The organism is Mucilaginibacter jinjuensis (assembly GCF_028596025.1).
Lineage (GTDB): Bacteria > Bacteroidota > Bacteroidia > Sphingobacteriales > Sphingobacteriaceae > Mucilaginibacter > Mucilaginibacter jinjuensis.
This window is the reverse complement of the sequence record NZ_CP117167.1, coordinates 4,148,834-4,379,519: the sequence shown is the minus strand read 5'-3', so window position 1 is coordinate 4,379,519 and position 230,686 is coordinate 4,148,834. Positions and strand designations below refer to the sequence as shown.

The window sequence follows — 230,686 nt, the reverse complement described above, 5'->3', positions numbered from 1 at the left end:
GATGTGGTTTGTGAAAAACTACCTGAATAATATGGCCGAAGGTAAAGACCCGCGCATTAACCTGGTTGCCGCTAATTTGAAAGGCCTGCCGCCAACTACTATTATTACAGACGAGATTGACCCGCTGCAAAGCGAGGGCATGACACTGGCTGATAAAATGAAAGCAGTGGGTGTAAAAGTGGACACTAAAAACTACGATGGCGTTACGCACGAGTTTTTTGGCATGGGTGCAGTAGTGCCCGAAGCTAAAGATGCAGAAACTTATGCCGTTAATCAGCTCAAAACTGCCTTTGGTAAATAATTATTGGGCTAAATATTAATTTATATGGGGTGATGTGCCAAACAGGTATAGTTATTGTATTTGTTAAGCACATCACTTATTTAAAACCCTTATGAAACGTTTACCCGTATTATTATTTGCACTGGCTATGATGTTAATGAATAGCTGTGCAGTTGTTGGCGGCATTTTTAAAGCCGGCGCGGCAGTTGGCATTATAGCCGTAGTTGTAGTTATCCTTGTTATTATCTGGCTGATCTCTTTATTCAGAGGAAAAAATTAACGAAAATTTATTAATTAATAATAAACAATAGTAGCCTCATCCCGTTACTTAAAAACACATTATTACCATGGAAAACACAAAAGCAACAATTGAAACATTAAATGATTTAGTACAAATCAATAATGACCGTATAGAAGGTTACGAAAAAGCGACTAAAGATATTGGCGAAGGCCAGGAAGATCTGAAAGCGCTTTTCACCAGCATTATTGGCGACAGCCATAATTACAAACTGGCATTGGGTACCGAAATTGAAGTATTGGGTGCTGACATTGAAAATACCACCAGCACCAGTGGCTCGCTACACAGAACCTGGTTGCAGGTTAAGGCTGCATTTACCAGCAACAGCACTAAAAGCGTGTTAGAAGAATGCGAATTTGGTGAGGATGCGATTAAAAAAGCGTATCAAACCGCAATTGAGTCTGAGCATTTACCGGCTTATATTAAAGATATACTGATTGATCAGAAATCTTCTATCGATGCTACACACGATGAAATTAAACAATTGCGCGATCAATACGAAAACGCTTAACTCATTGTAGTTTAGAATGCATATTAAAAGCATATTGGTTTAACCAGTATGCTTTTTTTTTGTTAAAAGTGCTTAATATTGTGCAGAATTTATAACACAAGCAACATAGATGAAAAATTACAAATTAATATTATTGGCAGCAGTTGCGAGCTGTGCTTTCAGCGCTTGCAGTGGCGATCACAGCCCAAACAGTGCACCGGATTCAACAACCGATAATGCGGCTTTCCGTCACCTTAATGTAGATACATCTGCCGTTACTCATCAATTGAGTAACAGCACACAAGTATCTAATGATGGATCTGGCGGTGTGTTGGTAGCTAAAGATACCACTCATGTAAAAGTTCGCACAGTTAATATTGCATCAAGTGCACCTGCTGCACCTGCGCCTGCTGCAAAAGATACTACTGCTGCTAAGAAATAATTTTAATGATATAATAAAAGCCCTGGTCAATTAGGCCGGGGCTTTTGTGTTTATGCGCTATTCGTTCTTAACTGATTTAATAACGAATTATATAAAAACAAGAAAGGCCCCGAAATCATCAGGGCCTTTCTTGTTTTCCTAAGAAATGAAAAATTACATTTTCTTAGTAGAGTCTTTTTTAGTAGAGTCAACTTTAACGCTGTCTTTTTTTACAGAGTCAGTTTTAACAGTTGAATCAACAGCTACAGTTGAATCTTTTTTAGTAGAATCAGTAGTAGTAGTTGAACCAGAACCTTTACAAGCTACCATTGAAGCAGAAAGAAATAACGCTACTGCGCCTAATTTGAATGCATTTTTCATTTGAAAATTTTTAAAAAGTGATTAATAGTTTTTTCTTTAATACCGGGAATTTGAAAAGGTAACCGTACAAAATGAAAATATTTTAAACAATTATCTTTTTTATTGCCGGGGCAATTACATTTTCTTGGTGCTGTCTTTTTTCTCAGTTGTTTTAACAGTAGTTTTCTTTGTAACTGTATCAACTGCAGCGCTATCTTTCTTCGCAGTGTCAACTTTAACAGTTGTATCTACAGAGGTAGTAACTGATGAATCTGCTTTTGCAGTATCGCTGCCATTTGCAGAGCCTTTGCCTTTACAAGCCACTAATGATGCAGATACTGCTGCAATTACAAGGGCATTTTTTACTAAGTTTTTCATATGGTGGTATGTTTAATTTATTGTTAATACTATAAAAAGAAAAAGGTAACCCTTGTGAGGTTACCTTTTTCAAAAGATCTTAAGATCTGTAAGGATTACATTTTTTTAGTAGTATCCTTTGCAGTAGTATCAGCTTTAGCTGAATCAACTTTAGCAGTAGAATCAACAGTAGTTACAGTAGCAGTAGAATCAACTTTAGTTGAATCTGTAGTTGAAGTAGTTTTGCTACCTGAACAAGCTGCGAATGATAATGCTACTACTGCTGCGAAAGCTAATTTTACGATGTTTTTCATAATAATTTAATTTAAAGTTTTAAAAGTTACCATCTGTTAATACCCGAAACATGAAAAGGTAACCCGGAGGGAGAAGAATTTTTTTAATTTGTTGATTAGGGAAGTAATTCGGCAATTTGTCAATTCGATAATTTGTTAATGAAGAAATCAATCACCTGATTATTTAACGATCGCTTATTATTAGCAAATCAACAAATTGCCGAACTTGCTAATTGAAGCAGCATTGACAAATTACCGAATTAACAAATCAGCTAATTGATTGTCAAATTAACAAATTGGCTAATTGCCAAATTAAAATTTATTTTTGGCAATCATGGGTTACCATTCCCGATAAAAGGTATTAATAGTGAGTAAATTCTTAAAAGGTTCAGCACCAACAGATAGTGAGGTAATACTCGGCATCCTTAATAATTCAGAGATCGTTTTAGAGCGGTTATACGTTGCATACTTTCCGATGGTTTTGCAGCTTATCATCAACAATAACGGTTCTGCAGATGATGCAAAGGACATTTACCAGGAAGCTATCATCGTTCTTTACAATAAAATCAAGAGTGGAAATTTTGAATTAAGCAGTAAGCTTAAAACATTTATTTACTCGGTTTGCAGGCGTTTGTGGTTGAAAAGATTAAACCAGATGAGCCGTTTTGATGGCGATATCAGGGATTTTCAGGATTATTTGCCGGTAGAAGACGAGGTTGATAAACAAACCGACCGCGATTTACAGTTTACCAAGATGGAAGGCGCACTGGCTTTACTTGGCGAGCCCTGCAAAACCATTATTGAAGATTTTTACATGCACGACAGATCTATGCAGGAGATCTGTGAGCGTTTTGGGTATACCAATGCAGACAATGCCAAAACGCAGAAATATAAATGTTTGCAAAGGCTGAAGAAGTTGTTTTTTCAGCATAGTTAAAGGAGAGGGATATTATGAACGACAGGCAGTTACACGACGAGATTGAACGTTACCTGAACGGCGAGATGAGCCGCGATGAGCGTTCTGCTTTTGATGTGCTTCGTAAAAACGATGCACATGTTGAACGCAAGGTTAATGAGCACCGCCAGTTTGTGGGTTTACTTAAACAGTACAATGAGCGCCGCGAGCTGGAGCAACGATTGAACGCTATACACCAGGAGATAGATGTACATGCACTGAAGGAAGAATTAACTATTCAACCATCGTGGGTGGTACAATTGTGGCGTAACCATCACTCTAAAATATCTGTGGCGGCATCGATAGCTATTTTTGCTATGCTAGCTACGCTGTTCTTTACAGGATATTTTGCAGGTCATGATTCTAACTACACGCAATTGCGCATGCAGTTAGAAAATTACAAACGCAGCACCGATAAACTCAATAAATCAACCAATGCTTTACTGCACGATATTAAAACAGGCAAGCGTGTAATTGAACCTGCTAAGTTTGGCGGTACAGGTTTCGCGCTATCATCAAATGGTTATGTTGTTACCAACTACCACGTAGTAAATGGTGCCGATTCTGTTTATGTACAAAATGCAACCGGCGATTCGTACCATGCCCGCGTAGTATACAGCGAACCACAATATGATGTAGCTATATTAAGGATTGATGATTCGACCTTTAAATCTCAGGCGCCGCTGCCTTATACACTTAAACGGGTGCAAAGCGATTTAGGCGAAGATGTTTATACCATTGGTTACCCGCGTAATGATGTGGTTTATGGCAAAGGTTACCTATCATCTGCAACCGGTTTCCATGATGATACTACAGCCTATCAGGTTTCTATCCCGGTTAACCCGGGTAATAGCGGTGCTCCATTACTGGATAATAAAGGTAATATCATCGGCATCATTAGCGGTAAACAATCATTGATGGAAGGGGCAGCCTTCGCCGTAAAATCTGAATATCTGCTGAAAGCAATCAAGAACATGCCGACTGATTCGGTGAATAAAAAGATTGCATTTAACAGCAAAAATACCCTGGCCAGTTTAAGCCGTGCCCAGCAGATTAAAAAAGTACAAAGCTATGTGTACCAGATTAAGGTATACAGCCACTAAGCAACCCACTATTATATTATACGAATATGAAAAGCCTCTGTAAAGAGGCTTTTTTGTTATGGGTACGGTTGGCCTGTCACATTGAGGCACTCGAAGTGTCGCGCGCAGAGGCTCGCCCACCATGCTTCGAGTGCCTCAGCATGACAGCATTGGCACATCGAAGAGGATTCTTCGCTATCGCTCTGAATGACAAAAGAAGGAGAGGATAAAATAAGCGCGTCATTGCGAGGAACGAAGCAATCCCCGATAAGCAGAGCGGCTCTGTAAAGTTCGTGATTGCTTCGTTCCTCGCAATGACGTATTGGATGGAAATCTCGATCCTGATTCTTAACTCTCTTGAAATTAACGATCTACTTCCCCTAACACAATATCGATTGAACCCAGAATAGCAATCAGATCGGCAATCATAACGCCTTTGGATAGTTCTGATATTACAGAGAGGTTATTAAAGCTCGGCCCGCGTGCTTTAACACGGAAAGGGATTTCGGTTTTGCCATCGGCCATAAAGTAGAAGCCAACTTCGCCGCGTGCACCTTCGGAGCGCATATAGTAATCTTGTGCTTTTGGCGTAATCTTACGCGGCATTTTAGCGCGGGGATCAAAATCGGTTGTGCGTTTCAGATCTTTTTGCAGGCGTTCAACACATTGCTCAATCATTTTTAACGATTCCGTAATTTCGTCAACACGCACTTTGTAGCGGTCCCAGCAATCGCCAACAGTCCCCATTTCACCTTTACCGATTGGGATTTCGAAATCCAATTCAGGATAAGCCGAGTAATTATCAATCCGGCGTAAATCCCACTTAACGCCAGAGCCACGCAGTACCGGGCCAGAGCATCCGTAGTTAATAGCTACATCTAAAGGCAATATGCCCACGTTAGCGGTACGTTTAATAAAGATCTGGTTATCGGTAAGCAGTTCGTTTAACTCTTTCAGCTTGGGCTTAAAATAGGTTACAAACTCAGCGCAACGTTCTTCGAAACCAACAGGTAGATCGTAAAATAGTCCGCCAATCCAGATATAGTTATACAACAAACGAGAGCCGGAAGCCCACTCCAGCATCCCCATAATATGCTCGCGGTCGCGGAAACACCACAAGAAAGGGGTGAAGGCGCCAATATCGATACCGTAAGTACCTATGGCAATCAGGTGCGAAGCAATCCGGTTCAGCTCGCAAACCAGTACCCGGATGTATTCAATACGTTTCGGAATATCCTGATCAATACCTAGCATACGCTCCACACCCATAACCCAGGCGTGGCTGTTATTCATTGATGCCAGGTAATCCATCCTATCCGTAAACGGAATAGTTTGCTGGTACGTAAGCGCCTCGGCATGTTTCTCAAAACAGCGGTGCAAATACCCAAGGTGCGGGATTGCTTCTTTCACAATCTCGCCATCGGTAATCAGCTCCAACCGCAAAACCCCGTGCGTCGACGGATGCTGCGGACCCATGTTGAGCACCATGTCTTGGGTGGCAGCGGTGGCTATTTTTTGTTGATATAGATCAAATGCTTCGTTGTGAGTCATTTCGAATTTCGAATGTTCAATTTCGAATTTTATTTAATTTATGATTTTCCTTAGCAGTTTTACCAATTGCTGTAAATATAGCGGTCAATTCTTTCGCTTCTTGCTTTACAACTTTAATTGATTCAGGAGACATTAGACCAGATTGTTCAATGAGTTCCAGCCAGTACTGAGATTCGTCAGCCTCTTCTTCAACAATAATAATCTTATTAATAAAATCAGCAGAAGACTTTCCCTTACATGCAGAACGATAATTAGCACCAACAGAAGTGGCACTTCTTAATAATTGATTTGATAACACCCTGCTGGTTTTAGTATCGGGCAATTTCTCTACAAGCTTAATAATGGTTATTGCGAAAGCTTGAGTCCTTTTAATAAGCTCTTCTTTGTTCATCTAATGTTAAAACAATTCGAAATTGAACATTCGAAATTCGAAATCAAAAAAATCAATCTATCTTAATCCCCTTATAATACTCAGCCGCCTGATAATCTTTCCTCATCGGGAAACCATCCCAGTCATCAGGCAATAAAATTCTACGTAAATCAGGGTGGCCTTCAAAGAAGATCCCTAACAGGTCATAAGCCTCACGTTCATGCCAGTCGGCAGTTTTATAAACATCAACTAAACTTGGAAATGTAGGCAGATCTTCCACATCACGACCATGCTCAATACTGATTTTTAAAGTGAGCTGTGTTTGGTAAGGGATAGATGCAAGGTTATAAACCACGCCGAATTTACCGGCTTCAACACCATAATCAACACCTGTTAGGCACGATAGGTAATCGAAATAAGTGGCTTCGTTGTCCCTTAATTCGCGGCAAACTTCCACAATCCGGTTTGGGGCGATGAGTAAAGCTGGTTGTAAAACGCCTGCCTCTTCGCCAACGATAACATCGCTGCCAAATTTGCTAATGAGTAAATCTTTAATTTCAGAAAAAATCATGGCGCAAGGCGAACAATTTTCCAGTTGTTTTTATCGGCTCTTTTAAATACGAGGCGATCGTGTAAACGGCTGCTTCGGCCTTGCCAAAATTCAAACATGCGTGGTTTTAAAATATAACCACCCCAGTGTGCCGGCTTGGGTACGTCTTTATCTTCGTATTCTTTTTCCAGTTTGTTCCACTTTTCTTCCAAAGCTTCGCGGCCATCAATTTCCTGGCTTTGCGGCGAAACCACAGCGCCAATCTGGCTGCCTTTTGGGCGCGAAAGGAAATAAGCTTCAGAATCCTGTTTGCTTATTTTTTCGATAGTACCCTCAATACGTACCTGGCGCTCAAGCGGCCCCCACCAGAAAGTGATGGCACCCAGCGGGTTTTTAGCAATTTCTTTACCTTTGCGGCTCAGGTAGTTGGTATAAAATATAAAGCCTTCGGCGTTGTAGCCTTTCAGCAGTACAATGCGCGACGATGGCCTGCCATCGGTAGTGGCCGTAGCCAGGTTCATGGCATTAGGCTCGTGCATTTCTGATGCGCGTGCCTGGTTAAACCAGCTATCAAACTGGATAAAGGGATCTTGTTTAATATCTGTTTCCGACAGGGATGCCGCGCGGTAATCCTGTCTCAGGTCTTGTATATCTTTTTGGCTCATTTGCTTGCAAATCTACAAATACGGTTTAGTAATATTTTATAAATCCGTTACGTTGTATACAACGTTATTAAAAAAGAACATTAATTTAACGTTTGTGTTATAAATTAAATTTCAACTGTATGCTTAGCACTATCTCTGCCGCGGCTGGCCGTTTGCTAATTTCGGAGCCGTTTATGATGGACCCGAACTTTAAGCGGTCTGTAATATTACTGACCGAATACTCAGAATTCGGTGCAATGGGTTTTGTGCTTAACCATCAAAGCGAATATATGATAGGCGATTTACTGCCGGATATTTCCTACTCCGAATTGCCGGTTTACGTTGGCGGTCCGGTTGCCAACAATACCCTGCACTTTATACACCGTTGCCCCGATAAAATTACCGGGGGTACGGAAATATGGGATGGCATTTACTGGAGCGGCGATTTTGAACAGGTAAAAGAACTGATTAACACCTACCAGTTGAAAGATGATGAGATTAAATTTTTTGCCGGATACTCTGGCTGGACAGCAGGGCAGCTTGATGTAGAACTGGCAGAAGATACCTGGATTGTAGCCAATAAATTTAACTCAGATATCGTGTTTACGCACGATGAGCAAAACCTTTGGAAGGAAGTGGTTATCGGCTTAGGCCAGCGCTATGCCCATATTGCTAATTTTCGGAGAACCCGGCATTGAATTAATTCAATTGTCGGTTGTCTGTTATGGGTTGTCGGACAATGCTACCGCAAGTTTCTAACTTGTGGTTAAACTGTTGTAAGGTTTCACCTTACTTAAACTGGAAGCTTACCATAGATGAGTCACAAGTTACGCTGCGCTAAACTTGCGACAGTGGTGCTGAAAGCTATTAATAGCTAATGCAGATTAGTTATGGTACATTTGACAATGCACACAGACACTCAGATATTTAAGGAAGCCGACGGAACAGTAGACTTATTGTTTTCGCTCGAAGATTACGACTTCGAAAAAACGGTTGATGTTATGGTTAGTTTAAAAGAAGATGGCGAGAATAAAAATTACACCGCGGTATATACCAAAAAACGCGTTGATGGCAAACCAGAGTGGGTGCCGACTTCGATTCGCAAATAAGCCTCACGTCAAACGTCTAACGCTACCGCAAGCTTTAACTTGTGGTCAATCTGATGTAAGGTTTCACCTTACGTAAGCTGGAAGCTTACATCAGATAAGTCACAAGTTACGCTGCGCTAAACTTGCGACAGCGAGATGATTAATCTTCAAAAACGTGGGACGTATAACGTCCCACGTCAAACTTTATGCGTCATACCCAGAAGGATACCCTTCTTCTTTCATTCCTTTAGCCGATTCTTCAACTTTGCTTGCCAAATCAGCTTTGTATTTAATGAGGTTTTGGGTGATGTACTCGTCTCCGGTCGATAAGATCTGTGCAGCCAGTATACCTGCATTTTTTGCAGCGTTTAAAGCTACAGTTGCCACAGGGATACCATTAGGCATTTGCAGGATAGATAATACAGAATCCCAGCCATCGATAGAATTGCTCGATTTTACAGGAACGCCAATTACAGGTAAATGCGTTAACGAAGCCACCATGCCCGGTAAGTGGGCTGCGCCACCGGCTCCGGCTATAATCACTTTCAGGCCACGATCTGCGGCTGATTTAGCATAGCTGAACATACGATCGGGCGTACGGTGGGCCGATACTACGGTAATTTCATAATCAACACCTAACTCTTTTAAAACATCAGCAGCATCCTGCATAATATGAAGGTCGGACTTGCTGCCCATGATGATTCCGATTTTAGCGCTCATTGGTTTTATCTGTTAACTGATCTGTAGATCGATGTAAAGCTTTGTTAATTAAACTACCTCTTTCGGCAGGTTTTGCACTGGCCAAATTTACAATTAAGCCGGTTAATTTCTCGTGGTCTATATTGCGGACAGGGCCGAGATCGATATTGATTTCTTCATACCCCATCGCTTTCGATAGTTCACGTAATTTTTCATTGCCCTCTATCAAATGCTTAAACTCATCTTTTATAATTAAACAAACGAATGCCTGTTTGTACGATGTGTTCCAGTAGGCATGGTCTATAATATCCCAGTTGATGAAATCTTTATAAGCAGATCGATCAAAAATACCGGTTTCATTGATAATGATCTGCGGCTTTCTATCCAAAAGGTTAACTAAGCCGGCAATTATACCTAAGCTGAAAAGTCCAATGAGTACCCAGCCGATTATAATATGCTGATTATAAATAAGCCATAAGCCTCCCAGTATAAATGGCAAACAGATCAACATTAACCTGATCGCTTTCCATTTCGACTTATATAGCTTTATTTCATTCAATATTGATTACCAATAAGTGTCCCGATTCTTGACTCTCTTAAACTAAGATACTACTTTCAATATCTGCTGTACGTAACGCGCACGCTCAATTGCTTTCTCACGGTCGGCATCAACAATGGTAACGTGCCCCATTTTGCGGAATGGTTTAGTTAGCGCCTTGCCATACAAGTGGATATATACCCCCGGGCATTTTAATGCTTTCTCAATGCCCTGGTAAACGGCTGGGCCTTCGTGCCCGGCTTCGCCTAAAAGGTTAATCATAATGGCATTATTGAGGCAATCAGTTTCGCCCAAAGGCTGGTCAAATATCGCGCGTAAATGCTGTTCAAACTGTGATACGATATTGCCTTCGATAGTTTGATGGCCGCTGTTATGCGGGCGCGGAGCCAGTTCATTAACCAGTATGCGGCCATGTTTATCTAAAAACATTTCAACAGCCAGTAAACCTACTATTTTTAGTTTGGCGGCAATATCTTTAGCAATTTCTTCGGCACGTTCATGTATTTCGAATGGCAGGGTAGAGGGAGCGATCAGAAACTCAACAAGGTTGGCTTCGGGGTTAAACTCCATTTCCACCATCGGGAAGGTTTTAATGTCGCCATTCTCGTTGCGGGCAACTATCACGGCAATTTCCTTTTCGAAATCAATCCAGCGCTCAATCAGGCTCGGTTCGGTAAATGCTTTGGCTAACGATTGCTCATCTATCACCTTATAAACACCTTTACCATCATAACCATCGCGTCTTAACTTCTGGATGTATGGGAAAGGGATATGTGTTTTCTTAAGATCTTCTGCCGAAGATATGATCTGAAATTCGGCAGTAGGGATGTCATTTTCTTTGAAGAATTGTTTTTGCAAACCTTTATCCTGTATCAGGCGAATTACGCGTGGCTGTGGATAAACCAGCACACCCTCACGTTCTAATTGCTCCAGCGCGTCAACGTTTACCTTCTCAATTTCGATGGTAAGCAGATCTACCTTTTTGCCGAAATTGTAAACAGTTTCGTAATCGCTCAGTGAGCCAACTACAAATTCGTCGCACAGTTTGCGGCATGGGGCTTCCCGGTCAGGGTCAAGTACTTTAACCGTAACATTGTAGTTTAAAGCTTGTTGTATCAGCATGCGGCCTAACTGCCCGCCGCCTAATATGCCTAATTTCAGATCTCCGTAAAATGCTTTCATTTGATGATGCAAGTTTAAGAAATTTAGCAAACTATATTAGTGAGTTGTTGCAGATTACAAGTTTTAGGTATTTTTATCAGGTGATATCATCGACATAACCATCATGAAAACAAAGGATATTGAAAAACAAGCAGAAAAACTGATGCACACTCCTTTTGCTCAAACATATTTTCACGGTACAAAGGCCGATTTAAAGCTGGGCGACTTTATTGAGATCGGCGTTAAATCAAATTATGGACAAAATAATATAGCAAAGTATATCTACCTCTCGGCTACACTCGATGCTGCCGTTTGGGGTGCCGAACTCGCATTAGGTAATGGCCGTGAAAGAATTTATTTAGTAGAGCCCACTGGCCAGATAGAGGATGACCCTAATTTAACCGACAAGAAGTTCCCGGGTAATCCAACAAAATCATACCGCTCAAAGCATCCCTTTAAAATAGTTGGCGAGATCACCATTTGGCAAGGCCACCCGGCGGAACAGGTTAAAGCCATGAAAGATAGAATGGCTGTACTTAAGGAGCAAGGTATTGAAGCGATTGAGGACTAATTTCCTTTTACCTAGCCGGATAAGCCCTCACCATCCTAAAATACAAAATGCCTTGTACCAGTAAAAATGAAATACCACAGGTAGCATAAAATACTTTATTAGATTCGCTCATTTGGTGTATAAAAGCATAAACTAAAAACACAACCGTGCCACCAAAAAACACCAACAGGCGTAAAAATGGATTAACGTAAATACTTCTGTTAGCCAAAGTCATCGTAGCGAACGACATGAGCGTGAGTATCATCGTTAGCATTAAAGTGCCATTTACAATTGATGGTAGGGCGGCTTTGTAATCGCCACCTTTAAAGGTAACCATGTAGTATGCAGAGCCCAGCATAAAGGCCAGGGCAAAGGAGAAGGCAAATGCCTTGAATAATAGCTGGAAGAGATATTTAGCTGTCATAAGGTGCAAAATTAGCTATAATAGCAAAATGGATAATCGAATGGATGTCATAAAAGCAAACTGCGGCTAACAACGTGATTGCTTAAGGGGTTTTTTACGTGAACCTTATTTCTTTCGAACTTTCAGACTTCCTGACTGAATTACTGTAATAATTAGCCGCCATCAATGCCGTAGGTAGTCCAACGCAAATCACCAGTGTTGCCATGCCTATACCTGCGCCGTAAGGTGTCATTCCGTGTTTGCCTTTGGGGGTATGGCTTAGGGGAGTTACAATAAAACTCATGATAAGCCAGGTGAAAAGCCCGTATAATACACCTATCACATATTTATTTCTGAATAACCTGGTGAATAACGGGAAGCTTACAAACCAGGTAGTTGTAAATACATAACTGATCATGTAATGAAATAAAATACCATAAGCCACCATCTTGCCCGACATTACAAACGCAGCCCTCCCAAAAACACCACTGGCAATAAAACTGAACACCTGTGCAACGGGTACTTTATTATTGAGCAAAAGCGTAGCTGCGGCATCCATTGTGCCGGTTATAAAAACGGTTAAAAGTAATGCGAGGTAGATGTTTTTAATGCGCACGGTGTATGTTAATAATGGCCGCTAAAGTAAGAAAATGTAGTGAGTGATAGCGTAATATCTTCTTTACGGATTAATGTCAATGGTATAAAAGCTGTGTCATTGCGAGGTACGAAGCAATCTCGTCGCCAATACTTATTCGATCTGTATAGTTACGAGATTGCTTCGTACCTCGCAATGACAAAAGAGAATACATTTTTGAATATCCGAAATCAAATTACATGTCAAGTACATGCTCTGTTTCAATCTTCTTCTGCAATTCAAGCACAGCGCCAATCAAAGCTTCGGGGCGGGGCGGGCAGCCTTGCACGTAAACATCTACCGGGATCACCCTGTCAACACCTTTTACTACGTGGTAACCATGTTGCCAGTAGGGGCCGCCACAGTTGGAGCATGACCCCATTGATATAACATATTTAGGTTCGGGCATTTGCTCGTAAAGGCGTTTAATGCGTTCGGCCATTTTAAAGGTAACGGTGCCAGCAATGATAATCACATCGGCCTGGCGGGCAGATGGGCGGGGGAATACACCGAAGCGCTCAAAGTCGTAAGTTGAGGCAAAAGACCCCATCATTTCTATCGCACAGCAGGCAATACCAAAGCTCAATGGCCACAGGGATGATAAACGCGCCCAGTTTAACAGATCGTTTACCTTGGTGATTACTACACCACCGTTTTCGTTCATATCCTGGGTCATTCGCTTGCTTTTTTAAATGCGGGTTTAAACATTGGCCTGTTAGTAGTGGCAGTATTTGTAGTAGCAGTAGCAGTCTCATGCAAAGTAGCTGTTACAGTTGCAGTTCTTTCCCTTTCTGTTTCAACAGAAAAAGATTTTACAGTAAAAGCGCTTTGTGCTGCGTTCAATTTCTCATAAACCGACGTAGGGATATTTACATCGACACTTGGTACAATAGGGCTGGCTTTTATCCAGGCCAGGTCGCCTTTTACCCAAGCGTAAACCAGGCCTAATATCAGGATGCCTGCGAAAACAAACATTTCAATGAGGCTTAATGCAGTCCAGCGCGAATCAACTGCTGCAATTTCTTTGCTGCCGAAAACGGTTGCCCATGGAAAAATGAACATCATCTCTACATCAAACAACAAAAATATCAGCGCAATAACATAGAAACGCGAGTTAAACGGAAGCCATGCGCTGCCGGTTGGCTCTTCGCCACACTCGTACGATGTTAACTTTTCGGGATTCGGATTATGGGGTGCTACCAACTTGTTGGCAAAAAAAGCAGCCCCGGTCATCACAATACCGATAATTAAGAAGATAAGTATCTTTCCAAATTCAGATATTTGCGCAACTTCGCCCATGGTTGCAAAAATAACAAAACAAACCCAGTTTGATGCTATAATAATAGGAGCAGGTGCATGCGGATTGATGTGCGCTGTGCAAGCCGGTTATTTAGGTAAGCGTACGCTTATCATCGAGCATAACGATAAGCCCGGTGCCAAGATACTCATCAGCGGGGGCGGGCGCTGTAACTATACCAATATGTATGCTTCGGCTGCCCAGTTTATTTCGCAGAACGAGCATTTTGCCAAATCGGCCTTTGCGCAGTGGACGGTGGAGGATACTATTACCTTTTTTGAAACCTATGAGATAGATGGGGCTGAGAAAACACTCGGTCAACTTTTTCCTGCCAATGGTAAGGCCAAAGATGTGGTGCAGGTTTTTACTGACCTATGCGATCAGCTCGATCAAACGTTATGGCTGGATACCAAAGTTACCGACATCAGCAAAAATGAGGACGAAAGCTTTACGCTGACTTACGAGCGTTACGGCAAAACCTCAACCATTAATACCGATAAAGTAGTTATAGCTACAGGTGGCCTCCCGATCAGTAAAATGGGGGCTACTGATTTCGGCATCCGTACTGCCCGAAAATTCGGGATGAAGATTGTGGAAACCGCACCGGCCTTAGTGCCATTAACCATTACCGGCAAACAGCAAAACTGGTACGAACAACTATCGGGCAGCAGTATTTTTTGCAGGGTTTGGAATGATGAGATCAGCTTTGAAGAGAATATTTTGTTTACCCATTGGGGATTAAGCGGCCCGGCAATTCTGCAAATTTCATCGTATTGGAAACCGGGTGAGAGCATTTATATCGATCTGTTACCTCATCAATCAATTCTCGATATTATAACTGAAGAGCAACGTACCAATAGCAAACAATTATTGCAAACACTGCTTTCGGGCTTGTTTACCCGGAAATTTGCAGAGGCTTTAGGTTTATATCTGCCTATTACTAAAAATCTGGCAACGCTGAGTAAAGCTGATCTGGAAACTATTAATAACCTTATCCATACTTTCAAAGTAACTCCGGCAGGGAGCAAAGGCTATGATAAAGCCGAGGTGATGCGAGGCGGGGTTGATACCAATGAGCTCTCATCTAAAACTCTGGAAGCTAAAAAAGTACCCGGTTTGTTTTTTGGAGGGGAATGTGTTGATGTAACCGGTTGGCTGGGAGGATACAACTTTCAATGGGCCTGGGCAGCAGGTTTCGTTATAGCTCAAAACTTATAGTTTTAAAATAATTATGTCATTTAATTAGTTTGAGATTGCAACTATAAAAGGGAATATTATCTTTGTCACAATCTCGTTACACGTGACTAAGAAATTCCCCTTTTTAACCAACTATAGATTGGTGTGCCTGCTTTGGATCGCAGTAGCTGTGTTCTGTTGGCAATACAAATATTTTCACCACCGCGAAAATAACTATCTCATATTTAAGTATGTGTACCACCATACTGTGGCAGAAAAAAATCTTTATGCCTTATATCTGCAGGAATATTACGACTCCAATCATTACGGCCCTGTATTCAGCGTAATCGTAGCACCCATGGCTTTAATGCCCGATGCCTGGGGCTTTTTCTTTTGGTCTGTGCTTAATGCGGTGGTGCTCATTTGGGCTATACACCTGCTTCCGCTCACAGAAAAGAAGAAGATGCTCTTACTCTTGCTTTGTGCCATTGAGTTTGCTAATGCCGAGCATTATATCCAGTTTAATCCTATTGTTACGGCCTTTATATTTTTCAGTTTTACGCTGGTGGAGCGAAAGAAGGAGGAGTGGGCAACCCTGTTTATCGTTTTGGGTACGCTTATTAAGCTTTACCCCGTTGTAGGCTTTGTGTTCTTTTTGTTTGCCGAAAATAAATGGAAGTTCATTTGGTCGACCTTGATGTGGTTCGCTGTATTTTTTGCCTTGCCAATGGCGATATCCAGTCCGCATTTTATTATACAATCTTATGCCGATTGGTTCCACACCTTACAGGAAAAGAACGGACAGAATGTTGACCTGAAATCATCGCAGGATATTTGCCTGATGGGTACCATCCGTCACATAACCGGCAACCCTAATATCCCGAATACACCATTCCTGTTAGCTGGGGCAGCCATTTTTGGTGCGGCATTGCTTAGGTTTAAACAATACTCCTCACAAAAATTCAGGATGCAGATCTTAGCATCTGCATTAATTATGGTGGTGATATTTAGTACCGGATCTGAGCATCCAACTTACATTATAGCCGTACCCGGCGCATTTTTATGGATGTTGATGCAGGAGAAACCTTTTACCCGCACTAATATTATTTTGCTGGTGCTGTTATTGGTGGTAACCGGTTTAGGGCCAACAGATGCGATCCCTGCATTTATCAGAAGGCCTTATATCAATAAGTATGTAATGAAAGCCTGGCCTTGTATTATCGCATGGGGTATAATCTCTTACGAGTTATTGTTTAAGAACTTTGCAAAAGAAGAAAAATCATCCGATAGGGAACATACTTTACAACCAACCGGCGAATTGGAAATGGAGGCTGCGTAATTATTTGCGCGCAGCCTGGAGCTGTTTAAAGTAGGCAATCAGTTTATCCATATTGCCCATATTATATAGATGGCTTTTAATCCGGTCTACCGCGTCGGGTTCATCGCCCATAATTTCGGCCATTACATCTTCGAAGTTAAGGGGACTTAACGCTACAAGCTCTGCCGGGTTAGCTCCGTAGTAATACGTAATTACCTTTTTAGAACCACCGCCGCCGAATGAAAGGCCGACACCGCCGCCCACATAGCTACCGCCAGTACCTAATCCTAAACCAAGCCCTGGTGATACATGTACCGGGCTGCCTCCGCTCACGTTGCCTCGGTATACGTATAGCTTCAGTTCTTCGTCAAGCACTACACGTACAAAATCAAACTCGTTAGGCCAAACTTCGCCCATAGATGGGTGGGCAACTACAAAGCTATCCTGCCCGGCTACAAAATATTTAAGGTCGCTTGCGCTGAGCTTAATTTCATTGGCATCTTTATTCTCCTTAAAAACAATAAAAGCTTGTCCCTTTATTGGCGATTTGCCCGATGGGTAAGCCTGTATAAGGCCTTTCATCTGGTTGTCTTTAACATCGGTAAAATAACCGGGTTGCCATTTTTGGGCGAAAGATGATAAGCTGATTGTAGCGAGAGATGCTGTTAATATAATACGGCGCATAAATGTAAAAATTGTTTAACGCAGCAATTGCGTTTTAAATATAAGTAACATGGAAAATACAGATTTGATGACAAAACAAACCGTGTAGATTTAGATATTTGAAAAGCGAAAATAATAGAATAAACTAAAACTATGATAACTGTTGATCTGCGCAGCGATACTGTAACCAAACCGACTCCCGGCATGCTCGAAGCCATGTGGAGTGCCAAAGTAGGCGATGATGTTTTTGGCGAAGACGAAAGTATAAACGAACTGGAAGCCAAAGCTGCTGCCATGTTTGGTATGGAGGCCGGGATATTTTGCCCTTCAGGCACCATGACCAATCAGATTGCCATTAAATGCTTTACCCAACCGTTGGATGAATTGATTGCCGACCAAACTGCCCACGTTTATCGTTACGAGGGTGGGGGGATAGCCTTTAACTCGGGCGTATCAACCCGCTTGCTCAATGGTTACCGCGGCATCCTGACTGCCGAAATGATTGAGCCGGAGATTAACGCAGAAAATATCCATTACCCGCATACCAGTTTAGTGGTGCTAGAAAATACCGTGAACAAAGGCGGTGGCAGCTGCTATACACTGGAGCAAATTGCGTCCATTGCCGAATTATGCAAAGCCAATAATTTAAAATTGCATTTAGATGGTGCCCGCATTTTCAACGCCCTTGCCCATACCGGCGATAAGGCTGTTGATTATGGTAAATACTTTAACGGCATTTCGGTTTGTTTATCAAAAGGATTAGGTGCACCAGTAGGCTCGGTTTTACTGGCCGATAAGGCGACTATTAAATATGCACGCCGTTTACGCAAAGTATTTGGTGGAGGTATGCGCCAGGCGGGTTTCTTAGCTGCTGCTGCTACGTATGCTTTAGATCATCATGTTGAGCGATTGAAAATCGATCATGCCCACGCGCAGATCCTTGCCGAAGAATTAGCCAAATGCGATTGGGTAACTAACGTTTTACCTGCCGAAACCAACATTGTATTATTTGATACCATACAACCGGCAGACGTGATGCTGGCTAAGCTCGAAGAAAAAGGCATAAAAGCCAACAGCACTGATAAACACCGCATCCGCTTTGTAACACATCTGGATGTGCATCCTAACCAGGTGGAGTATACTGTGCAGGTGCTGAAGGGACTTAAGTAGTTTTTGGTAGCAGTGGTAAGTAGCAGTTGCAGTCCCGCTTTTTTTGACTGCTACTGCCACTAAAAAACTGCCACTTACAAACGATCTCCCGTCTGCCTTTCCACCATCCATCCTGGGTATTCTTTGGATAGGGCGCTTACTTCTTCAATCTTTTTCAGGTCGAAGTCTGAAAGTTGAATCTCTGTTGAATTAATATTGTCGAGCAGTTGATCGACACGTTTAGCGCCGATGATAGTACTGGTTACGCCTTTTTGCAAACGTACCCATGCTAATGCTACCTGGGCTGCGGATACATTATATTGGTGACCAATTTCGGTAATTACATCAATAATGTCATAAGCTTTGTCTTTATTCAGCGGAGGGAAATCGAACGTATCCCTGCGTGAGCCATCCGAAGTTTGGTTATTGCGGGTGTACTTGCCAGATAGGAAACCACCTGCTAGCGGGCTCCATGGCATTATGCCCAAGTTTTGGTCGGCAGCAACCGGCAGTATCTCACGCTCAATATCGCGGCTCGCTACCGAGTAATAGTACTGCATACCCACAAATTTGTTCCAGCCTTGCTTATCGGCTATACCCTGGGCTTTCATCACCATCCAGGCGGGCCAGTTACAAACAGCTATGTAGCGTACCTTGCCAGTTAATACAATATCGTTTAGGGCACGCATGGTTTCTTCAACCGGGGTTTTAGGGTCTACACCGTGTACGTACAATATATCGATATGGTCTAATTGCAAACGCTTCAAGCTGGCATCAACCGACTGAAAGATATGGTAGCGTGATAAACCTACATTGTTTACCGATTCGCCCATTTTGCCGCGTACTTTGGTGGCAATTACCAATTCATCGCGGTTAAGGCCCAGGTCGATGATCGATTGGCCTAACAATGTTTCAGATTCACCAAATGAATACACATTGGCTGTATCTATGAAGTTAATGCCGCCATCAACCACAGTTTTCATCAAATCGTTAACGCCATCTTGCTGTACTTTACCGATAGCTTCCCAAATGCCGCCATTGCCGCCGCCAAAAGTCATGGTGCCGAAACAAAGTTCGGATACCAAAAGGCCGGTATGGCCCAGATAATTATATTTCATGTTTTCGTTGGTTTTTGTATTTCAAACTTAAGCATATCCGTGTTAAATATTGTTTACATAAATGGTCAGAGGAGCGTAATTTATGTATCACCCATAACTGAAATAAATGCAGTATGTGCCGTTTGTTACCCTGTTTTGTGTCTTAAGAGGGCTAATACATCAATATAAAAATACTGGCAACATTATTGTTTTGCTATCCATATCATCTACCACACTATGAACCGCCTCGTAAAAAAACTTGAAAAAATTGGCCGCGATCCTAAGATCACCGCCAGAGCTATCGGCTTGCGTTATGTATCCGACAGCACACCCGGATATACCCGCAAAAAATCGGGTAAAGGTTTCAGTTTTTATGATTCGGAGGGTAAACTGGTAAAAGATAAAGAACTGGTGCAGCGTTTCACCAAAATGGTGATCCCGCCTGCTTATACCAATGTATGGATCTCGCCGTTCGAAAACAGTCATCTACAGTTTACAGGTGTTGATGCCGCGGGGCGCAAGCAATACCGTTACCATGCCGGTTGGAACCAGATCCGTAACCAGTCTAAGTATCATCGCTTACAAGCCTTTGCTGCACATTTACCAGCCATTCGTGAGCATGTGGATAAAGATTTGACACGCCGTAACCTCGATCATGATAAAGTGGTAGCGCTGATTGTAAGGTTGATGGAATTAACCAGTATCCGCGTAGGTAATGAATCATATAAAAAGCTTTATGGTTCGTTCGGCTTAACAACATTGCAAGACAGGCATGTGAAAATTGACGGTTCGGATATGAAGTTTGAATTCAAAGGCAAAAAAGGTGTGTTTCACAAAATAGACCTGCACAGTAAAAAGCTAGCCCGCTTGGTTAAGCAATGCCGCGATATACCTGGTAAAGAACTTTTTCAATATTATAATGAGGATGGCAGCCGCTGTTCGGTAGGCTCGGGCGATGTAAATACTTACCTTAAAAATATCACAGGGGAAGACTTTACTGCTAAAGATTTCCGTACCTGGGCGGGTAGTGTGAGCAGCTTATATGCCTTTAAAGAAGCCGGTGAGTTTAATAACCAGTCGGAGTGCCGGAAAAAGATCATCAGTGTACTGGATGAGGTAGCACTAAACCTCGGCAACACCCGTACCGTTTGTAAAAAGTACTACGTGCACCCAACCATTATAAAAAGCTATGAGGCGGGTACACTGTTTAAATACATCGATGATCTGGATGAGAATAAAGACACTAAAGCATCAGAATTAAACAATGCTGAGAAAGCCCTGCTCCACATTTTAGAACACGAAAAGCTGGCCGAAGCCAGCTAATTGTGCAAATTGATTGAAAGAAATTCTTATTGTTTTTTAGCGTCTTTAGAAGTAATTAATACTACTCCTTCTTTCGCTTTATCGCCGTAAAGTTTGGTAGCATCGCCATCTTTTAAAATCATAACATGATCTATTTTATTAGAAGGGTAGGCCTGGAACTCTTCCTTACTAACTTCCTTATTGTCTATCATAATTAATGGATAAACGCCCCGGTTAGGGTTAATGGTCATATTAATTCCATTGCTGATGCCAGCTTCAACCGGTGCTAAAGGGCTATAATTAAAATTACTGTTATAAAATTTTTTGGTATCAGGTCTAAAGCGCATCGAGGTATCTGTGTTAACAACAAAGAAGTCCGACTTCATTTGCGTAAATTTTTCATCACCTTTGCCTTTAATATCAACGGTTATCGGCTTGTCTGCATAAGTAATATTACCATTTCCATTAATTGGAACTGTCGCATCTATAACCTTAATCATAACTGCTTTCTTACGTTGTTCTTGGGTCGCCTGCATTTCCTTTACAAGCGCGATATTTGGGTTGTTTTTAGTAATTACAGCTATAGTAGCTTTACCGTTAGCTTTGGGTTCCAAAACATCAGTACTTAATATGTCATCAGCATTAAGGCTTTTGTATTTATCGGCATTGGCAAGTTTGCCATCAATGTAATAATCAAGGCTATCGATTAAACCTGTTTGCTTAAGTTTAAGTAAAACAGGTACATCCGGTTTTGTTTTGGCTGTATCTATATCCTTTTTTATTTTGGTTAATTCAGCGTTGTTAGTCGATACAGTATTTTTTTTATTCGTGTCGGCTTTGGCATTCGTTGTTACCAAATTAATCATCGTGATTGCTTGCCGGCCAACCTTCTTAACAGCATTCACGCCCTTATCAACTAATGCTGCTTTTGATGTACCAAAGGCCAGTAATAATAGCAGTACTGTAGGTACGATAAAAGTATACCGGGTTATATTGTAAGTTGCAGATTTTTTTGAGTTCATCATCATAATCCGTTTTTTAATGGTTGATATGTTGAAGTGATTAACCATAGCATTAGAAGTGGTATTTACGCAGGTATAAAGCAAGCTATATTGATAACTTTTAGCATCGGTACCCTGCTGTAAAATTTTACGGTCGGTAATAAACTCCAGGTTTTCGCTAATGGCTTTTTTCATCATCCATACACCCGGGTTAAACCAATAAAAAATAAGGCTCAGTTCGGCAAGTAATATATCAAGCGTATGCCATTGCTTTACGTGCACTTGCTCGTGTGCGATAATGGAACTCAGTTCGGCTTTCGAATGCAGTTCAGGGTTAATATAAATATGCTGCCAAAACGAGAAAGGGTTGCTGTTGTGATTCATCAGCCGCACTTGTTGCTGGTTCACCATTCCAGGTTTAGAGCGGCGGTATAAATTATATAAGGAGAAGAACTGGATAATGAGCCTGATGGTCATCAGCCCAACACCAAGCCAAAACAATATAATTACCCATTGCCAATAATCAGTCTGCATAATTGGTTTGCTAATATTTTGGGCACGTGTGCCGAGGTCTATAATAATCACCTGCAAAGGTTTAGCCAGTTGCTGGTGCTTTTGTACAACACCGGTAAAATTAATGGCAGGGTAGAGGCTGCAAAAAACAATAGCCAGTATTAAATAAACACGGTTTAAGGTATAAAAAGTAAGCCGCCTAAGTACAGTGTAATAACCCAGGCAAAATATGAGTAAAGCAATGTTTACTTTAAGCAGGTATATTAATAATGCAGGCATGGCCGGTTATTTTTTTTGATTTTCAATAAGGTTAATGATCTCTTGCAGCTCGTCGGCGCTTATTTTTTTGTCTTTGGCAAAAAAGGTAACCAGCTCTTTGTACGAGTTTTTAAAGTAATCGCTTACAAAGCCACTCATAAAACGTTTTTTGTAATCTTCTTCTTTAATTATCGGTGTATATTTAAAGCTGTTGCCCAGCTTCTGTCCTTCCACAAAACCCTTGCGTTCCAGGTTTTTTACGGTCGATGCCAGGGTGGTATAAGGTGGTTTGGGCTCGTCCATCATATCTAACAAGTCTTTAATAAAACCTCCGCCGTTTTGCCATAAGGCTTGCATGGCTTCTTCTTCCTGTTGTGATAATTTTTCCATTTGTTACGATGTTTTCGTAAATCTACGAACTTTTCGTAATTGTGCAAATAATTCAGAAAAATATTTTGGAAGATGATAAATAGCTCATCTGAAATAATGCTTTTAATGTAGTTTAAACCAAAACAAATATTCGGTGTATTAGTACTTATATAAAGCCGATACGATGTCTCATAAAATTACCTTAATTACCGGAGCAACCTCTGGCATTGGTAAAGAAACTGCCATAGCCCTTGCCAAAAAAGATCATACACTATATCTATTGGTGCGCGATGGTACCAGAGGGGAGCAGCTTAAACAGGATATTGTAGGGCAAACAGGTAATCAGGACATCCACGTTGTTTTATGCAACCTGGCCGATATGCAGAGCGTACGCAAAGCAGCAACCCAGATTAACGAACGGCTAACCACTATAAATGTATTGATTAATAACGCTGGTGGTATTTTCGATGAATTTCAACATACAGCAGATGGTCTTGAACAAACTTTCGCTACTAACCACCTTGGGCATTTTTTATTGACATTGAGCCTGATGCCTTTATTGCTGAATGGCAAGGGCAGGGTTATTAATGTAAGCTCTGAAGCCCACAAACCTGCAAAAACCGAATGGATTAATGATATGCAATTTGAGCATAAAGAATATAGTGCGTTTAAAGCTTATGCTTTGGCTAAACTGCTCAATATTTATTTTACTAAATCGCTGGTAGATCATTTTGGGGCGCAGGGTATTACTGCTTATGCTTTGCACCCGGGGCTGGTGAATACTGGTTTTGGTGGAAGCTTGTCGGGTTTAGGGAGTTTGTTGATGATGCTTGCCCGGCCGTTTATGATTACTGCAGAAGAAGGGGCGCAAACAAGCATTTACCTGGCTACAGAACCTGGGATAGAAAGCTTAAGCGGACAATACTTTAAAAAGAAAAAGCCGGCCAAAATTTCTTCGGCCGCAAAATATGTACCTGCCCGTGAGCGCCTGTGGCAACTAAGTGAAGATTTGGTACGTAACGTTTAAAACAATATTGTAATGAAAATATTATATTGTCATATTAATGTAATGTGACAATCATTCACTAATTTAGATGTTTCAACTGATAAACATTTTATGATCCTGATTAACAAGAAACTTTTAGTAACCTTAGGGTTATCGACTGTGGTAGTATTATCTGCTATGACAGCTATGCAGCCCGGCCCACAACCGGAGATGAAAGCAAAAAATTTAAAAGTACTGCCCAAGAATATCTCTCACGAGCAGTTAGATCATATTATGGGCGAGTGGTCGCATTCGCTGGGTGTACGTTGCGGTTTTTGCCATGCACCAAACCCGGAAACCAAAAAGATGGATTTTGCCAGCGATGCCAAACCAGAAAAGGAAATGGCCCGCGAAATGTTTAAAATGACAGCAACCATCAACAAAAAATATTTTAAAGCAGGTAAAGATTCAACAGGTATGATTATGTATACCGGTGTTAACTGCTATACCTGCCACCAGGGTAAAGAGCATCCAGAAGTTGTTGACGCACCGGCACCTAAACGTATGGGCCCGCCAGCTGGCGCTCCTCCGCAGGGTACGCCGCCACAAGGAACCCCTCCGGCTGGTACTCCGCCAAATAACGGACGATAAAATGTTAAACCATGGCATTATTAATAAGACAGGCTACCGAAGCCGATCTTGCCGACATCCTCGATGTTTTTAATGACGCCTTAATAAATACAACAGCCGTATATCAGGATGTGCCCCACACGCCTGATATGCGGCTTCAATGGTATAATGACCGGGTTGAAGCCGGTTATCCCGTAATCATAGCTGAGTTTGATAACGAGTTTGCCGGTTTTGCCAGTTACGGGCCTTTCAGAACAGGTTCAGGTTATCGTTATACCGCCGAGCATTCTGTTTACATCATATTCAAACATCGCGGCAAGGGCATAGGCAAAGCATTGGTTCTTGAACTAATTAATATTGCCCGCCAAAACGGCTTACACACACTCATTGCCGGTATCGATTCTTCGATCGAGGCCAGTATTAAACTGCATCTTTCTTTAGGGTTTACCGAAGTAGCTCACTTTAAGCAGGTGGGGTATAAGTTTGGCGAGTGGCTGGATTTAAAGTTGTTTCAGTTGATGCTATAACACGTATAAAAAGAGCGCTGTCATGCTGAGGCACTCGAAGCATAAGCGTCGGCCCTCTGCACCATACTTCGACGGAGCTCAGTACGACATTCGATAAAGAAAGTCTTGGTTCTTGATTCTTGTCTCTTGATTCTCTTCCACGCCTCTTGTTTCTTAACTCTCTTCTCTTAACTTTGAAACCATCATGCAAAAAATTCTGGTAGCTAACCGTGGCGAAATTGCCATCAGGGTAATGCGTTCTGCACGCGAAATGGGGATTAAAACTGTGGCTGTTTATTCGGCGACTGATCGTACTGCTTTGCACGTGCGTTATGCGGATGAAGCCGTTTTTATCGGCGAAGCCCCGGCAAACCAATCGTACCTGGTTGGCGAAAAAATTATTGAAGCATGTAAGCAAACAGGTGCTACGGCTATTCACCCCGGTTATGGTTTCCTTTCAGAGAACCCTGTATTTGCGGCAATGGTACGCGAGGCAGGTTTGACTTTGATCGGTCCATCGCCAGAGGCTATGGAAATTATGGGTAACAAGCTTTCGGCTAAAGCGGCTGCCATGAAATATAATATCCCGATGGTGCCAGGTACCGAAGAAGCCATTACCGATGTGTCTGAAGCCAAACTGCGTGCCATTGAAGTTGGTTTCCCAATCCTGATTAAGGCTGCCGCAGGTGGTGGCGGTAAGGGTATGCGCATTGTAGAACAAGCCGATGATTTTGAAGAACAAATGCAACTGGCCGTATCAGAAGCTACTTCGGCTTTTGGCGATGGGTCGGTATTTATAGAACGTTATGTGTCGTCGCCAAGGCATATCGAGATCCAGGTTTTAGGCGATACACATGGTAATATTGTACACCTCTTCGAGCGCGATTGCTCGGTACAGCGCCGCCACCAAAAAGTAGTTGAAGAAGCGCCTTCATTTATATTAACTGAAGCTATCCGCGCTGAAATGGGCCGTTGTGCGGTTGATGTGGCACGGTCTGTTAATTATACAGGGGCAGGTACCGTAGAGTTTATTCTGGATGATGATCTGAACTTTTATTTCCTCGAGATGAATACCCGCTTACAGGTGGAACACCCGGTTAGCGAACTCATTACCGGCCTCGACCTGGTAAAAGAACAAATTAAAATTGCCCGCGGCGAAGCCCTCTGCTTTAAGCAGGAAGACCTGAAGATTATCGGCCACGCCATGGAACTGCGTGTTTATGCCGAAGACCCAGCCAATAATTTTTTACCCGATATAGGCACCCTGCAAACCTACCGTACGCCAAAGGGCCCCGGTGTGCGTGTAGATGATGGTTTTGAGCAAGGCATGGAAATACCGATCTATTACGACCCGATGATTGCCAAACTCATTACTTACGGTGCTAATCGCGAAGAAGCCATAGAACGCATGATCCGTGCCATTGATGAGTATGAGATTACCGGGATAAAGACTACGCTTGGTTTCGGTAAATTTGTAATGCAGCATGAGGCTTTTACTTCTGGCCAATTTGATACGCACTTCGTTAAAAAATACTTTACGCCCGAAGTTTTAGATGTACATAAAGATGATGAGGCTTTTATTGCTTCTTTAGTAATGGAGAAGCTTTTAAGCAATAAATCATCAGCACCAAATACCGTTGCCAATAACGGGGAGCAGAGTGATTGGGTTAAGAATAGGAGAGGATAGGTTTTCTACGAACCCGTCATTGTACGAAGCAATCTCAGACCAATCAGCACAGACTTTCATAACGCAGAAATCCGTTTTTCATTAGGAATGGTAGAGAAGTATATGAATCGTCAGTGGATGTAACTTTTCTTTGACCGCCAAAGAAAAGTCACCAAAAGAAAGCTCGCAGCCGGGCCCTGTTACTACAATGTATAGTGGTTAAGCAGTGCCTGTGGTTGCCGCAACATTGCCAATGCTGCCCGAGGAGAGGTTATGTTAAGGTAGTGGTTGATTCGGCTATACCAACAAGCTGGTTATAAACTTAGCGAGCGGTGGCCCGGACGCAAAAGCGGGGCCGAGGGTCGGAATTGTGCGGTGGAGCTTTTTTGCGTCTTGATGTTATTCACACATTAATTGTTTTTTAAAGGTGTTCATGAAATCGCTACGCTAAGTATTGGTTACTTTTGGATCAAGCCAAAAGTAACAGCCCAACCCGCGGCGATTGAGCGGGGCTGACATTGATTTAAGTACACCCATTCATAATAACTTCTACGTGGATTAAAGGTAGTTCAATACCTATTCCATTCTTACAGTCTCCATATCCTTACTCTCAAACGTCAAATTAACCGACCGACCGCCGTTAGGCCGGGTACGATGCTTTACATTTTTAGGTATGGTGAATAATTGACCGGGGAACAGCTCTATCGTTTTATCATCCAGATCAATAAATATTGATCCTTCCATAACCAGAAAGCTTTCATCAGAGTTAGGGTGCAGGTGCCAGTAAAACGATTCCGTCATAATGCCAACTCTCACTACGTGATCATTAACAAAAGCAAGCGGGAAATTTGAATAAGTAGTAATGTCTTTTGTTTGCTGCAGAATATCTATAACAGTAAGTACTGGGGTTTCCATTGGAGTTGAATTTTATTGATAAAATTAAGGTTTTCGTAACTGTACTAACTCTTCCAATAATGCAATTTGTGCAACATTAATCTTTTCTTTAGCAGTTTCTACATCAAACCACCCGCCTTTATCAACCTCTGGTATATCAATAAACTTGCCCGATTTATAAGGCCATTCAATAGGGAAGATGTTACTTACAATGTTATCTGCATCAACATCGCCTTCAACAGCCCAGCAGTGTATTACTTTGCCGCTTTTTAGTTTAATGGTGCTTAGCTGAATAAATTCGCCGTCAATGGTTTGCCCGGTTTCTTCATGAAACTCGCGTTTGGCGGCTGAGAGCGGGTCTTCATCATCCAGGTATTCTCCTTTTGGTACCGACCATGCACCGCCGTCTTTCTTAGCCCAAAACGGCCCGCCAGGATGAACAAGGAAAACCAGTAGCTCGTTGTTGATGTATTTATAAACTAATATTCCGGCACTTTGCTTGGGCATAATTTTTTTGTTTACTTATAAAACTTTGTCATATCGAGCGATAGCGAGATATCTTCTTAACATGCTTGCTTACTTGATTTATCGTAGAAGATTTCTCCTGTCGTCGAAATGACAAATTAGTGATTGATCTGTGCTAACGAAATTGATAAACTAACCTGATTATATTTAGTTTTGCAGCAAATAAAATCTACCCAGGAGGGCATCTATTATGTTTACCGGAATCATTGAAAATTTAGGCAAAATAACTGATCTGCGACACGATCAGGGTAACCTGCATATTACTGTACAATCAACCATTTCTACAGAATTGAAGATCGACCAATCGGTTGCGCACAATGGAGTATGTTTAACTGTTGTTGCTTTGGCCGATGGTTTGCACACCGTTACAGCCATTGAAGAAACCCTGAATAAAACTAACCTGGGCAGCCTTAAAACCGGTGATGTGGTAAACCTGGAACGCTGTATGCAAATGAATGCCCGCCTGGATGGTCACATTGTGCAAGGCCACGTAGACCAGACTGCCACCTGTACCTTGGTTGAAGATATGGACGGCAGCTGGATGTACACTTTTGATTATGACCCTGCTGTTGGTAATGTTACTGTAGAGAAAGGCTCTATCTGCGTAAATGGGATCAGCCTAACCGTGGTTAATTCCACTGCGCATGGTTTCTCGGTGGCTATCATTCCTTACACCCACGAGCACACCAATTTACATAGCGTTAAGGCCGGAGATACGGTAAACCTCGAGTTTGATATTATCGGTAAATACGTAGCCCGCTTAATGCAGCGCTAACGTTTTAAATCTACAATACGCCGGGTAGTAAAATCGATGTATGATTGCTGTTTCTCAACTGGGGGTTTAACCGAAAGATATTTCTTGTAATATTTTACAGCATTCATAGTATCTTTCAAATTGCTGTCGTATATCGAAGCCATCGCATAATATACGATTGGTTTTTCGCCGAAAATTAAGCCCCGCTGGTAAGCTGCCAGTGCTTTCTTAGGCAAATGTAACCTGTCGTATGAGTCTGCAATCTCGCTGTAATAAGTATCTGTATTAGGGGAGATAGCCTGCTCAATAGCCCGTTGTAAATAGAATATGGCTTTAGTATCCTGCTTTAATGCCTTGTAGCTCATCCCCAGGTAGTAATAAGACGATTCATTTTGTGCTTGTGTAGTATCCAGCATGTGGAAGGTTTTAATGCAATCGCTATAATTTTTAAGGTTAAATTCTGAAATGCCCTTGTAACTGATGGTTTGTGATGAACGGTCGTCATTAGCAAGCAGTTTACTGCATATATTAATAGTTTGAACGAATTTTTTGAGCGTGTAGCTTACTTGCGCCTTGCCTTTCAATAATAAAAGATTAGCGGTGTCTGCCTGTAAGGCCTGATCTATAACTTTTTCGGCGGTAGCTTCCTGTTTAAACTGGATGAGTAGGGTTGATAGGTCGACGGCAATATTGGCATCTTGTGGGTTCAAATGATTAGCCTTTTGTAAGTAGCCAAGTTCGGCCACCACATCACTTTGTGATATCAGCGCCAGTTGCTTGTATACATTAAAATTAGTGCTATCTATCTTTAAAATGCGTTTATAAAATGAAGCTGCTTTTGTGTTATTGCCCCTACGCATATTAATACCTGCCATGCTAAACAATGTAGACTGGCTGGTAGAGTCCACATCATATAAACGCTGGTAATAACCCTCGGCATCGGGCAACCGGCCAGCCATGTTTGATGTATAAGCCAGTTGCGAGATGATCTTGGGGTTTTGGACAGGTTCAGGATATATTTTCTTCAGGTAATCAGCTGCCTCTGCAAAGCGCTGGGTTTGGTAATATTCAACCAGTAATGAATCGGTTTTAGGGTCTTTTTGCTGCGCGAAGGTAATAGTTGTAAACAGGCAGCAAATAATGATAAGATTTAGGATTTTCATATTTCGATGATTTAAAACTAAGTTATTAGTTATAAATCATCGGTGCAAGAGAAATACAAAATATTTTTGCCCCGTAGAGACACAATACTTTGTGTCTCTGATATTGGACATGAAAATAGGAGAGGATTTGTAAAGCTAAAGGCACAAAATATTGTGTCTCTACGGAAAATATCTACAAATAAAAAAAGCCACAAAGTATTGTGGCTCTACGGTTAATATTTTATTGCAAATTACTCTATCGCCTTGCCCTTCATGGCGTGGCTTATGGCTACATCCATTACACGCTCGGCAAACGGGCGGGTATAATCGTTCAATTCATCCAGTTTTTGGTGAATAGCATCTTTATCGCCGCCGCTTAGGGCTTCCTGTAAGGCTTTAATATGTTCAACTGTTTGGGTGATCTCTGCGATAGAAAGATACTCTCTATTTTTCTCGATAAAACGATTGGCGGTGTACACCATTTGTTCGCCTTCTGTACGCGCTTCAATCAGCATACGTTGGGCTACATCGTCTTTGGCGTGGGTAATGCTGTCAATCAACATTTGCTCAACCTGATCGTCGGTAATACCGTAGGTTGGTTTAACTTCAACTTCCTGCTTAGTGCCAGATCGTAATTCGATGGCCTGTACTTTCAGGATACCATCGGCATTCAGCAAAAAGTTAATATCTACTTTAGGGAAACCGGCAGGCATAGCAGGGATACCTTTCAAATCAAATTCGGCCAGTTTGCGGTTCTCTTTTACTAAATCACGCTCGCCCTGGTAAACGGTGATCTTCATGTTCACTTGTCCATCAACCGAAGTGGTATATTGTCTGCCTGCTTTGGTAGGCACTTTAGAATTACGCGGCACTATCACATCCATTAAACCACCCATCGTTTCAATACCAAGAGATAGTGGCGTAACATCAAGCAATAAAATATCGCTGCGGTTACCTGCTAAAATATCGGCTTGTAAAGCAGCGCCAAGGGCAACTACTTCATCAGGGTTTACATCATCGTGTACCGGTCTGCCGAAAAACTCTGCTACCTTTTGTTTAACCAATGCTGTGCGGGTTGAGCCGCCAACCATAATCACTTCATCAATATCGGTAACTGTTAAACTGGCATCTTTCAAGGCATTGCGGCAGGCATCAATAGTTTCAGTTACTTTGGCCGAAATTAATTCTTCGAATTTAGCACGATCAATAGTACACCAGATATCGCCGATCTTTTCATTAAAAATACTTTGGTGTGCGAATGATTTTTTAGCTTCTTCAGCCTTTAAGCGAATCTGTTGAACCAGTTCGCTGTTATTATCAAGCGTGGATTTGTCAATTTTATTTTCAGCAATCCAGTAATCGGCAATGGCACGGTCAAAATCGTCACCACCTAAAAATGTGTTACCATTGGTTGATAGCACTTCGAAAATACCGTTCTGAATTTGCAGGATAGATACATCGAAAGTACCACCGCCTAAATCATAAACGGCAACAGTTTTAGTTTCTTCGGGGTTTAAGCCGATGCCATAAGCTAAACTTGCCGCAGTAGGTTCGTTCACAATACGTAACACGTCCAATCCAGCCAGTTTACCTGCATCGCGTGTTGCCTGGCGTTGCGAATCATTAAAATAAGCAGGTACGGTAATTACTGCACGGGTTACAGGGGTTTTTAATGCATGTTCGGCACGCTCCTTCAGCTCTTTTAATATCAGTGATGAAAGCTCAATCGGCGTATAAAATTTATCGCCAACTTTAATTTTCACCAGGCTTTCGGTGTCGTCGTCAATAACTTTGTACGAGAAAAAATCCTGGTAATTTTCAATGTCTTTGTATGAACGACCTAAAAGGCGTTTCACTGAAAAAATGGTATTTGTAGGGTCGGTAGTTAAGTATTCTTTAGCCTCGTTTCCAACGGTAATATCGCCCGTTTGCCCAAAGTGAATTACCGAAGGCACCAACACACCCTTACCGGCATCATTAATTACCAAGGGTTGCTTATCAGGATTAATAAAAGCCACCAGCGAATTGGTAGTACCCAAATCAATACCTACAATAATATCTTCTTTTTGCAATGAACCTGTTGCCAGGTTTATAGAAACTTTAGCCATGTTATTATACTTCTTATACGAATGGCAAATGTAGCGAGATTTGTTGTATGCACTGTCATGTTAGTGTATATTGCCTTGATCAGAATTTACAGGATTTTAGAATGGACAGAATTTAATTCAAAACATTCCGTTAATTCTTAAATTCTGTAAATTCTGATTCAGACAATTTACTTACATTCACAATAATGTTTAAGCTGCTTTCCCCTAAAAGAGTTCTGTTTTGTTGTGTACTGTCTGTTTGCACTTTAGGCGCAAAAGCCCAGGAGTTTGGCGGTAACCCACCATCTATTAACTGGCGACAGGTTAATACGCCGGCTGCTCGTGTTATTTTCCCAAATGGGTTAGATTCTGTAGGCTTGCGTGTGGCCAGTATCATATCGCAAATGAATGGCGCAGTAAAACCAACCATAGGCACCAAGCAAAAGCAGGTGAACATATTAATGCAAAACCAAACCATTATTTCTAATGGCTTTGTGATGCTGGCTCCCTTTAAAAGTGAATTTTATTTGACCCCCGATCAAAATAGTTTTGAGCTAGGCAGCTTAACCTGGTCTGATCAGTTGGCTATTCACGAGTTTCGGCATGTACAGCAATATAATAACTTCAATGTAGGTTTATCGAAAGTACTGCACGTTATTTTTGGCGAAAGCGGTCAGCTATTAGGGAACGAGATTGCTGTACCCGATTGGTTTTTTGAGGGCGATGCCGTTTTTAACGAAACCCATGTGAGCGAGCAGGGCAGGGGCAGGTTGCCTTACTTCTTTAACGGTTTCCACGGTTTGTGGGATGCTAATAAGGATTACAGCTGGATGAAGCTGCGCAACGGATCGTACCGCGATTATGTGCCAGACTGGTACCCTTTGGGCTATATGATGAACGCTTATGGCCGCGAAAAGTATGGGCCGATGTTTTGGCGCAATGTAACGCACGATGCTGCCGCTTACCATAACTTGTTTTATCCGTTTGAGCATAGTGTGAAAAGATACTCTGGACTGAGCTACCCGCAGTTCAGAAATGATGCTTTGGGGTATTTCAAGAAACAAATTGCTACCCCAGCCGAGAAAGTAGTTGGCCCGAAATATAAAAAGAACCAGCATTTTATTGCCGATAACGAGTATCCGGCCGTAGTGAACGACAGCACGGTGATCTATGTAAAAAGTTCGTACAAAAAGATCCCGGCCTTTGTGATCCGTACCGGGAATAAAGAAAAACAGATCAGGGCGAAGGATCTGTCACTTGACAGGCATTTCAGTTATCATGATGGCAAGATAGTTTACGCCTCCTATCGCCCCGATCTGCGTTGGGGATACCGCAACTATAACGAACTAAAAGTAATTGATGTAATCACTGGGGAGCAAAAGAAACTGACTTCGAGATCTAAATATTTCTCTCCATCATTTAGCGATGATGGCAAAACAATCGTAGCCGTCCAGGTTGATCCATCGGGTAAAAGCAAACTGCATATCCTGGATGCAGAGAATGGTAGGTTGATTGCCGAGGTTCCGGCTAAAAATGGCGTATTCTATACCTATCCTAAATTCTATGGATCGGATAAGATCATTTCAGGTATCCGCAACCCGCAGGGAAAAATGACGGTTGCCACTATTGATATTAAAACCGGTAGTATTGATAATTTACTGGCTTATGATATTGCACCTGTAGGCTTTATTGCCGTACAAAAAGATACAGTTTACTTTACAGCAACAACGGGGATGAATGATCGCCTGTATGCCGTATCCATCCCCGACAAAAAACTGTATCAACTACAAAGTGATACGCTGAAGTATGGCATTGGCAATTACGAGCCATCTGTAGCAGGTAATAAACTAGCTTGGGTAAGTTTTAGCGCCTATGGTTATCAATTACATCAGGCCGATAAACAAAGCCTGCAATGGCAGCCTGTTGATGAAACGTATACAAAGCGTGTGCTTTCTGATTATAACATTACGGCACTGAAAAAAGATTCGGCTGCTGATTTATTAGCAAAGGTAGAAACGCAGCCCTTCAAAGTAAGTAAGTATAATAAACTGCATAACTTTTTTAATTTTCACAGTTTGCTGCCCGATTTTGAAGATCCTAACTACACACTTTCATTATCAGGTGAGAATGTGTTGAATACTTTCCAATCGGCCTTATCAGGTACCTATAACCGTAACGAAGGGTACAAGCAATTTGGATACGATGCTGTGTATGGTGGCTGGTTCCCTTATGTTTCGGCAGGTGCCGATTATACCTTCGACCGTAAAGGTTACTACCGCGGCGAAAGCATTTACTGGAACGAAGCGCAGATCCACGCCGGTGCATCTGTACCTTTTAACTTTAGTTCGGGGCAGCATAGTACATATTTAAGTATCGGTAGCTCGGCTTATTACAATACGGTTAATTTCCAGTCCGCCTATCGCGACAGGTTTGCCGATCAATCATTTGTATACCTCAATAACAGTATTACCTTTAGCAATAGTATGCAGCAGGCTGTGCAGCAAATTTATCCGCACCTGGCGCAGGCTGTAACCCTGAATTTTAAGAAAGGGGTTATTAATGCCGATAACTATCAGTTTCTAGCAACGGGTAATTTTTACTTCCCTGGTTTAGCTAATAGTCACAACTTCGTGGTAGCTCTGGCGCATCAGCAACGCAGCCAGAATACGGTGATCGATTTCTCTAATGATTTTCCATTCTCCCGTGGCTATACCGTTTATAACCTGTACAAAATGGACAAGGTTGGCGTGAACTATCATTTCCCGATTGCGTATCCCGATGCAGGTATTGCCAACTTTATTTACTTTTTAAGGATCCGGGGCAACCTGTTTTTCGATTATACCAAGGGACAGGATTTTTACACCGATGGTTCGCCGTATAAAGGCAATTTCAGATCTACAGGTATGGAGGTGTTTTTTGATACGCAATGGTTTAACCAGGCACCAATTACATTTGGTTTAAGGTATACGCACTTGCTGGATGAAGATTTGGGCAGCCACGGGCCTAACAGAATTGAGTTGGTGGTGCCGTTGACAATATTTTAGGATGTTTTTTAAAAACATATTTTGTCATTTCGACGATAGGAGAAATCTTCTGCTTTGTAAAGCGGCAATGCAAGGTGAAGAAGATTCTTCGCTATCGCTCTGAATGACAAAGGCTGATACTTACAAAGCATAAAAGATTTCTCCTATCGTCGAAATGACAAAGCCTAAAGAGATTAATCATTGCCCATTTGCTTTCGCCAATATCTCTTTTACCCGCTCAATATCGGTACTTTCAAAAGTATACAAATCATGATAGCGGTTGCCCATCATAATGTGTTCATTATGGTAATCCATGCGGCTTTGATTACGTACTTTGGCCGAGGTATGGATCTCATTAATACCGGTAAAACGAACCAGGTCGCCCACATTGTTCTCGTTAATGCCGCTGCCCGCCATAATACTGATGCGGCCTGCTGCTTTTTCAACCAAATGGGCAATTGTGCCTGCACCTTCCATGGCTGTAGTTTTACCGCCAGATGTAAGGATGCGTTCGCACCCAATATCGATGATATCTTCCAGTGCCTGGTAATAGTCAGAACAAATATCAAAGGCGCGGTGAAAGGTAACCCCCAGGCCATGTTTGCGGGCAAGGTCGGCTAATATGCCGCTCCGGTCTTTATCTATGCTGCCGTCTTTCTTCAGCATACCAATTACCACACCGTCGCAACCTGCGTTAATGCAGTTGTTAATGTCGGCCAGCATAATTTCAAACTCGTAATCGGTATACAGAAAATCGCCTCCACGAGGGCGGATGAGCGTATAAACTTTAATTTCTAAAAGCCTTCGGGTTAAAATTATTTGTCCGTATGATGGGGTAGTACCGGCTTCGTTCAGGTTTTCACAAAGTTCTATTCTAACGGCTCCGCCTTGCTGGGCGGCTATTGCAGACGTGACAGAGTTAGCGCATACTTCGAGCGTTACGGGTTGATACATAAGAGGATGGAGCTAAATAGTTGTACTAATATACACAGCTTATTTGTAAAAACTCTCGCCCTTAATCAGTGTGTCTTGTTTTTCGGTATTACAAACCGCGTAAGAGAATCCTTCCTGAATGGCGAATGCGCCATATTCACCTTTTTTGTTGAGGGCCAGAAAGCCAACCTGGATCTGTTTAGCAGTCTCCGGTTTTTTTTTGATGATCCGTTTTACGGCTTCCTCACAAGCTTGCTGCGGAGAATGGCCCTGACGCATCAGTTCAACCACCAAAAAGCTCCCTACGTTACGAATTACCTCTTCGCCCACACCTGTTGATGTGGCGCCACCAACTTCGTTATCCACATATAAACCTGCGCCAATGATGGGGCTGTCGCCTACGCGGCCATGCAGTTTCCAGGCCATGCCGCTGGTGGTACATGCCCCAGAGATATTGCCTTTGCTATCCAACGCCAGCATACCAATGGTATCGTGGTTATATTTATTCCCGAGCTTATAATCTTTGTTTTCGCTGTTAATTACCGGTGCATATTTGGCGGTTTTCAACCACTCTTTCCAGGCCTTTTCAGATTCAGGGGTTAATAATGTTTCTTTTTTGAACCCGTGTTCAATAGCAAATTGCGTAGCACCATCACCGGCCAGCATTACGTGTGGGGTTTTTTCCATCACCATACGTGCTACAGAGATAGGGTGGGCTATGTTTTCCATCGCCGCTACCGATCCGCAATTGCCCTGCTCATCCATAATACAGGCATCAAGGGTAACATGTCCATCGCGGTCGGGGTACCCGGCTCGGCCAACACTGTGGTTTTTCATATCGGCTTCGGGGATGCGGGCACCGGCTTCAACGGCATCTAAGGCACGGCCGCCTTTTTTCAATACACCCCATGCCGCCTGGTTGGCAGCGACGCCAAAGTCCCAGGTAGAAATTACTACCGGTAAGGTCGACTTTAAAGGTTCTGTACTTTGAGCTAAAACTTTATCAGTGAGGGTAGTAAGATAGGCGCTTGCAGCAGTAAGCGTTATAAACTTGCGGCGGTTTAACATATAGCACTAAGTTATAATTATTGGTTATAACTTAAAACTGTATCACAAGAAAGATACGTTTAGCCGAAAATTATTGCCTGAAACTTAAACGCGAACCAGAGCCAACTTCAACCAGTTGCCCGTTGTGATAAGCCAGCTTGCCAGACACAATAGTGTGTGCAATTTTTGATTTAAAAGTAGTGCCTTCAAAGGGGCTCCAGTTACATTTATATAAAATGTTGTCTTTAGTAACCGTCCACGGGTTATTCAGGTTTACCAATGCTATATCTGCCCAGTAACCTTCGCGGATAAATCCACGTTTTTCAATTCTGAATAGGGTAGCCACGTTATGGGCCATCTTTTCGGCAATTTGCTCTAAGGTAATTTTACCCTGGTGATAAAGCTCCAGCATGGCAGGCAATGCATGTTGTACCAGCGGGCCGCCAGATGGTGCCTGCATATAAGGTTGCGCCTTTTCTTCGGCAGTATGAGGGGCGTGATCTGTAGCAATTACATCAATGCGGCCATCTAAAACAGCTTTCAAAATACCTTCGCGGTCTGTAGCAGTTTTAACAGCTGGGTTCCATTTAATGAGATTGCCTTTGGTTTCGTAATCAGCATCGCTAAACCAGAGGTGATGGATACAAGCTTCTGCAGTAATCCGTTTTTCGCTCAGTGGGATGGCATTGCTGAACAAGTGCGTTTCTTTCTCGGTAGAAATATGCAGGATGTGCAAACGCGTATTATGCTTCTTAGCCAATGCCACGGCCATTGATGATGACAAGTAACAAGCTTCTTCACTACGAATTTTAGGATGAAATTTTATGGTCAGGTTTTGCTCACCTACCAGTTGCTTGTAATGCTCCAGGTTAGCTTTAATGGTAGCTTCATCTTCGCAATGCGTAGCAATCAGCATGGGCGATTCGGCAAACAGATGCTCCAATGTTTTAGGGTTATCAACCAACATATTACCTGTTGATGAACCCATGAAAACTTTAATGCCACATACCTGGCTGGCATCGGTTTTTAAAACTTCATCAAGATTGTCATTAGATGCCCCCATAAAAAATGAGTAGTTAGCTAATGATTTTTGTGCGCCAATTTGGTATTTCTGCTCCAGTAATTCCTGCGTTAAAGTATTCGGCACTGTATTCGGCATCTCCATAAAAGAAGTAATACCACCAGCCACAGCCGCGCGCGATTCGGTATAAATTTCGCCTTTATGGGTTAAGCCCGGTTCGCGAAAATGCACCTGGTCATCAATACATCCCGGGAATAAATGCAAGCCTTCCGCATTGATTTCCTGGTCGGCTTTTACATCAATTGTTCCGTCAATACGTTCAATCAGGCCGTCTTTAATTAAAAGGTCGGCTGTAAATTGTTTGTTCTCGTTAACTATTGTGGCTGCTTTAATAAGGATTGATGACATAGGGACAAAGATAGTTGTATGAGAGTCAAGAGACAAGAAACAGGAGACAAGATTTTGCAAGGTTGATGTATTGCTTTTTATAACATGGCGCGATTTATCTTGGTTCTTGTATCTTGATTCTTGTCTCTATCGAAAGAACCTTATCTTTGCCGCATGGCTGTAGTTTTTGAAGATTTTGATTTTAACCGGCAGATATTGAATGCAATTGCCGATGCCGGTTACACCGAGGCTACGCCTATTCAGGAAAAAGCGATCCCGCCGTTGTTAAACGGTCAGGATGTTTTGGGTATTGCGCAAACCGGTACGGGTAAAACCGCGGCCTATGTGCTGCCCATTATCATGAAGCTTAAATATGCACAGGGTGAGCACGCAAGGGCATTAATTATTGCACCAACGCGCGAACTGGCTATGCAGATAGAAGAGAATGTAAAGGCTTATGCCAAGTACACCGACCTGCGTACGGTTATTTTATACGGAGGCCTTGGCCCCAAACCGCAAATTGAAGCGCTAAAAAAAGGTGTAGATATTATCGTAGCCACACCCGGCCGTTTTATGGATCTGTATTTGGCAGGGCATATTATTACTGCTGGATTCAAGTTTTTGGTACTCGATGAAGCCGATAAGATGATGGATATGGGCTTTATGCCACAGATCAATCGGATACTGGAGGTAGTGCCACGTAAACGCCAGAACCTGTTGTTTTCGGCTACTATGTCTGATAAGATCCAATCACTAGCAGGTAATTTCCTTGAGTTTCCTACTGTTATTGAAGTTACGCCGCAGGCAACTCCGGCAACTACGGTTGAGCAAAGCATCTATATGGTGCCGGGTGTTAAGACAAAGATTAACCTGTTGAGATACCTGTTAGACCATACCGAAAATATTCAGAAAATGATCATTTTCTGTAAAACCCGGGTTTCGGCAGAGGATGTGTATAAGTTTTTGGTGCGCAAGTTCAGCGAGAAAGAAGTAAAGGTTTTGCACGCTAATAAAGGGCAAAATACCCGCATTAACTCCATCAACGCGTTTAAGAATGACGAGGTGAAAATACTGGTGGCTACCGATGTGGCTGCGCGTGGTATCGACGTAAGTAATGTAAGCCACGTAATTAACTTCGATGTACCTGTGGTTATCGAAGATTATGTGCACCGCATTGGCCGTACTGGTCGTGCATATAATTTGGGTGAGGCTATCACTTTTTGCACGCCTTCCGAAGATTATTACATGAAAAAGGTGCAGCGCCTTATTAAACAAACCATTTTGGTTAATGAGTTACCTGCAGATGTTTTTGTGGAGCAGCCAGGTTATGACGAGCGCCAGGCGCAGGCGAAAGAGATAGATATGCAGAAACGCAAGGAGAACCCTGATTTTAAAGGGGCTTTCCACGAAAAGAAGCTATCTAACACCAAAGAAGGGGCAGATGCTAAGAAAGCTTACATCAAAAAGCTGAAAGATGCATCTAAAAAGAAATACTACAAGCCAAAAAGAAAATAAGTAAATGAAACTGAGACTTACGCCGTTAAATTTCTGTACGGCATTTTTTATCCTGCTGGCAGGTTATGTTTTTATATATGGCGGCGGCAGTGTTACGGGTGGGGTTTATGCTCACTTTACTAATACCATTGCGCTTATATTTTTGCTGTTTGCCTTTGTTGTGTCATTTCTGGATATAATTTTCCGCAATTTCTTTTCCGAGACCAAAAAATTGTGGATTGTGGAGCTTAGCTTTATAACTTTGACCACAATATTATTTTTAATACTTAAGAAGTAAAATACTTTAATGAAGACTGCTGAAATTAAACTGACTATCGAATTAGACGATCATAACGTTCCGGAAAACATTACCTGGGAATCAACAGATGCCGAAAACAAAGAGGCGCTACCCGTAAAATCAATGATGTTGGCGCTGTGGGACAATAACTATAAAAACACGCTACGCATTGACCTGTGGACTAAAGATATGCCGGTTGATGAGATGAAACGCTTTTTCTACGAAACCCTGCAAACCATGGGCGATAGTTTTTTACGTGCAACGGGCGAAACCAACATTGTGGAAGACCTGCGCGACTATTGTGCCCACTTTGCCGAAAAAATGGAAATCATTAAATAATTAAGATGTTACCCCGCTCTTTTTTATCATTCGCTGGTTTTGTAGCCATTATTGCCGGTACATTTTGCCCATTGTTACGCCCGCTCCACTTATTTAACTGGAACATTTACGATTTAAATAAACCCTATGGCATCATCGTACTGGTGATAGCCATTGCCGGTTTAATTGCGCTGATAGCCAAAGCAAACGGCATTGTTAAAGCCACCGCATGGACATCCTTTGTACTGATGGTATTGCTGTTAATAGCCGCCATTATGAAGGTAAACACCGCCTTTAGCTTTATACCGTTTAAAGGAATCTCGGCTAGCTTAAGTCGCTTAATTAAATTTAAATGGGGTTGGTGGGTATTGTTTTTAGGTGCTATTGCTGCTATTGTTGGCAGTAAAGGCCGCGATAAAAATGTTCAGTACCAAAAGTTGTAACACACTCTTTTACTTCATGTAGTAATTATTTAGTTAGCAACACTTTGCTATATTAGTACTTTATTACATCCTTACTTAATCAATGATTAAACTATCCTTCCGCCAGCAGGTATTCATCGGCTTCGGTCTGTCTATTTTTTTGGTTCTGTTTGTTGGTTTGTTTTCATACAAAAGCATTAAGCAATTGCAGGAAAACCAAACCGAAATGGAATACAGCCAAAAGCTGATTAACAGTTCAGACCATATCCTCCAATTGTTAATTGATGCCGAAACGGGTATGCGTGGTTTTGTGGCAACAGGTAAGCCTGTTTTTCTGGATCCCTATAATTCGGCTTTGCCACAGCTTAATGATGATCTAAGTAAAATAAAAGATCTCGAACAAACCGACCAGGCGCAAACTGCCGATATTAACGCACTTGCTATTTTGGTATACAAGCAATTAGATCTGCTTAAATCAAACGTAGATAACCGCGACAAAATTGGCCTGGATGAAATGGTTAAGCGTGGAATGCTGCTTAACGGGAAGCAAATTATGGATGATATCCGTAATACGATCAACCGGATCAATGCCCGAGAACAACATTCGCTAAATGAGCGAAAGGCATCAACAGAAGATGCTGTTCAATTAACCATTGTTACTATTGTTGGTGGTTCAACAGTGTTCTTCTTTATCATCCTGGGTATGTTGTATTACATCCTGGGTACGTTTAAGAAACAAAAGCTGATTGAGGACGAGATCAAAAGCTCCAACAATGAACTTGAAAAAGTTTTAGGCGAAAACAGGGCTAAAAACTGGCAGCTAACCGGTTCAGGTATCCTGAACGAAAAAATGCAAGGTCAGCAAAGCGAAGTTGAACTGACCCAAAATGTTTTGGCCGAAGTTTGTAATTACACTAAAGCAATAACAGGTACATTATATCTGTATGATGATAAACAGGAACTGTTAAAGCTGAATGCCTGGTACGCTTTCCATGATCTGAGCGCTATTAAGAAAACCATCAAATTATCAGAAAGCTGGTTAGGTCAGGTTGCTAAGGATGAAAAAGCGGCTACTATTAAAGGCAGTCTAAATCAGAAATTGGAGCTGGAAACGTCGATCATCAGTCAGGAATTAGCTGAGATATTTATCGTGCCATTATTCTTCGATAAACGATTGATCGGTGTAATGGAAATTGCTTACCAGGATACCATTCACGAAGCCGTTAAAGATTATATATTATCCGTAGCTAATGATATTGGCGTGGCTATTAATACTGCCCGTGCCCGCACCATTATGCAGGATCTGTTCGAAGAAACCCAGCAACAGGCCGAAGAACTGGAAGCACAGCAGGAAGAAATGCGTGTTACCAACGAAGAGCTGCTGAGCAAAACCGAAATGCTGCAGGCATCAGAAGAAGAGCTGCGCGTACAACAGGAAGAGCTCCGTACCATCAATGCTGAACTGGAAGAAAAAGCCAGTTTACTGGAAGAAAAGAACCAGGCGGTTGAAGAGGCACGCAAAGATATCAGCGAGAAAGTACATCAGCTGGAAACCACTGGTCGTTACAAATCTGAGTTTTTGGCTAACATGAGCCACGAGCTTCGTACGCCATTAAATAGTATTTTGGTGCTTGCGCGAATATTGAAAGATAATAAGGCAGAGAACCTGTCGGACGACCAGATTAAATATGCAAGCGTAATATTTAATGCTGGTAACGATTTGCTGACGCTGATTAACGATATCCTCGATCTGGCTAAAATTGAATCGGGCAAAATTGAGATCCAAAACGAGCGTACCTCAGTAGAAGGTATAGTTGGCGATATGCAAATGTTGTTTGCCGAAGTTGCGGGTAATAAAAAGATAAACTTTACAACACTGATAGGCGACGTGCCCGACTTTATTGTTGCCGATAAAGTAAGGGTGGAACAGATACTTAAAAACCTGCTCTCGAACGCGTTTAAATTTACGCCAGAAAATGGCGAGATCAGCATCAAAGCAATGCCGGGTGCAATTGCCGATACTATTGCTTTGAGTATTAAAGATTCGGGTATAGGCATACAGCCGGATAAACAAAAACTGATTTTTGAGGCGTTTCAACAAGAGGACGGGTCAACCAGTCGCAAATATGGAGGTACAGGTTTAGGTTTATCAATCAGCCGCGAACTGGCTGCTTTACTGGGCGGTTCAATAACCTTGTTTAGCGAGCCGGGTAAGGGCAGTGAGTTTACCTTTAACCTGCCTGTAAATGGCGCAGTTACACCGCATGTTGCTATTGAAGAAGAAGTACCTACTGTACAAAACTTCACCGCTACTGCCGAAATGCCAAAACTGGCTAAGGTGCTTTTTGATGATCCTAATCGCCAGCCTTTGGTAGTGATTGTGGAAGACGACCGTAACTTTGCGGAAATACTCCAAAACTATGCTGCAGAATACGGCTACCAGGCAGTATTGGTAAATGAAGGAACTAACGCGGCTGAAATTATTGCCGAAAATAAGCCAGATGCCGTATTGCTTGATATTATGCTGCCTGGCAAAGATGGCTGGGAAATATTAAAAGAGTTAAAGGCTAATCCGGAGACTAAAAATATCCCGGTACACATGATGTCGGCAGGTGAAGCTGCGGCTAAACGTGTGAAAAGCGAAGGTGCTATCAGTTTCATGAAAAAGCCGGTAAATACCGAAGCATTAAACAAACTGTTCAGCGATATTATAGAGCAGAGCAGCACTGGTGTAAAACAGATATTACTGGTTGAGGACCATGAAGCACAAAGCGATGCCCTGCGGGATTTAATGCAAAAACAAGGTATTGCCGTAGCGCAAGCTTATACCGGCGAGCAGGCATTTAAAATGCTGGAGGAAAATGAATACCAATGTGTTGTGCTCGATTTAAACCTGCCCGATATTTCTGGCTTGGATTTACTGGATAAGATTAAGGCTTTAGAGCGTTTTGCTTCGCTGCCTGTAATTATTAACACGGCTATGGAGCTGGATAAAAACTCGGTGAGCCGTTTAATGCAGTATGCCAATGCTATGGTGGTTAAAACCAGCAAATCATCAGACAGGCTGATTGACGAGGTAAACCTGTTTCTACATAAATTAAATACTGCTACACCGCAAGCCGCTGCTCCTGCCGCCAAACCTCGCCAGGTAACTGGTAGCAAAGCGATGCTCAAAGGCCGTAAGGTATTGCTGGTTGATGATGATATGCGTAACATATTTGCATTGAGCAGTGCCTTGCAATCATACGATCTGGAAGTAGAGATAGCAAATGATGGGGAAGAAGCGCTTAAAAAGCTGGAAGAATTACCACAGGTTGATATTGTGCTTATGGACATTATGATGCCGGTGATGGATGGTTACGAAGCGATGCGCCAGATAAGAAAGCAAAACAAATGGGCCAAATTACCCGTAATAGCGCTTACTGCAAAAGCAATGAAAGACGACCGCGACAAATGTATTGCGGCCGGTGCTAACGACTATATCACCAAACCGGTTGATGTTGACAGGCTAATTTCATTGATGCAGCTTTGGATGGAGAGCTAAGAAATGAACACCCCGCTTGCTGATAGTATAAATACGGCCCAGATCAATGAACTTGTTGATTTGGTTAGGAAAATTCATGGATTCGATTTTTCTCAATATTCTAAAGCTTCATTTAAGCGCCGCGTGGTGCGTATAATGCAGCTTAAAAAGCTCGATTATGTCGATTTGAAACAGTCATTGGTTAACGATGAGGATTTCTTTTACGAATTTTTAAAAGAGATCACCGTAAATGTTACCGAGATGTTTCGCGATCCGCTGTTTTATAAGTCATTATATACCGATGTGGTGCCTTATCTGGCATCATACCAGCACATCAAATTATGGAGTGCAGGTTGCTCAACAGGAGAGGAAGTATATTCTTTAGCTATACTTTTACAAGAAGCCGGACTGAAAAACAAATATTTTATTTACGGTACTGATGTTAATGCCGACGTTTTGAATGTAGCCCGTAAAGGGATTTACACATTACGTAAAATAAAAGGTTTTACCGAAAGCTACCAGTTAACAGGTTTACCCGGCTCGCTTACCGATCATTTTACAATGATGTATGATGCAGCTACAGTACGTACGGAGTTAAAGCAAAATACTTTGTTCTCGTTGCATAATTTAATATCAGACCAGGTTTTTAATGAATTTCAACTGATTAGCTGCCGTAACGTTTTTATATATTTTGAGCAGGAATTGCAGGAGCGTATACTCGATTTGTTTTACAGGAGTTTATGCCCTTATGGGTTTTTATGTCTCGGTAGCAAAGAAACTATCCGATCTGATATTTTTAAACGTAAATTTAAGGTGATTAATAAAAGAGAAAATATTTATCAGAAAGTGGGCGTTTAAAATAAATACCGCTGAAGTTTTTTTATTTTTTTAAAATCCGGATTTAATAAAATATCGTATATAGAATCGTATATTAAACAAATATTTAATAATCAAGTAGTTATGTTGATAAAATGGCAAAAGGTAGAGTTCTGCCGGGAGCCAATAATTCTTGCGGTTAACATCAATTGCTTTTTGGCCCCTTTCACTTTTTAAAATGTCTTTAATCAACATACTGATCGTTGACGATCGTGAAGAGAATATTGTTGCACTCGAAGCACTGCTTCAGCGCAACGATATACAGCTATTTACGACCACCTCGCCGAACGAAGCGCTTAAGCTGGCATGGGATAATCAAATATCCATAGCGCTGGTTGACGTGCAGATGCCCGAAATGGATGGCTTTGAGCTGGTTGAGATGCTTAAATCTAACCCGCGTACCCGCGATATCCTGGTGCTCTTTGTAACTGCTATTTCTAAAGAAACCAAGTATGCCGTTAAAGGTCTTGGAGCAGGGGCGATAGATTATTTGTTTAAGCCACTCGATCCGTATATTACATCGGCTAAGGTTGATTCATTCATCCAGTTGGCACGCAGTCAGGCCGAACTTAAAAAGAAAAACGAAGAGTTACAGAACTACGCCATCGTGGTTAAAAACTCTGCTGATATTATATGTACCGTTAATTCGGATACACTTAAAATAAACTCGATAAACCCTGCTGTCGAGAAAATAACCGGGCATGTTCCGGCTTCATTGATCGGCAAAAATATTACTTCTTTGGTTTCTGAGGCAGAGCGCCCATCTTTCAAAGAGCATCTCGTAAATGTAATTGCCGATCGTACTGCGTATGGTGTTTTCGAATGTAAGTTTGAAACAGTTGATAAAGGCCTTAAATGGGTAGAGTGCCGTGTAAGCTATCGCAGCCAAATGCTGTTTATCAACATCAGTGATATTACCAACCAGAAAAATTACCAGTCGGAGCTTATTAAATCAAAAGAAGCGGCAGAATATGGCCGTAAGGTTAAAGAGAACTTTCTGGCTAACATGAGCCACGAGCTGCGTACGCCTGTAAACGGTATTATCGGCTTGTCTGATATGCTGCGTAAAACAGAGATGAACGATCAGCAAATGGGCATGATCAGTTTACTCGAAACAACCTCTCAATCATTGTTGGGTGTTATCAATGATGTGTTGGATATTTCTAAAATAGAGGCCGGTAAATTTAGCATTGTACGTGCAGCTAATGATGTACATGGCATTATTAAATCGGTATATGATCTGTTAAAATACAAAGCTGACGAACGTAATATTGAGTTTATATTGGATATAGAGCCATCTGTACCACATTACATTATGGTTGATTCGTTACGATTAAACCAGATTTTAATGAACCTGCTAAGCAATGCTATTAAATTTACCGAGAGCGGATACGTTAAATTGAAAGTAAGCGTATTGCAAACACATGTAGATAAATCAAAACTGCAATTTAGTATTGAAGATAGCGGTATTGGCATTTCTGAAGATCGTATAGCACGTATTTTTGATTCGTTTGAGCAGGCAGAAGATGATACCGCAGCTAAATATGGTGGTACTGGTTTAGGCCTTGCCATTGTTAAAAAACTGATTGAACTAAAAGGTGGCGAGCTTAATGTAAGCAGTGTGCCGGCCAAAGGCAGTATTTTTAGCTTTACAAATTGGTACACGCTGGCTTCGAGACCAAATGAAGTTAAACCAAGCAAAACCAATGTTAAAGATTTACAGCCCTTTAATAATGTACGTGTTTTGGTAGCAGAAGATAACCTGGTAAACCAGTTTATGCTATCTAAAATATTGAAAGACTGGAAAGTTGAGATTGAAATGGTGGATAACGGGCGCAAGGCAATAGACAAGCTGCTTGAGAACGATTATGACCTGATATTAATGGATACCCACATGCCCGAAATGGATGGCTATCAGGCAACCCGCCATATCCGTAACGAACTGGAAGAGCCTAAGCGTGGTATTCCTATTATCTCATTATCTGCCGCATCATTTGATCATGAGCAGGAGGAGGCTTTGGCTTCAGGAATGAATGAGGTTTTGGCAAAGCCTTTTCAGCCATACCAGTTGCATGAAAAAATCCGTAAGGTTTTAAAAGTTATTGAACTGGAGAATTAAAACTCCAGTTTAGTTTGGCCCTGGCCGCTTACTTTGGCTTCGTGCTCTAATAGCCATTGCTTGCGCCACAAGCCGCCAGCATAACCGGTAAGGCTACCGTCTGATCCGATTACCCGGTGGCAGGGCACGATAATCCAGAGTTTATTTTTGCCATTGGCCGCAGCGATAGCCCTAATGGCCAGCGGATTTTTCATTTCTTTAGACAGTTGCGCATAACTCATGGTTTTACCGTAGCTTATCCGCAATAATTCCTGCCATACTTCCTGCTGAAAAGGTGTGCCTGCTTGTTGTAATGGCAAATCAAAATCGATGCGCTCGCCTGCAAAGTATTCGTCTAATTGCTTAATGGCAAGTTGTAACAACGGATGATCTCCGGTAGGTTCATGAATAGTCTTAGGTTCAATAGTTACCGAGGTTATAAACTCATCATCAGCAGTAATTTGCACTTTTCCTAATGGAGTAAGATAACGAGCGATGTACATGTTGCTAAAGATAGGCTTTTAAGATAACCAAGAGACAAGAATCAGGAAACAAGACGATTCACTGAAATAAATCCAAAATCTAACTTTGTCTCAAATATGAAAATATCTTGATTCTTGGCTCTCGGTTCTTGATTCTCTTTTCTGCATCTTTGCCCCATGCAACTCTTCAGCCAGACTAAACATTTGCTTAAAAAAGAAATCCTGCTCGAGTGGCGGTCTAAGTATGCGTTTAATGGTGTGCTGTTGTATATTGTATCAACCGTTTTTGTGTGTTACATCGCTTTTAATCTTACGGCGGGTTTTACACATAGCCAGGGTTACCCGGTGGTGTGGAATGTGTTGTTCTGGATCATCATGTTGTTTGCTGCGGTTAACGCCATGTCTAAAAGCTTTTTGCAGGAGAGCAAGAGCAGGTTGTTGTATTACTATTCGATAGCCAGCCCGCAGGCTATTATTCTATCAAAAATTATCTACAATATATTGCTGATGAGCTTGCTGAGCGTTTTGGCTTTGTTGGTTTATATGTTGTTTTTTACCAATACCCTGGGCGATGCCTTTTATTATTTCCTGGTCGTATTGCTGGGGAGTATCAGCTTTGCCACGGTGTTCACCATGATTTCGGCCATTGCAGCTAAGGCTGGCAACGGTGGTACGCTGATGGCAATTCTAAGTTTTCCGGTAATTATTCCTGTGATATTGCTGCTTATACGCACCAGTAAAGTGGCTATGGATGGCTTAGAACGGGGCAGTACTTATGGAAACATTGGGATATTGTGCGCCATTAATGTAATTGTGGTAGGAGCTTCGCTGATATTGTTCCCGTACCTTTGGCAGGATTAATTACCTTTTAAATGAACGCCGAAAGCTTTGTTTTTCAACTCATAACTGAATTTCCTGAACTTAAAGAAGATATTCTGGATGAAGAATTGACTTCATTACAAATTATGTCATTCAGGGCATTTACACAGAAAGCAATTGATGTTAATGATTTAGAGTTGGTTAAAAGATGTTTAACGTTTGTTGATGGTGTTTTGGATGCTGTAGATCCTGAAATTAATAATTCGCTATATCTCTCTTATTTGGGTAAGCTAAATTTCAAAAACAACAGCCATGCATTAAATTTACTTCCGGTTAAATTATCAAAAGCTATATCAGAACTTAATAAAGCTTATGCAGAGAGCTCTAAAAATGATCAGGCAAATAACTTTATAAAAAACTTAGATAAGGGGCAATCATAACATCTTTTAATATTTCTATCTTAGGTTCACCAACGCTTCATTTTCAATAGCTATACTTGTCGTAAATTCCGGTTAATACTATGCGTTCAATACTACTGCTGTTTGTGGGTTTGTTTATCATTGTAAACTGCCAGGCCCAAAACGGAACCATTACAGGTAAGGTAACTGTTAAAAGTACCCATGCGCCATTGGCCAAAGCCAGTGTGTTTTTAAGCAATGCTACTTTTGGTACTGTAACGGGCGAAGATGGTACTTTTTCCCTTAACGGTGTACGTCCCGGCCAATACGAGTTGGTGGTAACTACCGTTGGCTACGAAGATTTTATACAAACCATAATGGTAGGCGCCAAGCCGGTAAACGTTGAAGCAGAAATGACGCCCAAAGTTACCGAGTTGCGCGAAGTGGTAATTACCAGCGGCGGCAGCTGGAAAAGAAATTACGAAAACTTTGTTAAAGACTTTTTAGGCACATCTGATGATGCCAAAAAATGCAAAATTCTGAACCCTACAGACCTTAACCTGCTTAACCATAAAACCAAACGCTACCTCGAAGGATACTCTTATGATTTCCTGAATATCGATAATTACGCCTTAGGGTATAAAGTAAAAATCCTGCTGAAATCATTTAAAACTGATTATCTGAACCACGTAATATCATGGACAGGCAAGGTGCTTTACCAGGAATTACCGGGATCGGCAGAACAGAAAAAGAAATGGGCAGCACGCAGGGAAGAACTTTATTACGGTTCGGCTATGCATTTTTACCGCTCGCTGGCCAATAATACCATGGATAAAGATGGCTTCGTGATCAGGATACTACAGCGTAAGGTAAACACCAAACGCCCGAGCGAAGAACTGATACAAGCAAAGATTGATAAATTCAGGATGACTAACCGCGATTCGGCCCAGTATTGGTTCAATATGGCGGAATTGCCGAAGTACGATGAATTTCTAATCCGTCAACCATTAAGTGTTGCCGATGTAATGCATCCAACAAATGAGGCCGGTGTATATGCAATTGCCTTCCCAAAATACCTGTATGTAGTTTATACCAAACGCAGGGAGACTGTTTATTTTAAAGATCTGTTCCGACCGCTGGATATGGAAAACTTCGAAACCAGTATTATAAACCTTTATGGTGATTATGCCTTTTTCGATAGCAATGGTATTGTACTTTCGCCCGGCAGTACGCTGCTGGAAGGGGCATGGTCGTTATCAAAAGTGGCCGAGATGTTACCGGTAGATTATGTGCCTGGTGATACTAAAAACTAAGTTTTATTAAAACTTACACAGCCGCAGGCAAATAACAATATTACAATTGTAAATCTTCTATGCACGCATAGTAAAGCTATGTTATTTGCTTAACTTTGTTGCGTTTTTCCAAGTAAATGAAGTTTATTTATCAAACCTGGTGGAAAGTACTTACCGTACTTATAATCCTATACACACTGTTTGCAGGCCTGCTTTTGGGAGTACCCCGATTGCCTATTATGCACGAAACCATTCGAAACGTATATTTTCACGTACCAATGTGGATGGCTATGTTCACGGTATTTACCATATCGGTGGTTTACAGCATCAAATATTTGATTAGCGGCAAACCCGAGCACGACTTGGTTGCGGTAGAATGCGCTAATACCGGCGTGTTTTTCTTTGTAATAGGTTTGGTTACCGGTATGATGTGGGCTAAATACACCTGGGGCGAGTACTGGAGTAATGACCCTAAGCAAAATAGTGCAGCTATTGCCTTTTTGCTTTATTGTGCTTATTTGGTGCTTCGTAACTCTATCGATGAGGAGCAAAAACGCGCCAAAATTTCGGCAGTGTATAACATTTTCGCTTTCCCGGTAATGGTGGTTTTAATTATGATCCTGCCGCGGATGACGGATTCACTTCACCCTGGTAACGGTGGTAATCCAGCCTTCGGAAAATTGGATTTGGATAACCGCATGCGTGTGGTACTTTACCCTGCTTTTATTGCCTGGTGCTTTATGGGCGTGTGGATAGCTTCAATCCGCTACCGCATCAGCCTTATTGAATACAAAAAAAATGCAATTGATTAATATGAAGAAATTTGCCCTGATATTAGTGCTGCTCATCAGCTTCATCCCTGTATTTGCCCAACCGGGTGCGGATGTTGAAATGGCAGACACCCTGCGTAGCAATGGACGGATATATGTGGTTGTTGCCACAATAGCTATCGTTTTTATAGGATTGGCTATCTATTTGTTCATGATTGACAGGCGTTTGAAAAAACTTGAAAACGATAAGTAGTTTTCATTGTATTTAAACCAATTATATACTCAATATTTTAATTATGGCTACTAATAATAATGCCGCATACGGGGACACCCATTTTTTTGGAGACGTATGTAAAAATTTCGATTACGCCGCACAATTCACCAGTCACGATGCTGGTCTGTTAGATCAGATCAGATCATGCAACAGCGTTTACCGTTTTCGTTTCCCTATCCGTAAGGGTAATGGTTTCGAGGTAATTGACGCTTGGCGCGTAGAACACTCGCATCACCAGTCGCCAACCAAAGGCGGTATCCGCTACAGCGAAATGGTGAACGAGGACGAAGTTATGGCCCTTGCTGCCCTGATGACCTATAAATGTGCCATCGTAAACGTGCCATTTGGTGGTGCTAAAGGTGGTATCAAAATTAACCCTAAAAACTATACTGTACAGGAGCTGGAAAACATCACACGTCGTTATACAGTAGAGCTGATCAAAAAGAATTTTATCGGCCCAAGCATCGACGTACCTGCTCCGGATTACGGATCGGGCGAACGCGAAATGAGCTGGATTGCCGATACTTATGCCACCATGAACCCAGGACAGCTGGATGCTCTGGGTTGCGTTACCGGTAAACCAATTGCATTACACGGTATTGCGGGTAGAAGAGAAGCTACCGGCCGTGGTGTGGCCATTGCCATCCGCGAGTGTGTAAGCGTAGGTGAGGATATGCAAAAAATTGGCCTTACTGCCGGTATTGCCGGTAAAAGGGTAATTGTACAAGGTTTAGGTAATGTAGGTTTCTATTCTGCTAAATTCCTGGCCGAGTTTGGTGCTATCATCGTAGGCCTTTGCGAGTTTGAAGGCGCTATTTATAACGAAGATGGTTTAGATGTTGACGCTGTATTTAATCACCGTAAAGAAACCGGATCTATTTTAGGTTACCCGGGTGCTAAAGAGTTCAGAAACTCTGGCGAAGGTTTGGAGCAACCATGCGATATCCTGGTACCTGCTGCTTTAGAGAACCAGATCACTATCGAAAACGTTGGCCGCCTGCAAACCAAAATTATTGCCGAAGGTGCTAACGGACCAACCAGCCCGGAAGCTGAAGCTGCATTTTACCAAGCCGGTGGTATGATTATCCCGGATATGTATGCTAACGCAGGTGGTGTTACGGTATCATACTTCGAGTGGTTAAAAAACCTTTCGCACGTGGCATTTGGCCGTATGAACCGCCGTTTTGAAGAAAACTCGAACCTTAACCTGGTTAACATGGTTGAAGGTATTACCGGTACTTCATTAACGCCACTGCAACGTACAACTATTATCAAAGGTGCATCAGAGCTTGAGTTAGTAAACTCAGGTCTGGAAGATACCATGATCCGCTCGTACCACGAGATCCGCGAAATATTTAAAGGCGATAGCCGTATCGATACCCTGCGTACCGCAGCATTGGTAGGATCTATCAATAAAATTGCGGTATCATACCAAAATCTTGGTGTTTGGCCGTGATATTTAGAATCAAGAATCAAGATACAAGAATCAAGATAGGAAAGCCGTTCTGCATTGCAGAACGGCTTTTTACGTTTCATAAGCCCACCCCGTCATTGCGAGGAACGAAGCAATCCCCGACCAGCAGAGCGGCCCTGTATAGTTCGCGATTGCTTCGTTCCTCGCAATGACGTGTTGAGTGAGGAGTCTCGATTCCTGATTCCCGACTCTTGCCTCTCTTCTAAAGAACGATTCTAAATAAGATATATGTGTTGTAATAAACATTATTAACTACACGTTTTGTATTTTTGCAGTTCAGTTTTCAGGAAACCATATATATTCATGAAAAAAAGTTCAATCATAGGCATTATTGTTATTGCTGTGGCAATAGCGGTTATTATTAGCACATATTCAAGCTCAAGTACTTATGGGTCGTTTAACGATGCCTCAAAAACTACGAGTTCGTTACAGGTTGTTGGTCACTTAGTGAAAGACAAGCAACTGTATTATGATGCACATAAAGATGCCAATTACTTCTCTTTTTATATGACCGATAACAAAGGTCAGGAGTGTAAAGTTGTGTTTACAGGTACCAAACCGCAGGATTTTGAGCGTTCGGAGCAAATTGTTTTAACCGGCCAAATGCAGGGGAGTGAGTTCCATGCTTCAAAAATTTTGATGAAATGCCCGTCTAAATACACTCAGGATAAGGTAGAGATTACAGAAACCAAAGCCAAAACGGCTAATATTTAATTTGAATGGATACAGCTTTTAAAGGCGAACACCTTTTACCCGGCCACCTGGGCCAGTTCTTTATTATTTTAGCATTTGGTTCTGCGCTTTTATCGGCCATCAGTTACTATTTTGCCACCACCAGCACTAACAAGCTCGATAAATCGTGGTTTTTTTTGGGGCGAATTGGCTTCTTTGTTAATACCATTTCTGTAGTAAGCATCGGTGCCTGCTTATTCTACATCATTTACAATAATCTTTTCGAATACCATTACGCCTGGGCGCACTCATCGCGCAAGCTGCCGGTATATTATATTATTTCCAGTTATTGGGAAGGGCAGGAGGGCAGTTTCTGGCTGTGGGCATTTTGGCAAGCGGTTTTAGGTAACCTCATGATCTGGAAAGCCAAAACATGGGAAAAACCTGTGATGACGGTTATTGCCTTATCGCAAACCTTGTTGGCTTCCATGTTAATCGGTGTCGAACTATTCGGTACACGTATTGGTAGCTCACCATTTATCTTATTACGCCAGGCTATCGAAGGGCCAATCTTTAGTCGCCCGGATTATTTGACTTTTATTAAAGATGGTAACGGCTTAAACCCGCTATTGCAAAATTATTGGATGGTTATCCACCCGCCAACCTTATTCTTAGGGTTTGCATCAATGGTGGTTCCGTTCGCTTATGCTATTGCCGGTTTATGGCAACGCCGTTATAAAGAATGGCTGCCTGCTGCATTGCCTTATGCTTTGTTTGCGGTAATGATTTTGGGTACCGGTATTATCATGGGCTCATTCTGGGCTTATGAATCACTAAACTTTGGTGGTTTCTGGGCATGGGACCCGGTAGAGAATGCTTCTGTTATTCCGTGGCTTACATTAATTGCCGCTGTACATGTAATGGTGGTCTATAAAAATACAGGTCACTCGTATTTTACGGCTACTTTTTTAGTATTGATCAGCTTTGTGCTGGTATTGTATGCGTCGTTCCTGACCCGTAGTGGTATTTTGGGCGAAACCTCTGTACATGCTTTTACCGATTTGGGTATGAAATGGCACCTGGTAATCGATGTATTGATCTTCCTGGCCATTTGCGTTTACCTGATTATTGCCCGCTGGAAAGAGCTTCCTATCACTAAAAAAGATGAAGAAACCTACTCGCGCGAATTCTGGATGTTTGTAGGTGCTATCTTTTTAGGTCTTTCATGTTTCCACTTAACGCTGGTTACCTCTATCCCGGTATGGAACTGGATTTTTGGTACCAAGTTAGCACCGCCGACTGAGCCTGTTAAACACTATAACGTTATACAGGCATCATTTGCTGTAGTAGTTACCTTGCTTACAGGCGTATCTCAGTTCCTGAAATATAAAACTACAGACACCACCCGTTTTTTCATCACCACGTTTGTATACCTGTTATTCTCTGCTTTATTAGGTGGCCTGGTTATTTATGTAACCGGCATCTACAAGCTACATTTCATCTTCTCATTGGTAATGATCGGTGCCATATTCACCGTGTTATCAAATGCAAAGGTGTTATCAGATGTATTTAAAGGCAAGGTAAAACTGGCAGGATCTGCAGTAGCACACATTGGTTTTGGATTGATATTGGTAGGCGCTTTAATTGCAGCAGGTACCAGCAGTGTAGTTTCACAAAACAACAGCGGTATTGGTTATGGTGATGAGTTTGCCAAAACATCAAACCCGAAAGAAAATATAATGCTGTACAAAAACCAACCAATACAAATGGGCGGTTATACAGTAACTTATTTCGGCGATTCGGTATCGGCACCTAACCATTACTTTAAAGTTGATTATAAAAAGATAGATGCATCGGGTAAAGTAACCGAAGAGTTCGTACTAAAACCAAATTCGCAGGCTAATAATAAAATGGGTTTGGTTTCATCACCTGATACTAAACACTATTTGTTTCACGATTTATACACTCACGTTACCATGGCGCCAATTAAAGGCGACTTGGATGGCGAGGATGGCGGCCACAGCGAAACTGATGACGATAAAAACTACGACGCTCCGGTATCACATACTATAGCCGTTGGTGATACTATCCGTTTCCGCGAAGGATTTATGGTTTTAAAGAGCCTGAACAAAGAAACCCACGTAGAAAATATCCCGCTTAAAGGCACGGACGTTGCCGTTGGCGCTGCTTTCGAGATTACCTCGCATGAGAAAACTTACAAAGCCGAGCCAATATTTATGATTAAGGATGGCAACGCTTTCGATTTTGCTAAAAAGGTTGATGATGCCGGACTGAAACTACGTTTCTCAAAAATTATTCCTGAACAAAATAAGGTAGAGGTACAGGTTTTCCAACAACCGGAAAGCAAGAAACCATACATAGTAATGAAGGCGATTAATTTCCCTTACATTAACTTCTTCTGGTCGGGTACTATCATAATGGTAATTGGCTTCCTGATGTCGATCTTCCGCAGAAATAAGGAGTTGAAGATCTCAAACAGTAATGCTGAGCTGAAAGAAAGCAAAGTGAAATTACAGAAAGCATAAAAAGATAGAAAGTGTTATAATAAGAAAGCCTGATCAGTTAAAACTTGATCAGGCTTTCTTATTATAATTTAGAATCATTTACTGTCTCAAAAATGCTAAAATCTTCGCATTGACAGTATCCGCTTTTTCTATCGATGGCAGGTGCCCTGCATCAGGTACAGGAAAAAAATCTGTTTTTAATACACTGCGTATCGAATCACTGTATTTAAATGGTACGGTATGGTCTTCTTTCCCCCAAATTAATAATACAGGTTTGTGCTTTGTATTAAGGCATGCGTTGCTCTCGGGCGCATTGTAATGGTAATTGTATTCTGTTGATGCCAAAGCCCATCTGAAGTTTTTATATTCCATTTGCACCTTGTATTTGTCAACCCAGTCCGGATGGTTTTGCGGGTATTTAAAATCGCTTAGCTGGCCCATGGCGCGGTCGTCGGGGGTAATAGCTTCTTCAAAAATGGTTACAAACTGGGGGACGTTAGGTCGTTTATCTTTATAGGTAGGATCGATCAATATTACTTTATCAACAAGCTCGGGGTGAAGGCAGGTGAAATCAGTTGTTACCCCGCCGCCAAATGAAATACCAGCTATACTAAGAGGAGTACGTAGTTTTAGTGCAGAGATCAGTTCGGTTAACTGATCTATATATACATCTTTCCTATAAGTGATATAAGGCCGGTCTGAAAAGCCACGACCATACATATCATAACGTACAACCCTGAAGCCCTGGCTAACAAGGTATTCGAAAGTGCCATCCCAAATATAATAGGGTACGCTAAAGCCATGAATAAGTATGATTGTTTTACCGGTATCGGGGCCGGCTATCTGGTAGTGGGTAATGCCTTTACTCAATTTAATATATTCGCCACCTGCTTTTTTACGGTCGGCATCGGTAAGTTCTTTCTTTTCTTTGTCTTTAAAAATATATAGTGCGCCTATCAGAATACTGACGCTGACCAGCAGAAACAAAATAGTAACGGCAATTACTTTAAAAATCTTCATGTAATAATAATTATAGGTTGAACCTAATATAGGGTTTTTTAAAAGCTAATTTTGATATTTAATACTCTAACAAAAAAATATGCGAATTACAATGATAGGCTCGGGCAACGTAAGTACGCACTTAGCTGCCGCTTTAAAAAATGCCGGGCATCGTATTATACAGGTATTTAGCCCCAATATTGGGCATGCATCACTTTTAGCCTATCATGTGGGTGCCGAAGCAACAGATGATATCAGCACAATTAACGCCGAAACCGACCTGTTTATTATAGCTGTTAAGGATGATGCTATTGCTGATATTGCAGAGCAACTTGCAGTGCATCAAAAACTTATGGTGCATACATCAGGTGCCACATCTTTAAAAGTACTATCCGAAGTAACACCCAAAGCAGGTGTGTTTTACCCGTTGCAGACATTTAGTAAAGAGAAGGAGCTTGATTTTCGGTCGGTACCGTTATGTATAGAAGGCACAGATGAGGCTATTACCAAACACTTGATTGAACTGGGCCAAACCATCAGCAATAATATTTACCGGGTAGATAGCGCCCAACGGAAGATATTGCATCTTTCGGCTGTGTTTGCCTGCAATTTCCCGAACTATTTATATTACGTAGCACAAAATTTACTGGTCAAACATGAGCTTGATTTTAACCTGCTGAGGCCGTTAATTATGGAAACGGCAGAGAAGGTACAGCAACAGTTTCCGGCGGTTGCACAAACGGGTCCGGCGGTTCGTAACGATGTGCAAACCATGGCCGCGCATGAGCAATTACTGGAAGGTGATGTTTTTTTACAAAACCTTTACCGTTTACTGAGCGAAGGTGTGATGAAAATGGAGAAAAACTGAACATCAGCCTGAGTAATTTTGTTACTTTTGCCCCAATGAATGTTTATAACATCAAAATAAATTTTGAAGAGAAGGATCACGAGTCTGTGATACTGCCAATAGCCGAGGGTGAATCGGTTTTGGATGTTTGTTTAGAGAACGGAATTGAGCTTCAGCACAATTGTGGTGGTGTTTGCGGTTGCAGTACCTGCCATATTTATGTGAATAAGGGGGGAGATCACGTGCAGGAAATTTCTGATAAAGAAGAAGACTTTATTGACCGTGCCATTAACCCGCGTATTACTTCGCGACTGGGTTGCCAGTGTGTAATGATTGATGGCGACATCGAAGTTACCCTGCCAGACCAATCGCAGTTTATGGGCCACTAAACGTATACGTGATACGTTAAACGTTTTACGTATCAAAAAACAACTTAATTGATTAGATATTAACGTTAAACGTACAACGTTAAACGTATAACTTAAAAATATGCAAGATAAATTTGCCCTGCCAATCCATTGGAATGATCATGAAGATATTGCCATGGGGCTTTACGAAAAATTTGGTGACGATTTTGACGAGTCGAAAATATACCGCATCCGTTTTACGGATCTGTTAGAATGGGTATTGTCCCTTCCTGATTTTGCAGGTACCCGTGAGCAAAGTACAGAAGGCCATCTGGAGCAAATTCAAAGCGCCTGGGTTTATGAATGGCGTGATAATCAATAACAGCCTTAAGTTTTAGTATATAATGCTTGATAAACTTAAAGATATAACCACTTTTATATTTGACGTAGATGGCGTGCTTACCGATGGTTCTGTTTATGTAACAGACTCGGGCGAGCAGGGCCGCCAGTTTAATATTAAAGATGGTTATGCCATTCAGCTGGCTGTAAAATGTGGTTATAATGTTTGTGCTATATCAGGCAGCAGATCTAAAATTGCGCTGCATCGTTTAAATAGCCTGGGTGTGCAAGATGTGCATATTGGTGCGCATACTAAAACGCTTAACTTCAGAAGTTATATCGAAGAAAAAGGCGTTAACCCGCAAAATGTATTGTATATGGGCGACGATATTCCTGACCTGGAAGTAATGAAACTGGTTGGCTTACCTGTTTGCCCTGCCGATGCTGCCGAAGAAATAAAGGCTGTAAGCACCTACATATCACCAATTGCAGGTGGCAGAGGATGTGTGCGCGATGTAATTGAAAAAGTGCTTAAAATACAGCAAAAATGGATGGGCGAGCAAGCCTATAGCTGGTAAATTTAGTGGTGAGTAGTGAATGGTGAATTGTGAGTAGTTCTCCAATGATTATTGACCAATGCCCAATGACTAAAACAAAATGAAAAGCATACACCATCTTCCCCAAATCATACTGGCATCAAAATCACCACGGAGGCAGGAGCTGTTGCGTTTGCTGGATGTTGATTTTAAAGTGGTGCTGAAAGAGGTTGATGAATCGTACCCCGAAGATTTAAAGCCCGAAGAGGTAGCCGTTTATATCGCTGAGAAAAAGGCGAAAGCTTATGACGAAAGTATAGGCGATGAAATTGTGCTAACAGCCGATACCATTGTGTGTATCGACGACTTGATTCTGGGCAAACCTGAATCGCCCGAACATGCCGTTGAAATGTTGAAACTGCTTTCAGGCCGTGTACACCGGGTGATAACCGGCGTATGTATTTTATATAAACACCAGTATAATAAGTTCTATGATGTGTCTGAAGTTTTCTTCCGCAAACTTACAGATGCCGAAATCCAGAATTATGTAGATCAATACAAGCCATTAGACAAGGCCGGAGCCTACGGTATCCAGGAATGGATAGGGTTGACGGGGATTGAGAAGATAAATGGATCTTATACTAATGTGGTGGGGCTGCCAACAGAGAAACTCTATCAACAGTTAGTTAAGGTCATTAAGTAGATAAAGGATAAAAGACTTTTGATCAAAGACTCTTAAAAAGATAAAAAAAGAAAGCCAGATTAATTAATCTGGCTTTCTTTTTTTATCTCCGCCCGTCATGCTGAACTTGTTTCAATACCCCACTGGACAAGCATGTTGCAAAAGTAAACCGCATACTTAGCATTGGAGATCCTGAAACAAGTTCAGGATGACGTACTACGTTCTACCCGACAACTGACAACAGATAACCGACAACTGGCTACCGCACTTTCATTACATTATTAGCCCTGTTAACATCAGGTAATGCATGATCCGGGTCTAAAATTACCTGGCTTATTTCTTTAGTAGTAGGGATGGTAAAAGTAGTTGTACGGTTTTGCAGCCAGGTTTCTACCGGCAACTGCATGCGCGATTTGCCGCCGTTTTTGAAGGTTATTTCTACAGTTAAAGGCATCGCCATTTGCTCTTTGTTGGCAATGGTTATGGTAAGGCCTTTTTTAGCGTCTTTGTCGGCATATTTAGCTTCAATCAAAGCTACATCCAGTTTGTAGTTATTGAAGTACCAGCCGCGCCAAAACCAGGCTAAATCCTCGCCTGCGCCATTCTCCATCGAACGGAAAAAGTCTTCGGGCTGCGGGTGTTTATATGCCCATTTCTTGATATAGTTTTTAAATGCATAGTCAAAACGGTCTTTACCCAATATCTGCTCACGCAGTAATATTAAACCGAGGGCCGGTTTAAAGTATACGATAGGGTGACGGTACTTTTCGGGTACGGCATCGGCATTGGTCATAATAACCGGTGCGTCAGGATCAGTAATTGTAGCTACGATCTCATCAGCAGGATAACCACCTTTAGGTGCATACTCATCATCGCGTTTAGGGCCGAATTCACCATGGTTAACCACGTCTGATGCGTAAACATCAATAAAGGTATTAAATCCTTCGTCCATCCATCCAAAACGGCGCTCGTCCGATCCTACGATCATCGGGAACCAGTTATGGCCAATTTCGTGCGCTGTGATCCAGAACAGATCTTTACCACTATCAGTTATGCCATCAAACACAATACCCGGGTATTCCATACCGCCTGCAATTCCGGCCTCGTTAATAGCTACGGGATAGGGGTACACAAACCATTTTTGTGAGAAATATTCGATCGATTTTTTCAGATATTCGGTAGCACGGTCCCATTTATCTGCACCAACGCTTTCAACCGGGTAAACCGACATAGCCAGCGATGTTTTGCCACCCGGCAGGTTAACCTTCGCTGCATCCCATACATAAGCAGATGATGCACCGAAAGCCACATCGCGAGTATTCTGCATCTTAAAGTGCCAGGTTAGGTCACCTTTTGCCGGGCGAGATTTGGGATCTGTAACATCAGCGGCAGAGCGGATCATTACCGTTTTATCACTATTCCGCGCCTCATTTAAGCGGCTGATCTGCGTTGGGGTTAATACTTCTGTTGGGTTAACCAACTCGCCCGATCCGGCTACGATCATGTTGCCCGGTACAGTTACGGTATAATCGAAATCGCCATACTCGCAATAAAACTCACCGCTGCCTAAGAAAGGAAGCGTATCCCAGCCTTGCGAATCATCATAAACACACATGCGAGGATACCACTGGGCAATTTCGTAGATCTTACCATTCTTAGTGTCTGTATAATCTGTACGGTTACCAAATGCGCCGGGGATGGTATATTTATAGGTAATCAGGATATTGATCTTTCCGCCATTAGCGGCCAGGTCTTTGTTTAACCTGATCTGTAAGCGGGTATCAGTAACGGTATAATTTACTTTTTCTGTTTTACCATTTTGGCTCACCTGTACCGATGCTAACTGGTAGCCATCGGTATGTTGTGTAGCTCCAGATGCAGTATAGCGGTTAGATCGCGCATCGGCTTTATAAGTGTTTTGATCGAGCTGAAGCCACAGGTAGCCTAATTCGTCTGGACTGTTATTAGTGTAAGTGATATTTTCGGTAGCACTTAATACTTTGGTTGCGGTATCAATTTTCGCTTTCAGTACATAATCGGCACGGTTTTGCCAGTATTTAGCACCGGGATTACCATTGGCCGAATGAAATTCATTTCCCTTTTGCTGATGAAACAATGGTGCAAAAAGATCGGGGGCGTAGTAATTAGATGTAACAGTATCTGTAGCAGCCGTGCGGTGCTTTTGGGCATTAACAGAAGTAGCCAACAGCATTGCGCCGCAGCATAGGGTCAGTGTAATCTTCATGGGGTAGTGTAAAAGACGCGCCAATATACAAACGTTTTTAACATTATTGTAAAATAGCCCATATATTCTATTGAATATTTTGCTTTTATGCCGAAAATGATGACAATTATTAAGTTATTTCTTGATTTTTTTGAGTTGTATCAAAAACGTACACTCATTGTTCGGTTATGGACGGGATAATTCCTGTATTTTTTATAATATGCTCATTGCTAATATTTTATACGTTTGGTATGATATTGCTATCATTATTTGCGGTTAACCAGACTCATCATGATTAAAAATTATTTTAAGATCGCTTTTCGTAATTTTCGCAAGCATAAGTTATTTACACTAATTAACATTGTTGGCCTTACCATCGGGATAAGTGCAGCGTTGGTGATCTATCTGATTGTACATTTTGATTTTACGTTCGATAAATTTCATCCTGATGGCGATCGGATTTACCGTGTAGTATCTAACTATGGTTATAATGGTGAGAGTGGTTATAATGCAGGCGTAACTACGGCGTTGCCCGCAGCAGTGAAAGGGGAAATATCCGGACTTGCGGAGTCGGCACCTATTAGATTGATGTACGACCCTAATGTGATTATTCAGAATGGGGAGAAGGCTGCGGCTAAATTCAAAAAGCAGTCTGATGTGATTTTGGCCGATGGGCGATTTTTCAATGTTTTTGCTTACAAATGGCTGGAAGGTTCGGCTAAAAGTGCATTAGCTTCACCATTTCAGGTCGTATTGTCGGCAAAACAGGCTAAGCTGTATTTTCCCGGTCTCAATTATAGCCAAATGATAGGGAAGCAAGTGGTTTATGAAGATACCATCAAAACAACAGTGAGTGGCATTGTGGCCAATTTTAAAGAGAATACGGATATTACATTTCATGATTTTATTTCATTTTCTACCATACAGAGAGTTAAGAGCTTGAAAGATGATGTGTCTGAAAACTGGGGTGCTACCAGTTATGCTTCGCAGTTTTATGTAAAACTTAATAATAAGGTTACAGCCCAAAATGTGCAACGCCAAATGAATGATTTGTTTAAACGGCGTAACCCAAAGGTAGAGCAGAGCACAAATAACTTCCACAAGTTTATATTGCAGCCATTAAGCGATTTGCACTTCAATAACGATTTTGCCGGTTATAATACACACATCGCCAACAAAACCACGCTTTATAGTTTGTTGCTTATTGCTTTGTTTTTACTTGTTTTGGGTTGTATCAATTTTATCAATCTAACTACAGCGCAGGCATCGCAAAGGGCAAAAGAGATTGGCATCCGTAAAACAATGGGCAGCAGCCGTAAGCAACTTATTGTTCAGCTTTTAAGCGAAACCTTTATAATCACTTTATTGGCAGTGATACTGGCCATAAGCATAACACCAGGGATATTAAAGCTCTTTGCAGATTTTATACCCAAAGGTGTACAGGCCAATTTATTACAAGTACCAGTTGTCGCATTTTTACTCATATTAACTATTGCAGTAAGCCTGTTATCTGGATTTTACCCCGCTATTGTACTGTCGGCTTTTAAACCTGTTGCTGTATTAAAAAATCAGACTAATACTGCTACCGGTAAAACCCGTAACGCATGGTTGCGCAAATCATTAACGGTAACCCAGTTTGTTATAGCACAGTTTTTTATTATGGCTACCATATTGGTGAGCAAACAGATTTATTATGTAATGCATAAAGATTTGGGCTTTAAAAAAGACGCCATTATTATTGTTGAAACTCCCTATAAAACCATGCTGACAAACAAGAAGCAGATTTTTATAAATAAGCTTGCCGGTATGCCGCAAATAGCAACGCTTAGTGTTGGAGATCAGCCTCCATCGTCTGACAACTGGAACTCGTACGAGGCTATTTATAAAGATGGTAAAAAGGAGATTAAAACGAGTTTACAGATAAAATCAGGTGATGCCAACTATTTAAAAGTATACCATTTGAAACTATTAAGCGGCCGCAATCTAAGATTGGGCGATAGTTCGAAATCAATATTGGTTAATGCTAATTACGCAAAAAGTATTGGGTTTAAAAATCCGGGCGACGCTACCGGTACTTATATCAACTATAATGGATCAAATACAGAAATTATAGGCGTACTGGCAGATTTTTATCAGGAATCATTACGTGGTGCAATTAAACCTCTGGGCGTTATTTATCCGGAAATGTATCATGACCGTTTTATTCATATTGCTTTAAAACCTGAAACTGCCGGCGGTAATGAATGGAAAACAGCGATAGGTAGCCTGCAAAAAGCCTGGAGAGAAACGTATCCGGAAGACGACTTTGAATATCATTTCTTTGACGAGAAAATTGCCAAATTTTATGAAAGCGAACAACATACATCCCAACTGCTAAGCTGGGCTACCGGGCTATCTATCTTTATCAGTTGCCTTGGTTTATTGGGCCTGGCTATGTATACCACAAATCTGCGTACCAAAGAAATTGGTGTGCGCAAAGTATTGGGCGCTACGGTAACACAAATTGTAACCTTGTTATCAACCGAACTGGTTTGGCTTGTAGTACTTGCTTTTGTATTGGTAACCCCGGTTGCATGGCTTGTAATGCACAAATGGATGCAAAACTTTACCTATCGTACTACCATTAGTTGGTGGGTATTTGCATTAAGCGGGGCAGGGATGCTGCTAACGGCCTTAATTACGCTGAGTTTTCAGACCATAAAGGCAGCTATTGCAAACCCTGCGAGGAGTTTGAAAAGCGAATAGGTTGGTCTTTGATCAATTGTTATTAGTCATTAGAGCAAATTGGAGCTTGTCTTGATTCCTGACTCTCGATTCTTGCATCTCTACCCGAGCATTTCAGCCAGTACACCTTCTTTTAAGGAATAGGCAGACATGCATATTTTATTAATATTCAGTTTCTGCATGAGGTAACGGGTAACAATAGATGCCACCACGATCATATCAATACGTACAGGAATAATACATGGATTATTGAGCCTTTGCTCGTGCGAAGAACGGATAAGGCTATCAGTAAGGCTAATCAGGTCTTCAGAATCAAACTGATAGCTTTTGAGTTTTTTGAGGTCGAAATCGTTGCCTTTCGTTCGTTCGGCTATTTCGGCAAAAGTTTCAAATGCACCAGATGAACCTATTAAGTTTTCGATTTTAAACCGCTGAGCAGCGGCGTAAAAATCAAGAAGGATAGTGTCGATGTACTGGTGTAGTTCTTTAATACAATCAACTGGTATGGGGTCAATTTGATGAAATTTATCCATTAAACGTGCCGCACCAATTTCGAAACTTTGTTTCCAGAAGATTTTTGTGTGGTTGGCGATGATAAACTCGATGCTTCCACCACCAATGTCAAGGATTAAACTGGTGGCATCACCCAAAATATCGGATGCTTTAACGCCATAGAAAATATAACTGGCTTCGCTATCGCCATTAATAGTTTCGATCTGGATACCTGTTTCGGCCTTCACCTGATCCATAAAATCCTTACCATTAGCTGCGCTTCGCATGGCCGAGGTGGCAATCGCTTTAACTTCCTTAACACCATAATATTCGATGTACTGTTGAAAGCTTTTCATGGTGTTTAAACCACGCTCAAAAGCTGCTGGTTGAATAAGGCCTTTGTTAATGCCGCCTTCGCCCAGTTTAACCGCAACATGGTCGTGGCGTAACTCTTTCAAGTCGTTGGCCAGGCCTTCAACAATAAGTAGATGAAAAGTATTTGTGCCGAGATCCATTACGGCTACTCGTTTTCGCATAGGTTGATTCACCTTACCCTAAGGCAGGAATTGGCTATTTTGTTTTAAATGTAAAAACTAATTGGCACAATTCCCACCGGTCACAAAAGCAATGTAATATTTATAACCATTAGCTCCCCCTTTAGTCCAAAGGACTCCTGTGGATGGGGCTGGGGGGCGAGACTTACTCTTTATAAAAGAACCACTTGGCAATTTCCTTATAGCTGGTTTTCTTACCATACATCAGGATCCCTACACGATAGATACGTGCTGCTACCCAGGTAGTAAACAAAAATCCGATGATCATCATTGCACCAGATAATGCCAGTTGCCAATCGGGTACGCCAAAAGGTACGCGCACCATCATAGCCACAGGAGCGGTAAAAGGTATTATAGACAACCAGAATGCCAGTGTACTATCCGGGTTATTAATCAAAAATGAGAATGACAGTATATAAGTAAATAGCAGGGGCAGCGTTATAGGGAACATAAACTGCTGCGTCTCCGTCTCACTATCCACCGCCGAACCGACGGCCGCAAAAAGCGCGCTGTAGAGCAGGTATCCCGTTAAGAAGTAAAATATAAAGCAGCCCAGTATGTAGCTAAAATTTACTGTTTTAAGGCTGTTGTAAAAAGCAATAGCCGGGCTTTGCGGTGGGGTAGTTCCAGATGGCACAGTTTGTACTTGTTGTTGTGGATGACCTTTGGCCATCACTTCTTTCTGCGCGGGTGTTATTTTATCCTTCACAAATACATTCCCCGCAATAACGGTGACTGCGGTTGATAACACGATCCACAATGTAAACTGCGTTAAGCCAACAGCGCCTACACCAATAATTTTGCCCAGCATTAACTGAAATGGCTTTACCGACGATACGATAACCTCGATAATACGATTCGTTTTTTCTTCGATAACGCCACGCATTACCTGTGCACCGTAAATAAACAGGGAAATGTAGATGAGTATTGCGCCCGCAATACCTACTCCATAAGCAGCACCAATGCTCGAGTCTTCTTCTCCCTTATCTGTAATTTGTTTTGCGTTGATAGACAGGTTACTTTTAATGCCATGCAGTGCAGCTGTATCAATACCGGCTTTTACCATGTTGCTGCCGTTGGCAATATCGTCCATCTGGTTTTCTATGTCGCTGGCAATGGTAAAATTGGGTTTCTTTTCCGAGTAGATCTGGATGCCATCTGACTTGCTATAATCGGATTTGATCACCAATAGAAAATCATCTTCATGCTTTTTTAAATCGGCTTTTGCTTCTGCCAAGGGCAGCTTGGTTGTAGCGAATCTGATGTTTTTGTGATTGGTGAACTTACCTGCAAAAATGCCGGTCTGGTCCATTACGTTAACGGTACGTTCTTTATTTAGCTCGTCGCTATTGGTGGCTATGAGATATATAATGGCGTACATGGCCAGTATTAAGCCAGGAACCAAAAAGGTCATCACCACAAATGATTTCTTTTTTACGCGGGCCAGGTACTCGCGTGATATAATGAGTAAAACTTTATTCATGGCTTAACCTATTTGACTAACTTTTTCAATAAACACTTCGTTCATACTTGGGATAACTTCTTGCAGGTTCATGATGTGCACCTTGGGAATCAGGTATTGCAGTACATCATTAGAGTTGCTTCCAGGCTTTAACTGCACGCGGATGGTGTGCGTGTCCTCTGTTGCAGATTCGTGTAACAGATCAAACGGTTCGCTGCCTGCTGCCTCTATTTTATTACCACTGTATTCGATTAAATAGGTATTGTTACGATACGAGTTACGGATATCACGAACCTTGCCATCCAGTATTTTATGCGATTTATGAATGAGTGCGATAGAATGGCAAAGCTCCTCGACAGATTCCATACGGTGGGTTGAGAATACGATAGTTGCGCCTTTCTTATTCAACTCCAGGATTTCATCTTTGATGGTCTCCGCATTAACAGGGTCAAATCCACTGAACGGTTCGTCCAGTATCAGCAAATCAGGTTCGTGCAATACGGTGGCCACAAACTGGGCTTTCTGTTGCATACCTTTCGAGAGTTCTTCAACCTTTTTATTCCACCAGCTTTCTATCTGTAATTTTTCGAACCAATATTTAATGCGTTTGCGAGCCTCTTCGCGGCTTAGGCCTTTCAGGCGGGCCAGGTAAACCAGTTGTTCGCCGATCTCCATTTTCTTGTACAAACCACGCTCTTCAGGTAAATAGCCAATACGCTCAATGTGCGATTGGTTAAGCTTTACGCCATCAAAGTATACTTCGCCCGAATCGGGTGCGGTAATCTGGTTTATAATGCGGATAAGCGAAGTTTTACCGGCACCATTAGGCCCAAGCAGACCAAATATTTTGCCTTGTTCAACTTCTAAACTTACATCGCTCAGCGCCGTATGACCGGCATATTGTTTCACAATGTTGCGAATACTAAGCATGGAGATAGTTTTGGTTTATTAGTAATGTTTAATTAGAGAGACAGTAGGTTTTATTGTTACAATGGTAAGAATTATTTTAGGGATATACACATTTTGTCATTGAGCGTAGGGTATATAAAATTTGTCATTGCGAGCGATAGCGTGGTAATCTCGTAGCTATACAGAGCGAATAATCATGTCGGCTATACGTGCGACGAGATTATTAATGAGGTGTTTGTTTCATCGGTATTAATGAGCTCCCTACGGTTGGTTGCCCACGTGGTTCCTCCTCGCAATGACAAAATGTGTTAAAATAAAAATGGCCGAAGTTTTACTTCGGCCATTTTTATTTTAGGATCAGGTCTTGATTCCTGATTCTCGCTTCTTGATTCTATCCTTCAACCTTTACTCAAAATATTCCTTCATCCGTTCGAAAAAGCTTTTTTCGTTTTTGCCCGGATTAGGTTTGAAGTTTGGTGAACCCTGCAATTTTTCTAAAGTTTCGCGTTCTTCGCGGCTTAGGGCTTTAGGGGTCCAGATGTTAATGTGGACTAACTGATCGCCGCGATGGTATGAGTTTACCTCCGGCACACCTTTGCCTTTCAGTCTTAATATTTTACCACCTTGTGTTCCCGGATCAATTTTGATCTTGGCTTTACCATCGATGGTTGGCACTTCAACGCTCGATCCTAGTGCAGCATCAACAAAGTTAATGTGCAGATCGTAGATGATGTTGTTACCATCGCGTTTCAAAGTCTCGTGAGGTATCTCTTCGATCAAAATAATCAGATCGCCCGGTACGCCACCACGAGGGGCTGCATTACCTTTACCGCTCATGCTTAACTGCATGCCTTCGCTTACACCGGCAGGGATGTTAATGCTGATGGTTTCTTCGCCACGCACAACGCCATCACCATGGCATACGTTACATTTTGAAGTAATTACAGAACCTTCGCCATTACAGGTAGGGCAAGTGCTGGTAGTTTGCATCTGGCCAAGAATAGTATTGGTTACCCGGCGAACAGCACCCGAACCACCACAGGTAGAGCAGGTTTGAAATGCCGATTTATCTTTAGCGCCTGTACCTTCGCAGGTTTTACAGATCACTTGTTTGTTTACCTTAATTTTCTTTTCGGCACCGTTGGCAATTTCTTCAAGTGTTAGCTTTACTTTAATGCGCAGGTTGCTGCCACGTGCTACACGACGGCCACCGCCATTGCCCTGACGGCCACCGCCGCCACCGAAGAAACCTTCGAACGGGCTGCCGCCGCCAAAAATATCGCCAAACTGGCTGAATATGTCGTTCATATCCATGCCGCCGCCACCATAACCGCCAGATGCCGAACCTGCATTTGCAGAGTGGCCAAACTGGTCGTAACGCTGGCGTTTTTCGGGGTTGCTTAGTACTTCGTAAGCTTCGGCCGCTTCTTTAAAGCTTTCTTCCGCTTCCTTATCGCCCGGGTTTTTATCCGGGTGGTATTTAATGGCCATTTTGCGGTAAGCCTTTTTTACCTCATCAGCAGGCGCACCTTTGCTAACACCCAGTATATCGTAATAATCTCTTTTTGCCATAATATTTTGAGTTATTAAGTTATTGGGTTATTAAGTTGTTAGTACTAAAACCACAACAATTTGCCTCAATAACCCAATAACTTAATAAACTTAATAACTAAACTTATGCTCCTATCACCACTTTAGCAAAACGGATTACCTTATCATTCAGGTAGTAACCTTTTTCTAATTCGTCAATTACCTTGCCTTTTAGGGCATCGGTTGGTGCGGGGATGGTGGTAATACCTTCGTGGATATCGGCATCAAATTCGGTACCTTTGGTTTCCATTTCTTTAAGGCCTTTAGCACCAAGTATGCTTTTTAATTTGTTTTGTACCAGTGCAACACCTTCTTTAACAGGTATTACATCAGTAGCGGTTTCCATGGCTTTAAGGGCACGTTCAAAATCATCAAGCACAGGTAACATTGCAACAATGGTATCTTTACCGGCAGCCAGTCTTTCTTCAGCGCGTTCTTTAGTAGTACGGCGACGGAAGTTGTCGAACTCGGCATACAGGCGCAGGTACTTATCGTTAGCGCTTACCAGGTCGGCTTTTAATTTTTCTTCTGCTGATAAACCCGGAGTTGCATCCTGGGCGTCTTCAATCACTGGTGCATTGGGGTCAATGTTTAACTCGTCTGCAAGTGGATTTTCGTTTTGTTCGGTGTTTTCTGTAGTCACGTTATTCTTATTTTGAGATGCCTTGGCAGTTTTTTGCTTCCTCAGCATGTTCTTAAAATTCATATTCAATGAGTGCAAATCAAGTATCCTGCCATTGTGCGAACTCCGTCACCTTGTCATATTTTACAAGGGTAGCAGTTTCAAAGTGGCAGAAGTGTGTTGTAGTGGCAGTTTTTGAGTGGCAGTTATTGGATAGAAGGACAAAAGAGAAAGGATGAAAGACTTCTTGTCAAGCCTCCTGTCCATTGTCTTTTGTCCTTCCTCTTTTCGTCCAATTACGCTATTTGCGCATCTTCCAATACCTTGCCATTTTCGCATTTAATGATGCGTGATGGAAAGGCTCGGATAATATGGTAATCGTGCGTGGCAATTAACACGGCCGTGCCCGATTGGCTGATCTGTTTCAGCAGCATTACAATTTCTTCTGAAGTATCCGGATCTAAGTTACCGGTAGGCTCATCGGCCAGGATAATTTCCGGATCGTTTAACAGTGCACGCGCAATAACCACACGTTGCTGCTCGCCGCCCGAAAGTTCGTGAGGCATTTTTCTCACCTTAGAGCGCAGGCCTACTTTCTCCAGCACGTCCATCGTTTTGTCGGCAATCAGCTTTTTGTCGGTCCAACCGGTGGCTTTCATTACAAAATGCAGGTTTTGTTCAACGGTACGATCTGTTAGTAATTGAAAATCCTGGAACACGATTCCCAGTTTACGGCGCAGGAAAGGAACATCTTTAGACGCCAGGTTTTTAAGCTGGTAACCGCAGGCAGTACCTTCGCCCGATGAAATATTTAAATCACCGTAGATGATCTTCAGCAAGCTGCTTTTACCCGAACCTGTTTGGCCAATAAGCCATACAAAATCACCTTTATCAACATGCAGATTTACATTCGACAGTACCAGGTGCTTTTGCTGAAATATGTCGACGTTTTGAAGTTTTATAATGGAGTTTCCAATCATCTTAATTAGAGTTCGAGTTTTAAAATTTGTCCAAAAGGCAGTTCTCTCACCAAATCCATAATGTAGTCGGCTTTATCGCCCAAACCTACCTTATCGAGCGATTTCTCAGGCCTGTCTACACGGAAATAAGCCAGCAGCGTAAACTTTTCGTCGCGCAGCTGTACATAGTCTGGTATTTTGGCAACGCCTTTTACTTTTATAATGTACATTTTTAGCTCTTGTTTGTTGTTGATGGTTCATAGTTAATAGATCATGGTTCATAGTAAGAAACAGAAAGCTTTAACCGTGATTCATCACAAATCAAAGGTATCGTTATTTTAAAGATTTGGCAAGAGGAGCGTTACTATCAACTATGATCTTTTACCCATGAACTATTTAAGATTTGACAAGTGTAGCTCATCATGAACTATGATCTATTGGCCATCAACTATTACAGATTTGACAAGAATTGCATCGTATCAATCCCATCAGCATAATCCCACAATTGCGGGTACTGGCTTTGGCCAAATGGCACTACCTGGCTCTTAATATCCAACTTCATCTGGCTTACCACGCATTGAATGTCTTCGCTACGGTTATTCAAGGTTTCAATGGCCGAATCAAGGGTATCATAATACTGGTAAAACGTTACGGCTAGGGGAGAGGCCAAACGCTCGTCTTCTTTAATCAATAAAAAGCCATTGTCTAAATGCTTATCACGGTTTACCAAATATATGGCCTTGTTGTAATCGTAATTGTTGTGGTATTTATGATGATCGCCTATTGGGTGATATTCTTCAATGGCTTCAAAAAACGGCACAAAATCATAATCGCGCGGTACCAGCATGCTCGATACATTACGGCACCCTAAGCCATAGTAATCAAAAATATCATGACCGAGGCGGGTCAGTTCTTCCGATGTTTCATAACCGCTGATCATGGCAACACTATTTCTGTTCTTGCGGATAATGTTAGGCACTTTACCGAAATAATAATCGAAGTATCGCGATGTATTATTGCTGCCTGTGGCTATAACAGCGTCGAAATCTGTCAGTCGCTCGGTGAAAATGATTTGTTCTGAAAGTTCGGGTGCAATCTCTACCAACATTTGTAAAACATGGCGAATGAGGCGCGAATCCTGAGAAGAAAGCTTGATCAGTGCAATATTACCGGTAGCCAGCACGCAAATAATATCATGGAAGCCTACCATCGGGATATTACCTGCTAATATTAAACCGATACGTTTTGGGCTGTGTGGCAGGTGTTGATATTTATTGAGCCAAAGTTCAATGTCAAGGTCATTTAGCATTGCCCCGGCGGCTTTAACAGCTTGCATTACACTGGTTTGTGTAAACCATGCATTATGGTAGTGTTCGTTGTTTATTACGGCCGAAAGTGTTTCATCGGGCGATAATAAGCGCTGGCCAAGAGTAGTAAATACGTTTATTATGTAATTTTTGTCGATCAAAGTCATATACTATGAGGATTTTTAAACCCCCGAAAAGCTTTTTTGTTATATTTGCAGTTGTATTTCCGAAAATACAAAGGTAACTCAGATAATAAGAATATAATAATTATGGCGATCAAAATCACCGACGAATGTATAAACTGCGGGGCATGTGAACCGGAATGCCCGAATAACGCTATTTATGACGCTGGCGCAGCGTGGCGCTTTTCGGACGGAACAGGTTTACGCGGGGTTATTGATTTTGGCGATGGCAACACGCTAAACGCAGAAGAAACCCAGGCGGCCCTGTCTGACGATATATACTACATTGTTCCTGATAAATGTACCGAGTGCGTGGGTTTCCACGATGAGCCTCAGTGTGCAGCTGTTTGCCCTGTTGATTGTTGTGTTGACGACGAAGATATCCGCGAAAGCGAAGAAGAATTACTGGCTAAAAAAGATTGGCTTCACATGGGTGAATAAGCTATTATCTGTTAGTTTTGAAAAAGGGTTTCGATTTATCGGAACCCTTTTTTGTTAAAGAAAGCTCGTCGTTGCGAGGTACTGCCTGTCCCGAATTTACTTCGGGGAAGCAATCTCAGACATACAGCGTGCTGGCTTAAATAAAGTAAAATCTCCTTTTTATTAAATAACCTACTCTCTTTTCAATATCATTTCATTCGCAACAAAATAAAAAGCCCCCATTGTTATCGCTAACAAATGAGGGCTAATAAACCTAAAATTAATCAACTGTTATCTCATATAATGGGGTATTGAAATTTCGCTACCTTATTATTTTACGAACAATACTTCGTCGAAGTACATGGTTTCATTAACATCGCCGGTCTGGCCTTTCAGGAAGAAACCAAGCTGTTGGGCAGGGGTTCCGGTTTTCCAGAAGTTAAGCGTTGTTGCATTGTCTGCCACAGTTGCCGAAGGCGGATCAAGCGGAATTTTAACGTAAGTCCACACATTGGCCGGTACTTTTACCGGTGTGCTGGTTTGGTTTTGCCCGTAGCCATTTGCCATTTTATCTCCTTGGATATTTAATACGTGATCAACCGTACCACCCTTAACCCAGAAAGTTAAGAATTTGTAAGCAGCATCATAAGGGAAGCTTGGGTACCAGTTGGCCCAGCCTTCAATTTGCCAGCCCCCAGCCGGATAGGTGGCCTTCAAAGATTTAGTACCAGATACAGAAGGCCCGGTTACCACACCAGATGGCCCCGACCATGAATTATCAGCCCATGAATTTTGGAAAGCGTCTTTAGCGAAAACTGCGTAGTTGTTATCAATGTCAACAAACTCCTGTGTGGTAGCTGCCTGCAATGTGTTGCTGCCTGAAGTATAGCTAAACAATAAGGTTGCTCTTGATGCTGTGGTTGCAGGCATTTTAATAACCAGTTGTTTGTCTGATTTAGACACAATAGTTGCTGATACTGTGGTCCCTTTAAGCGCAACTGCCGTTACCGAACTAAGCCCCGAACCTGTTAGCGTAAGCTGTCGGCCTTCAACGAAGTTATAGTCTGATACCGAAACTACAGTTGGTGCCGGTGGCAATACTGTAAATTTATAGGTAACACTGCCGTAAAGCGTAGTTATAACTAATGTATTGGGTTGTGGCTGCACGTAAGGCACAGTAGATGGGATATTAAATATTACCGTATTATCTGAATTAAGCGCACGGTTAAAATAGATAGATACACCATTTAACTGAATAGTAGTGGTGCTACCCAAATTGCTACCCATAACCGCATAATAGTTCCCCAGTTTACCAGTTGTGGTGGTTGAATCAAACGCTACTATTTGGGTTGTTGGGTTTGATGATGTGGTTGTGGTAGCGTTACCTTTCGAATCGTAAGTGGTATAGGTAGCTGTAACCGTATCATTAAGCGTTTTATTTACCGTGCGCACACTGGTAATGGTAGGCGCACCTTTGCCGCCAGTGGTGCCACCAACGCCGCCATTATCGTCCTTTTTACAGGATGCTAAACCCAGTATCAGCAAGCCTGCCAGTACAAGGTGATATTTTATGTTTAAGATCGTTTTCATATCAATTTCTTTATCACTTATTTAAATGTGTATGGAACCGGGGCTTTCAACAGGTAAGGATCGGCCGCAGTTTCGGTTACTGGTATAGGGAAAAGGAAGTTGGCATCAGTAGGTGTATAATAACCATCGCCATAACGTACATAATCGAGGTAATTAGCTGCTGCAGTACCTCCACTTGCGTCGCCCCTGTCTTGCTTACTGATAATACCGATAGCAATAGGATGTGAGGTAACGTTAAAGCCATCAATACGGCATAAATCAAACCAGTAATCCTGTTCTAAAGCAAACTCCAAACGTCTTTCTCTTAGCAGGTCGCTATAGGTGAACGATGTAACCGCAGGTACACCGGCACGCACCCTAACCATGTTAAAGTATTTTAATGCATTAGCATCGCTGGTTGATGCAGTCATTGAAATACCATGACCTACACCCGGATTAGCAGATTGGCCTAAAATAGCTTCAGCCTCAATTAATAAAACATCAGCATAGCGCATAATGTAAGTGTTATTGGCGGTAGCCTGTGCGTTGCCTTTATTGGCATTATCTGCAGGTGTACCTACTACATACTTTTTAGGCTCGGCATGTGTACCTTGTGAGCTTGCGCTTAATGGTAAAGTATAACCACCTTGCGCCTGGTTAATTTCGGCATAGTAGCTTCCCGGTAACATATAAGTAGCATGCCTGCGGGTGCTGTCGCCGCCTTCGGCTTTAAATGCATCCTGTAAATCAAATGTTGGGCCCATAGTACCATAACCATCACCGGTACCTGTAATAGTGCTGCTAAACGCCCATGATGCCTGGATAGAGTTACCATAATCGTAACCGCCGTTATATATCCATTGCATCGCCAGGATAGACTCTTTGTTATTGTTATTTGCAGTTAAGAACAAATCGTTAAACTTTGGTAACAGGGTAAATTCACCGCTGTTAATTACTTTTTCGGCTTCTTTTTGTGCATTGGCATAATCCTGCATGTACAGGTAAACCTTAGCCATCATAGCCGATGCAGAACCACTTGAACCGTGCCCTGTTGTAGCAACACCTGCATAGCAATTAGCCTCTGCAAACTGCAAATCACGGATCATAAACTTATATACATCAGTTACAGGGTTTAACGGGATGGTTTGGAAATTGTCTACAGCATCCAAAGGGTTCTCAATCAACGGAACCGCACCGAAAACACGTACGAGATAGAAGTAAGCTGTGGCACGCATTAAGTGCGCCTCGCCTAAAGCGTTATTTACTGCTGCTCTCGAAACAGATGCAGGCACTGTAGTAGGTAAGTTGTTAATGATACCGTTACATTGTGCAATAACCGTATAAGGAGAATCCCAGGCTGCCAGAATCTCTGAATTGGTGTTTGGAACGGAGAAGTTGCCAAACGCACTTACATCAGACGACCATGAACGGCCGTTACCGCTTGCCATCTCGGTGATAGCCCAGCCCGATTTATTGTTCCAGCCAAACCATGGCGAACCATATAGGCCATTGGTGCTGGCATTTACCTGAGCCTCGGTCTGGTAATAGTTACCAACCGTTGTGGCCGATTCGGGTGGGCGGTTAAAAAACTCTTTCTTACAACCCGTAGCTGTTATAACTACTGCGGCTGCGCTTAATATATATTTTAAATGCTTTTTCATTTCAAAATCTCTTAAATGTTAAAACTGTACATTAACCCCAACTGTCCAAACACGCGGAGCCGGATATCTGCCCAGGTCAAGGTTCATTAAAGTAGGGTTCTGGTTAAATGAACCTACTTCAGGGTCGAGGCCTGGATACTTGGTAATTACAAACAGGTTTTGGCCGCTCACATACACCTTTAAGTTGGTTACGTCAATTTTGGTTGCCCATCTGGCCGGTAGGTTATAGCCTAAGCGTACGTTTTGCAAGCGCAGGAATGAAGCACTCTCCAAAAAGCGGTCAGACATTACCAGGTTAGGGTTGGTGATACCAGAACGTGGGGCAGGGATATTTGAATTAGGGTTAGTTGGCGACCAGTAGTTAATAGCCGAAGCCAATTGGTTCTGATACATACTGGCTAAACCAGAAGTTTGATATTCTAACACGTTCAGGATTTTACCACCGTATGATCCGTAGAAGAAGATAGACAGATCGAAATCTTTGTAGTTAAATGTGTTGGTGAAACCATAGGTAAAAGTAGGGTTGGGGTTGCCCAATGGTACACGGTCATTGGCATCAACTTTACCATCATGGTTGGTATCCTCATACTGTAAGTCGCCCAGCCAGATAGATTGCTGATTGCTTGGATCGTTAGTAACCACCTGGTTAAAACCCGCCACGTTTTGCGGGTGGGTAGCCAGGTATTGTAATTGCGCCTGGGTTTTTACAACACCCTGTACTTTGTAACCATAAAACTCGCCGATTGGTGCGCCAACAATGGTGCTGGTAACCGGTAAAGTAACATAAGCAGTGGTAATTGACTGGTTAATGGCCGGAGCACCATTCAATGATAATACTTTATTCACATAATGGCTAAAGGTTAAAGTAGTATTCCATTTAAAGTTTTTAGTCGAGATATTTCTGCTATTTAAAGTTACCTCGATACCTTTGTTGCCAATTTCGCCGGCGTTGATATACGGTGCGGCAATACCAGCCGGGTTATCACCATACTCGTTAGGGCCGCCTAACAAAAAGTTAGGTAATGGCTTTTGGAACAGAAAGTTTTTTGATGTTTTATCGTAGTAATCGAAGCTACCATCAATACGGTTAAATAAGGTGAAATCAACACCGATGTCTTTCTGGATCGCTGTTTCCCATTTTAGGTTGGGATTGGCTACGTTAGCTACGATGTAACCTGTACCAAATGCGGTTGGTACAGCTTTAAGGCCAGCACCGTATACATAAGTGGGTACGTTTGAGTTACCTGTTGTACCATAGCCTCCACGAATTTTAATGTTGTTGACAACATCTTTAATGCCCGACATAAATGACTCGTCAGACAATCTCCATGATGCAGCAACACCCGGGAAGTAACCGGTTTGGTGTCCTTCGGCAAAGTTTGAAGTTTTATCGCTACGGATGTTTGCCGTAACACTGTACTTGTTGTTGAAGGTGTAGATAACACGTGCCAAATACGACTCCATTACCTGGCTGTTCTTATTTTCGGGGATGCTTGATGCTACCGAGTTGGCCAGTGCAATACTTTGCACGTTATTACCGGCAATGAAATTTGAGCCCGAAAGCGGAACGTTATCATACTGAGATTCCCAAACCTCGCGGCCTGCTAATGCTGATAACGAGTGGCGTCCCCAGGTGTGGTTGTAATTAAAATATTCTTTCCAGCTCCAGTAAGTACTGTTGCCAATTAAACGGTTTAACGTAGCCGTTGGGTTGCTGATCAGGTACTGTGTTGGTGTACCTGTAGCCCCGTAGCTATAAGTAGGATTAAACGTTTGTGCGTTGCTCCAGTTAAAATCGCCGTCAATTTCAGATCTTAAGGTCAGATCTTTAAAGAATTTGATTTCGGCATACATATTACCGGTTACATTACTGCGGGTTAAGGTATTGCTAACAGCTGATGCCTGCTGAATTGGGTTTAAACCACCTTCGCGGGTACCTTCGGGTGTTACGTAAGGGCCTGCAAAGCTTCCGTCAGCATTGTACACCGCCTGATCTGGAGCAGCTAACAAGGCATTATAAATAATACCGCTGTTATCACCTAACGACATGTGTTGCTCGCTGCGGCTTGCCCCAAAGGTTGAACCGATTTTTAACCAGCTTTTAGCTTGTGAATTTACTACGCCACGGAATGAGTAACGCTTAAAGTTAAAACCTAAAATGGTACCATCCTGGTCTAAATAACCGCCAGATACATAATAGTCTGATTTATCAGTACCGCCTGATACAGAGATATTGTGGTTCTGCATAAAAGCTGTGCTGAAAATCTGTTTCTGCCAATCGGTACCCGGGCCTAAAATGCTAGGGTCAGCAAATTCAGACCGCGGGGTTATCCGATAAGCAACTGCTAACTGATTTTCTAAAGTGGCGTATTGCTGTAAGTTCATCATATCTAAAAACTTACCTTGTTGCTGCCAGCCAGCATAACCATCATAAGTGATATGTGCCTGGCCTGCTTTTCCTCTTTTGGTGGTGATGATAATTACACCGTTGGCACCACGGCTACCGTAAATTGCGGTAGCAGAAGCATCTTTCAAAATGTCGATTGATGCAATGTCTGTAGGGTTAAGCATAGCCAATGGGCTCACGCTTACTTCCTGGTTACTGCTACCCGGCGAGTTTAAGGCTTGTGTACCGGCGTTACCCTGTATCTCAACCCCGTCAATTACATACAAAGGCTCACTTGCGCCAAATGATGTAATACCACGAACGTGAATTGAGGTTGAGCTACCCGGTGCGCCTGAGTTTTGAGTTACGGTGATACCCGCAGCTTTACCTTGCAGCATCTGGTCAACGCTGGGTTGCGGAATGTCGGCAATTTGCGCGGCTGATACCGATGAAATGGCACCGTTAATATCCTGCCTTCTCTGGGTACCGTAGCCGATACCTACTACAACCACATCTGATAGGGTAGTGGAGGTTGTTTTTAAAGTTACATCTATGGTGGTACGCCCGTTGATGGCCACTTCCTGGCGTTGCATACCAATAAATGTATAAATAAGTGTTTGGGCCGTTGCGGGTACATTGATACTGTACCTACCGTCTACCCCTGTAATACCGTTGCCTTTACTGTTCTTAATAGTAACGGTTACGCCCGGTAGGGCAATGCCCTTGTCGTCGTACACGGTTCCTCTGATTGTGGTGGCATTGCCTTGTGCCCTGACTGAGGAGCATAGGTACATGCAGAAAACAAACAGCAATGCTATTCGTAAAAATTTTCCCATAATTTAACTTAGTTGATAATTGATTTTTAATTGGCTTACGAGCTATTTCTCTTCCGGTTGAAGACCCATTTCTTGTCATAAACGTGATATATGCAATCGATTCCACAAAAGGGCTGACGGTTGCCATTAACGACGGTTTTAAATAAGAATAAGTTTACAAGAGGATAAACGGTTCGTAATTCATCACTAAAACTATGGGTTATACAATTTTAGGTTGTGTAAAAATAGGGGTACAAATGTCAACTTTGTTTAATATATTGATTTTCAATTTATTAAACTAATAATAAGGTGTTGGATAGACACAAATGTGTACCCTTTTGGTATTATTTAAACAATACCTAAGCATATTTAAACATTGCCCATGTTAAAATATGATGACATTTGAGGCCCGAAAATCGCGCTTTTAAAGCTTACTCCTGTTCAACGCTTTCGAGGTATTTGGATGGAATGGTGTTAAACTCGGCCTTAAATAATTTTACAAAATACTTTTGGCTCTTGAAGCCTACTTTGTGGCAAATTTGTGAGATGGTTAAGTGTCCGCTTTCCAGCAATTGCACGGCTCGTTTCATCCGCATAGAGCGTACCAGTTCGTTAGGTGTTTTGCCGGTTAGGGTCAGGATCTTTTTGTAAAGAGTATACCGGCTCACATACATTTCCGAGCTGAGTTCTTCTACCGAGAAATTAGGGTTCGATATATTGTTATCGATCAGTACCAGTACTTTTTTAATAAACAATTCGTCCGGCGATTCAACCTGCATTTCGGTTGGGTTGGCTTCTACCTGTTTCTGATAGGTTTTGCGCATGGTTTCCTGCTGATACAGGATGTTGCGGATCTTGGATTGCAGGATCTCGAAATTGAACGGCTTGGTCATGTAATCCGTAGCACCGGTTTCCAGGCCTTTCAATTGTTGTTCTTCGCCGGTAAGTGCGGTAAGCAGAATCACCGGGATGTGCGTGGTACGTGGATCATTCTTGATCTTGATGCATAAATCACTGCCATTCATTTCGGGCATACTGATGTCGCTCACAATCAGGTTTGGGTGCTGGGCGAGGGCTTTCTGCCAACCTTTCTTACCGTTTTCTGCTTCGATGATGTTGAAAGAATCTTTCAGGTTATCCTTTAAATAAAACCTGAAATCTTCATTATCTTCTACCAATAATACGGTGAGTTTTTTGGTGTCTTTACGTTCTTTCTTGCTTTCGGGTTGTTCTGGGATAAAATGATATGGTTCTATAAGTTCTATATCCTCGTGTACAATTTCCAGGGGCAGGTCAACTAATAAAGAATCATCAGCCTGTACCAATTTCAGGCTTACGGTAAAGCAACTGCCTTGTCCAGGCTCGCTCTCCACAGAAATTTCACCATTATGTAGCTTCACAAATTCTTTGCTGATTGATAAGCCAATGCCGCTGCCCTGGTTAAGCATAGAACCTGGTATGTCATTCTGAAAGAAAGGTTCGAAAATGCGGTGCTGTTTTTCGGCCGGGATACCAATACCGGTATCCATCACTTTAATTTCGAGTGTAAATGAATCAGTTTCTTCTTCATCGGGTATCAAATTAAGCAATACACTAACCTGGCCGCCTGTCTGTGTAAACTTGTAGGCGTTTGAAAGCAGATTGAATATAATGCGCTCAACTTTATCATGATCGAATGGGGTGTAAAATTGATCAACCTCGCTATCAAATATAAAAACGATGCTTTTTTGATATGCAATGTCATTAAACGAATCGCACAGGTCTTTAATATACCGGATGATATTGCCCGTTTTGGTATGCAGCTGCAATTCCTGATATTCCATTTTGCGGAAATCGAGCAACTGGTTTACCATGTGCAGCAGGCGTTTAGCATTGCGGTTAATGAGTTCTAACTGGCGTTGCAGATCGGCATCTTTGGCTTGTTTCATCAGCTTATCAACCGGGGCCATAATGAGTGATAACGGCGTACGGAACTCGTGGCTTACATTGGTAAAGAATTTGATCTTCATTAAATCCAATTCGTGCATGCGGCGGGCTTCTTCACGTTCTTTTTCAATGGTAAACTGTAGTTTCAATTTATCAATACCACGTTTGCGAATGAAGAACAACAGACCGATAGAAGCAAGCGTATAAAATAAATAAGCCCAGGTTGTTTTCCAGAAAGGGGGCAATACGCTGATATGTAATATTTTTACTTTATTATTCCAGTAATCGTTATTGGTGGCACGTACTTTAAATGTGTATTCGCCAGGGTCGAGATTGGTGTAGGTAGCTGTTCGGATCTTGTTATCAGCATTGATCCAGTTTTTGTCGAAGCCACTCATCATATATTGGTACTTTACCTTATCGGGGCTAAAGTAATTAAGCGCTGCAAATGTGATGGAGAATACGTTGACATTGTATTTTAACTCGATAGAGTCTGACCCGGTGATAGATTTTGGTAAAACCACCCGACCCATTACTTTCTCGCCAACACCAACCTGCTGGTTAAATACATTGAAATCTGTAAACAAAATTTTCGGCACATCGGTATTCATATACATTTCCGAAGGCTTAAACAGGTTAAAGCCGTTGGCGCCACCAAATACCAGTTCCCCTGCCCTGGTTTTGTAGGATGAGTTTTCATTAAACTCGTGCCCCTGCAAACCATCGCTTTCATTGTAATTGAGAAAATGAAACTTTAACGCACCGCCTATCTGCGATATCATGATTTTAGAAAGCCCGTTTGTGGTACTCACCCAAACCGTATGCCTGTCGGTTTCGTGCATATCAATAACCGTGTTGTCAGGCAGGCCGTCCTGTTTGTAAATATTGGTGAACTTACCTGTGGCCGGGTTAAAAATGCTGATGCCTTCGCGGGTACTAATCCAGATTAAGCCACGGCTATCCTGTAAAATATTATTAGTGTTATTATTAATCAGGCTGTTAGGGTTATGCTCATCATGGATATAGTGCATAAACTTGCCAGTTTTCTTAAGCAATACATCTACCCCATAAGAGGTTACCACCCACAGGTTTTTCTGCCTGTCTTCTAAAATAGCGCTCACATAGTTGGAGTGGATACCATCTGGTTTATTGGTGATCTTGTTATAAAATTTCCCGGTTTCCCGGTCAAACTCGTTCAAACCACCGGCCAGGGTGCCAACCCATATATGATGCCCGGAGTCTTCGTAAATGGCACAAACCCGGTCTTCCGATATAGTGTTGGGGTTATTGCTGTGTTTGTAATGGGTAAAGGTTTTGCCGTCAAAACAATCCATTCCACCAAAATAAGTACCAATCCACAGTTTCTGGTCGTGATCCAGGTACATGTACACAATTACATTATTGGTGAGGCTGTTTTTATTATTGGTATCGTGCAGGTAAGTTTTAAACGTACCTCTTTTGCGGTCGAAGTAAATTAATCCGCCGCCGTTGGTGCCTATCCAAAGGTTGTGTAACTGGTCTTCGGCAAAGCAGTTAATGTCGCTAAAGCTGATACTTGTTGGATCGGAGGGGTGGTGCGTGTAATGCGTAAACTTAATAATATTTGGGTGGTAATAGCTGATACCGTGCTTGTAGGTACCTATCCAGATGATATCTGTATCGTCCTTATAAATAACTACCGTGGTGTTTTGGGCGATGGTTTTATTATCGTCCTCGCGGTTAAGGAGGTAGGTGATGGTAAAATCCCTTTTATCAAGAATGTTTATGCCGCCATGGTCGGTAGCAACCCAGATGTGATTTTTATCTTGCTGAATTACGTTTGATATCACATCTGTATTCAAATGCGTATTGCCAGCCCCCTTATCAATATGCCTGCAAATATTTTTAACCGGGTTAAAGTAATATACGCCTGATGAATAGGAGGGCACAAAGGCCCAGATATCATCCTGTTTATCTATAAAAATTTTGTAACTGTTATTAACCCCAGCCGGCAATGCGCTAAACAATTGCGAGCGGTAAACAACCTGGTAGTTTTTATGCGGATCGAGTTTCTCGAGCATACCATCGGCGTAAGCCAGCCAGATATTGCCTTTAGAATCCTGCGACATATCGGCCACCGAATTGGCATGGATGGATGTGCTATTTGCGGTATGCTTAAAGTGTATGGTTTGGTGCAATAAAGGGTTATAAAGCCATATCCCCTGGTTAACATGCAGAAACCAATAATTACCTTGCTTATCGCTTCTTAAAAATGCAAGGTATGAATCAGGTATGTTTATGGTTTTTAAATACCCTCTAACATTATGGCTGAATCTTTCTGTGGCAGGGTCGTAAATGTTGAAGCCGTTACGTGTTTGTACCCAAAGCTTATTGTCGGGGCCTTCAGCCATGCTGATAATAAAATCATCATCAAGGCTGGTGGTATCGCTTACCGAATGTTTGAAAACTTTGAACTTATAACCATCGTATTTATTTAAGCCAGATGCAGTGCCGAACCACATAAAGCCCATTTTGTCTTTTAAAATGCAGTTTACCTGGTTATGAGAAAGGCCATTATTAATATCGAGGTGCGAGAACTGAAACTGGTTACCTTGCGCCCGTACACTAACTACAGTAAATAGCAATGCAATGCATAGCAATAACTTATCTCTCACAGCAATCATCAATATTAAAATAACTCAGGTTTTTAGTGCAGAATACACTAACTCAAATATATCAATATTTTCTTATGAAGAAAATAAGGAATTATAAGATAGCTGGACTATCTTGTTTTTTAATTCTGGACGATATAGGTAGTCCTGACGGCACGTATGTTTGGTATATACATCAATAATTAATACATGTCTAAACGTAAAATACTTAGAGAGGTCGATCCAAAAGCATTTAATACCATGATGGCCTTCGAACGTTATTTGGCCGAAAGCTCACTGACTAAAACTCATGCGGAACTTATCAAGATCAGAATATCGCAAATTAATGGGTGTGCATACTGTCTCGATAAGCATATTAAAGATGCTTTATCGTATGGCGAACGCGGTCAGCGGATCCATTTATTAGCTGTTTGGCGGGATACTGATTTTTTTACGGCAGAAGAACAGGCTATATTAGCTTTAGCCGAAGCTATAACACTGATAAGCACTGGTGTAAGTGATGCGGTTTACGATAATGCTATTAACCTGCTTGGCCAACAATATACTACAGAAGTAATGATGGCTGTTATTGCCATGAATGCCTGGAACCGCGTGGGTATAACAACAGATAGAAAACCAGAATAACCTAACGAATATGAATATCACCTACAAAACCGATGTTAAGCCTACCACACAACAAATTATCGATTTATATAATAGTGCCGGACTGAAACGCCCTACAGATGACGCGGAGCGGATTGGTAAGATCTACGAAAACTCCAACCTGGTAATTACCGCCTGGGATGGCGATCTGCTGGTAGGGGTATCGCGTACCTTAACCGACTTTTACTATAGCAGTTACCTGGCCGATTTAGCGGTAAAACTGGAGTATCAAAAAGAAGGTATTGGTAAAAAATTAGTGTACTTAACCAAAGAAACATTGGGCGACCAATGCATGATGTTATTACTATCTGCAGCAACCGCTATGGAATATTATCCAAAAATTGGTATGGATGCTGTAACAAATGGCTTTATTATCAATCGAAAACAATAACACAACCGTTCTTTATAGTCAGTTAGTGAAAATGCCTTCCTGGTGTGGGAAGACATTTTCTTTTATTATATAACTATATAGGCCGTAATTTATAAAGCTCCTTTGTGATGGTCTGTTTTTTGGAATACAAAAAGTAGTGCCAATACAGCAAAAGCATATCCCATCAGGCAATATAATGCAGCATGATACCCGGCATCAAAGTTTCCTTTTTGATGTGTTACATAAAAGAATACCCCACCAATCATACTCACCCCCAAAGCAGATGAAAACTGCTGTACTGTAGAATAAATGCCACTGGCTACTCCCGCCTGATCATGCGGCACATCTTTTAATGCAATTTTCAAAAATGATGGTACCAGCATACCTGCGCCCAAACCATAACATACAAAGGTTACAATGATGGCTACAAAAGGGATGCTATCTTTAAACCATATCAATTGCGTGGCGAACGAAATGATGAGCAATAAACAAGCGATCTGCAATAGGCCAGTACCGAATTTTGAGGCATTTTTGATAGACCAGTGCGATGAGAACATAAATGCAAAACCCAGTATCACAAAATAGCTGGCTGAAGTCAATGGGTCAACATGGTGCCCGGTTTGCAAAAATAATGCACATGATAACAGAAATGCGCTGAACAAGGCAAAGTAAAAGAACACCATACCCAGACCTAAATTAAAGCTCCTGATCTTGAACAGGTGCAAGGGTAGTAGAGCACTCTTCTCCTTTTTTATACGGTTGTATTGATAGCGAACAAAGGCAAAAAGAATAAGGAAAGAAACAGCCAGCAACTCAAATGTCCACGCAGGCCAGCCCAGTTCGCGGCCTTGGATGATAGGGTAAATAAGCGCTGATAGCCCGGCTGTAAGCAACAGTACACCGCCCATATCGAAGTTCGCTTTTTTAATGATCTTCGATTCGGGGATAAAGAAGGTTGCCATAGTAACCGCAATTACACCAATAGGTACGTTGATCAAAAATATTAAACGCCAGGGCTCGTGCATCCAATGGGCAGTAACAAAATAGCCACCCAAAAACTGGCCCATTACCGATGCTATACCCAGAGTAATGCCGTAATAGCCTAAAGCTTTGCTTCGATATTCGCCATGTTTAAAGTTAAGTTGAATAAGCGTTACGGTTTGCGGTACTGCAAAACCTGCAGCAATACCTTGCAAAAAGCGGAAAATAATGAGCTGCTCAATACTACCTGCATAACCGCAAAGGGCAGAGGCAACGGTGAAAACAAATAAACCACCCATAAAAACTTTCTTACGGCCAAAATGATCACCGGCACGGCTGCCTGTAATTAAAAATACAGAGTAACCAACCAGGTAAGAGGCAATAATGCCTTGTACCGCTGCATCTGATGCATGAAAATAACCTTGTATGGTAGGCAGGCTCACATTCATGATAAACACGTCTATAACGGTGATTAGCGGAGCCAAAAGTATAGTGAAAAGAATAAGCCAGGGAAATTTCTCAACTGTAGAAACAGGTGTTGAGGGTGCCAGGTCTGTTTGCATAATGATATAAGTTAATGATGAATAGGGTAGATAAAATTTTAAATGTTTTGAAGCAGATGAGCGACCACTTTTTTAGAATCGTCCAGCGGTTGGGAAGTATTAAACAGTGTTGATTGCAGAACCGCACCTTCCGACAAGTTAAAGATCATGCCGGTCATTTCGTCTAAATCCTCTTTCGGGTAAGGGCTTTTAATAGCCTTTAACTGTTCGCCAATAAATGTTTTAATGGTGTTTTTGTGAGTGCGGATAATATCAGCAGAGCTTTCATTCAGATTTGGCAATTCATACACCACGCGTGAAAATGTGCAGCCTTTAAAATGATTTCGTTCCAACCGCCATTTTCTAAAGTCGAAAAATGCCAGCAATTTTTCTTTACCATCGGGCAAACAGCCTGTAAACTCGTCGATTTCAACCTGCCATTGATCTTTGTGTGTTAACAGGTATTCGTTCAGCAATAATTCTTTTGAGGCAAAATGCTGGTATAGGCTCGATTTCGCAATCTGTGCCTCGTCAATAATCTGGTTAATACCGGTAGCCTGGTAACCCTGTTCATAAAACAAACGGCAGGCCGTTGTCATGATCCGTTCTTTTACTCCTGCCAGCTCTTTCATACTGCTTAATTGAATATGAAAGCAAAGTTACAACAAAACAGACAAGTCTGTCTGATTACAAGATCATGTAATTGTAAAAACAGACAGACTTGTCTGATTTTGTTTATTCAGTCATCAAACTTGCAAAGCAAACGGCCGGTAATGTGAAGTGTGCTTCGCCATTTACAACCTCAATTTTCGATCTCTTTTTCATCGATAGTTTGGTTGATGTAATGTATAACACTAACTTTTTGTGGGTTTTAGGTAAGCCTGATATTATGAAACCGCGTTTAGCGCCATTGTTTATCAGATGTACAGTTGCATCATCTGTTTGGCTATTGATTAAAGCTGCGCAGGTCACATCCTCCTGATCGGCTTGGGCAGCAATATAAATCGAGTTTTTAGGTGTTGATGCCAGTTGTTTCAAATTCCAAAAACGTTGGCCAGGATGCAAGGGCTCATTATTGCCAAAAATACCGCCACCAATTAAGGGCGAATAATCGGCTGTAAGTTGCCATTGCAATATGGTGATGGGTTCACAAATTTTTAATAAGCGTAGGTAAAGGTTAATTTCCTCAATAGCATACGTTTGCTCCTGAAATATGTCAGGGTAGTTCCAGGCAGCAGCATCAATACTACCTTCGCCAACAATAAGCGGTGCATTGATCTTTTTAGCAGCATCGGCCCATTTTTGTAGGGTTTCGGTTTTCCAACCACGCCAAGAGTGGAATGAAATAGCACCAATATATGGCCTCGCATCTGGGTCATTCAAAGCGGGATAAATAAACTCGTAAGTAGTGGCATCAGAGTTATCACCCAGTAGCATTTTAGTTTTTAAACCTCTTGATACAAAATAAGCACCGAGTCCCTTGATTAAAGTATTGTGCTCCTGGGCGGTTACACGTACGTTAATACCTAAATCCGATTCGTTAAATGAAAATAAGCTAACGTCAACACCGAACTTATCTTTCAAATAAACAATGTAATCGGTTATTGATTTATAGGTAGCCTGCATATTCTCCGGGTTAAGTGAATTCCCCCATTGTTCGCCCGGTTTAGGTTGGCGATAATGCGGCTCGCCAATGATAGCCCATTTTGGTGCATTCCATGATGTTAGTATAATGGGCATGCCGATGCGTTGCAGGCGTTGCGCCATTTCCATCGATTCGCGTACATGGGCATTAAGATTACCGTTTGGGTCTTGCAATAGTGGATCAATGTCTTTCTCAGGTTGCCATTGAGCGAAAGGCATTTCCACCCGTCCCCAAGCAACTCGCATATTGTTTAGGCAATAATCAATAACCTCAGGGTCTGTATCTGGCTTTTGCAGGCGGAAATTGCCACCGAAGCCTACAAACACCCGGCCCTGGTTACCTGCATCTAATCTAACCTGCACTGGTTTTTTATTTGTTTCACCCGAAACGCTTATGGTAAATTCCTGTGTAGTATTCTGGCCTTTTGCAATATTGCCGGTTTGTACAGGTACATAAAGTTCAGTACCGTTGCTGTTCTTTTTTATAATAAATGATGCTGCATCTTTAAAGCTAAACTTTAGTTGCTGTCTGGCATTTATAACAGTAATTTCTTTGGAGATAATCTTAAGATTCTCTGGTCTTAGCTGAGCAATATTATATGAAATAGAGCTACCCTTTGCAGTTATAGAACCATTATTGTAGGTAGTAGGAAGGTTTAACTTAAAAAACACACCTTCGATGGTCATATCACTTTTTGCAGTAGCTTCAATTTTGATTTTTGCCTTCCCGTTGCCTGCATCTTTTACAGTTTCAACCAGTAATAAACTATCAATTGCTGTATTTACAATTTGTTTGTTCCCATCCCTGGTGTATTTGGGTTGTTGCGCTTCTTTGCGGGTGCTTGAGTTCCTGGTCCATCCCTTATCAATTATCGTTAACGACGATTCAAAACTGAATAGCTGGCCACCTTTGCGAATACCATCGAGGTTTCCCCAAGGCTGTAATTCTGTTTGTGCACAGGCGATATCCGAAAATATGAGCAAAAAAAATACAAATGTGATGCAGTGTTTCATCGAAATAGATTGTTTAAGTAGGTGTTTAAGTTCATAATTGGTTACTTTTTCAACCTGCTATAGATATAGCAAGGGCTAAAAAATAATATAGTAATTTATACTATGTTAAAAGTATTAACAATGAAGAAATATAAATAATACTTTTTTATCAATTGATTGGATATTTACCCTAGGTTTTTCGCTAAAATCTTACATAATAAGCTTACTTATTTAAGTAAGAAGAAATTGATATAAGTAATTTTTTCAGTAATATTCGCCGTTAAATGACCCCATTTTACCGTTAAAAGACCCATTTTGAAAAAGTTTCATTGTATCAATATTGTTACAAATGTAATATCTTGCTGCTCAGTAGATTTTAACTAATGTGATTATATTTGGGGTATGGCACAACGCTCTGGTTTTGCTTGTTATAATATGTTTATTGTGGTATATTTCCATGTCATCAAATAAAGATGAGTAAGCACATAAACAATTCGTTACCTGAACATATTGCAAAGCTTTCTAAATGAAAAAACTTTTACTTCTAATTCTTATCACTTTAGGGTACGCCAGTTATACGGCGGCAATTGCAGGTAGATATAATCCGCCGCCTGCTACATTTCCCACAACAATAACTGGGCCGGTGGCAGATGGGGGTAATGTTACTTCTTCGCCAATTGCAATTACAATAGCATTAGACAAAACTGCATCACCAGCACTTAAACTCTCAGACTTTGCAATACCTACAGCAAATGGAACTTTATCAGGATTAACGGAAAAAGTCACGCTAACTTATTTAAATCAATTTGGAACGATAGGGTCAGGTAATGGCAATTTAAACCAGCCCAATGATCTTGCAGTAGATGCCGCCGGCAATACTTATGTTACCGATGGTAATAACCTTACCGCTAATAGTGGCAATAACCGTGTTGAAATTTTTGATAAAAATGGTGCTTATGTGGGGCAGTTTGGATCTTTTGGTGTTAGTAATGAGCAGTTTAATCAACCTTATGGTATTGCAGTTAGTACGAGTGGAGTTATTTATGTGGCGGACGCAGGTAATAATCGTGTACAGGTATTTAGCAGTCCGGGTATTTATTTAACCTCTATTGGCACTAGTGGTACAATTGCTACGGGTCAGTTAAACAAACCACAGGGTATTTATTTAGACGAGGGGCATCATGAGCTATATGTTGCCGATGCCGGAAATAACAGGGTCGCTGTATTTGATACTAATTTGGGCACACTTTCAAGACAATATGGTAGTAGTGGTAGTGCATCGGGGCAATTTGCTGGTCCTTCGGGTGTAGTAGTTACAGGTGGGGTTATTTATGTAACAGATTCTGGTAATAGAAGAATTGTAAAATTTGATATGGCCGGTAATCCTCTTGGCACAATAGGTGTGCCTGGTACTGGCAACGGAGAGTTTTTATCACCGGCGGGTATAACAACAGATGGAATAGGAAAAATTTATGTTGTTGACAAAAGTACCACATCGCGGGTGGAGATATTTGATATCGCTACTGATGGATTTTTAGGAATAGGAGGATCGACAGGTGTAGGTGATGGGAACCTTAGATTTCCGTCTGGAATTACAGCCGATAAAAATGGGAATATTTATGTAGCAGACCGGAATAATAATAGGGTAGAAACATTTACAGCTAAAGAACAATATACTGTAAACTTGGTACCTACAGGTAATGGGCCTGAGTTGATAACTATAAATTTAGCTTCAGTAGTAAAGGATATTAGCGGAGAATTTAATGCACTAGCTACCTATAGTGTAAATTATACTGCCACACCAGCAAGCCCAACTAATTTGGTTGCAACTTCGCTCGATGGTAGTTATCGATTAGATTGGGAGGATGCCAACAGCATTAGCGATAATATAAACGGTTACAATATATATGAAGGCTCATCAAGCACTAATTTAACCATTCTTACAAGTGTTGACGCAAATACCACAACATATCAGTCTGAAATATCAGTGACCAACGGTACTCCCTTGTATTTTTATATAAAAGCAGCTACAACAAATAAAGAAAGCAGCCCTTCTAATGTTGTGATGGTAATACCGAAAGGTAACCCAACTATAACAGCAGGTACTATACCTAATAAAAAATATAATGATGCTTCGTTTGACATCCAACCACTTTTACATCCGTCATCAGCATCTGCCGGAGCATTTACCTATTCATTAGATCCATCGAGCGTTGGTGCTACACTTACTGCTCCAAGTACTATAAACATAGTAGGAGTGGGGCATGTAGATATTATTATTTCACAAGCTGCAACTACCACATATAACGCCGCTACACTTCATGTTGGTTTTGATATAGACAAAGATACGCCACAGATCAACTGGTCACCAGCAACAACACTGACTTATGGAACTGAATTAGGAGCTGGATATTTTAGTGCAACTGCGACGAAAGCGGGCACGACTACGCCGGCTCTTGCGGGTAGTACAGCAATAACATATAGCTATAATAATTCTCCGATAGACGAGCATACGATTTTACCCGTTGGAAACGATGACCTGATCGCGACGTATGTACCGTCCTCACCAGATGATGCGAACTATAGCGGCACGGGCAAAACGGTAACAGTGCATGTGGGCCAGGCTTCACCATTGATCAACTGGGCTTTATCAGGCACATATCCTGCCAAGACAGCTATCAGTACGCTGGAAACGGCGACGGTTACGGGTATAGGTGGTGTAACGCTAAATGGAAACAAGGTCTACAGTCCATCAGGCGGGCAGTTACATTATACGGGATCTGCTCAGGACCTGACAGTAACTTATACGCCATCTTCACCGGATGACGTGAGTTATACCGGGGGTAGTAAAACGATATCGGTTACGGTAACACAACTTGACCCGTCGCTGAACTGGGCAGACCAGGGTCATATTGCGTACGGTACTGGATTACCGGCAGGGATATTCGATGCATCGGTATTAACAGCAGGTTTAACCGGGCATTTCACTTATACAGAAAGTGCCGGTACCGTATTAAGCAAAGGTGTGCATACGTTACACGCACACTTTGTACCTGATGATACAGACTATGCGCCAAAAGACATAACGACCCAGATCACGGTAGATGCGGCTATCCCTCAGATCGTATGGACAGACCCGCTGGCCCCGATCACTTATGGCACGGCGTTAAGCAATGTCCAGTTGAATGCAACGACAGTTGGTAATGTGAGTGGCAACATGAGCTACAGCCAGCTGCTGGGCACGGTATTACCTGTAGGGAGCGGCGAGGTGATCACGGCGACATTTACGGCCAGTGACCCGAACTATGACCCAACACCTGTTGTGTTCACCTCACATATTGATGTAAACCGGGCAACGCCACAGATCAACTGGACCCCATCGACGACACTGACTTATGGGGTAGAGTTGGGGTTGGCATACTTTAATGCAACGGCTACGAAAGCAGGTACGGTAACACCTGCCCTGCAAGGCACAATAACATATAGCTATAATAATTCTCCGATAGACGAGCATACGATTTTACCCGTTGGAAACGATGACCTGATCGCGACGTATGTACCGTCCTCACCAGATGATGCGAACTATAGCGGCACGGGCAAAACGGTAACAGTGCATGTGGGCCAGGCTTCACCATTGATCAACTGGGCTTTATCAGGCACATATCCTGCCAAGACAGCTATCAGTACGCTGGAAACGGCGACGGTTACGGGTATAGGTGGTGTAACGCTAAATGGAAACAAGGTCTACAGTCCATCAGGCGGGCAGTTACATTATACGGGATCTGCTCAGGACCTGACAGTAACTTATACGCCATCTTCACCGGATGACGTGAGTTATACCGGGGGTAGTAAAACGATATCGGTTACGGTAACACAACTTGACCCGTCGCTGAACTGGGCAGACCAGGGTCATATTGCGTACGGTACTGGATTACCGGCAGGGATATTCGATGCATCGGTATTAACAGCAGGTTTAACCGGGCATTTCACTTATACAGAAAGTGCCGGTACCGTATTAAGCAAAGGTGTGCATACGTTACACGCACATTTTGTACCTGACGATACGGACTATGCGCCAAAAGACATAACGACCCAGATTACGGTAGATGCGGCTATCCCTCAGATCGTATGGACAGACCCGCTGGCCCCGATCACTTATGGTACGGCGTTAAGCAATGTCCAGCTAAATGCAACGACAGTTGGTAATGTGAGTGGCAACATGAGCTACAGCCAGCCGCTGGGCACGGTATTACCTGTAGGGAGCGGCGAGGTGATCACGGCGACGTTTACGGCCAGTGACCCGAACTATGACCCAACACCTGTTGTGTTCACCTCACATATTGATGTAAACCGGGCAACGCCACAGATCAACTGGACCCCATCGACGACACTGACTTATGGGGTAGAGTTGGGGTTGGCATACTTTAATGCAACGGCTACGAAAGCAGGTAGGGTAACACCTGCCCTGCAAGGCACAATAACATATAGCTATAATAATTCTCCGATAGACGAGCATACGATTTTACCCGTTGGAAACGATGACCTGATCGCGACGTATGTACCGTCCTCACCAGATGATGCGAACTATAGCGGCACGGGCAAAACGGTAACAGTGCATGTGGGCCAGGCTTCACCATTGATCAACTGGGCTTTATCAGGCACATATCCTGCCAAGACAGCTATCAGTACGCTGGAAACGGCGACGGTTACGGGTATAGGTGGTGTAACGCTAAATGGAAACAAGGTCTACAGTCCATCAGGCGGGCAGTTACATTATACGGGATCTGCTCAGGACCTGACAGTAACTTATACGCCATCTTCACCGGATGACGTGAGTTATACCGGGGGTAGTAAAACGATATCGGTTACGGTAACACAACTTGACCCGTCGCTGAACTGGGCAGACCAGGGTCATATTGCGTACGGTACTGGATTACCGGCAGGGATATTCGATGCATCGGTATTAACAGCAGGTTTAACCGGGCATTTCACTTATACAGAAAGTGCCGGTACCGTATTAAGCAAAGGTGTGCATACGTTACACGCACACTTTGTACCTGATGATACAGACTATGCGCCAAAAGACATAACGACCCAGATCACGGTAGATGCGGCTATCCCTCAGATCGTATGGACAGACCCGCTGGCCCCGATCACTTATGGCACGGCGTTAAGCAATGTCCAGTTGAATGCAACGACAGTTGGTAATGTGAGTGGCAACATGAGCTACAGCCAGCTGCTGGGCACGGTATTACCTGTAGGGAGCGGCGAGGTGATCACGGCGACATTTACGGCCAGTGACCCGAACTATGACCCAACACCTGTTGTGTTCACCTCACATATTACCGTGGGCCAAGTTACCCCTGCTATTACATGGAACCCACTGCCTATGACGGTAGGTACTGCATTAACAATGGATCAATTAAATGCCAGTACTGTTACGACAACAGGAACTTTTACCTTCAATCCGCCCTTGGGTACAATTATGAATACACAGGGGAATCAAACACTAGCAGCTAAGTTTACGCCAACAGATGCAGTTAATTATAAAACTGTAAATGTATTAGCAACAGTAACTGTTAACCCTGTAAATATATCAGCAATTAATCCACAAATTAACTGGGCTGATCCTGCGCCTATTAGTTATGGTACAGTACTTGGCAGGACTCAACTTAACGCAACTGCTACGGTGCCAAACACTACAACACCAGTAATAGGCGTATTTAGCTACACGCCTGATGCTACAAGTAGTGTATTACCAGTGGGCACTCATACAATCACAGCTTACTTTACTCCAACAAATACTGCCCTTTACAATCAGGTCAGTAAAACAGTTTCTATTACAGTAACTCCGGTAACACCCGTAATTATTTGGACTAAACCTGTAGCTATATCTGTAGGTACAGTATTAAGTAACGCACAGTTGAATGCACAAATCACTAACTCTATAGATGGTACGTTTGTTTACACACCTGCAATAGGTAGTGTGATGAATACAGTTGGGACCGGCCAGCCATTATCGGTTGTGTTTCATCCAACAGATACCCGTAATTATACCGATAATATTACGGCTAATACAACTATTGACGTATACGCTGTTGACATAACTAAGATAACCCCGGTAATTAACTGGAATAGACCTGCTGATATTACCTATGGTACATTAATAAATTCGGTACAACAGAATGCTACCACGGCTGATGCCAGTATCCATGGTACATTTACTTATTCGACAGACGGAACCGTTATTCCTTTAGCAGTAGGAAGCCGTACCTTATCTGTAACATTTACACCAACTGATGGGGCGCATTATAATCCGGCTAATCAATCAGTAACTATTAATGTAAAACCTGCACAGCCTGTAATTAGCTGGACAGCCCCGGGGCCTATTACTTATGGCACGGCATTAAGCGCTAACCAACTTAATGCTACAGCCAATGTTGATGGTACATTTGTTTACTCACCTAATTTTGGCGAAGTGTTAAATGTGGGTACGCAAACGTTATTAGCCACTTTTACTCCGGGTAGTAATAATTATCAGGTTGCAGGTAAAACAGTTAGCATAACTGTTAACAAGGCTAACCCTGTAATAGCCTGGGCAACCCCATCAAATATTGCTCAGGGTGTGGCGTTAAGCGCAACACAACTTAATGCAACGGCCAATGTACCGGGTACATTTGTTTATACCCCGGCAATTGGAGATGTGCTTAATGCAGGTGCAAATCAAACCTTGTCGGTAACATTTACACCTACAGATGCCAGCAATTACAATTCAGTTACCAAAACTGTACAGATAGGCGTGGGCAAACTTACACCGGTACTTACCTGGACTAACCCTACAGCTATTACTTATGGTACAGCATTGGGCGATCAGCAATTGTATGCTTCTACCACCGTGCCAGGTACGTTTACCTATTCGCCTGCTGCGGGTACTGTATTGCATGCAGGATCCAACCAAACCCTGGCGGTAACATTTACCCCAACTGATGCTGTAAATTATATAACAGTAACTAAAAATGTAGCTATTACCGTTAGTAAGGCAGCATTGAATGTTTCTACTAACGATGTATCTCGCCCTTATAATCAGCCTAATCCTGATTTTACAATCAACTATTCGGGCTTTGTAAATGGCGATACGCAGGCTAATCTTACAACGCAAGCTACTGCAACTACAACGGCCACTACTGCGTCGTTAGTTGGTATTTATCCAATTACGGTTAACGGGGCCGTATCTAACGATTATACCTTCAGGTATGTAAATGCAACGCTTACTGTTACTACTATTGGCCGTAACCTTACGTTTAACCAATTACCGGTTAAAACGTATGGCGACCCTGATTTTGATGCCGGTGCAACAGCCACCAGCGGTGAGCCTATTATATATACCAGCAGCAATACTGCCGTGGCAACTATAGTGAATGGCCAGATACACATTGTGGGTGCCGGTTATGTAACTATTACAGCATCGCTGCCTGTAAACCCTGATTATAATACTACACCATCCATCAGTCAGTTTATGGTTGTAAACAAGGCTGCGCAAACTATTGATTTTGCCAATATCCCTGTACAGCTTCGCGGCACTACTTATGATCTGAGCAATATTAAATCGAGCTCGGGCCTGCCGGTAACCTTTACCACCAACGATCCAGTGATTGCATCGATAAATGGATTAACAGTTAGCTCGCTTCGGGTAGGTATTACTGGTATTGTTGCCAACCAGGCTGGAGACGCTAATTATTATGCGGCTAATACTGTAGTGCGAAACCTTGAGGTGAAAGATCTTAACCGAGAGGTAATTGTACATCCTGCGGTATCACCTAACGGCGACGGGATAAATGATGTGTTATACATTGAAGGTATTAATGAGCATCCTGATAACCGTGTTACTATTATTAACAGAAACGGCGTAAGGGTGTATGAAATTAATGGTTATGACAATACTAATAAGTTTTTTGACGGACGATCTAACTTTACCGGTGCTAAACAACAGGCAGGTACTTATTTCTACCTGGTTGAATACGTAGTAAATGGTGTTGGAAGGCACTTAACAGGATATTTTGTATTGAAGTATGATTAGTATTAAGAGTGAGGCATGATGAAAAATATTACCAAAGCTATATTAATTTGCCTGCTAAGTGTAGGTGTTGGTACTGTGGCCCGGGCCCAGCAGCAATTTACCTATAGCCAGTATATGAATAACCAAACGCCGCTTAATCCGGCATATTCATTATTGGATCAAAACGGGTCATTAAACGCCCTGCTGCGTAAACAGTGGACAGGTATACCAGGCTCGCCCACTACGTTTATTTTTAACGGTAGTATGCCGCTCGAAGCTATTAATGGTTCGGCAGGTGTTGTTGTGATGAACGACCAGTTTGCCGTGGAACACTTAACCGAGATCAATGCCTTTTTTGCCAAGAGTATTAACCTGAGTGAGAAGACGCATTTAGGTGTATCGCTTAATGCAGGTATCCGTAACTATGTGGCCAACTATTCGTCATTAGATGCTAACGACCCGCTATTCCGTGACGATGTTCGCCAGAACAAGCCCAACTTTGGTTTTGGTGTGATGCTTTATTCTGATGAGTACTTTTTAGGTGTGGCAGTTCCTGAACTAACTTTTACTTCATTAGGCACGGCATCTATCCAGGATAATACTTATTTCCGTAACCACTATAACTTCTCGGGCGCTTACCTGATTGATGGCGGGAAAGATCTCAAAGTAAAGCCGGCTTTCCTGGCCACTTATACCAAGGGTATTCCTTTTGTGGCTAACTTTTCGACCACTATGTACCTTAAAAATGTATTTGGCATAGGAGCCGATTATCGTACTAATAATGAAATGGCGGGTATTGTAAGCTTCATGTTTGCTAATTTCCGCCTGGGATACAGCTATCAGTTCGGTACAGCATCAAACAACATTGGCGGGTTCAATAACTCAACCAATGAGATCACATTAACCTACCGCTTCGGTCAGCACCTGGAAGATATTAACCTGTTATAAAATTCGACCCGAAATAGGATATGCTATCGTGAAGTTTTAATAATGTGCTTGTTTACAAGGTCAAAGAAGGCTTCACGATACGTATTACCCAATTGTAAAACACTTTTGTCTGTTAATACCACCTGGTTGCCGTCTATATAATTAATTTTGGTATGATTGATCACGAATGATTTATGAATCCTGAAGAAGGAATTATCAGGTAACCTTGCCTTAATTTCTTTTAGCGTTAAATAGGTATTATACTTTGTGTCTTTGGTGCTTACTATAACATAGTTACTGTTAGATTCTACGTACATAATATCATCAAAGTTAATTTTTACCACTTTCCCTTTGTTTTCACATTTGATAAAGAAGAAATCATCTTTCAATTTTATCTCGGGTTGGTCAGTAACACTTACAAACTGGTTTAATTTATTGATGGCCCTTTGAAAACGGGAGTACGAAACGGGCTTCAATAAATAATCAAAAGCCGAAACTTCAAACGCATCCAACGCGAAGTTGGGAGAGGCTGTAGTGAAGATAACCCTAATGTCCTGTTTTATTAATTTTCTAAACTCAATACCATCCAGGTTAGGCATGTCGATATCCAGGAAAAGCACATCGGGTTTTTGTGAATTCACTTCGTGTAGGCCGGCAACGGGGTTAGTACTGTAGCCCAATAATTGAAGATCTTTTATCGATTCAATATGATCTACTAATACTTCTATCGCATGCAACTCATCATCAACTATATAGCAGCTCAATCTCATATATGTATTTTTTAGTTACGGCTCAAAACCTTTTTCTTGTTGCTTAAACCGAATTTAAAACAATAATCAGGTAAACCATAGCTTAATATTTTACTATTATAATCAAAAATTAACCAGACCCTAAAATGTGAAATGAAAATTAAATTTTATGTTCATCATCACCCCGCGAAAACTGGATTTCGCATCTGGAAAAGTGTATTTGGTGTAAAAATTTTAGCCTGCTGTTCATTCCTGTTTATGTTAGTATAACGAAGCAATGCGGTTTAAAAAAAATGCAGATCTTAAGTTTGCAAAACGCCTAAATCAAGGCAATTAGTTAAGCATAATTTAACCGGTTATGTTGTATCAGAAGCAAAATGTCTGTTTCTGGTATTGATTAATAATTAGCAAAGCTTTAATGTAGCACCTTATTTATATAGTTCTTTATACCAAAACCCTATCATGTAAACTTAAAGGCTCTGATTTATCAGAGCCTTTTTTGTTTGTTGAATACTGGGTTACCGCAGTATAAGTCTTATTAATGTCAGTGTTCATTGGCTAATTTTTAAAATCATAAAATCTTCATTTTTAAATTTTACGTTTGTATAAGTAATGGGTATCATGTACTCATTATTGTGATAAGGTTTAGGTTTGAAGTCCCCAAGCAGCGAGTGCAAGGGGACTTTATTTTTTGTGAAAAAATTAAGCTTTGCCCGCCTTTACCTTGTTTATAACTACCTCTGCTATAGGCATAAATTCGGCTGTAATATATTTGAGTACCGGCAGTGTGCTATCAAACTTGCCGGTAATATATCCCAGTTCATCAAGCATATCAATAGCTGTTTCCATCAGTTGGGCAAGTTCTGTAATTAGTTGTATGTTTTCGGTGCGGTTTTCTTTGATAGCTTCGCGGTTAGGCGAAAGTATAAAGGGCGCGTTTAAGATATAATTTAATCGAGTTTCGTGCATGGTAGGCAAAAAAGACCATGCATGCTTAAAATAATGCTGATATAATTTATCGGCGCTAATGTTATTGTTTTCATCAAGAATAAAAGCGACATTGATAGGCAGAAAATATGCCTTTGATGTATGATCTGTGATTTTTACCTTTTTGCTAAACTTAATAATGGTATCATCATTTAGCTTAACCTTACATACTTTGATGTAAGAGGCTGGTATCATGAGGGTTTCTATCTCTTCAATTTCTTTAGTAAACCGGATAAAAGTTGTGTGGTTAACGATGTCGAAAACAGTAATATTTCTAAGAAATAGCAGCGGGTTTTTAATATCCGATAACCGCGTAAAAATTTCATGATGGGCTTGTTGGGCAGTCTTGTCTGTCTTATCAAACGGAAGCCAAAATGCAGTGGTTTCTTTATCGTATAAAAAGCCATCCTGGAATTTGATCTCGCGGGGTACAATAAACTTTTCTATCTTAAAACAATAAGGCGGATTATAAACGTATGGTGTATTGGTATATTGAAAAACAGATTTAAAACCGATGCCAAATTTGCCTATCTGGTTCTTAATATCATCCTTTTTTGCCGTAAGTGAGAAAGCTGTTATTGCATTAATATGTCCCGGTGGGGTATCGTCTTCACGCTCATAATCGGGGTTAGTAACGGTAAAGTTCACTTTACCATTATGGGTAAACAACACACCGTTGGGTTTCAGTTCGAGCCGTACTTTGGTTGCTTTAGCATCATCGGCATTTTGCAGCAATTCGTAAATAAAATGAGCCGGTTCGTGATAAGTGCCTATAATATGATTAATAAAAGTATTGAGGCCGTTTTCCTTCAGAGTTTCTACTGTATTTAGTCTTTTAGCAGTTAAGGCAGCAAACCAGTTTTTGTCTTCCATATTAAAGTTAAGGGTAATGCATGTAGGTCGCGCTTATGAACTGGCTGCATAAATAATATTTGCAGCATTTTACCAGGGGGACTCCGGCATTTATCAGTTATATAAAAATATTTTCACGGCGGTAACTACTGGATGTAACATGCCGATAGCAGGTTTAGGTTATTACTTTCTGCGTGTACATCTCAATAAATATGCTTAACATTTAGCTTATGGCTATATAACTTACACCAAAAGCTTTTTTTGCTACATGAACTGGCTGTTTAGTATGATAATAAATATCTTTCGATAAAATATTATTAAACTTTTGATTTATAATTTTCCTTATTGTTAATGATATTAAATTATTAAAACAGAATGATTGAAAATAAAAAATCCCGCGTGCTAGTAGGCAAACGGGATTTTCGCTATTAAATGAAATGTTATCTATAATGTAGCCATATCAATTACAAATCTGTATCTCACATCGCCCTTTACCATGCGGTCAAAAGCAGTATGGATATCTTTGATGTCAATCAATTCAATATCCGATACGATATTATGCTCGGCACAAAAGTCAAGCATTTCCTGGGTTTGTGGCAAACCGCCTGCGCCCGAACCTGCAACAACCTTATTACCCGCCAATAATGCAAATGCCGGTAATTCATACGGTTCGGCGGGGGCGCCTACGCAAATATGAACGCCATTTGTTTTTAACAGCGACAGGTACAAATTAAGATCATGTTTGGCAGAAACTGTATCTAATATAAAATCGAATGTGCCTTTTACTGCTGCAACTTGTTCTGCATTTGTTGTTACTACAAAGTGGTGTGCACCTATAGCTTTGGCTGCTTCTCTTTTTGATTCGGACGTGCTTAATACAGTAACTTCAGCACCAAAAGCCAGCCCGAATTTTACGCCCATGTGTCCTAATCCACCCAAGCCTACTACTGCAAGTTTGTGGCCTTTTCCAACCTTCCAGTTACGAAGAGGAGAGTATGTGGTTATGCCGGCGCAAAGTAGTGGCGCTACGGCAGCAAGGTTTAATTTTTCGGAAATATGATGAACAAAATCTTCGTTTACCACAATAAGGTTAGAGTAACCGCCATAAGTGGGCTTGCCATCATGATCTAAGCTATTGTATGTTTGTACGGGGCTAACCAGGCACATCTGTTCTTGCCCGTTATTGCAGTTCTCGCAGCTGCGGCAAGAATCAACCATTACACCAACGCCACCAAGGTCGCCGGTTTTAAATTTCTTAACGTGTGCACCAATTTGAGTTATACGGCCAACAATTTCGTGGCCGGGTATCATTGGGAAAATACCGGGGAACCAGTCATTCTTAATCTGGTGCAAATCTGAGTGGCAAACGCCGCAAAAAGCAATCTCGATTAACACATCATGCGGGCCTACATCCTTGCGTTCAAAATCCCATGGCGCTAAATCAGTTTGGGGGCTTTGAGCTGCATATCCTTTAGCTTGTATCATATTCGTTTAGTTTTTGTTTTAAACAAAAGTAAGAGCAAAGGGCCGCTATAGTGCTAAAGGATTCAAAGTATAAATTATACTTTTCAAAGTGTTTTTCTTAGAGATAGCGGTGTATAGCCAGTATGCTTTTTAAAGAAGTTATTAAAGTACGAAGCATATTCAAAACCGAGGCTAAAGGCAATTTCAGCCACACTCCAATCGGTATGGGTTAATAGTGACCGGGCTTCTGATAAGATTTTCTCGTTAATATGTGTAGTGGTACTTTTTCCGGTAACTTCTTGCACGGCTGCATTGAGATGGTTTACATGTACCGCAAGCCGGCTGGCGTAATCGCCGGCTTTTTTCAGCTTAAGCGCAAAGCGGGGCGAATCAACCGGAAACTGTTTATCGAGTAAACTTAAAAATAATTTGGTGATGCGCGATGCTGCGTTTTGCGGAGTAGCATAAGCGATAGCAGGTTGCATTTTAATAGCCTCGTGAATGATGAGGTTTACCTGGCTGCGCATCAGTTCATATTTGTAAACGTACTCACTGTCAAACTCTTGGCGCATGCGGCTAAAAATGCCATATATGTATTCGATTTGTGAGTTATCTAAAAAGAAGACCGAATCTCCGCCGGCTTTAAATAAGCTCGAGTCCTGTAGGCTTTCCATACGGGTGCCCGAGTGGAGGAACTCCTCGGTAAATACACAAAAAAAGCCGGACCCTTCTTCAATTTGAGCGCCATCAGTAGCTTCCCAGGAATAGGGTACCAGCGGATTGGTAAATACCAATACAGGTTTATCAATCTTAATTCCTCTGTCGGCATATAGCAGCTCACTTGTGCCTTTTGTGATCAAAGAAATCTTATAAAAATCCCGACGGTTATAAGACGACAGGGTGCACTTGCCTTCAAATACGGTAGCCACTTTAAACTGGGTTTGATCTGCTATCGTATTATTAAACTCGAAAGGTTTCTTTTTAATTACTTCCTGCTGCTCCATTTACAAAATTAAGCAATTCAAAGTAAATGCTGGCTTGATATTATTGTCCTGTTTCAGGTTGATGTAAAGATTCGAACATTGGCGTAAACATCGGCTCTAACAAATAAGCTCCCGCTGCCGAGAGGTGATTATAATCGCTGTACAATGATCGGCCATTTTTATAAACCGTCAAAAAATTATGATTCTTCAGGAAATAAGCTGTAGGATCTAAAATATGCACATGTTTATTTTTAGCCAGTTCAGTAAAAACACTGTTTACAAATGATTGCCTTTGTTGATGATCAGCCAGGTTGCGGCCAATTTTAGTAGTATCTTGTTTGTAAATTAATCGTTTGGCAATTTCATTAGGCGCCCAAAATTCATGCTGTGGTACCTGTTCCATTATCCATACATCTACATTAAGATTGGTGAGCAAATTAACCGTATAAGTAAACTTCGATTTAAATACCCGTTTTGAGTCGGTAGTAGAAAATTGTGTAGTTAATGAGTCGGCATAAAGTTTATCCTGCTGGCCTGCACCTTCCATTTTAAGTTCACGCCCTTCGGTATACTGGCTCCATGATGAGGCAAACAGGATGCACTTAATGTTATTTTCTTTAATGTAATTAATAATCTCCTGGTTAGAGCTATAGCAAGGGCTTTGTTTGTACGATTGATCTTTATAAGCGATAAATACATTAAGCGCGCTTGGGCAGCTGTAAAGTGCATATTTATCTTTGTAACGATCTGATAATACTTTCAACACAGGTTGTAGCATGCCTGAGTGACTGTCGCCCCAAACTAATATACCCGGCTTACTTGCGGTATCAGTATCGCATCGGTTGATATACTGCATCTGACGCTTTCTGTAAAATATTCTGGGAGTACACCCGGGTCTTTCTGCTGCTGATGCTAAAAGCTGTGTGATGTTGGGCGAAAACCTGTTAGGAAATCCATTTTTTCTGTTGATCGAATATCCGATAATAAGAAAGAAAAAAGCCCCCGTAAATGCCAGCAGAAAATAGGATGTGAGACTTTTAAAAATCGATTGGTAACGAAATGGGGTTTCGATAAACCTGTAAGAAAGCACAGCAATTAAATAGCTTACAATGAAAATACAGATGGCAACAGGCAAGCTAATATTGCCAAATATGTATATGTAAAATACAATAAGAGGCCAGTGCCATAAGTAAAGTGAGTATGAAATTTTGCCGGTATAATTAATTGGTTGGAGAGATAAAAGCTTGCCTGCCGATGTAATTGAATTGCTATTTGCCAGAATAATAAATGCAGTGCATAATGTTGGGACAATAGCCACCAAGCCATGCATCTGGCTTGTTTTAGATAAAAAAATGATAGAATACAGAATGGCTGCCAAGCCACCCCAACTCAATATTTCCTGTAATGGTTTGTTGGCCAACTTGGTATTAACAAAACTGTAATTAAGTATTGCCCCCAACAGTAATTCCCAGCTTCTGAAGGGTGAAAGAAAAAATACAGCACTTTGATTTTTGTCGTAGTAGTAATAGCTCGCCCCTATGATGAAAATGGCCAGTACGAATAACATTGACCCCGTGTTTCTTTTGAAAAGCTTAAACAGGCCTACAAGCAGCAATGGATAAATGATATAAAACTGTTCCTCAACGCTTAGTGACCAGGTGTGTAGAATAGGTTTAAGTAATGATGGCGTATCGAAATAATCGCTTTTGAAATAAAAGTAGATATTACTGGAGAAAACGGATTGGCTAAGCAGGCTTCGGCTGTAATCTTTAAAATCGGTTGGTAAAAGCAAGATAGCGGCTATAATTGTTACTATTAGCAGCAAAATGTATAATGCTGGTATTATTCTTTTTATCCGCCGGAGATAGAAATTGCCGAAATTGAATTGATTATTATCGAGGTCTTTTTTAATAAGCCCGGTAATAAGATAGCCGGATATTACAAAGAAAATATCCACACCCAGGTACCCGCCGGGAAACAAATTGGCATTAAAATGAAAAAGAATAACAGCCAAAACCGCGATGGCCCGTAAACCATCAATTTCTGGTCTGTACGTAGTAGTACTCATTTTAAATTAATAGGTTTAGTTGGTAGAATTTGTTTGGGCAATATATAAAATTGCTGAGGCATAAAAAAGCCACCTAGAAGGTGGCTTTTAATATTAATTGTTTTATAATTAATGCATTACAGTATAACTCTTTTGCCGCTTGCCGCCGACCTTTTGGCGGCATCCAAAATCTCCATTACAATCATATTGTATTTTAAAGACGAAAGATCATCTGTGCCGGGCAATTGATTTCTGAGTACAGCGGTAAGATAAGTGATAGGATCATTAATAGGAGCGGCCAACGCTGGTGCTGTTTTACTGCCTTTTCTATTCTCACGCATACGGCTGGTAATGTCGGTACCATTTAATGCATGCAAATACCCGGTTTGGCCAAATACTTCCAGGTCTTTGATAGAGAAAGGCCAGTTCCATGAACCTTCAATTTGTCCGGTGGCCTCGGGATACTCAACAATAATTGTAGCGTCGTCTTCTACCTTTGGATACACATTGGGCTTATAATGGCGGGTTATTGCTGTTACTGCAATAGGTTTACGGCCTTTCATAAACCAGGTCATTAAGTCGGCCCCATAACAGCCAAAATCATTAAGTGCGCCAGCACCGTTCAAAACAGGGTCAGTAAGCCAGCTTAAAAATTCGGGGCTACAGCCAATTTCCTTAGGTCCCTGATGGCCGTCGTGCACCACCATTTTTCTGATCAGTCCAATACTATCAGCATTTACCGTATTATAAACATCATGATAGGATGCGTACCAGGTGGTTTCATAGTTTGTTAGTACCTTTATGTGGTACTGATTTGCAAGTTGCTCAATTTGTTCTGCCTGAGCCAGGGTAGCAGCCAGCGGTTTCTCTACCATTACGGGTACATGTAATGGTGCACAAATTTGTACTATCTTTAAATGATTAGCCACTTCATTATAACCCAATACAGCATCGGGCTTTTTTAATTGCACCAGTTTTTTGAGATCTGTATCAAACAGCGAATCGGGCAAATGATACAATTTTCCAAATTTTTGCCACAGTTGTTTGTTGGGTTCGGCTATGCCTACAATATTTACACGGCCTTCATTAAAAGCGTGTAGTACATTGTGTATATGATCGTGGTTGAGGCCGGCTACTACCACACGCAGTTGCTGTGCATGGAGATGTACATGTATACTTAATAACAGGAATGCCAGGATCGATAATTTTTTGCAGGCGGTTACAGATTGCACAATGCTTTTGCAATAATTGAATTTCATAATCTTTTAGGAGATGGTTTACGACGGGCAATTTCGAATTTTTAAATGATATTCATAAAAAATTGCGTACTATTAATCAGATATGTTACATTAGGCAAGTAAGAAATGCAGATTGGTACTTACGAACTAATTTTACAACAGCCAAACATTCAGCGATGAAAAACGCTTTATTAGGTTACAAAAATTGTGTTGTTTTGCAACCCAATCAACCCGACTCCGTAGCTCAGTTGGTAGAGCAACAGACTCTTAATCTGTGGGTCCTGAGTTCGAGCCTCAGCGGGGTCACAAAAGTTCGCAAGTACCGGGGTACTTGCGAACTTATAACAGTTTTTTTGCTATAGGCAATCCATGAGGTAAACATCGTTCTGAACGCGATTTAAATTTATTTTATTGTTAGAAAATAGAACTGCGGAACTATAATCTGATATAGTGTTATAACTTCTGATCATCTGCTGATACTTTCAATCCATTTCTTCTAATAATGTATGCGGGTACACCTACTACTGTGCAGTTGTCGGGCACATTTTTAACAACAACGGCATTTGCACCAACAATTGAATTATCGCCTATTAAAACATCACCAATAACTTTGGCACCTGCATTAATAGTTACGTTGTTGTTCAGTGTCGGCATATCTGTATCATTAGAGTACCCTATTGTAACCTGCTGATTGATCCAGCAATTTTCGCCTATTGATTTAGCTGCAATTATGGTTGCAAAACCGTGTTGTATGAACAAGCCTTTGCCAATATCATTTGTATAGATATATAATGTAGATAATCGTGGGCAAATAATATTTAATAAATGTTTCCCGGCACCAATGCGCAGATAAAATACATTTCGGTATTCTGGGTAAAAACTTAATAAATATAAAAAGCCGATAAGCCTGCTATAATTAAGCGCATATATTTTCATCCACCTCTCTACATCGGCATAAATGGTATTTCTGTTTTTATGTAAGGCATACAACAGTAAATGAGGCGCACATCTAATAAATTCAAAGAATATTTTGAATAAAAAAACTTTTTGTTTCAAAAGGGAGGGTGGATTATAGAATGGTAAATCAGAATCAGCAATTGTATTGCGCTGAGTAGGATATTAACCCATATATGCCACTTATGTTTCGTTTTAATTATTATAAGTGTACAACAAATTAATACTAATGTTTTCAATTTAAATCTATATTAGCCTTAGTATTTGTAAATAAGACATTTATACACAACTTTAATATCTTATTACTCGTATACATTGGTAATACATGCGAAAGCAGCCTAACCCTTGTCTTGTTTTTAAACAAATATTGATAGTAGGCGGTGTGGTATATAAATTCTATATGCTTTGTTAGTCGGTTATCCTAAACAATAATAAAGCATAATGAGTTATGAAAAATACCCCATACTTGCGTAGCCTGCTTTCTAAATTAAACCCTAATGTGGGTTTATTTATAGCCGTTATTTTGTTTGGTTACAACCAATCATACGGTTCTACCTATTATATTTCAAGTTCTGCAGGTAACGATGCCTATACTGATGTGCAGGCCCATAACCCATCTACCCCCTGGAAATCATTAGATAAATTAAATACTTATTTTAAGTTACTTGGCGCAGGCGACTCTGTACTCTTTAAAAGAGGAGAAATTTTCTATGGTACTATTGCAGTCGCTAAATCGGGTGCTGTTTTTGCACCAATTTATTTTGGTGCTTACGGCAATGGGAACACGCCTCAAATAAATGGTTTAACAACGCTTAAATACTGGAAATTAGTTAAAAATGGAATTTACGAAAGCCCATGCGTAACTGACGGCAGTATGCTTGTTTTAAATGGGGTACAACAAGCTATAGGGCGTTACCCTAATAAAGGTTATTTGACCTATAAATCGCATCAAGGAAATACATCTATTACCAACAATCAGCCGGGTGATTTAAACAACTGGACCGGCAGTGAAGTGGTGATCCGTAAAAACAGGTGGATTATTGATAAAAGTGCCATAACATCAGATGCCGGTGGCATAATTAGTTACGCGGCTGGTACTAAAGATATGCCTACAAATGGCTTTGGCTACTTTATACAAAAAAGTGCTAAAACATTAGATCAATTTGGTGAATGGTATTATGATGCATCGCGAAAAATGATGATGGTTTATTTGGGAAACAGGAACCCTGAAAATTTCATCATTCAAACCAACGCAGAAACTAATCTCGTAAACATCACGAAGTTCAATAATATCGTCTTCGAGAATTTATCATTTATTGGTGCCGGTAATAATGCTTTCAATATCACTAATTCAAACAAAATTATACTGCGGCATTGTAATATTGATTTAACAGGTGCCGATGCCGTTTCGGCTTCTTACTCTCCGTTCTTAGCTGTTCAAAATTGTAGTATAAATCACTCTTTAAGCGGCGGAGTCAATTTAGATGCAGGTTGCGTTAATTCAACCATTATTAATAACGAAATAAAAAATACCGGACTGATACCGGGTATGGGTAAAAACGGCTCAGGTACTTACGAGGCTATTACATCATTTGGGGATAATACCCAGATAGAAAAAAATAGAATAGATAGTACGGGCTATAACGGCATCTATTTCGGTGGCACATCATCTTACGTTAAAAATAATTACATCACGTATTTCTGCCTCACAAAAGATGATGGTGCGGCGATATACATAGGCGACTGGTCTAAAACAATGCATAAATGCGTAATAGGTAATATTATTATGCATGGCGTTGGTAATGGTACGGGTACAGTATCGCCTTTATCTCTACAGGCAGAGGGCATTTATATTGATGACAATACCGAGAGCGTTGCCATTACAGGTAATACAATATCCCTATGCGCCAACAATGGTATTAAGATCCATAATGCTAAAGACATTAATATTTACGGAAATACAGTTTTTAACAACGGTGTGCAGTTAAGGTTAGAGCAAGATCATTACCTAACTACAAGTAGCTATATCCGTAATAATAACATCCGGAATAACACCTTCTTTTCTTTAAACGATTTACAGCCGAATGCAAAATTCTCATCCCAGCAAGATGATATTACCGCTTTCGGGCAAATAGATAGTAACTTTTATTGCCAGTTAAAGAAAGAAATAAGTGCAATTATGGCGTCGACCGTTAAAGACGGCAAGGGGGTAAACCAAACCTATAACTTAACCCGCTGGAGAACTGCTTATGGTAAAGACCAGTTTTCTATCGAGTTATTACCTTACGAGGATATCATGTTCGAATTTAATGTAACAAACGAAGTTAAAACCATAAAATTGGATAAACCTTATGTTGATGTACATCATAATGTTTACAAAGATAAAGTAAGCATTGACCCTTTTTCATCAATTATATTGGTGGCTAATGAGCGCCTTGCCGGTAAAACATCACAAAATACTATTACTGATAAAAAGGGTATAAACACTTATAGTGGACCACAAAAAGTTGCAGTAGCTGCTATTGCCAATAATTCTTTTTAAATTTTTTACCAGCAAGCCACCTTAAAATCAGGCAACTGATCTTAAGGCTTTAATCATATAAATAGGCTCAACGGCTGATCTAATCAGTAGTAATTTTAATTTTTCTTTTAAAATTAAACCAGCGAATACAGGCCCAAAATATAGGTAGCGTTTCCATAAACGTACAGGTTCTGATGTTAACCGGCCTAACCATTCCATGCCCAGATTTATCCATATTTTGTTTGGGCGTTTAGTTGTACCGGCATAAAAATCAAATACAGCACCTATAGAACAAATTAATTTTGCATTAAGCTTAAGTTTGTTTTTTGTAGCCCATACTTCTTGTTTTGGCGCTGTCATACCTACAAATAATACGTCGGGGCGAAATGCATTTATTACCGCAAATATTTTCTTATTGTCTTCAACGCTAAAAACTTTTTTAAATGGCGGAGAATAGGTTTGGACTTTAATGTTGGGGTATTCAACATTTACCCTCGCCTTAATTTTTTCTAAAGTGAAATTTGAAGCACCCAGGTAAAAACATTTACCATTGCTTTCGTTCAAAGAATGAAGTAAGTATTGATGGAGGTCTGCACCTGCAATTTTCTCTACTTTTTTACCGGTTAAAAACCGGATAGCCATAACTACACCTATACCATCGGGCAATAAAACGTCTGATTCTTGTAACGACTTTTTAAATTCAGGGTCTTGGTTTGCTATACAATAAGAGTATTGATTAATAGTATTAATTAAGAGCTGGGGCTTGACTGGAAGAACACTTAATGGTTCTGAGTATAAATGATAACCTGAAATATTATCAAATTGATTATTTGAAGACATTATGTACGTGGAGTTATTTAAAAAAATAGTTCTCATTGATTTAATTATAAATCAATAAATTAATATTGGCAGTTAATTCACGAATTGTGCCACGATATATCCGCTGTTAATTAATGGTTAATAAAAATCGACTAAAGAAACTTTTAATGCAGATATTACTTTTATTTGTTGAAAATATTCTTATAGAGAGTATTTAATGACTTAATAGTCATTATTTCTATGGCTATAGCGATATGGAGTGTTGAGTATTGTGAACACAAAAAGGATAAAGTGACGTAATATAAAAATGATTTGTAGCCATGATTATAATCATTATGCCAAGAAATTATAGTTGAAGTAAGCTGAGGTGATACTCCAATTCTTGCTTTGAACTAAAGCGGTCTTTGATTTTTTTTGCAGGCACACCGCCATAAATAGAATAAGGCTCCACATCTTTTGTAACTACAGAGCCGGCTGCAATAATACTACCTGTGTGTATGGTTACACCACTTAAAATGGTACAACCGTAACTCACCCACACATCATCTTCAATAGTGGTTATACTGTTTAATCCAAGCCAGTTATAATCTTTATCGCGTATTTGTGATGCCAGTCGGATGGGCACGCCGGGTTGTTGATAATGATGATCGTACCGGCCAACTAAAGCTACACGATTACCCCATATTACGTTATCGCCGATAATAGCATCGCTTTCAATAAATGAATCACGGCCTATGTAAAAATTTTTACCAATGGATATCGTCTTCTTGGCCCATATCCGTACACGTGTGCCGCTGTAAAAGCCGGGGCCTATTTTATATTTACGATAAACTACTTTCCTAAGAAATTCGTTCCTGATTTTTTTTAGGAAATTAATTACAGACATTATGAGTGGATTATCTTTGAAGTGTTACGGCCAATTCGGCGCATACCTGCTGTTTACTAAATAAATTTCCTTTTATCTTATTATTCCCTGTCATTTCATCCATCATCGTTTGCGACTGTAGCAGATTGTTAACCTTATTAGCCAGCTGGATGCTATTCTCTGGCTCAACCCAAAGGCAATTTTCGGGTTCAACAAGGTAATCAACAGCCGCACGTGTAGGGGTGGTTACTACACACATGCCCGCAGCCACCGCATTAAATAAAGCCATTGGAAAACCTTCGGGGAAATAGGTTGGAAACACCAGAACGTCGCTGCTTGCATAAAAAGGTATTACATCCTGTTCGGGAATAAAGCCTGTAAATACCACAAACTTGCTTAAGCTCAGTGTAATTGTTAGCTGTTTTATAGACTCCAGTTCCGGGCCATCACCTACAATAATTAGGGTGGTACGATGCATTTCTTTGATTTTTTGAAACGCATTAATTACCTCGTAAACACCTTTCTGTTTAATAATCCGACCCACGAAAAGCAGTATTTTATGATCATCAGGTATTTTAAGCAGGCTTTTAAAATTGGCTTCTGGTGTAAATTGTGTATTGCGGACTATGTTTTTAGTGACAAATACCTTGTCAGCCGATAAATAACCCGCATTGATGATAGTATTCTGTTCTTCTGTTGACAGGAAAAACCAGGCTGAAACCTGCTTTTTAAGGAAAGGCAGCACAATTTTACTCATCAGCGGGTTCTTGCTTTCAAATACTTCAATATCAGATCCGTGCGATTTAATAACGAACCTTACCGGATGGCGGTATAAAGTTTTAAGTAAAGAAATGGTGATAAAGTCGCGTATTCCGGCCAGGGCTTCTAATCTCGAATTGAAGTAAATAACGTCCGGTTTAAATAGCCGGGCTAATTTGATGAGGTTAAAAGCATTTTGAAATATAACCCGCATGCGGCCTGTTTTTGAATCTACGCCTTCTTTGGCCGCGTAAAAAAACTTATTACAAGGGTAACCCAATTCCTTCATTCCCTCCATCTCATCCAATGCAATTTCTACATGGTGACGGGTGGGCATACTAAATAATATACGTGGCTTGCTCATCATACAATTGGGGTAGTATCTTTTCTTGGCTTTGCAATACCTGGGTTACCGGTTACAGTGCTGTAAGGGGGTACATCTTTAACCACAATTGCCCCGCTACCTATCAATACATTATCATTAATTGTTATGCTCCCGATAATACATACGTTACTGCCTATATCTACATAATTGCCAATAATGGGCGATGTACTATAGTTGCCATTAGCTAATTGTTTATTACCGATCGTGGTTGATTGCCTGAGCGTGCAGTTATGCCCGATAACAACCTGGTTGGTCATCACCAATGCCTGCCCATGGAAAAGACTTAGATTTTTGCCGATCTTCACATTCCATGGAATTTCAATACTGAAAAACCACTCCACCAGTATCCGGTAAAACAGGAGGTAAATAAAACCTATATAGTAATAAATTTTACGGGTAGAGCAGAAATTAGCTATTCGGAAAAGCAGCAGTATAATCCGGCCCTTTACATTCCCTTTGTTAACGCGCCAGTCCTGAAATATAAATTCAAAAAAGTTCATATAGTATGCAATATTTAAACACTGGCAGGCTTTGGTTTCCGGGTTCTTTTAACTACCTCAGCATCGGTGAGCCTACCATACCAATACATCAGGCGTGTGTAAAGGCGTGGAGAAAAATGAAATATTTTTAAAGCATATCTATGCTTAGGTTTCAGGATATTACTGTTAATGATAGACTTGTAATTGTCCAGATTGCGTATCACCGTGTTGTATTCTGCCGGGTAATCTTTTTTTCCAATCAGGAGTAATAAGTTAAGGAGGGAGATATTAGATATGATATCGAATACCTGTGCATCCAGCAGGCATTTTGGATTTTCGCCAGATACCAGCTCAACCATTGCAGCCGATACCTTGATAGTCTCCATGTATTTGGGGTTAAAGGCACTCATACTTGCCGAATTGCCCCTGAGTATATAATTGTACTTAACAGAATTTTGCAGAACGGTTTTTTGCGCTTTTAAAAATACTTTGCATGAGTACAAAATGTCTTCATATATGCTGCCTTCAAACTTAATATCACGTACAATGGGCAGTTTGTAGATCTTGTTATTGGCGCTACGGTCAAGGTCGCCCTTTAAGCAGGCAGAGAGGGCGTCATCATGATTTAGAACGACAAGCTTTGAATCTTCTGCAGGGATAATTGCCTTTTCAGGGAAGATAACGCGTAACCTGCATACAGATATATCGGCATTATAGCTTAATGCATTATCCATTAGTAACTGGTACATATCGGGCTCAATAGTATCATCGCTATCTATAAAGCCAATATAATAGCCGGTAGCATGATTGATGCCTGTATTTCTGGCAGCCGAAACCCCCATGTTTTCCTGATTAATTACAACTACACGGCTATCTTGCTGTTCATAAGCCAGGCATATATCGCCACTTGTGTCTGTAGAACCATCGTTCACCAAAATGATTTCGAAGTCTGTGAATGATTGGTTAAGTACAGATTGAATACAAGAGTCGATATGTGCTTCTTTATTATAAACGGGGATAATGATTGATAATGCCGCCATACTAAACAGTAGGTTTTTTAAGTGTGAGGAAATTGAAAGAGAAGTTTCTTTTTTGCAGAAGAAGTACTGATGCCGCAATAAAAAAGAGTGCGATGGAGAATAATATAAAAAGTGCAACAGGGTTGGTATTTATGGCGAGATAACGATAGGCTAATACAATAAGCGCCATAGGGATGTAAAACACAAGGCAGTGTTTTATAGTGGTTATCTTTTTCCTGATCAGCAATACATCCTGCAAAATGTGGAATACAAGGAAGGAGAAGAAAACTGAATAATTGATTATCGAAAGCTCGCGAATAAAATACAACCCGATGAAGCATCCTGCTACGTTGACGACCAGGCTGATGATGTTAAACCACATATCGAGTTTCTCTAAACCGATGGCTACAATTAAATTGGCTTGCAATAAAACGGTAGGCAGTACTAAAAAGGTAAGAAACATTTGCTGTGTACATAGCACAGAGCCAGGGTAACCTTTGCCAAAGGCCAGCGGCAGTATCCAACCCGAAAATGAGTAAATAAATAGGTAGGACACAATAGCGAATAGTGTATAAATGAAGAATACAGTTCGGTAAAGCCGTGACAGCGCAAGGTGGTTACCCTCATTAAAATGCTTAATAAACTGTGGGTAAATGGTTGATGAGCCTACGATTGGTAATATCAACAAAACAGAAAATAGGCGAAATGCAATCTCATAATCGGCCACACTGCTTAGGGCAAGTGTTTTGGATATGATGATGTTCCCCATTTTCCAATAGATGATAGAAATACTGCCAATGATGATAAACTGCCAATTTTTAATAATCAGTAGTTTAAGGTCATCAATTGATATTTTGGCTTTCCAAAGGAAGCGGAAGTTGATATTGTTGGATGATCCCAGTTTAATAAATAAACCCAGCGTAAGCACCCTGGCTATTATCATGATAACTGATAATATGACCACAGAAAATGGATGGACAAACAATAAACAACCTGAAACCAATTTCAAAAATCCATCTATTACCAATATGGCTGCAGTTTTGCGTTGCCGGTTTTCGGCAATGTTAAGGCTCCTTATCGCATTAATGAGGTTGTCGAAAACAATGTTGGTACCCAAGATTATGCACAACAATCTGATCTGTACGTCGGAATAAACGATGAAGGCGAATATCAAATTGACAATGTAAAACAGTAATCCTAAGCCAATTTGCGTTTTTAAAAACTTGCCGGTAAAGGTGAGCTTGTTGTCTTCCAGTACATATTGCCTGATAAACCATTGGCCCAGGCCCATAGAAGAAAAGGCCGCCACAATTTGATAAACCGAGGTTGAAACCAAAAAACGGGCAAATTCGGCAGAGCTATACCTGCGTGCTACAATGGCAAAAAAGGCGCATATAAACAAAATTTGCAGAATATTGGATAATATTCCCCATGCACTGTTTTTTACCAGTGATGACTGTAAGAATTTTGCCTGCTTAATTTTCGACCAGTTCATGTGTATCGGTATTAATAGGGTAAGCTACTATCAGCACAACCATACTGGCTACCATAATAAGCAGCCTGTTATCAAAAATTGAGTAAACAGTATTGAAGGCAACCAGAAAGCTTATTAAAGAAGCCATGAAAAATGTAACCCGTTTATCGTATACATTTTCAATAAACAGTAACAGGCCCTTTATAAGTGGGATCAATAAAAGCAGCACAAATAAGCCAAAGCCGATAAAGCCTAATTCCACCATAATTTTCAGATAGCCGTTTTCGGGTTGGTCGAAATATACCAGTTGCCCGTCTTCAATTTCAAGGTATTGATCCTGGTTATGCCTGATCACAAAACTCTGGTAATTGTTATCTCCAATGCCGAGATAGGGGTGTTGCTTAGAAATATCAAATGCTTCTTTCCAAATATTCTGGCGGAAGGTTAAATCGTCCGAAAGGTTTTTCGCCCGGTCAAATACTCCCGTATGTATAGAGATAAGTGAAAAAGCCAGATAGCCAAGAACCATAAACACTAAACCATAAATGCGGTAGTTTTTGGCTGCCATAAAAAACACCACCATTAACCCTAATGCTAAGCCACCAAATGCAGCCCGGCTACCAGCCATATTAATCCCAACAATGCACAGTACAAAAAAGGTATAATTAAGTATGACGTTTCTCCGGCTCGCACCTTTTTCGATGTATAAAAACAGGAAGCTACCCATCGCCAGAAACTGGCCGTGTGCCTGGGCATCATAAAATATGCCCGGATACCTGGTGAGGTTAAAAATGGGGTCGAAAGTATTGGGGGATAAACCCGGATAAAAAGTGAATTTTAACCCCACTATTCTTTGAATGAGTAAAAAGATAATTGCAGCCACATAACCCACTTTTAATGCCTTGATAGCTTTTAAAAAGAACGATGTGTCCTTATAGCACTCCGTCATAAAGAAGCGTGCGAAAATAAAAATAGGCAGCGCCTTAATAAGGCTAAGCCATGTTTTACCCGGAAACTCGGACGATAGGCCGCCCAGTAGAATGATGATTCCCAACAAGATGAAAAGAAAAAAATAGATGTTATTCCTGCTTTTCAGATTAATGGTAATAAAATCCTTAAACAGGAATATAAAGCTGTAAAAGCAAATGGCATCAAATGTTTTAAAGCCACCAAATGCCTCCGGCGTAATTTTCATATCCATTAAAGGCAATAGGGATAAGATGAAAATTAAACAAGACTGTACGTTGTTGCCCCTGTAAAATATATTTAATACAAACAGCAACAAGGTTATACCCGGAATGATAACAATTAATTTATCCAGCATGTTAAATGGTACTCAGATCGATTTTGCTTAGCAGGAGATATTTTGATGGGTTAAAACCTGCTTAAAAATTTTTTCCATGCGATGTTAAATGTTGGTTTGGCAGGCTCGATGTTGTAATAACTATTATCGTAGTTATAACCATATCCGTATTTGCTTTTCTTGATACCGTTAAAAACGATCTGCATATTGGGCAGCTTTTCGGTTTGCTCAATCTCGCTGATAAAATCCAGTTCGTTTTTGCCTGTATAGCCTTGTCTGATAATATATAGTGATACGTCGGCAAGTTTGGCAATAATCATGGCATCAGTTACCAAGTGAAGGGGTGGGGTATCGATAATAATATCATCATACCTGTCCTTCAACTCCGAAATCAGTTCAACCAAACGCTCATTTTCCAATAATTCAGATGGATCAATCGGGATTTGTCCGCATCCTATTATATCCAGATTGGCAATTTTACCAGATGGATTGATAATGCTATCGACTGAGATACCCGACGACAAGAATTCGCTAATACCTGGTTTATCATTTTGCAGATTAAAAATCTTTAAGATCTTAGGTTTACGCAGGTCCATTTCCAGAATCACAGTTTTACGCCCGGTTGCCGCCAATGATACTGCCAGATTTACACTCACGAAGCTTTTACCTTCTTTCGAAATGCTCGACGTTAATAAAGTTACCCTGCCCTCCACATTCAAATCCTGATCTGCTACCAAATTCAATGATGCTTTTGAAAGATTTAACGGCGTAGTCAAATTAGTGTGTGCATAGTGTAAATTGGTACGCAATGCCCTAAACTGTTCGCCTATAAGGTGGTGCTTATTGGTAACAACAATCACATCATCATTCAGGTCTTCGTACGAGAGTTCGCCTAACACAGGAATATCTAATGCGTTTTCAATATCTCTGCGTTCTGTGATCTTGTTGGTCAACGAGTTTCTGAAATAGATAATCATGAAAGGTATGCCAAGCCCGCAAAGCAAAGCAATAGCAAATACGAATGATTTTTTAGGCCAGGTAACATCGCCTACGTTAGCTTTATCAACTACCCGCGCGTCAACAAAGGTCGAGGCGTAACTTAATGCCAGTTCTTCACGTTTTTGCAGCAGGTAAACATACAGGTTCTCTTTAATAGACTGCTGGCGTTTCATGTCCACAAACTGTCGCTCTTGCCCTGGGATATCTTTGATCGATGATTGAGACTTGCTGTTAAACGACTGCAGTTCTTTTTTAGAACTCAGCAATGATGCCTTAATCCCCTGAACCGTTTGCCTAATAGATGCCTTAGTTAACGCAATTTGTTTGTTAATAGGCTCAAACATGGGGTTGCCCTCTGGCGTAGTAGCTAATAAGGCGCTACGCTTCAATTGCAGGTCGGATAGTTTTTCAATCAGGCTGTTTAATGCAGGGTCTGTAATACCAATTGTGGCAGGTGCTGTGCCGCTGTCATTAGGTGAATTGACATATCGCTCAATGCCGTTAATAACATTAAGCTGCACGTTTACTTCATTTAACTTAATGCCATTGTTTTGCACATTTTCGAGGTACACCTGCGATTGCGATGATATATCTGTTATGCCCTGGCTGCTTCTGTAGCCTTCCACATTTTTTTCTGCGTGGCTCAATTCGCCGGTAAGGGATGCTAAACGGTTATCGATAAAATCAATGGTGCTTTTAGTAGTACGTTTTTCCTCCATCAAAGCAGCCTGATTATAGGCCATAATTAAAGTATCCAGAAAGTCGACACCACGTTTAGGTACTTCATCACTAATGGATAAGCCAATAGTTGGCGCCAGTTTATCAAGCAAGTGCGCATCAATAGCCTTAACGTAATTGTTGCTTACTTTTTGGGGATCGTTAAGTTCAATAGTTATGTTTGACCCAATGTATTGGTCTGTGAAATCAGTAGGTTTCAATAACCAAGTACCAAAGCCATTTCTTATAGGTTTGTTAAATGCAGCAGTTTGTTTTTGGCCGCTTGCATTATTAAACACAAAGGTGTTTTTGTCTTTAACAAGTATGTTGATCTTTTGATCGGATAACGAACCTGCTTTTTGAACGAGCAAAAATTTAACAGGGCTGCTTTCATACAAATCCTGAGTTTTTAGCCCATTATCAGATTTATAATTAACCCATAACTGCAAATTATTCACCACCTGATTAATCAGGTTTTTAGACTTTAATATTTCAATTTCTGTTTCCGCATTTTTAGGCGAGCTGGTTTGGTTCAGTTCGGGTAAAGCTGCCTTATCTTCCTGCGGAGATTTCTTTTCGTCCTTCACCAGTATGGTGGCACTTATTTCATAAACCGGATTAACGTTATGTAAATAAATGTACGCGCCTACTATCGCTATAATTAACCCTAATGCAAATAGCGGCCAGTGATACAGATATTTAGTTAAAACAACCCGCAGATCAGTAAACTGATGAGACGGGATTGTTTTAACATTTGTAGATTGCCTGCTATTCATGATTAATTATGGAATAATGAGATAGAGATAGCAATTAATGATAGCGCCGAAATAATTAAGCTGGCATTACGGAAACCTGTATCAACAGTAGCGAGTTTAAGTTTGCTTGGCTGCACAAATATTAAATCATTACTTTTTAGGTAGAAATATGGTGACTCGAAGATTTTCTTAGAGGTAAGATCGATTGGAATATATATTCTTTTACCTTCAATCTCTCTTACTAAAATAACATCTTCACGTTTACCCGTAATATTTAAATCGCCGGCTAAACTTAATGCTTCGGTAACGGTAAGCCTTTCACTTGCACTGGTATAAATATTAGGGCGCAATACATCACCCAATACGGCAACTTTAAAGTTTACCATCCTTACAGATACAGTTGGTTTGCTTAAGTAGGCCTGTAATTGTTGCTGTAATTGTACAGATAATTGCGAAGTAGTTAGGCCCGAAACTTTAACTACACCAACCAAGGGTAAATTAACTTCGCCTTTTTGGTCAACAATATATCCGTAAGTAGGGCTGCTTGTATTGGTACCGGCAGATTGTGTGTTATTGTTAAAAACGGCTGCAGCTTCGGGGTTTAAACTGGTTACGTTAATGGCTATCTGATCTGTCGGCTGTATAGTGGGGATGGTATAATTGTTAAGATCTTCGGTTGTAATTTCAGACCTGCTCAAATCCTGGAAATAGGGAATCTTTTTATAAGACGAGCATGATGTAATAACTGATAATACAGCTAATAAGGCAAAAGGGAGCAAGGTGCGTTTATACGCACTTGTTTTAGTAGATAGTTTCATTGACTATTGTTGGTTAAGCGTTTAAAGATCCGATCACAAAACAATGTGAACGGGTAATAAATTTTAGATCTCGGAGATAGTCTTTTTTATTTAAAAGTTATCATATTTGACTTTTGAATAAAAAAATAATCTAAAAGTTATAAAAAGTTATTTCCACGCATGGGCAAGTCAACATCCGTGCCAGTAAAAACCGTTGAATATCACCTATCTATTTATAGTTATAAATGTTAATTAAAATATAATATTTATTAATCTATAAGAAATATTCATTGGTTTGTTTATCAGTGTTTTAAGTATAATGGATGCGATTAAAGCTTAGGTATTGAAAGTGTCGTTAACTGTAAAGAGAATTAATAATAAGTATATAAAAATTCCTTAAGGGAAATAAAAAAGTGTTTTTTCTTATGATTGACTTAAACTTAGCTCAAAATTCGGGTTTTTATTACAGTCGTTTTTGGCTTTTGGTCACATTTATATTAATGACCTTGCAGGGTTATTCTACTAATTACTATGTAAATGAGAAGAATAGTAACAACAAATCCAACGGGTTAACTCCTGTAAAAGCATTCAGAAATATTCAGGATGCTGCCCATAAAACCAGGCCTGGCGATACTGTATTTGTAATGGGTGGCAACTATACAAATACCTGCCCTGCCTGCAATGTGCTGGATATTACTAACAGCGGCAGTAAATCAAAATATATTGTCTTCATTAATTACCCTAATCAACACCCCAAACTTAGTTTTAACGGCTGGGCAGGTATTTCTATTAATAGCGGTGTTAGTTACGTTAAGGTAATTGGCTTTGAAGTGGTGGGTAACAATGCGAAGGTTACTTTGGCAAAAGCTTTAGTACAGCCTCAGAGTTGCGCAAATAAAAAAGGCGAATTTGACCCGCTGTATAATGGTAACGGGATTACTATTAGTGGTTCTGGTAAAAAGCATGCCCATCACATTGTGATTGAAAACAATATTGTGCATGATTGTGGCGGCGGTGGGATAGGGGCTTCACATGCAGATTATATTACCATTTCGGGCAATGCCGTTTATAACTCCAGTTGGTACACCGTATTTGGCACCAGTGGTATTGCGCTGTACCAATTTTATAATTATGATAACGCTAAAGGGTATCATAACTTTATAAGCGGTAACAAGTGTTATAATAATAAATCGTTGGTTCCCTGGATAAGGCAATGTGCTATTACAGATGGTAACGGGATTATCATTGATGATTTCCGAAATAAACAAAACGGGTCTAACCTGGGCGATTACCACGGGCGAACCTTGATTGAAAATAATATTTGCTGGTACAACGGGGGGACGGGCATCCATACGTTTCAAAGCGATCATGTTGATATTATTAATAATACAGCATATTGTAACTCACAAACAAAAGAGCTAAACGCAGGCCAGATACTTTCGGGTTTGGGCGATGGTAACAGGATCATTAATAATATCCTGGTTTCTGATTCAGAAAATGTAATCAATTCTAACTTTCATAATACCAATCTTACTTACGAGAACAACCTGCATTATAATATATCCCACCCTGGTAAAGAAGAAATTGCAGTGTCTTCCTCCACATGTATTAATGGGTTAAATCCGGGATTTATGTATCCGGCAAATAATTTAAAAGCTGATTTCAGGATAACTAAAAATAGCCCCGCCATACATCATGGAAATACTAACGTATATAGCAATGATGATTATTTAGGGAATAAGCGTGCGCAAAACCATAATGCAGATATAGGGGCATACGAGAATTAGTCTGTAACAGCTTTATCTTCCGGTGTTAAAAAGGTTGTCTTATTTTTTAAGGAATTGAGTTGGCGTTCCAGGGTCTGCACCATAAACTCATCCTGCACATTAGAAATGTAATTAGCATTAGCTATCTCTTCTACTTCAAAAGCTATAAGCGCAAATCCGCATCCGGGTATATTAGCTTTTATGTAATCCGCTAACTCACGCATTTTTTCGCCACTGATTTTTGTGGTTTTTTCAGGACCTCCAGTCATTTTTTAATTTTTAATGCTGCATAGCAGTCGCCAGTGCTATTTATAAAATATTATGCACCGCTTTTTAAATATTCTTGTACGATAAAACCATCCTTAAGTTGCATGATCCTATCTGCTAAATAATTTTTTAGCCAATTTGTTTAGCAAAAATAACATAACTTCCTCTTTTTTAGACAATTGTAAATTAATTAACTTTTTGGAAAGTTTAAAACTCAAAAATTTACTTAGAATTAATTCTTTATTTCAAAAATATAGAATTGTATAAGTAAATGCCATACATTCACCGAAGCTAAATAGGCTATTGATGTGAGACTTTTGAGGGGGATTTATGCGTAGACTTTTAATATTTATTGGACTTGTTCTAATAACCGGCTGTAGAAAAAGTGATCTGGCGGCATTATCAGACCTCGCAGATGATGGGACTGGAAATACTTCAGATACAACATCAGCCATAGCCGCACCGATGCCTCCGGGCTTACCTAAAAGAGTGGCATTTGGCACCAATGGCGATATTAGTAATATCAATCAATTTTTTCAGGAGTCGGATTATCAATATCAGTATTTAGCCGGGGATATTTTCTCAAACGGTTGGGCAACATGGGAATCTCCCAACGGTGAGTTTGCCCGTGCGTTTTTGACAAAAGTTAACCAGATGGGTAAAATTCCGGTTTTTACGTACTATAATATTGTACCGGCTAAGAACCGGAATCAGGACCCTGGTTTTACTAATTTAAATGATGCTGAAGTAATGAATAAATACTTCAACGATTGGAAATTTCTACTACAGATATGCAACGCTTTTGGCAAACCTGTAATTATCCATTATGAACCAGACTTGTTTGGTTATATGGAAATGTATAAGAATGATGCTACAAAAAACACGATAAAGGTAAGCCAAAGCAACCAGGCAGATGTACAGGGATTTACTAATGATGCCAAAGGCCTGGCACAAGCTATTGTAAGCATGCGCAATAAATACGCCCCAAATGTGCTTTTAGGCTGGCATGCTTCGCAGTGGGCTACGGGAGCAGACTTAATAAAAAGCAAAAAAAATCCGGAACAGGTAGGTGCTGAAACTGCTACCTATTATAAATCCTTAAACGCATCTTTTGATCTTATCTTTTCTGAGTTTGCTGACCGTGATGCCGGATATAGTGAACTTGTAACCAAGACTGCCACGTCCATGTGGTCTACCCAGGCGAGCGCAGCAAACGGAAATATAAGTGATTTCGACCGCTTTCAACGTTTTCTGAAAACGCTAAGTACAGATACAGGGCAGAGAATTATTTTATGGCAAATACCCATTGGGAATACACTTACGCAGACTTGTAATAACACAGATGGCCATTATAAAGATAATATAGCGGAATATTTTATGCAGCCGGTGCTTACAAGTGGATCCATGACTAAAATAACGCAATATAAACAGGCCGGGGTAATTGCTTTCTTATTTGGTCAGGGTATTTCCAGTTGTACAAGTTATATGGACAATAAAGCTGATGGTTTAACCGGTGGGGCTAATGAAACAGCCGATGACGATGGTGGGTACCTCCGCAAAGCTGTAAAAGCGTATTATTTAAACGGGCCTATTGTTGCGAATTAATAATGAATTTTGAAAATTTTTTGAACGGATCAGTAATCGTTGTCATTTGGCGTTAATTTACATGTTATACGGGTAAATTTATTAGGGACTAATGCTTTTGGTGCAACAATCCCATTGCAGTGCAGTAAACCTTTATTTTATTGTCTAATAGTAGGAAAAAAGTATTTCCTATAATGAAACCTTATTTATACCTTACCCCCTTCAATATATTCAACTTGCCAAGTTTGAATCTTATAGCTTAACTTTTAAACTGTATACTTCATCCATGTCACAAACTACACACCAATTGTTAAAAAACAAGAAAAAAAACATCCTTGAACTCTGGATGAAAAACCAACTGGCCGATGAAGGTTTACGCGAAGACCTTATCAGTAACGATGAGTTGCGCAGCCAGTCTGAAGAGTTGATAACGGCACTGGTTGGTAATCTATCAAGCGGAGATTTTACCAATCTGGATTCTGACGAATGGAGCCCGGTAATCGAAATATTAGGTGGGATCGCGATTACCCGTGCCCGCCAGGGTTTTAGCCCTCGTGAAACCGGCAACTTTGTATTCTCTTTAAAAGAAGCCATTTTAGAAATCCTGACGATTGAGCTTAAAGGTGATCCAATGAAATTGTTTACAGAAAGCCAGAAGATTAACCGGCTGATGGATAATCTGAGCGTGGTTACTTTTGAAACTTTTATTAAAGGACGCGAAGAGGTAATCTTACGTCAAACCGACGAGATTACTGAAATATCTACACCAGTGATACGGGTATGGGATGGCATTTTAGCCTTGCCGATCATCGGTACTTTGGATAGTGCCCGCACGCAGATCGTGATGGAAAATTTATTGCAGGAAATTGTGGAAACTGGTTCCAGCATTGCTATTCTGGATATTTCGGGAGTGCCGGCAGTAGATTCATTGGTTGCACAGCACCTGATCAAAACCGTAAGCGCTACCCGCCTAATGGGTGCCGAATGTATTATCAGTGGTATTCGTCCTGAAATTGCACAAACTGTTGTGCATTTGGGAATCGACCTTTCTAATATTATTACTAAAGCAACTTTGGCCAGTGCATTAGCTTACTCGTTCAAAGTGATGCGTTTAGAGGTCAAAAAGATCAGCGCAGTTTCAAAATCTTAATAAGCGAAGCTAATGGATAAAATTCCTATTCTCAGGATGGGAGCTTTTTTGCTCGTGTCAATACAAGTTGATCTTTATGACCGGTTAGCGCTCAATTTGGAGGCTGACTTGGTGCAAATGGTGAATAAAACAAGCGCCAAAGGTGTACTGATCGATATCTCGGCAGTATCTATTGTGGATTCGTTCATGGGGCGAATTATCGGCAATATCGCCAGTATGTCCAAAATACTGGATGCAGAAACAGTTGTTGTGGGTATGCAACCCGCGGTAGCGATAACTTTAATTGAGCTGGGCTTGCCGCTAAAAGGCGTGCACACCGCTTTGGATATGGAAAAAGGTATGCGATTGCTGAAATCCATGATTGACGAAACCGAGGAGGACGCAGACGAAGACCAGACAGCCGATGACCTTATCACTGAGTAAAGATACCATCCAGGTCATTAAAGAACAGGATGTGGTTTTTTTGAAAAACCGCGTTAAGGAAACGGCCGTAAAAATCAAAATGGGTTTAGTTAACCAAACCCGCTTACTGACAGCCTGCAGTGAATTGGTGCGTAATATGATGCGTTACGCCAACGGCGGCGTTTGTATCATCGAGGTAGTTTCCTCCGGCCGCAATAACGGTGTGCGCCTTACATTTTCTGATAAGGGTCCCGGTATCCCGGATATTGAGGCTGCCATGCGCGATGGTTTTTCTACCGGTAAAAGTTTAGGCCTGGGCCTGCCGGGCACCAAACGCCTGGTTAATGAATTTGAGATCAAAAGTAAAGTGGGCGAAGGTACAGTGATAGTTATTTTAAAATGGGCTAATGGTTGACGCGACACATATCAGTTTTACAGCCGACGACCGGAGCTATTTTTCGCTCATCAAAAAGGAGATCCACAGGCTGGCGGCTGAAGGCGGCATGGAACAAGGGCGCATTAACCAACTAGATTTGATCGTGGCCGAGATGACCTCTAATCTTTTCAAGTACAGCAATGATGGAGAACTTTTGATGGGGCTGTTTCCTAACGGCGGTTCCCCTTATGTCGAACTCATCAGCATTGATAACGGGCCAGGTATGGTTAACCCTGCGCGCATGATGCAGGATGGCATTTCCACCTCCAATACGCTTGGCCACGGATTGGGCAGTATGAAAAGAATGTCTGATACTTTTGAGTTGTACTCACAGATTGGCTGGGGCACCATTGTTTTAAGCCGCGTTTACAGCAACCCTGAAAAAGCCAAAGTTAATAATCAGGTCATTATGCGTCCTATCGTGGTTTATAAACCCGGCGAAAAAACAAGCGGCGACGGCTTTACCTATAAAAAGACAGAGAAGTATATGAAAATGATGCTGGCCGATGGATTAGGCCATGGCCCTGAAGCCAACAAGGCGGTGAATGAGGCTGCTACAGCGTTTAAAGTATTTCCGGATTACAGCCCGACTGAAACTTTACGTTTCATCCATAACGCCATTAAAAAGACTCGTGGTGCCGTAATCAATATTGTGGGGTATGATTTTGCACGCAAGGTGTGGGCCTCAGCTGGTATTGGCAATATCGCATTGCGCATGTCGGGTCCGGTCAATTTTAAAAATCACATGTCCTACAACGGCATTGTGGGCCATAATATTCCGGGTACCATGAACGATCAGGAATACCCTGTCGAAGAATTCAATCAGGTGATGCTCTGCTCAGACGGTATCAAAACCCGCATCGATATGTCGCGTTACCCGCTGATGTATAAATACGACCTGAGTATCCTGGCCGCAGCTATTTATAAAGACCATGCCCGCCGGAATGATGACATGTCAGTTGTAATTGCGAAAACAAAATGATCAAAGTCGTATTAATTTCTTTAGAAAATGAGATGGATCTCGTTTTGGCCCACAAAAGGTCAATGCGGGTAGCTGAGAAGCTGGGTTTAACCTTAGCAACACAAACCACTTTTGCGACCGCAGTTTCGGAGATCGCCCGGACAGTGATAGAGCACACTGATGACGGTTTGCTGGCTATTGGATTGGAGCAAAACCAAACACGTTATAGTTTAATGGCGACTGTTGCATTCGACAGCAGCATCCGTTTTACCAATGGTGATGCCGGGTTTTATTACGCACAAAAGTTAGTTCCGGAGTTTGAATTATCAGAAACAGAAAGCGGTAATATGATCACGATGAAGATCGGCCTGCCCCGTTCACTTAAACTTGATCCGGTAAAGATCAGTGCTTTAAAGAAGGATTTTGAGGAAGCATCTCCATTAAATGCTTACGAAGAGATTAAACAACGCAATGTTAGTCTGAACAGATTGGCCAGCGAGCAGGAAGCCCAAATACAGCAATCCAGGATGATCGATGAGAAAAAGACGGAGTTTATTTCTGTCGCCAGTCATGAGATCAAAACGCCAATGACCATTTTGAAAGCCTATACGCAAATGGCAAGGGCAACTAAAGAGCCGGTGAGCGATCATTTGAGAGAATTACTCGGCAAAATTGACATGCAATCTACCAAACTAATGACACTGGTGCAGCAATTGCTGGATATTTCTAAAATAGAGAATGGTAATTTGCAATATCAAATTGAGCCGGTTAGCTTAAATGGTTTTTTACACCGGCAAGTAGATGTGATGCGGCAGATTTTGCCGTACCATACATTTACTACTAACTTTTCAACCGATGCTGAAGTTTTGATAGATGAATTAAGAATGGAACAGGTGTTCGCAAATTTGCTGGGTAACGCCGCTAAGTATTCAGAACGGAACACAGATATAGCTATTAGCACATTGTTATTAGATGATGGCCTGGCCACTATTAGTGTGACTGATCAGGGCAGAGGCATGACACCTGAAACCATGACATCGGTATTTGATAAATTCTATCGGGCCAAAGATGTTTTGAAAAGCCATACCGGTTTGGGTATGGGTTTATTTATTACTTCCAAAATCGTTAATGATCATCAGGGTAAAATTTGGGTGCAGAGCATTGAAGGGATTGGGTCTACTTTTTACTTAACAATACCTTTAGCTATATGAGTAAGAAAATTATGATTTTTGATGATGACGAAGACATTCAGTCTATCTGTACTTTTGTATTGGAAGAAGAGGCGTGGGTTGTTAAAACATTTTCTGATTGTAGCGATATTATAGCCCGTATCCATACTTACAAACCTGATGTGATACTAATGGACAATTGGATACCTGATGAAGGCGGAGTGATAGCCACACGGCAGATCAAGGCCGATCCCATCTTAAAAACCATCCCGGTCATTTATTTTTCCGCGAATAGTGATATTGAACAACTGGCCGCCACCGCAGGGGCCGACCTTTACCTACCCAAGCCTTTTGATATAGACGTTTTGAAACAAACGGTAGCTAATTGCCTCAGCAAATAGATTAATTATTACAGCGTAATTTAGACACTAAGAGCATTAGTAGTAGCGGATGTTCAAATGGCTTGGTCAGAAACTGTTTTACTTCACAAAATGAAGTTACCTCTATAATTGATCGGGACTGAAATAACTATAGTAGGTGTTTTTACTTTCCTGGTTCAATTTTATTTTGATAGATAGAATATGCCCGTTAATACCAGGTAACACTTCATGGTTAAATTCGGCTTCAGACGTAAAAGTTCTTCAACTGTCTTCCCCTGAGAATAAGCCGCCACCTGAAATTCCTGCTGTGCGTGTAAAGCCTCAACAGAATAGACAATTCTCAAAACCCTAAATAGGAATAGGCTGTTTGGGCTTTGGTATGATAGTCGATTGAACAACAAGTATATTCAAATGTTTTTACTTTCAGTATTCGCTCAGAATTATACTAACACAGCCACCTATTCTGGGCGGCTGTGTTTATTATATTTAAGTATTAGCTTGCACAGATGCAAAAATATATGCTTAGTTAAAGATTAGTCTTCCGCAGACTCTGTGCTCGCAGCATAGTTAGCCTGAGATTCGGCAATTTCGGTTAGTTTGCTGTCGGCGGTTTTTTCTTCATTAAGCGTCAGTACCAAAGTTTCAGCTATCTCATAATATCCCAGCGTTTTAGCTAACGCGATCATGCCGCCATAAGAAGCGATCTCATAATGCTCCGCTTTTTGCCCGGCAAATATTAATCCTACGTCACGTTGGGCGGTTCCCTCCTCCGTGGCATCAATTATTTCTTCACCTTCGTCAAGTATGCCCGCCATAGCTTCGCATTTGCGGCTTTCGGGTTCTAAACCAAGCACGCCAAATATTTGCTCCAAACGCTTAACATGGCTTTCGGTTTCCGTCAGGTGCATTTCAAAGGCGGCTTTTAACTCGGGCGAAGTAGCAGCTTCGGCCATTGCTGGTAAAGTTTCCACCAATTCACGCTCTGCCCATAACAGGTCCTGTAGCTCGTTAATAAAAAACTCCATCAATTTTGAATCACCTGACGATGCCATCTGCTCATTCTGCCATTCGGATTCTTGTGAATTACTTTCGGGTTCAGGCTGGTAGGTTGGATTTTCATTATATTCGTCAGCTGCTACTTCAAAATTGGGTTGCGCTGAAAAGCCTTGCCCAGCTGGATCTACTGATGGACCACCGATAAGGGAAACCGGTTCAGCCGCATTAGCCTCGTTACTATCTTCATCGTCATCATACTGGTTACGCAGGGATTTAATCAGATCATGACCGGCAACAATACCCATTTGTTGTTTCTGCAAAATGGCTTGTAATTCGTAGCCAATTTCGTGTTCTGTACTAAGGGCGGTGCTATAGGCATCTTTAATGGCATCTTCACCGCGTTCGCATTCATCCAGTATCGACTTGGCATCGCCTCCGGTAAAAACTGATTTTACATCAAGCCAGGCACGGTGTAATACCCCCGAGGTGCTGGTGCCATCTACCGGAGCCTGCCCGTTGTTTTGAGCAATTTCGGTTAATACAGTGGCGTTCTCCCGACTTTCATTTGCCAGTTTTTTAAATATCATGTTCAGGCCACTGTCATGATCTTCAAGATCCCTCGCTGCCTTTTCAAAGCCTTCTACCCGGTCATTATTAATTTCGATGAGATCATTGATCACATCCATCGTATTTTCAGAGATTTCCATAGGTTTTTGTTTATCTGTTTTGTTTGTGTTTATTTTATCTGTTATTGCCACTAATAATTTTTGATAAGGTGCTTCAAACTTATGAATGCCTTCTATCTCCAACTGTAGTGCAATTGCCGTCATATTTATCCCGGCAGTAGCCAAGGCTTCCAATAAATAAATGGCTCGTTCAGGGCCGGCTTCCAGGCGGGCTGATGCATTGCCATGGTCGCGAAAAGCTTCAATTGTAGCAAGAGGTGCGGTATTTACTGTGTTTGGGCCTATTAATTCTTCTATATACCGTGTATCGCGATAGGCAGGATTTTTATTACCGGTACTGGCCCAAAGTAAACGCTGGGGTTTGGCACCTGCATCAGCAAGTTTTTGCCAGCGATCTCCACTAAAAATCCGTCGATACAACGCATAAGCTGCTTTAGCTGCGGCAATTGCAGCTTCGCCTTTTAATTCGTTATGCCCTTTATCACTTAGCAGCGGGTCAACCAATAGATCTATCCTGCTCAGGAAGAAACTGGCAACAGAGGCAATCTTGCTAATATCCTGTCCCGATGCCAGGCGATCTTCCAGTCCTTCTATATAGGCATTAGCCACGGCTTCATATCGTTCGAGGCCGAATAGCAGGGTTACATTAATATTGATACCCTCACTAATTGTCGCGCGTATCGCAGGTAAGCATGGTAAAGTGCCAGGTATTTTAATCATTACATTTTTGCGTGATACTTGTTGCCAGAGCTCACGAGTTTGTTTAATTGTACCAGTTTCATTCAATGCTAATAGTGGCGATACCTCCAGGCTCACATAACCATCAGCACCGTTAACCTCTTCATTATATATAGGCAGGAACAAATCAGCAGCTTTTTGAATGTCATTGATTGCCAGCTGGAAAAAAATGTATTCGGGGTCTGTGTTGGTTTTAGAAAGTTCAAGAATGTCTGCATCATAATCTGCGCTTGCACTAATAGCCTGCTCAAAAATTGCAGGATTAGAGGTAACGCCCCTGATATCATCTTCATCAATTAATTTTTGAAGTTTGCCCGAACGCATAATCTCGCGGTCTATAAAATCCAGCCAGATGCTTTGCTTAAAATCGGTATGGATCTGTTTGACCCGGTTTGTTTCATGTGGTTCCATATCAGTATGTTAAGGTGTTAATATTATTATACTTCAGCCAGAATAACAGTTGTTAGTCATTCCAAAAGGTGGGAGTAGCATCTCAATTATTTGATTTAGGGCTTATATGGCCTGTAGGATCTGCATTGCCTTTGGCTGAGTTTGATTTAGCAGGCAGATTAGCCGAATCCCTGCGGTCTTTAGTAATAGTCGCTGTATCGCGTATTGCTGGACCGCCGCTTTTATTTACACTCGTTGTATCCTGGCTATTGCCAATCTGTTTTTTGGCTGGCATTTGAATCATAAGCACTAAAAAACAGTGTAAATAACAGGAGCACAAGGCTCCCGTTATTTATTATTTTAACTGGTTTCATTAAGCTTTAGTAGTGTTTTCACTGTAAGTACTCCATTGCGCAACACCTTCGGGTTCCGCATTTTTAACTTCCGCGCTTTTTACTTCGCTCATTTCCTTGTTTAGCTTTTCGCTGGCCTTAAGTTCTTTGCTAAAATTACCGGGTAGCTTGGTTTGGCCTTCTGTTTCCTGAACTTGCTGTAAAGGGTTTTCAACATAGATAAATTCTTTACCCATGCCCTTAATTTCGCCTTCATTCCATGGGCCGCGTACCGTGCCTTCAGATAAGTTATAAACGTTCTGCAAATAACGCGGATCGGCGGCTAATACTGCCGGCGGGAAGTTAGGCTGGATGCTGTCTAAAGCAGCTTCAAACATTTTATAGTGCGTTACTTCACGGGTCATTAAAAACGATAGCGTCTCTTTAACATACGGGTCATCGGTAAATTTCATTAAGTGCTCATATACCAGTTTTGCTCTCGATTCAGAAGCCAAATTGCTCCTCAAATCAACTGTAAGATCACCGTTTGAATTGATGTAGGACGCGCACCATGGCACACCCTGGCTATTGCGTGGTGTCGGTCCGCCGCCAGTAATGATCGGGAATTGCGGATTAGCGGTTAATGCAGCATGGATCACGCTCTCTTTTTCGGCTTTGCCATTCATAGCTACCATGAAGTCTGTTTGTTCAGCGGCATCTTTTAGCTCGCCATTAACGCCCTTTAACAACATCTGAATGGTTGCGCCGACAATCTCCAGGTGACTGAATTCTTCGGTTGCGATATCCATCAGCATATCATATTTGTCCGGGTGCGGCACCTTTGCGCCAAATGCCTGGGTAAAGTATTGCATGGCTGCGGCCAGCTCACCATTTTCGCCGCCGAATTGCTCCAGTAAAAGGTTAGCAAAGCGCGGGTCAGGGCGTGAAACCCTGGCATTAAATTGTAGTGATTTAACGTGGTGAAACATAAATTTATTTTTTAAAGATGTAGTAGGTCTGTTAAGTAAGTAGCTTGAATAATGGTTATCGTGTGTGTGCTATTACAACTTATAGTATGTAGAAATGTTTCAACCTATGGTTAATATTATTTCATATTTTTCAATATTTATAAAGTAGAGAATCGCGCGCCCAAACAAACTCATCAGCCGTGCTATAGTAATACTACAATCTCGTCACCTTTTACATCAGGCAGTATTGATTTGCAGCATGTGCGCTGTAATATATCGCCAGCCAGGCTTGAGTGGTTCAACCAGATAATTTCCTGGTTTAAATACGATGTCTTATTAAATAAAATTTTTAACTAAAAACAAATAGGAAAGCAGGAAGTTATTGCTACACGATTTTAATGGCGCTACCGACGCGTTCTCGGTGTAATGATTCTTGTTTTACAATAAAGCTTTTTACAATGAATGCACTATCACCCTGGGCAAGAGCAGTTAAAAACCATTTCAATGACCAAAACCTGCCGGCATTGGCCACTTACGCGATTGCAGGCTACCAGATCAAGATATACAACCTTTATAATTCACTTTGGATAGCAGTAAGGTGCCCTAAAGGGATACAGATCGTTTTACGCCCGGCGTATGCTCCTAATGATCATTTAACATTAGGTAAAATAACCAGGTATGATAATGGCTTAGTGATAAATTTAACTTCGGGTATTGGAAAATATCAGGTAAAACTAGAAATTCCTGATCTTAAGAAGCCTCTTTTTCGTTACATCACTACCCTAAAAACAGATGAATCGCTTTTAGTTCCTTTTTGGCCAAGGGATATGGTTATTACGGGACCTGAAGGGAACACGGCCGATCCAGAGGGAACCGTATTGGTTAGCCAGGTGGGCACACGTTCGGGCTTGCAATATATCACCTTGGATAAACCAAAATCAGGCTCATTATTGTATTTTCAAAATCTTACCGCGCTGAATGATTACGCCGAGGCAACTGAAACAACTTTGGGTAATTCAGTTGGCGGTAGCTGGCCTGAACTGGGCTTTGCTTTACCGCCTACACTTAAAGATAAACCTATACCAGCGCATCAAGATATGGTACTGTCAGATGCGTTTATTGCCTTTAGTCCTGAACATCCAAAAGACGAAGCCGCCCAGGCTAAACAATTCCTCGACCTGCTGGCAGATATTTATCTGCACATGCCTAAACCGGCTACCACTTATTATTCCTGGCCCGATATGGTAGACCAGGGATTGAACGATCTGGAGTTTAGCCATGGGTGCTGGTCGCACGGCGCTGAGCAAGATTATCTAAACGCTTACGTAGCCGACTATGATACCCCACCCGAACTAATGGTGCAACTGGCGGTATTGCTGCCGTTGGCAGATTATTATGATTGGAAGGGGAGCGACTTGCCGGCGATGCAAAAGATATTAAACGGATTAGATGCTTTTTACAGTAACGAGCTAAAAACAGTTGTGCGCTTTTTACCGGCTCTGGCTGACAAGCTGAGTGGTGATGAAGAGCAATTGAAGCCCAATGTTATGGATTCATGGTACTTGCACCATCCGTTGCTTAATCTGGGCCGTATGGCCCTACGTGGGAATAAGCAATGTGAGAAATTATTTCTGGGATCTCTGGACTTTGCTATCCGCGTGGCACATCACTTTAATTACGAGTGGCCGGTAATGTATAATATGGCTACGCTTGAAGTAGTGAAATTGGAAACCATTCCCGGAAAAGGAGGCGAAAGGGACGTGGCTGGTTTATACGCGCTGGTGATGCTGCACGCCTGGCAACTGACCAAAAAAAACAAATATTTACTGGAGGCAAAAAAAGCTGCGAAAACCCTGCATGGTAAAGGCTTCGACTTATTTTACCAAGCTAACAATACCGCTTTTGGAGCCAATGCCATGCTTTGGTTGTATAAAGAGACGAAAGATCAGCAGTACCTTGACCTGGCTTATTTATGCCTGGCAAATGTTTGTAAAAATTTCCAGCTTTGGGATTGCAATTATGGCTACGCCAAAAATTATCCAACCTTTTTTGCAATGTTCCCGCTTAATGATGCGCCTTATACGGCTGCGTATGAGGAGCAAGAGGTATTTGCCGCATTACATAACTTCTTATTATACGCAGATGGTGAAGGTATATTACCGTCAGTTAATTTACTAATCCCCGAATTTCTGCGCTATATCTTAAATCGCGCCCCATATTATTATCCGCCCAACCTGCCTAAAGAAATGTTATCAGACAAGATAAAGACCGGGCAGGTGGATCATAAGCTTTGGATTGCTATCGAGGATATCCATGACGGCTGGGAGCAATCGGGTACGGTTGGTCAGGAAGTTTACGGAGCTGGCGTGGCCTTTGGTATTATACCACGGCACTTCTACCAGGTACCCGGGGAGGACTTCCTAATATATGTTGACTACCCATCTGCGCGCTACCATCACCGGAAAGGAAGCCTTTCTTTAAGTGTAAAAGGAGATGAGCGCCTAACCTGCCGGCTAATGATTATTAAAAAGAACATCACCCTTCCTGTATTTACGCTTAAATGCAATGAAGTTGAGACAAAGGTCGCCAAGCGTAAAGACGGGCATTTGGAATATGAAATTAATGGCGGCGCAGAAGTAAAAATAAAATGGAACAAATAACACATCTATATACTTATAATAAATTAACATCATGCCTACAAAAACAACCAAAAAAACGGCCGCAGTAGCTGCCAGCCGTTCAGCAGAAGCCGAAAGCGCTTTAAAAGAATTATTTGTTGACGAATTAAAGGACATCTATTGGGCTGAAAAGCACCTGGCTGCTGCTTTGCCTAAAATGATTAAAGGCGCAACCTCAGCAGATCTTAAACAAACGATCACCACGCATTTGGAAGAAACCAAGAACCAGGTGACCCGTTTAGAAAGCGTTTTTGCCTCTATTAATGAGAAAGCGACAGCCAAAAAATGCCTGGCAATGGAAGGCCTTTTAAAGGAAGCCACTGAATTATTATCAGATACTGATAAAGGAACTGAAGTGCGCGATGTTGCTATTATTTCTGCCGCGCAAAAGGTGGAACATTATGAAATAGCATCATACGGTACCTTGCGTACTTTGGCCGGAACATTAGGCTATAGTGAAGCACAAAGTTTACTGGATGAAACTTTAGCCGAAGAAAAAAATGCGGACTCTTTATTGACCCAAGTTGCCGAAAATTATGTGAATGAAGCTGCGGCAGCAGAAGTTGCTGAATAATCGCCAGGCTAATAAAAAGGGATACCGTAAGGTATCCCTTTTTATTAGCTACGATCTAATGGTATATTGAAAAACTGGGATTTAGATTGGTTGAAAAATGGGTTTCAGGTGACGTGTTACGTGGCTTACGTAGCACCTGCCAATGATGATGATCTTTGGTTAGAAATCATTCAGGGGCCAATGATTAACCTACACCAAGACCGTTTATTGTTCATTGTTTTGGGAAATCATCATTTCAGCTTAACAGCAGATAGCGTGGATGAAACTATATCAGTTTTAAGAGACAGGGGCATTACCATCACGAGAGAACCCTTTGATCTACCTGTAATCGGAAATTGACCGGCTTTTATTGCGGACCTTTATGGCAACGCGATAGAGTTCACCGAAAATATTTAATGAATGAATTAAAATTTATTGAATGCTAATAAGAGTATGATTATTTACTTAGAATAACTATGCTACTTTCTTGTCACAGCATCCTTATTGAACCGTCTATATCATTTAGTCATTTTGGGTGTCATATATTGAAAATGGGAACTGTTTTCATAACAGCGGCTACTATTGCCAGAGTAAATATTTACGCGATCTTCTCCGAATCATTGAAATTTAACTATTTGAGTTTGTCATTAACTTTCTTAAAAATATTCTCTGCCGTAGCCGCCAAATTTTTCAAATCTTGCAAAAAATAGTTCGAAAATTCTATCTCATCGGTCACAACAAAAGCCTTTCAGCCTAATCTGAGAGGCTTTTGTTTTTTAACTTGTTTATAATCTGAAATATAAATATGATTTTCACTGAAAAATCATGTTTTTCTTCTACAAAAAAAAATAATTGCTGCATGTCTTGATTATTTGATGAGCATCGTTGCCAATCATCCCTATATATCTATTCCTCTTTAATTCAATACCCAATCGTTTAATTAACGAAAAGTACCAAAGAAGCTGATAATAGTACCATTAGTACGATGGTAAAACTTCATTTATTTGTAGGCTGTATTAAGCAGGCTTGTTTTATCTTATTGATCTTCCCTGAATGGACTTAGCCAACTATCCACCCGCGTTAATATTGATAGATATTCAAAAAGCATTTGATGATGAACAATATTGAGTTTGCTACAGTTTTAAATACGCAGCAGCTAATAGATTTATTAAACATACCGCACCAGACTGATGGACAATAAGGTAAAAGATATTAGTTTCGATATACAATCTGGCAATAATATCCATCACGTTCAAACTTATTACAACTCTCACAAAAATCTGATGGCCCTGATTTTTGATGAATTGGGCGAGGACGAATTTGGCGAATGTAAAGGCATGGGGAGATGCGGAACATGTGCAGTTAAACTTTTAAAGCCATCCGGCTTGGTCAATGACTTTCATGATAATGAGGAAAATACGTTAAGCAAACTTGATCTTTTAGAACCTGGCATTCGCTTATCATGCAAAGTATTTATAACATCGGCTCTGGATCAGCAACTATTTCAACTCAATTTATAATCTAACTAATAGAGATGCGATCAATAGCAATATTTAGTGATGTGCATGGCAATATGCCGGCTTTAGAAGCAGTTCTGAAAGATATTGAAGCCAAAGGGATAAGCGAACTTTATTGTTTGGGAGATTTAGTTGACTTTGCACCGTGGTCAAACGAGGTCATTAATAAAATCAGGGAATTAAATATCCCGTGTTTAATGGGCAATCACGATGAGCGGATTGCCTTTGATTATCCCGTTGTTCCCTTAAGTAAACATGATGCTTTGGAAACCGAAGCAAGATTAATCGCAATCAATCATACCAAAGCTATTCTGTCTGAAAGTAATAAAGCTTTCTTAAGCAAACTACCAGAACAATTAGAAGTCGCATTAGATATTGGTGCACAAAAGAAAAATCTATTATTGGTACACGGCAGTGTGAAAAACAATGATGAATATATTTATGAAAATCACAGCAGTGCAGATTTGCAAAAGATGATGGCAGATGTAAACGCTGAGATCTTAGTAATGGGGCATACTCATCTGCCATACATTCGTTCGTTGGGATCTCAGTTGGTAATTAATTGCGGCTCGGTAGGGAGGTCAAGGGCGCTGGATAGAAAGGCTACTTATCTTATACTGAATATCCAGGAAAGTAATATTGAAGCTGAAATAGTTAGCTTGAGTTATGATCTGCAAAAAACAATTTCATCTATTCGGGAAAGCGAGATCCCTGATTTTTATGCTGATTTTCTTTCAGTTATCCAATGAGAATTTTTGGTGGTAATAGATATGTGGATAAAGTAAGTTGACATAAAAAACATTCTTAGGTATTTCGATGTGGATGATGGTAGATAATCCTGAAAAACGATCAAATTCTACGTTTGCACGCACGGGTATACCAGTTAGTTGTAATTCATTAATCGTTAACAAATATTTAATGCGTTAAATTTTTTAATTTAGGGTTTTAAACGCTGTTGATTGATGTCTAATGTAAATGATCGTGGGTTTTCTACTACCTGGCCTGATAAGGTCCAGGTTTTTGAATTAGCTTTTGATCAGCATTGGGATGAGTTATTCAGGCACGCTTATCGAAAAACTCAAACAGAAGACCTTTCTAAAGACCTGGTACAGGAAACCTTTATGGTTTTATGGAATGGTTTAGATAATCTCGACCTGACAGAAAAAGTCCTCCCACTTTTATATGGCATACTTCGCAACAAGATCTTAAAGCAGTACGAGAAATCTGAAGTTCATTTTAAATATGCCTTGTCTGTATCTCAAAAGGATGAACAATTTGATATTTCATCAGAAAATCTGTTGCTAACTAAAGAGCTGGAAAGTGTGATTTTTGCAGAAGTAGAGAAAATGCCGGTTCGAATGAAAGAAATCTATCTTCTAAAAAAAGAAGAAGGCTTTTCTATTAAAGAAATTGCTGAAAAGTTGGGTTTATCTGAACAAACGGTAAAAAATCAATTGCAAAATGCTTATTCCAGGTTGCGTTTATGTCTCAAAGAATACAACTCATCCTTGTTTTTTGTCGGTTTTGTAGTTCACTACGCCCCACTTTTGCTGCATTGTTAATTTTTCTGAAATAAATTGTTAATTTATATAGTACTTTTTATCGCTTAACCGGATATGTATTAAAAAGCATGTTTTGGAACAGCAAATTTTAAAGGCACTTATAGCCAAATATAATGCGGGTACAGCAAATGCCGAAGAGAAAGCACTTGTAGAGCAATGGTACGAAAATATTCATGGCGACGAGTATGCTTCTGGTGAAGAACAGTTGAACCAGATAAAACAACGAGCTTATCGGGAGTTATATAATTATATTAATAATACCCGCCCCAGCGCTCCTGCTAAGATCAAAAAATTACCATTCAGATGGCTGGCAGCAGCTGTGCTACTTTTGGTAGGTAGTATTGGAATATATTATCACTATAAAACTTCCTCTACAGAACAGGTTGTAAAAAATAATCTCAAAAATGACATTGCACCCGGTGGCAACAAGGCTATCTTAAAGTTGGCTGATGGGTCTAACCTTGTTTTGGATGATGCAAAAAATGGGCAGGTTGCCAAACAAGGGGAGGTGCTTGTAGAAAAGAAACATAGCGGGCTTTTAAGTTACTTAACAAATAATACTACTCCTGGTATTGCTGCTGTAACCTATAACACCATAACTACTCCCCGGGGCGGGCAATACAATGTAATATTGGCCGACGGCACCCAGGTTTGGCTTAACGCAGCATCATCCCTTAAATTCCCAACTTCATTTACCGGTAAAGAACGTAATGTTGAGTTGACAGGTGAAGCTTATTTTGAGGTGGCGAAAAATAAGACAATGCCGTTTCATGTAACTACAGTAGGCCAGACTATTGAAGTATTGGGTACGCATTTTAATGTAAACGCTTATGCAGATGAAGCCGCTATTAAAACCACACTTTTAGAAGGTTCTGTAAAAGTAAGCGGGGGCAATGCACAAGCAATTATTAAACCGGGTGAGCAGGCTTCGCTAAATGTGTCTGTAGTTAACCCGGCTATTACTGTTACAGATGGTATTGATACAGATGAAGTTATGGCGTGGAAAAATGGTAGTTTTTACTTCAATAATGCAGATATACAAACGGTTATGCGACAGATAAGCCGCTGGTATAATGTGGATATTGAATACGCCGGAAAGATCCCGGAGGATCATTTTACCGGTAAGTTTTCAAGAAATATGACCGCATCCAACGCGCTGAAAGTGCTCGAATTTACTGGTGTTAACTTTAAGATAGAAGGGAGAAAGATTATCGTAAAATAAGTACGCTCCAATATTTCCTGCAGCAAGGCTAAAGGTTTCCCTGGTTGCCATAAAAAAACCGGAGAGTGGTTCGAAGCACAATCCGGCTAATAGTATGGGTCAACCGATTTAAACTAATTGACTAAACGAGTTTTTCACCAACCCAAAACCATACAAAAGTATGCAAATTTTTACTTCTTGTCTGCCGTGCACTAACTATGCCCGGTTTAAAAAAATACTATTGGTTATGAAATTAACCACCCTACTCATTTTTATAGGTTTTCTTCAGGTAAACGCAACCGCATTTGGGCAACAGCATATTAACCTCACGGCAAATAATACGTCGTTAGAGAAATTGTTTAAGCAACTGGAGAAGCAAAGTGGCTACTCTTTTTTCTACAAAGCAGGCGTATTAAAAAATATGCCGAATGTGAATGTAGAGATCAACGACGCATCTATTGATGAAGTGTTGCAAAAATGCTTCGCCAATAAACCGCTCGATTATATGGTTGTGGACAAAAGTGTGGTGATCAGGCGTAAAGATCAGCCACAGGTAATTGTAAAAGCAACACCGCCATATACCTATGTTAATGGTAAAATAGTAGATGAGCATGATCAGCCGCTGCCTGGCGTAAGCATAAAAGTAAAAGGGACAAATATTGGCTGGGTTACAAACACCGCAGGGGTATTTAATGCTTTGATTACCGATCCAAATGCGATACTACAAATTAGCTTTATAGGTTACACTACTCAGGAGTTGGCCGTTAAAGATCTTAAAAGCGCAGTTAAGATTATATTGAAAGAAGATATCAGTAAGCTGGATGAGGTACAGGTAATTGCCTACGGCCAAACTACCAAAAGGCTTAACACTGGCGACCAAACTACTGTTACGGCCAAGGAGATTCAGAATTATCCGGTGGGCAACGTTTTAAGTGTATTGCAGGGTACAGTGCCGGGAATGGTAGTTAGCCAATCAACAGGGCAGGCAGGGAGCAGTTATAATGTGGTAATAAGAGGGCAAAATGGTTTAACTACAAGCACTGCGCCTTTGTATGTAATTGATGGTATCCCTTATACCGGTGGATCTTATACCTCACAAAAATCAAATACCATAGGATCTAATAATTCGGGTTACGATGCATTGAGTTTTATTAACCCACTGGATATTGAAAGCGTAAACGTTTTGAAAGATGCCGATGCAACTTCAATCTACGGGTCGCGTGGTGCAAATGGTGTTATCCTGATCACCACTAAAAAGGGTAAGGCTGGTGATATGAAGGTTGATGTAAACTTTTTTAGTGGATTTAGCCAGGCCAACACGGTACCACAATTCTTAAACACCCAACAATATCTTCAAATGAGAAAAGAGGGTAAAAAGAATGATAATCAGGCTGTACTTAGTTCTGATTATGATATTAATGGAACCTGGGATACCACACGTTATACCAACTGGCCAAAAACATTTTTAGGCGGTACGGGGCATAGTACCAATGCACAAGCCAGCATATCGGGTGGAAATAATAATGTATCATACATGGTAAGCGGCGATTATCGTAATGTATCCAACATTCAGCAAATGATAGGCGGCAATGATCAAACCTCATCATTACACTTCAACTTAAACTCTACAAGTAATAATAACAGGTTTAATATGACCCTGACCGGTGGGTATACTTACGATAATAACAGTATCCCGAATGCCGATCTTTCATCAAGCGCCAGCTTAGCGCCTGATGCACCACCTTTGTATACTTCGGATGGCACGTTAAACTTTCAGAATAATACATTTATTAATCCTTTAATTTCAAAAAACCAGATTGCCAGAACAACAGTATCAAATGTAACCGGCAGCATGGTTTTAAGCTATACTTTATTAAAAGGATTAAAAGCGCAAGCCACTTTAGGTTATAATAAACAAAGCCTTAACGAATTTTTAGGCAATCCGTTATCATCAATTTTGCCAACTTATATTGCATTAGGATCGAAGGGTTCGGCTAATTACACTTATGATAATAACAGTTTTTGGAGCATTGAACCCCAGTTAAATTATACAAGACAGGTAAGTAAGGGTACACTTGAGGTAACTGCCGGGGCGAGTTTGCAAAAGCAACTGTTAGATGCTACACAACTACAAGTAACAGGCTATACTTCCGATCTGTTGATTAATAATATTGCAGGCGGTAGTGCTGTAACCCCGTATGGACAAGGCTATAACGCATATAATTATAAATACAGTGCTATTTATGGCCGCGCTAATTATAACTGGCTAAATAAGTACATTGTTAATATATCAGGCCGTTACGATGGTTCAAGTAAATTTGGGCAAGATCGCCAATTCCACGTTTTTTATGCAGCAGGTGCAGCATGGTTGTTCAGTTCGGAAGAATTTATTAAACAAGCATTACCATTCTTAAGCTTTGGTAAACTAAGGGCAAGTTATGGTACAACCGGTAACGACCAGATCCCTCCATATTTATACCTGGAGAATTTTAGTGCTGTTACTTCGGTAAACCCATATCAGGGCAGCCCCGGTATAGTACCAACCAATTTACCTAACCCATACCTGAGCTGGGAAACCACCAAAAAAGCCAACATTGGCCTCGATCTGCAATTTCTGAAAGGGCGTATCGGTTTAGAAGGCAATTATTTTATTAATCGTACTACAGATATTCTGTCAGCTACGCCGCTATCGACAACCACGGGTTTCACCAGTATCAACCAAAATTTACCGGCCAAAGTGCAAAACAAGGGCTTTGACATTAGTTTAAATACAGTAAATATCCGGAGCAACGATTTTAGCTGGTCTACCACTTTAACGGTAAGCAGGCAACGTAATGCCTTATTGGCTTTCCCTAATGCCAGTGCCAGTCCGGCCATTGCGCAGCAGTTAAATCAATCTGTTAATGTGGTTTTTGTAAACCGTTATGCAGGCGTTAATCCGCAAACAGGGTTATACCAATTTTATGACCGCAACGGTAATATTATTTCAACACCTTCAAGCAGTGGCAGCGATCAAACCAAGCTCATCAATCTTAATCCCGATTATTTTGGAACAGTAGCCAATACTTTTAGCTATAAAGGTTTTTTGGTAAGTGTACTATTCCGGGGTATTAAGCAATTAGGCCGAAGCACATTTGGGCAAATACTATCAAGTGGGTTAGTACCTGGATACTACAGTTTAAACTATCCTGTTGATGTATTGAACCATTGGCAAAAACCGGGTGATGTTGCCAAATATGGCCGTTATGCCAGCACTTTCGGTACCACGGTTATAAATTCGCTGAGCGTTAACAAAAACACAGACGCTTATTATGGCGACGCATCTTACATCAGGTTGCAAAACGCGTCCGTCGGTTATCAGTTCCCAAGCCAGATTGCCTCAAAACTACACATGCGGAGTTTGAAGATATATGCCTTGGGCGAAAACCTGGCAACTATAACCGGTTATGGTTTTTCTGACCCGGAAACGCAGAACTATTTGAAAATGCCACCATTAAGAACAATCACTTTTGGTATTCAAGCATCACTTTAAATTAAGCAATCATGAAAATTAAAAATATTTTTTCGGCCCTTTTGGGTATAAACATATTGCTGCTGGTACTGGTAAACAGTGGCTGTAAAAAGTCTATTGAAGTTGGGCCATCTAAAGTTTCGGCAACAAGTAGTAACGCATTTACATCTAACAGCGCTGCTCAAACCGTGGTAGCGGGTATCCTCACAAAAATGTCAGTTGGCGACTTTTATCAGGGGCCAAGCAGCGTTAGCTTATGTATGGGGCTTGCCTCAGATGAACTGGTTAGCTTAAGTACAAACGCCTCGTCGCTGGGTAGTTTTTACACAAACAGTTATACAGCATTGGTGCCACCGCCGTTTTGGACAACAATGTACAGAGAGTTGTTTTATTGCAATACGGCTATCAATGGTATCACCGCATCGTCTGCTATTACACCGGCTGTAAAAGCACAATTACTGGGCGAGTTGAAATTTATCCGTGCATACATTTACTTTTACGCTGTAAACCTTTATGGCACGCCGCCTTTAACATTGACGGATGATTATACCGTTAATAATGTATTAGCTAACACACCCGCAGATCAGGTTTATGCACAGATCATCAAAGATTTGACAGATGCGCAAAGCTCATTAGCAGATAATATTTATGTTGATGGCACGGGTGCTACAGTAACAGATCGTGTAAGGCCAAATAAACAAGTGGCTACCGCCATGCTGGCACGTGTATATTTATATCTGCAAGATTGGAAAAATGCTGAAGCACAGGCCTCAGCTGTTATAGCCAATTCAAACTATACATTGGTAACTAACTTAAATCAAGTGTTTCTAAAAGGGAGTAAAGAAACACTATGGGCCCTGCAACCGGTATCAACCGTCAATTTAAATACGATTGATGCCGCTTACTTAATTGTTAATACCAGTTCGGCTGCGGTTACACAGTTGCCTTTAAACAAAGCATTGGTAAATTCATTTGAAGCCGGTGATGGCCGCCTCGCTAATTGGACAGGTACGTATACTACCACCAGTGCGCCAATTACGACTTACAGGTATGCTAATAAATACAAGGTAAGTTCAAACAGTCCGACTGTTGCAGTTACCGAATATCCAATTATGATGCGCTTTGCCGAACAATATCTTATCCGTGCAGAAGCGCGGGCCCAGCAAGGTAATACCGGTGGCGCTGCTGCTGATTTAAATGCTATTCGTTTACGTGCAGGCCTGGCTGCAACCACATTTACCACACAAACAGATCTTCTGAACGCTATTTATCACGAACGCCAGGTGGAATTATTTACAGAGTGGGGCCATCGCTGGTTTGACTTGAAACGTACTGGCAAACTTGATGCGGTGATGACTACAGTTGCACCAACAAAAGCAGCAACCTGGAGCAGTTACAAACAATTAATGCCAATCCCATCGGGAGATATACTTGCCGATCCAAACCTTAAACAGAATACAGGATATAATTAATCCCCTTTAAAACAATCAGGCTGATGCCGCACATTGCCATTTTCAACATTGGTAATGTGCCGGTGTTAGCCACTGCTTTGCTTAAAAAATACATCCCTAATAAAATAATTAAATAAAATGTACATCAACACTAAAAAAACAGGCCGGGCACTTATACTTTCGGCGGGGTTGGTACTGGCATTAAATGCGGCAGATGCGCAGCAAAAGAAAGCTTCAAAAGCTACTGCTTCTACCGCACCTGTAATCGATACTGCAAAGGCCAAAAGTCTTGCCCAATTAGCCCTGGCTAAACCGCCCGTAACAATTAAGGCTTACAAAGATGTGGTACCGGCATCGGCCAAAACCATGAAAAGTTTTTTGAAAATGCATTTGGTTGCCGATAGGTATTTGTTTGAAATACCCGATTCGCTTTTAAAAAGGGACATACTGGTAGTGTCACGGATTGATAAATCGCCTACGGGATTCAGATTGCCTGGCGGTGTAATGAGTTATTCTGGCGATGAAGTTGCCGAAACGGTTATTCAATTCGAAAAAATACCTGGTGATAAGATGGTACTGCGTTCGGTATCGTTCAAAGAATTTTCGAATGATACTACAGAGAATGGTTTGTCCAGATCGTTAATCAACAGTAATTATCAAAGTATACAAGGTGCATTCCCTGTAAAAGCTTATAATAAAGAGGGAAACAGCACAGTAATTGATGTTACCGACTTTATAAATAATGACAATACTATTTTCGCGATAGGAGACCCTTTTATTAGAAACCTGCTTGGTAATTTGGTAATAGACAGATCTTTCATCGATAATGCCATGGGCTTCCCAAACAACCTCGAGATTAAATCTGTAAAAACCTATAATCAAAAGCCAGGCCCGGGGGGAATTGCAGGGCCGCCTTTCTCGTATGAGTTTAACAGCTCAATTGTATTGCTACCCAAGGTACCAATGCAACCAAGACTGGCTGATCCACGTATCGGGTTCTTTTCTAATTCATATATCGACTTCGATGCTAACCCGCATGGTGTAGCCACTACCAATTACATTTGGCGTTGGCGCATGGAGCCAAAGGATGGCGACATGGATAAATACAAACGCGGCGAATTGGTTGACCCTAAAAAGCCAATTGTGATTTATATAGACCCAGCTACACCTAAAAAATGGGTGCCTTATTTAATGCAAGGTATTGATGATTGGAAGGTGGCGTTTGAAAAAGCAGGTTTTAAAAATGCTATTATGGCTAAGCAGGCACCCGTGGGCGATTCTACCTGGAGCATGGAAGATGCCCGACACTCTGTGTTGGTATATAAACCATCGGCCATTGCCAATGCTATGGGGCCAAGTATTAAAGACCCACGCAGCGGCGAAATACTGGAAACACATATTAACTGGTATCACAGCGTAATGACTTTGCTGCAAAACTGGTATACCGTACAAGCCGGGGCTATTGACCCACGTGCCCGCAAACCAGAATTGGATGATGAATTGATGGGGCAGCTGATTCGCTTTGTGTCATCACATGAGATTGGCCATACCTTAGGGTTGATGCATAATTTTGGTGCATCGTCAACCGTGCCTGTAGAGAATTTACGGAATAAGGCATGGGTTGAAACACATGGGCATACGCCATCAATTATGGACTATGCACGTTTTAACTACGTTGCCCAGCCCGAAGACCATATTACCGAAAAAGGAATTTTTCCGCGTATTGGCGATTACGATAAATGGGCCATTGAGTGGGGATATAAACTAATCCCGGAGGCTAAATCAGCTACAGATGAAAAACCGACACTTAATAAATGGATGGTTGCTAAACTGGCATCAGGCAAGCAATATTTTTATGGCAGCCAGCTTGACCCTTTAACACAGCAAACTTTTAACACACTCGACCCTCGCGACCAGAGTGAAGACCTTGGTGATGATGCCATGCTGGCCAGCACTTATGGTATTAAAAACCTGAAACGTATTGAACCCAATCTGCTAACCTGGTTACATGAACCTAATGAAAATTATGATAAGGCAGGGGATATGTATAAGGAAATAGTAGCCGAATATCAGCGTTTTATGGGGCATGTGTTACGCAATATTGGCGGTATGTACGTTACCCCTAAAACGGCCGAACAACAGGGCCCTGTGTTTGAGCTGGTAAATAAAGCCAAACAGCAACAGGCTATGGCATTTTTGCAACAGCAATTATTTGCCACACCTTACTGGCTAAATGATGCTAAGCTCTTCGACCTTACATCTACCGATTTTAGTATGGTTACAAGAATTCAAAAAACTACGTTGTTATCGCTATTAAGTGGGTCGCATATCTCAATGCTCATTAGTGAAGAAAGAAGTTACCCTGGCAAAGCCTATACAGCCTCACAAATGTTGCATGAGCTTAAGCAAGGGATATTTTCTGAGCTGCCAGTTCATAAACCCGTTAGCATTTACCGTCGCGATTTGCAAAAAGTATACGTGGAAGCCTTAATTGCCATTATTACCAAGCAAACCACAGGGCTTGACAATGATGGTTTATCTATTATTAAAGCGCATGCTAAGCAACTGGCTGTTGAATGTAAAAATGCAACTACCGCAGATATTATTACGCGCGAACATTTAACCGATTTATATGAACGTTTAAATACCGCATTAAAGCCCAAACGCGATTAAGATACTTTTTGTTCTTTAGTTTTCATGCTTCATTAAGCATACAGTTAGTTAATTAAGTTAATAACGCCCCTCAAAGTAAGGGGCGTTTATTATAACCAATTTACATTCGTTTATATTGCTGAGTTCTTAGTTGCATTAAAATTGATTAATCCTAATAACTGAGCTTATGCCGGTAAGTGCGAGTGATAATCCTTTAAAAGTTTCGCCTGCAATTGACTAATAAGCCCGGTTTTGCTTTTTTTTAATGCTTTAGCAAAGGCTTCCCTTTTCGTGCTGTCATTATTTTCATTATGTGCCGATCCCCAGGCAGATAGTTCAACGATTATCGGCACCAAAGTGATTCCTTTTTCTGTTAGACAATAAGCTACCTTTCCCTTCCCTGGCACTGCATATTTCAAAAGGAAACCTTCAGCTTCTAACGTTTTTAATCTATCGCTCAGAATATTTGTAGCCATCTTTTCGTCTGCATTCAAGAAGTCGCCAAAAGTGTTCTTATTGTAGATAACAATATCCCGTACAATGAGCAAAGTCCACTTATCACCAAAAAAGTCAAGACCATAGCTGATTGGGCAATCGGATCGGTGCTTTATCTCTTTCATATTCGATTGTATCAAAACACAAATATAGCGTATTTGATTACGCTCAGATTTACGTTACTGACACAAATATGTCATTATGTGCTTTTAAATTGCAAGTTGAAAAAATACATTTGTACTTGCAAATAACAAGTATATATAACTTATGATTATGAATGATCTATTAAAATTAACCCTTGATGCACACGGTGGCATTGAAGCCTGGAAGCGCTTTAAAAGTATATCTGCCGAACTGAAAGTTAGAGGTGTTGCATGGGAATTACGCCAGCAAACCGGTGTACTCGACAATATCAATGTTACTGTGAGCACTGACAGGCAGTTTGCAACATTTTATCCATTTGTGAAGGAGACCTGGCATAATACGTTCGAGCCCGATCGGGTGTCGATTATGGAAGGTAATAAAACAATTGAAGCAATGGATAACCCGCGTGCTTCATTTGCAGGATTTAATTATAACGACCCATGGTCATTATTGCAATTAACCTATTTTTCTGGTTATGCAATTTGGAATTACTTATGTGCACCATTCTTTTTTGCAGATCCCGCGTTTAAAGTAGCTGAAATTGAGCCCTGGCAAGAAAATGGAAAGGTTTATCGTTGCCTTCAGGTTACTTTTCCTAAGCATTTGGCAACTCATTCCAGGGTAGAAAAGTTATACATCAATGAAGATGGTCTAATAGATCGTTTAGATTACGAAGTGGAAGTAGTAGGTAATACTGCAGCGGCCAATTACATTGAAAACTATATAATCTTTCAGGGAATTAAATTCGGAACAAAAAGGCGCGTTTACATGAGGCAGGAAGATAATACGCCAAAATTGCCTTCTCCGGAATTGATCGCTATCGATATGAGTAATATTGTACTTCGATAACTAATCATTATGCCAGAAAGAAAAGCTATACTTAATATATAGCTTTTCTCCATTTAAATATTTTGATTTATTCCTGCCAGTGTTTACTATTGATATAATAGGCAAGGTAAATATCAATGAGCTTATTAACTGAATAATCCGGATAAGCGGTTAGTAATTTTTCTTTATATTCAGCTTTAGTTTTGGCTTTGTTTAGGATCTTGTTTTTTTAAATCTTGTAAAAAAATAGTTCGATAATTCTATCGCAGCGGGGTCGCAAAAGCTCGCAAGTACTGAAATAATTGTGAGCTTTACCGGGTTTTCTTCTGTAAGCATTACTCATTAACAATCTTGATAACACGTTACTATCCTGCGTTACTGGTCAAATAATCTAAATAAGCAAGTCTAAATAATTGCTTACTATATTTGTCGTTATAACCAAGCCTGCATTATTGCATTTACCAGTTAACTAATCAGAATTATGAAACAGAAAATTTCCATGAACGATATAGCTCAGGATTTGAATATATCGATTACCACGATATCATTTATTCTGAATGGCAAAGCAAAAGAAATGCGGATTAGTGACAAGCTCACAAAAAAGGTTCTGGACTACATAGAAGAGAAAAATTACAACCCTAATGCATTAGCCCAAAGCCTCCGTACCGGTAAATCTAAAATAATAGGGTTGGTTGTAGAGGATATTGCAGATGCCTTTTTTGCAAGCGTTGCCAGGCTGATTGAGGAACGCGCTTATAAAAAAGGGTATAAAATTATTTATTGCAGTACAGAAGATAATCCCAAAAAAACGATTGAATTAATAAGGATGTTTAAAAGCCGGAACGTGGATGGATACATCATTACACCACCTAAAGGAATTGAGTCTGAACTTAGATTTATGCGTAATGATAGCTTACCATTTGTGCTGTTCGACAGATATTTTCCCGAAATAGATACAGATTATGTTGGTATTGACAACCTGGAAGGGTCTAAAATTGCCATACAGCATTTAATTGAGCAAGGTTTTAAAAACATTGCCTTTGTAACGCTCAGCTCAGATCAAACCCAAATGAAAGACCGGAAGGCAGGTTATCGTTTGGCGATAAAGGGAGGAGGTGTTAAAGAGTACATATTAGAAATAAAGTTTACCTCGAAACCCGAAAAAGTAGTGCAGCTGATCACTAATTTTCTGACCAAACACAAAGAAATTGATTCGGTACTGTTTGCCACAAACTACCTGGCCTTGCAGGGTTTTGCTGCATTAAATAAGTTAAAACTGAGAATCCCTGAAGATATAGCCGTTATCGGTTTTGATGATCATGCATTTTTTGAAGTTTTTAACCCGCCAATTACTGCTGTTGCACAGCCTATGAAGAATTTATCTGAAAACCTGATCGATGTTTTGTTTACCAATATGAACAATGAAGGCCAGCCAGCAGATGCGTCAACCAAAATTGTTCTTAACCCGGAGTTAATAGTAAGGGCATCTTCATTGAAAAAAAAGTAGCAAATATATTTTTTAATAATTTGCTAAAACCGTTTAGTTTTTCTACGTTTGAAAACCAATTTAGATCGACTATAAGCTTTGCTATGTTTTTTTATTAAAAACATGTAATATATAATATTGATAAACAATTATTTATGTAATTGTGTGTCTTTAATAATGCCAAGTTTATCTCAATTTTAAAGCGGGAGCAGTGTGTTTGCCAATAATTAGCCCTGAGCCTTATTCTGCCATTAACCTAAAGACAAATATTTAATTCGCTTATGATAGATTTTACGTTTAACATGAAATGGAAAGCGGTAGTTACATGCTTTTTCATTATGCTCTGCTGTTGCTTAAAAAGCCAGGCGCAGGGTAAAACAATTACCGGAAAGGTAATTGATGGTGCCACTAACGAAACCCTGATAGGGGCAACAGTACAAATCAAGGGAACTACACAAGGTGTCGCGACAGACGTTAATGGAAACTTTAAAATAAATGCCGCTGATGGCGCTATTTTAGAAGTGAAAAGCGTTGGGTACACCGCTATTACTATCGCTGCTGTATTTGATCAGCCGATGATAATTAAACTGGCCCAAACCAGCAGCGCGCTTAATGAAGTATTGGTTGTTGGTTATGCCACTCAAAAGAAGGTAAGTTTAACCGGTGCGGTATCCAGTATTAAAAGCAGTGATATTGCCAACCTGCCCGTAGGAGGGGCCGACCAGATTTTGCAAGGTAAAGCAGCAGGTGTGGCGGTTACCCAAAATACCGGCGCGCCAGGTGATGGTATAAACATCCGCATCCGTGGTGTGGGTACTATTAATAATAACGATCCACTTTATATTATAGATGGCGTGCCAACCCAAAATGGCATTAATGAAATATCGCCGAATGATATAGAGAGTATCAGTGTATTGAAAGACGCATCTTCGGCAGCTATTTATGGTGCACGTGCATCAAACGGGGTAGTTATTGTAACTACCAAAAGAGGTAAAAATGGCCCGCCGAAAGTAAATATTAATGCCTATACGGGTGTACAAACATCGCAGCATTTGATAAAAATGGCTAATACGGCTCAATACGTAGCTGCTTATAATACCGCTGCAACCAACGATGGCCGTACGCTGATACCTGCAGATGTTATAGCTGGCCTGCCCGATGTAAACTGGCAAAAAGAAGTATTGAAACCGGCGCCTATCAGTAATGTGCAGGGCTCTATCAGTGGCGGTAATGATAATACTACGTACATCGTGTCTGCCAATTATTTTGGTCAGAATGGGCTGATTAAAAATTCAGATTTTGATCGGTTAAACCTGCGTACCGCCATTACAAGTAACCTTTCTAAATGGGTTACTATCGGTACAAACGTAAACCTGAGTTATTCTAAAACCCGTAAGGTTGGTACTTCGGGCGATGGATCTGGTGCAGGCAATCCCGGAGCCAGTGTATTACGTTATGCCTTGTTTAGAACGCCTGCTACGCCCGTTTATAATGCTAACGGCCAGTTTGTAGATCTGCCGGATCATCCCGAATTTTTTGGGGATGGCCTTAACCCGGTGGGTTATGCAGACAACTTTAATGATACGTATAACAACTATTCGGTATTGGGTAACGCTTACATCGAACTGCATCCCATTAAGAACCTCAAGATTAGAAGTGATTTCGGTACCAACTTTGCAATTACAGATTACAAGCAATTTTTTGCAACCTGGGGTATCGACAGGTTTTTTAATACCCCGAACAGCTTAGCACAATCAAACATGAACCAGTTTGATTATAACTGGACTAACACTGCTACTTATGACTGGACTCTTGCCAAGAAACATGTATTTAACTTCTTAGTAGGTAGTGAGTTGGTAAAAAGTAACATCAACACATTAAGCGCCTCGCGTAACACATTTGCAGATCAAAGTTCCACGTTCCAGTACTTGGATAATGGTGCAATTTCTACAGCATTAAATGGCAGCGGGCAAACCCATTGGGCTTTATTTTCATTATTTGGCCGCGTAAATTATGCTTATGATAATAAGTATCTGGCTACTTTTAATTTCAGACGCGACGGTTCATCCCGCCTGGACCCGCATAACCAATATGGCGATTTCTACGGAGGCTCATTAGGCTGGAGATTAGATCAGGAAGAGTTTTTGAAAGATGTAAAACCGATCAGCTTATTAAAACTGCGTGCCGGTATCGGGCAGTTAGGCAACCAGGAAATTGGTAATTACAGCTATGTTACCCAGGTCCAAAACACAGGGTATTATCCTTTTGGCGGTACCAGCAATCAGGGCAACTCGGTTGTTTATCTGGGTAACCCCAATGTTAGATGGGAAACCAGTACGCAAACAGATGTAGGTTTAGATTTGGGCTTGTTTAACAGTGCGCTATCTATATCTGCAGATTATTTTATCAAAAATACCTCGGGGGTATTATTGCAACCACAACCACCGCCAAGTGCAGGCGGTGCGGCAAGCGGTTATGTTAATGCCGGTAAAATACGTAACCAGGGCTTTGAGTTGGAAGTTACCTACCGCAATGCCATTAATAACAAGTTTAAATATGAAGTTATAGGCAATTTTGCTACGGTGCAGAATAAAGTAGTATCATTAAACGGCGGCGCGCCATTGGTAGGCGCCCGTATAGATAATAACTACTACGCCACGCAAACAGCCGTTGGGCAGCCAATAGGATCATTTTATTTACTGCAGGATGAGGGTATTTTCCAAAGCGCACAGCAAGTATTTACCCATGCTTACCAGGGGCCTAATATCAAACCCGGTGATGTAATGTTTAAAGATATTAGCGGGCCAAACGGCAAGCCGGATGGCGTAATTGATAATTACGACCGTACCTATGTAGGTAGCCCTATCCCCAAATTTACATATGGCTTAACCACTAATCTTTCTTACGCTAAATTTGATGTAAGCTTATTTTTTCAGGGTGTATACGGCAACAAGTTGTATAACCAGGTTAACACCGATATCGAAGGCTTTTATCGCGCCTTTAATATTACCGAGCGGGTAGCTACCCAAAGCTGGACCGGCCCTGGAAGTACAAACGAATTTCCGCGTTTATCGTGGGATGGCGCCACTAACAATAAGCAGCCCTCTACCCGTTTCTTAGAAAGTGGTTCATACCTGCGCCTTAAAAATGTGCAGTTAGGTTACACCCTGGGAGATCAAGTATTAAAAGCACTTAAACTTTCATCGGTTAGATTTTTTGTAAGCGCGCAAAATGTATTCACAGTTACCAAGTATACCGGTATAGATCCCGAAATGTATTCCAACAGCAACTCGGCCGGTGATGGTGTAAGAGCTGTGGGTATTGATTGGGGCACATATCCATCCGCGCGCACGTTTACCGTAGGTATTAACGCAAACTTTTAATCTTTAAAACTTACAGAAATGACAAAGAAATACATATATATAGCGATAGTTGGGAGCCTGGCCTTTTCGGCATCCAGCTGCAAAAAATCATTAGATCAACCCATATTAGGAACGTACGAGGCCGATAAGTATTTTAATTCATTGGCCAATGCTACGGCTGGTGTAAATGCAGCTTACGTACCGCTTAATTACACCGATGCATTTGCAAATGAAGTTTGGGTATTGGGCGATGTTGCCTCTGATGATGCCGTTAAAGGCGGTTTGGCTGGCGATCAGGCTGATATTGATAACATAAACAATTTTAACATACTCAATACCAATGCTGCGGTAGAAGGTGTGTGGGGTAGATATTATGATGGCATTTCGAAAGCTAATTTTGTTATTGGCGGCTTAACGGACGCTAACAAGGCCGTACCTGATGCCAGTAAAGCAACCATTGTTGGCCAAGCCAAATTTTTAAGGGCTTATTATTATTTTACCTTAACTAACAGCTATGGTGATATTCCATTGCGCTTACAGGTTGCCACTGCCGATAATCTGGGAGCACCTGCTGTGCCACAAGCACAAATTTATGCCCAGATAGAAAAAGATTGTACAGATGCTGCTGCTGCATTGCCAACAACCTGGAGCGGCGCCGATGCAGGGCGTGCTACCAAAGGAGCAGCTTTAGCATTATTGGCCAAAACCTATTTGTTTGAACAGAAATGGGCTTTAGCTGCATCAACAGCGCAACAGGTTGAGGCTTTGGGCATTTATTCATTAACCAATAAGTTTACTGATAATTTTACCGCAGCAACTAAAAACAATACAGAAGCTATATTCTCGATACTACATACCGCAGGCCTGAGTCCTAAACAAGGCAATGGCCTTAATCAGGCATTTGCGCCCAGGGGGGCGTTAAATGGTTACGGATTCTTTCAGCCTACTCAAAGTTTGGTGGATAATTTCGAAAAATCAACCGGTGGGGTAGATGATCCAAGATTGGATTATACCGTGGCACGTGCCGGTCACCCTTACTTTGATGTGGCTTATGATCCAACCTGGTCAAATACAGGTTATATGACTAAAAAACAAATTCAGCCTTTATCAGAAATTCCAGTTTCAACTAAAGGTGATGGTAATTTAAATGTCGAAGCTATCCGTTTTGCCGACGTGTTACTAATTGAAGCGGAAGCATTAAATGAGTCTGGAAGTAGCCCTGCCGCTTTGATACCACTTAATAAGATCAGGAAACGTGCCCGCGAAAGTTATTTGTACGATAGCTCGCTGGGAAGCCCAACCGTACCTGCCGGTTTGTTGCCCGATATTACAACAACCAGCCAGGCATCGCTTCGTGATATTATCCGTAAGGAAAGACGTTCAGAATTGGCTATGGAATTCGGTCGTTTCTATGATATTATTCGCTATGGAAGTGCCTATGCAACCAATGCGATGAAAGATATCCCGAACTTTAGTTATGCCAATAATAAGTTCTTCCCGATTCCGCAGAGCGAACGCCAAACTAATCCTTTATTAGGTAAATAATTAAAATGCTTAAGGACATGAAAATTTTAAATAGATATACGGGGTTAATTTTACTGGCCATTGTGCTGGTATTTAACCTGGCAGCTTGTAAAAAAGACGATAAACAGGAAGTGTTTAACCCCAACGAAACCAATATCAGTTTGGCTATTGATTCGGCCAATAAATTGTATGACAACACCAAAGAAGGCAGCAAGCCGGGTACTTATGCCGTTGGTGCAAGAACAGATTTAAAAACAGCTATCACACTGGCTACAGCTACCAAGTCATCAAACCAGTATAGCCAGCAGCAGGTTGATAATGCAACGGCAAACCTTTACCGTGCTATAGTAACATTTCAGTCGCGTTTAATACAAGATGTATCGCCGGGGAACCTGATTGCACAATGGACGTTTACGGGTAACGCTAATGATGTATCTGGCCACGGCCATAATGGTACGTTGATGACCGGCCCTTCCGGAACTAACACATTGCCGGCTTTAGTGGCTGACCGTTTTAACCAGACTAATAGCGCTTATGATTTTGCAAATGGGGCTAATATTGAAGTGCCATATAGTCTTGATTTAAATCCGAAAGAATTTACCATCAGTATATGGGTTAAACGCCATACCACTAATGCCAATAATTATATGTTTTCGCTGAATGATTATAATGGCTTTAAATTTCAGTTACAGGGTGGTAACTTCCTGTTCCTTACCATCCACGCTGATGACGGTTACCACGATGTAGATAGCAACCCAGGTGTGGTGCCACAAGATGTATGGACCTTCATTTCGGCTTCATACACTAACGGAACTATGAAGTTTTATGTAAATGATAAATTGGTTAAAACGGTTGCAGTAACGGGCACACCAATTACGCTTCCTTCACCTGTAGATCTTACTATTGGAACAAATTTACCTCATGGTAGCAACTATTTCATAGGCTCGCTGGATGATATCCGTTTCTACAATCGTGCCTTAACAGATGCGGAAGTATTATCTATTTACACTATCGAAAATAGTCTGTAAACATCTGGCTCTTAAACCTTCAAAGCAACAGCAGTGTACTTAAAGACTAATGTTGCTTTGAGGATTTTTTAAAACAAAAAACGATAACCACTGATAAACATATTAAAATCTCCAGAATACTACTTATGAAAAATTTTACTGCTTTTATTAAAAGCCTTGCCCTATGCTTAATAGTTTCTGGCAGCGCTGTTGCGCAACAGAACCATTTACCCGACTGGGCGTTCGGGGGATTTAAGAGGCCTGCCAATATTAACCCGATCATCTCGCCGGATAGTACTTCGAAATTTATCGATCCTATTTTAAATAAGCCGGTAAGCTGGGAATCTAACGATACCTTTAACCCTGCAGCTGCACTTATTAATGGCAAAATTGTGGTTCTATACCGTGCCGAGGATAAATCTGGCGTAGGCATAGGTTTCCGTACCTCGCGTTTAGGTTATGCATCAAGTACAGACGGGTTGCATTTTAAACGCAGCCATACACCTGTATTTTATCCCGCCAATGACAGCCAGAAGAAATATGAATGGCCGGGTGGTTGCGAAGACCCGCGTGTAGCTGTTACTGCTAACGGTACTTATGTTGTGTTTTATACCCAGTGGAACCGTGATGTGCCTCGCCTGGGCGTTGCTACCTCAAAAGACCTGAAACACTGGACTAAGCACGGGCCAATATTTGAAGATGCTTACAATGGAAAATTTCTGAATATCCCTCATAAATCGGCATCAATATTAACAAAGGTAGTAGGCGGCAAACAGATCGTCGCCAAAATAAATGGCAAGTACTGGATGTATTGGGGTGAGCTGCATGTGTATGCTGCAACCTCTGATAACCTGGTTGACTGGACACCACTCATCAATACTGATGGTAGCCTTAAAGAATTAATTTCGCCAAGGAAAGGATATTTTGATAGCGAGCTTACCGAATGTGGCCCGCCAGCTATATGGACCAACAAAGGCATCATCTTATTTTATAACGGAAAAAATAAAGCAGGTGATGACGGCGATAAGCGTTTTAACGGAAATTCTTATTGCGCTGGCCAGGCTTTGTTTGATAAAAACGATCCATCTAAACCTATAACCCGTTTGGATGTGCCATTTTTACGCCCAATGGAGCCATTTGAAAAAAGCGGACAATATGTTAATGGTACAGTATTTATAGAAGGTATGGTATACTTCCAGAAAAAATGGTTTTTATATTACGGTTGCGCTGATTCGAGGGTTGCAGTAGCTATATACAACCCGGCAAATGCTTCATCGCCAGATCCGGTTAATTGAGTTTAGTGTAAAATAAATCTGCAACCATTTATAGGTTACAAAATATTTCGGTTACCAGGGGATAGTCGATTTGACTGTCCCTTTTATTTATTTATTACAATTACCTAAATGCTTGCGAACTTTTATCGGATTTTAATATATAGAAGTGCCGCTTAATAATGTCGATTTTCTAATTGAAGCGCTATATTCAATACTTTTGTACAAGGTTTATAAACAATACATTAAGTAACTATTTGTAGATTAATGTATTAATTTGTTGAGCGAGTTCTTCAAGGTCGAACGGCTTGGCAACAAACGCATCCCAGCCATAGTGCCCCAAAGAGTCAATCACCCGCTGATGGGCAGAAAGCATGATAATTGGAATATGCTTTGTTTTTGGGTTTTTCTTAAGCTGCGAACAATACTCTCCGCCATTTATACCGCCTAAAAGGTAATCCAGCATAATCAGGTCTGGTCTATTTTCTTCTACCAAGGAAACAATGTCAGTAACCGAATGATAAGCAGCCACTTCATAACCGATGGAAGTCAACCATTCTGTAAGCATTTCCAAAATATCCTGATTATCCTCCAGGATAAGTATCCTTTTAAGTGCTTCTCTACCGTTATTTATCGTCATTATCTCTTCGTTCGGAATGATGCAACAGCAGTTGTCACATTTTGTTTAAATATTACAGATCCAAACCTTATTGCAACGTTGGTGTTTAACTGATCGGAATAATTTTCCGGAGTATTCCCCTGAGTTGTATTATTAAGTAAACTTCTTTTCTTTATAAGAAATTGATATTTTAGCCTTACATCTGCTAAACCCGGTATTTGCAACATGCCTTCGGGCCTTATGTATGCGCTTTAGTTGTGATACAATCATGAGAAAATACCGGATAAAACATGCTCAATGGCTAAAAAAACTAATTACGATTCTGAATTTTGCGGCAGTCTGCCCTTAAACCATATTAACGTAGTTCAATCCTATGGCTATCTGGTAGTGCTCGATAAAATCAATTTTCGTATCCTTCAGGTTAGCGAAAATTGTCCTGATTTATTCCTGACCGACTTTCATAGCGTTATAGGGAAAGACTTGACGGAATTTTGCAACACAAAGCAATTGAAGGAATTGCAAGGGCGTTTTGCCGAACGGTCTAAAGAGAAAATCCCTTTAACTCTGACGATTTTGGGTAAACGGCTTTTATCACTCGCGCATTTCAAGGATACCCATATCATACTGGAGATCGAGAAAACTTACCAGGCGGGTGAGCGTACCTTTACCAATGTTTATGAAGAGGTAAAATACGCGATGGCTACAATAGAGTCTGCTGAAACTATAAACGAGGCTAGCCAGGCGGCCGTTCATGAACTGAGAAAGATCACAGGCTTTGACGGCATTATGATGTACCGCTTTGATGAAGATTGGAACGGTACCGTGATTGCGGAAGAAAAAGAAGGCAATCTGGAGAATTACCTTGGACATACTTTTCCTGCTTCTGATGTGCCAAAACAGGCACGCGACCTATATTTAAAAAACCCATATCGGCTAATTCCTGACCGGGAGTATGAGCCAGTACGGCTCTACCCGGTGATTAATCCGGTTACTAATGCCTTTATAGACCTTTCTGATTGTAACCTGCGTGGCGTTGCAGCCGTTCACCTCGAATACCTGAAGAATATGAACGTGGATGCATCGATGTCCATTCGCGTTATTTGTAATAATACGCTTTGGGGGCTTATTGCTTGCCATCATCTTACACCACATTATTTGAATTTTGAATTGTGCTCGGTTTGTGAGCTGATTTCTTCGGTAATCTCTAATCGTATATCCGCGATTTTAAATAAGGATTTGTTTGAACAGGAAACTGAATTGCAGAAATACCAAACCACACTTATTGCACAGGTTTATGCAGAGCATGAACTCATTCCGGGTTTGATGCCGGAAGAGGGTATCAATGTGTTAACCACGTTTGGGGCAGGCGGGGCAGTTGCTTTCTATCAGGGTGCTTATCGCACTATTGGCGAGGTACCAGATAGAGATATGGTAGAAAATTTGCTGCTCTGGCTTCAGAATAAAGAGTTAGATCGGGTGTTCAATACAGATCAACTGCCCGAATTATTTGATGAAGCTATGCCTTATGCAGTTATCGCCAGCGGGTTACTGGCTATACCGGTAGATAAGAGGAACGGGGAGTTTCTGATCATTTTTCGCCCGGAGGTGGTACAGACCATCAATTGGGGGGGCGATCCGGGAAAAACGATCAATTTTGATCCTGATGGTACCAAATACCATCCGCGTGCCTCTTTTAAAATATGGAAGGAGCTGGTTCATCATACTTCCGAACCCTGGACAAAACAAGAACTGGAAACAGCAGAAAACCTCAGGACGTTTATTTACGAGTTCAGAACAAAACAAGCTAATTATAATTAACGCGTGGCTAAACAGACTTTGAAATTTTCCGAATCAAGAGCGACCGACCGTTATATCGTGGCCATTGGCGCATCAGCAGGCGGACTGGAAGCCATTCACGAGTTTTTTGATCACATGCCCGAAAACTCAGGGTTTACTTTTGTGGTGATCCAGCATTTATCGCCGGATTATAAAAGTCTGCTGGCCGAATTGGTAGCCAAACATACCCGTATGAAGGTTCTGGAAGCTGCCAACGATGAAAAGTTACAACGTAACTGTGTGTACATTATCCCAACTAAAAAACTGATGACCATTAAAGGACATCAGTTGAAATTGGTAGATAAGATTAAAGATAAAGCCCCTAATACGGCAATAGATACTTTCCTTTTTAGCCTGGCTAAAGAGAAGAAAGATAAAGCAATAGCCATTATTCTTTCCGGCACCGGTACTGATGGAACTAAAGGCATAGAAGCGGTTAAAGAAGCGGGTGGTATGGTGATGGTTCAAGAACCCGCGTCGGCAAAATTTGATGGTATGCCTAATAGTGCCATTACTTCGGGCAACGCCGATTTTATTTTGCCACCGGCAAAAATGCACCTGGAACTACACCATTTCGTACAGCAAAAATCAGCGCCAGAACTGGCTTCTGATCAACTGGACGATTCCCTGATGAATGAATTGTTTCAACTGGTTAGTCAGAACAGCGATCAGGATTTCAATCTGTATAAAACACCTACTATTCTGCGCCGCATAGCCAGGCGGATGGCGGCAGTGGAAGTACCTGATATCCAGGATTATGTAGCCTTGCTACACCAGGATGCCGGTGAGGTTAAACTGTTGGCTAAAGATTTTTTAATCGGTGTGACTAAGTTTTTTAGGGACAAAGCGGCCTTTGAAATATTAGCCAAAGATATTATCCCTGAGCTGATCCGTCAGAAACAGGAGGGAGACCTGCTTAAAGTATGGGTTTGTGCCTGCAGTACGGGAGAGGAAGCCTATTCGATCGCCGTACTGATTAATGATTGTTTACAGCAAGCCGGTAAAAGCCTGGAGGTAAAGATTTTTGCTACCGATGTGGACGAAAAAAGTATAGAAATTGCCGGTAAGAACAGCTATCCGCTGACGGTTGCTAAAGAAATACCATCCGCATTACTAAAAAAATATTTTGTTAAGGACCGTAAAAGTTATTCGGTTATTCCGTCCATCCGCAAACAGATCGTTTTTGCGCGGCACAACGTAATTAAATCGCCGCCATTTATCAAAAACGATTTAGTTACCTGCCGCAATATGCTGATCTACATGAATAATCTGTTACAGCAAAAAGTAGTGGCAACTTTTCATTATTCGCTGAATAAAGGTGGTTTTTTATTCCTGGGCTCCAGCGAGAATGCCGCTAGCATTAAAGAAGGCATTACAGAGATCAGTAGTAAATGGAAAATCTACCAAAAATCAGGTACCATTAATTATGGCCTGCACCATACGTATACCGCAGCGGCACCGTCATTGAGAGCTCCAGAGAAAAAGGTTGTCAAACCATTAGAGTCTGATAAAACCATTGAACAGGATTTCCTGGAACTGATCACCGATGAGTTTGACGCGGTCGCTATTTTTATTGATAAAACTTATATCGTTAAAGATACGATTGGTAATTACCGCAGATACCTGAATCTGCCCGAGAAAAAACTTGACCTGAATATCCTGAACCTGGTTAGCCGCGATGTAGCATTGGTGTTGAATACAGCTATTCGCAGGGCATGGAAAGAAAATAAGAAAACCTACCTCAATAAAATCCGGATCAAACGGGACAAAGAGGAAATGTTTCTGCAGATCACAGTAAAACCTCCGGAGGACGGATCTTCACACGGGCATACCTTGTTGATGTTCACGGAAGCCCAGGCAGAGCCGGGGACCAAAGAAGGAATCACATTGCCTACCATCGGGGCTGAGCATCAACAGGAGCATATTCTGGAAGTGGAAGCCGAACTGAATGAAACCCGGGCCAATTTGCAGATGGCCGTGGAGGAGATGGAAACCACTAATGAGGAGCTACAATCCAGCAATGAAGAATTACTGTCAGCCAATGAGGAACTGCAATCAGGTAACGAAGAGTTACAAAGTCTGAATGAAGAATTGCATACCTTGAATACAGAACACCAGGTTAAGATCCGTGAACTGATTGAACTGAATGATGACCTGGATAACTATTTTAAAAGCACGGACATTGGCCAACTTTTTATTGATTCGGGCATGCGTATCCGCAAGTTTAACCCGGCAGCTGTAAAGATCGTTAACCTGATTGAAGCAGATATTGGTCGGCCTATTAGCCATATTTCCAGCAATATTCAATATGATCATCTGGTGAATGATATGCATACGGTACTATCTAATGAGCAGGTGGTGGAAAAAGAGGTTAGGGTTAGGGACGGTAAAAATTACCTCATGCGCATTATGCCTTACATCCGTAAGGATAAACAGCGGGACGGCGTAGTGATCACCTTCATAGATATTTCAGTGGTGACCGAGTTAAACAACATTATCTCAGGTGTGTTTAACGCAAGTTCGGCAGCGATCCTTGCCTTTAAGGAAGAACGAAACCGTTCCGGGAAAATTACCGATTTTAAATGTATTGCCTATAATAATGCCGCTCTGCAATTATCAGAAAAGCAGGCAGAGCAATTGAATACAAATCCTTCTATTAAGGAGTTTGCAGATTTATCTCATACCATTACATTCGACCAGTTCGTTAAGGTAGCAGAAGGGGCCAAACCATTGCAAACCGAATTGCAAACCGTTAGCAATAACTGGTACCAGGTGGTTACAGCCAAGATGGATGATGGTTTTGTTGTCAGTTTAACTAATGTAACCGACCGGCGTAATGCAGAGCAAAAACTACGTAAAAATTACCACGAGCTAATTACTGCCCGTGAGGGTCTAAAGACGTTAAATAACCAGCTGGAAGACCGGGTGTTTGAACGTACGCGTAAACTGACGGAAAGCGAAGAAAGGTTTAACCTGGTATCTAAAGCAACTAACGACACGATCTGGGACTGGAACCTGATTAACAATACGATGTGGCGCAGCGAAAATTTTACGGTGATGTTTGGTTACGAACGTGACCCGGAAACCAACCATATTGGTTTCTGGTTCGAGAAAATTCATCCGGAAGACCGCCAACGCGTGCAAGACAGTGTTTACCAGGCCATCAATCAACATGAAAAGAACTGGTCGGCCGAATATCGGTTTTTAAAAGCCGATGATACCTATGCTTATATCCTGGATCGCGGAAGTATACTCGAAGATGAGTTCCGTACACCTTATAGGCTGGTGGGCTCTATTATCGATATTACCAAACAGAAAGAAACAGAAAACAACCTAATTAAGGCGCAAACAGCTACCGAGGAATTGATGCGTAAAAAGGATGAGTTTATGAGTGTTGCCAGCCACGAATTAAAAACTCCTGTAACCAGCCTGAAAGGCTCGCTGCAAATTTTGCAGCGTATGACTTCCAAAATGGACGCTAAAGATCCGATTGTATCTTTTATAGACAAGGCCGAAAAGCAAACCGGTAAACTAACCGTTCTATTAGATGATTTGCTGGATGTAACCAAGATCCAGGAAGGAAAGCTGCGATTGAATTACGAGCGATTTGATGCAGTTAGTATGGTACGGGAAAGTGTTGACGAGGTTCGGGCTCAAGGCGGAAGCCATGAGTTGATCTTTGACTGTGAAGAAAAGGCTGAAGTTAATGCTGATCGGGCCCGCTTAGAACAGGTGATCAATAATTTCCTTACCAACGCCATCAAATATTCTCCGGAAGCAAAACGGGTAGAAATTAGGTGTGATGTAAAGGACGGATTGTTTAGTGTGCAGGTTAAAGATTTTGGAATAGGTATCCCCCCAGGTAAACGTGAGTTTCTGTTCGACCGCTTTTACCGCGTTCAGGAATCATCCACACACTTTGCTGGCTTAGGACTTGGCTTATATATCTGTTCGGAAATTGTGAAACGCCACCATGGTACAATCGGAGTTGAAAGTGAAGAGGGAAGAGGTTCAATTTTTTGGTTTAGCATTCCGGTAAATTAACTTATTAATTAAGTTATACCTTCTTATGGAAAAGGAAATATGAAACCCGGCGATAGCCGCATTTTACTGGCCGAAAGTATCGGTACACAAACTTAGCAACCTCGGCTACAAGCGGCAACTCCAGTATTTGAATCGAGATGGCCTTGATGTATTACATATTCTGTTTTTAAAGATATTTATATACCGCCGTATGGGTTTGTAGTTAATGGCAGAATAAAATTTAAACTGCAAGTAAAACCTCAATGAGGGTAAGTTGGTTTGTAAAGATGTTATAGGAGATTGCTTCTAATAACAGATAAATTATAAAAAGCTGTATCTTCAATCGTATAATCAATTCAATACCTATGTCCAGTAAAAAGCCATGTATCCCGCCCGATGGCGAAGGCATTTCAAATGGAACCAGGCGTGATTTTCTAAAAAAATCGTCGCTGGTAACTGCTGTCCTTTTAACACCAGGTACTGTTGTAGAAGCAGCAGAAAAACAATGGGACGAGAAATTTGCAGATATTTTTGAAAAGATCCCGGTAAGCCTTGAGGTGAACGGAGTGAAACATAACTTATCAGTTGAACCGCGTGTTACACTGTTGGACGTTTTGCGCGAGCAGCTTGATCTAACCGGTACGAAAAAAGGGTGCGACCGTGGCCAGTGTGGTGCCTGTACGGTACATGTAGATGGTGTGCGCATTAACTCTTGCTTAAGCCTGGCTTTAACTAATGATGGTAAAAAAATCACTACTATTGAAGGGTTAGCCAAGGGCGATGAACTGCACCCCATGCAGGAGGCTTTTATTAAGCATGATGGTTTTCAATGTGGCTATTGTACTTCTGGTCAGATCATGTCGGCAGTAGCATTGATGAAAGAGGGTCATACCCGTTCTGAAACTGAAATACGGGAATTTATGAGCGGTAATATTTGCCGTTGCGGTGCGTATCCCAATATTGTGAATGCTATACAGGATGTTAAACAACAAGGAGGGCTGTCATGAATCAGTTTCAGTATTTAAAGCCGCTGGAAACAAGCGTAGCTATCAAATCATTAACAAAAGATCCCAATACCCACTTTTTGGCAGGAGGCACTAACCTGGTGGATATGATGAAAATGGGTTTGGTTACGCCCCATAAACTGGTTGATATTAACCGGCTTCCATTAAAAAGTATTGCAAAAACAAGTACAGGTTTACATATAGGTGCCCTGGCCAGCAACAGTGAGGTGGCCGAACATGGGGATATAAAAGCTAATTATCCGTTGTTATCGTTAGCTATCAACGCTGGTGCATCGCCGCAATTGCGGAATATGGCTACTGTTGGCGGTAACCTGATGCAGCGTACCCGTTGCCCGTATTTTTTTGATCTTACCATGCCTTGTAACAAACGCTTGCCTGGTAGCGGATGCGCTGCGTTGGCTGGTTATAACCGGATGCATGCCCTTTTTGGCGCAAGTGATAAATGTATTGCTGTAAACCCCAGCGACATGAATGTAGCCATGGTTGCCCTCGATGCGGTAGTGCATGTAAGCGGACCCAAAGGTGCACGCGCTATTAAGTTTGCTGATTTTCACAGGCTACCCGGCGATCATCCTGAATTTGACAATACGCTGCAAAAAGATGAGCTGATTACATCTGTTGAGCTGCCTGCTTCTGCCACGTCATTTAACAAACATGTTTATTACTTAAAAATACGTGACCGTACTTCTTATGCTTTTGCATTGGTGTCGGTAGCGGCAGCTTTGCACATCGAGAACAATGCCATCGTAGGTGCCCGGTTGGCTATGGGTGGTGTGGCCCACAAACCGTGGCGTTTAACGACCGCGGAAGCTTTTCTCAAAGGAAAATCAGTAACAGAAGACACTTTTAAGCAAGCTGCACTAATTGCTATGCAAGGTGCAAAGGCGTATGAGTATAATCAGTTTAAATTGAAACTGGCTCCAAATGCAATCATTCAATCATTGAAAATAGCCTCAGGTTTAGTTACCGCATAATATTCGAATTATGAACAACACCGTCATAAAAAAAGACGCTATAGGCGATCCTTTAAGCCGTGTAGATGGCAGGTTAAAAGTAACCGGTGGCGCCAAATATTCGGGCGAATATAAGGTTGCCGGATTAACTTATGCCGTATTGGTACCCGCTACCATAACCAGCGGTACCATAATAGCCGTTGATACCAAGGCTGCAGAATGGGCGCCGGGAGTGTTAGCCGTTATTACGCCCTTCAACGCCTCTAAAGTACCCGGCTATCAGGCAGATGCTGCCAAGCCGATCAAAGGGCTGAAGTTATTTAACGATAATAAAGTTTATTTCAATGGGCAGCCGATAGCAATGGTGGTGGCCGATACTTTTGAGCGCGCCACTTATGCGGCCAGTCTGGTTAAGGCCACTTATGAGAAACAGCCTTTTGAAACTAATTTCCACAGAAATTTAGATAAAGGCGTAGTACCGCAAAACGGTAACTATAAAGACTATGTACGCGGAGAAGTTAATGCTTATAAGAATGCACCGGTACAGATAGAGCAGGAGTATACGTTGCCGTCTGAAATGCATAACCCGATGGAGCTGCACGTAACTACTGCGTTTTGGGATGGTGATGATAAGGTAACGCTATACACCAAATCGCAAGGTGTTAAAGGTTCGCAACGGGCAATAGCTACCGCCTTTAACCTTGATCCAACTAATGTGCAGATCAACTCACATTTTGTAGGTGGTGCATTCGGGTCATCTTTGCGTACATGGCCACATGAGGTTGCGGCTGTACAAGCTGCAAAAATGGTTAAACGGCCGGTAAAGCTGACCCTTACGCGCGAGCAAATGTTTACCCTGGTAGGCTATCGCCCGCAAACTATTCAAAAAATTGGTTTGGGTGCCACAGCCGATGGTAAACTGGTAGGTATCACACACGAGTCACACTCACAAACCGCCGTTTATGAAGAGTTTACAGAAAATTCGGTAAACGTTTCAAGGTTCTTGTATAATAGTCCCAATGCCAATACGCTATATAAAGTTATTCCACTCAATGTTGGCGTTCCTGCACCCATGCGTGGGCCAGGCGAGGCTACAGGATCGTTTGCACTGGAATCAGCTTTGGATGAGTTATCCTACAAGCTTAATCTCGACCCTATTGAATTGCGGCTTCGTAATTATGCCGACATTGATTTGGAACGAAACCTGCCATGGTCGAGCAAATACCTGAAAGAATGCTACCAGCAAGGTGCCGATGCTATCGGTTGGAACCAGCGTGCCACACAGCCCGGTACCAATCGTGACGGCGAATGGTTGGTTGGTTACGGCATAGGTTGTGGTGCCTTTGGCGCTTACCGAAGCTTAACCCAGGCAAAAATTAAACTATTGCCCAACGGTACGGTGAATATCCAGAGTGCTACCAGCGATATTGGCCCCGGCACGGCAACAGCTATGGTTTTAATTGCCGCTGATACATTGGGGCTTCCTGCCGATAAAATTACTTTTGAATTGGGTAACTCGGCCTTTCCGGTTGCACCAACGCAAGGTGGCTCGGCTACGGTATCGTCAGTAGGTTCTGCCGTGCATGATGCCTGTGTCGCCCTGAAACAAAAACTATACGTGTTAGCTGGAAAATCGGAAAACAGTACGGATGAAATTGACTACGCCAATATTTTGCAACAGCATAATCTACCTTCGCTGGAATTAACGCAAGAATCAAAAAGCGGAGCCGACGGGCAAAAATATTCGATGTACTCATTCTCTGCACATTTTGCACAGGTATATGTACATCCGCTGACTGGCGTAGTAAAAATTAAAAAAGTAGTTGCCGTGGTTGATGCAGGTAAAATCGTAAACCACAAAACTGCCAGCAGCCAGATGATTGGTGGGGCAGTAGGCGGTATTGGTATGGCCATGACAGAAGAAGCTGTTTTTGACGATAGATACGGCCGTTACATAAACGGCAACTTTGCCGATTACCACGTGCCTGTTAATGCTGATATTCCGCAAATACAAGCTATATTTATAGATAAGGCCGATACGATTATCAATCCGGTTGGTACTAAAGGTATCGGTGAAATTTCTTTGATCGGCGTAGCGGCCGCGTTAGCTAATGCGGTGTATAATGCAACTGGCAAACGCGTTAGGGAATTGCCAATTACGCCCGACAAGTTAATATAGTTGTACCGTTTTTGAACGATGAAAGAGATCACTGATATAGTAGCTGCTTACGATGAAGCTGTAAAGTTGGGAAAGAAAACAGCTTTGGCTACGGTAGTATTGGTGGAAGGTTCGGCGTATCGCCGTGCCGGTGCCCGGATGCTGATCACAGAGGATGGAGAGCTTACAGGTGCCATTAGTGGAGGCTGCCTGGAGGGTGATGCATTACGCAAAGCCCGGCTGGTGATTCTTCAACAGGAAGCGTTACTGGTTACTTACGATACCACCGACGATGATGATGCCAAATTGGGTGTAGGGCTGGGTTGTAATGGAATTATCCATATTTTAATTGAGCCTATTATCAATGACCGGGAGGATAACCCAATTGCCCTTTTTAGATTGATATTAGTTAAACGCCAATATGGTGTACTTGCTACTGTGTTTTCTATCGATGAGCGAAAAGCGCCTCAGCCAGGAACCTGCTTATGTATGACTGACGAACAGGTTATTATTACCAAATCCATACTGAAGGATCATAAGCTTGCTATTATCAACGATGCTGAAAGTGTATTAGGTGAACGCCAATCAACAATTAAAAATTATAAAGAAGGTGTTGTTTATACCGCATTTATTGAATTGGTGAAGCCTGTAATTTCGCTTGTTATTGCAGGTGCGGGTAATGATGCCATTCCACTTACCAAAATGGCTGGTGTTTTGGGCTGGGACATTACTATCGTTGACGGACGAAATAATTATGCCGTAAGCGAACGATTTCCGCAAGCGCGTCGCGTTATTGTAGCCAGGCCAGAAGAAATACTTTCTCATATAAACATCAATGAGTGGACTGCCATAGTAATGATGACCCATAATTATAACTATGAGATGGCTTTCTTAAAAGAGCTTTCACGAGAGTCATTTAACTATGTTGGCATACTTGGCCCTAAAAAGAAACTGAACCGGATGTTGTGCGAGTTGCAAGAACAGGGCATTATATTAAATAATGAACAACTCGATCGCTTGCACGGCCCGGTTGGATTAGATATTGGTTCTGAAGGTGCGGAGGAAATTGCATTATCTGTTTTAGCGGAAATCAAAGCGGTATTATCTAACCGTAATGGTTACTCTTTAAAATATAAAGCTGATCCTATCCATGTTTCTGAAATGAAACCATTGGCATCCAAATGACAGGCGTAATAATTTTGGCGGCAGGCCGGGGCAGCAGATTTGGCCAACCGAAACAGAATCTTATTTTTCAAAACCAGACCTTGTTGGAGCGCGCAATTACCACGGCAATAAGTTCGATGTGCCGCCCAATTGTTGTAATTACAGGGGCGCATGCCGGATTACTTGACATTTCTGTTAAAGCTCCGAATGTCAGTATTTTTTTTAACCCAAATTGGGAAGAAGGTATGGCATCGTCCATTAGAGTGGGCATCGAAGCTATGAAAAAGGACCCAGCTATTGATAGCGCTTTAATTATGCTTTGCGACCAGCCCTTGGTTACTCCTGCATTGATTAATGATATGCAGCGAAAGCAGGAGATATCGGGTAAAACCATTGTGGGCTGTACCTATAACGGTACGGTTGGCGTACCTATGTTATTTCATCGCGTGCTTTTTGACGAACTGCTACAGTTGCAGGGACATGAAGGCGCAAAAAAGATCTTAAAAAATCATCCTGAAAATATTGAAACCCTCCCTTTTGAAGAGGGACGTTTTGACATAGACACCCCGGAGGATTATGAGCGGCTAATTAAAAATTACACTTCTTAATAATTAACCGCTCAGCCATTTCATTATGGCTGCCTCGATCTTCCGGGAATCTCAGAGAAGGTGATTTGTTTATCCTTGGGTAGGCGTTTTTAAAGGTGCCTGAAAAATGAGAGACAAGGTATTATGGCTCTCTTCTAAATGGATTAAATGAGCAATCCTTTTTGTTAATTTATGAAGTGGGTTGAGTATTTTATCTGATACATATTAACTTAGCGTTTATATTCTGTTAAATTAATCCGTAACTTCGGGTTTGATAAGGTGGGTTTTTCTGGTAATACGATTTCTGATACTGTACTAACTGCGTTGCTCCGCGATGGAGATCAGAAAGCTTTTGCCCAGTTATATCATCAATACAGTGGGAAATTATACCTCAATGTATTGAAGATGGTAAAAGATGAGCAGGTTGCTGAAGAACTTATCCAGGAGTTATTTGCAAAGATTTGGCAAAAACGAGCCGATCTAAATATCGATACAGATTTTTTGGCTTACCTGTACAGAAGCGCTCAAAATCTGGTTCATGATTTTTTCAGAAGATTGCAACGAGACAAAAAAATGCGTGACCATTTTATGGCAATAGCCGTAACCCAGTACGAGCATATTGAAGAAGGCCTGCATTACCGAGAAAGCGAGAGTATTTTAAAGGAAGCGATAGCGAATTTATCGCCTCAGCAACGCAATGTTTACCAGTTTTGTAAAATTGATGGCGGTTCTTATAAAGAAGCTGCCGAGGAATTAGGTATTTCTATCCATACAGTAAAAGAATACCTGGTTAAAGCCAACAAAGAAGTTAAAAGTTACCTTTTAAATCATCTTGATGCTTCTTTTGGCGTACTGTTTTTTATGATTTTGAAAGACAGGATCCGTTAAGAATCCTTTTTCTTAAAAAAATCAATTTCAATCCCCCCGTTTCCTTTTTTCATCCGTCTTTAATAAAATCTCCGGATGGATTATGGAAAATAACGATCAAATCTTATTTAGTAAGCTTATAAAAAATGGATGTTCTGTTGCCGAAGCAGAGCAGATCATTGATTTATTGGCTTCGGAACAAGATTCAGTATATAAAGATTTAGTCCTTGCACAACTGGCCCAACCGGTAAAAGAGGAAGAGGTTTCTGAGGAACTGCGCAACAGGCTTGATAAAAGACTACAAAATATTTTTGATGAAACCCCGGTAGTAAAACTACAGCCAAACCGCTCTAAAATTTCTTATATAAGATTTGTTGCCGCTGCAGTTGTACTGTTATTTATATCTGCAGGTGCATACTTTTTGTTAAAGGAGCAGGCACCAAAACAGCAGGTTGCCGCTCAGAAATATAACATCCCCGCAGGAGGTAATAAAGCCATACTTACTCTGGCCAACGGGAAACAAATTGTATTAACTGACGCTAAGAACGGTGAATTGGCTAACGAAAGCACAATAGTCATTAATAAAACCGGCAGGGGAGTGGTGAGGTACGATGGAACCTCGGCCGGTGGTGAGCTTACTTACAATACCATGAGTACACCACGCGGTGGCCAGTATACCTTAATCTTGTCCGACGGTACTAAGGTGTTTATGAATGCGGCTTCATCATTAAAATATCCAACTTCTTTTTCTGGTAACGAGCGTAAAGTGGAATTAAAAGGCGAGGCCTACTTTGAGGTAGCGCATAATAAAAAGATGCCATTTAGGGTAGAAACACCATCACACCAGGTTGAGGTTTTGGGTACGCATTTTAATGTTAACGCTTATGATGACGAACCCGCTGCTAAAACCACCCTGTTAGAAGGCAGTGTAAAAATTAACAAAACAGTTGATGGCAAAGTAATTAATGACGCCGGTTACAAAATATTAAGGCCCGGGGAGCAAGCTACAGTGAAAGCCGACATACAGGTAGCAAATGCCGATGTTGATGAGGCCATAGCCTGGAAAAACGGCGTTTTTGTTTTTAACGACGAAAAGATAGAGAGTATAATGCGCAAAATATCACGCTGGTATAATGTGGATGTTGACTATAAGGGTAAAATAACCAGCGAAGGTTTCGGGGGTACAGTTTCCAGATCGAAAGATATTTCGACCATTTTACATGTGTTGGAGGAAACAGGAGGCGTGCACTTTAAAGTTGAGGGAAGGAGGGTAACGGTAATGCCCTGATCTTACTTAAATAAGTAATTGATCTGAAACAAAAAAACCAGGAGTGCTTGGACCCACCCCCGGTTATCAATTTGGATTAGTTTATTGAAAAAAATGCTGTGAACACTTAATCAACACTACGCTATTCATCCGCTCCAAAAAGATTGAATGAAGTGCGCAGATAAATCCACATCATCCCTTATAAGTATCATAAAATGCTTTTCAAGGGGTAAAACCAAATGTATGAAATTTTATCTACTCTTTAATTCCAGGAAATTTGCTACTACTTCTACGTTTCGTGTAATAAAATTAACGTTAGTACTGCTTGTTGTATTCTTTCTGCAGGTAAGTGCCGCGTTGGCGCAAAAAATCACCCTCAAGAAAAATAACGCTCAGCTTGTCGAGATATTTAAAGATATCAGGCAGCAAACCGGTTACGATTTTGTTTTTACCACCCAGCAAATTGCTACAGCCAAAAAAGTAAGCATTAATGTAAAGGATGTTTCACTGGTCGACGTGTTAAAAATTTGTTTTGAAGGCCAGCCCTTCACCTATGCCATCGAAGAAAAAACAATTGTTGTTAAATCGAAGCCCCGTGTTGTTAATACTCCAACCCCGCCTCAAACGCAAAGCCAGCTAATTAAAGGCCGTGTGGTTGACGCCCAGGGGCAACCCTTGCCATCGGTTACCGTTTGGTGCGTAGAAAGTCAGAAATACACAGTTTCGAGCCTCAATGGCGAGTTTTCTATTCTTGCCGATCCGGGTTCTACACTACGCTTTACCTATATTGGTTACAAGCCATTATTGATTAAGGTAAGCGATCAAACTTTCTTAAACATCAGTCTTGCCACCGCTAATGTTGATCTGGGCGAGATTGTGGTGGTAGGCTACGGCCAGGTTAAAAAAGAAAACCTAACAACAGCCGTAAGCACCATCACTGCCGATCAGATTGTTGAAATGCCAACCTCAAACCTGTCGCAGGTATTTGCGGGCAGGTTGCCGGGTATGCTGGTACGCACCAGTTCGGGAACGCCCGGTGGCGAAACTGCCAATTTACTGGTACGTACCACCAATAGCGCCGAAGCCCCTTTGCTTGTTATTGATGGTGTGCCCCGCTTTAATACCAATAATACCAACGGAGCAACGGAAGTAAACCTCAACTTTATTGACCCTAATGAGGTTGAAAGCATCACCGTTTTAAAAGACAATGCCGCCACTGCAGTTTATGGCTCACGTGGTGCCAATGGTGTAATTATTGTTACCACCAAACGCGGTAAAATAGGTAAGCCTCAGTTTAATTATACCGGCAATTACACGTTTAGCTCGCCGGGCAAAATGGTTAAAAATTTAGATTCTTACGGATACGCAACAGCTCTAAACGAATATTATGTAAACAGCGGGCTGGCTGCGCCGTATTCGGCAAGTGTGCTTGATACTATTAAAAGGCAGTTAAACCCGTATAAGTATGCAAATAGCGATTGGGTAAAGGTGCTTACCGGCAACCAGGCATTTGTACAAAACCATAGCCTAAATGTTAACGGAGGTTCTGAAGCTATTAAGTACTTTATTTTAGGCAACTATACCGATCAGGGTGGTATGTATCCTACCAGTTCATTTAAACGGTATACCTTCCAAAATAACCTGGATATTAAACTGAGCCGTGATTTTAAAGCGCAGATTAACCTCGGTTACCGCTACGGCGATCAGAATTTACCAAGCGGTGGTGACCCTATAAATGCCGCGCTTAATGCATCGCCATTGGCGCCAATTTACAATGCTAACGGTACTTTTGGCAGTGCACCAAGTGGTAGCGCCTATAACCCACTGGCCATGATTTCGCCGCAATCAGGATACGCGTATACCAAAAATAATTTCCTGACTGGTAACGGCCGTTTAACCTACGAATCATCCTTCATCAAGGGTTTATCGGCTTACGGGAACTTCGATATTGAGAAAAACTTTCAACGTGCTAAAACTTATGTAGTGCCGGTTCCGCTTTATAGGGTTGATGCCTCTTCGCCCACCGGTTACACGCAAACCGGCGGTACAGGCAACCCAAGCTTAACCGATGCTACTGCCGATTACAATACCTACACGCAGGATTTAGCCCTTAATTACACACGCGATTTTGGTAAACATAGCATTGATGTGTTGGCGCTCTATAATATTTCAGAAGCACAATCAAACACCAATAGTGATAAACGTTTAAACCTGGTAGCGCCTGGTTTGGATATTTTAAATATTGGCTCAACTGTAGGCGAAACCACCACTGGCTCACGCACCCAGTTTGCCCGCGAAGGTTATGTAGGCCGTGTTAATTACGCGTTCGACAAACGGATATTATTGGAGGGTAGTTTCAGATACGATGGTTCAACCTATTTTGCGCCGGGCCATCGCTGGGGCTTTTTCCCGGGCGGGTCGGCAGCATGGATTATCTCTAAAGAAAACTTTTTCAAAAACTTATTGCCTGTTGTATCTAACTTAAAACTTCGTGGCTCGGTTGGTTTAACCGGTGATGATGGTATTGGCTCGTATACCTACTATTATACTTATGGTGTTGCCAATACCGGTGTACAAAATACAAGGGGCTATATTTTCGGTACAACATACACCCCAACGTTCTACCAAACCAACAGCACTTTACCCAATGCAGATATCACCTGGGCAAAAAACAGGCAGGAAAACATAGGTTTTGATGCCGAACTATGGCACGGCCGTTTGGGTATCACCTTTGATATTTACCAGAAAGACCGTTATGACATGCTGATGTCGCAAACGTATAATCTGCCAACAACTTTCGGTATTGGTGGGCCGATCCAAAACTTTGCCCGTTTGCGAAACAAAGGCTTTGATATCGACCTTAATAGCCAAAACAGGTTTAATAAAGATTGGTCGCTTAATGTAAATGCCAATTTTACACTGGTTAATACCAAGGTGCTTGATTATGGAACCAAAAATCTGCCGCCATATCAGCAGCTGGAAGGGCATTCGGTTAATACATTGGTAGGTTACCATGCTGTAGGCATTTTCCAGAATGCAGCGCAGATTGCCGCATGGCCGGTAGATCAGGATGGGTTAAAAAATGCAACCATTAAACCCGGCGATGTAAAATACGCCGATATAAACGGCGATGGCAAACTAACAGCTGCCGACCAGATCACGATTGATAATTACGGTTTCCCCCCAATTAACTTTGGTTTCGGGTTTACGTTAAAATACAAAAGTATATCATTAGCCACTTTGTTTAATGGGGCACTGGGCGGTAAAATACAGTATTCTACCAATAACTTACTTTGGCAATACACTTATGATAATGCCTGGAGGCCGGGTAATGATAATGCTAAATATCCACGCTTAGCATCTTCCTCTAACAATTCCCTGCCATCTGATGCTACTTTAATCAATGATAATTTTTTAAGACTGAGAGATTTGCGCCTTGGGTATGACCTGCCCGAAAAATGGACTAATGCCATCAAAATAAAACATATCAAAATATTTGCAGAGGGATCTAACCTGCTAACCTGGACTTCGGTACTGGGTGGTATAGATCCGGAAACGCCTAACCTGGGTACAGGAGGGGCTACAGGTGGTTTCTATCCTAATCAGAAGAATATCGGTTTTGGTGTAAATGTTAATTTTTAATGATTATTACGATGAAAAATAAATATATAACCGGCTGTTTATCATTGGTAATGTTGATGTTCTCCTGCAAAAAGGATATATTGAATATTGCGCCAACAAACCAGATCAACGATGTATTGCTTTGGAGCAACCAGCAACTGGTGTTAACTTATACAGCTAATTTTTATTCGCAATTAAATTCGGGTTTTGTAGCGCCGTTTAACTCAGCACCTATTTATACAGATAATTTACTATCTGACCTTACTGACGATGCAACAGTAAACAGCACTGTTTATTCTGCATTTTGGAATGGCGCTTACTCTTCAAGTACTTCGCCTGCGAATGCGTTATGGACAACAAACAGGTGGCAATACATCAGAAGAGCAAACGTATTTCTGCAAAATATAGATAATGTGCCTGGCGATAAATCTCTTAACCAGCGCATGAAAGGCGAGATCAAGTTTTTACGCGCCTACTATTACTTCGACCTGATGAATTATTTTGGTGCCGTACCGCTTATTACAACACCGCAGCAAAGTATTGATACAACTGCATTTGTAGCGCAAAGCACCAAAAAACAGTGCGTAGACTTTTTAGTGAGCGAACTAACAGATGCCGCCAATGTATTACCGACAAGCTACGCCAGCAGCGATTGGGGGCGTATTACTAAAGGCGCTGCCCTGGCCATGCTTTGCCGCGCGCAGTTGTATGATAGCCGCTGGGCCGATGCCGCTGCTACCGCTAAAACCATTATGGCTTTAAATACTTACAGCCTGGCGCCAACTTATGCCAACATATTCTCTAACTCCAATAAGATGAATAGCGAGGTGATATTATCGGTACAGGCTAATAATAATGCTTCGCAGCTTTCAAACCTGTTTGATGTATATAACCAACCGCCGGCTTACGGTGGTAGATCGGGTACGCTGCCAACCCAAAACCTGGTTGATGATTATGAAATGCAGGCTACAGGCTTGCCGATCACAGCCGCAAATTCGGGTTATAACCCGCAAAACCCTTATGCAGGCCGCGATCCACGTTTTGCTGCAACTGTTTTGTACGATGGTTGCACCTATAAAGGCCGTACTATGCAAATGTATACCGGTGGTACAGATGTATCAATATCGGGCTCTATTTTAGCAGGTTGGATTACCAATACCGGTTATTACCTACGCAAGTTTACAGACGAGAGCATTAACCTCACGGATGTAAATGCCGTGAGCTACCAAAACTGGATCTTATTCCGTTATGCCGAAGTGTTGTTGAACTATGCCGAAGCACAGAATGAAGCCGTTGGGCCAGACCAATCTGTTTATGATGCTGTAAATGCTATACGCAGAAGAGCTGGGATGCCGGTACTAACGCCAGGATTATCGCAAACAGATATGCGCACAGCTATACGTCATGAGCGCAGGGTTGAATTGGCTTTTGAAGATGAGCGTTACTGGGATGTTAAACGCTGGAAGTTAGCGACAACCTTGTTTAACTCCGCAACAAACCCATTAAAGGCCATGACGATAACCCTGAATGCAACTACCGGCGTTAAAACTTATAAGCCAATTACGCTAACAACAGTTCGCATATTTCAGGATAAACATTACTTGTTCCCATTCCCATTAACCGAGTTAACCAAGCCGGGTAATAAATTAGTTCAGAACCCCGGATGGTAATTATTTAAGATACCAGTTTTAGTTAAGTAAAGAGGGTCGACAAGCTCAAATTTAGAGCTTGGAGGCCCATCTTATGCCCAATTTTTAAATATCAATCACAGAAAAAAATATAAACAATAAGGATTTAACAATGAAAAGGAAACTAATAAGCGTTGCCATGCTGCTTGGAATAGCATTTGGCGCAAAGGCACAAAAGCCAACATTTATAACCGGCGACCTGCAAACAAGCCGTATCTCCAAAATGCACCTGTTTAAAGTAAAAGATGGTAAGACTGTTGAAATAGCAGAGCAAGACCCATCTAAAGATGGAAAATTTGGCTTTATATTTTATCCTGAATATGAAGGCTTATATGTGTTGGGTACCGGTAATGGCGCAAGTATGATGGATACCCATACTTTCTATTTCAAGGGCAATGATAAACTTTCGCTTATTATATCAGACAGCAGTTATGTGTTGAATGGAAAAGAGAATTCGAAAGAAAACGTAATCCTGACCCAATGGCATGATTTTGTTCGCCCGATAGAGAAGAAGGCCGTTTACTTTATGAAAGGTAATTCAACCTATGTTGATTTCTTCCCGCAGTTTGAAGCCGTTGTAGCGCAATCGAAAACTTTTATGAAAGGTAAACCGAGTGGCAACCCTCGTTTCGATGCCGAAATGCAAAAGATCATCAAACTGGATCTGGTATCTTATGGAACTAACTTTTTAAATACGCCGCGTACGGCACACCCTTCTGTAGAAGAATACAGCCCATATTTTGTTTCACTTAATGTAGCCGATTATACGCAAAACACGGCACTCATTTACAATTACCCTTATGGTATCCGTTTGATGGATGGCGTACTTAGCATTGCTTCGCGCAAAAAGAGTATTAAATGGGTGCCTGGGCCAATCGGTGTTTCACACTCCACCGATATGATCCCTAACGATACCCTTAAAGGCGAAATCGTTTTAGAGAGCTTAGAACACTTGAAAAGCTATGCCGCTTATAAAGCTATAGCAGATACCCTGGGTAAATACATTATTACAGATAATCAAAAATCTCGTAACGTGGCTATCGCTACGCCTTTGGCATCGTTGAAATTAGGGGAGGATGGCTATAAATTCTCTTACCCCGACCAGAATGATAAAACAGTTAGCCTTACAGACCTGAAAGGCAAAGTAGTAGTAGTTGATGTTTGGGCAACCTGGTGTGGCCCTTGCCGCCAGGAAACACCATATATGCGTAAGCTTGCAGATGAAATGAAAGGACAGGATGTAGCCTTTATATCGATGTCTGTTGATAAAGTAAAAGACCACGATAAATGGAAACAAATGCTGGTTGATGAAAAAATGACCTGGATCCAGTTGTTCGCTACCGAGAATAACGATTTCTCTAAATACTATAAAGTGGCCACCATTCCACGCTTTATTGTGTTTGATAAAGCCGGCAAAATTGTAAATGTTGATGCGCCGCGCCCATCAGATCCAGAATTGAAAAAACTGCTCGAAAAAACGCTTGCTGCCAAATAATAAACCTATCACAATAAGCCCGGAGGAAACTCCGGGCTTTAAACGTATTTCAATGAAATTTAAGGTTTTTAAATTAACGCTGTTATTAACGGTATGCTTTCAAGTTGCAACAAAGGCTCAAATTGCAAATGATAGCCTGCAAAACAAACCTTCTAAGTTGTGCGCCACTATTCCGTTTGAGGTGCTAAATGGCAGTATTATTCTTTCGGTAAAATTGAACAACAACCCGCGCATATTGCGTATGCTGTTTGATACCGGTGCCGATGGCATGGCTATTTCCGAAGATCTTGCCGATACACTGGGCATTAAGGCTACGCGCACCAAAAGTGCTTCAGTTGTGGGTGGGCACGCTGATGTTTCTATTGCCGAAGGTAATATGCTGCACCTGGATGGCTTCGATTTTCCGAATCAAAACATTGCCTTGTTTAAAACCACGCATAAGGGTACAGATGGCATTATAGGTAATCAATTAACCAAGCGATACATTGTTAAGGTAGACTTTGATAAACAACAGATCTCGCTTTATACTTTCGGCAACTATCAGTACGGAAAGGATGGCGAGTCTGTTCTGGTTAAGTTATCAGGGGGGATTATCGTTGTCCCGGCCACGCTAAACGTTACCGCCGATCAGGCCAATAACGGTGAGTTTGTCTTTGATACAGGTGCCGGTTATAATTTGATCTGTTTCAGGCCATTTGTAGTTAAAAATCGCTTATTGGTTAATGGCTTTAAACCTGAGTCAATGGGTTCTACCACCAGCATGGGTGTTACTACACCCACATTTAATGGTAAGGCAAGCGCTTTTACAATAGGGAGTTTAACCCCAATTAAGGATATGCCCATAGGCCTGATGTCTACCGGTGGTAGCAGTGAAAGCTGGAACCCGGGTGTGGATGGCTCCATTGGTATCAGGCTCATCAGCCATTATAATTTTACTATTAACCTGCAACAGCAACTCATTCATTTCACCCCAAGGGCTAACCCTTCAAAATCATAAAATAAGATGTTTAAACTAATTAAAAGCTGGAGTTTTTGCGTCATTGTATTGGCTACTACTCATGCTTCTGCACAATTAGGATTGCAGTCCGTTAAAGGCATAGTTCCATTACCGCGCGTAACCAAATGGACTGATAGCGGGCACTTCCTGCTGTCTAAATATAACGAAGAGGCAAAAAAATCTACCACCGTTGAAGTTGATGCCAAAACAGGGCAGGAGAAACAATTTGCCGATGATGGTTACAGCTTGTCGAGACCTAAAATGCTTAAAGCAAAGGATAACGATATTTACCTGATAAATGGTAAACAATCAGAGCGCCTAACCAACAGCCCGGAAGCAGAAGAGTTTAACCCTGAGTTTTCGCCGGATAGCGCTTATATTGCCTTTAGCCGTGAGCATGATTTGTATGTGCTTGATCTGAAAACTAAAAAAGAAACCCGCTTATCCAATGATGGTAGCAGTACCATTCTGAATGGTTATGCTTCATGGGTTTACATGGAAGAAATTTTAGGCCGCGCCACCGAATACCGCGCTTTCTGGTGGAGCCCGGATAGTAAGCAAATTGCTTTCTTCCGTACAGATGAAACCCATGTGCTGCTTTTTACTATTACCGATGCAGGTACTGATCATGGCGTGGTTAAAACGCAGCGTTACCCGCAACCGGGCGACCCAAACCCGGAAGTGAAGGTTGGTGTGGTTAATATTGAAACCGGCAAAACAGCCTGGACTGATATTGATGAAAAAGCAGACCAGTATTTCGGAACACCTTACTGGCAGCCAGACAGCAAAGCCCTGTTGGTGCAATGGCTAAACCGCAAGCAGCAGGATTATAAAATATACAACGTTAACCCCCTTACTGGTAAAAAGGAAACCATTTACGAAGAACATCAGGATACCTGGATTAATCTTGATGAAGAAGAACGCCTGGCATTTTTAGGCAACACCAATGATTTTCTATTGATTAGTGATAAATCGGGCTACCGCCAAATCTATGTTTACAATTCAGTAGCCCAAAAAATGTCGGTAGTAACTAATGGTGCTTTTGTGGTTAAAACGGTTAAATATGTCGATCTAAAAAACAAGGTAGTTTACTTCATCGCCAATAAAGATCATCCAAATCATGACGATCTGTACCGGGTTAATCTAAATGGCAAAGGATTTAAACGCTTAACCTTTGGCCCGTATAATCATCAAATTGCCATGTCGCCGGATGGTCAGTATTTTACCACCAAATACGCTAATGCCAATACGCCAGACCAGCTGGCCTTGGTAAATAATTACGGTAAACTAATTAAAGTACTGGGCGACAGCAAAGGCCCTGATTTCGATATTACTAAGGCATCCCGTAAGGATGAATTGCTCACTGTAAAAAGTGAAGATGGTAAGTTTGATTTGCCCTTACGTGTTTCTTATCCGCGTAACATGATTCCGGGTAAAAAATACCCGTTAATGGTGGTTATTTATGGTGGCCCCGCTACCACAGGTGTAAATGATAATTTCAGCCAAAGTATGTTCAGGGAAGATACAACGCAGGTTATTTACACTTATCTTGATCATCGCGGAGCTTACGAGTTTGGCAAAGCTGGGCAAAATTATATGTATAAGCAATTAGGCCATTGGGAAATAGCAGACTGGTCGCAGTCTGTAAAATGGTTAATTCAGAACAAGCAGGTTGATCCCGAAAAGGTAATGATCTCTGGCTTTAGCTATGGTGGCTATATTACCTGCTACGCATTGATAAATGCGCCAGATGTTTTTAAATACGGCATGGCCGGCGGTAGTGTTACCGATTGGAAGTATTACGATTCGCACTATACCGAACGTTTTATGGGTACACCTGCCGATAACCCCGAAGGTTATAAAAGCAGCTCGGTATTCACCAACATCAAAAGCCTGAAAGGCCGTTTATTATTGGTGCATGGTATGATTGACGATAACGTGCACGTGATAAATACCCTGCAGCTGGCGGCAAAATTAGAAGAGCTGAATAAAACATTCGAAATGATGCTTTATCCCGGTAATACCCACAATATGATCGGCCCTAAACTAAACCATTATAACAATTTAATGAATGATTTTAGAAGCCGTTGTTTATTCGATAAAGTAAAAATTAATAACTAAAGTAACGCTTCAATATCCAGAGCGATGAGGCGTCATCTTATACTCAATTGATATGTGTCATTGTATATTTGAATCACAAATTCATATCAAATGAGCATAAGTTTGTAGTGTACTGATGCGTGGGTATACAAAATATAAAGGCTCGCTATTGGGTTAGCAAGCCTTTATATTTTGCACTATCTAATTTTTACGCGTAAACTTTCCCAATTACAGTTTCTGCAAATCTTTCCATTTCTTCCAGCTGTGGGCTGCATTGCAGCAAGAAAAAGTTAACACCTGCTTTTTCAAACTCGCCAATTCTATCTTGTACTTGTGCCGGGGTGCCGGTTAAGCCACTTCTTAAACCCCGGTTTGATACCGAATAGTCATATAATGATACCGTTTGTTCGAGTTGCGTGCCCGATAGCCATTGCTGATAATTTTTATAGCCCGAAGAGCCTTCTTTTACATTGGTAATGCGGTCGAGTTCTTTTTTTACATCCTGCTCTGTATTTCTGATGATACTGTAAGCCGCCACACCAAATTGCATTGGAGGCAGCCCCTTTTTATCGCGGCGCTCGCTCATGTCGGCAATACGACGGCCGATTAGCTCTGGCGAATCACCATGCATAACGTAACCATCGCAACGGGATGAGATGAGGTCTTTGGCAGCTTCAGATTCTCCGCCTGCATAAATAGGAGGACGGGGACCAGAAATAGGTTTAGGTTGCAATATATTATCATTCACTTTATAGTACTTACCATCAAAGGTATAATGGTCCTTCTTCCAGACATTGTCTAACACCTCCAGCCACTCTGATGAGCGTGCATAACGGTCATCATGCTGTTCGAAATGCACACCGTATTTCTCTGCCTCATCCTTCCACCATGACGAAACGAGGTTTAGTGACAGCCTGCCATTACTGATATGGTCAATATTTGCAGCTTGTTTAGCCAGCAAAGCAGGGTTATGAAATGTAGGCCTAACAGCAACCATCAATTCCTGACGGCTCGTAACCGCTGCCAATGCCGCCGCGGTAGACCATGCATCCAGCGAAGGCGCTTCTTCGCCTTTAATGTCATTTAGGTTTAGCTCAGCTATCAAAGCCAGGTCGAAACCAACTTCTTCGCTTCTGATGGCCAAGCGTTTTACATAATCCCAGGTGGGTTGCATTTGCTCGTCTTCTACATTACGCAGCCAGCCGCCAAAAACAGGTAACCAATATCCGTATCTCATAAAGTTTAGATTGAGTAAGTTTCTTCTTTTGTTGATACCGCTGCAATTTCCTGCTCAATAAAATCAACTAGTTTTTCATGCGGATTAAAGCCAATTACGTTTACCGCATCGGCCACAAAGTTCGATAGCGCATTTACATCGTAGTAAAGCACTTCGCCATCGCGGTCGTCAATAATGTATTCAATCCCGCCAACATCAATTTTACTGGCTTGTACAATGGCTTCAATATTGGCGATGATCTCGTCAGAAGGCGTAAAAGCTTCTACCTTTAAACCATTTTTAGGTGCATCAATGGCGCAAGCATTACGTACTAATTCGGTACCGGCAGTAGTTTGGCAAATATCTGCCGGGCATAGGTTAAAGCTCTCACCTGTGGTATAAACTCTAATACCATATAAATATTTACCACCCAATGTTTCTACACGGGTAATGTATCCGCCACGGGCTGGGATAAATTCCTGCACTAAGGCAGTATGGTCAATGCCGAAATCAATCTGGTTATTGGCTACCGCTTCTTTAACTTCTTCAAGCGAATCAAATTTCTCGATACCGGCACCGCTTCCACCAATATTGGCCTTGATAACAATAGGGAAACGCAAACCTTCTGTAGCTGCCATCACTTGCGATGTATGGTTTACCACTCTCGATTTTGGATACTTAATCCCCAACTCTTCCAATAGCAGTAATTGTAATGCTTTTGATGTTTCGTAAGTAAAAGCCTGGTAGCCGTTAAGTACGCGTACACCTTTATCCTCGAGGTATTTTAGATAGTTAAGGGTATAAAAAGTTCCCTGTACACCATCGCGCAAATAGGCAGATGGGCTCATGCGGTTAAAGAATACGTTGAAATCTGGCTTTGATGCTTCAATTGCAAATTGATGTTCTGTAGGGTTTACGGTATCAAAAGCTATCGCGCGTTTTTCAAGCTCGGTAAATAAGGGTTTAAACCAGTCCGGGTGTTCGTGTGATATAACTAATTGGCTCATGTTTATGTGTTGTTTATAAACTATAATATCTATAGATTTAGTATGCAAATATATCATTTAAAATAAACCACAAAGGGGAGATGCATTAAGTATTAAGGATTTTACAAAAGGCCGACTTGTTTACGCAATGTAAAAAACAGGATACAAAGGAACGTTTAAACGTCTTTTTTGAAATAAAATTTTGACAGGGGGTATATAATTACTTTATTTGTCTACTAATTCTATAGACTTTATATACTATTTCTAATGAAACAATCTTTACAACGAATTAATTATCAAAAAAAGGCATTATTAGTCTTTTCTGCAAGTGCTGTTCAAGCTGGCTTAATCTCTAAATCTTCTGCTTCTTTTCTAGGCATGTGTTGTTGCTGTCGCGCTGTTTAATCTGCTCTGGATAACAGTATTTTTTCTGCTTTTCATTTTCATGATCTTATTATAAGCCGCACTGCGAGGCTAAGGGATCACCTTAATTTTAATCTTAAACATAGTGATGAAACATTTCTACAAAAGAAGTGTGCATTTACTTTTGTGCCTGTTAATGGTACAAATTGCTTATGCACAGACAGATAATAAACCAACAATACATTCCAAGCTTACCGGTACGGTGCTTGATGCCGCAACCCGCCAACCACTGCCAGGTGCTGTAGTAACTATTAAAGGAACTACCCATGCTGTGTCGGCAGACCGGGATGGTAAGTTCTCCTTTGTAACCGGCCAGAGCTTCCCCTATACATTGGTGGTAAGTTTTGTAGGCTACCTTAAACAGGAAGTAAATGTTAATGGCAGCCCGGTTGAGATTTTGCTGAAAGAAAATATAAGTCAGCTGAATGATGTAATTGTAACCGGTTACAGTACGCAGGAGCGTAAATATATTGCCGGTTCTATCTCCAGCGTTAGCGGTAAGGAACTCGAAAATAACCCTGTCGCAAGCTTTAACCAGCTATTACAAGGTAAAGCCACAGGTGTACAAGTATTATCTAACAGTGGTGTACCTGGCGGAGGCTTAACTTTCAGGGTGAGGGGAAATAACTCCATTAATGCCTCGGTTGATCCGCTTTATATTATTGATGGTGTTTTTGTAAGCAATTCAGATCCCGTACAAACAGGCTTGGGTAACCAGGCAGCATCAAATCCTTTAGCAGATTTGAACCCGAACGATATTGAGAATATCCAGATCCTGAAAGATGCTAACGCTACTGCCATTTACGGATCATTAGGTGCTAACGGCGTAATTATTGTAACCACCAAACGTGGTAAAAGAAACAGCCAAAGCCATATTAACCTGAATACTTACCAGGGTTGGTCGAGCGCTATTAAGAAGTTCCAGGTTACTAATGGGCCCGAGACTGCCTTACTCGCCAACGAAGCTAAGATCAATACCGCAAAAGATAACGGGCAGGATCCATCAACCGTTACAGGTCTGATAGCCAATCCAGCAGGACAACCAACTTACGACCGTACCGACGATCTTTTCCGCACTGCACGTACTGAGGACTATGATGCATCGGCACAAGGTGGTAACGAAAGCAGCGACTATTACATCGCTTTAGGCTATCTGAACCAGGAATCTATCGTAAAACCATCTAACTATACCCGCTACACTGCCAGGCTTAATTACGATAATTATGTTACTACCAAACTTAAAATTGGTACCAGCATTAACATAACCCGCTCTGTACGCGATTTAAGTGGCAGTGATAATAACCCGCAAGGTGTAATTAACTCGGCATTGTTCCCACGTTCATATTTGCCGGTTTTTAATGCCGATGGCTCTTATGCGCGTTACGGTAGTTTTGATAACCACCTGGCGCTGATAGCTAACTTAAATAATAATGCTTCTGCATGGCGTACCATCAGCAACTTGTTTGGTGAATATACTTTTATCCCCGGCTTAAAATTAAGAAGCAGCTGGAGTGTGGATTATAATGATGAGTACGAAAATGATTATGCCAATACACTCATCAGCGCAGGTATTGCCACCAATGGTTCGGCACAATCTTACGAGACAAAAAATACGGTGTACACCAACGAGCAGGTTTTAACCTACATTAAATCATTTGGTGCGGGTAATAAGCACAGCATTAACGCTTTGGTGGGTAATACCTTAAACACGGTGATAGGCCAGGGTACAAGTGCTACAGGTACCGGCTTTGCGGGTAATAGTCTTACAGCTATCAGTTCGGCTGCAACTACAACTGGTTCATCTTATAGTAACACTGCCAAACTGGTTTCATTTTTTGGTAAGGGAAGTTATACTTACGATAATAAATACACTATTGATGGTAGTATCCGTGCAGATGGCTCGTCGAAATTTGGAAAGAACAAACAGTGGGGGTATTTCCCATCTGGAGGTTTAGCATGGCGTGCCGGTCAGGAAGATTTTATCAAGAAACTGAACTTTTTCGATGATCTGAAATTTAGAGGAAGTATCGGTTTATCAGGTAATCAAAACGGTATCGGCCCTTATGCGGCCTTAGGTTTATGGTCGTCATCGGGCGTCAATTATCTTTCACAGGCAGGTACAGCGCCATCACAATTGGCCAACCCTGACCTGACCTGGGAAACTACCCGCCAGATAGATTTCGGAACAGAGTTCGCCATCCTGAAAAATAGGCTGAATGTAAGTATAGATTATTATAACAAATATACCTACAACCTGCTGTTAAATGTACCTGTACCGTATCGCTCAGGCTTTGCCAGTTATTTGCAGAATTATGGGGCGGTTAGAAATAAAGGGGTAGAGTTAGATCTGCGTTCGACCAATATTGATAACAAAGATTTTAAGTGGACTACCGACTTCAACATCTCATGGAACAATAACAAGATCGAAAAACTGGCTTCTGATATAGCCCAAGGTGCATCAGGTCGTAATATTTCTATCCTGAGACAAGGTTATGCGGTAAATTCTTTCCAACTATACAAACAACTATCGGTTGATCCACAAACGGGTAACGCCATTTATCAGGATGTGAACGGAGATGGCAAGATCACTTCGGCCGATCGCCAGATTGTGGGCAATGCGTTGCCTAAGTTTACCGGAGGCTTTACCAACAACCTGTCATATAAAAACTTCGACCTTAATTTCTTCTTCTACTTCCAACAGGGTAACAAGATCATGAACATGAACGACTTTTTCATGGTACACGGTGGTACGCAGGCTAACATCGGCTTTTTACCAAGACAATTAAACCGATGGACCACACCGGGCCAGATTACCGATATCCCAAGGATGACTACCTACAGCGGTAATCCAACCCAGAATGATGGCGCGGCTAATAACTACGGTGGTAACGTGGCCAACTTAAGCTCACGTTATTTACAGGATGGTTCATTCATCAGGCTTAAAACCTTGTCGCTGGGTTATAACCTGCCGGTAAATACGGTTAACAAAATTGGCCTGAGTAAAGCAAGGATCTATGTACAGGCCACCAACCTGTTAACCTTTACCCACTATGATGGCTTAGACCCGGAGATCAGTTCACAAAGTAATAATCAAAATACAGCGGGTTACGACTGGGCTACTGTGCCGCAACCGCGTACTATACAAGTTGGCGCTAACGTAACTTTTTAATCTGCAATAACATGAAACGAAAATATATCTATAGCTTTTTAGTAGTTGCCCTTTCGCTTGGTGCATCATCGTGCAAAAAATATCTCGATGAGAAGCCCAACAACCTTTTGCCTACAGATGCTGCCATTACCGATGCCGGTACCGCTCGTGCAGCCATTATTGGTACGTATGACAGGTTGCAAAATTACTACGCATCCAACTATCCAACTTTGGGTGTAATGCCTGCCGATAACGTAATCTTTAACGGAACACTGAATGAGTACCTGCAACTGGACCAGAATGCGGTGCCGGTTGATAACGTAATTACCGTTGCCGCTTATCAGAATATCTACAAAACAATTAACTCGGCCAATAGCGTGATAGCCGCAGTACCGGGGGTGAATGACCCGTTATTGACCAGTGATGAGAAGAACAAGATTTTGGGCGAAGCTTATTTTATCCGCGCTCTGTCTTATTTCGACCTGGGTAGGGGCTGGGGAGGTGTACAATTACAGTTGACGCCAACCACAGATTTAAATGCACTGAAAGGTGTTAAGCGCAGCACCCTCGATCAAACTTACGATCAGGTGCTGGCAGATTTAACTAAGGCCGAGCAGTTATTGCCCGAAGATGCGAGCACCCGTAACCGCGCGCAAAAAAGCGTAGCCCGTGCGCTGCGTGCCCGTTTACATCTATACCGTCAGCAATGGAGCGATGCCGAAAACTATGCTACTCAAGTTATCAGCAATACTAAATATGCTTTGGTGAAACCTTACAATACATTCTTCACTGCACCATTTTTAAGTACCGAGTCTGTATTTGAGTTAACCTTTTCTACTAATGATAAAAATAGCTATTGGAACTTGTGGTACCCAAGCTCGGCGGGGGGGCAGTATACGCTTAAACCGTCTGACGCACTGGTTGCCAAGTTGAATAATCCCAATATTGGTGGTACCCGTAAAACTCTAATAGCCGGTACAGGAGCCGGTGTTTATGGTGTATTGTATAACACTACATCTTCAAGTATCGATCCCTCATACGTAATCAGGATTGCGGAGCTTTACCTCATCCGTGCCGAGGCTCGTGCCCAGCAAAATAACCTAAGCGGAGCAATTGCCGATTTAAACACCATCCGTGCCCGTGCAGGTGTACCGGCAACTACAGCCACCACACAGGCAGATGTATTACAGGCGATAGAAGATGAAAACAGTGTTGAGTTCCCGTTCGAAGCACACCGTTGGTTCGATCTGGTGCGCACCGGTCGTGCCGGTGCGGTTTTGGGGCTTACCAATAAGAATTACTGGCTGTTCCCGATCTCGTATTCAGATATTTTGTCTGACCCGGATGTAACGCAAAACCCAGGTTATTAATTAAGCATAGTACTATTAAAACCCTATATCAAACAAATGAAAACAACCTTTAAAATAACAAGCTTGCTGTTTGGGCTGCTGTTATTTAGTGTGCAGATCGTATCGGCACAAAGCAATTATTACTTCCCCAAGGCCCAGGCTTTGGATAGTAAGATCCCTACACCAGAGCAGTTTCTGGGGTATCCTATTGGTTCATTCTATACCCGTCATGATCAGGTGGTGGCATACTTTCGAGAACTGGCACGTGTTAGCAACCGTATCCATGTACAGAGCATTGGCCATACCTACGAAAACCGGGAGCAGATTATTGCAACCGTAACATCACCCGAAAACTTTGGTCGATTGGATCAGATCCGTCAGGAACACCTGAATCAGATTGATCCTGCCAAACCGGTGATCAGCAGCAGCGCACCTGTTATTATACACCTGGGTTATGGCGTGCATGGTAACGAAACATCGAGCACGGAAGTGAGTTTGTTGGTTGCCTATTACCTTGCCGCAAGTAATGATCCCGAAACCTTAAAGTGGTTACAGGAGTCGGTGATATTTATCGATCCATCACTCAACCCTGACGGACGCGATCGTGCGGCTAACTGGCACAATTCATTCCATTCTAACCCACCCGTTGCCGATCCAGCAGATAAAGAGCACCAGGAAGGCTGGCCGCAGGGGCGTACCAATCACTATTATACCGACCTTAACCGCGACTGGTTAAATCTTGTTCAGGTAGAAAGCCGTAACCGTGTTGAATTTTTTCATCAGTGGTACCCTAACGTGCAGATTGATTTTCACGAGCAGGGCACCAGCGCTACCTATTACTTTGAACCAACACCTAAAAGTCATTACAGCCCAATCATCCCACAGTTTTTGTATGATGAAGGAATTGTGCTGGCCAAATACAATGCTGAAGCGCTTGATAACATAGGCTCCTTATATTTTACCAAAGAAGGATATGATAACTTGTCGCCAATTTATGGCTCAACTTATCCTAAGTTTTATGGCGCTGTCGCCGCTACTTATGAGCAGGCTAGTTCACGAGGTATTGTGCAGGAATCAGCTAATGGCATCCCGCTTACATTTGCTTTTTCTATCCGTAATCACCTTACTACAAGTTTCTCAACCATCCGTGCATCAGTAGCAGAAAAAGCAGGCTTATTTAAAACCCAGAAAGACTTTTTCAAATACGCCTTAGAGCAAGGACAGAAAAGCACGACCAAAGCTTACGTTTTTGGCGATGCAAAAGATGTAAACCTAACACAGAAGTTTTTGGGGTTGCTGTTACAACACCGCATTAAAGTTTATCAGCTTGCCGACAATGTTGCACAGGATGGCAAAAACTTCCAAAAAGGCAAAGCTTACATAGTACCATCAGATCAGCCTAACTACCTGATTGTTCACTCCATATTTGAAGAAAACGCACTTACGGATAGCATTTACTACGATAATACAGGTTGGAGCATCATCCATGCTTATGGATTAAAATATGCCAGGTTAGCTGCACCGACGGCTAAAGGCGCATTGGTGAACTCGGTAGAATTAACCAATGGTACTGTTGAGGGCGGCAAATCTAATTTAGCCTACCTGCTCAACTATACCGATTATAATGCCAGCCGCGCACTCTATCATTTATTAACCAAACAAATACTGGTTAGGGCTGCATTTAAACCATTTACAGCAGGCACAGCTGCGGGTAAACGAAGCTATGGCAGTGGCTCGCTGGTGATACCTGTTGTTGGGCAAACGGTTTCGCCAGATTCATTGTACAAAGCATTGCAGGAAGTTGCCGTAGAAACGCATTTAAATTTTGCGGCTGTTAATACCGGCTACAGCCTGGAAGGTATTGATTTGGGTAGCAGTAACATCCGGGCTATTAAGAAACCGGAAGTAGCGCTTGCTTTTGGTCAGGGTGTTACCGCATCGGAAGCCGGGCAGGTTTGGTTTTTGTTAAATCAACAGCTCGATCTTCCTGTAGCAAAAATTGATCCTGCCAGTTTTCAACGTGCCGACCTAAGCCGTTACACCGTACTTATTTTACCAGGCGGCGCATATAATGCATGGGATAAGGCAACTGTAGATAAAATTAAAGACTGGGTAAGCAATGGCGGTACACTAATCACCTTCCAAACTGCAAGCGCCTGGGCTATTGAACATGGCATCGCCAATGAAAAAGTTGTACCTGCAACCTTTGGCGGCCGTGATGGTAATGCACAAGCAACAACTGCTGTTGCAAATACAACTGCACCCGCGGAGCAACAAGCGCCGGCAGGTGGTAGAAGGGCAGGTGCGCCGGCAGCAAAACCGGCATCAGCAGATAGCACACACCAAACGCCAGCAACAGGACGCAGACGTTCTGAAAGTGGCCGATTAGATTTTGCCCGCCAGGAAGAAGTTGAAGGTGCTAAACGTGTAAATGGTGCCATATTTCAGGCTGATCTGGATATTACCAATCCGATTGCCTTTGGTGTTACCAGCAGAAAATTGTTCATCAATAAAAACGGGGCTACCATTTTACAACCAAGTGCTAACCGTTATACAACAGTGGCGCAATATAATGCCAAGCCATTTGTAAATGGTTACGCCCCGCGCGAAAGTGTAAGCAGCGTGGCAAATTCAGCGGCTATTATCCTGTCATCAAGTGGCAGGGGGAAGGTTGTTTTGTTTGCCGATGACCCTACTTACCGTGGTTATTGGTTGGGAACCGGCAGGTTATTTATTAATTCGTTATTCTTTGCTAACCTGGCAGGCGGCAGGGCAGGGGGACAGCAGGAAGAAGAGCAATAAAAACTTGCTGCTGTTCACATATTTATAGATGTGGTGTTTGGGCCAATCTGCTTAACGGCGGCAGATATGGTTAATGGTTGATTAAGCCGGAACGGGCCTGTTGTTGGGACAGGTCCGTTCATTAACAAGGTGGGGTGGCCGAGTTGGTTAGGCAAGGGTCTGCAAAACCCTCAACGGCGGTTCAAATCCGTCCCCACACCTCTAAGATTTTATTTGATGATGCGGTTTGTTAGAAGGTATATTGTACTGCAAATAGTGGCTACTGTATTTGTGCCATTGATTGCTAACGGACAGCATACAAGCGGTGTTACTGTTTATCGCGTTACAAAAACAGAACCGCAGGTAGTGCCTTTATTAGCTAAAAATAGGCCGGATAGTATTGCTGAAACCACAATTAATGCTTCCGTAACTGATAACATAGACGAACTATTAACAGAAACCAATGGCCTGACCGAAACTAAAGTGAACCGCCAGTTTAGCCGTGTTTTAAAGCATATCAGAATTTCGGATCTGGCTAATCAAGGCGTAACAGATAAAAAGGCTTATACCCGTATGGCCGATCTTTTTGCACGGTTAAAACTATATCCGCTGGCTATGAAATGCTATTTGAAAACATTGCCTGTGGTATCACAAAGTAGTATTCACGCAGATGAACCGGATGAGGCAGATAGTTCTTCTACAGAAAATGAAATTCTCAGTCTTAACTTAAAAGATGACAGTCTTTTTAATCAGAAAACGCAGTGGCTGGAAAATCATGTTAATGAGAAACGTTCTGAAGCCATTGGCAACCAACAGATAGCCGAAGCTTTTAATGATGGAAAAACTGCCATTGCTTATGCGTTGCTATTCCATGTTAAACAACCGGTTCCGGGTAAACGCAAGGTATTTCATTGGATTAATACCGGGCATACGTTTATTACACTGATTAAGTACAACGATGATTCTACCTGTGTAACGCGGTCATTCGGGTTTTACCCGAAGAAAGATAATATCCTGTCGGCCACACCGCTTTTGCCAACCACAAGTTCTACCTTTAAAGATGACGGCGGGCATAATTGGGACGAGCTTGTCGGCAAGTTTATATCGCGCCACAAGTTTAAAAGGATCCTGAAACTGGTGAGCCAGTTTAGCGAAACAGATTATCAGCTAAGCTCAAATAATTGTACAGATTTTGCCATGAGCGCCGCTACCATAGCAGGTATTTACATTAGTAATACTAAAGCAAAATGGCCTTTGGGTAAAGGAAATAATCCGGGCAGTGCCGGGCAAAGTATTATAACAGATAAGGTTTCGACCGATGATCATACGCCTTTATTTATCTATAAAAACCTCACTACAGCATCAATAGCTCAATAATTAAAACTTAAACGATATGAAAAAACTTACAGTTACTTTTCTGATTGTTATAGCTTCAATCACCAGTTTATCAGCCTTCGCCCAAACTGCACCTGCAAGCGGGTTTACTATTGAAAATTATTATAAAGTAAAATGGGGACATGCCGATGAGTTTATTGCCCTTTGGAAAAAGAACCACTATCCGTTGCTTAAAAAATTACTGGAGCATGGCGATATATTGAGTATTAAAGCCGAAACCCCCATCATTCACAGCAGCGAAGACAGCCGTTGGGACTTTAAAATCACTTTAGTTTTTAAAAACGAACATTTAGCTTTCGATTATAGTATAGTTGACCCATACAAAAAGCAATTATTCCCAGATCAGGAAGCGTACCAAAAGGCTGAACAATACCGGTTCGAATTATTATTGGCTCATTGGGATGTGCCGGTAGAGGCAGTTGTGCTTCCATAGTCTGGATGTTACTCCGATGAACGATGATAAAACAGTTCACCATCATTTTTAAGTTTGCTATCTGCATCTTTACTGATATAAACTAAGTGGCCTGCGGCATAATAATTCATGCTGATGTTTTTGCGTAGATCAGGTTTTAAACCCAGATGATCTACAACATAAGCTGTGCTGGCTACCGGGGTAGATAGATCATAATAACCACAAACCATGTTTACCTTTAAATGAGGGTTTTTAGTCATGGATGTTTTCAATGATTCTGATACATCCAAAAAGCCATTATTGGTAACCGGTTTATTATTCCATGAGGACAGATCTGCCGTTGCCTGGTAGGGCAAATCGTTGTAGTATTTCAGTTCTTTAGTAATATAGCTGTTAAAGGCGGATACAAATAAACCAGTCAGGTTGGCTTCGCTGGGGTCGTAGTAGGAGTTTTGATCGTTATCATCCAGGTTATTGCCTGCAAAACGACCGTCGAATGCGCCAATTACCTGGTCTGTAGTGCCCAACAGCTTCTTGAAAAACTGCCGGTCTGCAACTTTACCGTTAACGCTGGTCAGATATTCTTTAGATAGGCCTGTGAAATAATGTAACGAATCGATAACACTGCGGGTTAGTTCGGGCGAAGCAGCATCGCCTTCGGCCAAAAAGTAAGCATAAGTTCTTTTGGCGAAAGAGGTGCTGCGTTTAACCAGTTCTTCGGGTGCCAGGTTTTGTAATTCGGGTGATAGTTTATGATGATATTGTGCAGTTACCGCATAGGATGGTAGGTAGTAAATATAAGGCATATCATTCCCCCGGTTAAACTTCAACAGTTGGTAATTCAATGCTGATGAAATTAGGGTAATGCCATTTAAATAAATGTTATCATGGCTCTGCAGATAACCGGCAAGCCCCACAGCGCGTACAGTTCCATAACTTTCACCGGCTATATATTTGGGGTTGTCCCAGCGGTTGTTTTTGGCGATGTATGATCTGATAAATTCGCCCACAGAGCTAATATCTTCGCTATAACCCTGAAAGTTTTTAGGATCTACACCATCCTCTGCACGGCTGTAACCTGTTGAAACGGGATCTATAAATACCAGGTCGGTAAAGCCTAACCAGGTATAAGGGTTATCCTCGTATTGATAGGGAGCTGCAGGAGCATCGCCTTTATCGTTCTTAAACTTAACCCGCACAGGCCCAAATGAACCCATGTGCAGCCATATAGATGCCGAACCCGGCCCACCGTTAAAAACAAAAGTAACGGGGCGTTTGGCTGCGTTAGGTTGTGATGCGCTTTGATAGGCCACGTAAAATATTTTCGCTATAGGCTTATTGTCTTTGCTGATAATAGGCATGTAGCCTGCCGTTGCCGTATAGTTAATATGTAAGCCATTTACGTTTAGCTGGTGATGGGTAACAGCCAATTGGTTACCTGTATTTGAATAGCCGGTAATGCTAGCTGACTTGAATTTTAATGCAGATTGCGTATACAGATCTGACAACTTATTCCATGAACTAAACAGGAGGGTAGCGGCATTCATCAGAATTACTAATAAGATATTCTTTTTCATAACGATTAGATAGTAAGATGGTTATGAGTGAAAGAATAAGGCTGCTTAACGTTTACAGCTAACGTAGGATTTGAAAATATAGTTACCATGACGGTATAAAAAGTAGTAGCGAAAAATATTATTTAGAAATAGCCCGCTTATTCAACAGGTCAGGGAGAGATCAGCAGGAAAAACTGTCTGGAAAATTAACAACAACAGCAATACATGGCCCTTGTTGGCAAAGGCATTCGCATTTGGGATGCGGTGTTTATGGATAGCTGTTGTTTCACTTAATAATGTCTACTAATGTTGTAGTATTTCAAAGATATTAAAATTATTGATACTGTAATAGCACTGATTAATTTTTCTAATGGATTTATAGCTTAATACGTTTTCGATAAATAGGGGTTCTGACTAAGCTCATTAAATAATGCTTTGGTTTTCGATAATCCATCCTGGCCGTTTAATGAGAAATACCAGAACTCTTCCAAATCGCCATCATTCATCGCCATTTGCATTACGCCCTGCGATTTATGTTCGGCAATTTCCCAGTTTACAACTACCTTATAGTTTACACGGTGCTTGAAACTGAAAGAGGCAGTTCGGTCTACATTAAAAGTGGCGGTATCTGTTAACGATTTCGATACCTGGTAACCTGCATATTGGGTATACCTGAAAGCTGTATCTGTTTTATTCCTGATCCTGGCACCTAAAACTATTGGTCTGCTATCGGCTGGTAAGTTTGATACCACATCTAAAGCCAATAGGGTGGCGGCTTTGTGTTGGCCATGTGTGGCTGTTTCCGGGAGCATCGAAAAAATAAAATCATAGTGCCCCTCTGCCAATACATTTCTCAAACGTCGCTTTATTAAATTAACATTCCATGATGTATCCAGCGGGTCTTTTTCATCAAGACCATAATGCGAATCTTTTTGATCTAAGAAGTAATATTTATTGATCCCGAGGATATGGCCGGCGTTTTTAATTTCCTGTTTGCGAATACGGGGCAGATTGCTTCTGCCCACCTTTTCATCGGTTAACTCTAAATGGTAATAATTTTCGGCCAGGGTACAGTATTTGTAACCGGCTTCGCCATTGGTGATAATAAACAAGTCAACCGTGCCGTGTTGTTCTTTGGTAATCTTGTATAATGAGGCAGAAAATGTGCTTTCATCATCAGGATGTGCCATTACTACCAGCACATGAGGCCCGGTTGAGGAATTCTGTGCCTCGGCCTTGTGAAGGTTAGCTATCAGCATTAAAGCGACAATCGAAAGAAAATTCCATTTCTTCATATCATCCCGTTGGTCAGTTAGTTAGTTATTAGAGGTCAGAAGCGGATTCGAACCGCCGTATCAGGTTTTGCAGACCTGCGCCTAAGCCACTCGGCCATCTGACCATTGATGTTTTATAAAGTTTTATTATTAGTGCCCTTGTTTCCTGTGCTCCGTACATTGCAATCATGCCCGGGCATATAATTGTTCAACAACAACAATAACGACCTTCGGAAAAAGAGTCGTTAAAGAAAGAAACAGATGACATGGCGTGTTTGATCATTATTAAATAATGTATACTAATTTAGTAGACATTCAAATGTAGTAAATGTTTTTGAATTATAAGCTTTTTGAAAATACTTATAATGGACAGTAAATTATTTTTTATATCCTCCTGAATGCCCTGCGGTTTTGTAAAGATTATAACAATCAGTTAACTTTTACTTTACGCAGAAAGGGGTTCTTTGTCAAACATCTTCTGCCATGAAAAAAATATTACTACTGCTCCAGTTGATATTCCTGGGTTTTACAGTTTATAGTCAGGTTAAAACAACTTCCAATCCATATCCACTTATCTCATCAGGTAACTGGGTGCAGGATAAAAATTATTATCTGCTCACGCTTTTTAGTCATGATAAAGCTGTCAATAAGTTACTTAGCAGCGATGCTGAGCTGGCTAAACTGACACAGAAAAAGTTGTCTGACCTTAAAGCTTCTATCACTGATTGTAAAGACGCAAAATGCTATACCACTCAAATCAAATTTTCTGACGATGAGGTTAAAGCTGTTAGCTCCCGTTTAACAGCACTTTATCAACCGGGTAATGCTTTAGATAATCTGGTTAAGACTAAGCTTATTCCATCGGGTACTTATATTTTATATAAAGATCTGTCACCATCGGCTTTGCTGGTAAAAGCCTGGGAACAGGATGCGGCCGGCATCAACTACGCTATAGGTGTATATGCCGAAGGTAACAAGCCACATTATCCGCAGGTAGATTCGATCAGCTCTAATGTTAATGCAAAAAGATATGCTGTATTAATTTATAACTGCTCAGCAACTTTATTGGGCGATGTTAAAAATACCGGGTTGTTTTTCGAGCCCGCACTTCAGGCAGCATTACTGTATCTGCAAATTAATGAGCGTAATGATCCGGCCAATTATGAGCCAATGATGTCGACTGTTAACAAAGCAGCCATTGACAGGATTAAAACCGTAAAATGGAGTGATTATCCATATTCAAATATTTTGGTACCCGGCGCCGGCCCCGAGGAAATAACCTGGCCCTTAAGTGCCGAAGGTATGCTGCGTTGCCGCCTTGCTGCACAGCAATATCATTTAAAGCAGGCGCCATTTATTATGGTTTCGGGTGGCAAAGTGCACCCTTATAAAACCAAATACAATGAGGCCGAAGAAATGAAGCGTTACCTGGTACAAACCCTTCACATACCCGATAATGCAATTATTATGGAACCGCATGCGCGCCATACTACTACCAACATGCGCAACTGTGCACGCCAGATTTTTAGATACGGTATACCTGCCGGTAAACCGGGCATTGTAATTACAGATAAATCGCAAACCGATTACATCCTGAATATGGCGCCAAGATGCGAAAAAGAGTTAGGCTACGTACCCTATAAATTAGGTAAACACGTTTCTGATACCGAAGTAGAATATTACCCGGCTGTTGAGTCGTTACAGATTAACCCAACTGAGCCGCTTGATCCCCGTTAACAGATTTTAATATTAATATCATGATTAAAAAAATTATACCTGCAGCTTTTGCAGCCCTAAGCCTTTGTGCTTTTATAAAAAGCGATGCTATTGACCAAAAGCTCGATCGCTCTATCACTATCGATTCTTTGGGTGCTTGCCAGGGTATTTCTTACCAGAATGGTAACATCTTTTTATATGGCGACCGCGAAGTTGGTATGGTGCGCAAATTTAAAATGGTAAAGGATAGTTTAGTTTACCAGGGAGAAGAATACAAGCTTACCCAAAAGGGTGAAGATGTGATTAATCACCCTACCGGTATTGCCTACAATGGAAGCGGGCCGACTTTTATGGGTAACTCGATTCGGTTAAATGCAGAGGGCACCAAATGGAGAGCAGTTATTTATTGTATAGATTGGAAAGGCTTACAGCGTACGCACACGCTTGACGGTAACCTGATTAATACCATTGAAGATGATGCCTGCATACAAGGTACCCGCCCGGAGTATGTAAAATACGAGGGTAAATGGTATGTTGCCACTGCCGATTATGGCGACCACGGCAACGAGGTGCGTTTGTATGACCCCGAGAAATTGAAGAAAGCTTCGAAAACAAGCGAACCCGGCGTGCTTTATAAAAAGTTTACCTGTACACCTTGGGTGCAGAACTTGCACTGGATAGCTGATAAAGGTGTGCTGGTTTTGATCCAAAATAAAATAGAGGGCCGCCAGTGGCGCTTTACTTATGTAGACCTGAAGAAATCTTTGGAGGCTGGCAAGCAGGTAGTTATCAGCCAGGTAGATAAAATAGACAGGGGAGATGAGCTGGAGGGTTTTTCTTTCATAGGCAATGATAACAAAGGAATTGCGGTAACATCATCCAGAAAAAACAACGTTAATTTTACCACAACAAGCTGGTAATGTATAACTTATTAGCTAATAAATATACCCTCAACATTTGTTGGGGGTTTTTATTTTAAGTTAATATAAACTTAACATGTAAATAGCCCTCGCTTAAGATAGCCCGCTTAGTTTTGTTGCCAGAATGATAATGCTAACATTAATTAGTTAGTATTTCTGCGATGCTAAAGCGATTTATTTAATATTCTCTAATTGGTTGCAATATTTTGCATTGTCTATTGATCATGGTGAAGAGCAGCATAAACGAAGTATCAGCAGAGCAGAATTTACTGGCAAAGTGCAGTAACGGCGATGCCGGCGCCTTCAGGGAAATTTACCAGCAGTATAAACGCTACGTATTTAATATTGTTAATGCCAGGCTTGCCGATACCGACGATGCCTTAGATGTAACCCAGGATATTTTTATAAACCTCTGGACTTCCCGCGAACAGTTAGCGAACATACGCGAGTTTAAAACTTATTTATATGTTTTTAGCCGTAACCAGGTGATCACCGCTTATCGCAAAAAAAACATCCGTTTAAAAGGGGAGGGTTACTTGATCGAGAAACTGGACGAACAGTTAGAGCCATCTGCCGAAGACCATCGTTTTGCCCGCGAGTTAACCGTTCAGATTGATAGTACGGTAAGCCAGTTCCCCGAAACGATGCGCTACTGCTACCAGCTCAGTAAAAACGAAGGAAAGAAAAACACAGAGATCGCCGAGATCCTGAATATCTCAGAAAAAACAGTACGCAATAATGTATCAGAAGCGCTGAAACGTTTAAAGTTAAATCTTCGAGGCAGTTATTCCGAACTGTTAACTACAACGCTGGTATTGATCAGTGAGCAGTTGTTGGAGTTTACTCAAAATATCCTGCACAAAAACTAAATGTATTGTTAACATTATCTTAAAGGACATTCGGCCTTTTGCTGCGAGCTAATAGAAAGCACTATTAGTGGATAGCAGGATACAAGAATTATTTGAGCGTTACCAATTGGGTACCGCAACCGAAGCCGAACGTAAACTGGTTGAAGATTGGTTTGCCCGTTTCAATCAGGAACCTCAGCATCAGTTAAACCCTCAACAGGAGGCTGAGCTATTTAGCTCAGTCGACCGTAATATTAACTTTTTACTGGCTACCCAAAGTCGTAAACGTTTAATCGATAATCGTTGGTTTCAGGCGGCAGCCATACTATTGGTTAGCCTTACCGCAGGCTTGGTCTTTTTCTTGCTTCCTAAACGTAACAATCAGGAAGCCGTTACCTACGCCTATTTTAAAACACCTAATGGTGCCAGAAGATCATTTGCCCTTCCAGATGGAAGTACCATTGTTTTAAACTCTGGCTCCACAATTAAAATTCCTTCAAACTTCGGGCGGCAATCAAGAGAGATTATTTTAACCGGTGAAGCTTTTTTTGAAATAAAGCATGATGCCGAAAAGCCTTTCACTATACACTCGGGCAAATTGCTGATCACAGATTTAGGCACAGCCTTCAATGTTAAAGCTTATCCCGAGGATGGCAAAGTACAGGTGGCTGTAGAAAGCGGCGAGGTTAAGGTAGAAAAGAATAACCCGAATGGCAAACCGCTTTTGTTTGCCGGATCTTTAACAGGTAACCATCAGTTTACTTACGATAAGCTGAGCGATCACTACACCGTAAACGATATCCAACCCGGTGATATGTTGGGCTGGAGGCAAAACAGGCTTCGTTTCGATAATGCCACATTTAATGAAATAGCCCACACTTTAGAGCGCTGGTATAATGTGAAGATCAATCTAAAAGGTACTAATGATCATTGCCGCTTATATACCGTAGCCTTTGATAATGAGCCCATTGATAAAGTGCTGAATGTGTTGGGTAATCTTTCAGGAGCCGACTATCAAATTCACAATAAAACTGTAACGCTTAACCTCCCAAAATGCAAACGACAATGAGATAGCCCCCTTAAAACAAGTACAGGGAATGTACCACCACTCCCTGTATTGTAACCAGGCACTACAGTAGCGCCTGTAATTTATACGATCCAACAATCATTTAAATTAATCAAAAATGCAAAATTTTTATCGCATCAGAATTTCTACTTGCTTAAAAAAATATTTAGTCCCCTATATTATGCGCCCATTGGTTATTGTAGCCATACTACTGCACGTTTTTATATCGGCTTCGGCGGCCATCGGCCAGACTATTCAGAACGTTTATGTCTCATTTAAAGCCGATAACGTTAATACCCGTGACGTAATTAAGCTCATCGAACAAAAAACAGATTTTGTTATTGCTTACGATAACGTGCTTGATGTTAACAAAAAAGTATCGTTGCACGTTACTAACGAAAGCGTTAGCGAGGTTCTTAAAAAATTATTAAAAGATTACAAAGGCACTATCAGCCAGGTTGATGACCACCACATTGTAATTAAGGTTGATAAAATCCCGGCTACTACAACGCCAACTTTAAAAGCGGGCCAAACGCAAATTAAAGTGGTTGGTGTAGTTACAGACGAAAACAACCAGCCATTACCAGGCGTAACGGTAAGGCTTAAAGGTTCGGCACAGGGCACCAGTACCGATATTGATGGTAAGTATGCCTTAACTGCCGAAACCGGTTCTACATTGGTATTCTCATTTATTGGCTACCTGACTACAGAAATGTCTGTGAGCACGTCAAACACAATTAATGTACGAATGAAGCCATCGGCCAATATGCTTAACGAGGTTGTGGCTATCGGTTACCAATCAATCCGTAAAAGCGACTTAACTGGTGCTATCTCGAGTGTTAAAGCTAGTGAGCTTAATTTATCTGCACCTACGCTTGGCCAGGCTCTGGTTGGTAAAGTAGCGGGTGTACAGGTATCACAAACAGATGGTGCACCTTACCAGAGTACGAAGATCAGGGTACGTGGTGTAGGTTCGTTCAACGCCAGCTCAGATCCCTTATATGTAATTGACGGTTACCCTGCTGGTAATGATGTTTACATCAACCCGGATGATGTTGAATCTATCGACATCTTAAAAGATGCTGCTTCTGCCGCTATTTACGGTTCGCGTGCATCTGGTGGTGTGGTTATCATTACTACTAAAAAAGGAAAAGAAGGTAAAGGTAAATTTGAGTACGATGTGCAAACCGGTGTTAACCAGCTGGCTAAAAAAGTAAAACTGCTTAACTCAGATCAGGCTGCGCAGTTGGTAATTGACGGTCGTAACAATACCTACCGCGATCTATGGGTTAACACTGGTCATACCTGGAACGACGGTATGTTTTCTGACCCTAACGCAACCCGTATTGCCAATGTGGGTAATGCAGGTAGTGTAAGTATCCCTGATGGTTTGTACAATTATGCTACCCAAACTTTAATTCACCAAACAGTAAATACAGACTGGCAGAACGAGTTATACCATAACGCTTTCTTTCAGAAACATAACTTGTCGTTCTCTGGTGCATCAAAAGATATTCGCTATTATATAAGCGGTGGTTATCAGAACCAGGATGGTATTATCCATTCTACAGGCCAGGAGCGTTATAACTTCCGTACCAATGTAGATGGTGATGTTAACAAAAAACTACACATCGGCGCTAACATATCGTACACCCAAAACTATAACAGAGAAGTTCAGGAAGGCCGTTTTGACCATAGCCCTATTTTAGGCGCGTTGATCTACATGCCTTACCTGCCTGCTTACAATGCAGATGGTACATTGGCTACCAACGCAGAAGCTGCACAATCAACAGCTTACGGCTACCAGTCTATCGAAAACCCTGTTGCTTTAGTTGAGCGCACCAAGATAACCCGTAAAGGTTACCGTGGTACCTACAATGCTAATGCAACCTATACCATATTGCCGGGCTTTAGCGCTAAAGTAAACTTAGGTACACAAACCTATAACGAAAAGTATGATTACTATCTGCCTACAACGTTAAGCAGCGGCGCTTTCCCTCCGGGGTCAACCCAGGCTATCGCAGCGGCAACAGCAGCAGCACAAACTACCTCGCAGCTTGATCAGTTAGGCGAGTTTACATTAAACTATAACAAACAAATTGGTAAACATCATTTTGATGCCTTAGCTGGTTACACCGCTCAAAAAACAAGCAGCGATGTATTAAGCGTTTATGCACGTGGTTTCCAAAATGATGCCATCCCCGAAATTACAGGTAAAGGTGCCGATCCAAGCAACTTTACTTTGGTAACTACAACCAACCCACAAACGGGTTTAGGTTTGGTACCGACGGCTAAATCTACTTATACCTTACTTTCTTACTTAGGCCGTATTAACTATAACTACGATAGCAAATACTTTTTAACAGGATCTTTCCGTGCCGATGGTTCATCACGTTTTGGCCCGCTTAACAAGTATGGTTATTTCCCTTCGGTTGCCGGTGGATGGGTACTTTCGCAAGAGCCATTCTATCATAGCTTCCTGGGCGATCAGTCAACCGTTAAAATACGCGCAAGCTGGGGTTTAAGTGGTAACTACAATATTGGTAATTACAATACCGTGCAAACATTGGCCAGCCCAACGGGTGTAGTATTTGGTAACAGCAGCACTATTGCCAACGCAACTTACCCCGGAGGTATTAAAGATTCTAAGCTGAGCTGGGAGTCAACATCACAGTATAACATCGGTACAGATATCAGCCTGTTTAAAGGCCGCTTATCTGTAATTGCCAACTACTATTTAAGCTATTCTTATAACCTGCTATATAATCAGCCAATTTCGGCTATCTCTGGTAGTACTACGATCTTAACCAACCTTAAAGATTCTAAGATCAGAAACACCGGGTTTGATTTACAGTTGGATGGTCGTATCATCAACGATAAGGATTTCACCTTTAATGCAGGGGGTAATATCTCTCTTAACCGTAACAAGGTTATCAAGTTGCCTGCAAATAACACCATTATCATCAACGGTGCAGAGCGTTCTTACTTAACCAATATTACCGAGCAGGGCCAACCGGTTGGTATGTTCTACGGCTTTAAAGTAGGTGGTATGGTTACACCAGAGAATATTAACAAGGTGGCACAATCAACAGCATCAACCAACCCATTAAGAGCGGGCGATTTGTATTTTGTGGATACCAACGGCGATGGTAAAGTAACAGATGCAGATAAAACTGTGATCGGCTCGCCTTATGCCAACTTTACTTACGGCTTCACTTTAAATTCAACCTACAAACACTTTGATTTAGGCGCCGGTTTTAACGGATCGCAAGGAAACAAGGTATTGGATGGCCAGGATTATTACCTGTACAACATGGAAGGTTCTGGTAACCAGTATGAAGATGTAGCTAACCGTTACCGTAACGCTGCCGATCCAGGCAATGGCACAGTTTACCGTGCTTCACGCGGTGGTACACAAAGTAACAGTACCCGATTATCTACCTTCTACCTGCAAGATGGATCATTTTTAAGATGTACCAACATCACATTAGGTTACACCATCCCAACTGCGGTTAAAAACAAATTAGGTATCGGCAACGCCCGCATATTTGCCAGCGTAGTAAACGCCTTTACTATTACCAAGTACAAAGGTTACAACCCGGAGGTTGATTATAACTACTCAGCAGGTGGTTCTAACAACACTCAACCGGCAAACCTTGCGCCAGGTATCGACTACGGTGTTTATCCGCTGGTTAGATCGTACAACCTGGGTATTAACCTAACATTTTAATAATTTTTTTAACGAGAGATAAAGAGATGAAAAAGAAATTAATAGCTGTAACATGCCTGGCTGCACTTATGGTGGTAAGTTCGTCATGTAAGAAAAGCTTTTTAGAGCAAAGCGACCCCAATGCAGTTGGCGTTGCTGCAAGTTACCAATCGCCTAATGATGTATTGCTGGCCGTTAACGGTATCTATCAATCATTACGAAGTGGTAATAATATCGGTGAAACCAGTGATCTTTGGACAGATCAGCGTTCTGATGATACCGGCACAAATGATAACCAGAGTAACGCAGGTGAGCCATTCCAGTTCAATAACTTTTCGCTGCTGGCAAGTAATACCTATTTAAAATCACACTGGGTTTCTTTATATGGTACTATTACCCGTGCAAATACGGTTTTATCAAACGTTGATGCCGTTGCTTTTCCTGATCCCAGCTTAAAAGCGCAGTATGTTGCTGAGGCTAAATTTTTACGTGCCATCATGTACTTTCATTTAGTACGTTTATGGGGCGATGTGCCATTGGTAACCAAACAACTGGCTTCTACAGAAGTTACTGCAAACACTTTTCGTGAGAAACAAGCTACTGTATACGCACAAATTGTTGCAGACTTAACAGATGTAACTAACAGCCCGCTGCCTAACCTGCAAACAGGAGGAAACATTGGCCGTGCATCTAAAGCTGCTGCAAACGCATTTTTAGGCCAGGTATATCTGACCATGGCTACCACGCAGGATCAGGCCAACCGTGCAACCAACCTGGCCAATGCTAAAAATTTCCTGATGACTGCATATAACATGCGCACTTTTGGCGCGTTGAGCAGCATTCCTTACACCGATGTTTTTGATGTGAATAAAAAATCAACCTGCCCGGAGCTGATCTGGCAGATTGTAAATAAACAGGGCGATATCAATTACAGCTCATCAATTGCAGCCAACAACCAGGCAAAAGGAGAAACGATTAACTCGTTAAAAGCATCATCTGGTGTGGGTGGTAACGTTACACATGATCTGATCAATGATTATGAAGCAAACGACCCACGTATGACTTTCTCTGTTAAATATGCTAACGATCCAATTGTAAAAGATTGGTTTATTACCAAATTCAGAGATGCAAGCGCCGCTGCTACCAACTTAGGTTACGGTGGTAACGACTGGATCTTGATGAGATATGCAGACGTAATTTTAATGCTGGCCGAAGTAAATATGTACCTGGGCGACAATGCAAGCGCTATCACATACCTGGATCAGGTACGCGTAAGGGCTGGTATGCCAACTTATGCAGTTTCAATTACCAACCCTGCCTACACTGCAAAATACCCAACATTAAAACTGGCCATTTTGCACGAGCGCCGCGTAGAACTGGCGTTTGAGCACCACCGCTGGTTCGATTTGTTAAGAACCTTTACCACTGACGAGTTGGTAGCTTATTTCAAAAGCAAACCACAGGCTGATTTTGGCTCGGCCATCTTAGCTAACTTTACAACTAAGGACAGATATTATCCTATTCCGTTTGATGAGTACAAACTCGATCCGGTTAAGATGTACCAGAACCCTGGTTATTAATAAAAACTGAATATAAGAAGGGGAGGGGGCAATTTCTCCTCTTCTTGTTTTACGATATTTACCCCTAATCTACTTTAAATGAAATTAAGAACGTGCCTGCTATTTGCGATAGCTTTAGTGCAATTTGGAGCTGCCGAGGCTCAAAATAAAATAATGGTAACCGCACACCGCGGCGACTGGCGCAATGCCCCCGAAAACTCATTAAGAGCCTTTCAATATGCTGCCGATATGGGCGTTGATATTGTTGAGCTTGACCTGAAAAAAACGAAAGATGGTGAAATCGTTATCATGCACGATGCAACTATTAACCGTACCACCAACGGCAAAGGCGTGCCTGCCGATTATACGCTAGATGAAATTAAAGTCTTCAGGTTAAAAAATGGTTTAGGCCGTGTAACCAATAATCCTATCCCTACATTAAAAGAAGTAATGCTGGCTTTAAAAGGCAGCGGCGTAAAAGTAAACCTTGATAAAAGCTACGATGTTTACCCCGAAGCTTATGCTATTTTAAAAGAGACCGGTACGTTAAAGCAGGCCATCTTTAAATCAGAAATGCCTTTTGACTCGCTTCAGCACAGATACCCACAACTGGTAGATAGGATTATCTATATGCCGGTGGTAAACCTGGATAAACCAGATGCCAGAAAAGTAATTACTGATTACCTGAAAGGCATGAAACCTTATGCTTTCGAATTGATTTTCACGAAGGATACTTCGGCTATATTGACCGATAATAAATTCATCACCAAAACAGGATCTAAAGTTTGGATCAACTCTTTATGGGCTTCGCTTAACGGCGGGCACGATGATGATACTGCCGTTGAAGACGATAATAAAGAAGACAGTTGGGACTGGATCATTAACCATGGTGCAACCATTATCCAGACAGATCGCCCGAAATTACTTTTGGAATACCTGAGAAAAAAACAACTCCACCGTTAATACCTGTATTTACCCTGCATCTACTATGAAACTCCTATTTTCTACATTATTACTATTTGTTGGCTTAACACTTTCGGCTCAAACTAAAAATCCAGCGATTGCACAGCCTGCTGATGAGGTTAATGTATTTTTGGGGTCCTCCGGCGATCATGGGCAAATGTCGCCTGCCGCATCTTATCCATTCAGTATGATGAGTATCGGGCCACAAACATATCCCAACCTGCACATGGGATATGAGCATAAGGCCAAAACATTTCTGGGCTTTACACATAACCGTTTCGAGGGTGTAGGTTGCCAGGGGAGCGGTGGTAATATTTTAATCGCACCATTTTTGGGCGATAGCGCAGTAGTTGATCTTACTAAAGCTAATGAAAGTGCGGGCGCAGGTTTTTACCAGGTTTCTTTCAGCAATCGTATCGCAGTTAAAATAGCCGTATACAAAAATCAGGGAGTTGAAAATTATAGCTTCCCGCAGGGCAAAAAAGGATTTATTATTGATCTAAGCCACACACTGGCCAACAAGTTTGTAGCCGAAGAACATGAACTGCAAACTGACGGGTTAACCGGCTGGGTTGATTCGCGCACCACTTGTAACGTGGGTATTTACCGGGTTTATTATGCTATCAGGTTTAATCAGCCTGTTAAGTTTACCAATACAGCGGCGCATAAACTGGTTGTAGGATTGGGTTCTCAAACCCAGCAAGTACAATTAAACATTGCTTTTTCATCGGTTGATGTGGCGCATGCACAAGCTGCGCTTACCATTGGCGATTTTGATCAGCTGAAAAGTAAAAGTCAGCAAGGATGGAATGAGGCTTTAAGCCGCATCCGTGTTAAAGGCGACCCTGCAAGAGAGAAGCTGTTTTATTCTTTAATGTACCGCACCATCCAATCGCCCTACCTGATTTCTGAACCTGATGGTACTTACCGGGGTACCGATGGCAGTTTGCAACATACCACAGACAGCGTTTATAACGGCTGGGCTATCTGGGATAACTATCGTACACAATTACCATTACTATCATTGCTATACCCAGATAGATACAAATCTATTACTACCTCACTGGCTAATCTATACCAATTTGGTAAAAAGGATTACGCTACACAGCATGAGCCATCAAACACGGTACGTACCGAGCATGCTATTGTTGTTTTGCTGGATGCTTACCGTAAAGGCTATAAAGTAGATTTCAACAAAATTACCGATTCGCTGATTGCAGAAGTTAACCGCCTCGATTTTTCGCATCCCGATAAGGCTCTGGAATCGAGCTACGATGCCTGGGCACTATCGCAAATACTGGCTATTACGGGTAAAACCGAGTTAAGCAATCAGTACAAACAAAAAGCACTGGGTTATAAAGATTACTGGAACAAAGATTTTAAAGATATTACCAAGAACGATGTTGATCGTATCCCTGCCCGTGGCTTGTATCAGGGTACGGTATGGCAATACCGCTGGTTTGTGCCATTTGATATAAAAGGCTTAACTGAACTGATTGGCGGCCCACAAACTAATATCAAACAGCTCGATCAGTTTTTTAACAATGATTATTATAACCACGCCAATGAGCCTGATATCCAGGTTCCACTGATGTACAACGCATCTTTAGAGCCTTACAAATCGCAGGCTATGATGCATAAATATGCTGTGGATACCGTGGTGCAATACTATTTTAATGATAACAGCCGGGGTATAGATCCCTTTGTTGATGTAATTTACCAGAACAAGCCCGATACCTATGTGCGCACCATGGATGATGATGCCGGGGCTATGTCGGGCTGGTTTGTTTTTGCCGCTTGTGGTTTTTCGCCGGCTTGTGTGGGCTGGCCGGTTTATTATTTAAATGTGCCGCTTTTTAACCAGGTTGAGCTGAACTGGCCAGGTGGTAAAAGTTTCAGGATTAATGTGGTTAACTATGCCGAACATAATAAATACATTCAATCTGTTAAACTCAACGGTAAAATCATTAACAGAAATTGGTTAACCCACCAGGAAATTATGCAGGGTGGAACATTAACGATAACGGCATCCGATCAACCCAATAAACAATTCGGACTGGCCGATCAATGGATCTCTGATATCAACTTAAAATAAAAAAGCGCCTGTTTCGAAACCCGGAACAGGCGCTTTGATAGTGGCTCATCCACTTACCTCACCTGCCTTAAGCACTAGTTCTACAAGGTTGTTACACAATGTGCCTTTTATTAATGTCGCTCTAACATAGACTTTACCTCACAGGGATAATTTTGTGGCAAACTATTGAATGACCATACGGATGCGAGCGTATGGCCAGCCCATAAACAGAGCGTTAAATATGCTTTTCCTATTACTGTAGGCAGGAAGTGTGACATTTTTTATGATAAACCAATCAGATCAGGCATTATTAGAGGCTATGGCCCTGGGCGATGAAGACGCGTTTCACGTACTTTTTAACAGGTACTGGAAGAAGCTTTTTTCGTTTGTTTACCGTTTAACCCAGGACGAAAGCCAGACCAAAGATATTTTACAGGACGTTTTTTTATACATCTGGAAAAACAGGGAAGTTCTTTATGCCCAGGAATCTTTTATGCCCTATTTAAATACGGTAGCCCGGAGTAATGTAATGATGGGGTTCCGGAAGGATAAAATAAGATTAGTCGGCGCTGATGTTTTATTGGAGAACATTCAGCGGTCGGCCCAGCCGGATGATCAGATCTTATTAAAAGAAGTAAAGCATACTGTTGACGAGGAGTTATCTAAAATGCCTTCCAATATGCGTAAGTGCTTTCAATTGAGCCGGTTTGAGGATAAATCGATCAGAGAAATTGCTGTCGAACTTGGCTTGTCAGAACAAACCGTTAAAAATAATATTTCAGAAGCCCTAAAAAGGTTGCGTATTTGCATGGAGCAAGGCTCGCTCATTTACTTCTCATTCCTGGTATTTCAGGTGGTAGAAGGTTTAATGTAAACTTAACACCTTCTTAAAGTACTTTTGGGCGGTTCGAGCACTAATAGTGCTGAATGAAGAACCCAAAGTATACGCAGCTAAAGCAACTGTTCAGTAAGTACGAGCAGGGACAAATTGATGATCATGAAAAGAAACTGGTTGACGACTGGTTTCAAAATTATGAAGACGGCCCTGATGCAGAAATTCTGAATGATCCTGATACCGAAAAACGCATCTATCAGGAATTAAATCTACGCCTTACTCAAGGCATTTCCAATTCAAGAGTACGTGAGCTGTGGACTTCCACCGTTTGGTTTAAAGCTGCATGTTCAATCGGCGTGTTGTTTACAATAGCCGGTATCTTTTACAGAAAGCAAGGTCTGCACGTTACTATAAAGCAGTCTTATCAAACTATTATTACTGCCAATGCGCAGGTCAAAAAAATCAAGCTCGACGATAGTACCGAGGTTTGGCTTAACGCCGCCACAACTGTCCGGATTCCATTAATTAAGCAAGATAAAAAGAGGATAGTTTACCTGGATAAGGGAGAGGCCTTCTTCAAGGTAAAGCATGATACTGCCCGTCCGTTCAGCGTAGTTTCCGGCAATTTAGTTACACGCGATATCGGAACTTCCTTTAACATCCGTGCATACGATCTTACAAAACAATACCAGGTTTCAGTAGCATCAGGCCGTGTAGATGTAGGTATCCGTGATCAGCATGGCAATTTTCACCTCATCCGCTCTGCTATGGAAAGGGGAGATGTGCTCAACTACAACACAGCTACCGGCAAGCCCGAATCTAATAAGAAACAAGCTGAGTTGATCAGTACCTGGAGAACGCCGGGCTCATTTGATCTGGAGACTATGACATTAGCTCAGATTGGCGATGAACTGGCAAGGCACTTCAACGTAAGCGTCAAGGTTAATCATCCGCAGTTCGATCCAACTGCATACACTTTTCATCTGGCAAACCAAAACCTTCACCAGGTGCTGCAGCGCTTAACATTAACAACGGGTATGAGCTACAGCCTGGATAATAATCATCTCATCATTAACGCCCCGGACAAACGCATGAAATAAACAAAAACAGGGATAAAATAACCGAGGTGCTGGAAACACCTGCGGTTATCTGGTAGGGGCTGTAGCAGCCCGGACCTTTTTCAATTAACTCGTCTAAAATTAATTAAAGCAACAATATAGAAATAATGCGAAAACTGCTTACATATTTTCTTTTACTTTTTTCTTCATTGGCCGTACATGCACAGGTAACTACAGGAACACTTACCGGTACTATTAAAGATGCCAAAGAAATGCTGATAGGTGTAACTATTACAGCTACCCACTTACCAACAGGTACCGTTTATGGCGCTGCTACAAACAAAACAGGGCGCTTCACAATTCCAGGTATGCGCCCGGGCGGCCCTTACCGTATCAAAATATCTTATATCGGTTATGAACCCAAGATCATCGACAATATTGATCTGAAAATAGGTGATCCTTATGTACTTAACGTATCACTGGATAACTCATCTGTATTATTAAGTGAGGTTGCTATTAAAACCGCCGACCGGAACTCTATTTTAAATGCGGATAGGACCGGAACATCGACCAACTTATCGACCCGCGAAATTAATGCCTTACCAACTATTGACCGAAGCCTTAATGACCTGACACGGTTAACGCCACAATCTAATGGTAACTCTATTGGCGGTGGTAACTCGCGTCAAAATAACGTTACGCTGGATGGCGCCGACTTTAACAACAACTTCGGTATCGGCAGTAACCTGCCTGGTAATGGTAACCCGGTATCGATAGATGCATTAGAAGAAATCTCGGTTAACGTAACTCCTTATGATATTCGCCAAACTGGTTTTATCGGTGGTTCAATTAACGCAGTTACCCGTTCGGGTACAAATGATGTTTCCGCATCTGCCTATACCTATTTCCGTAACCAAAACCAGATTGGTACCAAAGTAAGTACTTATCCCGAATTGGTTGCAACAAATCAGTCGTACCGTATTTATGGTGCACGCGTAGGCGGGCCAATTATTAAAAACAAATTATTCCTGTTTTTAAATGCCGAACGCGAAACCGAGGTTGACCCGGGCCAAACCCGTGTTGCAGCAACTGACGCTGCACCATTTGGCAGCGCACCTAATATTACACGCCCTACCATGGCAGAGTTAGATGCAATTAGCGCCTACCTGAAAAATAAATATGGTTATGAAACAGGTCCATACCAAGGGTATAATTTTGAATCGGAGCGTACCAATCTGTTAGCCCGTTTAGACTGGAATATTAATGATAAAAACCATTTTAACGTTCGTTACAGTTATGTTAAAACTAGAAGCCCATCGTTTGTAAGTACTTCACGCAGCCCGCTTCCCGGTTTTTCTAACGGCTCACGTACAGATACTTATGCTTTGCCGTTTGCAAACTCAAACTATTATCAGGAAGCCAATTTATATTCGTTAACTGCAGAATTAGACAGCAAAATAGGCAGCGGCTTTAACAATACACTTCGTTTATCATATACCAACCAAAATGACCCAAGAAGTTCAGACAGCCAGATATTTCCGTTTGTAGATATTCTGAAAGATGGCCGTCCATTTACTTCATTCGGTTATGAGCCGTTTACTTATGGTAACCTGCGCGATGTTCAACTATATTCACTAAACGATTACTTAACCTGGTCTGCCGGTAAGCATAATTTTACCGCAGGTGTACAAGGCGATTTCAGTATCACCAAAAATGGCTTCCAGCGTTTTGCTACCAGCTATTACACCTTCAATTCATGGGATGATTTTGTGAACGGTGCTAAACCTGCCGATTTTGCACAAACCTATTCGCTTTCGCCAGGGTACGCACAGGCTTATCCAACATTTAAATTTGGCCAGTACTCTGTTTATGGTCAGGATGAGATTGCCGTTAGTGATAAATTTCACCTTACAGTTGGCTTGCGTTTAGATCTGGGCGCTTACCCTAAAGTATTGGAAGAACATCCATTGGTATCGCAGTTAACCTTCGCACATGGCGAACATTTAAACACAGGTAATTTGCCGAGTGCCAAAGTATTGTTTTCACCTCGTATCGGCTTTAACTGGGATTTAAAAGGCGACCGTTCATTACAATTAAGGGGTGGTGCTGGTATCTTCACCGGAAAAATCCCTTATGTATGGATAGTTGCACAGTCTGGCGATGCTGGTATGTTGCAAGTAACCGAAACTTATTCGGGGCAAAACAATACGCCGGGTCCATTCAATCCTAATATTGGTGCTTATCGCCCGGCAACGCCACCTGCAGCAGGAACTGTTTTGCCTAACCCGATCACGGTAATGGCTAAAGACTTAAAAATGCCGCAGACTTACAAAATGAGTTTAGCTTTAGATGCCAAGTTACCATTCGGTATCGTGGGTACTATTGAGGGTATATTTAATAAAGATATTAATACGGTATTGTTCCGCAATGCTAACCTGGTTGACCCTAAACCGCTAAATGTGGCGGGTTACCCGGATAACAGGATGATTTATCCGAATGCCAATACTGATAAGTTTATCAACCCTATCCTCAATGGTCAAGCTGTGCCAAATGGTACTGTTATCCCAGGCGGTGGCCAGCAACCGGGTGCATTCAACGTAATTGTATTGGATAATTCATCAAGAGGTTATTACTATTCAATCACTACAACTTTAGCCAAGCGCTTTAGTAATGGTTTTGGCGGATCAATATCTTACGTACACAGCGATGCAAAAAGTCTGTACGAAGGTGGCGGCGACCAAACATTGTCAGGCTGGCAGGGTACTACTTCGGTTAACGGAGCTAACCAGCCAGAGTTAGGGCATTCGGGTTCGGTATCTCCGGATAGAATTATTGCATCTGTTTACTACCGTAAAGAATTTATTAAGCATTTAGGTTCGCAGGTTACTTTGGTATATGACGGTTCTAACAGCCGTTTCTCATATACTTATTCGGGTGATATTAACCGCGATGGTGCTAATGCCGATTTAATTTATGTACCTAAAGATCCATCTGAAATTACATTTGTACCGCTTACTGTTGGCTCGGGTGCCACTGCTGTAACTTATACAGCACAGCAACAAAGCGATATGTTTTTCAGATATATTGATCAGGATAAATACCTGCGCGGCCGCAAAGGAAAGTATGCCGAACGCAATGGTGCTATTGGCCAATTCCAGGGGCAATTTGATTTCAAATTCCTGCAGGATATTTTCACTAACGTTGGCGGTAAACGTAACACCATTCAGTTTAGCTTAGATATTCTTAACGTGGGTAACTTCCTTAATAAAGAATGGGGCATCCAAAGAAGTGTAGCAACAAGCAATATCCTTGTGCCTAAAAACATTGCTTCATTGGTACCGGGTGGTAATGTTAAACCAACCTTTACCCTGCAAACAGATCGTAATTTACCTGCTTCGCAAACGTTTAGAGACAACGTAGGCTTCGGCTCAACCTGGACTATGCAGTTCGGTTTCCGTTACATTTTTAATTAACAATTAGTAAGCGGCAATTTTATAATTGCCGCTTACTTTTAAACGCAAATAAATATCATGATCAAAAGAATTATTACCCCTATTTTAATGTTGCTGGTTACGGTTGCCCTCGTTTCATGGGGTGTTACCGGCCACCGTACTATTGGAAAAATTGCTGAAAAGCATCTGACACCTAAAGCTGCAGTAGCAGTTAAAGATTTGCTGGAGGAAGAAAGTTTGGCAGATGTAAGTACTTATGCCGACCAAATCCGTTCGCAGGACCAGTACAAATATACCGCACCATGGCATTACATTAATGTACCGGCCGGCTTAACTGAGCAAGCTTTTAAAGATACCGTGCTGGCTAAGAAAAACGACAACGTTTACAAAGCGCTGCTTAAATGCGAAGCAGACTTGAAAAATCCGGCAAAGACCCGTGAAGAAAAGATCTTCGCCCTTAAGTTTATTGTTCACATGGTGGGCGATTTGCACCAGCCAATGCACGTAAGCCGTTCTGAAGATCAGGGTGGTAACAAGATCAAAGTAACCTTTTTAGGCAACCCGGGTAACTTACATGGTTTATGGGATAGCGGTTTACCAGAGCACGAAGGACTAACTTATGAGCAACTGGCAGAAAAGGTAGATCACGCTACTCCGTCAGAAATCAAAACCTGGCAAAAAGATGATATGCTGAAATGGTTATACGAGAGTTACCAGGTGAGCGAGCAATTATATGCTGATGCAGGTAAGAGCAGTGATTTTGATGAAGCGTATTATAAAGCACATATCCCGGTTTTTGAAGAGCGTATGGAAAAGGCTGGTATCCGTTTGGCTGGCGTGCTTAATGCTATTTACCGTTAAACAGATGCCGATGTTAACCTTAAAAAGAACGCTTATTGCTTTGTTGCTCCTTCAAATGGGAGGCACCTTAGCATACGGACAAGCACAATCAGATACCACACAGCATATTGTAAGCGGCAGAAACAACTCAGCTGCTCAGCAGAAAAAACCTTACGTGATATTAATTTCTGCCGATGGTTTCCGCTATGATTATGCCGAAAAATACCATGCCGAAAATTTACTGCGGATGAGTTCGCAAGGCGTTCGCGCTGTGGCTATGTTGCCTAGTTTTCCGTCTGTAACTTTTCCTAATCATTATACACTGGTTACCGGGCTTTATCCTTCACACCACGGACTGGTTGGCAATAGTTTTTACGATCCTGCTAAAAATGCAAGCTACTCTATGGGTGATAAGGCTAAAGTTAGAGATAGCAGCTGGTATGGAGGAACTCCACTATGGGTACTGGCCGAACAGCAGCACATGCTGGCCGCAAGCCTTTTTTGGGTAGGTTCTGAAGCCGCCATTAAAGGCGTTAGGCCAACCTATTATTATAATTATAATGAGGATATCCCGATGGCCCGCCGCATCCAGATTGTTAAGGATTGGCTGAGCTTGCCGGAGGAAAAGCGCCCGCATTTGATCACTTTTTACTTATCGGAGCCTGATCACTCAGGTCACCGTTATGGCCCGGAGACACCAGAAACTGCACAGGCTGTGCGTATGGTTGATTCGGTTATAAACAAGCTGAGCGAAGCCGTTGCCACTACAGGTTTGCCGGTCAATTTTATTTTTGTATCAGACCACGGGATGACCGTTGTAGACCGTGAGCATCCTCTGGCAACGCCCACAGCTATCGATCCTGAGAAATTTATTATCCCATCATCGGGCACAATGATTGATCTTCATGCCAAAAACCAAGCCGATATCATGCCGGTTTATGAGCAATTGAAGAAAGATGAAAAGGATTATCATGTATATCTTAAAACCAACATGCCTGCGTATTTGCATTACAGTGCCAAGGATGACCGAATGAATAGAATGGGAGATATTTTTGTAATACCGACCTGGCCGAAGGTGTTTTCGAACCGTAAGCCCGGAGCCGGTTACCACGGTTTTGATCCAAAATTGGTAAAAGACATGCCGGCTACTTTTTTTGCATGGGGACCAAAAATTAAGAATAATCTTACCGTACCTGTTTTCGAGAACGTGGAGGTTTATCCTTTCATTACCGATTTGCTGAGACTAAAAATCAGCGAGCAGATAGATGGCAAAGAAATTTTAAAACCCTTAATTAAGGAATAAGCGTTATTGAGGGCTGGCTGGTTAATCATCTGCCGGCCCTTATTATACCCCCATGAAGTCAATCAGTAAAAGCAGGCATCAGCACCTGAAAGCCTCCATGGAGGAACTTGAAAAAATTTTACAAGAATCTTGTACCGCAGATTCCTCTTCCGCATACATAAATTTGGTACAGGGAAAAGAACAGCTTGAACTATTGTTCAAAGAATATGATATGCTACTGGAGCAAATCGCGAAAATAGTTCAGGACTATAGCAACCTTTCTGTGCATGTAAAAGGCGAATTACTGGGCAAGCATTTAAAAAACATGCAAAAGTTAATGCCCCCGGAAGATCCTATGTACAAGCACCTGCGCCTGGCTGTGCATTTTCTGTATAGTGCATAGTTGTTTTTAATGGGGGTTAGGCGTTACGTAAAAATGTCCTAATGTTCCCCACTTCTGTACTAAAGCGCAGCCCGTAACCAGCCTAAATTTGCTTTACAATAAAATTAAAGCAATGTCAAAAATAATTTTCATTACCGGGGCCTCACGTGGTTTCGGTAAATTATGGGCCGAAGCATTATTGCAAAGAGGCGATAAAGTAGTAGCAACAGCACGGGATTTAAGTACACTTAACAGCCTTGCAGCTAAATATGGCGATAATATTTTACCGCTGAAACTGGACGTTAATGACAGGGTTGCGGGGTTCAAAGCTATAGCCCGGGCCAAAGAACATTTTGGACGTATTGATGTGCTGATTAATAATGCAGGGTACGGTTTATTCGGTGCAATTGAAGAAACGACCGAAAAAGAAGCCCGCGATCAGATGGAAACCAATTTCTTTGGTTTGCTGTGGCTTTCACAAGCAGTATTGCCTATCATGCGCGAGCAGGGGCATGGGCATATCATCCAGCTTTCAAGTGTATTGGGGTTAATTAGCCGGCCGGTTTTGGGTTTATACGCTGCTTCTAAGTTTGCGGTAGAAGGCTTGAGCGAATCGCTGGCTGCTGAGATGAAAGGTTTTGGGATCAATGTCTCCATTATTGAACCGGCTGGTTTTGATACAGAATGGGGAAGTTCTTCTGCTGCCCGTACCGTTGCTATGGCTGAGTACAATGATGTAAAAGCAAACCACCAGGCAGGGATCCCTCCCGATTTTCGGGGTGATGCAAACGGTACAATTGATGCGGTATTGAAATTGATAGATAGTGAAAATCCTCCGTTGCGCTTGTTGCTGGGCAAATACGCTAACATGTTAGTTAAGAAAGAATACGTAGGCCGGAACACAGAGTGGGATAGCTGGTTGGAAACTACTTTGGCAGCACAGGGTAAATAATCATTATATTGTACTGGCATGATCTGCTTCTGGATATGGTGCAGATTATGCCTAATTTTGAGAGTATGCAGCATTTTAATAGTCTGGCTCAATTACACCGTTTTAATGGCCTGCCGATGCCTGAAAATCCATTGTTCAGCGTTTATCGGTGCCCGAAAAAGACTTCGCTCGGAGAAAATCCGTTTACTTCTGATTTTTACATCATAGGGCTTAAAAAGCTTGAATCGGGAGTTATTATGTACGGACGTACCAAATATGATCATGATAACGGTTGTATGCTGTTTGCCAGGCCACGGCAGATCATGGAGTTTAAAAATCTGGAATACCATGAAGACTCGTTCATCATTTTCATACATGAAGATTTTTTGAACGGCCACTTTCTGCATAACGATATGAGTAAATATGCCTTTTTCGATTACGAAGCAAACGAAGCCCTGCATCTTTCTCCCCGAGAAGAAGAAATTATGTGGGACCTTTTCTTTAAGATAGATGCAGAATATCGATCTAATAATGACGAGTATAGCCGCAACATTATGCTTTCGCATGTTGATGCCATGTTGAAGTATTCACAGCGCTTTTATAAACGCCAGTTTATTGGCCGTACCCAACTATCGGGTAAAACCGTATCAAAGTTTAACGATGCGCTGGCAGCTTATTTTAAAGATGGGTTACTGCTTAACCAGGGTTTACCCAATGTGAGCACGCTGGCAGGGCAATTAAACTTATCGCCACGCTATCTGAGCGATATGCTGAAGCAGGAAACAGGTAAAACAGCTATTGAACTCATACATATTTACCTGATAAGCGAAGCCAAAAACCGTTTAAGGAACGATGATCAGCGGGTTTCCGAAATTGCTTATGCGCTTGGTTTCGAAGACCTGTCTTATTTTTCGAGGCTTTTTAAAAAGGAAACTGGTGTAACCCCCAATCAGTTTAAAAAGCATTTACTGAACTAAAAACAAAAGCCATGATCCTATCGGGAGCTTTAACAAGTAAATTTTATAATAAAACTTACAAGCCGACACATTAGCAATTAATTAATGCTTTATTAAGGTTGCTGCTTAAAATTGTGTAATTATAAACCACAGTTACATGATTAAAAAAATACGATTTAACTTGCTGCCTGCAGCGCTGTTAATATTTGCTGTCTTCCATACCAGGGCGCAAGTAAATAACACCAATTTAAATACATTACTGGCAGCAAACAATGTAAGCTGGAATGTGCCGGGGCCATCTTCGCAACAATCAATGCCTTTAGGTAATGGCGATACAGGCCTTAATGCCTGGGTAGAGCCTAATGGCGATTTATGCTTTTATATTTCTAAAACGGATGCCTGGGGTGCAGCTGCATCAACAGAAAAAAACAACTGGATTAAAGAAGGTGGCGTACTGATGAAACTCGGTAAAGTCCGCGTGTCGTTAAGTCCTAACCCTATGCAGGTTTCAGGAGCGCCATTTTTACAAACCCTTAAATTACATGATGGGGAGATTGTAATTGATGAAGGCGATGGCAGTAATAAAGTTCAAATACGTTTATGGGTAGATGCCAACAACCCCGTAATACGTGTAGAAACTAAAAGTAACAAGCCCGTAACGGCTAAAGTTACACTCAACGATTGGCGATTAAATGGCGGGGGCGACTCTATCCTGACCGGTAAATCACCACAAATAGTATGGTATCATCGCAATGCTGGTAACAATGTTAATCCACACCTAGCCAATATTACCTTTGGTGCTGTTATTAAGGGTAAAGGTTTTTATGTATCAAATGATACTACGCTGCAAAGTAAACCCTCTGTTTCTCAGGTAGTATCCATATACCCATTAACCAGCCAGTCGGGCTCTGCCGGGCAATGGCAGCAACAATTGGAGCAGAAGGTTACGGGGATAGATAAAATTAACCTGGAGCAAAGCCGGGTTGCACATCAGCAATGGTGGGATGCTTTTTGGCACCGCAGTTGGGTATATATTATTGGTGATGACCAGGCAAAAACCACAACGCAAGGTTATGTGCTTCAGCGGTTTTTAACGGCATGTGCAGGTCGGGGCAAATATCCTATTAAATTTAACGGTTCGATTTTCGTAGTGGATAATCCGGTATTGAAAGACGGCGGGAAAACAGTTTATGCCAATGCCGACTACCGGAGCTGGGGCGGCCAGTATTGGTTTCAGAACACGCGGCCGATGTATTGGCCACGATTAATGGCTGGTGACTTTGACGAAATGCTGCCGCTTTTTAATATGTATGCCAAAATATTACCCGACAATAAAAAGCAGGTACAAGCATATTACCATCATGATGGCGCATACTTTGCAGAAACTGCACCTTTTTGGGGTGGCTTGCTATACATGGGGCCAGAGGTTAAAGAGAACTGGACGGGGCATTACTTTACACCCATATTGGAGCTGAGCATGATGATGCTCGATTATTATGAGTACACAGGCGATAAAACCTTTGCAAAAAGCACACTGCTGCCTGTAGCAACTGCTGGGTTAACGTTTTTTGATAAACACTTTGGCCGCGATGATCAGGGCAAATTGTTGCTCGACCCGGATAATTCTATTGAGATGTTCTGGAAGGTGCATAACCCGGCACCAGATATTGCAGGCTTACATGCTGTAACTGCCCGTATGTTGGCATTGCCAGATGATGTTACCAGCCCGGAGCTACGTGCCCAATGGTCGAAACTTTTAAACATACTGCCTGAGTTGCCGAAAGGTGAAAAGAACGGACAGGTACTGCTACCTTACACCGGCGAACAAACAGCCCAGCCACGTAACCTGGAAAATCCTGAGCTATATGCGGTGTATCCGTTCCGCTTGTATGGTTTGGGTAAACCTGATCTGCAAACGGCTCTTAATACTTTTAATGCGCGTAAGTTTAAGGATAAAGGCTGCTGGGTGCAAGACCCCATACAAGCCGCAATGCTGGGTTTAAGTGATGTTGCTAAAACCTACGTAAGCTTCAACTTTGCACGTCAGGATCCGCACTTAAAATTTCCTGCCTTTTGGGATGAAGGCCATGATTATATGCCTGATGAGGATAACGGCGGCAATGGCGAGAACGGTTTACAAAACATGTTGATGCAAACCGACGGTAAGAAAATATTACTATTACCTGCCTGGCCTAAAGAATGGAATGCAGAATTTAAATTGAATGCACCATACCAAACAACAGTGCAGGGGAGGGTGCAGAACGGCAAATTAGTTGATCTGGTGGTTACACCGGCCTCGAGAAAGAAAGATGTTGTTGATATGTCGTTATAAGAAAGATCTAATCTCTCAATCATAGAAAAGTTCGCAAGTACCTAAACACTTGCGAACTTTTTTATGGGTTATTCTTTAATAAACTGGATAGACTTTAAATTAAATCCGCCTTTCTCTGCATAAACACGAATCCTGTTTATACCCTTTTTTAACTGAACATTTTTAAGTTCGGCTAGGTGCCAGTTTTTAGATGCATCATCGTTGGTGAATGCAATGTTTCCTGCGCTTGCGGTATTATCAACGGTAAGTGAAATTTGCCCGGCAGCACTATCTGTAGCTACATTAAATTTAGCTGTGTAGTTGCCTTTCTTGGTTACCTCAACGGTGTATTGCAGCCATTCGCCGTCTTCAATATTAAAAACATGGTAGCCACTATCATCACGTTGAATATCTACACCATCATTACGGTAGGCACGGCCACGGTTGCCCTGCGTTTTTACGCCGGGAGTATACATATAACTGGCAGTATCCTTATCAAAATAAGCAGTGCGCTGGCTGCCTAAATCATAATCTACTGCGTTGATGGTAGTATTATCACCAATAACAACCTTTTTAAACGGAACAGCGGTATTGGTACGCACCTGCCTGAACATAGCATCGGTAACATCTTTATGGTAAATATTATTCTCCAGTTTAATGTTATTCAAAAACTCATCAAGTGCAGCAATGGCTTCTGCTTTGGTTGGTTTAGGGCCTTTATCACTCCAGTAATCCAATAGCTTTTGGTACGATGGTGTTAACTTAATCTCGAGCGGGTTATTGATGCCGATCTTCTTCAATTGCCACCAGCTCCAGCCAATGTCATGGCTTTCCACCAAACTAATTGCTTCGGTAAACCAGGTGTTCGAGTTTTCTCCCGATTCGCCCATCCACAGCGGCACATTGTTTTTCTCACTAATATCAAGGAAACCCTGAATGGCCGATTGCTTGTTAAAGTTGCCATACTTATGAAAACTAATCACCATGTTTTTGTCCCACAACGGGAAAATACCTTTGTAGTTATTACCAAAGCCGTTACCCTCTATAATGATAATGTGTTTTTGATCAACCTCGCGGATAGCTTTTGTAATATCGACCATCAGTTTGCGCAGGGGCTCATTTTTGGTTTCGTTAGTACCTCTTTTATCATCGGCACTTTCAAAACCCCAGTTGGGCTCGTTAATGATGTCATAACCGCCGATGTAAGGTTCGTTGGCATAGCGCTCGGCCAGTTTGCGCCAAAGGGCAATCATTTTATCCTGATTGGCCTGGCTATCCCAAAGCGATGGTTTAGCCGGGTCGCGGTCTGATATATTAAGGTCGTTACCTTGTCCACCTGGTGTTGCATGAAGATCGAGGATCAGGTACATGTGGTTAGCCTTGCACCAGTTGAGCAAGCTATCCGTCATGGCAAAGCCTTTCTCTAACCAGGTATTTTTACCGGCAACAGGTTCCTGGTCAACCGCTAAAGTATACAGGTTGTAGTGCATCGGCAGCCTGATGGAGTTAAAGCCCCATGAACGCATCGAATCAATATCAATTTTACGGGTATTGTTTGCCAGCCACTGATTGTAAAATTTAGCCGTATAGGCTGAATCTGTAACCTCTTGTATCTTAGCCTTGATCTTATGTTGCTGGCCGATATTACTTAAACGGAACATATAGCCTTCCTGCAACATCCAGCCACCAAGGCCCATGCCACGTAAAATTACTTTGTTACCTTTTTCATCGGTAATTATCCGGCCGGATGCCTTTAAATATCCCTGCCCGTAACTAAGTGATGATACGCAGCCGAGTAAGGCCAGTGCTAAACCGGCAAAAAAACTTGATCTCCTCTTCATAGGTTATTCAGGTTTATTGGTTTTATTTCCAGATATAAGTAGCTACCGAACCTGCGTTCAGTACCTCGCTCACTTGCTCACCTTTATATTTGATGCTGAAGGTTTGTGCATCTGTACCTCTGTTAATTACCACCAGTACTTTTTTACCATCAGGCGTTTTAAATGCTACGTTAGGCAGGTTATCTACCAAGTTAGAGCTGATCCGTACCGAACCTGGCCTTACAAATTTTGCGGCGTGTGCTACAACATAGTAAGCAGGGTTACGGGTTACGCTGTCTTTATCAATGGTAATACCACCCATACATCTGTCGCAACCGCCTCTGTCGGTATGCGGGTTACTTTGTGGGTCTGCAGCAAGGTTCCACTCAATTACGTTGCGGCTCCAGTTACGGGTAGCGCCAATGGTTAACTTGGTGATATGCTCGGCAACATCTCTTTTAAAATTGCCCGGTGCGCCCATCCATTGCTCTGTGAAATACAGGTTACGGTCGGGGTGAGCATCGTGAACGGTAGATAATGCTTCGATCTTACCTGCATACAGGTGAAATGCAGAACCATCTACATATTTCTTAGCCTCAGGATCATTTAAAATTGAGATCGGGTACTCTGGCTTGTCGCAGTTATGATCGTAAACAATGATCTTGGTTTTAATCCCTTCAGCCTTAAACATCGGGCCCAGGTTAGTTTTAATAAAATTAGCCTGATCTGGAGCCAGCATCAGCATACTTGGGTTATTGCCGGGGTGTAAAGGCTCGTTCTGTACCGTCATGGCATCAATGGTAATACCTTTCTTTTTCATGCTTTGCACATATTTAACCAGGTATTTGGCGTAAGCATCAAAGTATTCGGGCTTTAAGCTGCCGCCGCGAGTATCGCCGGTTGTTTTCATCCAAACCGGTGGCGACCATGAAGAGCCTAAGATTTTGATCTTTGGATTAATAGCCAGGATCTCTTTCAATACCGGGATCACATCCTTTTTATCAGGGCCAAGATCAAACTTCGCCATATTAGGGTCGGTTTCGCCGGCAGGCAAATCATCATAAGAGAATACGTACGGATTAAGATCGGATGCACCGATAGTTACCCGCAGGTAGCTGATACCGATATTGGTGCCATCTGTAGCAAATAACTCTTTAAGTAATTCGGCACGTTTAGCCGGATCCATTTTGACGATCAGCTGCGCGCTACCGCCAGTTAAACAAAAGCCAAAACCATCAATAGACTGATAGCTTTCTTTCTCATTAATTTCAATGACAGGATTAGTGTCAGTTTTTTTAGCAAAAGGTAATTCCTGTTTTTGCTGGGCAAACAGGGCAGATTGATCTGCATTGGTTAACCAGCTTTGTACAGAACCTTTTTGCTGGGCAAAAGCAGATGTTGCAGCCATAATTACGGCTGCCAATAGTGTAGATTTTTTGATGTTTAGCATTTAATTATTATTGGAATAAGAAGATGTATTACCAGATAAATGTTGCTACAGACATACCGGCAAGCGTAGCCGATACCGTTTTACCATTAAACTTGATGTTAAAGGTTTGTATTGCGCTGGTTGTGTTTGATACAATAAGCGCCTTTTTACCATCGGGTGTTTTAAAAGCAACATTTTGAAGATTATCGAGATTATTTGAACCTATACGTACAGAGCCGGGACGCACAAATTTTGAGGCCTGGCCAATAATATAGTATGATACATTACGGCTAATGTTATTACTTATTGTAAGCGCTCCTAAACAAGTACTGCAGCCACCGGCAGTATGCGGGCCATAACTGGCATCTGTAGCCAAATTCCACTCTAATACGTTACGGCTCCAGTTACGCGTTGCGCCAATAATGAGGTTGTTTACGGCCCATTGTAAATCGCTCTGGAAATTACTTGGTGCGCCAACCCATTGCTCGGTAAAATATACGTTCTTTTTAGGATAAGCATCGTGTACAGGACCTAAGGCGCTAATTGAACCACCGTACAGGTGAAACGCAGAACCATCTACATACTTGCTGGCATCATTGTCAGCTAAAATAGCCAATGGGTAATCAGGCCTGTCGGCATTATGATCGTAAACAATAATTTTAGTTGTAATACCGTTGGACTGAAACTGCGGACCCAGGTTGTTTTTGATAAATGCTGCTTCTTCTGATGCCTGCATTACCATACTTGGGTTATTGTTAGGGTTTAACGGCTCGTTTTGCGGGGTGATGGCATCAATAGTAATACCCTCAGCCTTCATGGCCTGTATGTATTTTACAAAGTAACGGGCGTAAGCATCATAATAAGTTGTGCTTAAACTACCTGCCTTAAAGCTATTATTGGTTTTCATCCAGGTAGGGGCGGTCCATGGGCAAGCCAATATTTTAATGCTTGGGTTGATAGCAATAATGCTTTTCAAAACCGGGATCAGGTCGGCGCGTTCCTGGTCGATACTAAAATTAGTTAAATTGTTATCAGCAGATCCTTCATCATAAGTAAATGTTGTGGCACTTAGATCAGAAGCGCCTATGCTGATACGCAGGTAGCTGATGCCAATATGCGCGCTATCAGTAGCAAACAATTCTTTTATCAAATTAGCTTTTTGTGCTGCCGGTAATTGGTTAATAACAGTAGCGCTGCCACCGGTAAGGGTAAAGCCAAAGCCATCAATACTTTGATAGGTTTGTGTAGTATCAACCTCAATAGTAGGGTTTGTATTGGTTGATGTACCGAAATTGAGGGCCAGGTTTTGTTGTTTCAGCAGCGATCCCTGGTCGCCCTGGGTAAGCCACATGGCTACATCACTTTTTACTGGTGTAACAGGTTGGGTAGGAGGGGTAACAGGATCCACAATGTTACCGCCTGCTCCTTTTTCTTTTTTGCAACTTGTAGCAAATACGGCACCGCAAAGTAAGAGTGCATAGGCCATCTGCCTGGTGATATTTCTGAATTTCATAGATTATTTAGAGGTAGGGTTATCGTTTGTTATGGTTGTTTTTTAGCATCTGAAGTACCCCGGCTGTTTGTTCGGGATAAATGGCAATGCGGTGTGTGCGTAATAAATAGGGTGAAGTTTCTTTAGCATCCGTCATCTTAAATGAAATAACTTTTGATGGTAAAGCGGGCATGTGGCAATCAACACATTTGGTAGTGATTGCATCACCCAGTTTGGGTGCCATTTTGCAAAAGTTATGGTCTTCGGCTTTATGACAGGTCATGCACTTTTGTGAATAACCAACCAGGTTGCCGGTTTCTTTTTCGTGGCTGCTGTGGCAGGTAGTACAAGTCATGGTGGCGCTGTTGGCAAAGCATTTGCTCATGGCCAATAGTTTGGTTTGGTTACCATGCACATCAGGATCATGGTTAACGGCCCCGAAAGCGGGATCGAAAAAGTTCATCAGCGTATCGCCCGGATGAAAGTTAAAGGTTGATCGTTCGGCCTTTAAATCGCTACCAGAGTGGCATACACCACACATATCCAGCTTTTGCTGGCGGGTTAATGATTTATAAGGCTTAATAAACTTAGGCTGCTTATCGCCTGGATTTTCAGTATGATAGTTTACATGGTTAGCAGCCGGGCCGTGGCAGCGCTGGCAATCTATACCGTAGAGCATGGCATCTTTATCAAACTCTTCGTCAACAGTTAAGCCACCGGTTGCTACAAATTTGCGGTCGGCAAAAGAGGCGTGGCATTCAAAACAACGGCCTACCACCAAACGGTTATAGTAAACCAAGTTAGCAGGATAGCCCGGGCTATTAACCCAGTTATGCGCGGAGGTTGAATAGGTTAATGGTAGCTGATAAATCTTTTTTCCTCGCCAATAGGCATAGGTCTGCGCTTTCTCTGCCGAGCCGAATGCGATGTCGAAGCGTTCGTCCCTTACTTTTTTACCTTTAAAATAAGCTACCTGGTACAGGCCACTTTTTCGTTTTTCAACTTTGATCTTTACACTATCGTTAAAAACAAACTGACTATCGGTTGCTGCAATACCTGCTTGTAAATGATTTGCAGCAACAGGCTGTGACGCATGATAATGCCCGGTTTGATTATAGTTGGTGTAAACCTCTTTATGGCACTTAATACAGGTTGCGGGATCGGCATAGGCTGTACCCCTGATATCTGCTTTGGGCTTATCCTTGTCTATACACTGAGAAAAGAACATAGCCAGCAGAAACGTAAGGATAGATGAGAATATAAATAGTTTACCGGATTTGCCCTTCATATATTTTTGCAGGAAACAAAACTAAGAAAGCGGATGATACCGCTTCCTTAGTTTTATAAATTATTGTTTGTGGGGTACTAATTAAATGTAAATTATTTAGTACCGCCCCACTCTTTGCTTTGTTGAAGCTTGGTGTTGTTCAATTCGTTTTGTGGTATCGGGAAAATTTCGTTTTTACCGGCCACAAAGCCTTTTGAAGCTAACACTGTACCAGCATCACCCCAACGTACAAGATCTAACCAACGCTGGCCTTCGCCTGCAAGCTCTAAACGGCGCTCGGTTTTAATGTTAGTTAAGGTTACAGCTATAGGTGCTAAACCAACACGTGCCCTAACTGCATTAAACAATTGGTATGCGCGTGTACCCGGGCCTACACCCTGGTTAGATTGTAACAGGGCTTCTGCCTCTAATAAATAGGTATCAGCCAAACGGATCTCATACATATCTAACGGGAAGTTTAACTCCAATTGTCCATTTGCAGCCTTGGTAGAAGTACGGCCAGCAAATTTTTCAATAAAGTGACCTGTGTTTTGGTAAGCATGTAGATAAGAAACAATACCATTGGTTTCTAAACTGTCTAAGTTAGCTACCGTTGGCTTGTTGCGTGGATCTTTGTGGATCAGGTTCCAGAAATCATCTGTGAACGGCTGACCGCTCCATCCAGAAACATAATCAGGTGCACCGGCAACTTTAGGGCTGTAGCTACGTGGACCAACCAAAATACACTCCAGGTTACCTTCTGTACCACCAACGCTACTCCAGGTACCGTTTGATGTTGAGTTAAATACAATTTCGAAAATTGATTCGCTATTGAATTTATTTTTAGGGCTCCATAGGTCGGCAAAATTGGCAACCAATTTATAACCAAACTGGCTTGTGCCGCCTGGGGTACCATTTACTAAAGCTAACTCGGTTGCAGCGGCAGCATAATTTTTTTGCCACATGTATACACGACCCAGTAAAGCATGCGCAACACCCTGTGTTACACGGCCGCCTTGTGTTGCAGCAGGTACGGTAACGGGTAAATCATTGATTGACGCTTTAAGATCGGTAATGATTTGTGCGTAAACTGCGTCAGGAGAAACCTGCTCTACATTAAACATTTGTGATGGATCTACCGGATCCAGCAATAACGGGATGTTTTTGTAGAAACGAACCAGGTCAAAATAGAAGTAGGCACGTAATAATTTAGCCTCTGCTATATATCTGGCTTTTGTGGCTGCATCCATTTGTACATCACCAATGTGTTTTAAAAACACGTTAGCGCGGTATGCTCCTGTAAAGCCTTTGTTCCATAAGTAAGTAACAGCTCCTGCGTTTGATATTTGGTTGAAGGTATACTTAGCTACTGCTTGTAAATCACCGATATCCGATGAGTTGGCACCGCCTGCAAAGTGATCATCGCAACCAACATTCATGATATCTGTTTTAGTCAGGTAGCCAGATGACTGGTTACCAACCATATCGTAAACAGAAACCAAAGAAGCAAAAGCCTGATCCGGAGTTTTATAATAATCTGTTTCTAAAATCCTTTCCTCCGGATTTACTTCCAAATACTTTTTACATGAACCCAGCAGTTGTAAACCAACAGCCATGGCAAGTACGTATGTAATTTTCTTTTTCATCTTTATTTTTTTTAAAATCCAACATTTACACCAAGCATAAACGAGCGTGCTTGCGGATAAACACCCTTATCAATACCTAACACGTTACCACCAATTTCAGGATCATAACCATCGTATTTGGTAATTGTAGCAAGGTTTTCACTCATTACATAAACACGTAATTTATTTATACCAGCCTTTTTAGAAATAGATTGAGGTATAGTATAACCGATTTGTACTGTTTTAAACCTGAAATAACTACCGCTTTCTAAATAAAGTTTAGAGAAGTTAGTGTAGTTTCTGTTAGGGTCAGTATCTACAACTCTCGGCATGGTATTAGATGGGTTACTTGGGGTCCATCTGTTTAAAATTGATGTTTGATAGTTGGCATTACCAATATCTAAACGACGTAAACCCTGGAAAACTTGATTTCCATGTACACCGTTACCAAACACAACCAGGTCAAACGCTTTATAACCCAGGTTTAAAGTTGCACCATAAGTAAAATTAGGGATCGGGTTACCAATTACGGTACGGTCGTTCGGGTCAATTACGTTATCGCCGTTAAGGTTGGCAAATTTAACATCACCCGGTTTAGCATTAGGCTGAAGAGGGGTGCCGTTTGGACCTACATAGCTGTTAATCTCGGCTTGAGACTGGAATATACCCAACATCTGGTAACCATAGAAAGCATTGAATGAACCACCTACGATTGAACGTGAAACGTTACCCATAGTTTGGAAATTTCCAGCCTGGTTTTCAACAAACTGAACGCCTGGTGCTATGTACAGGATTTTGTTTTTCAGGAAACTGATGTTACCGATAACACCTAATCTGAAATCGCCAAGACGTTTGTTGTATCCTAACTCAATATCAACACCTTCGTTTTGCGAGGTACCATAATTTTGAGCAATGTTAGAGAAATAGCCTAAGTAACCTGGCAGTGGTGGGGTTTGTAATACACCAACTGTTTTTTTGCGGTAAAGGTCAACGTTCA

181 protein-coding genes and 3 tRNA genes (2 of these 184 cut by a window edge) are annotated in these 230,686 nt (G+C 41.5%); 108 read left to right on the top strand and 76 right to left on the bottom strand.

The genetic code is table 11. The features are described 5' to 3' along the window. From PQO05_RS18975 to PQO05_RS18960, 4 genes are all read left to right on the top strand, one after another. Positions 1–301, top strand: the 3' end of a protein-coding gene (locus PQO05_RS18975; RefSeq protein ID WP_273629013.1) for an alpha/beta hydrolase. It extends 893 nt beyond the left edge of the window; only the last 301 of its 1,194 coding nucleotides appear in the window; the start codon falls outside the window, past its left edge; the stop codon is at positions 299–301. A gap of 91 nt (positions 302–392) precedes the next feature. Continuing rightward, the gene (locus PQO05_RS18970; RefSeq protein WP_273629012.1) at positions 393–560 is read left to right on the top strand and encodes a hypothetical protein; all 168 of its coding nucleotides are present in this window, start codon (positions 393–395) and stop codon (positions 558–560) included. Between the two features lie 67 nt (positions 561–627). Continuing rightward, entirely contained in the window at positions 628–1,089 is a 462-nt protein-coding gene (locus PQO05_RS18965; protein ID WP_273629011.1) for a PA2169 family four-helix-bundle protein, read from the top strand. Positions 1,090–1,198: 109 nt separating this feature from the next. Continuing rightward, positions 1,199–1,510, top strand: coding sequence for a hypothetical protein (locus PQO05_RS18960; protein ID WP_273629010.1), 312 nt, complete (start codon positions 1,199–1,201; stop codon positions 1,508–1,510). 153 nt (positions 1,511–1,663) lie between these two features. Here the strand turns inward: PQO05_RS18960 and PQO05_RS18955 are convergent, their stop codons facing one another. The 3 genes from PQO05_RS18955 to PQO05_RS18945 form a co-directional block, all read right to left on the bottom strand. Beyond that, positions 1,664–1,870, bottom strand: coding sequence for a hypothetical protein (locus PQO05_RS18955; protein ID WP_174312415.1), 207 nt, complete (start codon positions 1,868–1,870; stop codon positions 1,664–1,666). 114 nt (positions 1,871–1,984) lie between these two features. Next, complete coding sequence (locus tag PQO05_RS18950) at positions 1,985–2,227, bottom strand: hypothetical protein (protein ID WP_273629009.1); 243 nt, start codon at positions 2,225–2,227, stop codon at positions 1,985–1,987. A gap of 95 nt (positions 2,228–2,322) precedes the next feature. After that, positions 2,323–2,520, bottom strand: a complete 198-nt coding sequence (locus PQO05_RS18945; protein ID WP_074489836.1) for a hypothetical protein — start codon at positions 2,518–2,520, stop codon at positions 2,323–2,325. A 346-nt stretch (positions 2,521–2,866) separates the two neighbouring features. Here PQO05_RS18945 and PQO05_RS18940 point away from each other — a divergent pair, with 346 nt between their 5' ends. After that, positions 2,867–3,436, top strand: a complete 570-nt coding sequence (locus PQO05_RS18940; protein ID WP_273629008.1) for an RNA polymerase sigma factor — start codon at positions 2,867–2,869, stop codon at positions 3,434–3,436. 14 nt (positions 3,437–3,450) lie between these two features. Then, a complete protein-coding gene (locus PQO05_RS18935; protein WP_273629007.1) occupies positions 3,451–4,557 on the top strand; it encodes a S1 family peptidase in 1,107 nt (368 codons plus the stop codon). A gap of 342 nt (positions 4,558–4,899) precedes the next feature. Here the strand turns inward: PQO05_RS18935 and PQO05_RS18930 are convergent, their stop codons facing one another. Genes PQO05_RS18930 through pdxH form a run of 4 tightly spaced genes read right to left on the bottom strand, consistent with a single transcriptional unit; the run spans position 4,900 to position 7,672 of the window. Continuing rightward, positions 4,900–6,087 carry an NADH-quinone oxidoreductase subunit D gene (locus PQO05_RS18930; RefSeq protein ID WP_273629006.1) on the bottom strand — a complete coding sequence of 396 codons (1,188 nt, stop codon included), beginning with the start codon at positions 6,085–6,087 and terminating at the stop codon, positions 4,900–4,902. Positions 6,088–6,103: 16 nt separating this feature from the next. Next, positions 6,104–6,478: a four helix bundle protein gene (locus PQO05_RS18925; protein ID WP_273629005.1), complete on the bottom strand. Its 375-nt coding sequence runs from the start codon at positions 6,476–6,478 to the stop codon at positions 6,104–6,106. A 52-nt stretch (positions 6,479–6,530) separates the two neighbouring features. After that, positions 6,531–7,028, bottom strand: coding sequence for an NADH-quinone oxidoreductase subunit C (locus PQO05_RS18920; RefSeq protein WP_273629003.1), 498 nt, complete (start codon positions 7,026–7,028; stop codon positions 6,531–6,533). Continuing rightward, a complete protein-coding gene (pdxH, locus tag PQO05_RS18915; protein WP_273629002.1) occupies positions 7,025–7,672 on the bottom strand; it encodes a pyridoxamine 5'-phosphate oxidase in 648 nt (215 codons plus the stop codon). Before pdxH ends, PQO05_RS18920 begins: the two co-directional genes overlap by 4 nt. Before the next feature lie 119 nt (positions 7,673–7,791). On the opposite strand from pdxH, the gene PQO05_RS18910 reads away from it, so the two are divergent. Beyond that, entirely contained in the window at positions 7,792–8,349 is a 558-nt protein-coding gene (locus PQO05_RS18910) for a YqgE/AlgH family protein (RefSeq protein ID WP_273629001.1), read from the top strand. Between the two features lie 207 nt (positions 8,350–8,556). Next, positions 8,557–8,760, top strand: a complete 204-nt coding sequence (locus tag PQO05_RS18905) for a hypothetical protein (protein WP_273629000.1) — start codon at positions 8,557–8,559, stop codon at positions 8,758–8,760. Between the two features lie 183 nt (positions 8,761–8,943). Here PQO05_RS18905 and purE read toward each other — a convergent pair whose 3' ends face one another. Genes purE through PQO05_RS18890 form a run of 3 tightly spaced genes read right to left on the bottom strand, consistent with a single transcriptional unit; the run spans position 8,944 to position 11,179 of the window. Continuing rightward, entirely contained in the window at positions 8,944–9,459 is a 516-nt protein-coding gene (purE, locus tag PQO05_RS18900; RefSeq protein WP_273628999.1) for a 5-(carboxyamino)imidazole ribonucleotide mutase, read from the bottom strand. After that, positions 9,449–9,997, bottom strand: coding sequence for an STM3941 family protein (locus tag PQO05_RS18895; protein ID WP_273628998.1), 549 nt, complete (start codon positions 9,995–9,997; stop codon positions 9,449–9,451). Before PQO05_RS18895 ends, purE begins: the two co-directional genes overlap by 11 nt. Before the next feature lie 42 nt (positions 9,998–10,039). Next, entirely contained in the window at positions 10,040–11,179 is a 1,140-nt protein-coding gene (locus PQO05_RS18890) for a 5-(carboxyamino)imidazole ribonucleotide synthase (protein WP_273628997.1), read from the bottom strand. 142 nt (positions 11,180–11,321) lie between these two features. Here PQO05_RS18890 and arr point away from each other — a divergent pair, with 142 nt between their 5' ends. Further along, positions 11,322–11,729: an NAD(+)--rifampin ADP-ribosyltransferase gene (gene arr / locus PQO05_RS18885; RefSeq protein WP_337943173.1), complete on the top strand. Its 408-nt coding sequence runs from the start codon at positions 11,322–11,324 to the stop codon at positions 11,727–11,729. Between the two features lie 7 nt (positions 11,730–11,736). On the opposite strand, the gene PQO05_RS18880 is transcribed toward arr, so the two are convergent. The 4 genes from PQO05_RS18880 to PQO05_RS18865 all read right to left on the bottom strand — a co-directional run bounded on the left by PQO05_RS18880 (position 11,737) and on the right by PQO05_RS18865 (position 14,044). After that, positions 11,737–12,132: a hypothetical protein gene (locus tag PQO05_RS18880; RefSeq protein ID WP_273628995.1), complete on the bottom strand. Its 396-nt coding sequence runs from the start codon at positions 12,130–12,132 to the stop codon at positions 11,737–11,739. Between the two features lie 94 nt (positions 12,133–12,226). Further along, the gene (locus PQO05_RS18875; RefSeq protein WP_273628993.1) at positions 12,227–12,727 is read right to left on the bottom strand and encodes a hypothetical protein; all 501 of its coding nucleotides are present in this window, start codon (positions 12,725–12,727) and stop codon (positions 12,227–12,229) included. 214 nt (positions 12,728–12,941) lie between these two features. Continuing rightward, positions 12,942–13,421: an NADH-quinone oxidoreductase subunit B gene (locus tag PQO05_RS18870; protein ID WP_337941589.1), complete on the bottom strand. Its 480-nt coding sequence runs from the start codon at positions 13,419–13,421 to the stop codon at positions 12,942–12,944. After that, the gene (locus PQO05_RS18865; RefSeq protein WP_273628992.1) at positions 13,418–14,044 is read right to left on the bottom strand and encodes an NADH-quinone oxidoreductase subunit A; all 627 of its coding nucleotides are present in this window, start codon (positions 14,042–14,044) and stop codon (positions 13,418–13,420) included. Before PQO05_RS18865 ends, PQO05_RS18870 begins: the two co-directional genes overlap by 4 nt. Here PQO05_RS18865 and PQO05_RS18860 point away from each other — a divergent pair. Both PQO05_RS18860 and PQO05_RS18855 read left to right on the top strand, forming a co-directional pair. Next, positions 14,043–15,260, top strand: coding sequence for a BaiN/RdsA family NAD(P)/FAD-dependent oxidoreductase (locus PQO05_RS18860; protein ID WP_273628991.1), 1,218 nt, complete (start codon positions 14,043–14,045; stop codon positions 15,258–15,260). The two genes, PQO05_RS18865 and PQO05_RS18860, sit on opposite strands and share 2 nt — an antisense overlap. A gap of 82 nt (positions 15,261–15,342) precedes the next feature. Then, a complete protein-coding gene (locus PQO05_RS18855) occupies positions 15,343–16,557 on the top strand; it encodes a glycosyltransferase family 87 protein (protein WP_273628990.1) in 1,215 nt (404 codons plus the stop codon). Here the strand turns inward: PQO05_RS18855 and PQO05_RS18850 are convergent, their stop codons facing one another. Then, positions 16,558–17,220, bottom strand: a complete 663-nt coding sequence (locus PQO05_RS18850; protein ID WP_273628989.1) for a hypothetical protein — start codon at positions 17,218–17,220, stop codon at positions 16,558–16,560. 132 nt (positions 17,221–17,352) lie between these two features. On the opposite strand from PQO05_RS18850, the gene PQO05_RS18845 reads away from it, so the two are divergent. Then, a complete protein-coding gene (locus tag PQO05_RS18845; protein WP_337941587.1) occupies positions 17,353–18,369 on the top strand; it encodes a threonine aldolase family protein in 1,017 nt (338 codons plus the stop codon). Positions 18,370–18,443: 74 nt separating this feature from the next. On the opposite strand, the gene PQO05_RS18840 is transcribed toward PQO05_RS18845, so the two are convergent. Then, positions 18,444–19,466: an aldo/keto reductase gene (locus PQO05_RS18840; RefSeq protein WP_273628988.1), complete on the bottom strand. Its 1,023-nt coding sequence runs from the start codon at positions 19,464–19,466 to the stop codon at positions 18,444–18,446. Positions 19,467–19,682: 216 nt separating this feature from the next. On the opposite strand from PQO05_RS18840, the gene PQO05_RS18835 reads away from it, so the two are divergent. Beyond that, positions 19,683–20,768 (top strand): DNA topoisomerase IB, encoded by a 1,086-nt coding sequence (locus PQO05_RS18835; RefSeq protein ID WP_273628987.1) that lies wholly within the window; start codon positions 19,683–19,685, stop codon positions 20,766–20,768. Positions 20,769–20,794: 26 nt separating this feature from the next. Here PQO05_RS18835 and PQO05_RS18830 read toward each other — a convergent pair whose 3' ends face one another. Further along, positions 20,795–22,540 (bottom strand): M56 family metallopeptidase, encoded by a 1,746-nt coding sequence (locus PQO05_RS18830; protein ID WP_273628986.1) that lies wholly within the window; start codon positions 22,538–22,540, stop codon positions 20,795–20,797. Between the two features lie 6 nt (positions 22,541–22,546). Continuing rightward, the gene (locus PQO05_RS18825; RefSeq protein ID WP_273628985.1) at positions 22,547–22,909 is read right to left on the bottom strand and encodes a BlaI/MecI/CopY family transcriptional regulator; all 363 of its coding nucleotides are present in this window, start codon (positions 22,907–22,909) and stop codon (positions 22,547–22,549) included. A 163-nt stretch (positions 22,910–23,072) separates the two neighbouring features. Here PQO05_RS18825 and PQO05_RS18820 point away from each other — a divergent pair, with 163 nt between their 5' ends. The 4 genes from PQO05_RS18820 to accC all read left to right on the top strand — a co-directional run bounded on the left by PQO05_RS18820 (position 23,073) and on the right by accC (position 26,696). Further along, positions 23,073–23,915, top strand: coding sequence for an SDR family NAD(P)-dependent oxidoreductase (locus PQO05_RS18820; protein WP_273628984.1), 843 nt, complete (start codon positions 23,073–23,075; stop codon positions 23,913–23,915). Between the two features lie 90 nt (positions 23,916–24,005). Then, positions 24,006–24,524, top strand: a complete 519-nt coding sequence (locus PQO05_RS18815) for a c-type cytochrome (RefSeq protein WP_273628983.1) — start codon at positions 24,006–24,008, stop codon at positions 24,522–24,524. Positions 24,525–24,535: 11 nt separating this feature from the next. Beyond that, complete coding sequence (locus PQO05_RS18810; RefSeq protein ID WP_273628982.1) at positions 24,536–25,030, top strand: GNAT family N-acetyltransferase; 495 nt, start codon at positions 24,536–24,538, stop codon at positions 25,028–25,030. Positions 25,031–25,214: 184 nt separating this feature from the next. Further along, the gene (accC, locus tag PQO05_RS18805) at positions 25,215–26,696 is read left to right on the top strand and encodes an acetyl-CoA carboxylase biotin carboxylase subunit (RefSeq protein WP_273628981.1); all 1,482 of its coding nucleotides are present in this window, start codon (positions 25,215–25,217) and stop codon (positions 26,694–26,696) included. A gap of 555 nt (positions 26,697–27,251) precedes the next feature. On the opposite strand, the gene PQO05_RS18800 is transcribed toward accC, so the two are convergent. Together PQO05_RS18800 and PQO05_RS18795 are read right to left on the bottom strand one after the other, a co-directional pair. After that, the gene (locus PQO05_RS18800; protein ID WP_273628980.1) at positions 27,252–27,590 is read right to left on the bottom strand and encodes a cupin domain-containing protein; all 339 of its coding nucleotides are present in this window, start codon (positions 27,588–27,590) and stop codon (positions 27,252–27,254) included. A 24-nt stretch (positions 27,591–27,614) separates the two neighbouring features. Beyond that, the gene (locus tag PQO05_RS18795) at positions 27,615–28,076 is read right to left on the bottom strand and encodes an NUDIX hydrolase (protein WP_273628979.1); all 462 of its coding nucleotides are present in this window, start codon (positions 28,074–28,076) and stop codon (positions 27,615–27,617) included. A gap of 208 nt (positions 28,077–28,284) precedes the next feature. On the opposite strand from PQO05_RS18795, the gene PQO05_RS18790 reads away from it, so the two are divergent. After that, positions 28,285–28,869: a riboflavin synthase gene (locus tag PQO05_RS18790; RefSeq protein WP_273628978.1), complete on the top strand. Its 585-nt coding sequence runs from the start codon at positions 28,285–28,287 to the stop codon at positions 28,867–28,869. Here PQO05_RS18790 and PQO05_RS18785 read toward each other — a convergent pair. Beyond that, positions 28,866–30,011, bottom strand: coding sequence for a tetratricopeptide repeat protein (locus PQO05_RS18785; protein ID WP_273628977.1), 1,146 nt, complete (start codon positions 30,009–30,011; stop codon positions 28,866–28,868). The genes PQO05_RS18790 and PQO05_RS18785 overlap by 4 nt on opposite strands. A 230-nt stretch (positions 30,012–30,241) precedes the next feature. Next, positions 30,242–32,098 carry a Fe-S protein assembly chaperone HscA gene (hscA, locus tag PQO05_RS18780; RefSeq protein ID WP_273628976.1) on the bottom strand — a complete coding sequence of 619 codons (1,857 nt, stop codon included), beginning with the start codon at positions 32,096–32,098 and terminating at the stop codon, positions 30,242–30,244. A gap of 185 nt (positions 32,099–32,283) precedes the next feature. On the opposite strand from hscA, the gene PQO05_RS18775 reads away from it, so the two are divergent. Continuing rightward, entirely contained in the window at positions 32,284–35,121 is a 2,838-nt protein-coding gene (locus PQO05_RS18775) for a TolB family protein (protein ID WP_273628975.1), read from the top strand. 177 nt (positions 35,122–35,298) lie between these two features. On the opposite strand, the gene PQO05_RS18770 is transcribed toward PQO05_RS18775, so the two are convergent. From PQO05_RS18770 to PQO05_RS18760, 3 genes are all read right to left on the bottom strand, one after another. Beyond that, on the bottom strand, positions 35,299–36,054 hold the full coding sequence (locus PQO05_RS18770; protein ID WP_273628974.1) for a copper homeostasis protein CutC: 756 nt from the start codon (positions 36,052–36,054) through the stop codon (positions 35,299–35,301). A gap of 39 nt (positions 36,055–36,093) precedes the next feature. Beyond that, a complete protein-coding gene (locus PQO05_RS18765; protein ID WP_273628973.1) occupies positions 36,094–37,101 on the bottom strand; it encodes a glycosylasparaginase in 1,008 nt (335 codons plus the stop codon). Positions 37,102–37,171: 70 nt separating this feature from the next. Then, on the bottom strand, positions 37,172–38,509 hold the full coding sequence (locus PQO05_RS18760; RefSeq protein WP_273628972.1) for a dihydroorotase: 1,338 nt from the start codon (positions 38,507–38,509) through the stop codon (positions 37,172–37,174). Positions 38,510–38,662: 153 nt separating this feature from the next. Between PQO05_RS18760 and PQO05_RS18755 the strand changes: the two genes are divergently transcribed. The 7 genes from PQO05_RS18755 to PQO05_RS18725 all read left to right on the top strand — a co-directional run bounded on the left by PQO05_RS18755 (position 38,663) and on the right by PQO05_RS18725 (position 47,538). Next, entirely contained in the window at positions 38,663–40,003 is a 1,341-nt protein-coding gene (locus PQO05_RS18755) for a DEAD/DEAH box helicase (RefSeq protein WP_273628971.1), read from the top strand. Positions 40,004–40,007: 4 nt separating this feature from the next. Further along, positions 40,008–40,280: a hypothetical protein gene (locus tag PQO05_RS18750; RefSeq protein WP_273628970.1), complete on the top strand. Its 273-nt coding sequence runs from the start codon at positions 40,008–40,010 to the stop codon at positions 40,278–40,280. Between the two features lie 9 nt (positions 40,281–40,289). Then, positions 40,290–40,619, top strand: a complete 330-nt coding sequence (gene gldC, locus PQO05_RS18745; RefSeq protein ID WP_166584980.1) for a gliding motility protein GldC — start codon at positions 40,290–40,292, stop codon at positions 40,617–40,619. 5 nt (positions 40,620–40,624) lie between these two features. Then, positions 40,625–41,041 (top strand): hypothetical protein, encoded by a 417-nt coding sequence (locus tag PQO05_RS18740; RefSeq protein ID WP_273628969.1) that lies wholly within the window; start codon positions 40,625–40,627, stop codon positions 41,039–41,041. 82 nt (positions 41,042–41,123) lie between these two features. After that, positions 41,124–44,564 (top strand): response regulator, encoded by a 3,441-nt coding sequence (locus tag PQO05_RS18735; protein ID WP_273628968.1) that lies wholly within the window; start codon positions 41,124–41,126, stop codon positions 44,562–44,564. Positions 44,565–44,567: 3 nt separating this feature from the next. Next, positions 44,568–45,401, top strand: coding sequence for a CheR family methyltransferase (locus PQO05_RS18730; RefSeq protein ID WP_273628967.1), 834 nt, complete (start codon positions 44,568–44,570; stop codon positions 45,399–45,401). A gap of 196 nt (positions 45,402–45,597) precedes the next feature. Further along, a complete protein-coding gene (locus PQO05_RS18725) occupies positions 45,598–47,538 on the top strand; it encodes a response regulator (protein WP_273628966.1) in 1,941 nt (646 codons plus the stop codon). Here PQO05_RS18725 and PQO05_RS18720 read toward each other — a convergent pair. Then, complete coding sequence (locus tag PQO05_RS18720; RefSeq protein WP_273628965.1) at positions 47,535–48,020, bottom strand: methylated-DNA--[protein]-cysteine S-methyltransferase; 486 nt, start codon at positions 48,018–48,020, stop codon at positions 47,535–47,537. The two genes, PQO05_RS18725 and PQO05_RS18720, sit on opposite strands and share 4 nt — an antisense overlap. Before the next feature lie 156 nt (positions 48,021–48,176). Between PQO05_RS18720 and PQO05_RS18715 the strand changes: the two genes are divergently transcribed. The 8 genes from PQO05_RS18715 to ccsA all read left to right on the top strand — a co-directional run bounded on the left by PQO05_RS18715 (position 48,177) and on the right by ccsA (position 56,244). Next, positions 48,177–48,860 carry a heme exporter protein CcmB gene (locus tag PQO05_RS18715; protein ID WP_273628964.1) on the top strand — a complete coding sequence of 228 codons (684 nt, stop codon included), beginning with the start codon at positions 48,177–48,179 and terminating at the stop codon, positions 48,858–48,860. A gap of 11 nt (positions 48,861–48,871) precedes the next feature. After that, positions 48,872–49,258 carry a DUF7674 family protein gene (locus tag PQO05_RS18710; protein WP_273628963.1) on the top strand — a complete coding sequence of 129 codons (387 nt, stop codon included), beginning with the start codon at positions 48,872–48,874 and terminating at the stop codon, positions 49,256–49,258. Between the two features lie 80 nt (positions 49,259–49,338). Next, positions 49,339–50,529, top strand: coding sequence for a carboxypeptidase-like regulatory domain-containing protein (locus PQO05_RS18705; RefSeq protein ID WP_273628962.1), 1,191 nt, complete (start codon positions 49,339–49,341; stop codon positions 50,527–50,529). A 116-nt stretch (positions 50,530–50,645) separates the two neighbouring features. Beyond that, complete coding sequence (locus PQO05_RS18700; RefSeq protein WP_420490354.1) at positions 50,646–51,320, top strand: cytochrome c biogenesis protein; 675 nt, start codon at positions 50,646–50,648, stop codon at positions 51,318–51,320. A gap of 1 nt (position 51,321) precedes the next feature. Beyond that, positions 51,322–51,531 (top strand): CcmD family protein, encoded by a 210-nt coding sequence (locus PQO05_RS18695; protein WP_273628961.1) that lies wholly within the window; start codon positions 51,322–51,324, stop codon positions 51,529–51,531. Positions 51,532–51,574: 43 nt separating this feature from the next. Next, positions 51,575–53,008, top strand: coding sequence for a Glu/Leu/Phe/Val family dehydrogenase (locus PQO05_RS18690; protein WP_273628960.1), 1,434 nt, complete (start codon positions 51,575–51,577; stop codon positions 53,006–53,008). Between the two features lie 321 nt (positions 53,009–53,329). Continuing rightward, entirely contained in the window at positions 53,330–53,740 is a 411-nt protein-coding gene (locus PQO05_RS18685; protein WP_174311866.1) for a cytochrome c maturation protein CcmE domain-containing protein, read from the top strand. Positions 53,741–53,745: 5 nt separating this feature from the next. After that, entirely contained in the window at positions 53,746–56,244 is a 2,499-nt protein-coding gene (gene ccsA / locus PQO05_RS18680; RefSeq protein ID WP_273628959.1) for a cytochrome c biogenesis protein CcsA, read from the top strand. Positions 56,245–56,322: 78 nt separating this feature from the next. On the opposite strand, the gene PQO05_RS18675 is transcribed toward ccsA, so the two are convergent. Continuing rightward, on the bottom strand, positions 56,323–57,243 hold the full coding sequence (locus PQO05_RS18675) for an alpha/beta fold hydrolase (protein WP_273628958.1): 921 nt from the start codon (positions 57,241–57,243) through the stop codon (positions 56,323–56,325). Positions 57,244–57,322: 79 nt separating this feature from the next. On the opposite strand from PQO05_RS18675, the gene PQO05_RS18670 reads away from it, so the two are divergent. The 5 genes from PQO05_RS18670 to PQO05_RS18650 all read left to right on the top strand — a co-directional run bounded on the left by PQO05_RS18670 (position 57,323) and on the right by PQO05_RS18650 (position 59,994). Next, positions 57,323–58,090, top strand: coding sequence for a Rossmann-like and DUF2520 domain-containing protein (locus tag PQO05_RS18670; protein WP_273628957.1), 768 nt, complete (start codon positions 57,323–57,325; stop codon positions 58,088–58,090). Between the two features lie 35 nt (positions 58,091–58,125). Further along, on the top strand, positions 58,126–58,458 hold the full coding sequence (locus tag PQO05_RS18665; protein WP_273628956.1) for a 2Fe-2S iron-sulfur cluster-binding protein: 333 nt from the start codon (positions 58,126–58,128) through the stop codon (positions 58,456–58,458). A 100-nt stretch (positions 58,459–58,558) separates the two neighbouring features. Then, positions 58,559–58,798: a Fe-S cluster assembly protein IscX gene (gene iscX, locus PQO05_RS18660; protein ID WP_273628955.1), complete on the top strand. Its 240-nt coding sequence runs from the start codon at positions 58,559–58,561 to the stop codon at positions 58,796–58,798. Between the two features lie 22 nt (positions 58,799–58,820). Next, entirely contained in the window at positions 58,821–59,333 is a 513-nt protein-coding gene (locus PQO05_RS18655; protein WP_273628954.1) for a KdsC family phosphatase, read from the top strand. A gap of 79 nt (positions 59,334–59,412) precedes the next feature. Next, complete coding sequence (locus PQO05_RS18650; RefSeq protein ID WP_273628953.1) at positions 59,413–59,994, top strand: Maf family protein; 582 nt, start codon at positions 59,413–59,415, stop codon at positions 59,992–59,994. 238 nt (positions 59,995–60,232) lie between these two features. On the opposite strand, the gene PQO05_RS18645 is transcribed toward PQO05_RS18650, so the two are convergent. After that, positions 60,233–62,218, bottom strand: a complete 1,986-nt coding sequence (locus tag PQO05_RS18645; RefSeq protein WP_273628952.1) for a M1 family metallopeptidase — start codon at positions 62,216–62,218, stop codon at positions 60,233–60,235. A 270-nt stretch (positions 62,219–62,488) separates the two neighbouring features. Here PQO05_RS18645 and PQO05_RS18640 point away from each other — a divergent pair, with 270 nt between their 5' ends. Further along, complete coding sequence (locus tag PQO05_RS18640; protein WP_273628951.1) at positions 62,489–64,942, top strand: ABC transporter permease; 2,454 nt, start codon at positions 62,489–62,491, stop codon at positions 64,940–64,942. Positions 64,943–65,022: 80 nt separating this feature from the next. On the opposite strand, the gene PQO05_RS18635 is transcribed toward PQO05_RS18640, so the two are convergent. The 8 genes from PQO05_RS18635 to PQO05_RS18600 all read right to left on the bottom strand — a co-directional run bounded on the left by PQO05_RS18635 (position 65,023) and on the right by PQO05_RS18600 (position 72,983). Next, positions 65,023–65,949: a Ppx/GppA phosphatase family protein gene (locus PQO05_RS18635; protein ID WP_273628950.1), complete on the bottom strand. Its 927-nt coding sequence runs from the start codon at positions 65,947–65,949 to the stop codon at positions 65,023–65,025. A gap of 163 nt (positions 65,950–66,112) precedes the next feature. Further along, entirely contained in the window at positions 66,113–67,450 is a 1,338-nt protein-coding gene (locus tag PQO05_RS18630; protein WP_273628949.1) for an ABC transporter permease, read from the bottom strand. Positions 67,451–67,453: 3 nt separating this feature from the next. Further along, positions 67,454–68,359, bottom strand: coding sequence for an ABC transporter ATP-binding protein (locus PQO05_RS18625; protein ID WP_273628948.1), 906 nt, complete (start codon positions 68,357–68,359; stop codon positions 67,454–67,456). A 384-nt stretch (positions 68,360–68,743) separates the two neighbouring features. Further along, complete coding sequence (gene dnaJ / locus PQO05_RS18620; protein WP_273628947.1) at positions 68,744–69,910, bottom strand: molecular chaperone DnaJ; 1,167 nt, start codon at positions 69,908–69,910, stop codon at positions 68,744–68,746. 103 nt (positions 69,911–70,013) lie between these two features. Further along, a complete protein-coding gene (locus PQO05_RS18615) occupies positions 70,014–70,634 on the bottom strand; it encodes a nucleotide exchange factor GrpE (RefSeq protein ID WP_273628946.1) in 621 nt (206 codons plus the stop codon). Positions 70,635–70,846: 212 nt separating this feature from the next. Continuing rightward, positions 70,847–71,530, bottom strand: coding sequence for a cell division ATP-binding protein FtsE (locus PQO05_RS18610; protein ID WP_273628945.1), 684 nt, complete (start codon positions 71,528–71,530; stop codon positions 70,847–70,849). A 5-nt stretch (positions 71,531–71,535) separates the two neighbouring features. Next, positions 71,536–71,739, bottom strand: coding sequence for a fructose-6-phosphate aldolase (locus PQO05_RS18605; RefSeq protein ID WP_273628944.1), 204 nt, complete (start codon positions 71,737–71,739; stop codon positions 71,536–71,538). A gap of 221 nt (positions 71,740–71,960) precedes the next feature. Then, positions 71,961–72,983, bottom strand: a complete 1,023-nt coding sequence (locus tag PQO05_RS18600) for an aldehyde dehydrogenase family protein (RefSeq protein WP_273628943.1) — start codon at positions 72,981–72,983, stop codon at positions 71,961–71,963. Positions 72,984–73,085: 102 nt separating this feature from the next. Between PQO05_RS18600 and PQO05_RS18595 the strand changes: the two genes are divergently transcribed. Beyond that, positions 73,086–73,439 carry a 4Fe-4S dicluster domain-containing protein gene (locus PQO05_RS18595; protein ID WP_174313634.1) on the top strand — a complete coding sequence of 118 codons (354 nt, stop codon included), beginning with the start codon at positions 73,086–73,088 and terminating at the stop codon, positions 73,437–73,439. Between the two features lie 309 nt (positions 73,440–73,748). Here the strand turns inward: PQO05_RS18595 and PQO05_RS18590 are convergent, their stop codons facing one another. From PQO05_RS18590 to PQO05_RS18575, 4 genes are all read right to left on the bottom strand, one after another. Continuing rightward, a complete protein-coding gene (locus tag PQO05_RS18590) occupies positions 73,749–75,008 on the bottom strand; it encodes a cell shape determination protein CcmA (RefSeq protein WP_273628942.1) in 1,260 nt (419 codons plus the stop codon). A gap of 17 nt (positions 75,009–75,025) precedes the next feature. Next, entirely contained in the window at positions 75,026–76,648 is a 1,623-nt protein-coding gene (locus PQO05_RS18585; protein WP_273628941.1) for a RagB/SusD family nutrient uptake outer membrane protein, read from the bottom strand. 18 nt (positions 76,649–76,666) lie between these two features. After that, positions 76,667–79,870: a SusC/RagA family TonB-linked outer membrane protein gene (locus tag PQO05_RS18580; protein ID WP_273628940.1), complete on the bottom strand. Its 3,204-nt coding sequence runs from the start codon at positions 79,868–79,870 to the stop codon at positions 76,667–76,669. 410 nt (positions 79,871–80,280) lie between these two features. Then, a complete protein-coding gene (locus PQO05_RS18575) occupies positions 80,281–84,438 on the bottom strand; it encodes a hybrid sensor histidine kinase/response regulator transcription factor (RefSeq protein ID WP_273628939.1) in 4,158 nt (1,385 codons plus the stop codon). Between the two features lie 177 nt (positions 84,439–84,615). Between PQO05_RS18575 and PQO05_RS18570 the strand changes: the two genes are divergently transcribed. Together PQO05_RS18570 and PQO05_RS18565 are read left to right on the top strand one after the other, a co-directional pair. Further along, a complete protein-coding gene (locus PQO05_RS18570; protein WP_273628938.1) occupies positions 84,616–85,050 on the top strand; it encodes a carboxymuconolactone decarboxylase family protein in 435 nt (144 codons plus the stop codon). Between the two features lie 10 nt (positions 85,051–85,060). Beyond that, the gene (locus PQO05_RS18565; RefSeq protein ID WP_273628937.1) at positions 85,061–85,459 is read left to right on the top strand and encodes a GNAT family N-acetyltransferase; all 399 of its coding nucleotides are present in this window, start codon (positions 85,061–85,063) and stop codon (positions 85,457–85,459) included. Positions 85,460–85,548: 89 nt separating this feature from the next. Here the strand turns inward: PQO05_RS18565 and PQO05_RS18560 are convergent, their stop codons facing one another. The 3 genes from PQO05_RS18560 to PQO05_RS18550 form a co-directional block, all read right to left on the bottom strand. Continuing rightward, positions 85,549–86,982 carry an MFS transporter gene (locus tag PQO05_RS18560; RefSeq protein ID WP_273628936.1) on the bottom strand — a complete coding sequence of 478 codons (1,434 nt, stop codon included), beginning with the start codon at positions 86,980–86,982 and terminating at the stop codon, positions 85,549–85,551. A gap of 38 nt (positions 86,983–87,020) precedes the next feature. Then, positions 87,021–87,593 (bottom strand): TetR/AcrR family transcriptional regulator, encoded by a 573-nt coding sequence (locus PQO05_RS18555; protein WP_273628935.1) that lies wholly within the window; start codon positions 87,591–87,593, stop codon positions 87,021–87,023. Positions 87,594–87,696: 103 nt separating this feature from the next. Continuing rightward, on the bottom strand, positions 87,697–89,619 hold the full coding sequence (locus PQO05_RS18550) for a glycoside hydrolase (RefSeq protein WP_273628934.1): 1,923 nt from the start codon (positions 89,617–89,619) through the stop codon (positions 87,697–87,699). 505 nt (positions 89,620–90,124) lie between these two features. On the opposite strand from PQO05_RS18550, the gene PQO05_RS18545 reads away from it, so the two are divergent. Further along, positions 90,125–97,675: a T9SS type B sorting domain-containing protein gene (locus PQO05_RS18545; protein WP_273628933.1), complete on the top strand. Its 7,551-nt coding sequence runs from the start codon at positions 90,125–90,127 to the stop codon at positions 97,673–97,675. Between the two features lie 15 nt (positions 97,676–97,690). Beyond that, positions 97,691–98,602: a PorP/SprF family type IX secretion system membrane protein gene (locus tag PQO05_RS18540; protein WP_273628932.1), complete on the top strand. Its 912-nt coding sequence runs from the start codon at positions 97,691–97,693 to the stop codon at positions 98,600–98,602. A 23-nt stretch (positions 98,603–98,625) separates the two neighbouring features. Here PQO05_RS18540 and PQO05_RS18535 read toward each other — a convergent pair whose 3' ends face one another. The 6 genes from PQO05_RS18535 to PQO05_RS18510 all read right to left on the bottom strand — a co-directional run bounded on the left by PQO05_RS18535 (position 98,626) and on the right by PQO05_RS18510 (position 106,922). Then, positions 98,626–99,351 carry a LytR/AlgR family response regulator transcription factor gene (locus PQO05_RS18535; RefSeq protein WP_273628931.1) on the bottom strand — a complete coding sequence of 242 codons (726 nt, stop codon included), beginning with the start codon at positions 99,349–99,351 and terminating at the stop codon, positions 98,626–98,628. Positions 99,352–100,032: 681 nt separating this feature from the next. Then, positions 100,033–101,190, bottom strand: a complete 1,158-nt coding sequence (locus PQO05_RS18530) for a sacsin N-terminal ATP-binding-like domain-containing protein (RefSeq protein ID WP_273628930.1) — start codon at positions 101,188–101,190, stop codon at positions 100,033–100,035. A gap of 423 nt (positions 101,191–101,613) precedes the next feature. Continuing rightward, on the bottom strand, positions 101,614–102,654 hold the full coding sequence (locus PQO05_RS18525; protein WP_273628929.1) for an NAD(P)-dependent alcohol dehydrogenase: 1,041 nt from the start codon (positions 102,652–102,654) through the stop codon (positions 101,614–101,616). An 83-nt stretch (positions 102,655–102,737) separates the two neighbouring features. Beyond that, positions 102,738–103,637 (bottom strand): helix-turn-helix domain-containing protein, encoded by a 900-nt coding sequence (locus PQO05_RS18520; protein ID WP_273628927.1) that lies wholly within the window; start codon positions 103,635–103,637, stop codon positions 102,738–102,740. A gap of 40 nt (positions 103,638–103,677) precedes the next feature. Continuing rightward, on the bottom strand, positions 103,678–105,684 hold the full coding sequence (locus PQO05_RS18515; protein WP_273628926.1) for an acyltransferase family protein: 2,007 nt from the start codon (positions 105,682–105,684) through the stop codon (positions 103,678–103,680). Positions 105,685–105,800: 116 nt separating this feature from the next. After that, the gene (locus PQO05_RS18510) at positions 105,801–106,922 is read right to left on the bottom strand and encodes a Gfo/Idh/MocA family protein (protein WP_273628925.1); all 1,122 of its coding nucleotides are present in this window, start codon (positions 106,920–106,922) and stop codon (positions 105,801–105,803) included. 212 nt (positions 106,923–107,134) lie between these two features. Between PQO05_RS18510 and PQO05_RS18505 the strand changes: the two genes are divergently transcribed. Continuing rightward, positions 107,135–107,207: transfer RNA gene (locus PQO05_RS18505), tRNA-Lys, on the top strand. Between the two features lie 147 nt (positions 107,208–107,354). Here PQO05_RS18505 and PQO05_RS18500 read toward each other — a convergent pair. After that, the gene (locus tag PQO05_RS18500) at positions 107,355–107,957 is read right to left on the bottom strand and encodes a serine O-acetyltransferase (protein WP_273628924.1); all 603 of its coding nucleotides are present in this window, start codon (positions 107,955–107,957) and stop codon (positions 107,355–107,357) included. Between the two features lie 346 nt (positions 107,958–108,303). On the opposite strand from PQO05_RS18500, the gene PQO05_RS18495 reads away from it, so the two are divergent. Continuing rightward, positions 108,304–110,397 carry a right-handed parallel beta-helix repeat-containing protein gene (locus PQO05_RS18495; protein WP_273628923.1) on the top strand — a complete coding sequence of 698 codons (2,094 nt, stop codon included), beginning with the start codon at positions 108,304–108,306 and terminating at the stop codon, positions 110,395–110,397. 27 nt (positions 110,398–110,424) lie between these two features. Here PQO05_RS18495 and PQO05_RS18490 read toward each other — a convergent pair whose 3' ends face one another. The 9 genes from PQO05_RS18490 to PQO05_RS18450 form a co-directional block, all read right to left on the bottom strand. Further along, the gene (locus PQO05_RS18490) at positions 110,425–111,216 is read right to left on the bottom strand and encodes a WecB/TagA/CpsF family glycosyltransferase (protein ID WP_273628922.1); all 792 of its coding nucleotides are present in this window, start codon (positions 111,214–111,216) and stop codon (positions 110,425–110,427) included. Between the two features lie 325 nt (positions 111,217–111,541). Next, complete coding sequence (locus PQO05_RS18485; RefSeq protein WP_273628921.1) at positions 111,542–112,081, bottom strand: acyltransferase; 540 nt, start codon at positions 112,079–112,081, stop codon at positions 111,542–111,544. 10 nt (positions 112,082–112,091) lie between these two features. Beyond that, on the bottom strand, positions 112,092–113,156 hold the full coding sequence (locus tag PQO05_RS18480; protein WP_273628920.1) for a glycosyltransferase family 4 protein: 1,065 nt from the start codon (positions 113,154–113,156) through the stop codon (positions 112,092–112,094). 26 nt (positions 113,157–113,182) lie between these two features. Further along, positions 113,183–113,704 (bottom strand): serine acetyltransferase, encoded by a 522-nt coding sequence (locus tag PQO05_RS18475; protein ID WP_273628919.1) that lies wholly within the window; start codon positions 113,702–113,704, stop codon positions 113,183–113,185. Between the two features lie 14 nt (positions 113,705–113,718). Next, on the bottom strand, positions 113,719–114,723 hold the full coding sequence (locus PQO05_RS18470; protein WP_273628918.1) for a glycosyltransferase: 1,005 nt from the start codon (positions 114,721–114,723) through the stop codon (positions 113,719–113,721). Position 114,724: 1 nt separating this feature from the next. Further along, the gene (locus PQO05_RS18465; RefSeq protein WP_273628917.1) at positions 114,725–116,197 is read right to left on the bottom strand and encodes an MATE family efflux transporter; all 1,473 of its coding nucleotides are present in this window, start codon (positions 116,195–116,197) and stop codon (positions 114,725–114,727) included. Next, on the bottom strand, positions 116,178–117,500 hold the full coding sequence (locus tag PQO05_RS18460) for an O-antigen ligase family protein (protein WP_273628916.1): 1,323 nt from the start codon (positions 117,498–117,500) through the stop codon (positions 116,178–116,180). Before PQO05_RS18460 ends, PQO05_RS18465 begins: the two co-directional genes overlap by 20 nt. A gap of 50 nt (positions 117,501–117,550) precedes the next feature. Beyond that, complete coding sequence (locus PQO05_RS18455) at positions 117,551–119,971, bottom strand: GumC family protein (RefSeq protein ID WP_273628915.1); 2,421 nt, start codon at positions 119,969–119,971, stop codon at positions 117,551–117,553. 2 nt (positions 119,972–119,973) lie between these two features. Continuing rightward, positions 119,974–120,768 carry a polysaccharide biosynthesis/export family protein gene (locus PQO05_RS18450; protein ID WP_273628914.1) on the bottom strand — a complete coding sequence of 265 codons (795 nt, stop codon included), beginning with the start codon at positions 120,766–120,768 and terminating at the stop codon, positions 119,974–119,976. Between the two features lie 479 nt (positions 120,769–121,247). Between PQO05_RS18450 and PQO05_RS18445 the strand changes: the two genes are divergently transcribed. After that, the gene (locus PQO05_RS18445; RefSeq protein WP_273628912.1) at positions 121,248–122,534 is read left to right on the top strand and encodes a right-handed parallel beta-helix repeat-containing protein; all 1,287 of its coding nucleotides are present in this window, start codon (positions 121,248–121,250) and stop codon (positions 122,532–122,534) included. Here PQO05_RS18445 and PQO05_RS18440 read toward each other — a convergent pair. Then, positions 122,531–122,782, bottom strand: coding sequence for a hypothetical protein (locus tag PQO05_RS18440; protein WP_273628911.1), 252 nt, complete (start codon positions 122,780–122,782; stop codon positions 122,531–122,533). The two genes, PQO05_RS18445 and PQO05_RS18440, sit on opposite strands and share 4 nt — an antisense overlap. A 328-nt stretch (positions 122,783–123,110) precedes the next feature. Here PQO05_RS18440 and PQO05_RS18435 point away from each other — a divergent pair, with 328 nt between their 5' ends. The 7 genes from PQO05_RS18435 to PQO05_RS18405 all read left to right on the top strand — a co-directional run bounded on the left by PQO05_RS18435 (position 123,111) and on the right by PQO05_RS18405 (position 128,883). Further along, positions 123,111–124,385, top strand: coding sequence for a hypothetical protein (locus PQO05_RS18435; RefSeq protein WP_273628910.1), 1,275 nt, complete (start codon positions 123,111–123,113; stop codon positions 124,383–124,385). Between the two features lie 265 nt (positions 124,386–124,650). Next, the gene (locus tag PQO05_RS18430) at positions 124,651–125,514 is read left to right on the top strand and encodes an STAS domain-containing protein (protein WP_273628909.1); all 864 of its coding nucleotides are present in this window, start codon (positions 124,651–124,653) and stop codon (positions 125,512–125,514) included. A 54-nt stretch (positions 125,515–125,568) separates the two neighbouring features. After that, the gene (locus PQO05_RS18425) at positions 125,569–125,937 is read left to right on the top strand and encodes an STAS domain-containing protein (RefSeq protein ID WP_273628908.1); all 369 of its coding nucleotides are present in this window, start codon (positions 125,569–125,571) and stop codon (positions 125,935–125,937) included. Further along, entirely contained in the window at positions 125,918–126,331 is a 414-nt protein-coding gene (locus PQO05_RS18420; RefSeq protein ID WP_273628907.1) for an anti-sigma regulatory factor, read from the top strand. Before PQO05_RS18425 ends, PQO05_RS18420 begins: the two co-directional genes overlap by 20 nt. After that, complete coding sequence (locus PQO05_RS18415; RefSeq protein WP_273628906.1) at positions 126,324–127,334, top strand: PP2C family protein-serine/threonine phosphatase; 1,011 nt, start codon at positions 126,324–126,326, stop codon at positions 127,332–127,334. Before PQO05_RS18420 ends, PQO05_RS18415 begins: the two co-directional genes overlap by 8 nt. Then, complete coding sequence (locus tag PQO05_RS18410; protein ID WP_273628905.1) at positions 127,331–128,524, top strand: sensor histidine kinase; 1,194 nt, start codon at positions 127,331–127,333, stop codon at positions 128,522–128,524. The genes PQO05_RS18415 and PQO05_RS18410 overlap by 4 nt, the downstream gene beginning before the upstream one ends. Then, complete coding sequence (locus tag PQO05_RS18405; protein WP_273628904.1) at positions 128,521–128,883, top strand: response regulator; 363 nt, start codon at positions 128,521–128,523, stop codon at positions 128,881–128,883. The genes PQO05_RS18410 and PQO05_RS18405 overlap by 4 nt, the downstream gene beginning before the upstream one ends. A 512-nt stretch (positions 128,884–129,395) precedes the next feature. On the opposite strand, the gene tal is transcribed toward PQO05_RS18405, so the two are convergent. From tal to PQO05_RS18390, 3 genes are all read right to left on the bottom strand, one after another. Further along, the gene (gene tal / locus PQO05_RS18400) at positions 129,396–131,693 is read right to left on the bottom strand and encodes a transaldolase (RefSeq protein WP_273628903.1); all 2,298 of its coding nucleotides are present in this window, start codon (positions 131,691–131,693) and stop codon (positions 129,396–129,398) included. A gap of 82 nt (positions 131,694–131,775) precedes the next feature. After that, on the bottom strand, positions 131,776–131,967 hold the full coding sequence (locus PQO05_RS18395; protein WP_273628902.1) for a hypothetical protein: 192 nt from the start codon (positions 131,965–131,967) through the stop codon (positions 131,776–131,778). Positions 131,968–132,045: 78 nt separating this feature from the next. After that, complete coding sequence (locus PQO05_RS18390) at positions 132,046–132,993, bottom strand: manganese catalase family protein (protein WP_273628901.1); 948 nt, start codon at positions 132,991–132,993, stop codon at positions 132,046–132,048. A gap of 437 nt (positions 132,994–133,430) precedes the next feature. Here PQO05_RS18390 and PQO05_RS18385 point away from each other — a divergent pair, with 437 nt between their 5' ends. The 10 genes from PQO05_RS18385 (at position 133,431) to PQO05_RS18340 (ending at position 148,118) form a co-directional block, all read left to right on the top strand. Then, a complete protein-coding gene (locus tag PQO05_RS18385) occupies positions 133,431–135,632 on the top strand; it encodes a hypothetical protein (protein ID WP_273628900.1) in 2,202 nt (733 codons plus the stop codon). 31 nt (positions 135,633–135,663) lie between these two features. Further along, positions 135,664–136,224, top strand: a complete 561-nt coding sequence (locus PQO05_RS18380; protein WP_273628899.1) for a YciE/YciF ferroxidase family protein — start codon at positions 135,664–135,666, stop codon at positions 136,222–136,224. Between the two features lie 66 nt (positions 136,225–136,290). After that, on the top strand, positions 136,291–136,563 hold the full coding sequence (locus tag PQO05_RS18375; protein ID WP_273628898.1) for a VOC family protein: 273 nt from the start codon (positions 136,291–136,293) through the stop codon (positions 136,561–136,563). 830 nt (positions 136,564–137,393) lie between these two features. Continuing rightward, a complete protein-coding gene (locus PQO05_RS18370) occupies positions 137,394–137,723 on the top strand; it encodes a 2Fe-2S iron-sulfur cluster-binding protein (protein WP_273628897.1) in 330 nt (109 codons plus the stop codon). A 14-nt stretch (positions 137,724–137,737) separates the two neighbouring features. Then, positions 137,738–138,469 (top strand): metallophosphoesterase family protein, encoded by a 732-nt coding sequence (locus tag PQO05_RS18365; RefSeq protein WP_273628896.1) that lies wholly within the window; start codon positions 137,738–137,740, stop codon positions 138,467–138,469. A gap of 213 nt (positions 138,470–138,682) precedes the next feature. Then, positions 138,683–139,282 (top strand): RNA polymerase sigma factor, encoded by a 600-nt coding sequence (locus tag PQO05_RS18360; protein WP_273628895.1) that lies wholly within the window; start codon positions 138,683–138,685, stop codon positions 139,280–139,282. A 73-nt stretch (positions 139,283–139,355) separates the two neighbouring features. Further along, the gene (locus PQO05_RS18355; RefSeq protein WP_273628894.1) at positions 139,356–140,504 is read left to right on the top strand and encodes a FecR family protein; all 1,149 of its coding nucleotides are present in this window, start codon (positions 139,356–139,358) and stop codon (positions 140,502–140,504) included. Positions 140,505–140,730: 226 nt separating this feature from the next. After that, the gene (locus PQO05_RS18350) at positions 140,731–144,015 is read left to right on the top strand and encodes a SusC/RagA family TonB-linked outer membrane protein (RefSeq protein WP_273628893.1); all 3,285 of its coding nucleotides are present in this window, start codon (positions 140,731–140,733) and stop codon (positions 144,013–144,015) included. Positions 144,016–144,026: 11 nt separating this feature from the next. Then, complete coding sequence (locus PQO05_RS18345; RefSeq protein WP_273628892.1) at positions 144,027–145,466, top strand: RagB/SusD family nutrient uptake outer membrane protein; 1,440 nt, start codon at positions 144,027–144,029, stop codon at positions 145,464–145,466. 117 nt (positions 145,467–145,583) lie between these two features. After that, on the top strand, positions 145,584–148,118 hold the full coding sequence (locus PQO05_RS18340) for a zinc-dependent metalloprotease (RefSeq protein WP_273628891.1): 2,535 nt from the start codon (positions 145,584–145,586) through the stop codon (positions 148,116–148,118). A 164-nt stretch (positions 148,119–148,282) separates the two neighbouring features. Here the strand turns inward: PQO05_RS18340 and PQO05_RS18335 are convergent, their stop codons facing one another. Continuing rightward, positions 148,283–148,717, bottom strand: coding sequence for a winged helix-turn-helix transcriptional regulator (locus PQO05_RS18335; protein ID WP_273628890.1), 435 nt, complete (start codon positions 148,715–148,717; stop codon positions 148,283–148,285). Between the two features lie 148 nt (positions 148,718–148,865). On the opposite strand from PQO05_RS18335, the gene PQO05_RS18330 reads away from it, so the two are divergent. The 6 genes from PQO05_RS18330 (at position 148,866) to PQO05_RS18305 (ending at position 158,238) form a co-directional block, all read left to right on the top strand. Beyond that, positions 148,866–149,585, top strand: a complete 720-nt coding sequence (locus tag PQO05_RS18330; RefSeq protein WP_273628889.1) for a hypothetical protein — start codon at positions 148,866–148,868, stop codon at positions 149,583–149,585. Between the two features lie 460 nt (positions 149,586–150,045). Continuing rightward, a complete protein-coding gene (locus PQO05_RS18325) occupies positions 150,046–151,071 on the top strand; it encodes a LacI family DNA-binding transcriptional regulator (RefSeq protein ID WP_273628888.1) in 1,026 nt (341 codons plus the stop codon). 281 nt (positions 151,072–151,352) lie between these two features. After that, positions 151,353–154,433 (top strand): SusC/RagA family TonB-linked outer membrane protein, encoded by a 3,081-nt coding sequence (locus PQO05_RS18320; protein WP_273628887.1) that lies wholly within the window; start codon positions 151,353–151,355, stop codon positions 154,431–154,433. An 18-nt stretch (positions 154,434–154,451) separates the two neighbouring features. Next, positions 154,452–155,957 (top strand): RagB/SusD family nutrient uptake outer membrane protein, encoded by a 1,506-nt coding sequence (locus tag PQO05_RS18315; protein WP_273628886.1) that lies wholly within the window; start codon positions 154,452–154,454, stop codon positions 155,955–155,957. A gap of 17 nt (positions 155,958–155,974) precedes the next feature. Beyond that, a complete protein-coding gene (locus PQO05_RS18310) occupies positions 155,975–156,964 on the top strand; it encodes a LamG domain-containing protein (RefSeq protein ID WP_273628885.1) in 990 nt (329 codons plus the stop codon). Between the two features lie 125 nt (positions 156,965–157,089). Beyond that, positions 157,090–158,238 carry a glycoside hydrolase family 130 protein gene (locus PQO05_RS18305; RefSeq protein ID WP_273628884.1) on the top strand — a complete coding sequence of 383 codons (1,149 nt, stop codon included), beginning with the start codon at positions 157,090–157,092 and terminating at the stop codon, positions 158,236–158,238. 229 nt (positions 158,239–158,467) lie between these two features. On the opposite strand, the gene PQO05_RS18300 is transcribed toward PQO05_RS18305, so the two are convergent. Beyond that, on the bottom strand, positions 158,468–158,854 hold the full coding sequence (locus PQO05_RS18300; RefSeq protein ID WP_273628883.1) for a response regulator transcription factor: 387 nt from the start codon (positions 158,852–158,854) through the stop codon (positions 158,468–158,470). Positions 158,855–159,130: 276 nt separating this feature from the next. Here PQO05_RS18300 and PQO05_RS18295 point away from each other — a divergent pair, with 276 nt between their 5' ends. From PQO05_RS18295 to PQO05_RS18230, 14 genes are all read left to right on the top strand, one after another. Next, positions 159,131–160,651 (top strand): GAF domain-containing protein, encoded by a 1,521-nt coding sequence (locus PQO05_RS18295; RefSeq protein WP_273628882.1) that lies wholly within the window; start codon positions 159,131–159,133, stop codon positions 160,649–160,651. Between the two features lie 3 nt (positions 160,652–160,654). Beyond that, entirely contained in the window at positions 160,655–164,713 is a 4,059-nt protein-coding gene (locus PQO05_RS18290) for a chemotaxis protein CheB (protein WP_273628881.1), read from the top strand. Between the two features lie 344 nt (positions 164,714–165,057). After that, entirely contained in the window at positions 165,058–165,699 is a 642-nt protein-coding gene (locus PQO05_RS18285; RefSeq protein WP_273628880.1) for a (2Fe-2S)-binding protein, read from the top strand. Then, the gene (locus PQO05_RS18280; RefSeq protein ID WP_273628879.1) at positions 165,696–166,691 is read left to right on the top strand and encodes an FAD binding domain-containing protein; all 996 of its coding nucleotides are present in this window, start codon (positions 165,696–165,698) and stop codon (positions 166,689–166,691) included. The genes PQO05_RS18285 and PQO05_RS18280 overlap by 4 nt, the downstream gene beginning before the upstream one ends. 10 nt (positions 166,692–166,701) lie before the next feature. Beyond that, positions 166,702–168,849, top strand: coding sequence for a xanthine dehydrogenase family protein molybdopterin-binding subunit (locus PQO05_RS18275; protein WP_273628878.1), 2,148 nt, complete (start codon positions 166,702–166,704; stop codon positions 168,847–168,849). Positions 168,850–168,867: 18 nt separating this feature from the next. Further along, positions 168,868–170,013, top strand: coding sequence for an XdhC family protein (locus tag PQO05_RS18270; RefSeq protein ID WP_273628877.1), 1,146 nt, complete (start codon positions 168,868–168,870; stop codon positions 170,011–170,013). Positions 170,014–170,027: 14 nt separating this feature from the next. Further along, on the top strand, positions 170,028–170,600 hold the full coding sequence (locus PQO05_RS18265) for a nucleotidyltransferase family protein (RefSeq protein WP_273628876.1): 573 nt from the start codon (positions 170,028–170,030) through the stop codon (positions 170,598–170,600). Positions 170,601–170,858: 258 nt separating this feature from the next. Next, the gene (locus PQO05_RS18260) at positions 170,859–171,467 is read left to right on the top strand and encodes an RNA polymerase sigma factor (protein WP_273628875.1); all 609 of its coding nucleotides are present in this window, start codon (positions 170,859–170,861) and stop codon (positions 171,465–171,467) included. An 82-nt stretch (positions 171,468–171,549) separates the two neighbouring features. Beyond that, positions 171,550–172,734 (top strand): FecR family protein, encoded by a 1,185-nt coding sequence (locus PQO05_RS18255; protein WP_273628874.1) that lies wholly within the window; start codon positions 171,550–171,552, stop codon positions 172,732–172,734. A gap of 222 nt (positions 172,735–172,956) precedes the next feature. Next, positions 172,957–176,355 (top strand): TonB-dependent receptor, encoded by a 3,399-nt coding sequence (locus PQO05_RS18250; protein WP_273628873.1) that lies wholly within the window; start codon positions 172,957–172,959, stop codon positions 176,353–176,355. An 11-nt stretch (positions 176,356–176,366) separates the two neighbouring features. Beyond that, a complete protein-coding gene (locus tag PQO05_RS18245) occupies positions 176,367–178,004 on the top strand; it encodes a RagB/SusD family nutrient uptake outer membrane protein (protein ID WP_273628872.1) in 1,638 nt (545 codons plus the stop codon). Positions 178,005–178,134: 130 nt separating this feature from the next. Next, entirely contained in the window at positions 178,135–179,517 is a 1,383-nt protein-coding gene (locus tag PQO05_RS18240) for a TlpA family protein disulfide reductase (RefSeq protein ID WP_273628871.1), read from the top strand. Between the two features lie 52 nt (positions 179,518–179,569). Beyond that, positions 179,570–180,514, top strand: a complete 945-nt coding sequence (locus PQO05_RS18235) for a retropepsin-like aspartic protease (RefSeq protein WP_273628870.1) — start codon at positions 179,570–179,572, stop codon at positions 180,512–180,514. 6 nt (positions 180,515–180,520) lie between these two features. After that, positions 180,521–182,635: a S9 family peptidase gene (locus PQO05_RS18230; RefSeq protein ID WP_273628869.1), complete on the top strand. Its 2,115-nt coding sequence runs from the start codon at positions 180,521–180,523 to the stop codon at positions 182,633–182,635. A 187-nt stretch (positions 182,636–182,822) separates the two neighbouring features. Here PQO05_RS18230 and PQO05_RS18225 read toward each other — a convergent pair whose 3' ends face one another. Together PQO05_RS18225 and PQO05_RS18220 are read right to left on the bottom strand one after the other, a co-directional pair. After that, positions 182,823–183,851 (bottom strand): LLM class flavin-dependent oxidoreductase, encoded by a 1,029-nt coding sequence (locus PQO05_RS18225; protein ID WP_273628868.1) that lies wholly within the window; start codon positions 183,849–183,851, stop codon positions 182,823–182,825. A gap of 5 nt (positions 183,852–183,856) precedes the next feature. Next, positions 183,857–184,837, bottom strand: a complete 981-nt coding sequence (locus PQO05_RS18220) for an ATP-grasp domain-containing protein (RefSeq protein ID WP_273628867.1) — start codon at positions 184,835–184,837, stop codon at positions 183,857–183,859. Between the two features lie 490 nt (positions 184,838–185,327). Here PQO05_RS18220 and PQO05_RS18215 point away from each other — a divergent pair, with 490 nt between their 5' ends. The 6 genes from PQO05_RS18215 to PQO05_RS18190 all read left to right on the top strand — a co-directional run bounded on the left by PQO05_RS18215 (position 185,328) and on the right by PQO05_RS18190 (position 194,345). Beyond that, positions 185,328–188,408 carry a SusC/RagA family TonB-linked outer membrane protein gene (locus tag PQO05_RS18215; RefSeq protein ID WP_273628866.1) on the top strand — a complete coding sequence of 1,027 codons (3,081 nt, stop codon included), beginning with the start codon at positions 185,328–185,330 and terminating at the stop codon, positions 188,406–188,408. A gap of 11 nt (positions 188,409–188,419) precedes the next feature. Beyond that, positions 188,420–189,757 (top strand): RagB/SusD family nutrient uptake outer membrane protein, encoded by a 1,338-nt coding sequence (locus PQO05_RS18210; RefSeq protein ID WP_273628865.1) that lies wholly within the window; start codon positions 188,420–188,422, stop codon positions 189,755–189,757. Positions 189,758–189,793: 36 nt separating this feature from the next. Continuing rightward, on the top strand, positions 189,794–192,538 hold the full coding sequence (locus PQO05_RS18205; RefSeq protein WP_273628864.1) for a M14 family metallopeptidase: 2,745 nt from the start codon (positions 189,794–189,796) through the stop codon (positions 192,536–192,538). Between the two features lie 128 nt (positions 192,539–192,666). Then, a tRNA-Cys gene (locus PQO05_RS18200) sits at positions 192,667–192,739 on the top strand. A 15-nt stretch (positions 192,740–192,754) separates the two neighbouring features. After that, positions 192,755–193,894 carry a hypothetical protein gene (locus PQO05_RS18195; RefSeq protein WP_273628863.1) on the top strand — a complete coding sequence of 380 codons (1,140 nt, stop codon included), beginning with the start codon at positions 192,755–192,757 and terminating at the stop codon, positions 193,892–193,894. Positions 193,895–193,910: 16 nt separating this feature from the next. Then, complete coding sequence (locus PQO05_RS18190) at positions 193,911–194,345, top strand: hypothetical protein (RefSeq protein WP_273628862.1); 435 nt, start codon at positions 193,911–193,913, stop codon at positions 194,343–194,345. Positions 194,346–194,353: 8 nt separating this feature from the next. Here PQO05_RS18190 and PQO05_RS18185 read toward each other — a convergent pair whose 3' ends face one another. The 3 genes from PQO05_RS18185 to PQO05_RS18175 all read right to left on the bottom strand — a co-directional run bounded on the left by PQO05_RS18185 (position 194,354) and on the right by PQO05_RS18175 (position 197,279). Further along, positions 194,354–195,901: a S10 family peptidase gene (locus tag PQO05_RS18185; protein WP_273628861.1), complete on the bottom strand. Its 1,548-nt coding sequence runs from the start codon at positions 195,899–195,901 to the stop codon at positions 194,354–194,356. A gap of 362 nt (positions 195,902–196,263) precedes the next feature. After that, on the bottom strand, positions 196,264–197,175 hold the full coding sequence (locus PQO05_RS18180; RefSeq protein ID WP_273628860.1) for a PIG-L family deacetylase: 912 nt from the start codon (positions 197,173–197,175) through the stop codon (positions 196,264–196,266). 32 nt (positions 197,176–197,207) lie between these two features. Further along, positions 197,208–197,279, bottom strand: a tRNA-Cys gene (locus tag PQO05_RS18175). 358 nt (positions 197,280–197,637) lie between these two features. Here PQO05_RS18175 and PQO05_RS18170 point away from each other — a divergent pair. From PQO05_RS18170 to PQO05_RS18090, 17 genes are all read left to right on the top strand, one after another. After that, positions 197,638–198,891, top strand: a complete 1,254-nt coding sequence (locus tag PQO05_RS18170; RefSeq protein ID WP_273628859.1) for a YdcF family protein — start codon at positions 197,638–197,640, stop codon at positions 198,889–198,891. A gap of 20 nt (positions 198,892–198,911) precedes the next feature. Beyond that, the gene (locus PQO05_RS18165; RefSeq protein WP_273628858.1) at positions 198,912–199,790 is read left to right on the top strand and encodes a hypothetical protein; all 879 of its coding nucleotides are present in this window, start codon (positions 198,912–198,914) and stop codon (positions 199,788–199,790) included. A gap of 224 nt (positions 199,791–200,014) precedes the next feature. Further along, positions 200,015–200,659 (top strand): RNA polymerase sigma factor, encoded by a 645-nt coding sequence (locus tag PQO05_RS18160; RefSeq protein WP_273628857.1) that lies wholly within the window; start codon positions 200,015–200,017, stop codon positions 200,657–200,659. A 67-nt stretch (positions 200,660–200,726) separates the two neighbouring features. Beyond that, a complete protein-coding gene (locus tag PQO05_RS18155) occupies positions 200,727–201,707 on the top strand; it encodes a FecR family protein (protein ID WP_273628856.1) in 981 nt (326 codons plus the stop codon). A 115-nt stretch (positions 201,708–201,822) separates the two neighbouring features. Beyond that, complete coding sequence (locus PQO05_RS18150) at positions 201,823–205,434, top strand: SusC/RagA family TonB-linked outer membrane protein (RefSeq protein ID WP_273628855.1); 3,612 nt, start codon at positions 201,823–201,825, stop codon at positions 205,432–205,434. Positions 205,435–205,460: 26 nt separating this feature from the next. Then, positions 205,461–206,993, top strand: coding sequence for a RagB/SusD family nutrient uptake outer membrane protein (locus PQO05_RS18145; protein WP_273628854.1), 1,533 nt, complete (start codon positions 205,461–205,463; stop codon positions 206,991–206,993). A gap of 78 nt (positions 206,994–207,071) precedes the next feature. Beyond that, positions 207,072–207,935 carry a glycerophosphodiester phosphodiesterase family protein gene (locus PQO05_RS18140; protein WP_273628853.1) on the top strand — a complete coding sequence of 288 codons (864 nt, stop codon included), beginning with the start codon at positions 207,072–207,074 and terminating at the stop codon, positions 207,933–207,935. A 25-nt stretch (positions 207,936–207,960) separates the two neighbouring features. Beyond that, a complete protein-coding gene (locus PQO05_RS18135; RefSeq protein WP_273628852.1) occupies positions 207,961–210,030 on the top strand; it encodes a glycoside hydrolase domain-containing protein in 2,070 nt (689 codons plus the stop codon). A gap of 262 nt (positions 210,031–210,292) precedes the next feature. Continuing rightward, on the top strand, positions 210,293–210,883 hold the full coding sequence (locus tag PQO05_RS18130) for an RNA polymerase sigma factor (RefSeq protein WP_273628851.1): 591 nt from the start codon (positions 210,293–210,295) through the stop codon (positions 210,881–210,883). A gap of 53 nt (positions 210,884–210,936) precedes the next feature. Further along, the gene (locus PQO05_RS18125) at positions 210,937–211,944 is read left to right on the top strand and encodes a FecR family protein (protein ID WP_273628850.1); all 1,008 of its coding nucleotides are present in this window, start codon (positions 210,937–210,939) and stop codon (positions 211,942–211,944) included. Positions 211,945–212,069: 125 nt separating this feature from the next. Further along, positions 212,070–215,375 carry a TonB-dependent receptor gene (locus PQO05_RS18120; protein ID WP_273628849.1) on the top strand — a complete coding sequence of 1,102 codons (3,306 nt, stop codon included), beginning with the start codon at positions 212,070–212,072 and terminating at the stop codon, positions 215,373–215,375. A gap of 57 nt (positions 215,376–215,432) precedes the next feature. After that, complete coding sequence (locus PQO05_RS18115) at positions 215,433–216,215, top strand: S1/P1 nuclease (RefSeq protein ID WP_273628847.1); 783 nt, start codon at positions 215,433–215,435, stop codon at positions 216,213–216,215. Between the two features lie 10 nt (positions 216,216–216,225). Next, complete coding sequence (locus PQO05_RS18110; RefSeq protein WP_273628846.1) at positions 216,226–217,497, top strand: alkaline phosphatase family protein; 1,272 nt, start codon at positions 216,226–216,228, stop codon at positions 217,495–217,497. Between the two features lie 52 nt (positions 217,498–217,549). Then, complete coding sequence (locus PQO05_RS18105) at positions 217,550–217,879, top strand: hypothetical protein (protein ID WP_273628845.1); 330 nt, start codon at positions 217,550–217,552, stop codon at positions 217,877–217,879. Positions 217,880–217,991: 112 nt separating this feature from the next. Further along, positions 217,992–218,810: an SDR family NAD(P)-dependent oxidoreductase gene (locus PQO05_RS18100; protein ID WP_273628844.1), complete on the top strand. Its 819-nt coding sequence runs from the start codon at positions 217,992–217,994 to the stop codon at positions 218,808–218,810. 8 nt (positions 218,811–218,818) lie between these two features. Then, the gene (locus PQO05_RS18095) at positions 218,819–219,766 is read left to right on the top strand and encodes a helix-turn-helix domain-containing protein (protein WP_273628843.1); all 948 of its coding nucleotides are present in this window, start codon (positions 218,819–218,821) and stop codon (positions 219,764–219,766) included. A 136-nt stretch (positions 219,767–219,902) separates the two neighbouring features. Then, on the top strand, positions 219,903–222,077 hold the full coding sequence (locus PQO05_RS18090) for a DUF5703 domain-containing protein (RefSeq protein ID WP_273628842.1): 2,175 nt from the start codon (positions 219,903–219,905) through the stop codon (positions 222,075–222,077). A gap of 68 nt (positions 222,078–222,145) precedes the next feature. Here PQO05_RS18090 and PQO05_RS18085 read toward each other — a convergent pair whose 3' ends face one another. The 6 genes from PQO05_RS18085 to PQO05_RS18060 form a co-directional block, all read right to left on the bottom strand. Next, complete coding sequence (locus PQO05_RS18085; protein WP_273628841.1) at positions 222,146–223,897, bottom strand: cellulase family glycosylhydrolase; 1,752 nt, start codon at positions 223,895–223,897, stop codon at positions 222,146–222,148. Positions 223,898–223,919: 22 nt separating this feature from the next. Further along, complete coding sequence (locus PQO05_RS18080; protein WP_273628840.1) at positions 223,920–225,326, bottom strand: glycoside hydrolase family 30 protein; 1,407 nt, start codon at positions 225,324–225,326, stop codon at positions 223,920–223,922. A 28-nt stretch (positions 225,327–225,354) separates the two neighbouring features. Continuing rightward, positions 225,355–226,818, bottom strand: coding sequence for a glycoside hydrolase family 30 protein (locus PQO05_RS18075; RefSeq protein WP_273628839.1), 1,464 nt, complete (start codon positions 226,816–226,818; stop codon positions 225,355–225,357). Positions 226,819–226,837: 19 nt separating this feature from the next. Next, positions 226,838–228,085: a multiheme c-type cytochrome gene (locus tag PQO05_RS18070; protein WP_273628838.1), complete on the bottom strand. Its 1,248-nt coding sequence runs from the start codon at positions 228,083–228,085 to the stop codon at positions 226,838–226,840. Positions 228,086–228,177: 92 nt separating this feature from the next. Then, positions 228,178–229,710, bottom strand: coding sequence for a RagB/SusD family nutrient uptake outer membrane protein (locus PQO05_RS18065; RefSeq protein ID WP_273628837.1), 1,533 nt, complete (start codon positions 229,708–229,710; stop codon positions 228,178–228,180). 11 nt (positions 229,711–229,721) lie between these two features. Beyond that, positions 229,722–230,686: the final stretch of a SusC/RagA family TonB-linked outer membrane protein gene (locus PQO05_RS18060; RefSeq protein WP_273628835.1), read on the bottom strand. 2,152 nt of this gene lie beyond the right edge of the window; only the last 965 of its 3,117 coding nucleotides appear in the window; the start codon falls outside the window, past its right edge; its stop codon occupies positions 229,722–229,724.

What these genes read in the sequence shown, in the direction of transcription:
- PQO05_RS18515 (WP_273628926.1), bottom strand. Translation starts at nt 105,684, where the DNA reads ATGAGTACTACTACGTACAGACCAGAAATTGATGGTTTACGGGCCATC.
- PQO05_RS18815 (WP_273628983.1), top strand. Translation starts at nt 24,006, where the DNA reads ATGATCCTGATTAACAAGAAACTTTTAGTAACCTTAGGGTTATCGACT.
- PQO05_RS18965 (WP_273629011.1), top strand. Translation starts at nt 628, where the DNA reads ATGGAAAACACAAAAGCAACAATTGAAACATTAAATGATTTAGTACAA.
- PQO05_RS18090 (WP_273628842.1), top strand. Translation starts at nt 219,903, where the DNA reads ATGATTAAAAAAATACGATTTAACTTGCTGCCTGCAGCGCTGTTAATA.
- PQO05_RS18370 (WP_273628897.1), top strand. Translation starts at nt 137,394, where the DNA reads ATGGACAATAAGGTAAAAGATATTAGTTTCGATATACAATCTGGCAAT.
- PQO05_RS18450 (WP_273628914.1), bottom strand. Translation starts at nt 120,768, where the DNA reads ATGAAACTATCTACTAAAACAAGTGCGTATAAACGCACCTTGCTCCCT.
- PQO05_RS18115 (WP_273628847.1), top strand. Translation starts at nt 215,433, where the DNA reads ATGATCAAAAGAATTATTACCCCTATTTTAATGTTGCTGGTTACGGTT.
- PQO05_RS18350 (WP_273628893.1), top strand. Translation starts at nt 140,731, where the DNA reads ATGAAATTAACCACCCTACTCATTTTTATAGGTTTTCTTCAGGTAAAC.
- PQO05_RS18920 (WP_273629003.1), bottom strand. Translation starts at nt 7,028, where the DNA reads ATGATTTTTTCTGAAATTAAAGATTTACTCATTAGCAAATTTGGCAGC.
- PQO05_RS18250 (WP_273628873.1), top strand. Translation starts at nt 172,957, where the DNA reads ATGAAATTTTATCTACTCTTTAATTCCAGGAAATTTGCTACTACTTCT.
- PQO05_RS18725 (WP_273628966.1), top strand. Translation starts at nt 45,598, where the DNA reads ATGTCTTTAATCAACATACTGATCGTTGACGATCGTGAAGAGAATATT.
- PQO05_RS18775 (WP_273628975.1), top strand. Translation starts at nt 32,284, where the DNA reads ATGTTTAAGCTGCTTTCCCCTAAAAGAGTTCTGTTTTGTTGTGTACTG.
- PQO05_RS18575 (WP_273628939.1), bottom strand. Translation starts at nt 84,438, where the DNA reads ATGATTGCTGTGAGAGATAAGTTATTGCTATGCATTGCATTGCTATTT.
- PQO05_RS18150 (WP_273628855.1), top strand. Translation starts at nt 201,823, where the DNA reads ATGCAAAATTTTTATCGCATCAGAATTTCTACTTGCTTAAAAAAATAT.
- PQO05_RS18195 (WP_273628863.1), top strand. Translation starts at nt 192,755, where the DNA reads ATGATGCGGTTTGTTAGAAGGTATATTGTACTGCAAATAGTGGCTACT.
- PQO05_RS18230 (WP_273628869.1), top strand. Translation starts at nt 180,521, where the DNA reads ATGTTTAAACTAATTAAAAGCTGGAGTTTTTGCGTCATTGTATTGGCT.
- PQO05_RS18645 (WP_273628952.1), bottom strand. Translation starts at nt 62,218, where the DNA reads ATGAAGATTACACTGACCCTATGCTGCGGCGCAATGCTGTTGGCTACT.
- PQO05_RS18170 (WP_273628859.1), top strand. Translation starts at nt 197,638, where the DNA reads ATGAAAAAAATATTACTACTGCTCCAGTTGATATTCCTGGGTTTTACA.
- gldC (WP_166584980.1), top strand. Translation starts at nt 40,290, where the DNA reads ATGAAGACTGCTGAAATTAAACTGACTATCGAATTAGACGATCATAAC.
- PQO05_RS18765 (WP_273628973.1), bottom strand. Translation starts at nt 37,101, where the DNA reads ATGTTAAACCGCCGCAAGTTTATAACGCTTACTGCTGCAAGCGCCTAT.
- PQO05_RS18455 (WP_273628915.1), bottom strand. Translation starts at nt 119,971, where the DNA reads ATGAATAGCAGGCAATCTACAAATGTTAAAACAATCCCGTCTCATCAG.
- PQO05_RS18810 (WP_273628982.1), top strand. Translation starts at nt 24,536, where the DNA reads ATGGCATTATTAATAAGACAGGCTACCGAAGCCGATCTTGCCGACATC.
- PQO05_RS18580 (WP_273628940.1), bottom strand. Translation starts at nt 79,870, where the DNA reads ATGGGAAAATTTTTACGAATAGCATTGCTGTTTGTTTTCTGCATGTAC.
- PQO05_RS18135 (WP_273628852.1), top strand. Translation starts at nt 207,961, where the DNA reads ATGAAACTCCTATTTTCTACATTATTACTATTTGTTGGCTTAACACTT.
- PQO05_RS18535 (WP_273628931.1), bottom strand. Translation starts at nt 99,351, where the DNA reads ATGAGATTGAGCTGCTATATAGTTGATGATGAGTTGCATGCGATAGAA.
- PQO05_RS18380 (WP_273628899.1), top strand. Translation starts at nt 135,664, where the DNA reads ATGCCTACAAAAACAACCAAAAAAACGGCCGCAGTAGCTGCCAGCCGT.
- PQO05_RS18750 (WP_273628970.1), top strand. Translation starts at nt 40,008, where the DNA reads ATGAAACTGAGACTTACGCCGTTAAATTTCTGTACGGCATTTTTTATC.
- PQO05_RS18570 (WP_273628938.1), top strand. Translation starts at nt 84,616, where the DNA reads ATGTCTAAACGTAAAATACTTAGAGAGGTCGATCCAAAAGCATTTAAT.
- PQO05_RS18710 (WP_273628963.1), top strand. Translation starts at nt 48,872, where the DNA reads ATGAACGCCGAAAGCTTTGTTTTTCAACTCATAACTGAATTTCCTGAA.
- PQO05_RS18360 (WP_273628895.1), top strand. Translation starts at nt 138,683, where the DNA reads ATGTCTAATGTAAATGATCGTGGGTTTTCTACTACCTGGCCTGATAAG.
- PQO05_RS18700 (WP_420490354.1), top strand. Translation starts at nt 50,646, where the DNA reads ATGAAGTTTATTTATCAAACCTGGTGGAAAGTACTTACCGTACTTATA.
- PQO05_RS18275 (WP_273628878.1), top strand. Translation starts at nt 166,702, where the DNA reads ATGAACAACACCGTCATAAAAAAAGACGCTATAGGCGATCCTTTAAGC.
- PQO05_RS18880 (WP_273628995.1), bottom strand. Translation starts at nt 12,132, where the DNA reads ATGACAGCTAAATATCTCTTCCAGCTATTATTCAAGGCATTTGCCTTC.
- PQO05_RS18665 (WP_273628956.1), top strand. Translation starts at nt 58,126, where the DNA reads ATGAATGTTTATAACATCAAAATAAATTTTGAAGAGAAGGATCACGAG.
- PQO05_RS18180 (WP_273628860.1), bottom strand. Translation starts at nt 197,175, where the DNA reads ATGAAGAAATGGAATTTTCTTTCGATTGTCGCTTTAATGCTGATAGCT.
- PQO05_RS18720 (WP_273628965.1), bottom strand. Translation starts at nt 48,020, where the DNA reads ATGTACATCGCTCGTTATCTTACTCCATTAGGAAAAGTGCAAATTACT.
- PQO05_RS18820 (WP_273628984.1), top strand. Translation starts at nt 23,073, where the DNA reads ATGTCTCATAAAATTACCTTAATTACCGGAGCAACCTCTGGCATTGGT.
- PQO05_RS18715 (WP_273628964.1), top strand. Translation starts at nt 48,177, where the DNA reads ATGCAACTCTTCAGCCAGACTAAACATTTGCTTAAAAAAGAAATCCTG.
- PQO05_RS18145 (WP_273628854.1), top strand. Translation starts at nt 205,461, where the DNA reads ATGAAAAAGAAATTAATAGCTGTAACATGCCTGGCTGCACTTATGGTG.
- PQO05_RS18910 (WP_273629001.1), top strand. Translation starts at nt 7,792, where the DNA reads ATGCTTAGCACTATCTCTGCCGCGGCTGGCCGTTTGCTAATTTCGGAG.
- PQO05_RS18840 (WP_273628988.1), bottom strand. Translation starts at nt 19,466, where the DNA reads ATGAAATATAATTATCTGGGCCATACCGGCCTTTTGGTATCCGAACTT.
- PQO05_RS18385 (WP_273628900.1), top strand. Translation starts at nt 133,431, where the DNA reads ATGAATGCACTATCACCCTGGGCAAGAGCAGTTAAAAACCATTTCAAT.
- PQO05_RS18670 (WP_273628957.1), top strand. Translation starts at nt 57,323, where the DNA reads ATGCGAATTACAATGATAGGCTCGGGCAACGTAAGTACGCACTTAGCT.
- PQO05_RS18390 (WP_273628901.1), bottom strand. Translation starts at nt 132,993, where the DNA reads ATGTTTCACCACGTTAAATCACTACAATTTAATGCCAGGGTTTCACGC.
- PQO05_RS18475 (WP_273628919.1), bottom strand. Translation starts at nt 113,704, where the DNA reads ATGAACTTTTTTGAATTTATATTTCAGGACTGGCGCGTTAACAAAGGG.
- PQO05_RS18760 (WP_273628972.1), bottom strand. Translation starts at nt 38,509, where the DNA reads ATGTCATCAATCCTTATTAAAGCAGCCACAATAGTTAACGAGAACAAA.
- PQO05_RS18560 (WP_273628936.1), bottom strand. Translation starts at nt 86,982, where the DNA reads ATGCAAACAGACCTGGCACCCTCAACACCTGTTTCTACAGTTGAGAAA.
- PQO05_RS18945 (WP_074489836.1), bottom strand. Translation starts at nt 2,520, where the DNA reads ATGAAAAACATCGTAAAATTAGCTTTCGCAGCAGTAGTAGCATTATCA.
- iscX (WP_273628955.1), top strand. Translation starts at nt 58,559, where the DNA reads ATGCAAGATAAATTTGCCCTGCCAATCCATTGGAATGATCATGAAGAT.
- PQO05_RS18615 (WP_273628946.1), bottom strand. Translation starts at nt 70,634, where the DNA reads ATGAATTTTAAGAACATGCTGAGGAAGCAAAAAACTGCCAAGGCATCT.
- PQO05_RS18245 (WP_273628872.1), top strand. Translation starts at nt 176,367, where the DNA reads ATGAAAAATAAATATATAACCGGCTGTTTATCATTGGTAATGTTGATG.
- PQO05_RS18080 (WP_273628840.1), bottom strand. Translation starts at nt 225,326, where the DNA reads ATGCTAAACATCAAAAAATCTACACTATTGGCAGCCGTAATTATGGCT.
- PQO05_RS18325 (WP_273628888.1), top strand. Translation starts at nt 150,046, where the DNA reads ATGAAACAGAAAATTTCCATGAACGATATAGCTCAGGATTTGAATATA.
- PQO05_RS18555 (WP_273628935.1), bottom strand. Translation starts at nt 87,593, where the DNA reads ATGAAAGAGCTGGCAGGAGTAAAAGAACGGATCATGACAACGGCCTGC.
- PQO05_RS18335 (WP_273628890.1), bottom strand. Translation starts at nt 148,717, where the DNA reads ATGAAAGAGATAAAGCACCGATCCGATTGCCCAATCAGCTATGGTCTT.
- PQO05_RS18740 (WP_273628969.1), top strand. Translation starts at nt 40,625, where the DNA reads ATGTTACCCCGCTCTTTTTTATCATTCGCTGGTTTTGTAGCCATTATT.
- PQO05_RS18830 (WP_273628986.1), bottom strand. Translation starts at nt 22,540, where the DNA reads ATGCCTGCATTATTAATATACCTGCTTAAAGTAAACATTGCTTTACTC.
- PQO05_RS18465 (WP_273628917.1), bottom strand. Translation starts at nt 116,197, where the DNA reads ATGAACTGGTCGAAAATTAAGCAGGCAAAATTCTTACAGTCATCACTG.
- PQO05_RS18105 (WP_273628845.1), top strand. Translation starts at nt 217,550, where the DNA reads ATGAAGTCAATCAGTAAAAGCAGGCATCAGCACCTGAAAGCCTCCATG.
- PQO05_RS18930 (WP_273629006.1), bottom strand. Translation starts at nt 6,087, where the DNA reads ATGACTCACAACGAAGCATTTGATCTATATCAACAAAAAATAGCCACC.
- PQO05_RS18870 (WP_337941589.1), bottom strand. Translation starts at nt 13,421, where the DNA reads ATGACCCAGGATATGAACGAAAACGGTGGTGTAGTAATCACCAAGGTA.
- PQO05_RS18395 (WP_273628902.1), bottom strand. Translation starts at nt 131,967, where the DNA reads ATGCCAGCCAAAAAACAGATTGGCAATAGCCAGGATACAACGAGTGTA.
- PQO05_RS18240 (WP_273628871.1), top strand. Translation starts at nt 178,135, where the DNA reads ATGAAAAGGAAACTAATAAGCGTTGCCATGCTGCTTGGAATAGCATTT.
- PQO05_RS18220 (WP_273628867.1), bottom strand. Translation starts at nt 184,837, where the DNA reads ATGAGCCAATTAGTTATATCACACGAACACCCGGACTGGTTTAAACCC.
- PQO05_RS18075 (WP_273628839.1), bottom strand. Translation starts at nt 226,818, where the DNA reads ATGAAATTCAGAAATATCACCAGGCAGATGGCCTATGCACTCTTACTT.
- PQO05_RS18300 (WP_273628883.1), bottom strand. Translation starts at nt 158,854, where the DNA reads ATGACGATAAATAACGGTAGAGAAGCACTTAAAAGGATACTTATCCTG.
- PQO05_RS18755 (WP_273628971.1), top strand. Translation starts at nt 38,663, where the DNA reads ATGGCTGTAGTTTTTGAAGATTTTGATTTTAACCGGCAGATATTGAAT.
- PQO05_RS18695 (WP_273628961.1), top strand. Translation starts at nt 51,322, where the DNA reads ATGAAGAAATTTGCCCTGATATTAGTGCTGCTCATCAGCTTCATCCCT.
- PQO05_RS18110 (WP_273628846.1), top strand. Translation starts at nt 216,226, where the DNA reads ATGTTAACCTTAAAAAGAACGCTTATTGCTTTGTTGCTCCTTCAAATG.
- PQO05_RS18185 (WP_273628861.1), bottom strand. Translation starts at nt 195,901, where the DNA reads ATGAAAAAGAATATCTTATTAGTAATTCTGATGAATGCCGCTACCCTC.
- PQO05_RS18860 (WP_273628991.1), top strand. Translation starts at nt 14,043, where the DNA reads ATGGTTGCAAAAATAACAAAACAAACCCAGTTTGATGCTATAATAATA.
- PQO05_RS18565 (WP_273628937.1), top strand. Translation starts at nt 85,061, where the DNA reads ATGAATATCACCTACAAAACCGATGTTAAGCCTACCACACAACAAATT.
- PQO05_RS18525 (WP_273628929.1), bottom strand. Translation starts at nt 102,654, where the DNA reads ATGATACAAGCTAAAGGATATGCAGCTCAAAGCCCCCAAACTGATTTA.
- PQO05_RS18100 (WP_273628844.1), top strand. Translation starts at nt 217,992, where the DNA reads ATGTCAAAAATAATTTTCATTACCGGGGCCTCACGTGGTTTCGGTAAA.
- PQO05_RS18295 (WP_273628882.1), top strand. Translation starts at nt 159,131, where the DNA reads ATGGCTAAAAAAACTAATTACGATTCTGAATTTTGCGGCAGTCTGCCC.
- PQO05_RS18585 (WP_273628941.1), bottom strand. Translation starts at nt 76,648, where the DNA reads ATGAAAAAGCATTTAAAATATATATTAAGCGCAGCCGCAGTAGTTATA.
- PQO05_RS18130 (WP_273628851.1), top strand. Translation starts at nt 210,293, where the DNA reads ATGATAAACCAATCAGATCAGGCATTATTAGAGGCTATGGCCCTGGGC.
- PQO05_RS18435 (WP_273628910.1), top strand. Translation starts at nt 123,111, where the DNA reads ATGCGTAGACTTTTAATATTTATTGGACTTGTTCTAATAACCGGCTGT.
- PQO05_RS18655 (WP_273628954.1), top strand. Translation starts at nt 58,821, where the DNA reads ATGCTTGATAAACTTAAAGATATAACCACTTTTATATTTGACGTAGAT.
- PQO05_RS18845 (WP_337941587.1), top strand. Translation starts at nt 17,353, where the DNA reads ATGATAACTGTTGATCTGCGCAGCGATACTGTAACCAAACCGACTCCC.
- PQO05_RS18085 (WP_273628841.1), bottom strand. Translation starts at nt 223,897, where the DNA reads ATGAAGAGGAGATCAAGTTTTTTTGCCGGTTTAGCACTGGCCTTACTC.
- PQO05_RS18305 (WP_273628884.1), top strand. Translation starts at nt 157,090, where the DNA reads ATGAAAAATTTTACTGCTTTTATTAAAAGCCTTGCCCTATGCTTAATA.
- PQO05_RS18270 (WP_273628877.1), top strand. Translation starts at nt 168,868, where the DNA reads ATGAAAGAGATCACTGATATAGTAGCTGCTTACGATGAAGCTGTAAAG.
- PQO05_RS18440 (WP_273628911.1), bottom strand. Translation starts at nt 122,782, where the DNA reads ATGACTGGAGGTCCTGAAAAAACCACAAAAATCAGTGGCGAAAAAATG.
- PQO05_RS18215 (WP_273628866.1), top strand. Translation starts at nt 185,328, where the DNA reads ATGAAACATTTCTACAAAAGAAGTGTGCATTTACTTTTGTGCCTGTTA.
- PQO05_RS18795 (WP_273628979.1), bottom strand. Translation starts at nt 28,076, where the DNA reads ATGCCCAAGCAAAGTGCCGGAATATTAGTTTATAAATACATCAACAAC.
- PQO05_RS18905 (WP_273629000.1), top strand. Translation starts at nt 8,557, where the DNA reads ATGCACACAGACACTCAGATATTTAAGGAAGCCGACGGAACAGTAGAC.
- PQO05_RS18345 (WP_273628892.1), top strand. Translation starts at nt 144,027, where the DNA reads ATGAAAATTAAAAATATTTTTTCGGCCCTTTTGGGTATAAACATATTG.
- PQO05_RS18125 (WP_273628850.1), top strand. Translation starts at nt 210,937, where the DNA reads ATGAAGAACCCAAAGTATACGCAGCTAAAGCAACTGTTCAGTAAGTAC.
- PQO05_RS18405 (WP_273628904.1), top strand. Translation starts at nt 128,521, where the DNA reads ATGAGTAAGAAAATTATGATTTTTGATGATGACGAAGACATTCAGTCT.
- PQO05_RS18460 (WP_273628916.1), bottom strand. Translation starts at nt 117,500, where the DNA reads ATGCTGGATAAATTAATTGTTATCATTCCGGGTATAACCTTGTTGCTG.
- PQO05_RS18160 (WP_273628857.1), top strand. Translation starts at nt 200,015, where the DNA reads ATGGTGAAGAGCAGCATAAACGAAGTATCAGCAGAGCAGAATTTACTG.
- PQO05_RS18470 (WP_273628918.1), bottom strand. Translation starts at nt 114,723, where the DNA reads ATGGCGGCATTATCAATCATTATCCCCGTTTATAATAAAGAAGCACAT.
- PQO05_RS18510 (WP_273628925.1), bottom strand. Translation starts at nt 106,922, where the DNA reads ATGAAATTCAATTATTGCAAAAGCATTGTGCAATCTGTAACCGCCTGC.
- PQO05_RS18480 (WP_273628920.1), bottom strand. Translation starts at nt 113,156, where the DNA reads ATGCCCACCCGTCACCATGTAGAAATTGCATTGGATGAGATGGAGGGA.
- hscA (WP_273628976.1), bottom strand. Translation starts at nt 32,098, where the DNA reads ATGGCTAAAGTTTCTATAAACCTGGCAACAGGTTCATTGCAAAAAGAA.
- arr (WP_337943173.1), top strand. Translation starts at nt 11,322, where the DNA reads ATGCACACTCCTTTTGCTCAAACATATTTTCACGGTACAAAGGCCGAT.
- PQO05_RS18785 (WP_273628977.1), bottom strand. Translation starts at nt 30,011, where the DNA reads ATGAAAATCCTAAATCTTATCATTATTTGCTGCCTGTTTACAACTATT.
- PQO05_RS18530 (WP_273628930.1), bottom strand. Translation starts at nt 101,190, where the DNA reads ATGGAAGACAAAAACTGGTTTGCTGCCTTAACTGCTAAAAGACTAAAT.
- PQO05_RS18315 (WP_273628886.1), top strand. Translation starts at nt 154,452, where the DNA reads ATGACAAAGAAATACATATATATAGCGATAGTTGGGAGCCTGGCCTTT.
- PQO05_RS18445 (WP_273628912.1), top strand. Translation starts at nt 121,248, where the DNA reads ATGACCTTGCAGGGTTATTCTACTAATTACTATGTAAATGAGAAGAAT.
- PQO05_RS18800 (WP_273628980.1), bottom strand. Translation starts at nt 27,590, where the DNA reads ATGGAAACCCCAGTACTTACTGTTATAGATATTCTGCAGCAAACAAAA.
- PQO05_RS18190 (WP_273628862.1), top strand. Translation starts at nt 193,911, where the DNA reads ATGAAAAAACTTACAGTTACTTTTCTGATTGTTATAGCTTCAATCACC.
- PQO05_RS18540 (WP_273628932.1), top strand. Translation starts at nt 97,691, where the DNA reads ATGATGAAAAATATTACCAAAGCTATATTAATTTGCCTGCTAAGTGTA.
- purE (WP_273628999.1), bottom strand. Translation starts at nt 9,459, where the DNA reads ATGAGCGCTAAAATCGGAATCATCATGGGCAGCAAGTCCGACCTTCAT.
- PQO05_RS18835 (WP_273628987.1), top strand. Translation starts at nt 19,683, where the DNA reads ATGAACCGCCTCGTAAAAAAACTTGAAAAAATTGGCCGCGATCCTAAG.
- PQO05_RS18120 (WP_273628849.1), top strand. Translation starts at nt 212,070, where the DNA reads ATGCGAAAACTGCTTACATATTTTCTTTTACTTTTTTCTTCATTGGCC.
- PQO05_RS18225 (WP_273628868.1), bottom strand. Translation starts at nt 183,851, where the DNA reads ATGAGATACGGATATTGGTTACCTGTTTTTGGCGGCTGGCTGCGTAAT.
- pdxH (WP_273629002.1), bottom strand. Translation starts at nt 7,672, where the DNA reads ATGAGCCAAAAAGATATACAAGACCTGAGACAGGATTACCGCGCGGCA.
- PQO05_RS18545 (WP_273628933.1), top strand. Translation starts at nt 90,125, where the DNA reads ATGAAAAAACTTTTACTTCTAATTCTTATCACTTTAGGGTACGCCAGT.
- PQO05_RS18330 (WP_273628889.1), top strand. Translation starts at nt 148,866, where the DNA reads ATGAATGATCTATTAAAATTAACCCTTGATGCACACGGTGGCATTGAA.
- ccsA (WP_273628959.1), top strand. Translation starts at nt 53,746, where the DNA reads ATGGATACAGCTTTTAAAGGCGAACACCTTTTACCCGGCCACCTGGGC.
- PQO05_RS18205 (WP_273628864.1), top strand. Translation starts at nt 189,794, where the DNA reads ATGAAAACAACCTTTAAAATAACAAGCTTGCTGTTTGGGCTGCTGTTA.
- PQO05_RS18790 (WP_273628978.1), top strand. Translation starts at nt 28,285, where the DNA reads ATGTTTACCGGAATCATTGAAAATTTAGGCAAAATAACTGATCTGCGA.
- PQO05_RS18495 (WP_273628923.1), top strand. Translation starts at nt 108,304, where the DNA reads ATGAAAAATACCCCATACTTGCGTAGCCTGCTTTCTAAATTAAACCCT.
- PQO05_RS18365 (WP_273628896.1), top strand. Translation starts at nt 137,738, where the DNA reads ATGCGATCAATAGCAATATTTAGTGATGTGCATGGCAATATGCCGGCT.
- PQO05_RS18770 (WP_273628974.1), bottom strand. Translation starts at nt 36,054, where the DNA reads ATGTATCAACCCGTAACGCTCGAAGTATGCGCTAACTCTGTCACGTCT.
- PQO05_RS18310 (WP_273628885.1), top strand. Translation starts at nt 155,975, where the DNA reads ATGAAAATTTTAAATAGATATACGGGGTTAATTTTACTGGCCATTGTG.
- PQO05_RS18625 (WP_273628948.1), bottom strand. Translation starts at nt 68,359, where the DNA reads ATGCTTAGTATTCGCAACATTGTGAAACAATATGCCGGTCATACGGCG.
- PQO05_RS18650 (WP_273628953.1), top strand. Translation starts at nt 59,413, where the DNA reads ATGAAAAGCATACACCATCTTCCCCAAATCATACTGGCATCAAAATCA.
- accC (WP_273628981.1), top strand. Translation starts at nt 25,215, where the DNA reads ATGCAAAAAATTCTGGTAGCTAACCGTGGCGAAATTGCCATCAGGGTA.
- PQO05_RS18595 (WP_174313634.1), top strand. Translation starts at nt 73,086, where the DNA reads ATGGCGATCAAAATCACCGACGAATGTATAAACTGCGGGGCATGTGAA.
- PQO05_RS18950 (WP_273629009.1), bottom strand. Translation starts at nt 2,227, where the DNA reads ATGAAAAACTTAGTAAAAAATGCCCTTGTAATTGCAGCAGTATCTGCA.
- PQO05_RS18235 (WP_273628870.1), top strand. Translation starts at nt 179,570, where the DNA reads ATGAAATTTAAGGTTTTTAAATTAACGCTGTTATTAACGGTATGCTTT.
- PQO05_RS18850 (WP_273628989.1), bottom strand. Translation starts at nt 17,220, where the DNA reads ATGCGCCGTATTATATTAACAGCATCTCTCGCTACAATCAGCTTATCA.
- PQO05_RS18410 (WP_273628905.1), top strand. Translation starts at nt 127,331, where the DNA reads ATGATCAAAGTCGTATTAATTTCTTTAGAAAATGAGATGGATCTCGTT.
- PQO05_RS18610 (WP_273628945.1), bottom strand. Translation starts at nt 71,530, where the DNA reads ATGATTGGAAACTCCATTATAAAACTTCAAAACGTCGACATATTTCAG.
- PQO05_RS18635 (WP_273628950.1), bottom strand. Translation starts at nt 65,949, where the DNA reads ATGCGAAAACGAGTAGCCGTAATGGATCTCGGCACAAATACTTTTCAT.
- PQO05_RS18140 (WP_273628853.1), top strand. Translation starts at nt 207,072, where the DNA reads ATGAAATTAAGAACGTGCCTGCTATTTGCGATAGCTTTAGTGCAATTT.
- PQO05_RS18520 (WP_273628927.1), bottom strand. Translation starts at nt 103,637, where the DNA reads ATGGAGCAGCAGGAAGTAATTAAAAAGAAACCTTTCGAGTTTAATAAT.
- PQO05_RS18165 (WP_273628858.1), top strand. Translation starts at nt 198,912, where the DNA reads ATGATTAAAAAAATTATACCTGCAGCTTTTGCAGCCCTAAGCCTTTGT.
- PQO05_RS18285 (WP_273628880.1), top strand. Translation starts at nt 165,058, where the DNA reads ATGTCCAGTAAAAAGCCATGTATCCCGCCCGATGGCGAAGGCATTTCA.
- PQO05_RS18490 (WP_273628922.1), bottom strand. Translation starts at nt 111,216, where the DNA reads ATGTCTTCAAATAATCAATTTGATAATATTTCAGGTTATCATTTATAC.
- PQO05_RS18590 (WP_273628942.1), bottom strand. Translation starts at nt 75,008, where the DNA reads ATGAAAACGATCTTAAACATAAAATATCACCTTGTACTGGCAGGCTTG.
- PQO05_RS18420 (WP_273628907.1), top strand. Translation starts at nt 125,918, where the DNA reads ATGACCTTATCACTGAGTAAAGATACCATCCAGGTCATTAAAGAACAG.
- PQO05_RS18210 (WP_273628865.1), top strand. Translation starts at nt 188,420, where the DNA reads ATGAAACGAAAATATATCTATAGCTTTTTAGTAGTTGCCCTTTCGCTT.
- dnaJ (WP_273628947.1), bottom strand. Translation starts at nt 69,910, where the DNA reads ATGGCAAAAAGAGATTATTACGATATACTGGGTGTTAGCAAAGGTGCG.
- PQO05_RS18550 (WP_273628934.1), bottom strand. Translation starts at nt 89,619, where the DNA reads ATGAAACACTGCATCACATTTGTATTTTTTTTGCTCATATTTTCGGAT.
- PQO05_RS18640 (WP_273628951.1), top strand. Translation starts at nt 62,489, where the DNA reads ATGATTAAAAATTATTTTAAGATCGCTTTTCGTAATTTTCGCAAGCAT.
- PQO05_RS18320 (WP_273628887.1), top strand. Translation starts at nt 151,353, where the DNA reads ATGAAATGGAAAGCGGTAGTTACATGCTTTTTCATTATGCTCTGCTGT.
- PQO05_RS18255 (WP_273628874.1), top strand. Translation starts at nt 171,550, where the DNA reads ATGGAAAATAACGATCAAATCTTATTTAGTAAGCTTATAAAAAATGGA.
- PQO05_RS18605 (WP_273628944.1), bottom strand. Translation starts at nt 71,739, where the DNA reads ATGTACATTATAAAAGTAAAAGGCGTTGCCAAAATACCAGACTATGTA.
- PQO05_RS18865 (WP_273628992.1), bottom strand. Translation starts at nt 14,044, where the DNA reads ATGGGCGAAGTTGCGCAAATATCTGAATTTGGAAAGATACTTATCTTC.
- PQO05_RS18890 (WP_273628997.1), bottom strand. Translation starts at nt 11,179, where the DNA reads ATGAAAGCATTTTACGGAGATCTGAAATTAGGCATATTAGGCGGCGGG.
- PQO05_RS18955 (WP_174312415.1), bottom strand. Translation starts at nt 1,870, where the DNA reads ATGAAAAATGCATTCAAATTAGGCGCAGTAGCGTTATTTCTTTCTGCT.
- PQO05_RS18730 (WP_273628967.1), top strand. Translation starts at nt 44,568, where the DNA reads ATGAACACCCCGCTTGCTGATAGTATAAATACGGCCCAGATCAATGAA.
- PQO05_RS18705 (WP_273628962.1), top strand. Translation starts at nt 49,339, where the DNA reads ATGCGTTCAATACTACTGCTGTTTGTGGGTTTGTTTATCATTGTAAAC.
- PQO05_RS18735 (WP_273628968.1), top strand. Translation starts at nt 41,124, where the DNA reads ATGATTAAACTATCCTTCCGCCAGCAGGTATTCATCGGCTTCGGTCTG.
- PQO05_RS18280 (WP_273628879.1), top strand. Translation starts at nt 165,696, where the DNA reads ATGAATCAGTTTCAGTATTTAAAGCCGCTGGAAACAAGCGTAGCTATC.
- PQO05_RS18925 (WP_273629005.1), bottom strand. Translation starts at nt 6,478, where the DNA reads ATGAACAAAGAAGAGCTTATTAAAAGGACTCAAGCTTTCGCAATAACC.
- PQO05_RS18675 (WP_273628958.1), bottom strand. Translation starts at nt 57,243, where the DNA reads ATGAAGATTTTTAAAGTAATTGCCGTTACTATTTTGTTTCTGCTGGTC.
- PQO05_RS18430 (WP_273628909.1), top strand. Translation starts at nt 124,651, where the DNA reads ATGTCACAAACTACACACCAATTGTTAAAAAACAAGAAAAAAAACATC.
- PQO05_RS18065 (WP_273628837.1), bottom strand. Translation starts at nt 229,710, where the DNA reads ATGAAAAAGAAAATTACATACGTACTTGCCATGGCTGTTGGTTTACAA.
- PQO05_RS18685 (WP_174311866.1), top strand. Translation starts at nt 53,330, where the DNA reads ATGAAAAAAAGTTCAATCATAGGCATTATTGTTATTGCTGTGGCAATA.
- PQO05_RS18340 (WP_273628891.1), top strand. Translation starts at nt 145,584, where the DNA reads ATGTACATCAACACTAAAAAAACAGGCCGGGCACTTATACTTTCGGCG.
- PQO05_RS18690 (WP_273628960.1), top strand. Translation starts at nt 51,575, where the DNA reads ATGGCTACTAATAATAATGCCGCATACGGGGACACCCATTTTTTTGGA.
- PQO05_RS18070 (WP_273628838.1), bottom strand. Translation starts at nt 228,085, where the DNA reads ATGAAGGGCAAATCCGGTAAACTATTTATATTCTCATCTATCCTTACG.
- PQO05_RS18825 (WP_273628985.1), bottom strand. Translation starts at nt 22,909, where the DNA reads ATGGAAAAATTATCACAACAGGAAGAAGAAGCCATGCAAGCCTTATGG.
- PQO05_RS18600 (WP_273628943.1), bottom strand. Translation starts at nt 72,983, where the DNA reads ATGACTTTGATCGACAAAAATTACATAATAAACGTATTTACTACTCTT.
- PQO05_RS18960 (WP_273629010.1), top strand. Translation starts at nt 1,199, where the DNA reads ATGAAAAATTACAAATTAATATTATTGGCAGCAGTTGCGAGCTGTGCT.
- PQO05_RS18415 (WP_273628906.1), top strand. Translation starts at nt 126,324, where the DNA reads ATGGTTGACGCGACACATATCAGTTTTACAGCCGACGACCGGAGCTAT.
- PQO05_RS18630 (WP_273628949.1), bottom strand. Translation starts at nt 67,450, where the DNA reads ATGAATAAAGTTTTACTCATTATATCACGCGAGTACCTGGCCCGCGTA.
- tal (WP_273628903.1), bottom strand. Translation starts at nt 131,693, where the DNA reads ATGGAACCACATGAAACAAACCGGGTCAAACAGATCCATACCGATTTT.
- PQO05_RS18935 (WP_273629007.1), top strand. Translation starts at nt 3,451, where the DNA reads ATGAACGACAGGCAGTTACACGACGAGATTGAACGTTACCTGAACGGC.
- PQO05_RS18485 (WP_273628921.1), bottom strand. Translation starts at nt 112,081, where the DNA reads ATGTCTGTAATTAATTTCCTAAAAAAAATCAGGAACGAATTTCTTAGG.
- PQO05_RS18970 (WP_273629012.1), top strand. Translation starts at nt 393, where the DNA reads ATGAAACGTTTACCCGTATTATTATTTGCACTGGCTATGATGTTAATG.